This window comes from Bacillus cereus group sp. BceL220 (genome assembly GCF_051776965.1).
In the GTDB taxonomy this organism is placed as follows: Bacteria; Bacillota; Bacilli; order Bacillales; family Bacillaceae_G; genus Bacillus_A; species Bacillus_A cereus.
Genome location: NZ_JBPWBC010000003.1, coordinates 115,343 through 346,028 on the forward strand (window position 1 = coordinate 115,343; position 230,686 = coordinate 346,028).

Below are 230,686 nucleotides of genomic sequence, written 5' to 3' on the forward strand. Positions count from 1 at the left end.
TATCCCAAGTAATTTTCCCTTCTTTAATTGCTTCTAAAACAGCGTAAACAACAATTAATTTTGACATACTAGCAATAGCTAGCAGTTCGTCTGGGTTTTGTTCATGCAGTATTTTCCCTGTATCTGCATCAAATAGAAGTGCAGCAGCAGCTTCTATTTGTATTTTTTCTTCCGCATGGGATGTTGTTACTCCTAAGGAAGAAATTGACAATAGAAGTGCTAGTAAAATAGACAAGATTTTCTTCATATAAATTATCACCTTCGCATCGTTATTAGCATATAGCTCGTACCATTTTAGCATGAATTTGGATATAGAAAAGTTACAATTTTGTAAGGGATTTGTCGGTTTTTGTTCGAATTTGCGGGAAAAAGGATTTTTTTGAGGAGAAATATAGAGGGAAATAAAAAAAGGAACGAATTTCGTCCCTTTTTCAATATTATATGTATAAAAATTTCTCTACTTTTTCGTCTGGTAAGATGTTTCCAACGAAGAATGTTCCGAATTCACCATAACGAGCACTTACTTCATCAAATCGCATTTCATATATAAGTTTCTTAAATTGAAGAACATCGTCAGCGAATAATGTTACGCCCCACTCGAAATCATCGAATCCAACAGATCCTGAAATAACTTGGCGTACTTTCCCTGCGTATTGGCGACCAATCTTGCTGTGACTGTACATCATTTTTTTACGCTCTTCCATAGGAAGCATGTACCAGTTGTCATCACCTTGGCGACGCTTATCCATTGGATAGAAGCAAATATGATTTGCTTTCGGTAATTCAGGATATAAGCGAGCTAAAATTTGTGGATTTTGATATGGATCTTCATCAGCTGGAAGGTAGTTGCTTAGTTCAACAACAGATACGTAAGAATATGCAGGAACCATATATTCAGCTAATGTTGTTTTATTCAATTCTGTCTCAATTTCATTTAACTCTTCCATTGTTGGACGTAAAATCATAAGCATAATATCAGCTTTTTGACCAACAACTGTATACATTGCGTGACTACCTTTTTTCGCAGTAGCTACTTCGTTCCATTTTTCAACGACATTTAAAAATTCAGACACTGCTTGTCCGCGTTCGTCGCTAGATAATGTTTTCCATGCAGCCCAATCAATAGAACGTAAATCATGTAAACAATACCAGCCATCTAACGTTGTTGTTGCTTCACTCATTCTATTCACCTCAGTTAATGATAGTTTTACACGTTAACTATAGCATATATAGTTTTAAAATCATCTATATAAAACCTTGGCGCATAAAATTGTCACATTTAAGTGTTTAAGCGAGGTGAATTTAACGGCTGAATTTTATGAAAATATAATCATTTTTATTTTATCTATTTTTTGGGAGCTATAAGTTTAAAATATAGAAGAAAAGCAGTATTCTTAAAGATAGAGTTTTTTAACATATGTAGGAGGGTTTATTCGTGAGCAACTTATTTACAACAGTAAAAGAAAAAGTTCAAGGAAAAGGCATTTCTATCGTACTTCCTGAAGGAACTGATGAAAGAATTTTAGGCGCTGCAGAGCGTTTAGCAAAAGAAGAGTTAGTAAAACCAATCTTAGTTGGTAATAAGGAAGAAATTGGCGCAAAAGCTGCTAGCATGAATTTAACATTAGCAGGCGTTGATATTTACGACCCAGCTACATACGAAGAAATGGATGCAATGGTAGCATCTTTCGTTGAACGCCGTAAAGGTAAAGCAACTGAAGAAGACGCTCGCAAAATCCTTAAAGACGAAAACTACTTCGGTACAATGCTTGTATACATGGGCAAAGCACACGGTTTAGTAAGTGGTGCAGCTCACTCTACAGCTGATACAGTTCGTCCGGCACTTCAAATTATTAAAACAAAACCAGGCGTTACAAAAACTTCTGGCGTATTCATCATGGTACGTGAAGAAGAGAAATATGTATTCGCTGATTGCGCAATTAACATTGCACCAAACAGCCAAGATTTAGCTGAAATCGGTATCGAAAGTGCGAAAACTGCTGAGTTATTCGGCATTGATCCACGTGTTGCTATGTTAAGCTTCTCTACAAAAGGTTCTGCGAAATCTCCAGAAACAGAAAAAGTTGTAGAAGCAACTCGCATTGCAAAAGAAATGGCTCCTGAGTTAACTTTAGATGGAGAATTCCAATTCGATGCTGCATTCGTACCATCTGTAGCTGAGAAAAAAGCTCCAGGTTCTACAATTAAAGGTGATGCTAACGTATTCGTATTCCCAAGCTTAGAAGCTGGTAATATCGGCTACAAAATCGCTCAACGTTTAGGTAACTTCGAAGCAGTAGGACCAATCTTACAAGGTTTAAACATGCCTGTAAATGACCTGTCTCGTGGATGTAACGAAGAAGAAGTGTACAAGTTAGCTTTAATTACAGCAGCTCAAGCACTTTAATTCTAAAATGAATTAGTATGGAAAATGACCACCCTTAGGGTGGTCATTTTTATTTTTCTAAGCCAAGTGCTTTATTATTACGATCAATAATACGTTGTAAATTCGTCTCATATAAAGGAATCTCATCTATTGTTAATTGAGATGGTGTTAACTTTGGAGCGAATTGCTGCAATGTTTTTAAAAGACGCATCATTAAATCTTGTACTGTAATGGTTTCGCCAAGTAATTCTGAGAGTGAGGCCATCGTACTTGGTACAATTTCAGGGTACGTAAAGCGTGTTTCTTTTCCTTGAATTGCTAGGTTGTAGAAATCACGAACGAGTGCGGCACGCTCAGAGCCACTTCCGGTAGCACAGAGATAAATTTGGACAGCGACACCGCCGCGAATACGACGTTGTGAAATACCAGCGAATTTTTGATCGCGAATACTTAAGTCATAACTACCAGGACAGTAAGAGCCAACAATTTCTTTTGCCTCGATAGTAACGTTGTAATCCTTTAACATCTCCTTAATTAAATGCCACATCGTATCGTATCCAAGATCAATATCGATACCTTTTTCTGTTTCTTGGAATAAAAGTGATACGTTTAAAACACCTTCATCAAGCACGACTGCAAGCCCGCCAGAATTACGAACAATAACATTGAAGTTGTGTTGTTTTAAAAAAGAAATACCTTCTTCTAAATGCGGAAGGCGTGAATCTTGAATGCCAAGGACAATTGTATTGTGATGAACCCAAGAACGCATTGTTGCGGCTGACTTGCCATTTCCAATGCTTGTGCATAATGTGTCATCCATTGCGAATGACTGAAGTGCGTGGAATGTTGGTCCCAAACTAGACTGATCTACAATGCGCCACTCTGGCTGAGATAAAATGGAACGGGAATTGCTCATATAACTAACCCCTTATCTTTAAAATGACAATCTCTATTATAGCAAAAAATGAAGAATGGAGTTTTCTCACATATAAAGGGGGAGCTTAAAGGTGAAATAATAAAAAGGATGCATTACATGCATCCTTTTTATTCTGCAATTTTTTCTAAATTACCGTTTCGGTCCATTCGGAAAGATGTTTGAGAACGTTCTTCGTCATCCATGACTGCCAATTTACGAGCTCGGTTCATAATGTTCATAAGTGTTTCGTAATCTTCTTGTACAGTATGAGATTGCTTTTCTAACTTTTCTAGTTTCTTTTCTAGTTCCTCATTCCGAAGGATTTGTGCTTTAATTTCTTGTTTCAATCTCGTATTCTCGTTTTCAAGAGCTGTCACTTTTATATTTGAAGATCCGACTGTTTGTAAAAAATAAATAACATCTTGCATTGTCATAGAGCTTCTTGCAGCAGGAGCAGTAGATTCTTGATATGGAATAGCTTCTTTATATTGTACGATTGATTCCTCTTGTACTAATTCTTCATAATCAGTTATCGAATCTGAAGCTGGTGGTGTATAAAGTAAACGTTTTTTCGCTTGTTCACCGCTTGCAGCACGCATTTTATCTTTACGATGTTTTTTTGCTAGTTGAAGAGCTTGTTCATAGCTATAGCGAACGACAGCATTCCAGCGGAAACCACAAGCAGCAGATGTACGATTTAACTGATCTCCTACTTCCTCAAATGCATTTAATTGCGTACTTCCTTCTCGAACATGACGAAGTACCGTTTCAGCAAGTAATAAATCATCCTCATCTGTCCAAGCATCTTGTCTTACTTTCATAGATTCAACTCCCTTTCTTTTTATGAACTTCCTATTTTTATAATGGGCAAAAAAATAAACTTTTATACAAAGCTTTTAAAAATATGGTAGATTTCGATGAAAGGTAAAAATTTTCCCATGAATGGTGAGCGCTTCTGTAGGAGAGCATATAAATATGTAGCATTATGTAGAGAATAGGCTTTGTAGGGAAACTTGCAACGAGCTTCAAAGAGCGGTAAAATACCATTTAGTGTTTATTTTTAAACGAACTTGAGAAAAGTTTAAAATAGAGGAAGTGTTATATAATGGGAAACGAATTTCGCGTGTGCGATGACTGTCAGGCAACGAACGTTAAAACGTTAGTTCCGAAGTTAAAAAAAGTAGATTCATGTGCAACGATTGAAGTTGGATGTCAGTCTTACTGTGGTCCTGGTCGTAAAAAATCATTCGCATTTGTAAATAACCGTCCAGTTGCGGCTCCAACAGAAGATGAGTTAATCGTAAAAATTGAAGCAAAGTTAAATAAGTAAGAAAAAGAAGAGTGAAAAGATTACTCTTCTTTTTTTATGCCCATAAGAGGAAAGATTTATTCTGCGAAAGTACTCTTGTGTGGACGAACGTTTTCTAAAGGATGGATATAACTTTTGTATTAAAGTTCCAATTTATATAAATTTATATTTCAAAATAATGGTTGACAGTCTTTTAAAGCGATAGGTAGAATAGAAGTGTCTGATTCTGAGAATCATTATCAGGAAAATAACAATTCACCTAATTTTTTTATTACTATTTGAGAATAAATTTCATTTTAATAAATATATGTTGTTGGTTAGGATGGTTGAGGGATGGAAGCGAGCGCAAGCAGTATAGAACAGCAAGAAGAGAATGTTAAAGAGATTAAGAGCAGACCGCTCATCGCTTCTATTATTTTAGTAGCGGGTACAGTTTTGTTAGCTTTAAGCATGGCAGTTTCTATTTCTTTTGGGGCTGCAGATATTAGTTTAAAGACTGTATGGCAAGCTGTATTTCAGTTTGATGGATCTATTACACATCATAACGTAATTCAAGAGCTTCGCATGCCTAGAGCAATAGGGGGCGTAGTTGCAGGTGCCTTTTTAGCGGTATCAGGAGCAATTATGCAAGGCATGACGCGAAATCCACTTGCTTCACCATCGTTAATGGGAATTACAGATGGGGCTGTATTTGGAATTGCAATTATGTATGCATTTTTCCCTAATTCACCTTATTTAATGTTTGTTATCGCATCTTTTATTGGAGCTGCGTTTGGTGCAAGCATTGTATATGGAATTGGGTCTTCTTCACCAGGTGGATTAACACCTGTGAAATTAGCTTTAGCAGGTGCAGCTATTAGTGCTTTATTAGGGGCAATTTCATCTGGAATCGCATTGTATTTTAATCTTGCCCAAGAGGTGAGCATGTGGAATGCAGGCGGAGTTGCTGGAGTGAAATGGCAAAGTATTAATATGTTAGTGCCAATTGGCCTTGTTTGTCTTTTTATCGCAATTATGATGTCGAGATATATTACAATTTTGAGCTTCGGTGAAGAAATTGCAATTGGACTTGGTCAAAATACGACATTAATTAAATTTATCGGAACAGTACTTGTTCTTGTTTTAACGGGTTCCGCAGTTTCCATGGCAGGATCAGTAGGGTTTGTTGGTCTTGTAATCCCGCATATGACTCGTTTCCTTGTAGGCTCGGACTATAGATGGGTTATTCCATGTTCTGCGGTCTTAGGCGGGCTGTTAATTGAATGTGCAGATATGTTATCTCGCGTTATTAACCCGCCATTTGAAACGCCAATTGGAGCAATTACAGCGCTAATTGGGGTTCCATTCTTCCTCTACTTAGCACGTAATGAAGGGAGAGGAAAGATGTGAGGACGAGTGTCTTAACAAAAAAGAACATTTCTATATTAACGATTTTAGTAGGACTAATCGTTTCTATATTTCTTATTAGTTTAAATACAGGAACTTTTAAAATACCCCCAATGGACGTATTAAAGTCATTGGTTGGACTAGGGGCTGAAGATCAGTCTGTTATTTTATTTGAATTCCGTATGCCGCGTATGGTAATTGCTATACTAGTCGGATCTGCTTTAGCTATGTCAGGTGCGATTTTGCAAGGTTTATCACGAAATCCACTTGCTGATCCAGGTATTATAGGGATTAATGCTGGAGCGGGATTAACAGTTGTTATATTCGTCTACTTCTTCTTCGGGAAAGTAGGGACTGGTACATTTTTATCTGTATTCATTCTTCCATTTTTCGCACTAGTTGGAGCGATATTAGCAGCGGTAATTATTTATTTATTAGCATGGAAAGACGGCGTTTCATCGACTCGATTAATACTAGTCGGTATTGCCGTTGCAGCTGGATTTGGAGCTGTTAGTTTAATTTTCTCTATGAAGATGACATCTAACGATTTTCGTTTTGCTACGATTTGGCTGGCGGGAAGTCTGTGGGGTACAGATTGGAAATTCGTATTAAGTGTACTTCCATGGATGGTTATTTTCTTACCGCTTGCTATAAGTAAAGCACACATATTAAATGTAATGAACCTAGGCGATTCTACAGCAGTTGGCCTTGGTGTAAATGTAGAAAAAGAAAGACGTAAATTATTATTTATTGCAGTTTGTTTAGCGGGTGCATCTGTTGCTGTTGCCGGTGGAATTGGCTTTATCGGTTTAATGGCCCCGCATTTAGCAAGGCGCCTTGTTGGTGGCAAACATCAAATCATGTTGCCCACAGCTGCGCTAATAGGAACGTTTTTACTTTTATTCGCAGACGTAATTTCAAGAAGTGTACTAACAACTTCAGAAATACCAGTCGGTCTTGTTATTTCTGTAATTGGTGCACCGTATTTCATTTATTTACTTATGAGGACAAAATAAAGGGAGGCTTTTCGTATGGCAACTTTAGCGGTTGATGCGGTATCTGTTGGCTATAATGAAGGTTTAATTATTGATGGATTAACAGTTGAAATTCCGGAAGGGAAAATTACAACAATTATTGGGCCAAATGGTTGTGGGAAGTCCACATTATTAAAAACGGCGTCTCGTATTTTGAAGGCAAAACAAGGTACTGTTTATCTTGACGGAAAAGCAATTGAGAAACAGCCAACGAAAGAAATTGCAAAGAAAATGGCGATTTTACCACAAACTGCAGAAGTACCAACGGGTCTTACTGTATTTGAGCTTGTGTCATACGGAAGATTCCCTCATCAAAAAGGGTTTGGCACGTTGAAAGAAGAGGATTATCGCTACATTAACTGGGCACTTGAAGTGACAGGAATGAAAGAATTTACGAATCGTCCAGCAGAAGCGCTATCTGGTGGTCAACGTCAACGTGTTTGGATTGCAATGGCTCTTGCACAAGGAACAGAATTACTTGTATTGGATGAACCAACAACGTACTTAGATATGGCTCATCAATTAGAAGTATTAAACTTATTGAAAAAGTTAAATGAAGAAGAAGGTAGAACGATTGTTATGGTTATCCATGACTTAAACCACGCTTCTCGTTTCTCAGATCATATGATTGCATTAAAAGCAGGTAAGTTAATGAAACAAGGAACACCAGATGAAGTTATGACAAGTGAAACACTTCGTAACGTATTTGAGATTGAAGCTCAAATCGTTCCATGTCCAGTAAACTGTAAGCCAATTTGCTTAACATATGATTTAGCGATGATTAGTAATCAATTGCGTAAAAAAGCTTAAGTAGAACCCCCTCGTGAAGAGGGGGGACTTCTAATGGACGTTGAGCTTCTTATATAAGAATGGGAAGTTGAACGCCCGTTAGAATGGGGTATTAACAACAATTAATAAAAATATATTGATTAATTGTTATCTTCGTTTCTTATAGTTCATTGCAACTTATAAGATAAATACAGCTAGAAGGAGTGGGAACATGAAGAATTTTAAAATGGCACTATTAGCAATGGTATTAGTTGTGACTTCTGTACTATTTGCTGCTTGTTCTAACAAAGAAGAAGAAAAGAAAGCAGATGCAAAGACTGAAGAGCGCACTGTAAAACATGCAAAAGGGGAAATTAAAATTCCTGCAAACCCAAAGAAAATTGCTGACCTTAGTGGTTCAACAGAAGAATTATTAATTTTCGGTATGAAACCGGTTATTACTGCTAATACATCTCAAGAAAAAATTGATGCACATATTGAAAAGAAACTAAAAGACGTTAAACCAGTTGGTTCTGCTTGGGGCGATAAAATTAACATCGAAGCAGTAGCTGCTGCAAAACCAGATTTAATTCTTGTAAATAATCGTCAAGAAAAGATTTATGATCAATTATCTAAAATTGCACCAACAGTTATGTTAAACACTCCATTAGATCAATGGCGTCCAAAATTCGAAGAAGTAGGTCAAATCTTCGGTAAAGAAAAAGAAACAAAAGAATGGTTCAAAAAGTATGATGAAAAAGCAAGCAAATTACATGACAAAATCGTCGCTAAAACTGGTGAAGCAACATTCATGAAAATGGCTGCGTATCCAAATGCTTTCCGCGTATACGGTGACTACGGTTACGGTAGCGTAATCTTTAATGATTTAAAACTACCAGCAGTTAAAGGTACACCAACTGATAAACCACTAGTACAAGTACAAAAAGAAGCTTTAATCGATTACAACCCAGATTACTTATTCGTATTTACAACTGGTGACGGTTCTCAGCGCTTAAAAGAATTCCAAGAAGAATCAATTTGGAAAAACATGAACGCTGTTAAAAACAACCACGTATTCACAATTAAAAATGAAGACTTAAACAAAGGTTACTTCCCATTAGGGAAAGATATGATCTTAGACGAAGTTGCTGAATTCGTTTTAGGTAAATAATGTATAAAGGAAATCACTTTTACTTCGGTAAAGGTGATTTTTTCTTTTTATAAAGGTAATTAATACAGTCTTTCATTTCTTTCTGTTTCTCATTTCGTTTATAATATAAAGTAAGAATGTAGTAAAGAAAGGGGGATGTCGAAAAGTGGTATATTTAAACGACAAACTCAGCGAAACAAAAGTGTTTAAAGACCCAGTACATAAATATGTGCACGTGCGTGATCGTGTTATTTGGGATTTAATCGGAACGAAAGAATTTCAACGCTTGCGCCGTATTAAGCAGCTTGGAACGACATTTTTTACATTTCACGGTGCAGAGCATAGTCGCTTTACTCATTCGTTAGGTGTATACGAAATTATTCGTCGTATGATTGATGATGTGTTTGATGGCAGACCAAATTGGAATGCTGAAGATAGATTGTTATGTTTATGTGCGGCATTACTTCATGATGTCGGTCACGGCCCATTTTCTCACTCGTTTGAAAAAGTATTTTCATTAGATCATGAGAAATTTACGCAAAAGATTATTGTTGGCAATACGGAGATTAATGATGTATTAAGTCGTGTTGATAAGGAGTTTCCACAAAAGGTAGCAGATGTAATTGCAAAAACGTCTACTAATAAATTAGCAATTAGTATGATTTCGAGCCAAATTGATGCGGATCGTATGGATTATTTATTAAGAGATGCTTATTTTACAGGCGTAAAGTATGGAAACTTCGATATGGAACGTATACTGCGTGTAATGCGCCCGTATGGGGATCAAGTAGTCATTAAAAATAGTGGTATGCATGCTGTTGAGCATTACATTATGAGTCGTTATCAAATGTATTGGCAAGTATATTTCCATCCGGTAACGCGAAGTGCAGAAGTTATTTTAACGAAGATTTTACACCGTGCTAAATCATTGCACGAGAAGTATTATACATTTAAAAATCATCCTGTTCATTTCTATTCTTTATTTGAAGAAGAAGTAACAGTAGAGGATTATTTAAAGTTAGACGAGAACGTTATGTATTACTACTTCCAAGTATGGCAGGAAGAAGAAGATCCAATTTTAAGCGATCTATGCCGCCGTTTTATGAATCGAAATCTATTTAAATATGTAGAGTTTACAGATAAACACGGTTTAGATAATTGGATGGAATTAAGTAGTTTATTTAAAAAGATTGGACTTGATCCGGAGTATTATTTAGTAGTTGATTCAACATCAGACTTACCGTATGACTTTTATCGTGCAGGAGAAGAAGAAGAGCGTTTGCCAATCCTACTTCTTATGCCAAACGGAGAGCTTAGAGAGCTTTCACGTGAATCGGATATTGTTGAGGCGATTACAGGTAAGAAAAGAACGGACCAAAAGCTATTCTATCCACATGATTTAATCTATGAAGATGGAAGAAAAGGAAAATATAAAGAGAGAATTATTGAGTTGTTAGAAGGAAAGAAATAAGAAGCAGCTAGTGGCTGCTTCTTATGAAAAACTTGAAATTATTTGTCGCTTAAGCGTTTTCCGCCAACTGCATAATGATTCTTAGACATTTCTTCGATGAAAACAACGATGTTTTCTTCAGGAGCACCAGTTGTTTCGCTTACTGCTGCTGTTACTTTCTCAGCAAGAGCTTTCTTTTGTTCTTCTGTGCGTCCTTCTAGCATTTTCACTGTTACGTATGGCATGTACAATCGCTCCTTTTATGTAAGTTACACTCTTATTATAGCGGATTATGGGGAAGAACAATCGAAAAAACAAATAATTTCTTTTTTTGACATATGGAAGAGGAGATGAAGTATGGATCAGTTATTTAGATATCCATTGCACGAAATTCCGTTGGTAGCAATGGCGATTATTATTGCATTATCCGTTCATGAATTTGCACATGCATATGTTGCATATAAATTTGGGGACGATACAGCAAAGAGACAAGGTCGTTTAACGCTATCACCGATGGCTCATTTAGACCCTATCGGTTTGATTGCAGTATTAATTCTTGGATTCGGTTGGGCAAGACCGGTTCCTGTTAACCCATATAACTTTAAAAGACCGCGTCTTGCAGGCATATTAGTTTCAATTGCAGGGCCGATTAGTAACTTAATTTTAAGTGCAATTGGTTTAATTATTTTGTATAGCTTAGCAGTATTTGGAGTGTTAGATGCAGTTCCAGTTGCAGTAGCTGAAACATTAGGAAAGTTTTTTGAGCTCTTTATTATGTTAAATATTGTTTTACTTGTATTTAATTTATTACCGATCCCGCCACTTGATGGGTATCGTGTAGTGGAAGATTTAGCACCAGCAAATATTCGCGCGAAAATGACACAGTATGAAAAATATGGAGCGATTGCGTTATTAATTCTCGTTATTACACCGCTTAGTAATTACACAATTCAACCTATTTTCCAGGTAGTTATTCCGCATGTATTAATGTTTTTACAAAGTATCATTGCGCCTATTTTTGGCCTTTTATAATTTTTAAGTGAGGAGGATTTTACATATGACAGAGAAAAAGAAAAAAATCGGTTTTAATATCGTGAAAAATGATTCAACAGATGGACATGGTGGATTTGGTGTTGGGGCATTAAGCCTAGAAAACATTTCACCTGTATTTGTTGATGTACTAGAGAAAACTGCATTCGTTGATATCGGTGCGATGCATGCGCGTAGTACAGTAGAAAAAGGTATTAAGTTTTTAACAAATAAAGATGAAGTTCCAAACGGAAAACCATTTTGGCTTGTTTGGGTAACGATTGAAAGAACTGCAACTGGTGCTTATTACGCAGGTGTAACAGCTTGTGAAATGACAGTAGACCGTGAAATTCGTCGCGGATATAAATCACTTCCAGAACACGTAAACAAAATGGATAAATCAATGAAGCGTCACATTATGGTTGACCATATGGATGAATCATCTAAAAAAGTACTTGGTACGTTCTTGAAAGAACATAATGAAGCGATTTGGAACGAATCTAGTGAAGAATTGCGCCTTGCATTATTAAGTGAATAAAAAATAGCTGACGGATGCCCGTCAGCTATTTTTTTTACCAAGGAAGATATTTTTTCCACCAACTTGTTTTTTTCTTTTCTTCAGTCGTTTTTTCAAATTCTTCTTTATCATCGACGTGATCCATACAATATTCAGTCGGTTCGGTACCTTTAGCGAAATACATTTTCACAGAAATAGGACAATTTTTTGTAGCAATTTTACCGTTCTCTGGGTTGATATTAACCGCTACGACGTCACCTGGTTGTTTAAATTCTTTTTTGGGCTGTCCATCTAAGCCTTTCTCCATCGTATCAGTCCATATTTTCTTCGCATATCCTTGTTCTGCTACGTTTGAAATAGATTTAGGTTGATCATACCCGACCCATACACCTGTTACGATTTGCGGAGTAAATCCGATCATCCAACTATCCGTTTCAGTAGAACCAGATTTTCCGGCATATGTTCTTGATAATTTTGATAACATCGATTGGCCAGTTACAGCAGCATAACTGCTTAGTTTCTTATTAAACATACCGGTCATCATTTCTTCCATTACAAACGCTTTGCTCTTGTCGAGAACTTGTTTACTCTCTAAATGAGCATCGTATAATATATTTCCTTCATGATCCATAATGCGGCGAATGAAAGTAGGTTTTACTTCTTTTCCACCGTTTGCGAACATGCTATAAGCGTTAACCATTTCAATTGGTTTTACGGGTGATGTGCCGAGAGCTAGAGAAGGCACATCTTTTAATGCACTTGTAATTCCAAATTGTTTTGCTGTTTTTGCGAGTGCGTCATCTCCTAAAAATAAATTCGTTTTTACAGCATATATGTTATCAGAGACTGCGAGAGCTTGTGCCATCGTTACAAAATCATCTGCATAATAATCTTTATAGTTTTTTGGTTTATACTTTGAAACGCCGTCACCTAAAGTAAATACAGTATATTCGCTTTTTAAGCGCGTAGCAGGCGTGAATCCTCGTTCTAATGCTGCATAATATAGAAATGGCTTAAATGTAGAACCAGGCTGACGAACGGCTTGTGTAGCCCTGTTAAATTGACTCGTAGTATAATCAGTTCCGCCAACAAGAGCAGCCACTTCACCTGTCGTTGGATTCATAGAGACGAGAGCAGTTTGTATGTTTGTTGTGTCAGGTATATGATCTTTTACAGCTTGCTCTGCTACAGCTTGTAGTTTAGGGTCTAGCGTTGTATAAATTCGCAAGCCACCCCGTTGTAAAGCTTGTTCGTCTAATCCAACATCACGAAGAAGCGAAGCTTGTACAGCATCTTGGAAATATGGTGCGACCTCTGCTACTTTTTTCGTATCTAATGAGGCAAAAGTTAGTGGCTCTTTCTTCGCTAAGGCTGCTTGTTGCTTCGTAATATATCCTTGTTCGACCATTTCATCTAATATGAGAGCTTGTCGTCCTTTAGCACGATCCTCTTTCAAAAAGGGAGAATAGACACTTGGCCCTTTCGGGATACCTGCGAGCATACTAGCTTCTGCTAATGTTAAATCTTTTGCTGTTTTATCGAAATATAGACGGGACGCAGCTTCGATTCCATAAGCGCCATGTCCGTAATAAATTGTATTTAAATATCCTTCTAAAATATGATTTTTATTATAGTTTACTTCAAGGCGGACAGTGTACATTGCCTCTAATAATTTCCGTTTCCACGTTTTATCATGATCTAAATACAGATTACGCGCGTATTGTTGTGTAATTGTACTAGCTCCTTGTACCTTTGCCATCGCTTTTAAATCAGCAACAATTGCACCTGCAATCCGTTTCACATCGAAGCCGTGATGTTTATAAAATCTTTGATCTTCAATAGAAAGGGTCGCTTCTTTTACATAAGGTGAAATTTCATTAAGAGAGACATTGTAACGTTTTTGAATTTCATTACTTTGTCCAATAACAGTATCATCGTTTGCGTAAAAGACGCTTGTTTGTGGGACCGCAACAGGAGGAGGTCCCATAATTTTTGCAACTATAATAATAACAAAAAAAGAAAAAACGAAGAAAAGGACGCAAGAAAACATTGCGGTGAAGAAAAGACGTTTATATTTTTTAAGTTTTGGATTCATAGTTTGATCCATCTTTTTTCAGCCCCTCATTAATACAAGCGTTATTGTATTAGTATTGAGGGTTTTCATTTATTTTAAACAATGAAATTTCGAAAATAAAAAGCTCCTTCCATTAAGAAAGGAGCTCAAAGGCACGTGCTGGCCAATCGGTAATGATGACATCTACACCATAATCAATCATAGTTTGTAAATCTTTGTATTCGTTAATTGTATATGGACGGAAAACATATCCTTGCTCTTGTGCTAATTGCACAAATTCTTTCGTTAATAGCTGGAAGTTTGGATGTAATCCACTTGCTTTTCTCTGTTTTGCTTCGGCAATTGGATCAGCAATCGGTGTATCATATAAAATTGCTCTTGGGATTTCAGGAGCAATTTCTGCTAATAATGAAACAGAGTCATGGTTAAATGATGAAAATACAATTTGATTAGAAAGATGATATTCGCGCACAAGTGCAACAGCTTTTTCCTCAATATTTGGGTAATGAATAACATCTGTCTTTAATTCAATATTTAGTTGTAAGTTCGTTGTGGAAAGCCAAATGAAAATCTCACGCAACGTTGGGATTTTTGCTTCATGGAAAGAAGGGTCTTTATAGCTACCAGCGTCCAATGATTGTAGTTCCTCTACCGTTTTTTCCGAAACAAGTCCAACGCCATTTGTTGTACGATCGACGGTTTCATCGTGAATTACGACAAGTTCACCATCTTTTGATAAGTGGACATCGAGTTCAATTCCGTGAGCGCCAATGCGTTCTGCTTCTTGGAAGGCAATCATCGTATTTTCGGGATGTGTACCTTTTACTCCGCGGTGAGCGAAAATAAGTGGTTTACTCATGTGAAATTCTCCTTATTATCTCTTTTCTTTCATTATGAAACTGCTTTAGGGAAAATACAATTGAATATGATAAACATTTACAAAAGTCTAACAGTTGCAGAAAAGTTAACGTTAACGTAAAATGTAATAATCAAGTGAAGGGAGGAATAAACATGTATAAAATTGATGAAGTAACAAAGCAAGTCGGTTTAACAAAACGTACACTTCGTTATTATGAGGAAATTGGTTTAATTCATCCCCCAGAACGTAGTGAGGGGAATATTCGTCTGTATACGGATGAGGATATTGCCAGAATTAAAAGAATTGTAGAAGCGAAAGAAGTGCTAGGAATCACACTTCAAGAAATGCAGCATTTCTTATCACTAAAAGAAAGAATGGAGCAAAGAAGAAATAGCGAGAACCCTCGTGATCGTGAAGTGATTCAAGAAATTAAAGATATGCTTGAAAAACAAGTGCAAACGTTAGACGAAAAAATGGAGCAAATGCAACGTGTAAAGGCAGAACTTGAAGATAGTTTACATCGTGCAGTAACATTTTTAGAGAGCACAAAAGGAGAGTAATCAAAATGGAGAGCAAACAAAAACTAGGGAGATTGATTACAGTGGTGGCTACCTTCCTTGCCTTTTCGGGTATAGGAGTAGTCGACCCAATTTTGCCGATTATTGCAGAGAAAATTGGTGCAACGCATTGGCAAGTTGAAATGTTATTTACTGCTTATATTTTAACGATGGCAATCATGATGTTACCAGCTGGTATATTTGCATCAAGATTTGGTGATAAACGGATGATGACAATCGGTCTTGCGATTGTGACTGTATTTGCGTTTATATGTGGTATATCGCAAACGATTGCTCAATTATCTCTTTTCCGTGCTGGATGGGGATTAGGAAATGCGATGTTTTTTGCTACAGCAATGACGCTGTTAATAGCATTAAGTAAAGAAGTTCATGAAGCAGTAGGATTATACGAAGCAGCGATCGGTTTAGGCATGGCTGGCGGACCGTTATTAGGCGGGATATTAGGTGGTCATTCTTGGCGTTATCCGTTTTTCGCGACGAGTATTTTAATTTTCTTAGCATTTATTTTAGTATTCTTTTTTGTAAAAGAACCAGAACGAAAAGTGAAGCGTAAGGCTGCTGGCGTAGGAGAATTACTTAACCTAGTGAAGTATAAACCGTTTATGCAAGGTGCGATTTCAGGAATGTTATACTACTACGGATTTTTCGTTGTGTTAGCATATTCACCACTTATTATGCATTTATCAGCTATTCAATTAGGCTTTGTATTTTGCGGATGGGGATTAGCGTTAGCTTACGGTTCTGCAATTTTAGCACATAAGCTAGAAGGGAAATATGAAACAAAAACATTATTGAAGGGTAGTTTACTTGTATTTGCGATTTTCTTAATTGCACTATTCTTTGTGAAAATTATGTGGTTACAAATTACTCTTATCGTTTTATCAGGATTAGCATCTGGCTTAAACAATGCATTATATACAAGTTATGTAATGGATATTTCACCTTATGAAAGATCTGTTACGTCAGGTGTTTATAACTTTGTTCGTTGGTTAGGGGGCGCAATTGCTCCGATTTTATCAGGAATTATCGGTCATACTGTTTCACCACAAAGTCCGTTTTTAGTAGGTGGAATTGTGGTGTTAGTTGGTTGTATTATGATCCTAATTCCAATTCGTAAACCAGTAGAAATAGAGACAAAAGCCCTTTCTTAAGAAAGGGTTTTCTTTATACATATATGTTAGAACCCTCTGACTAAAATATATTTTCGGTATTTTTGTACTTTTAACTATACATTTTGGATGTTTTGTTTTATTTTTGTTAGGGGACATTAATGATGTCCTTATTATAAATTTGCATTGAAAGGCGTGATTGTACGATGGAACTATGGTTCACTGAAAAACAAACAAAACATTTTGGGATTACGGCACGTATTAACCGCACATTACATACGGAGCAAACAGAATTCCAAAAACTTGATATGGTTGAAACGGAAGAGTTCGGAAACATGCTTATTTTAGATGGCATGGTTATGACAACAGAAAAAGATGAGTTCGTTTATCATGAAATGGTAGCGCACGTACCTTTATTTACACATCCTAACCCTGAAAACGTATTAGTTGTTGGTGGCGGTGATGGTGGTGTTATTCGTGAAGTGTTAAAACACCCAAGTGTAAAGAAAGCAACTCTTGTTGAAATCGATGGAAAAGTAATTGAGTACTCTAAACAATACTTACCATCAATTGCAGGCGCATTAGATAATGAGCGTGTAGAAGTAAAAGTAGGAGACGGTTTCCTACATATCGCAGAAAGCGAAAATGAATACGATGTAATTATGGTAGATTCTACTGAGCCAGTAGGACCAGCAGTAAACCTATTTACAAAAGGCTTCTACGCTGGAATTTCAAAAGCGTTAAAAGAAGATGGTATTTTCGTTGCACAAACGGACAACCCTTGGTTCACACCAGAGTTAATTACGACTGTGTTTAAAGATGTAAAAGAAATTTTCCCAATTACTCGTTTATACACAGCTAATATTCCAACATACCCAAGTGGTCTTTGGACGTTCACAATTGGATCTAAAAAACATGATCCATTAGAAGTAAGTGAAGAGCGTTTCCACGAAATCGAAACGAAATACTACACAAAAGAATTACACAACGCAGCATTCGCATTACCGAAATTTGTTGGCGATTTAATTAAGTAAGAAAATCGAGCTTGAACAAATAAAGTGTGAGTAGCTCATTTAAGGTGTTTGTCCAGAAGACTTGAACATGCTAGCTACTTACACTTCTGTAGAGAAAATCGTCTTCTTGTTGTTAAAAAGAAGACCCGGTAAATCGAGAAAGAGGAGCAATTCGCTCCAAATTTGAGAAATAGTGAAAGGTTGGGATACCTTAAGTTCCACATAAGGAGGAAAAGAATATGCGTTTTGATGAAGCTTATTCAGGTAAAGTATTTATTAAAAGTCATCCAAGTTTTGAAGAGTCAAAGGTAGTTATTTATGGGATGCCTATGGATTGGACAGTAAGTTACCGTCCAGGATCTCGTTTTGGCCCTGCACGTATTCGTGAAGTATCAATCGGTCTTGAAGAATATAGTCCGTATTTAGATCGTGAATTAGAAGAGGTAAAATATTTTGATGCGGGTGATATCCCATTACCATTCGGAAACGCACAACGCAGCTTAGACATGATTGAAGAGTATGTATCAAAACTTTTAGATGCCGATAAGTTTCCACTAGGTCTCGGCGGTGAGCACCTAGTGTCTTGGCCAATTTTTAAGGCAATGGCAAAAAAATATCCGGATTTAGCAATCATCCACATGGATGCTCATACTGATTTACGTGAATCGTATGAAGGGGAGCCTTTATCCCACTCTACACCAATTCGTAAAGTGTGTGATTTAATTGGTCCGGAAAACGTATATTCTTTCGGAATTCGTTCTGGAATGAAGGAAGAATTTGAATGGGCGAAAGAAGTAGGTATGAACTTATATAAATTTGACGTATTAGAACCGTTAAAAGAAGTATTACCGAAACTTGCTGGACGCCCAGTCTATGTCACAATCGACATTGATGTATTAGACCCAGCTCACGCTCCAGGAACAGGAACGTTAGAAGCTGGCGGTATCACATCTAAAGAATTATTAGATTCCATCGTAGCAATTGCAAATTCAAATATAAATGTAGTTGGAGCAGACTTAGTAGAAGTAGCCCCAGTCTACGACCATAGTGATCAAACACCAGTCGCAGCAAGCAAATTCGTGCGGGAAATGCTGCTCGGTTGGGTAAAATAAAAGCGGAAGCGGCTCGCTTAGAATGTGAGGGGGATGGAGCTTCAGACGTAGAGGCGCTTTTTGCCTCGAAGGAAGAAGCGAAGCCACCGATCATTCTAGCCGCTGCAGCTAGATAAAATAAAAGTGAAGCCGACTGTTTAGAGAGGCGTAGCTAGATAAAGTAAGAGCCCTCTATATGATTAGAGGGCTCTTATTTTGTCGTTATGTGTCGGTAAGTCGATATATTAAAAAAATCGCCGATATAATTTCATTTACCGTTACGCAACACAAAAAAAGCTATTCTCAAACGATGGGAATAGCTCTTTTTCTTATGCAACCTTCTCTTCCGAAGTAACTCCACGAATTTCATCAGCAGAGCGGATCGGATATTTACGGAACACAATAGACCCGATGTATCCGACAATAGTGGTAACGATTCCACATAGTACAGCAGCAATCGTTACTTTTATAACGTCATTAAATCCGAATAGGACAAGAAGACCTGGAATTGGTGATGCTGTTCCTGGTGCATTATTAACAAGCTGGAATAGCGATGTAATAATACCGGCAAGTGCACCGCCAACGAAGTTTGTTGCATAAATTGGAATTGGATTTGCTGAAACAACATCTGCTTGTGTTAAAGGCTCGATTGCTACAGCGATTGTGTCTTTCTTTGAGCAAATTTTTAGTCGCTTAAAGAAAATAAAGTTCATCGGGGCTGAGGCTGCTACGGCAAGACTACCAATTGCCATTGGTAAACCTGTTAATCCAAGCATTGCAGTTAGTGCCATAGAACTCAGTGGAGAGGTAGAAATAACTGTTATTAATCCACCAAGCATAATACCCATAATGATAGGACTTTCTGTAGTTGCAACTGATATCATAGAACCGATTTTACCAAGTGTTGCGTTAACGAGCGGATCCATAAGCATTGCCATTCCACGTGAGATTGGTGCAGCGATAAATAGGATTGCTAAAAATTCCACACCAGCCGGTAATTTCTTTTCGAGAAATTTCACGACGAAGGCACAAACGTATCCGGCGAAAAATCCTGGTAAAATACCGAATCCACTAGTAGCGATACCAATTAAAACAGCGTATACGGGGGAAACACCGATTGCTAATGCGACTAAAATCGCTGCTGCGACACCGCTCATACTACCAGAAGCTTCTCCTACTGATTGTAAAAAGTCATTATGAAACATTTCTCCACCTATATAACGGTGAAATGCTTCAATAAGAAAACTTGCGATTGCTGCATTAGCTAAAGCGCCCATCGCCTTCATTCCGTAAGGCGCACGGTAACTGAAAAGTGTAAATAGACAAAGTACAACAAGTAATAGTGCTAAACCTTGCAAGATAGCCATTTGAAAACTGTCTCCTTTGATTTTTGTAATAAAAATTCGTATCATTCAATAATAATATAAAAGTGTATGAAACGGAAAAATTTTTTCTTGGGAACTTGCTTTAAGAAAAAATCCCTTACAATAATGTAAGGAAAGTGTAAGACTTTTAGATAGAGTATAGTATGCTCTTTTCCGTATAATACAAGTATAGATATAATACTAGTGAGAAAGAAGTGCAAACAGGAGGCGCATGTATGAAATTGGTAATTAAAGTTTTAGCTGTATTCGCCATCATTTTAGGGGGAACAGCATATTATTTAAACACAAAAACAGAAGGTGTACATGCTTTTGTAGACAACTTCTTTTCAAATAAAGAAATACAAGATTATTATGCGGTTGTAGATAAAGGTGAGAAAAAAGACGGTGAATATTTGTATACATTTAAAGGGTATACAGAGGACGGAAAGCAACAAATTATTAAAAGAATGGTAAATCGTGAATTGCATGCAGGTGCTTTTATAAAAATTTATGCAAAAGGTATGCAAGGAAAAGGATGGGCTGAAATAACGAAAGAGTCAATCCCGCAAAAAGCGTTGCAAAAAATAGAAAAATCATAAAAGGAGCGAATCGTTCGCTCCTTTTTTAGTGCGTTAAAATAGTGATAGATGTATTTTCTTTGTTAGAAATGATTTTGGCATGTCCACCAATTGGAAAAGTAAAAATTGGAGTTGTATGTCCAAAATTTGCATTTGCAATGATAGGAATATGTGCAAGTTCAGGTTTTGAAGAAATCATTTCTTGAATGTCCGCTATCGTACATTCTGCTTCTTTTTGCATTCTTCCTATTACAATACCTGTTATATGTTCAAAATCAGGTTGCTGCATAAGGGAATGTAGATAGCGATCAAAAGTTTTAAGCGTTGATTTTCCTGTTAAACTGTCTTCTTCAAGGAATAAAATTTTGCCCTTTAAGTTTGGCATATATGGTGTGCCTTGTAGTAAATTAAGTGTGCTCATATTGCCACCGATAATTTCTCCTGTCGCTTCCCCCTCTTGAATTGGAACATACCCTTCATTTTTTATAAATTCTCGATTTTCCTGATCCATATACCAAGAATCATCGCTCCACGTTTCCGCCGGAATGATTTCAATAGGCTCATTAGTGGTTAAGCATTGTAAAAAGTAATCGTTTGTATACTCGAGCCCTTTCTCCATTCCAAATGAAGAGAAGTGGGGACCCGAATATGTAACAAGCCCTGTTTTTGTGTAAATTGCATTATTTAAGGCAGTAATATCAGAATAACCACAGAAAAATTTCGGGTTTTTACGAATTAGATCATAATCGAGATGTTTCAATAAACCATTGGAGTTGTATCCACCAAGTGTCGTCAAAATAGCTTTTACATTAGGGTCTCCAAATGCTTCATGGAGGTCTTGAATGCGGGAAGAAATAGAAGAGGAAGCAAATTGATCTATCACATCGGCATATTTTGAGAATGTAACTTGAAAGCCCATGTCAGTTAATCTTTTTATAGCAAGTTTTCTATTTTCATTTGAAACAATACTTAAACTACAGGATGGTGAAATCACGCGTATTTCATCACCCTTTTTTAACTTTGTTGGTATCACTGAATTCACCTCTATAATTAAAAGAATATTTAGATTTAAAAAATATTTTATCACATGAAATAAAGTAGAAGTGAATTATTTTTTGAAATGGAGTTTTCCTGATTTTTCAGCAGACAGACAGCGTCTTTTTTTGATATGATAGGAAAAGTGATTTATTATAAGTAGTATTTAATATCTATAACATTTGAAAGGTGTGCAAGACGTGAAGAAACAACTTGCAGGCTTGCCGGTACACGTTCATTTCGTAACAGAAATCCGTGAAGGGGCGAGGAAGGAAACCGTTGCTTTTGAAGCAAATGGTCAATACTATGTAAAAGGTCAAGGTACATATGTAACATTCCAGGAGCCGAACGAACAAGGCGAAGTGAAAACAATTATTAAAATTCAAGATGAACAAGTTCTCATTATGCGTTCAGGTGCTATTTCTATGCGTCAGACGCATGTGAAAGGTGAATGGACAACGGGTACGTATACGAGTGAACTTGGTACGTTTGCACTGCAAACGAAAACTGATAACGTTCTTTTTAAATGGTCGGATGAAAAGAAAAAAGGACAACTCTTCTTAACGTACGCATTGCTTCTAAGTGAACAAGAAGCTGGCAGATATACAATTACAATTAATTTGAAGGAGGCAAAATAATGAATTCCTTAGAACAGGTAAAAGGATTGATTAAAGAAGAAATTCAAGCTGCTGTATTAAAGGCAGAATTAGCGACAGAAGAACAGATTCCAAACGTTGTATTAGAATCTCCAAAAGATAAAACAAATGGTGACTTCTCTACAAATATGGCAATGCAACTTGCACGCGTTGCGAAAAAAGCACCTCGTATGATTGCAGAAGAACTAGTTGCAAACTTCGATAAAGCAAAAGCTTCTATTGAAAAAATCGAAATCGCTGGTCCTGGTTTTATTAACTTCTATATGGATAATAGCTACTTAACAGATTTAATTCCAACAATCGTAAACGCTGGTGAAGCTTACGGTGAAACGAACACTGGTAAAGGTGAAAAAGTACAAGTTGAGTTCGTATCTGCGAATCCAACAGGTGACCTTCACTTAGGACATGCACGTGGTGCGGCAGTAGGTGACACTTTATGTAACGTATTAGCAAAAGCAGGATACGATGTATCTCGTGAGTACTATATTAATGATGCTGGTAACCAAATTCATAACTTAGCTCTTTCTGTTGAAGCTCGTTACATGCAAGCATTAGGTTTAGAGAAAGAAATGCCAGAAGACGGTTACCATGGTGCGGATATCATTGGAATCGGTAAACGTTTAGCTGAAGAGTTTGGTGATCGTTACGCAAAAGCTGATGAAAAAGAAAGCTATGAATTCTACCGTGAATATGGTTTGAAATATGAGTTAGCAAAACTTCAAAAAGACTTAGAGAGCTTCCGTGTTAAATTTGATGTATGGTTCTCAGAAACATCATTATACAAAAACGGAAAAATTGATGCTGCACTTGCTGTATTAAAAGAGCGTGATGAAATCTTTGAAGAAGGCGGAGCAACTTGGTTCCGTTCAATGACTTACGGTGACGACAAAAACCGTGTATTAATTAAAAATGACGGTTCTTACACATACTTAACGCCAGATATCGCTTATCACCGTGATAAATTAGAGCGTGGTTTCGATAAGTTAATCAACATTTGGGGTGCTGACCACCACGGTTACATTCCTCGTATGAAAGCTGCTATTCAAGCGTTAGGTTACGATAAAGAAACACTTGAAGTAGAAATCATCCAAATGGTACAACTGTACCAAAATGGTGAAAAAATGAAAATGAGTAAGCGTACAGGTAAAGCAGTTACACTTCGTGAGCTTATGGAAGAAGTAGGCGTGGACGCAATGAGATACTTCTTCGCGATGCGTAGCGGTGATTCTCATTTAGACTTCGATATGGACTTAGCTGTATCAAAATCTAATGAAAACCCAGTATACTATGCACAATATGCTCATGCTCGTGTATGCAGTATCCTTCGTCAAGGTGAAGAGTTAGGATTAGCTGCAGATGGAGACGTGAATTACAAACTTGTTACTTCTGAGAAAGAAGTAGAGTTACTGAAAAAACTTGGTGAATTCCCAACTGTAGTTGCGGATGCAGCACAAAAACGTCTGCCACACCGCATTACAAGCTATGCATTTGAATTAGCAGCAGCATTACACAGCTTCTACAATGCAGAAAAAGTATTGAACCAAGATAACTTAGAATTAAGTAAAGCTCGTTACGAGTTAATGAAAGCAGTACGCACTACACTTCAAAATGCATTAGCAATCGTAGGAGTATCTGCACCAGAAAAAATGTAATTAAGAAAAGCGAAAGCGGCTCGTTTAGAATAGGAGGGGGATGGAGCTCCTGACAGAGAGGCGTACTTTGCCTCGGAGGAAGGCGCGAAGCCACCGAGTATTCTAGCCGCTGGAGCTGGACAATGAAGAAAAGCGGAGCCGATTTTTCGCTTTCAGTAAAAGGCAATCACACGATGTTGTGATTGCCTTTTTGTATGGAGATAATAAAAAAATAAAATTTTATCAAACAAAAGGATAATTTGCGTCGTCTTATATAAATGACAGGAGGCTTATGATGGAAGAAAAGGTAGAAGAATTAATTGATATATATAAGCAGCAAATATATTCCTTATGCTATAAGTTAGCGAAAACGAAAGAAGATGCGGAAGATATTTTTCAAGAGACGTGGATAAAGGTTTTTTCATCAAGGCACCAACTTTCTTATGTGGATAATTATAAAAAGTGGATTACTACAATTTGTGTTCGTACGTTTTATGATTTTTATCGTAAGAAAAAAAGGTGGAAAGATCGAATATTGGATTTGTTTCATAAAGAAGATGGTGGAGAAATAGATTTCGCAGATGAAGTGAATATATCAGAAGAATTTATTCAAAAAGTGGAAGCGGAAATGATACGGGAAGTAATACAGTTATTAAATGAAAAATATAAAACGGTACTCGTACTCTATTACTATGAACAATATTCTTACAAGGAAATGAGTGAAATATTAAATATACCGATTGGTACGGTGAAGTATCGTCTCAATTATGCGAAAAAGAAAATGCGAGAACATTTGGAGGGTTTCGTGCATGAAGGAAGATAAATTTGAACAGAAAATAAAGAGCAGTTTAGCGGGAGAGATGATTCCTAGCGAAGAGCTGATAAATCATACGAAACAGAGCGTGCGAAATGCTCGGAAATTAGAAAAGAGATGGGTTGTTTTCATTCATGCTATTTGGATGATTGTATTAACAGTCACCCTAGAGCAGTTTGTTAGTCATTTGGATCATAAAATATCTGTCATTATAACGATAGTTATTATGATGCACCTATACATTCCTATATACGTTGTCATACAGTCATTTTTAAAGAAGGAGTATAAATTACATGATAGAGTTCGCTAATCCATTTGTAGTATTTGAGATAGCTGGGATTACAATGTTTTTGGCTTTTATAGCACTTTTAGTATGTGTAGCATCATGGGTGTATACAGATGCGAAAACGTGTGGAATAAGTAAGTGGTGGAGTGTTATAGCGATTGTATTGCCATTTTTTATTGGAGTTTTGTTATATATGATACGAAGAAGTAACAAGAAAATAGAAGGCGAACATACGATGAAGGTTATGAAAAAACAAAAGATAACATTAGTTGTCATATTTGCAAGCGCGATGTTTGTATTACTTAGCGGCTTTGCTTTTGTTCAAACGCTAGATGATATGTGGAGAGCTGGTGATATATATTTAGAAAATGAGAAGCGAGGGGAGACAAGTTACGAGGCAAAATTCTCATCATGGGATATTGCTGGGAAAGGTATTGAACTTGAGTATGCAAAAGATACAGAAGTAACATTTTTTTATGAAACAGATGCAAAACGTGGTAACTTATGCTTTAGCTTATATGAAAGGAAAGGAGAAGGTATAAGAGAGTTAAAAGAAATCTGTGAATCGAAAAAAGGTACTTTTAAAGCTACATTAAAAGCAAATGAAAAGTATGTATTTAATATAAGTGGTTTAATGGTGAAAGATGGTTTTGTAAAAGTGAATTGGGAAGCAAAATAAAGGGCCCTTGAGAAAGGCCCTTTATTTTATTGGATTGTATAAGTAACAGAAAAACTAACAGGACTATAGTAAACGTAAGGTGCATGAAATTGAACGTACATATTTCCATCTGTTTTTGCAGTGAAAATTCGGCCGTAACCATCAGAATAACGTCCAATAAGGTTATGATTTGAGTCATAAACACTGTAACTAGGAGTTTTGCTGTTAGGTTGAATTGTTAACTCTTGTCCCTTTTGAAGGAAAACAGGTTCTTGTTCAGAACTACCTCCAGTTTGCAAAGAATAAAATTTTGTAAAGCTTTGTTCTTGAGCGGCAGCAGCGACTTTTGTTTCAGGAATAAACGCGGTAGCGCCGGTAATTCCTGCTAAAGTTAACGCACCTGCTAAAATCATTTTTTTCATAATAGAAAAAGCCTCCTTATAAGTTGTAATCGATATTGTTACAGTTAATATTGTATACGATAATGAGTAGGATAAAATATGCTTTTATGCATATATATTTTTTCTCAATAAAAGACCACTGATAAAAATCAGTGGTCTTTTATTGATTAAGCAGCTTTCTGTTCAGTTTGAGTAACAGGTTTTTGAAGCGAGTTATAAACCCCTGTTCCGATAACGTCTAATGCCATTTTCATTCGTTCAGGTGAAATATTTTCTAATACGTTATCTTGAGGTGTATGGTATACCTTCTCAATATGATAGATTAATGGATTCCAACTATCGACACCCATCCAAATAAATAGAGCAGCAGGAATACCAGCTTCAGCAAATGGAACATGATCACTAGAACCGAATTTACCTTGTAGGACGAGGTCATTATTTAGTTGTTTACCTGCTTGCAAGGCAGCATCTGTTACAAAGTTTGTAGAGCCATCAGGTGTCATAGCGTATAAATTCTTTGCTTTATCATAATTTGTTGCAACCATGTCTGCGTTAAAGACACCTAAAATTCGATTGCGTTCTTTTTGGGATAGACTATTAACGTAATAATCGGAGCCAAGTAAGCCAGTCTCTTCAGAACCAAAGGTAATAAACCGAATTTCCTTATCAGTTTCTACATTTTGAAAAGCACGAGCTAGTTCTAATACTAATCCAGTTCCAGAAGCATTATCATTTGCGCCAGGTGCTCCGACAACACTATCATAGTGCGAACTTACAACGACTGCTTTTTCATTACCGGTACTCTTTTTTGGTTTCTTTTTGGCGATAACATTTAGAGATGTTAATTTAGATTCATGTCTCGCTTTTAGGGAAAGAATTGTTGTCCCTTTTTTAGCGATTTCTTCTTTAAATGCATTTCCTTGCGCATAAGCAAGACCAAAGACAGGGATAGATTGCTTTTTCGTTAGGCGGGGATTGAAGGTTTGTCCATAATTTCCGCGTCCGCCAATTAAACTGTATAAAAGAACACCTTTTGCACCTTTGCTAACAGCATTTTCAACTTGTTTATTATAGTCTGTAATTGTCGTTCCTCTTTCAAATAAAACAATTTTACCGTTTACTTCATTTGGAATATCTTCTAATTTTGTCCCACCTTGAACAAAGATAAGGGGAGCTGTAACAGCTTCTGTAGAAATTAGTGAATTAGGAGCAGCACCAGCTTGCCAATTACGTTTTATTGATAGTGGTGATTCAATGAATCCAACGTACTGATCGGGCACCTGAAATGGCTGATATTCTACTTCATAGCCCATCGATTTAAGCTGCATACCAATGTAACGAGAAGCCCATTCTTCGGATTTTGTTCCACCGGGTCGAGGACCAATTGTTTCAGATAAGAAACGAACATGTTCAATTGCGCGGTTTGGATCAATCTGTTTTGTAATAGATGGAGTTTGTGTAACCTCTGACGTGGAATCCGCTTTTGCTTGCCCAATTGGAGCTAAGCTAACAGCGAGTGATACAGCAAGCAAAGAGCTTACTATTTTTTGTTTCAATGATTTTCTCATTTTTTCCTCTCCTATTCTTCTATTCTCTGTGACTGACAAAAGAAGACGGATAATGACTTTATTTTACCTTCGAGTCTTTTATTTTTCAATATTCTGACATTGAGAAATAAAAACAATATATGCATATTTGCATATTTTTGAGGAAGATATGTATGCTATCATTTTAAACGAAGGTTCGCTTTCTACTCTGAAAGCTCCTACATTGCATGAATCTAGTGTACCCAAACTTTAGATTATGTAGAGAAATGGAACCACTGTAGGGTTTCATTTCTCATGTTTGAATCAGTTGATGGTAATTATGTTTCCGCATTTCATAATTATTATCAGTGATATATGTAAGGCATCCATATGAAAATAAGAGGCTGTTCAAAGGTTTTCCGTACTTTTGGGCAGCCTCACCCCGTTAAAAGGACGATACTTTATGTATCGTCCTTTTTGTATAAAAAAACATCCAATCAATTGAGAGATTGATTGGATGTAAAAACATTATTAATAATGTTTTTTGCGTTTTGTAGCTAAAATACTTAATAATCCAGCTAGTAGAAGGACGATACCTACTGTTTGTGTAGGGTCTTCTTTATGACCTGTATTTGGAAGGTGTTTATCCGTATTTCGATCATCTTGCTGTTTGTTATCTGTTTCATTTGATGTTTCTTCGGAAGTTCCGTTTTTGTGTTTCTCAGATGTTTCATTGCCTTTGTTTTCTTCTTTATTTGGAGGAGTAACTGGCTTGTCATCTCCACCTGACGAAGATTCAATCTTTTTATTTGAAACTGTAATTTGTAGTGGTGTAGCTTGGGCTTTATCAATTGTAAAGTTTATTGGTGATGCATCTAATTGATAGCCTTTAGGAGCCTGTGTTTCTACTAATTGATAATTACCAGGTTTCAAATCATTTACGATTACTTTTCCGTGTTGGTCTGTTTTTAAACCTTCTCGGATGATTTTTCCATCTTGGTCTAAAATATTGAAAATGGCACCTTCAAGTGTTCCATGGTGATCAATATCAACTTTAGTTAACTCAATTGAACCTGTTGTTAAACTATTTAAAGCTGTAACAGAGGTAACCTGAGATTGTCCTTTCGTAATTGTGAAAGGAATTGGTTTAATGTTTAAATCATAGCCAGTTGGAGCTTTCGTTTCAATAAACTGATAATCTCCCGGACGTAAATCAGAAACAGAAATCTTCCCATCTTTATCAGTAGTTAAATCAGAACGAATATCCTTGCCGTCCATATCTACAATTTTAAAGATAGCCCCTTCAAGAGTAGTACCATCGATGTCATCAACTTTAGTTAATTCAACTGCGCCTTTAGTTAAGCTGTTAGTAGCAGTAACAGAAGCTTTAGCAGTTTGACTCTTTTCAATAGTAAACTTGATAGGATTTTGATTTAAGTCATAATGCTTAGGAGCTTTCGTTTCAATGAACTGATAATCTCCCGGACGTAAATCAGAAACAGAAATCTTCCCATCTTTATCAGTAGTTAAATCAGAACGAACATCCTTGCCGTCCATATCTACAATTTTAAAGATTGCTCCTGCAAGAGTAGTACCATCGATGTCATCAACTTTAGTTAATTCAGCTGCGCCTTTAGTTAAGCTATTCGTAGCAGTAACAGAGGCGATTTTTTCTTGGCCTTTTTTAACTGTGAACTTAATAGGTGTTTTGTTTAAGTCATAGTGTTCAGGAGCTTTTGTTTCGATAAACTCATAGTCTCCTGGCGGTAATTCATCCACAACTAAACGGCCGTTTTTATCAGTAGTTAAATCGGTACGAACATCGTGTCCATCCTTATTAACAATTTTAAATACAGCACCTTCAAGTGTTGTGTTTTGCTTGGCATCATCAACTTTAATTAACTCAACACTACCTTTCGTTAAGCTATTAATAGCTGTAACGAAGACATGCTTTGTTTGACTTCTTTCGATTGTGAACTTAATTTGTTCTTCATTTAAGTCGTAATGTTTAGGAGCTTTTGTTTCAATAAATTGATAGTCTCCTGGTTGTAAGTCTTTAGCAATGATTTTTCCGTCTTTATTGGTAACTAAATTCGTACGAATGTCGTTACCGTTCAGATCAGTAATTTTAAATACCGCACCTTCTAGCATTTCTTTCTTATCTATAGAGTCAACTTTCGTTAATTCCACGCCACCTTTTGTTAGGCCATTCTTAGCAGTAACAGAAGCGTGAGTTAGTTGACTTCTTTCGATAGTGAAGCTAATAGGTGTTTTATTTAAATCGTAATGCTTAGGAGCTTTCGTTTCAATGAATTGATAGTCTCCTGGGCGTAAGTTCGTAGCAGTAATCTTACCATCTTTATCAGTAGTTAAATCAGTGCGAACAATTTTACCTTTCGCATCGATGATGTTAAACACTGCATCAGAAAGTTTTGTATCTGGATTTATATCATCCACTTTTATTAATTCTACAGCACCCTCAGTTAAGCTATTTGTAGTAGTAACTTGGAGCTTTTCTTTTTGGCTTTTCTTAATTGTAAACTTAATAGGTGTACTATCTAATTTATAGTGTTCAGGAGCTTTCGTTTCAACAAACTGATAGTACCCAGGACGTAAATCAGAAACAGAAATTTTTCCATGTACATCTGTTGTAAGCTCAGTACGAATGTCGTTACCATTCAGATCAGTAATTTTAAATACCGCATCTTTAAGAGCAGTACCATCTACATCATCCACTTTAGAAAGTTCCACAGCGCCTTTCGTTAAGCTATTTGTAGCTGTAACGGAGATAGGATCAGCTTGGCTCTTTGTAATTGTGAATGGAATCGGCTCTTTGTTTAAATCGTAGTGTTTCGGAGCCGTTGTCTCGATGAATTGATAATCACCAGGACGTAGGTCAGAAACGCTAATTTTACCTTGTTGATTCGTAACAAGATTTTTGCGAATTACAGTACCATTCATATCCACAATTTTAAATACTGCGCCTTCAAGAGTAGTGCCATCGACGTCATCCACTTTAGAAAGTTCCACGCCGCCTTTTGTTAAACTATTTTTCATAGTAACGGTAGCAATATCTTTTTGGCTTTTTTTAATTGTAAATATAATTGGTTTTTTGTCTAAATCATAGTGTTCAGGAGCCGTTATTTCAACGAATTGATACGTACCAGGACGTAAGTTTTCGATAACGATTTTACCTTCACTGTTTGTTTTTAAATCTGTTTTAAGTACTTTGCCATCTTGATCCAGTAAATTAAATACCGCATCAGCAAGTTTTGTTTGAGTGTTTAAATCATCAACTTTAAGTAATTCGATACTACCTTGTTTTAAGCTATTTGTAGCAGTTAAAGAAATAGCTTTCTTCTGTCCTTTTTCAATAGTGAATTTGATTGGTGTTTCATCTAAAACGTAATGCTTAGGAGCTTTCGTTTCGATAAATTGGTAATCACCAGGACGTAGGTCGTTAATTTCGATTATTCCTTGTTCATTTGTAACAAGGTCTTTATGAACTACATCACCGTTCATATTAACAATTTTAAATACTGCATCTTTAAGAACAGTGCCATCAACATCGTCTACTTTAGAAAGTTTAACTGCACCCTTTGTTAAAGCATTTGTAGCAGTGATATGAAGAGTTTCAGTTTGGCTCTTTTTAATTGTAAATACGATAGGTTTTTTATCTAAATCGTAATGTTCAGGAGCAATTGTTTCAACGAATTGATACGTACCAGGACGTAGGTTTTCAACAACAATTTTACCTTCATCATTTGTTTTTAAGCCTTCTTTAACTAGCTCTCCGTCTGCATCTAATAAATTAAATACGGCGTTAGCAAGTTTTGTAGTTATATCAATATCGTCAATCTTTGTTAGTTCAACGCTACCTTTTTTCAAAGCATTTTTGCCTGTAACATTGATCTCTTTCGTTTGACTTCTTTCAATTGTAAATGGAATCGTTGTTTCATCTAATACATAGTGCTCAGGAGCTTTTGTTTCAATGAACTGATAGTCTCCAGGGCGTAAATCAGAAACAGAAATTTTACCGTTTTTATCTGTAACAAGATTCGTATGAACTTCCTTACCATTCATATCCACAATCTTAAAGATTGCACCTTCGAGCATCGTACGATCGATGTCATCAATTTTTGTTAATGTTACTGCACCTTTCTTTAAACTGTTAGTAGCAGTAACAGTAATATTCTCTTTTTGACTTTTTTCGATAGTGAACGGAATAGGGTCTTTGCTTAAGGTATAGTCTTTTGGAGCTTTTACTTCAATAAATTGATAGTCTCCAGGACGTAAATCAGAAGCAGTAATTTTACCGTTTTTATCAGTTGTTAAACCTTTTCGAATTACCTTTTTAGTATCATGAGCGTCAACGATTATAAATTCTGCACCTTCAAGAGTAGTGCCATCAACATCATCAACTTTTGTTAAAGTGACGCCACCTGTAAGTAAACTATTTTTTACAGTAACAGGGATAGGAAGATCTTCCTTACTACCTTTTTTAATTGTGAACTTAATAGGTGTTTTGTCTAATTTATAATGTTCAGGGGCTTTTGTTTCGATAAATTGATAATCCCCTGGTGCTAAATCAGGAATAACTAATACTCCGTAATCATCTGTTGTTAAATCTTTCATAATTTCTTTGCCAGTTGCGTCTTGCAAGGTGAATACAGCGCCGGCAAGAGCTTTACTACTTTCCACATCATCTTCTTTAATAAGTTTAACTTTTCCTTTCGTTAAACTATTTTTAAATGTAAGTGGAAGGAGTTTTTGTTGTCCTTTTTCGATTGTAAATTCAATTGATTCTATATTTACATCGTAATAAGTTGGAGCCTTTGTTTCGATAAGTTTATAGTTACCAGGACGCAAGTCATCTACAACTAGCATTCCTTTACTATTCGTAACAAGGTCCGTACGAACATCTTTATTAGTATCTCTATTAACGATTTTAAATACTGCACCTTCAAGTGTTTCCTTTTCATCTGCAGCATTCACTTTTGTTAACTCAATACCGCCTTTTGTTAAGCTGTTTTTAGCGGTAACAGTAGCCTGAGTTGTTTGACTTTCTGTAATTGTAAATTTAATTGGTTTTGTATTTTTGTCGTAATACTTCGGTGCTGTTACTTCGATAAATTTATAATCGCCAGGGCGTAAGCCAGTAGCGATAGCTTTACCATCCGCACCAGTTTTTACATTTTCGCGAATGACTTTCTTTTCATCATTTGCATCAACAATTTTAAATACAGCACCTTCAAGAGCTGTACCATCGATATCATCAACTTTTGTTAATTCAACATCTCCTGGTTTTAAAGCATTTTCAGCTTTCACAAGTAGAGTTTCTTTCTGACTTCTATCGATTGTAAATTCAATAGGTTCTGCTCGTAAAACGTAATGTTCAGGAGCAGCTATTTCAATAAATTTATACGTACCAGGACGTAGGTTACTAACTTTAACTTTACCGTGTTTATCAGTAGTTAAGTTAGTGTGAGGGGAAACGTCATTATTATTTGTATCGACAAGTTTGAATACTGCACCTTCTAGTGGTTTTTTCTCACCAAACTCATCAACTTTTAATAATTCAACTTCGCCGGTTTTTAAGCTGTTATTTGCCGTAACAGTAGCAAGAGTTTGTTGGCTTTTATCAATTGTAAACTCGATAGGGTTTGTACTTAACGTATAATCCTTAGGAGCTTCTGTTTCGATAAATTTATAAGCACCAGGCTCTAGATCTTTAACAGTAACTTTTCCATCTGAACCTGTTTTTATATTTTCACGAATTACTTGTTTCTCGTCATTCGCATCGACAATTTTAAATACAGCACCTTCAAGGGCAGTGCCATCGACATCATCGACTTTTGTTAAAGTGACACCACCTTTAATGAGGTGATTCGTCGCAGTAACAGTAACTGCTTTCTTTTGACTTTTTATAATTGTAAACTCAATTGGTTTTTTATCTATGTCGTAATCTTTAGGTGCTTTTTCTTCGACAAATTGATAGTCTCCAGGGCGTAAATCTTTTGCTTCGATTTGTCCTTGATCATTTGTCGTTAATTTTTCATATCCACGAATTACTTTGTTATATCGATCGCGTACACTGAACTCCGCACCTGCTAAAGTTTTTCCATCTTTATCGAATTTTGTTAAAATGGCCGATCCTGGAATCAAACTGTTTGTTGCAGTTCGGTTTATTACTGTTGTTTGATCTTCTTTGATTGTGAATTGAATAGGTGTACTGTCTAATTTATAATGCTCAGGAGCAGTTGTTTCTTGTAAGTAGTAAGTTCCTGGTTTTAAATTATCTACAGTAATTTGTCCTTGATCATTTGTTGTTAATTTTTCGTGTTCTGAAATTATTTTTTTGTCTTTATCAAGTAGTGTGAAAACGGCACCTTGCAGTGTGACGTTTTTATTCAGGTCATCAGACTTTGTTAAAACTACTTTACCGACAAACTTCTTATTTGCAAGTTTATATGTTGTAGTCTCTTGTGTACCAAGTTCAACAATTTTCCCTTGTTTTAAATCCCAGCTAATTACATAGCCTTCAGGAGCCTTTGTTTCTTTTAATAAATATTTATCGCGTTTTAAATTATTAAATTTAGCGATACCGTCTTTGTCTGTTGTAATTTTACGGATAACAGTTTTACCTGTACGATCGTATAAAGTAAATTCTGCCCCAGCTAATAGTGCGTTCTTATTGTCGTTATCTACCTTTATAATTTCAAGGTTTCCACGGCCTTTAGTAGCAGATCCTCCGCCTGAACCAGAAGACATTCTCACTTCAATCGTTTCAGTAGTTTCTGTGTTTTTAACTGTCAACTTATTGCCTGTGATTTTCGCTTTATTACTTACTTTTTCTTTATCGTCTGCATTAATAAGTGAGCGATATTCTAAAATATAAGCTCGATCAATTTTTTTCAAGAAGGCAATTTCGAAATGTTGCTTTCCGGTATTATTGTCTGTTGTTATTTTGAGTTTATAGTCTGTTCCTTCTTTTAATTCGTTTACTGTATCTTTTGTTAAATTTCCATATGGATCAACAGTTGTAGGATATAAGTGGAATGAATCTTCCACAATTACCTGATTTTCGGTTGGGTCATCTGTTACAACGGCATCTGCAATGGTTGATTGGCTTTCGTTAATTGCGATACTCCAATTAATATAGTTGTCGTCTTGCACAGCTTTTTTAGTAACGAAGCTGCCACCTTTATTTACTTGAGTGTCACCTGTAAGGGTGTTTACGATTTTAGAACCATCTTTTAAATCTGCCTCGTTTTTGTAGGTGCCTTGGATAAGTTCACCATCAAGGCTTGTTTTAAAGATAATATAGTAAGGTGAATTAATTGATTGTTTGAAATGAACCTTTAGGGTGTTTTTATTTTTCTCTGTAGGTTCTTCAAGTTCATATTTCTCAGTTGGTACAGCATTACCAGGTTGTGCATTATCAGGATTTCCATTTAGAATCATATCGCGCACTTCAATGGATCCAGGCACTAATTTTTGTTTATCTTGTATTACGTCTATAACATAAGGATCTTTAATCTCAACATTATTATAGTTAAAGCCTATTATCCAAGTAATTTCCTTCGTTTGGGCGTTATAAGAACCGTATTTATAACCATTTGCCTTTGTGAAAGTATCAGGATCGAAATTAGCTTCAACTTTATTTGATTGTGGATTAGAATCCGTATCTATCCAAGAAAGGTTACCTGTATTTTTAAATGAATTTTTACCACTTTCTAGCTTTGTATAATCAAAGTCTGTCGTATATTTTACGACTAATGTCTTTGTCATATTAGACTGATACGTACCTATAAGAGTAATTTTGAAGCCTTTATCTGTTACATCTAAAACATAGTCAGTCCCAGCTTGAAGGGTATAATTTCCGTCTTTAATTTCTAGTTTCTTATCTTTTAATTGTAATCCACCATGATCAAAGGTGTCCGTAATAATCGCGTTGCTTAATGGATAGTTGTTATTATTTACTATAATTGTCCAAGTTGTTGTTTTGTCTTTATAATTTGTTTCAGCTTTATTATTAGATTTAATAATATTTTGCTGCTTGAAGCTAGCTTCATTTTCTTTACTTGAATCATTATCAGCTGTAACTTTATTTTTTACTTTTCCATCTTCTATAACTTTATTAGTTGGCTTGGTTTTATAGGTAATCACATAAGCACTATTAATATCATCATTAAACTGTAAATCGAATCCATTCTTCTTGTTACTTACAGTGTAATTATTAACAGCGTCTCCTGTTACAAGCGTTCCTTTTTCATTATATGAAGCGTTTTTTACAACAATAGAATTTGCATCTAGTTCGTGTGTATCGTCAAAAATATCTTTTAAAATCGCATCTGCTTTTTTGATCTCTCTTTGATCACCATTGTAAGTAATTGTCCACTCAATTGTTTGCGTCTTTGGATCATATTTACTTGTTTTATTTAAGTGTGTACCACGAGAAACCGTTACAGTAGAACTTGCGTTTTGTTGCTTTTGATTATCACTCGTTATCGTAACGTTATTTCGGAAACTTTTAATATTTTCATCAGTAATCTTTGTGGCATATTCGATTTGATATGCTTTATTGATAGAGTCTTTGAAAGCAATCTCCAATTTTGAGCCATCTGATGAAATAATATTGTAATCTGTTGGCTCAGCTTCTGCACCACGCGTTACATTCCCATTAACATCAACTTCTAAATAATAAACTTTAATAGAATCTTTATTTAAGCTTGTACCTTGTGGAATGTTATCTTTAAAAACAGCGTTTTTAAGGGTGTCTTTCGTTTTGTTCATCTCTACTTTCCAATTAATTTCATTTGTATTAATTGGTCTATCAGGTAAACCCTTTTTATTCGTAGCTGTTTGTACATTAGGCTTAAAATCAACTGTAATAGAAACATCCTTATCTTTAATCGGGAAAGGAATTTCTTGTGTTGTTGTACCTTTAATTTCAGCTTTATTAAATTCTGTCTTTAATTGTAGGTTACCAGCAACATCTGGATGCTCTTCAACATAATCGTTGAATGTCATCGTGACTTTTCCATCTTTTGTAACAGTGAAATTACCAATTTGATGGTTTTCACTATCATATAAAGGACTGTTAATTGTATTGTAAATCTTAAAATGTTTAGGAAGATCAAAAATATAGTAATCTCCATTTTTCACATTCATTGATTTTAAAAGTTCCCATGTAAACTCAATATTGGCAGGGGAATCTGTACTTGGACGGTTATCCTCTGTAAATGGTTTTCCGTCTTTATCCGTCAACTTTACACTGGTTAAAATGTTTGTTGTTATTTGCTTTGGACCTGAATTTGTATTCTCAGCAGGGGCGCTTGCTAGCTTTTGTTCTGGATTGTCAGTAGCAATTTTAGCTGCTGGGTTTTGTTCCGGATTATCAGTGGCAGTTTTAGCTGCTGGGTTTTGTTCCGGATTATCAGTGGCAGTTTTAGCTACTGGGTTTTGTTCCGGATTATCGGTAACAGTTTTAGTTGTTGGGTTTTGTTTCGGATTATCAGTAACAGTTTTAGTTGCTGGGTTTTGTTCCGGATTATCAGTAACAGTTTTAGTTGCTGGATCTTGCTCCGGATTGTCAGTAACAGGTTTAGCTACTGGATCTTGCGCTTGTTTATTAGTATCCTGTTTGGTGCCATCTTCTTTAGAGTTTTCTACTTGAACAGGAACTGATATAGGCTGAACCATTGTTCCTAAAGGAAAAGCGATTTGAACTGATTTTTCCCCAGTTTTTAAAGTTGAGTTAAACACGGTATCAACTTTAATTTTTCCTTTAGCGTCTTTCAAATTTTCTACTTGATTATTAAATATTAATTTTAATTTATTATCTTTAGCTGTTATAAAATATTGACCAATATTTTTTTGATCTGTTACTAAATCCCCTTGCAAATCTTTAGATACTTTTAATGCAAGTGGTATTTGAACTACTGCTGTATCATTTGCGTGTGCAGCTTGTTGATCCTTTATTGACCAAGCATATTCTACTTGAATGGTTGATCCTATCTTTATTAAATTGTTAGGATTTTTTGCTTCGTCAATAATATGATTCGTTGCATCTTTCATTTCAACAGTGTCAAATAAGGAATCTCCTGTTAAGGTTTCCGCTTTTACTTGATTGTATGGAAAACTAGCAAGTTGCGAAAATAGTACGAATACAATTAAACATACATTGAAAAGTTTTTTCATTTTTCCTCCTCTGAACATTCATTTGTCCATTGGGGACTTATTCCACATGAACAAATGGAATATAAAAAGTATTTTTTATAAGCTATTTACTTTTTGCTATCCCTCCGTTTCTATACGCGTTCTCAGACAAGTAGGATTATGTTCAAAGTAATATTATTTAACGTAAAACAAAATGTATATTTACACAGTTCTGTGGAAATATACACAATTCGACAAAAAATGTCGAAAAAAATACTGATATTAAAGAATGATATCAGACCTTTATATGTGAGATAGTTTTCATGTATATCTAGTAAAAAAGAATGGTTATAAAGGTAAGTTTTACGATACATACTAACCAATGTAGTGTATCCCTTTGTGAAGGCTTATTTTTGCCTTAAAGTTATGTGGAGATAAAAAGCTAGATAGGGTTGGTTTTGGTCAGAATGAAGACAATATGTACTTTGAAAATAGTCATTTATTTTGTCTAAAGAGAGTTGTGCGATTAGTGGACCGAAGTTGAAAGATGATAGTTTCTTACATTGTTAGAGGAATATAAGAATTACAGAATATTCGACTAACACGTTACTACGGTCATTTTTGAGACTGTTTAAACAATAAGAAAGAAGGTGTTTTACTCCTTAGTTACAATATCTTTTTAGTAAAGATAAGCTTAAGTAACCTCCGCTAAAGATTATATACTTAAATGATAAAGAGTTCAACAGTAGTTCACATATTTTCCCAAAAATAAAAACGGCTGTTTTATGTGGAATAAATCTACAAAACAGCCGTTTTTGGTATTAGATTTCTGTTAAAATTATTGGTTCGCCGCGCGTTACGACAACGGTATGTTCACATTGTGCAACAAGACTTTTATCAGGTGTAACGAATGTCCAGCCGTCGTCACCACGTTCAATAATATGATCAGCTTTCATAGAGATGAACGGTTCTACAGCGATAACAAGACCGTCTTTTAGAAGCGCATTATCCATTGGATCATAGTAACTTAAAATGTGATTTGGTGCTTCATGTAAGCTAAGACCAATGCCGTGACCAGTTAAGTTTTGAATAACATTGTATCCACTTTTATGTGCGAAGTTTGAAACAGCACGACCAATTTGATTTTGTTTTGAGCCAGCTCTAACCTTTTTCATTGCTGCCCAAAATGCATCAACTGCTGCTTGGCAAAGCTTTTCTTTTGCTTCGTCTTCTCCAAGAACAAATGAGATACCTGTATCTGCATAATAGCCATCAAGTGCAGCAGATACATCGACGTTTACTAAGTCGCCTTCTTTTAATACGCGATCTCCTGGAATACCATGAGCAACTTCCTCATTTACACTAATGCAAGTTACACCTGGGAAATCATATTCTTTTTCAGGTGCAGAAATAGCACCATGCTCATCTAATACTTTTTTACCGATCAAATCAAGCTCTTTCGTTGTCATACCTGGCTTCGCTTCTTTTTTCATTTCTTCACGTGCAAGCGCAACGATGCGGCCGATTTTTCGTAAGCCTTCTAAATCTTGTTCATTACGAATAATCATGAAAACCACTGTCCTTCCTCGAATATATATCTTATCCGATTGTATCATGTTTATTTTCGTCCTGCTACTCGCTTGCGGTATGCAGCTTGATTCCTCTCATAAAGAATACATGACAATTGTCATATCAATGTCATGACGCATCATACTGTTTCCTAAGTTTTCCAAGTAATACAATGTAAATATAAGAAACAGCGGGGGTGGAGAGATGGAAAAGATTATTGAAGTAAATGGTGTTTCTAAAACATTTAAACATAAAAACGCAGTAAATAACGTTTCATTTCATGTAAATAAAGGGGAAATAGTAGCGTTACTTGGTCCGAATGGTGCGGGGAAAACAACGACGATGTCGATGATGCTTGGATTAAAGGACCCGACAGAAGGTAAGGTCTTTATATTTGGAAAGAGTCCAAAGCATAGAGATGTTCGTAATAGCCTCGGTGCGATGCTGCAAGAAGTAAGTGTCATTGATAGTATTACGGTGGAAGAGGCAATCGAGTTATTCCGTAGTTATTATACGAATCCTATAGCGAAAGAAACGTTACTGCAGTTATCAAATTTAGAATCAGAGCGAAAGCAAAGATGTGAGAAGTTATCAGGTGGGCAAAAAAGAAGGTTGAATTTTGCGCTTGCACTTGCGGGAAATCCAGATTTGTTATTTTTAGATGAGCCGACAGTCGGAATGGATATTACGTCTCGAAGAATGTTTTGGGAAACGATTCGAAAGTTAGCAAGTGAAGGGAAAACAATTATTTTAACGACGCATTATTTAGAAGAAGCAGATGCTTTAGCAAATCGTATCTTATTATTTGCGAACGGAAAGATTATCGCAGATGGTACACCAGACGAAATGAAAGCGACGATTTCGCGAAAAACAATCACATTTTACTCGAAGGAAAGCATTCCTACAAAATTACTAAAGGAATTACCAAATGTAACAGAAGTAAAGTCAAGCGAAGGACGCTTCATTTTAACAACGGAGGATACGGATGCAACTTTAAAAGCCATTTATCAAAAGAGTTTACCTGTAACAGATGTTTCAGTTGAACGTGGAAGTCTTGATGAAGCATTTGAACAATTCGTTGCAAATCAGAAGGAGGAAATCGCATGAGAGCGTTATGGATGCAGTGCAAAATAGAAATTTTACGTACATTCCGCAATAAATTATTTATCTTTTTCTCATTATTAATGCCTGTTATGTTTTACTACATTTTTACAAATGTTGTTCAAGTACCACAAAACGGAGATGCGTGGAAAGCACACTATTTAATTTCGATGGCAACTTTCAGTATTGTAGGGACTGCACTCTTTAGTTTCGGTGTGAGACTTTCTCAGGAAAGAGGACAAGGATGGACACATCTTTTGAAAATCACACCACTTCCAGAGGGTGCGTATATAACTGCTAAAATTATTGCACAAACAGTAGTAAATGCTTTTTCAATATTAGTTATCTTTATTGCAGGGATACTAATTAATCATGTTGAGTTAACGGTAGGGCAATGGATTGGTGCGGGATTATGGTTGTTGTTAGGGGTAACACCATTTTTAGCATTAGGCACAGTAATAGGTTCCATTAAGAAGGCGGACGCAGCTGCTGGCTTAGCAAATATTTTAAATATGAGTTTAGCTATAGTTGGCGGGTTATGGATGCCGATTGAAGTATTCCCCAAAATATTAAGAACGATTGGTGAATGGACACCGACATACCATTTCGGAAGTGGTGCGTGGGATATTGTAGCTGGAAAATCAATTGGATGGGAAAATATCGCGGTATTAGGAGGTTATTTCCTTATATTTGTTGTAGTATCAATATATATAAGAAAAAGACAGGAAGCGGTATAAATGATAGAGAAGAAGAGGATTGAGATTTTTCCGAAACATATGGGATTCTTCCCGTATATGTGGTTTGTTTATCTATTATTTCCAATTTATCACTTAGCGCAGGCATCAGGATGGAAGCTTGTAATAGGAAGCGGTATGTTGATAATTTTTATCGTCACATACCGTCAGCTTTATTTTGTTCAGAGGACGTTTGTTTTTTGGGCGTGTATTCAAATGGTACTCATCTTTTTATTTGCTTTATTTTATAATCCTTTTATGATATTTTTTGGCTTTTTCACAGCAAGTGCGATGGGATTTGCGCCAAATAAGAAAGTATTTCGAGTGCTGTTATGTTCGTTAGTTATAATGCTTGGAGCATTTTTATTTGTAAATATGAATCAACTAACAACTACAAGTTTAGTAAATATCGTTCCAATGTTTATTTTAATGCTTCTTACGCCATTTGGTATGCGCAATTTTAATCAGAAAAAGATGTTAAGAAATCAATTGGATCAGGCGAACGAGCAAATTAAAGACTTAGTAAAACGTGAAGAACGGCAGCGGATTGCAAGAGATCTTCATGACACATTAGGGCATACGTTATCTCTTATTACTTTGAAAAGCCAGCTTGTAGAGAAGTTAATTGTGAAAAATCCAGAGCGTGCAAGTGCGGAAGCGAAGGAAATTACACAAACGTCTCGTACAGCCTTAAAACAGCTGAGAGAATTAATTTCTGATATGCGTATGATTACGGTAGAAGAAGAGCTAGAGCAAATAAAAGCGATCTTACAAGCAGCTAATATTGAATTAGAAGTGAGGCAAGAAGCTAGCTCGAGTTCGTTATCACCAATTGAACAAAATATTGTCGGGATGTGTTTACGTGAGGCTGTTACGAATGTTGTAAAACATAGCAAGGCAACGCGGTGCACAGTTTCTGTATTAGAATCGCAAGGTGAGCTGATTTTGAAAGTAAAAGATAACGGAATCGGTTTAACAGATCAAAATCATGATGGAAATGGTATCCGCGGCATGAAAGAACGAATTGCTCTTATTGATGGATTTGTTGAACTAGGTACAATCAATCCAGGGACGTTGTTAACAGTAAAAGTTCCAGTTGTTATTAGAACAGGAAAAGATGAGGTGAGGGCATGATTCGAATTATTATTGCAGAAGATCAACGGATGCTTCGTGGTGCATTAGGGGCCCTACTTGATCTAGAAGATGATATCGAAGTAATTGGGCAAGCGGCAAACGGGGAAGAGGCACTAAAATTAATTGAATCGTTAAAACCGGATATAAGTATTATGGATATTGAAATGCCGATTCAAAGTGGATTAGATGTTGCTGAAGCGTTAAAGAAAGAAAAATCATTATGTAAAGTAATAATTTTAACAACATTTGCACGGCCGGGATATTTTGAAAGAGCAATGAAAGCTGGTGTGCACGGCTATTTGTTAAAGGATAGCCCAAGTGAAGATTTAGCAGCAGCAATTCGTAATGTAATGAAGGGGAAACGAGAGGTCTCCCAAGATTTAATGTTCGGCCTATGGCAGGAGCAAAATCCGTTGTCAGATCGCGAAAAGGAAGTATTGTTGCTTGCGAAAGAAGGAAAGACGGCAAACGAAATTGCGAAGGCACTTTATCTTTCACCGGGTACAGTGCGTAATTATATTTCTGAAGTATTAACGAAGCTCGATGCGAAAAATAGAATTGAGGCAATTACAATTGCGGAAGAAAAGGGTTGGATATGAAAAGAAGTTTACCTATGATTGGTAAACTTCTTTTTTTATTATTGTACCGCTATTACTTTATTTATTTTTTGTAACGGTTTGTAACCGTGTGCTTCAAATGCCTTTGCAAATTCATTTGATACGGCAGTGCCATATAAATCTTTTGCAGCTTGTACAATATGAGATTGAAGTGATTCAAAGTCTTCAGCGGAAGTTGCATAATTTTGCAATGTACGCATAACAACTTTACTTACTTTTTCATTTCCTTGCTTTTGAACAGCAACACCGTTATATGTTTTACCTTCAGCTAATTGATATAATACGTGACTGATAATACCAGAATTCACGTGTGATTCTTGATTATTACCATCGTTATAGAAATCTTGTAAATTTGTATATAATTTATGACCGCCGTCACCAATTTCCCTTGGGATATCACGAATTGTTAGGCCACCTAATGTATCGCCCATAATCCAGTTTCCTTTATCTTTCTTTACGTAATATTCGATTTGTGTACCCCAGAAATCCGCTAATCCCTCGTTTAGTGCAGATGTTTCAGCGCTTGGATATCTCACGACTTTATTTTTCGTCGTGCCACTAAATACAGCATGTCCAAATTCATGAGCTGTTACATCAAGAGCGGATGTTAGTTTTCCGTCTAAACCATCACCAAATACCATTTGGTTCCAAGCGGGATGCCAAAATGCATTTACATAGTCTTCTTTTACACCATCACTAACTTCAGTAGAATCAAAACCGTGTACACTAGCGACAACTTTTGAATCTTTATTGTCGTAACTTTTTAGATTATGTTCTTTCTTAAAGTAATCGTAAATATCACTCATGTTCTTCATAGCGCCCGCGGCTTCTTTATCTGCAAAATTAGGAGTACTACTTGAAATTAGTGTCCCTGGATAACCAGCTTGACTATATCCCCCGAGGGAATCGGCGTAGTTTGCATTATAAATATAAATACCATTTCCGCGTGATAAATCCGCTAAATAAAATTTTCCATCAGTTCCTTTGGCAATATTGAAAGAGATGTTTTCTTGAAGTGCATTTTTCCCAGTTCCTTGCTCACTTGCGGGGGATAATCTAGGTGATGTTACTTGATTTATAGTCTTATTCTCTTTGTTTTTAATGAATTTTTCTTGGAAAAGTACTTCGCCAGTTTTTAAATCAACTATAGCATTGCCGTTTATAATTTGTTCATTGTTTTCATAAGTAAATGTAATAACAGTTGCGAATGTATAATAGCCATCTTTTTTCTTATAAACAACGGTTTCGCTAGAGAATTCTGTCTCAACTGCATCACTTGGAATTTGAACTATATCGCGTAATTTAGATTTTACTTCATTTTTCGACAAAAAATTTGTTATAGTAAGATTAGGTTGTTGATTTAAATTTTGAATAACTTTACCACTAACAGTTGTGATCACTCCATTTTTATCTACTTTTACAATGAGATCTTGGCCATATACTTTATAGTTTTTATATGTTTGTGCAAGGCGAACTTCGGTTTGATTTTCTTTGGTTTCTTTATTTGTAGGTTGGAAATCTACATTTTTTTCAGTAGTGACTTGTTCTTGTTGAGCTTTCGCCCCATTTACCTCACCCTTTAAATACTTTTTAGCAATATTTTCTTTCGTATCATTTTGAGGTTGTGTTAATTTCCCGATTGTTAAACCAGGCTGAGCAATTTCAACTTTGACTGCACTTTTGTCTAATTCTTGAGCATGAATAGCTTCTGTTGATAAAGGACAAAGAAGACCGAATGTAACGAAAGCACTAGCAAGTTTTCTATAATTCATCTATAACACTCCTAATCTATTATTGTATGTGAGATGAATTGTATGAAAAATTTGCCGAATTTTATATATATTATGCATTATTTCATATCAAAAATTGTCGAATTCACATTATTGTAGTGGTATGACAACTTAACAAATTAGATTGTTATAATGGGATGGTGAGTAAGTATGCACGCAGAGAAATTAGGAAGTGAAATTAAGAAAATTAGAGTATTGAGAGGATTAACACAAAAACAGTTATCCGAGAACATATGTCATCAATCGGAAGTGAGCAGAATTGAATCGGGTGCGGTATACCCAAGTATGGATATATTGCAAGGTATTGCAGCAAAGTTACAAGTTCCCATTATTCATTTTTATGAGGTACTCATTTATTCCGATATTGAGAGGAAAAAGCAGTTAAAAGATCAAATCATTATGCTTTGTAAGCAAAAGAAATATAAAGAAATTTATAATAAAGTATGGAATGAGTTGAAAAAGGAAGAATATCATCCTGAGTTTCAGCAATTTCTTCAATGGCAATATCATGTAGCAGCGTATGTATTGAAGAAAAGTGATTATGAATATTGTATTTTAGAATTAAAAAAATTGTTAAATCAACAATTAACTGGGATTGATGTGTACCAAAATCTTTATATAGAGAATGCAATTGCAAATATTTATGCTGAAAATGGTTACTTTAAGAAGGGCATGGAGTTATTTGAAGGTATATTAAAGCAATTAGAGGCATTACCTGAAAATAAAGAGTTTGATGTGAAGGTAAGACATAATTATGCGAAAACATTATACTTAGATAATCAATATGAAGAGGCTCTTTATCAAATAAATAAAGCTATTGAAATATCGTGTCGAATTAATAGTATGGCATTGATTGGGCAGCTATACTATCAAAAAGGTGAATGTTTAGAAAAGCTAGGCTATGATGAGACAGAGAGTGAAGAAGCTTATGAAAAGGCTTATTTCTTTTTTGATATATTAGAAATGCATACGTATAAAGAAAAATTTATGAAAAAAATGACGAAATAAAATAACGCAAAAACTAAATATGCATAATTGCATAATGTATGGATAAATTTTCATGATATATTAAAAGAAAAAATGTGGGTGATGGAATATGAAGAAACTACTTATCGGTAGTCTATTAACGTTAGCAATGACATGGGGTATTTCATTAGCGGATACAGCTTTAGAGAAAAGCCAAGTAATTTCTCATGATGATCAAGAGGTACAATTAGCTTCAGATATGCCTTTTGAGTTTTAAAAAAACAACCGTCTTACTTAGACGGTTGTTTTTTTATGGAGTAACATCCAAACGTCTTTACTAGAAACAGGTTTGCTAATAAAGAATCCTTGAATGTGATCACAATTTTGTCTATGTAAAAATTCCCATTCTTCTTCCGTTTCTACACCTTCTGCAATCACTTCTAAATTTAGTTCTTTTGATAGTGTAATAATGGAAGAGACAATTGCTTCTTCTAAAGGGCTAGTTGTAATTCCACAAATAAACTCTCGAGCAATTTTTAATGTGTTAATTGGATATTTTGTTAAATAAGCTAAAGAACTATAACCAGTTCCAAAGTCATCGATTGAAATTTGAATGCCGAGATTTTGAAGCTGTTCTAGTTTTGCAACTACAGATTGATTTTGATTAATTGCGATGCTTTCCGTAATTTCAATATCTAGTGCTTCTGGTTTCAGTTCTGTTTCTTCCAACACCTTTGAAATAGTTGAGATTAAATCTGCATGGTTAAATTGAACAACAGATAAATTCACACCAACTTTTAAGTGAGAAAAACCTTGATTATGCCATCTTTTTGCCTCTAAACAGGCAGTACGTAAAATCCAATTACCAAGTTCAATAATAAAACCAGTTTCCTCTGCTAGAGGGATAAATTGGGCTGGAGATACGATGCCGAGTTTTGGATGCTTCCAACGTATTAATGCTTCAAAACCGATAATTTGTTTTGTTTTTGTGCTTACTTGTGGCTGGTATTCAAGGAAAAATTCATTTTGTTGTAATGCTTTTGAAAGTTCACCTTCTAAGAATTGAATTTCATTTTGAGCGATACTCATTTCTTTTGAGAAGAAAACAAATCTGTTTTTTCCATTTGCCTTCGCACGGTACATAGCCATATCAGCATTTTTCATTAACTCATTTACATCAGTTCCGTAATCAGGATACATCGCAATTCCGATACTTGGTGTAATAGAGAGTTCTTCGCCTTGAATGAAGAATGGTTTGTTTAAAATAGTTAAAATCTGTTCAGCTATAAAAATTGCACTTTTTTCTGAGTACATTTCTGGTAATAGAATGGTAAATTCATCTCCACCTTGGCGAGCGACGACATCTTTTGAACGCAAGCAACCGCGTAATCTTTTTGCTACTTCAATTAATAATAAATCTCCGACGTCATGACCAAGTCTATCGTTAATTTTTTTAAATCGATCTAAATCAAGGAATATGACGGCGACATCATTTGCGTTAGTTTGGGCTGTATTTAAAATGGCTTTTAAATCTTTTTCGAACTTTCGGCGATTTGGTAATCCAGTAAGTGCATCGTGAAAGGCTAAATGTTCTACTTGTTTTTGTTTTTCATATAAAGTGGTAATATCACGCGCTATCCCAAACATTCCGACCACTTCTTTGTTTATAAAAGTAGGGATAAGTGTAATATGGAGATAATAATAATAGCCTTCTTGTTCTTTTGTACGAACTTCTAACGTTTGTGGCCTACCTTCCTTTGTAATTTGTAAAGCCTTCTTTAGTAGTTCGTGGTCTTTTGAATCAATGAAGTGTACCAGAGAATAGCTTGCCACTTCGCAATAATAGGCAGTAAATAAGCTTTCGCATGCCTTATTAGAGTGTTGAAAAATGCCATTCATATTTAAAGAGAAAACGGCATCGGGATGATCTTCGAATAAAGATTTATAACGTTGTTCACTTTTTGATAATGCAAATGCACCTTCTTCAACTTCATCCTCTAGTTGTGTAGTCAACTGTTCATATGTATGGATTAGTGCTTGATTATCTTTCCACATGTAAAGTTGCCGCAAGAATAACAAAATAAGTGATAATACGAGACCGATTAACATGAACTTATCATCCCAAGGTTGAATGATAATAAAAGAAAAAGTAATAATTATACTAAAATAAGGTAGTATAAAACGTACATAATCGAATCGATAATATTTTGTTTTCGTTTCATGCTGCATTGGTTTATCTAAAATATATAGTATGGAAGAAAGTCCAATTAATAAAATAGAAGCAGTGTGTATTAAATAATTAATTTCAGCAGAAGTTTTCATCCCAAAGTTCAATTGAAACAGATGAATATAACCGTATATGAGTATAATAGTGAAGCCGATAATTAATGCGATTCTACTAGAAGAATATTGTTCTCTTCTATATAGGCTAATAACGGCGTAAATTACTAATGATTGTGCAATGAAATACCCAATTAAAATCCAAGTATCCTTTGTTAACATGCGGAAACTTGAAAGATCTAAGATAAAAGTTAAGGTGAAATAAATGTTCATAATAATAATAAAGATGCTATCGAATGAAAATTGCGAAAGCCCCTTAATAGAGTAATTCTTTATAAACTTTATAGCAAATCCAACAAAGAGCAAAATATATTGTATGATAAAAAAAGGCAATGCTTTATATGAAAATATAGATTGATCATGTATGGAAAGTGAACTAAGAAATAGGGTTATCTCCATAATTAATCCACATAGGCAAGTACATAGTAATAAAATCCAAAATAGTTTATCACTGCGTTTCATTTTCTTAATAGCTTTATATAAACAGTGGCAAGAAAAAAGTGCAGCGAAACAGAATAAGAAAAGAATCCCAATTTCCTTTATATGCGACTCATTTGGAATAAAGAGTATCCAAAGAGCGAATATAGATATGTATATTATGACAAATTGTACATACTTTTTTTGACTAATCATATTATGACTCCGTTTCAATAAAGTTGAATCTCGGGGGAATGCTAATTTAAATAATAGCATATAAAATAGGATGTTTTTTACTATAAAAATTACTTTTTTGAAAAAATGGTGCAAAGTTACAATTTACCACTGTAACTTTGCACCACTTATTCTTTTAATTCCTCTTATAGCAGAAAGTTCATCTATTAATTGGAATAGTGCTAAGTCTTTTTGTTTACTTTCAATCATAATATCGAAATTATGATTGTTTTTTTTTGCAACGTGTAAGAAGGGCTTGATAAACTCTAAATCGATATATTCAGCATGAGCCCTAAATTCTTTTTCCGATCTCGGAGAGGAAATGTGAACTTTAGGAGAGATATTTGTATGTGACCAAGTTTCAAAAATTGCAGGAAGCAACTCTTCTAGTGGTTCCTCGCAAAGATTGGCCATATGATGATGATAATCAAATACAAATGGAATATTTTCTTTTTGGCAAATTGATAAAGTTTCAGCGGTTGTATAGGTTTTATCATCATTTTCAAGAGTCATTTGTTTTTTTATATGTGCAGGAAGTTTTTTTATGTTTTCATGGAAGCGCTCAATTGCCTTTTCTTTATTTCCATAGGCTCCACCTACATGAATATTAATGTAAGAGGAATCTGCAATGCCTATAGCATCTAATACTTTATAATGATAAGTCATATCCGTAATAGCGTTAGTAGTAATATGTGGCTTGTCGCTTGTAAATAGCGTAAATTGATTTGGATGAAAACTTATTCGTAAATTGTGTTCTTTAATTAAAGCTCCTATTTTACGCCAAAGTGGTGTGAATACCCCAATATAGTCAAACTCGACTTCGGGATGTGTTGCAAGTGGGACGATTGAAGACGATAGGCGATATAGTGGGATTTCATGCGCTATATTGTAATGTAGGATACGTATTGTGTGCTCTAAATTTTGCCTTATAACGTGGTACAGTTTGTCTTCTCGCTCTTGCTTGCTGAGTTTCTTAAAGCTTGTAAACGTCATTGTTTTGGCAGGAGAACAGTCCCAGAGTGCCATTGCATGTGAGACATATCCAAACCGCATAATCATATAAGATACACCTCTTTTATTCATTGTCTTTCCTATAAAAAGAAAGCAAGCATTGTTCCAATCCATTCCTTTCCTCTATCGATAAGAGAAGTTGGGTTTACATCGCTATAGGAAAGTATGGATGCATTCTTTAGGTCTTCATGGAATTTATTTTTTACTGTTTGAACGAAATGTTTACTATATAACAGGCAGTTTATTTCATGGTTAATATATAAACTTCTCATATCAAAGTTTGCTGTTCCGATATCACAAATATCATCATCCACTATAATAATTTTGGCGTGAAAAAAACCTTGTTGAAATGCATAAATATTGCAACCAGCCTGTATTAATTTTCGGCAGTATGGGAATTTTGCTTCTCGAACGAGAGGGTGATCAGCTTTTTCTGGAACAAGAATTGTGATTTGAACCCCTCTTTCTCTTGCTTTTAATAAGGCATTCATAATTTTTTTTCCAGGAATGAAATATGGTGTACCGATACAGATTTCTTTTTTTGCTCCGTTAATTAAATGTAAAAAAGTATGCTGTAAATAAGCACCATCAGTCGGAATAAATTGATGCAGTATGGTACCTGGGTTTTGTTTTGGAAAATAAAGAGAAGCATTCAATAAATCCTGTTTCGTATCATCAAACCAGTCATGCAAAAATTGCTTTTGTAAATCTTGAACCCCTTCTCCTGTAAGACGTAAATGATAGTCTCGCCATAATCCTAAATATTCATTATGCCCCAGATACTCTTCGCCGATATTAAATCCCCCGATATAGCCAGTTTTCCCATCAATCACTGTAATTTTTCTATGGTTTCTTTGATTGGCAGAAAAGAAAAGCAGAGGAAATTTTACCTTATGACAAAATGAAAAAGATACACCATGTTTTCGGAGGGAGCGAATAGCTTCGTTTGATAAAGAATGGCTGCCAAATCGATCAAGTAAAAGTCGTACTTCAATTCCTTCCTGAGCCTTATCAATCAGCAAATTTAAAAATTCACGACTGATTTTATCGTTTTTTACAATGAAGAATAAAATATGAATGTGGTGCTGTGCTTGTTTTATATCAGTAAATAAAGCGTCATACAAATCTTTCCCGTATGTATAAAGGTGAAAATCACTTTGACGTAAAGGGAAAGTGCGAGAGCTTACCCGTTTTAAATGAAGAAATCTCCCGTATGAAAGATCAATTGTAATCCAAAGAGCAACGGATATTAACAAAAGAGATAAGTAGAGCATCAGTGAATTCCCTCCTTCGCATTCTTTTCACCTTCAGTGTGTTACAAATGATACGGGTAGCACGGCTGTTATTATAAATTTCATCAGATGATAGTATGTTGCACTGATTAAAGTTTCACTTTATCCCGCTTTAACGGGCAGTAAGCCTCCACCTCAAAAACTGGTGGATAAGTAGAAGTTAGTTTGGAAATCAACTGCCCGTAAAAGCCCTACTGATTAAAGTTTCACTTTATAGTTTCACCGAAATAAACAGCTTTATGAAAAAATGTGTTGTTCTATAACAAAAAACTGTTGACTGAATGCTCACTCATTATATAATGGGGATAGGGGATATAATTCAGAAAATTATATATTTTTGAAGATTCAAAAAAGAAAGAGGGCTTACAAAGAGAGGGGTAGCATAAAAATGAATAGCTTACTGATCATTAATTGGCTGGCTGCCATTGCTGTTATTGCTTATGCAGGATATTTGTTTGTATATCTTATACGGACGAGAATGGCCTACATACAATTAGGAAAAAAAATTGAATTTGACCGTCGTTTTAAAGAGCGTTGGGATCTCCTTAAGGTCAATGTTTTCGGTCAGAAAAAGCTGCTGAAAGATAAGAAAAGCGGCATCATTCACGTTATGTTCTTTTACGGATTTATTCTTGTCCAATTTGGAGCAATTGACTTCGTTTGGAAAGGACTCGCACCAGGATCACATCTTCCACTTGGACCACTATACCCTGCATTTACATTCTTCCAGGAAATTGTCACACTTGTTATTTTAATTGCAGTATTTTGGGCTTTTCATAGACGTTATGTAGAAAAGCTTGTTCGTTTAAAACGTAACTTCAAATCAGGTCTTGTTCTTATCTTTATCGGTGGCTTAATGATTTCTGTGCTACTTGGTAACGGTATGGGACTTATATGGCATGGTGAGGAGCTTTCATGGAGTGAACCAATCGCTTCTGCAATCGCTTACGTTTTTAGCGGGATAAATGAAACCGTAGCCATTTCAGTGTTCTATTTTTCTTGGTGGGTGCATTTACTAATTTTGTTAACGTTTTTAGTCTATGTTCCACAATCAAAACATGCGCATTTAATTGCGGGACCAGCTAATGTATTCTTCGGTCGTCTTTCAAACCCAGGAAAGCTTGAAAAGATTGATTTTGAAGATGAAACACAAGAAACATTTGGTGTTGGTAAAATTGAAGACTTTAGACAAAATCAACTTATTGACTTATACGCTTGTGTAGAGTGTGGTCGTTGTACAAATATGTGTCCGGCAACAGGAACAGGAAAAATGTTATCGCCGATGGACTTAATTTTAAAACTTCGTGATCATTTAACTGATAAAGGAGCTGCGGTAACATCAAAAGCACCATGGGTTCCAGTAGTTGCCTTCAATAATACACAAGGAAATCAGTTAGCGATGATGGCAGCTGGAAAAGGACAACAAGAATCAGCGGCTACAACTCTCGCTTACGATCCGAGTTTAATCGGAGATGTTATTACAGAAGAAGAGATTTGGGCATGTACAACGTGTCGTAACTGTGAAGATCAATGTCCAGTTATGAATGAGCATGTTGACAAAATTATTGATTTACGTCGATATCTCGTTTTAACAGAAGGAAAAATGGACGCGGAAGCACAACGCGCGATGACAAATATTGAGCGTCAAGGGAATCCGTGGGGTCTGAACCGTAAAGAGCGTGAAACATGGCGCCAAGGTGATGACGAAGTAACAGTTCCAACTGTAAAAGAAAAATCAAAAGCTGGGGAGGAATTCGAGTATTTATTCTGGGTTGGTTCAATGGGATCATACGACAATCGTAGTCAGAAGATTGCGATATCGTTTGCGAAGTTAATGAACGAAGCAGGCATTTCATTCGCAATTCTCGGTAATAAAGAAAAGAATTCTGGAGATACACCACGCCGCCTTGGAAATGAATTTGTATTCCAAGAGATGGCGACAAAGAATATCGAAGAATTTGAAAAGGCAGGAGTGAAGAAAATCGTTACGATTGATCCTCATGCTTATAACACATTTAAAAATGAGTATCCGGACTTTGGCTTGCAAGCAGAAGTCTATCATCATACAGAATTGTTAGCTCAGTGGGTGAAAGAAGGGCGCTTAAAGCCTGTTCACGCTATTGAAGAAACAGTTACGTACCATGATTCCTGTTATTTAGGAAGATACAACGAAGTGTACGAAGCGCCACGTGACATTTTGAAAGCGATTCCTGGAGTGAATCTTGTAGAAATGGCACGTAACCGTGAAACTGGAATGTGCTGTGGCGCAGGTGGTGGCTTAATGTGGATGGAAGAAACAACAGGTTCTCGTATTAACGTTGCTCGTACAGAACAAGCATTAGCTGTACAGCCATCCATTATCGGTACAGGTTGTCCATATTGCTTAACGATGATCAGTGATGGAACGAAAGCGAAAGAGGTAGAAGAGAAAGTTCAAACTCTTGATGTGACAGAGATTTTAGAACGATCTGTTATCGGACAGAAAAAAGAAGCGATGTAGTTTATAAGAATGTATACAACTTTAGAAAGAGGTGCAATGATTGCACCTCTTCTCAACGTAGGGATACCGAGCGAGCGCTCAGTGTTAAAAAAAGAAATGGGGGAAAGAAACATGAGTAAAACAGTTATTTTAAGTGCTGCAAGAACACCAGTTGGAAAATTTGGAGGATCTTTAAAAGATGTAAAAGCGACGGAACTTGGAGGAATTGCAATTAAAGCAGCGCTTGAAAGAGCAAATGTTGCGGCTAGTGATGTTGAAGAAGTTATATTTGGAACGGTTATTCAGGGGGGACAGGGGCAAATTCCATCGCGTCAAGCTGCAAGGGCTGCTGGAATCCCTTGGGAAGTGCAGACGGAAACAGTGAATAAAGTTTGTGCATCAGGACTTCGTGCGGTTACGTTAGCGGATCAAATTATTCGTACTGGCGATCAATCACTGATTGTAGCTGGCGGTATGGAGTCGATGAGTAACAGTCCTTACATTTTACGCGGAGCAAGATGGGGATACAGAATGGGCAACAACGAAGTTATTGATTTAAACGTTGCTGACGGTTTAACATGCGCATTTTCAGGTACACACATGGGTGTTTATGGCGGAGAAGTTGCGAAGGAAGATGGAATTTCTCGCGAAGCACAAGATGAATGGGCATATCGTAGCCATCAGCGTGCGGTTTCAGCGCATAAAGAAGGACGTTTTGAAGAGGAGATCGTGCCAGTAACGATCCCGCAAAGAAAAGGCGATCCTATTGTCGTTGCAAAGGATGAGGCGCCACGTGAAGATACAACGATTGAAAAGTTAGCAAAGTTAAAACCTGTATTTGATAAGGAAGCGGCAGTGACAGCTGGTAATGCGCCAGGACTAAACGATGGTGGTGCCGCACTTGTGTTAATGAGCGAAGACAGAGCGAAGCAAGAAGGAAGAAAGCCATTAGCGACAATTTTGGCGCATACAGCAATTGCAGTGGAATCTAAAGATTTCCCAAGAACGCCAGGTTATGCAATTAACGCATTGCTTGAAAAAACAGGCAAGACAATTGAAGACATCGATTTATTCGAGATTAATGAAGCATTTGCAGCAGTAGCAATTGCAAGTACAGAAATCGCAGGAATCGATCCAGAAAAATTGAATGTAAATGGCGGCGCAGTGGCGATGGGACATCCAATTGGAGCAAGCGGAGCGCGCATTATCGTAACACTAATCCATGCACTTAAGCAGCGCGGCGGCGGAATTGGAATTGCTTCGATTTGTAGCGGTGGCGGTCAAGGAGACGCAGTGATGATTGAAGTTCACTAATTAAAGTTCGAGGGTATAAAATTTATTAACAATTAAGGGGGAAGAAAAAATGGGTGTACAAAACATTGTTGTAATTGGTGCAGGGCAAATGGGATCAGGAATTGCACAAGTATGTGCAATGGCAGGGTATGACGTGAAGGTACAAGATTTAAAACAAGAGCAATTAGATAGAGGATTGGCTATCATTACGAAAAATTTAGCGCGCCAAGTAGAAAAAGGACGCATGAAGGAAGAAGAGAAGGAAGCGACATTAAATCGTCTTACAGTAACGCTTGATTTAGATTGTGTGAAAGAAGCGGATCTTATTATTGAAGCAGCTGTTGAGAAAATGGATATTAAAAAGAAAATCTTTGCGAATCTAGATGAAATTGCTCCAGAACACGCAATTTTAGCGACAAATACGTCATCTCTGCCAATTACAGAAATTGCAGCGGTAACGAAGCGTCCGGAAAAAGTAATCGGCATGCACTTTATGAATCCAGTTCCAGTTATGAAGCTTGTTGAGATTATTCGTGGTTTGGCTACAGATGATGCAGTATATGAAGCAATTGAAGATATTACGAAAAAAATTGGGAAAGTACCAGTTGAAGTAAATGATTTCCCTGGTTTTGTATCAAACCGCATTTTGCTACCGATGATTAACGAAGCAATTTATACGTTATATGAAGGTGTAGCGACGAAAGAAGCAATTGATGAGGTAATGAAGCTTGGTATGAACCATCCGATGGGGCCTTTGACGCTCGCTGATTTTATCGGTTTAGATACGTGTTTATACATTATGGAAGTGTTGCATGAAGGATTAGGAGATAGTAAATATCGCCCATGTCCGTTATTACGTAAGTATGTGAATGCAGGATGGTTAGGGCGTAAAACAGGTCGTGGATTCTACGTTTACGAATAAATGCCCCTTTTGTTACAAAATAGTGGTCTTACCAAATTGTTAAAAGGATATATAGCAAATGGAGGCGGAATATATGAACTTTCGTTTTAATGAAGAGCAGCAAATGATGAGGAAAATGGTTCGGGATTTTGCACAGAAGGAAATAGCTCCCTTTGTTCCTAGTATGGAACAAGGGGTGTTCCCGAAAGAGATTTTGCAAAAGATGGGTGATCTTGGATTAATGGGTATTCCAGCACCTGCAAAATACGGCGGGGCAGAAATGGATTTTATTTCTTATATTCTAGCAATTGAGGAAATCTCAAAGGTAAGTGCAACAGTTGGTGTAATTTTAGCTGTACATACGTCAGTTGGAATGAATCCGATTTTATATTTCGGAACAGAAGAACAGAAGAAAAAATATGTTTCTAAACTTGCAACCGGGGAATATTTAGGCGCATTTGCTTTAACAGAGCCAAATGCAGGATCAGATGCAGGGAGTTTGAAATCAAGAGCTGTCAAAAAAGGCGATCATTATATTATTAATGGATCGAAAGTGTTTATTACAAATGGTGGTGAAGCAAGTACATACATTGTATTCGCTTCTACAAATCCAGAGGCAGGGAAAAGTGGTATTTCTGCATTTATAGTAGAGAAAGATACACCTGGTTTAATCATCGGAAAAGATGAACATAAGATGGGGCTCCTCGGTTCTCGTACAGTACAACTTACTTTTGAAGATATGAAAGTGCCAGCGGAGAATTTACTTGGGGAAGAAGGACAAGGATTCAAGGTGGCGATGGCGAATTTAGATGTTGGGCGAATTGGAATCGGTGCACAGGCGTTAGGAATTGCTGAAGCGGCGCTTGCATGTGCGATTGATTATGCAAAAGAACGAGAACAATTTGGGAAACCAATTGCGGCGCAGCAAGGGATTGGCTTCAAGCTTGCAGATATGGCAACAAGTGTCGAAGCAGCAAGGTTACTCGTATATAGAGCGGCGTCTCTTAGGGCACAAGGATTACCATGCGGTAAAGAAGCATCTATTGCGAAATTATTTGCTTCTAAGACAGCGGTTGAAGTCGCGATTGAGGCGGTGCAAGTATTTGGTGGTTACGGTTATACGAAAGAATATCCAGTAGAACGATTTTTCCGTGATGCGAAGATCACGCAAATATATGAAGGAACAAGTGAAATACAGAAACTTGTTATTAGCCGTGCTTTATAAAAGGGCGAGGGGGAGACGGAGATGCATTTTAAACTATCAGAAGAACATGAAATGATAAGAAAAATGGTTCGAGATTTTGCTAAAAATGAAGTAGCACCAACAGCAGCTGAGCGTGATGAGGAAGAGCGATTTGATCGAGAGTTATTTGATCAAATGGCAGAGCTTGGTTTAACCGGTATTCCATGGCCTGAAGAGTACGGTGGAATTGGAAGCGATTACTTAGCGTACGTAATTGCGATTGAAGAATTATCTCGAGTTTGTGCTTCAACAGGTGTAACACTATCTGCGCATACTTCACTTGCAGGATGGCCAATTTTTAAATTTGGGACAGAAGAACAAAAGCAAAAGTTTTTACGACCGATGGCTGAAGGGAAGAAAATTGGTGCATACGGCTTAACGGAGCCAGCATCTGGATCGGATGCTGGTGGAATGAAGACAATCGCAAAGAGAGATGGCGACCATTATATTTTAAATGGATCAAAAATTTTCATTACAAATGGCGGTATTGCTGATATTTATGTTGTTTTTGCGCTAACTGATCCTGAATCGAAGCAGCGCGGTACGAGTGCATTTATTGTAGAAAGTGATACACCGGGATTTTCAGTTGGGAAGAAGGAGAGCAAGCTAGGGATTCGCTCTTCACCAACGACAGAAATTATGTTTGAAGATTGCCGTATTCCGGTAGAGAATCTACTTGGAGAAGAGGGGCAAGGATTTAAAGTTGCGATGCAAACATTAGATGGAGGTCGTAACGGTATTGCGGCGCAAGCTGTTGGTATTGCACAAGGGGCTTTAGATGCTTCTGTAGAATATGCAAGGGAGCGCCATCAATTTGGAAAACCAATTGCGGCGCAGCAAGGGATTGGCTTTAAACTTGCGGATATGGCAACAGATGTAGAAGCGGCACGCCTTTTGACATATCAAGCGGCTTGGCTTGAATCAGAAGGGCTTCCGTATGGAAAAGAATCAGCGATGTCAAAAGTATTTGCAGGGGATACAGCGATGAAGGTGACGACTGAAGCGGTGCAAGTATTTGGTGGTTACGGTTATACGAAAGATTATCCAGTAGAGCGTTATATGCGAGATGCAAAGATTACACAAATATATGAAGGAACACAAGAGATTCAGAGGCTTGTAATTTCTCGTATGTTAACGAAGTAGGAACGAAAGCGTAGGTATTCTCCTACGCTTTTTCCTTCCAAAAAATAATAGAGAGAGGTGAAGGGAATGGTTAAACATAATGTACATGCATCGGTGAAAGATGAAAAATTAGTTGCGTTAAGACGTGAACAAATGATTAAAGGTGCGGTGCAACTGTTTAAACAAAAAGGATTTCCGCGTACAACAACGAGAGAGATTGCAAAAGCGGCTGGATTTAGTATAGGGACACTTTATGAGTACATTCGTACAAAAGATGATGTTTTGTATTTAGTTTGTGATAGTATATATGAACATGTAAAAGAACGATTAGAGGAAGTAGTATGTACAGAAAAAGGGAGTATAGAAAGTTTAAAGGTAGCGATAACGAATTACTTTAAAGTGATGGACGAATTACAAGAAGAAGTATTAATTATGTATCAAGAAGTACGTTTTTTACCGAAAGAATCTCTCCCATATGTATTAGAAAAAGAGTTTCAAATGGTAGGAATGTTTGAGGATATTTTAGAACAGTGTACGGAAAATGGAACATTTATATTAAATAAAAAAGAAATACAGCTTCTTGCACATAATATTTTTATACAAGGACAAATGTGGGGGTTTAGACGTTGGGCACTGCAAAAACTGTATACGCTCGAAGAATATACAGAAATGCAAATTAGGTATGTGTTGCAAGGTGCCCATATGCTTCCGAAATAAGGAACAGACAAATTATTAATTTTATTACCATATAAAAGTTTCCCGTTTTTTTTGTAGCATATTTGTGCGACTTTTGTTTATAATGAATAGTATGGATTTTTTTAGGCAGACCGTTATATATAAGGTTATATTTGATGAAAGGAAGTGCCGCATAAGTGAATTTTAAGCAATATTCACCAGAAGAGCTAAAAGAATGTTCAATGATTGAAGTTGTACATAGCGTTTTAGGGGATAAAAGACAAGCAACGACATTCAACGAGTTGGTTCAAGAAATCGCTCAAGTGCTGGGACTATCTCAAGAGCAAGTTAATGCGAAACTCGCACAATTTTATACAGACTTAAACATCGATGGACGTTTCATTAATTTAGGAGAAAATCGTTGGGGACTACGCAGCTGGTACCCATATGAGCAAATTGATGAAGAAATCTTACCGCAGCCAAAACCGAAGAAGAAACGTAAAGTTGAAGAAGACGGTTTTGACGACTACATTGAAGAAGATGAAGATGACTTTGACGATGCAGACGGAAATGTAGACGAAGAAGATGATGTAGAAGATTTGGACAAGGTTCTTGAAGATGAAGACGGAGATGACGACGATCTTGATGATTTAGAAGAGGATGAAGACGACGACTTCGCTGAAGAAGAACTTGAGTATGATGAAACTGAAGAAGAAGAAGAGGAAGAACTGTAGTTCTTGACTTTTCATTATCGTCCATGTAGAATCATTTTTGGGCTCTTTAAAAAAGGACGATAATACTTTTAAAGTGTAAATATAAAAGAAAATTGCTCCCTACTTGTTACTTTATGTGATGAGGGGAGCAATTTTCTTTTTTGTTTTTTGTTTAGAAAATAAAAAGAGTCTAACAATAAGATGGATACAGTGTTATCTACATACGTTGCGCTTTGCAACGGTGATTATATAACAGCAAAATAGAAGGGAGCTTTTTCATGACTAAGTATATTTTTGTAACAGGCGGTGTAGTATCGTCTTTAGGGAAAGGTATTACAGCAGCATCTCTTGGAAGACTTTTAAAAAATCGTGGTTTAAATGTAACGATTCAAAAGTTTGATCCATACATTAACGTAGACCCAGGGACTATGAGCCCATACCAACACGGTGAGGTATTCGTAACAGATGATGGCGCAGAAACTGACTTAGACCTTGGTCACTATGAGCGTTTTATCGACATTAACTTAAACAAATACAGCAACGTAACAACAGGTAAAATTTACTCTTCAGTTCTTCAAAAAGAGCGTCGCGGTGAATATCTAGGAGGAACAGTTCAAGTTATTCCTCACATTACTAACGAAATTAAAGAGCGCGTATATCGTTCTGGCCGTGAAACAAATGCGGATGTTGTTATTACAGAAATCGGTGGAACTGTTGGTGATATCGAGTCTCTACCATTCTTAGAAGCAATCCGTCAAATTAAGAGCGACATCGGTCGTGACAATGTAATGTACATTCACTGTACGTTAATCCCGTACTTAAAAGCAGCGGGTGAAATGAAAACAAAACCAACGCAACATAGCGTTAAAGAACTTCGTAGCTTAGGTATTCAACCAAACATTATCGTTGTTCGTACAGAACTTCCTGTTTCTCAAGATATGAAAGACAAGCTTGCATTATTCTGTGACATCGATACAAAAGCAGTTATCGAAGCTCGCGATGCAGATACTTTATATGCGGTTCCATTATCTCTTCAAGAACAAAACATGGACCAAATCGTTTGTGATCACTTAAAATTAGACAATCCAGCTGCAGATATGACAGAGTGGACTGCGCTAGTTGATAAAGTACGTAACCTTTCTAAGAAAACAAAAATCGCTCTTGTTGGTAAATATGTAGAACTTCAAGATGCATATATTTCTGTTGTAGAAGCACTTCGTCATGCTGGTTACTCATTCGACACAGATGTAGAAGTAAAATGGGTAAATGCTGAGCACGTAACAGCAGAAAACGTAAAAGAATTAGTTGGCGATACAGATGGTATCCTTGTACCAGGTGGCTTCGGCGATCGTGGTGTAGAAGGTAAAATCGTTGCGATTCAATATGCTCGTGAAAACAAAGTTCCATTCTTAGGAATTTGCTTAGGTATGCAACTTGCATCAATCGAATTCGCACGTAATGTATTAGGTTTAGAAGGTGCTAACTCTTCTGAAATCAATCCTGATACGCCATATGCAATCATTGACTTATTACCAGAACAAAAAGATGTAGAGGACTTAGGTGGTACACTTCGTCTTGGTCTATACCCATGTAAGCTTGCTGAAGAAACAAATGCTTACAATGCTTATAATGAGCCGGTTGTATATGAGCGTCATCGTCATCGTTATGAGTTCAACAACCAGTTCCGTCCGGATATGGAAAAAGAAGGATTCGTATTCTCTGGTACAAGCCCAGACGGCCGTCTAGTTGAAATCATTGAATTAAAAGACCACCCTTGGTTCGTGGCAGCACAGTTCCACCCAGAACTTGTTTCTCGTCCAAACCGTCCACAACCATTGTTCCATGACTTCGTAAGAGCTTCTATTACGAATAAAGAGAGCAAGTAATAAAAAGAGCGCCTGAAATAAGGCGCTTTTTTTAATATTCATTTAACATTTCATCAATTATAAATTTGATTCCGTGATAAGCAAATAAAGCTACTATTAAGCTTGGGAACCCGTAGCGATTACCTTCATCGTCTGGAATAAGACCTTTTAACAGTTTTGTATCAATATGTACGTCTGTATATTGTTCCAGTGATTCCGTACCTTCTTGAAGAGCAGAAATGCCGACAATAGAGTGTCCCTCTTCTTGTAGTTTTTTTGCAATTTCTACAACCGCTTCATCTGTTGAAAAACGGCTAATAAGAAGTACACGATCCGCAGAGGTTACTTCTGCTTCTTTACCATTTTCAAATAAGCGTTTTGCTTGCTTCATTGGTTCAGCACCGAATAGTGCTTCGGCAACAACGCCCTCCATTTCATTTGTACCATATAAATAAATGAAACCATCGCCAACTAGTGCTTGAGCAAGTAAACGAGCACTATCTTCTATATTCATTTCCTCTTTTTGAGAAAATCTGGAGAAATAACCACTTAATTGAGTTGAAAAAATTTTTAACATAATGTTACTCCCTTCGTACGTGTTTGCCGGCTTTCATTATAGTTTATTTTTTTAGAAAGGTGAAATCGTAGGGTAGCATAACAAAATAGGAAACGGTAAAATAAGAAAGAATAGGAAGGAATTTGCCAAAGAATAGCGAAAATAAATCGTTAAGATATAAGAAGCTTTAAATCTTGTACTTACACAGAAAGGTTGGGAATTATGGAAGGTAAAATTTTAATTGTTGATGATCAATATGGGATTCGTGTGTTATTACATGAAGTGTTCCAAAAAGAAGGTTATCAGACATTCCAAGCAGCGAATGGATTTCAAGCTTTAGATATCGTGAAAAAAGATAATCCAGATTTAGTAGTGTTAGATATGAAAATTCCAGGCATGGATGGTATAGAGATTTTAAAGCATGTAAAAGAAATTGATGAGAGTATTAAAGTCATTTTAATGACTGCTTATGGAGAGCTTGATATGATCCAAGAAGCAAAAGATTTAGGAGCTTTAATGCATTTTGCTAAACCATTTGATATTGATGAAATTCGTCAAGCTGTGAGAAATGAGCTCGCTGTAGAGGCGTAAAAATGAATTTTTTATAAAAAATATGGAAAAAAGCGTTTACATGGACTATTGTGCAGGTGAATACGGTTGAGTTTTTGAGTACAAGTTGTTATCCTATTGAGTGTAGAAAAAAGTCCGGTATGTAGATATACATATTTTACCTTATTCTGGTCATACTACCAGCGATAAGAACTTATCGGATACAAAAAACGTTTTTTAGGAGGATTCACCATGCCTTTAGTTTCTATGAAAGAAATGCTAAACAAAGCACTAGAAGGAAAATACGCAGTTGGTCAATTCAACATGAACAACTTAGAGTGGACTCAAGCTATCTTAGCTGCTGCGGAAGAAGAAAAATCTCCTGTAATCCTAGGTGTATCTGAGGGTGCAGCTCGTCATATGACTGGTTTCAAAACAGTTGTAGCTATGGTTAAAGCTTTAATCGAAGAAATGAACATCACTGTTCCTGTAGCGATTCACCTTGACCATGGTTCAAGCTTCGAAAAATGTAAAGAAGCAATCGATGCAGGTTTCACATCTGTAATGATCGACGCTTCTCACCACCCATTCGAAGAAAACGTTGAAACTACTAAACAAGTAGTAGAATACGCACACGCTCGTAACGTATCTGTTGAAGCTGAGCTTGGAACAGTTGGCGGACAAGAAGACGACGTAATCGCTGAAGGCGTAATTTACGCTGACCCAGCAGAGTGTAAGCACCTTGTTGAAGCAACAGGTATCGATTGCCTAGCTCCAGCTTTAGGTTCTGTACACGGTCCTTACAAAGGTGAGCCTAACTTAGGATTCGCTGAAATGGAACAAGTTCGTGACTTCACTGGCGTACCTTTAGTATTACATGGTGGTACTGGTATCCCAACTGCTGATATCGTAAAAGCTATCTCTTTAGGTACTTCAAAAATCAACGTAAACACTGAGAACCAAATCGAGTTTACAAAAGCTGTTCGTGAAGTATTAAACAAAGACCAAGAAGTTTACGATCCTCGTAAATTTATTGGACCTGGCCGCGACGCTATTAAAGCAACTGTTGCTGGTAAAATGCGTGAGTTCGGTTCTAACGGTAAAGCGTAAGAATAAAATTCCGTTTTGGAAACCGTCTAGTCTTTTAGACGGTTTCCTTTCGTTGTATAATGAAAGCGTGAACAAGTCGAAAGATTTTATCATTTTTGGTTTTTAAATAGAAAATAATGTGCATAGTCCTATTAATAAATGTGATAACGTATCTAAATTGATAAAGTGAATTCGATGAATAGTTGATCTTTATCTATTCGTGCTACAGGAGAAATGGAGATAATGGTTTCCTATTTATTGAGTTTTGGGATGGAAAGAGTAATTGAGATTCTTAAGGGGAGCTTTCTATGAAAAGATAGAAAGTAAATACATTCACAAGAAGGGAGCTCAATATGGAAAAATTGCTAATTGAAGGCGGAAGAGCTTTAAATGGAACAATTCGAGTAAGCGGTGCAAAGAACAGTGCCGTTGCATTAATTCCAGCGACAATTTTAGCAGATACTCCAGTAACTATTGGTGGTGTCCCTAATATTTCGGACGTGAAAATGTTAGGTGACTTACTAGAGGAAATTGGAGGGAAAGTAACTTATGGACAGGAGGAAGAGATGGTAGTCGATCCTTCTAACATGGTTGCAATGCCTTTGCCAAATGGAAAAGTGAAAAAATTGCGCGCTTCTTATTATTTAATGGGTGCGATGCTTGGCCGTTTTAAAAAAGCTGTTATTGGGCTTCCGGGTGGATGTCACTTAGGACCGAGGCCGATTGATCAGCATATTAAAGGGTTTGAAGCGCTAGGTGCACATGTTACAAATGAACAAGGTGCCATCTATTTAAGAGCAGATGAACTACATGGAGCACGTATTTATTTAGATGTTGTTAGTGTGGGGGCTACGATTAATATTATGCTAGCAGCTGTACGAGCAAAAGGTAGAACTGTTATTGAAAATGCAGCGAAAGAGCCCGAGATTATTGATGTAGCTACATTGTTAACAAGCATGGGAGCACGTATTAAAGGTGCTGGTACAGATGTAATCCGAATAGATGGTGTGGACTCTTTACATGGTTGTCACCATACTATCATCCCAGATCGTATTGAAGCTGGTACGTATATGATTCTAGGAGCTGCATCAGGAGGAGAAGTAACGGTTGATAACGTTATTCCTCAGCATTTAGAATCAGTTACTGCTAAGCTAAGAGAAGCTGGTGTTCAAGTTGAAACGAATGATGATCAAATTACAGTGAACGGTAATAGAAAGTTAAAAGTAGTTGATATCAAAACGCTTGTATATCCAGGTTTTCCAACAGATTTACAACAGCCGTTTACGACGCTTTTAACAAAGGCGCACGGGACGGGAGTTGTAACAGATACAATTTACGGTGCCCGTTTCAAACACATTGATGAATTACGTCGTATGAATGCTCAAATTAAAGTAGAAGGTCGTTCGGCAATTGTAACTGGTCCTGTGTTACTGCAAGGTGCAAAAGTGAAGGCGAGTGATTTACGAGCGGGAGCAGCACTTGTTATTGCAGGGTTAATGGCAGATGGAATTACAGAAGTAACAGGACTTGAGCATATTGATCGAGGTTATGAGAATATAGTGGACAAGCTTAAAGGGCTTGGAGCAAACATTTGGCGAGAACAAATGACAAAACAAGAAATTGAAGAGATGAAGAACGCATAAGTGATACTTCCGTAAGGGGGAAGCGAAGCATCACTACTTGCGGAAGTACACTTTATAGAAAAACACGGTTCACAAAATACGGCAGAAATACAAAGACTTAAAGGAGAGGGATTATTGTGGAAAGAAGTTTATCTATGGAGTTAGTACGTGTAACAGAGGCTGCAGCATTATCATCAGCGCGTTGGATGGGGCGCGGGAAAAAGGATGAGGCAGACGGTGCAGCAACATCAGCTATGCGTGATGTATTTGATACAATTCCGATGAAAGGTACAGTCGTAATTGGTGAAGGTGAGATGGATGAAGCACCAATGCTATATATCGGAGAGAAATTAGGTACAGGATATGGACCACGTGTAGACGTTGCGGTTGATCCTTTAGAAGGGACAAACATCGTAGCAGCTGGTGGCTGGAATGCTCTTGCTGTTATTGCAATTGCAGACCACGGTAATTTGTTACATGCTCCTGACATGTACATGGATAAAATCGCGGTTGGCCCAGAAGCAGTTGGGGCAGTCGACATTGATGCGCCTATTATTGATAACTTACGTGCAGTTGCGAAAGCGAAAAATAAAGACATTGAAGATGTTGTAGCAACAGTTTTAAACCGTCCACGTCACCAAGCAATTATCGAAGAAATTCGTAAGGCTGGTGCTCGTATTAAATTAATTAACGATGGAGATGTAGCTGGAGCAATTAATACAGCGTTTGACCGTACAGGTGTAGATATTCTATTTGGATCTGGTGGAGCACCTGAAGGTGTATTAGCAGCAGTTGCTTTAAAATGTTTAGGTGGAGAAATTCACGGAAAACTATTGCCACAAAACGAAGCTGAATTAGCACGTTGTAAAAAAATGGGCATAGAAGACATTAATCGTATCCTTCGTATGGAGGACTTAGTAAAAGGTGACGATGCAATCTTTGCAGCAACAGGTGTAACAGATGGTGAACTATTACGTGGTGTTCAATTTAAAGGTAGCGTAGGAACAACACAATCTCTTGTTATGCGTGCAAAATCAGGTACAGTTCGCTTTGTAGATGGTCGTCATAGCTTAAATAAAAAACCGAACTTGGTTATTAAGTAAAAGGTGGAAGCGGCTCGCTCAGAATCGCAGGACATTGGAACTCTCGACCTTGAAGCGCTCTTTGCTTCGAGTGAGAGAGTGAAATGACCGGAGATTCTAGCCGCTGGAACTGGATTAAGTAAAAAGCGTAAGCGGCTCGTTCAGAAAGGTTAAAATGGTCGATCTTTTTAACTATCGGAGCCGGAACTAAATTAAATAAGAAGCGAAGACAAATTTTCTTGTCTTCGCTTCTTGTATTTGTGTTCCAACGTATTGATTAAAACTAGATAAAAGGGTTACAATAGTGAATATTACCCTACTTGAACTTATTGCCTTTCATTATTAATTATTTGCCTTCCGTATTTTTTCCCTTTACCCATGAAAAAAGAGAATAACGTTAAAGTGTGGTGTCTGAATGAATTTGTCAATTGCAGCATTAGAAAACATGAAATTAAAAGAGTTATACGAGCTTGCGAAAGAATTTAAGATTTCGTATTATAGCAAGTTAACGAAAAAAGAGTTAATCTTTTCTATTTTGAAAGCTCGAGCAGAAAAAGAAGGTTTCTTTTTCATGGAAGGCGTATTAGAAATTATTCAATCAGAAGGATTTGGATTCCTACGTCCTATCAACTATTCTCCAAGCTCAGAAGATATTTATATCTCAGCTTCGCAAATTCGTCGTTTCGATTTACGTAATGGAGACAAAGTTTCTGGTAAAGTACGACCTCCGAAAGAAAATGAACGCTATTTTGGGTTATTACAAGTTGAAGCTGTAAACGGAGATGATCCAGATTCAGCAAAAGAGCGTGTGCATTTCCCTGCATTAACACCATTATACCCAGATCGCCAAATGAAATTGGAAACGGAACCGAAAAAGTTACCGACACGTATCATGGATTTAATCGCACCAGTTGGATTTGGACAACGTGGTTTAATTGTTGCGCCTCCAAAGGCTGGTAAAACAAGTCTATTAAAAGAAATTGCACACAGTGTTACAACAAATCATCCAGAAGCAGAATTAATTGTGCTTTTAATTGATGAGCGTCCAGAGGAAGTAACAGACATTGAACGTTCTGTTAAGGGCGACGTTGTAAGTTCTACTTTTGATGAAGTACCAGAAAATCATATTAAAGTAGCTGAACTTGTGTTAGAACGTGCAATGCGTCTTGTAGAGCACAAAAAAGATGTTATCATTTTAATGGATAGTATTACCCGTTTAGCGCGAGCTTACAACCTCGTTATTCCGCCAAGTGGTAGAACATTATCGGGTGGTATCGACCCAGCGGCTTTCCATAGACCGAAGCGTTTCTTTGGAGCGGCACGTAATATTGAAGAAGGCGGTAGCTTAACAATTTTAGCAACAGCCCTTGTTGATACAGGATCTCGTATGGACGATGTTATTTACGAGGAATTTAAAGGAACTGGAAATATGGAACTTCACTTAGATCGTTCGTTAGCTGAACGTCGTATCTTCCCAGCGATTGATATTCGTCGTTCTGGTACACGTAAAGAAGATCTATTAATTCCAAAAGAGCATTTAGACAAGTTATGGGGCATTCGTAAAACAATGCGTGATACACCAGACTTTGTTGAAAGTTTCTTACGTAAGCTTCGTCAAACGAAGACAAACGAAGAATTTTTACAAAACATTGTTGCAGACTCGAAAAGATATGTAACAACTAAGTAAAGGGAAAAGATTGGGACTCGCTTATTTTATAGTAAGCGAGTTTTTTATGCCTTTTAGGTGATATTAAAGAGAGAAATAAGTGGGAGAACCTTAGCTGGTCAGAGCTGAGCGAGCCCCCGTTACTTTTAAGTTAATATCCAGCTCCAGCGGCTAGAATGGTAGGTGGCTTCGCGTCTTCCTACGAGGTAAAAAGCACCTCTACGTCAGAAGCTCCATCCCCCTCCCATTCTGAACGAGCCGCTTCTGCTTTTAAATTGTATCTAGTTCCGACGGCTAGCTCTTCGTGTCTAAGAACCTCCCGCACTAAAGGTAAAAAGCACCTTTTGTGCGAGAGAACCTTAGCCAGTCAGAGCTAAACGAGCCGTCTACACTTTAAATTTCAAAAGACAAAAACAGGTAGTTGCAAAATGAAGTTAGCCTTGTTATAATTTCATCATATGTGTTTCATCAATATAGTTGTGTATGCAGCTGAAGATGAAAAACTCTGTTTCGAAAATGATTCAGGGCGGAAGGAGATGAAAAGAATGAAAGCAGGAATTCACCCAGATTACAAGAAAGTTGTATTCATGGACACAAACACAGGCTTCAAATTCTTAAGCGGGTCTACTAAAGGCTCTAGCGAAACTGTTGAGTGGGAAGATGGTAACACTTATCCATTACTAAAAGTTGAGATCAGTTCTGATTCTCACCCATTCTACACTGGACGTCAGAAGTTTGCTACTGCAGACGGACGCGTTGATCGCTTCAATAAGAAATACGGTATCAAGTAATAAAAACATAAAACAGGCAAGTGTATGTATTCGCTTGTCTGTTTTTTTTGTGAAAATATTATACCTTTACCCTACTTTTAACTAAAAAGTAGATGAAAGGAGAGCTTCATGTACTTAATAAATCAAAATGGCTGGATTGAAGTGATTTGCGGTAGTATGTTTTCTGGTAAATCAGAAGAGTTAATCCGCCGTGTGCGCCGTACGCAATTTGCGAAACAACATGCAATTGTATTTAAACCATGTATTGATAATCGCTATAGTGAAGAAGACGTTGTATCACATAACGGATTAAAGGTAAAAGCAGTTCCTGTTTCAGCTTCAAAAGATATATTTGAACATATCACTGAAGATATGGATGTAATTGCAATCGATGAGGTACAATTCTTTGATGGGGACATTGTGGAAGTGGTGCAAGTATTGGCAAATCGTGGCTATCGTGTCATTGTAGCTGGTTTAGACCAAGATTTCCGTGGTCTACCATTTGGACAAGTTCCTCAGCTGATGGCGATTGCTGAACATGTAACAAAGCTACAAGCAGTATGTTCTGCATGTGGATCTCCGGCAAGTCGTACACAACGATTAATTGATGGAGAACCAGCGGCATTTGATGATCCGATTATTTTAGTTGGGGCTTCAGAATCGTATGAGCCACGCTGTCGTCATTGTCATGCAGTTCCTACAAACAAAGATAAGTAAAACTCGCTGCGCAAGGCGGGTTTTTTTCAGAATAGAGAGTGTGGTTGGTGTGAGCCGCTTACGCTTTTAAATATAATTTGCGTTTTTTTGAGTAAGTACCATATACTATTTGTATTAGATACTAGGATGTAGAGGTGAATGATGTGTTAGATCGTTTGCAAGCTGTAGAAAATCGTTATGAGAAGTTAAATGAATTGTTAAGTGACCCAGAGGTTATTAGCGATACAAATAAGCTTCGTGAATATTCAAAGGAACAGTCTGATATACAGGAAACGGTAGAGGTGTATCGTGAGTATAAGGATGTTCGTGAGCAATTAAAAGATGCGAAAGCAATGTTAGAAGAGAAGTTAGACGCAGAAATGCGTGACATGGTAAAAGAAGAGGTTTCTGAGTTAGAATCACAAGAAAAAACGTTATCAGAACGTCTGAAAATTTTACTAGTTCCAAAGGACCCTAATGATGATAAGAACGTTATCGTTGAGGTTCGTGGGGCTGCTGGTGGCGACGAGGCCGCTTTATTTGCTGGTGACTTATACCGTATGTATAGCCGTTACGCTGAGGTACAGGGCTGGAAAACGGAGATTATCGAGGCTAGCTATACAGAGTTAGGTGGATATAAAGAGATTATCTTTATGATTAACGGTAAAGGTGCTTTCGCGAAACTGAAATTCGAGAATGGTGCTCACCGTGTACAACGTGTTCCTGAAACGGAATCTGGTGGACGTATTCATACATCTACAGCAACTGTAGCTGTATTACCAGAGGCAGAGGAAGTAGAAATCGACATTCACGAGAAAGATGTTCGTGTTGATACATTCGCTTCTAGTGGTCCTGGTGGACAAAGTGTTAATACAACGATGTCAGCGGTACGTTTAACGCATTTACCGACTGGTGTAGTTGTATCTTGTCAGGATGAGAAATCACAAATTAAGAATAAAGAAAAAGCGATGAAAGTATTACGCGCACGTGTTTATGATAAGTTTAGACAAGAAGCACAAGCTGAATATGATCAAAACCGTAAACAAGCTGTTGGTACGGGTGATCGTTCAGAGCGTATTCGTACGTATAACTTCCCGCAAAACCGTGTTACAGACCATCGAATCGGTTTAACGATTCAAAAGCTAGATCAAATCTTACAAGGTAAGTTAGATGATTTCATCAATGCCTTAGTGATGGAAGATCAGGCTCAAAGGATGGAGGCAGCTGAGTAATGCGTGTCTATGAAGCCCTGAAATGGGCTTCTTCTTTTTTACAGGAAAATGGACGAGATGAAAATGCGGGAGAAATTGTCCTTTGTCATGTATTAAAGATGAACAGAACAGGATTACTTATGAATATGCGTGAAGAAATAAATGAGGAACAAGAGGCAAGCTTTACGGAGTTTATCCACAAGCACGTAGAAGGTATTCCTATTCAATATATGATTGGTTATGAAATGTTTTATGGCCGGTCGTTCTTTGTGAATGAAGAAGTATTAATACCAAGACCGGAAACAGAAGAGCTTATAGTAGGAGTATTAGAAAGAATTGAGCGCCATTTTGGCGACAAGGAACTACATGTAGCAGATATAGGCACAGGTAGTGGAGCGATTTCTATTACGCTTGCTTTAGAAAATAAAAATCTCCACGTATATACAGTAGATATTGCACAAGAGTCGATTGAAGTTGCAAAAGAAAATGCAAAAGCTTTAGGTGCAGAAGTAACGTTCTATCACGGTGATTTATTGTCACCATTTGATAAAACGGGTCAAAAGCTAGATGTTGTTGTTTCAAATCCTCCATATATACCGGAAGAGGATTGGCGTGGTCTTTCTCCTGTTGTGAAAGAGCATGAGCCGAAGAGAGCACTTGTTGGTGGAGAAGACGGATTAGATTTTTATCGCCGTTTTATGAAAGAATTGCCGAATGTGTTGCAGGAGAAAGCAATTGTAGCGTTTGAAATTGGAGTAGGACAAGGTGAGGATGTAAAAAGATTGTTACAACAAGCTTTTCCACATGCCCATGTCGAGGTTGTTTTTGATATTAACGGAAAAGACCGTATGGTATTTGCAGAGATGGAGTAAGGTTCACACCTTACTCTATTTTTTTGTGGGAAAATTCATATAGATTTTGAATTTAATAGTTTAGAAATATGAAAGTCTGTCCACACTGTTTGTAGAAGGGACGGTGGAGGAAATGAAAAAACAAGTTATTGCTTATCTTCTTATATTATTAATTGGTGCACAGTTACTTGTGCAGTTTGGATATATGAAAGCTGATGCGAAAGGGCCTTCAGTCATTCCGAAAGAGGCCGTTCGATTGCGAATTTTAGCAAATAGTGATTCAGATAAAGACCAGGCATTAAAGCGTAAAGTGCGTGATGAAGTAAAAGCACAAATTGATGGATGGGTAGCGGATTTAACTTCATTTGAAGAGGCACGCAAAGTAATTCAAAGTCATATTCCAGAAATCGAGAAAACGGTGGAAAATACGTTAAAAAGAGAAGGAAGTAAAGAATCATTTCAAGTGAAATTTAGTAAGAATGTAAAGTTTCCTACAAAGGTATATGGGAATTTTATTTATCCAGCAGGAGAATATGAAGCAGTATTGATCACAATTGGAGAAGGTGAAGGGGCGAACTGGTGGTGTGTATTATTTCCACCAATGTGTTTCTTAGATTTTTCGAGTGGGACAGCTGTAAGAAAAGAAGAGCACGTTGTGAAGGCGGAATCTCCTGAAGAGGAGCAGGTGAAACAACTAGATGAGGAAGTAGTAAATACAGAAGAGAAGAAAGTGGATAAGGTAAAAGAAACGAAAGTTATAAAACAGGAAGTGGTAAAAAAAGTAACATCTTCTGAAAAGAAAGTAGTAAAAAATGAAACAAAAGTTGAAGAGCAGCCTGTAAGTAAAGAAGAAACAAAAACTGTGGAAAAAGTGGAGAAACCTGTGGAGAAAAAACAAGAAAAGCAAAATGAGTATGTAAAAGTAGAAGAGGAAGAAGAAAAACCAGAAGTTAAATTGTTTATTGTAGAAGCTTTTACATCTTTATTCTCTAAATAGTACTATTGATAAATCCCTCCTCATATATAAAAATGAGGAGGGATTTATTATGAAGAAAGTGTATTTTGCTACGAAAGCAGATGTGGAAAGATTACATTCTTTTTTCGGACAAGCTAATAAAAAAGATGATAAAATAAATGAGTTGTACGCACAATTTATGATTTTGGAAGAGGCGGAAGAAATAAGAGCTGTAATTGGTTATGAACAAAGTGGGGAAGATGTACTTATTCGTTCTTGTTTATTCACACCTCATGTGGATAAACAGACTTTCTTATATTTTTTTGAAACGTTTTTGCAGTATATGAAAGAAAAAAGTGTTCAACAATTGTACTTACTAACAAATCATCCACAATCTGTACCGATCTTTCAGTTTTTTGACTTTTTTGCTATAGAAAAGGATGAGGTTCCAGAGGGAATTCAACAGCTAGAACATTTTTGTAAAAATATAAAAGAGCAGAATGCAATAATACTAAATTGTCAGCTATTCACAAAGTTATCCACGGATTAATTAGGTTTATCCACATTTTGTGGATAAACCTTGTTTGTCTTTTGGATAAATCTCATAGTAAACTAAAAATAGACAAGTATTTAAGGGTAGAAAAGGACGTGGAAAAAAATGCATACAAATATGTGGGTTGTGGATAATGTTGTGGAAAGAAAAAAATATTATCCACAGTTACAAGAAGCAGCAAAATTATTAAGAGAAAATGAGGCGGTTGCTTTCCCTACGGAAACAGTATATGGGTTAGGTGCAAACGCGATGGATGATGAAGCAATCGCGAAAATTTTCGAAGCGAAAGGAAGACCGAGTGATAATCCACTTATTGTCCACATAGGTACAAAATCTCAGTTAGATGGGATTGTGAAAGAAATTCCACCAGTTGCAGAGAAGTTAATGGCGCATTTTTGGCCAGGGCCATTAACAATTATTTTGCCGAGAAAAGAAGGGATTTCAGAGAAGGTGACCGCAGGACTTAATACGGTTGGAGTAAGAATGCCTGATCATCCAGTTGCACTTGCTCTTATTGAAGAGGCGAATGTACCTGTTGCGGCACCAAGTGCGAATCGTTCAGGGCGTCCAAGTCCAACACTAGCTTCTCACGTATATGAAGATTTGAATGGGAAGATTGCAGGTATTGTTGATGGTGGTGCAACTGGAGTAGGCGTTGAATCAACAGTAATTGATTGTACAAGCACGGTTCCAACAATATTACGTCCAGGTGGGATTACGAAAGAACAATTAGAAGCGGTGATAGGTACCGTTTCTTTAGATCCAGCTTTAAAGGATGAGAAGGAAAAACCGAAATCACCTGGAATGAAATATACACATTATGCGCCGAAAGCACCACTTAGTATTGTTGAGGGCTCACGTGAGTTTATTCAGCATCTTGTGGATGAGAAAAAGGAAGAAGGATTTAAAGTAGGTGTATTAACGACGGAAGAGTATCAGCATGTATATAACGCAGATGTTATATTGTCTTGTGGTGTTCGAAGTGACTTAGCTAGCGTTGCGACTAAACTATATGATGTACTTAGAACATTTGATGCAAGTGAAGTGGATGTTATTTTTAGTGAGTCTTTCCCTAATGAAGGAATAGGAAATGCTATTATGAATCGTTTAACAAAAGCGGCAGGACATCATATTATTATTGAATGATAAGGTAAGGTTAGCAAACAGAATATTTCTCCTTGGATAAGCATATTGTGAAGTAGCACGTCCAAGGAGGGGCATGAATGACGTTTGAACAGCTAATACCTTTAATAATTATGGCATTCGCCTTAGGGATGGATGCGTTCTCGGTGAGTCTTGGTATGGGGATGATGCCCCTAAAGTTAAGACAAATCCTGTATATTGGTATGACGATAGGGATATTTCATATTATTATGCCGTTTATAGGAATGGTACTAGGTCGTTTTTTATCAGAGAAATATGGAGATATTGCACATTTTGCGGGTGCTATTTTATTAATCGGACTAGGTTTTTATATCGTATATTCGACCATTTTACAAAATGAAGAGACTAGAACTGCCCCTATTGGAATTAGCTTATTCGTATTTGCATTTGGCGTTAGTATAGATAGTTTCTCAGTAGGGCTTAGTCTTGGTATTTATGGGGCACAAACAATCATTACAATATTACTTTTTGGATTTGTTAGCATGTTATTAGCGTGGATTGGTTTATTAATTGGGAGACATGCGAAAGATATGCTCGGTACATATGGTGAGATAGTAGGTGGTATCATTTTGGTTGGATTTGGATTATATATCCTTTTTCCTATATAATTTTATGTAGGAGGGAATTATGAACAAGCTATTGGAATGGTATGTTAAGTTTTTAACCTTCTTTCCTTGATGGCTAAGAATACTTATAATTTGGGGTATTATTTTGCAAATTTCGATGTTAGGTTGGATTAAGTTAATTCGTGAATGGTGAGATGGTTCCTTTCTGTGAATATTTTGTTTGTACTATATTTATTGCACTAAAAATTACAGATATAGAAAGGATGAGATGAATGACGAGATTAAAGCAAGTTTTTGGTGTTATTATAAGTTTTTTTGTTTTTTGGTTTAGTATGCTCGGTGTACAAATGTTTGCTGAGTTTTTAGATATTGAGTCATTGAAATTTGTTGCGGGAAAGACTGAGGCGGCGCGTGCCTTTTACTCTCCGTACCCGTTTTTAATTGTTTTTCTTATTACACTGCTTTCCCTATACTTCTTCGTAATTAAGCTAGGGAAACCGAAAAAAGAAAAACTGCCTACTTTAGAGGAAAAGAAGGAAGAATTACAATGATAAAAATCCCCTGCTAAAAAGCAGGGGATTTTTATGTTTAAGTGATGGCAGGAATCGATTCTGAGCGAGCCGCTTCCGCTTTTAAATATTATCCAGTTCCAGCGGCTAGAATGGTCGGTGGCTTCGCGTCTTCCTGCGAGGCAAAAAGCGCCTCTACGTCAGAAGCTCCATCCCCCTCCCATTCTGAGCGAGCCGCTTTCGCTTTTAAATATTATCCAGCTTCAGCGGCTAGAATCTCCGGTCATTTCGCTCTCTCGCATGAAGCAAAAAGCGCTTCAAGGTCGAGAGCTCCAATGCCCTGCGATTCTGAGCGAGCCGCTTCCACTTTTAGATTGGCCTAACTAATTCAAATTGTTCTCCTAATTTTGCATAGTTGTGTCCTGCTAGGCGGCTTATTGGTTTGAGTCCTTCTGCGTGAATGCGCCCTTTTTCATATAGATGTTCGGCAACGTGGAAACGAACGACGCGTCCAATTAGTAGATCACAAGCTGGTGAGTCTTCTGTTCCACCAAGTGGAATTGCACGTTCTAATACGCATTCCATTCGAATATTTGCTTCTTTTACACCTGGAACGGAGATGACTTCACTTTCAATTGGTGTTAGTTTTGCTAGTTCAATTTCACTTTCATTTGGCGGGAGATTAGCTGCTGTTTCATTAATTGCTGCTACATATGATTCGTCAGAAATATGTACGACAAATTCACCTTTTTCAATTGCGTTTCGGGAAGTGTCCTTTCTTTCTCCGGCTTTTCGTTGTACAGATACTGAGATAAGTGGTGGATTAGCAGCGACAATATTAAAATAACTATATGGTGCGCCGTTTAATACACCGTCTTTTGTTAAAGAAGTAACGAATGCGACAGGGCGAGGGATGATACTTCCAGTAAGTAATTTGTAATTATCTTTTTCAGTTTGTTCATTTGGATTAATGGATAACATGCTTGTAATCCCCTTTCTAAATATGAATACTTATTGTTTGTTTACAAGATAACGATGAGAAAATCCTGCTGGAAATAATATTTTGTTTCATAAAAAGAACTTACTTCAATTGTAATGAAGTAAGTTCTTTTTCAAGAATCTCAAATCTGAGATAAAAATTAAAGTAAAACGTATGCGCCAGGTCCGATTAAAGCTACACCAACAGCAACAGCGATTAACATTAAGTTATATTCATATCCATTTTGTGTTACCCAGTAACCATTTTTTCCGTGAACAGTGAAGATAGCCATTAACATTGTTCCAACGATAAATAATGAACCAACTACAATGAAAATACCTGATGCGAATAAGAAACCACCTAGTAATTCAGTTGCGCCAGCCATAAATGCCATAAATACACCAGGGCGTAAACCGATTGACTCCATCCAGCCACCTGTTCCTTTTAAACCATAACCGCCGAACCAACCAAATAATTTTTGAGCGCCATGACCCATGAATGTAATTCCTATAATAAGACGAATAATAAGTAGACCGAAATCCATCATTTTTAAAAACCTCCTAAAAGTTATTAACTTACCTTACGTAAGTAATAATAAAATAGTTACTTACTTTAGTCAAGTGGATTTTGAAAAAAGTTTGAATTAAATTTTACAAATTAACAACAAAAAATAAAATGTGGTAAAGACCTCTAGACAAGTTGGGCAAAAAAAGAGAAAATATAAATAGAAGTTAACTTCTTATTGTTATTCAGACAATCAGAATTGACTGGAATTTTGTGAAGCGCTACAATAAGAGTCTATTAGTAATGACGTAATTTATTTCGAAAGCGTTTTTACAGTATAATATTCGAAGTATGAAGTCTTACATGTATCCCGAGCTTTACTAGGGATTGCCCTATAAACTTTTAGGTAAATTATAAGGAGGACTATCCTATGTTTAAAAAATTATTCGGTCTTGGTTCAAAATCAAATGAAGAAACAATCGTAGCTCCATTAACTGGAGCAGTGAAAAATATTGAAGAAGTACCAGATCCAGTATTCGCTGGTCGTATGATGGGTGACGGTGTTGCAATCGATCCTACTGAAGGTGTAGTTGTATCTCCAGTTGATGGTGAAATCGTACAATTATTCCACACAAAACATGCTATCGGAATTAAAGCGAAAAATGGCACAGAAATTTTAATCCACGTTGGATTAGAAACTGTAAAAATGGAAGGCGAAGGTTTCGAAGCTCACGTTTCTGAAGGCCAAGCTGTAAAAGCTGGAGATAAATTAATCTCATTCGACTTAGAATTAATCCGTGAAAAAGCGAAAAGCACAATTACTCCAATCGTTATTACAAACACAGATGCAGCTGAGTCTATTAAGACAACTGTAGGCGTAACAGCTACAAAAGGTTCAACAGCAGTAATGAAAGTTACAATGAAATAATTGCTGTATAAGAGGAATCCGTTTCGTATGAAATGGATTCCTTATTTTTGTTGCATATTCAGTAGGTATGTTAAAATACTCTGGGCACTTGGAAATAGGGTTTCACATATATGTGGATAAGGCGCATTTTTCTTAGAAAAAATATAAGAGAAATGCGCCTTTTGTATATTCACATTTCTTTTGTTCTATTCTAATGTAAGTTATGATGAGTGGTAAGAAATCGAATATAGGGGTGGGTTTGGATGAAACGAGTATTATTTGTTTGTACTGGCAATACATGTCGTAGTCCAATGGCTGAGGCGTTGCTTCGTCATCACGGAGGAGATAGGTTTGAAGTACAATCTGCCGGTGTTTTCGCCTATCCTGGGAGCGATGCATCGGTACATGCGAAGGAAGCTTTAGCTGAAAAAGGGATTTCAATTGACCATACCGCGCAGCAAGTAAATGAAACTTTGCTTGATTGGGCTGATATTGTCGTAACGATGACAGAAAATCATAAACAAATTGTACTTGGGCATTATCCGAGTGTTGAAAAGAAATTGAATACGTTATATGGATTAACTGAAGGTATAGGCAAGGACATTTCAGATCCATTTGGAGGCTCGCTTTCTATTTATAAAGAAACGTTAGATGAGATGGAAAAACTTGTACAAACTTTACTGAAAAAACATTCGGTAGGTTGATGTTTCGTGTATAATACGATATTGGAGATCACTTCGTCCTATTGAGGTAGCGAGTGTGAAATGAAGATAATTGATTGAAACTTTGGAGGGGTAAAAATGAAAGTAGTAATAGCATCTGATCACGGCGGTATGAATATCCGCAAAGAACTTGTAAATTTATTAGAAGAGTTAAATATTGAATATGTTGATTTAGGTTGTGAATGTGAAGCTGGTTCTGTTGATTACCCTGACTTTGCGTTTCCAGCAGCTGAAATGGTAGCGAATGGTGAAGTAGATCGTGGTATTTTAGTTTGTGGGACAGGCATTGGTATGTCAATCGCAGCAAACAAAGTAAATGGTATCCGTTGTGCGTTAGTTCATGATACTTTCAGCGCGAAAGCAACGAGAGAGCATAATGACACTAACATGCTAGCAATGGGCGAGCGTGTAATTGGTGCTGGTCTAGCGCGTGATATCGCGAAAATCTGGTTAACAACTGACTATGAAGGTGGTCGTCACGAAAACCGCGTAGGAAAAATTAAAACATACGAAACAAAGTAATACATTCTAACTATCAGTAGTGTGAAATATAATTTGGTGAACCAACCTGTGAAAGGAAGAGGCGTAATGACAGAAATCGTAAAGGTAAGAGAACAGCTACAAATGTCGCTTTCTGATTTCCAAGAACAAGCTTCATTACAAAGCGGTCAAATTTTTGTAGTGGGTTGTAGCACGAGCGAAGTGCTAGGCGAAAGAATTGGAACATCAGGAACGATGGAAGTAGCAGAGGCGATTTTTTCTGAGTTAAAACAATTTCAAGAGCAAACAGGTATTGAATTAGCGTTTCAATGTTGTGAGCATTTAAACCGTGCTTTAGTGGTTGAGAGAGAAGTAGCGATAAAATATCAATTTGAAATTGTAACAGTTACGCCTGTTAGATCAGCAGGTGGTGCATTGGGGACATATGCGTATCACAATTTGAAAGATCCGGTAGTAGTTGAGTTTATTAAAGCAGATGCAGGAATGGATATTGGTGATACATTTATTGGTATGCATTTAAAACATGTAGCTGTTCCGGTTCGTACAAGTGTGAAGGCAATTGGAAGTGCACATGTAACGATGGCCAAAACACGTGGAAAACTAATAGGTGGAGCACGTGCTGTTTACGCGGTGGCGGAAGAGACTACCACTTGCAGTTAAATATGAGAAATTAGGAAGTCATATAGTAGCTGTTTATCATAAGATAAAAGGTATGTTGTCTGACTTTATAGTAGAAGAAAGAAAAGACCAATTTTCGGTCTTTTTTTTCTTTTATGATATAGAAAGTCATGTTAGAATGTAGTTGAAAACATGAAGGTTCGAAAGAATTACAACCTGAATTTTCGTTTTTTCTGAATAAATAAGAAAAAACTGTTGGGAATTGATGTAATTCGTTCAGAAAAGGGGGATTTTGGTGGATCATTTAAAACGTCAAGATGAAAAGGTATTTGCTGCAATTGAGGCAGAACTAGGAAGACAGCGTTCGAAGATTGAGTTAATTGCTTCGGAAAACTTCGTAAGTGAAGCAGTAATGGAGGCGCAAGGTTCTGTTTTAACGAATAAGTATGCTGAAGGATATCCTGGAAAACGTTATTATGGTGGCTGTGAACACGTAGACGTAGTAGAAGATATCGCACGTGATCGCGTGAAAGAAATTTTCGGCGCAGAGCACGTAAATGTTCAACCACACTCTGGTGCACAAGCGAACATGGCAGTATACTTCACGATTTTAGAGCAAGGCGATACAGTACTTGGTATGAATTTATCTCATGGTGGTCACTTAACACACGGAAGCCCTGTTAACTTCAGTGGAGTACAATATAATTTCGTAGAATATGGCGTGGATGCTGACTCTCACCGTATTAATTACGATGATGTATTAGCAAAAGCGAAAGAACATAAACCAAAATTAATCGTTGCAGGTGCAAGTGCATACCCTCGTGTTATCGATTTCAAGCGATTCCGTGAGATTGCAGATGAAGTGGGCGCTTATTTAATGGTTGATATGGCACATATCGCTGGTTTAGTAGCTGCTGGTTTACATCCAAATCCAGTACCACATGCACATTTCGTTACAACGACAACACATAAAACGTTACGTGGCCCGCGTGGTGGTATGATTTTATGTGAAGAGCAATTTGCAAAACAAATTGATAAATCAATCTTCCCTGGTATTCAAGGTGGTCCACTTATGCACGTAATCGCTGCAAAAGCTGTTGCGTTTGGTGAAGCACTTCAAGATGATTTCAAAACATATGCACAAAATATCATTAACAATGCGAACCGCTTAGCTGAAGGTCTTCAAAAAGAAGGACTTACACTTGTTTCTGGCGGAACAGACAATCACTTAATCTTGATTGATGTTCGTAACTTAGAAATCACAGGTAAAGTAGCAGAGCACGTATTAGATGAAGTTGGTATTACAGTGAACAAAAATACAATTCCATTTGAAACAGCAAGCCCATTTGTAACAAGTGGTGTACGTATCGGTACAGCAGCTGTAACATCTCGTGGTTTCGGTTTAGAAGAAATGGATGAAATTGCGTCACTTATTGCTTATACATTAAAAAATCATGAAAATGAAGCTGCATTAGAAGAAGTACGTAAGCGTGTAGAAGCGTTAACTAGCAAATTCCCAATGTATCCAAATCTATAATAGATTGAAGAAGACTGCCGAGACTTAATTGTTTTGGCGGTCTTTTTTGTGGACATATATTATTTTTAAAGTATGTATACAAATGATGAATAAATTTTGGCGATATAATGAAGGATACAGCTCCCATAATTGGTAAAGATACTAGATAGATTCATCGTAAAATCATGATTTTGCCAAATTTGCCCTTGAATATTAGTAGCGTTTTCTTTACAATCGTAAATAGTGTAAAAAAGCGTGCAAACGCATGAATATCATCTAAAGGAGAGATTCACATGGGAAAACTGTATGTATTTGATCACCCGTTAATTCAACATAAGATTACATATATTCGCGATAAGAATACAGGTACGAAAGATTTTCGTGAATTAGTGGACGAAGTAGCAAGCTTAATGGCTTTCGAAATTACTCGCGACCTTCCGCTTAAGGACATCGAAATTGAAACGCCTGTAAGCAAAGCGACAACAAAAGTGATCGCTGGTAAAAAACTTGGTTTAATTCCGATTTTACGTGCAGGTTTAGGAATGGTTGATGGAATTCTGAAATTAATTCCAGCAGCAAAAGTAGGACACGTTGGTTTATACCGTGACCCTAAAACATTGCAACCGGTAGAATACTATGTGAAACTTCCAACGGATGTAGAAGAGCGCGACTTTATCGTACTAGATCCGATGCTAGCAACAGGTGGTTCTGCGGCTGAAGCAATTAACTCTCTGAAAAAGCGCGGTGCGAAACAAATTAAATTAATGTGTATCGTTGCAGCTCCAGAAGGGGTAAAAGTAGTACAAGAAGAACATCCTGATGTTGATATTTATGTAGCAGCATTAGATGAGAAATTAAATGACCACGGATATGTAGTACCAGGTCTTGGTGATGCTGGTGACCGTTTATTCGGAACGAAGTAAGACAACTGACGAGCAGGGGAGATTCCCCTACTCGTTTTTTTTTTTGCTGCAAGCAAGTAGGGGAGGGGGAGGATAAATATACATCGTATATACAACATAAGTTGCATACACATCACATATAATATAGAAGTCTTACGTCTGAGGAACACTATATTATGGAAGAAAAGCGTTATATCTCGAAAATATAATAGTGACAAACTTGTGAACATTTCCTTCTATTATAAAGAGAAAACTGTTAGAAATTGCATATATGTAACCAGTATTTAGAAGGGGAACGTTTTCATTTTTGGGAGGAAATGCCTAATACTCAAATTTTTAGATTTTTTACGATTTCTCGTTGACACTGTTAATACCCTATTGTATGCTAACAACGGGGATAGATGGTAGGGCTTTCAGTGACAAAATTACATCTATTCCGTGACGAAAATGTAAACTTTTTGTTTTGTATAGGATTTATGCAAAAAAATGAGTTATTATTAACACATCGTGAATGAGGGTTACATATTGGAGGGATGAATCCTTGCAAAAAAACGATCGCAGCCATATAAAAGCATATGCTTTAATGTCAGGAATTCTTGCTCAGTTAGTCGGTTCTATACTTGTTGGAATCTTTGGTGGGCAGTGGATTGATAATAAGGTTGGAACGTTTCCATTGTTTCTTATTATAGGGTTATTACTCGGGTTAGGAACAGGGGTATACGCAATGATTCGACTCATTCGACATTACTATTCGGGAGAGCAATGATGATAGACGTACATGGACTTGTCCAAAGACAAAAGAAATATATGTACTACTTGCTTGCGCTTCTAGTGCTAGGATGGGGATTTACCTCTTACAAGGATGTATTTCTTGGGCTGATTATCGGAACGATTTTCAGTTTTCTTAGTTTGCGCATCATTGCACGTAGAACAGACAAGCTGTTAGATCGCGTAACAAATGGAGAAAACGTGAAGTTTAAGGCGACAGCTGTAAGTACATATTCAAGATTCGCCACGATTGGGTTATTAATTTTATTTGCAGCCAAATATCAAGAGTTAATTGCGATGTGGGGCTTAGGTGTAGGATTGCTGACAGGATACCTTGTCATGATCATAGATTTTCTTTATTTAGAGTATAAGAGCAGGGAAGAGAGGTGAATTACTAGTGGAACACGGTAAATTAGTTGAATTTCTAGGTTTAACGTTCGATTTGTCATCAGTTATGATGGTTACTGTAGCAGCAGTTATTGTTTTCTTAATCGCTGTTATCGGAACTCGCAGCTTAGCCCTTCGCCCAACCGGGATGCAAAACTTCATGGAATGGGTGTTTGACTTCGTGAAAGGGATTATCAATAGTACGATGGACTGGAAAACAGGTGGACGTTTCTTAACGCTTGGCGTTACGCTTATCATGTTTATCATCGTATCGAACTTCCTTGGTTTACCATTCATGTATTCAGCAACTGAAGCTGGCGAACATATTGCATGGTGGAGGTCACCAACGTCTGATCCAGCAGTTACATTAACATTAGCCGTGATGGTAGTTACCCTCACCCATTATTATGGAATTAAGATGAAGGGTACGAAAGAGTATGTTAAAGGTTATTTCCAACCTATGAAATTCTTATTCCCATTAAAGGTTATTGAGGAGTTTGCTAACACATTAACGTTAGGTCTTCGTTTATTCGGTAACATTTATGCAGGTGAGATCTTATTAGGATTACTTGCTAAGTTAGGCGGGGCATCATTCCTTGGAGCATTAGGTGCGCTTGTACCAATGTTAGCATGGATGGGATTCAGTGTATTCGTTGGATCAATCCAAGCATTTATTTTCGTTATGTTAACGATGGTTTATATGGCTCATAAAGTAAGTCATGACCATTAATATAATTTAAGTAAGAAAAAATTTATTTTTTTATAATACAAAGGAGGACAAATTAAATGAGTTTAGGTGTAATCGCAGCTGCAATTGCAATTGGTTTATCAGCATTAGGTGCAGGTATTGGTAACGGTCTTATCGTATCACGTACAATCGAAGGTGTTGCTCGTCAACCAGAATTAAAAGGCGCACTTCAAACAATTATGTTCATCGGGGTTGCTTTAGTTGAGGCACTTCCAATCATCGGTGTAGTTATTGCATTCATCGTAATGAACAAATAAGGGAGACTCCCCTTACATAGATGGCGAAGAGTGTTTTTCCGAACTTTCTTCGCCATTGCTTTATGAACGAAACGTATGTCTTTTTTTTTCATATGATCAATTTAGATATTTTGAAGGGAGTGAATCCTTGTGCCAACTTTATTATTAGGAGCTGCCATTCCATTTGGAACGATTGCTTATACATTGTTCATTTTCTTAATTCTATTAGTAATGCTACGCAAATTTGCGTGGGGTCCTTTAATGGGAATTATGAAAGAACGTGAAGAGCATGTTACTAATGAAATCGACGCTGCAGAAAGAAGTAACGCTGAAGCGAAGAAGTTAGTAGAAGAACAACGTGAAATGTTAAAACAATCACGTGTTGAAGCACAAGAGTTAATCGAAAGAGCGAAAAAACAAGCTGTAGATCAAAAGGATGTTATTGTTGCTGCTGCGAAAGAAGAAGCAGAATCAATTAAAGCATCTGCTGTACAAGAAATTCAACGCGAAAAAGAGCAAGCGATTGCTGCTTTACAAGAACAAGTCGCTTCTTTATCTGTTCAAATTGCTTCTAAAGTAATTGAAAAAGAATTAAAAGAAGAAGATCAAGTTAAGTTAATTCGCGATTATATTAAAGAAGTAGGAGAAGCGCGATGAGCAATGGGATTGTAGCAAAACGTTATGCTGTCGCTCTTTTTAAAATTGCAAAAGAAAAACACGTATTAGAAATGTTTGAAGAAGAATTACGCCTTGTACAAAACGTTTATGTAAAGAACGGAGAACTACATAGCTTTTTAACGCAACCGAACATTTCAAAAGAGCAGAAGAAAACGTTTCTTGCAAACGTATTCGGATCTGTTTCTGAATCAATTTTAAATACGTTATATATTTTAATTGATAACAAGCGTATTGATATCTTACCTGAAATTGCAGATGAATATGTTGTTCTTGCTAATGAAGAACGTAACGTAGCGGATGCAACTGTATATTCTATTCGTCTTCTATCTGAAGAAGAGAAGCTTAACATTGCAGAAGCATTTGCAAAGAGAACGGGAAAAGATGCAATTCGCGTGAAAAATGTTGTAGATGAAGATTTACTAGGCGGAATTAAAGTACGCATTGGAAATCGCATTTATGACGGAAGTTTACAAGGAAAATTAGCACGTATTCAGCGTGAATTAATGAAGAATAGATAGGGGTGAAGCACATGAGCATCAGAGCTGAAGAAATTAGCGCACTGATAAAGCAACAAATCGAGAACTATCAGTCTGAAATCGAAGTTAGTGATGTTGGTACAGTTATCCAAGTTGGTGACGGTATTGCGCGTGCTCATGGTCTTGATAACGTTATGGCTGGTGAGCTTGTAGAGTTCTCTAACGGCGTTATGGGACTAGCACAAAACTTAGAGGAAAACAACGTAGGTATTATCATTTTAGGACCTTACACAGAAATCCGTGAAGGTGACGAAGTTCGTCGTACTGGTCGCATCATGCAAGTACCAGTAGGAAAAGAACTAATTGGTCGTGTTGTAAACCCATTAGGTCAACCAGTTGATGGTTTAGGCCCAATCAATACAACAAACACTCGTCCAATCGAAAGTCCAGCACCAGGTGTAATGGATCGTAAATCTGTTCATGAGCCACTTCAAACAGGTATTAAAGCGATCGACGCTCTTGTACCAATTGGCCGTGGTCAACGTGAGTTAATCATCGGTGACCGTCAAACTGGTAAAACAGCAGTTGCACTTGATACAATCATTAACCAAAAAGATGAAGATATGATTTGTATCTATGTAGCTATCGGACAAAAAGAATCAACTGTACGTAACGTAGTAGAAACACTACGTAAGCACGGTGCATTAGAGTACACAATCGTTGTAACTGCATCTGCTTCTCAACCAGCTCCATTATTATACTTAGCTCCTTATGCTGGTGTAACAATGGGTGAAGAGTTCATGTACAATGGTAAACACGTATTAGTAGTATATGATGACTTATCAAAACAAGCAGCGGCTTACCGTGAGCTGTCATTACTATTACGTCGTCCTCCAGGTCGTGAAGCTTATCCAGGGGATGTATTCTACTTACATTCTCGCTTATTAGAGCGTGCAGCAAAATTAAGTGATGCAAGAGGCGGCGGTTCTTTAACTGCACTACCTTTCATCGAAACACAAGCAGGGGACGTATCAGCATACATCCCAACAAACGTAATTTCTATTACGGATGGACAAATCTTCTTACAATCTGACCTATTCTTCTCTGGCGTACGTCCAGCGATCGATGCGGGTACTTCTGTATCTCGTGTAGGTGGATCTGCTCAGATTAAAGCAATGAGTAAAGTATCAGGTACACTTCGTCTTGACCTTGCATCTTACCGTGAGTTAGAAGCGTTCGCTCAGTTCGGTTCTGACCTTGATAAAGCAACTCAAGCGAAATTAAACCGTGGTGCTCGTACTGTTGAGGTATTAAAACAAGGATTACACAAACCGTTACGTGTAGAGAAACAAGTTATCATTCTTTACGCTTTAACACGTGGATTCCTAGATGATATCCCAGTAGTAGATATCACTCGTTTCGAAGAAGAATTCCATGCTTGGTTAGATTCTAATGCGACTGACTTATTAGAAGAAATCCGCACAACTAAGAAACTTGCGGATGACGACAAATTTGCAGCAGCAATTAACGGATTTAAAAAAGTATTCGTAGCTTCTGAATAATAATAAAAGTGAAGCCGACTGTTCAGCCCCATCGGCTAAGAGGCGGAACTAGATTAATAAAAGCGGAAGCGGCTCGTACAAGCCGCCGACGCTAGATAATATATAAGGCATCTCAGACTCTGAGATTGCTGACGGTTATGTAAAGGAAAAGAGTAGGTGCACCTATTCTTTTCCTTCAATCATGAGCAAGAATATCTTGCAACGTAGATTAGGAAGAGGATTCTTACTAATCGTGCCAACTTCCGGAAAAAAGGTGGTGAAAACCTGTGGCATCTTTACGCGATATAAAAGCGAAGATTACCTCGACAAAGAAAACGAGTCAAATTACGAAGGCGATGGAGATGGTATCTGCATCTAAGTTAAACCGTGCAGAGCAAAATGCTAAATCTTTCGTTCCGTATATGGAAAAGATTCAAGAAGTAGTAGCGAGCATTGCGCAAGGAAGTAAAGGAATTAATCATCCAATGCTAAATGCGCGTCCTGTAAAGCGTACAGGATACATCGTTATTACATCTGATCGCGGACTAGCAGGTGGTTATAACAGTAACGTATTACGTACAGTAAGTAACGTAATTCGTGAACGTCATAATATGGATTCAAATCAATATTCAATTATTGTACTTGGACGACTAGGACGTGATTATTTAAAACGTCGCGGCTTTAACATCATTGATGAAGTAGTTGGATTATCTGACCACCCATCATTTACTGATATTAAAGATCTTGCTTCTCGAGCAATTGCGATGTTCGCAGATGGTGCTTATGATGAGCTGTATATTTACTACAACCATTACGTAAGTAAAATTTCACAAGAAGTAACGGAAAATAAAATTTTACCGCTTACTGATGTGGCGTCTGACAAACCGACGACAGCTTATGAATTTGAACCTTCTGAAGAAGAAATTTTAAAAGTATTATTGCCACAATACGCAGAAAGCTTAGTGTACGGTGCATTACTAGATGGTAAAGCAAGTGAGCACGCAGCGCGTATGACAGCAATGAAGAGTGCTACAGACAACGCAATGGAAGTTATCGATTCACTTACACTTTCATTCAACCGTGCGCGTCAGGCAGCGATTACGCAAGAAATTACGGAAATCGTTGGTGGAGCAGCAGCGTTAGAATAGTAATAAAAAGTGGAAGCGGCTCGTCCAGAACAGGAGGGCATTGGAGCTCCTGACGAAGAGGCGTAGTTTGCCTCACAGGAAGGCGCGAAATGACCGACTGTTCTAGCCGCTGGAACTAGATTCAATAAAAAGTGGAAGCGGCTCTTTCAAAAGAGTCGCGTAAGCTAAACTAATAAAAAATTAAAAGCCGACTTCGCTTAGAGAGCTGGCTAATTAAAAGAAAGCTAGGAGGGAACCCGATGAATAAAGGGCGCGTTACGCAAATCATGGGTCCGGTTGTAGACGTTAAGTTTGATGGCGGAAAGCTACCAGAAATCTACAACGCCCTTACGGTAAAACAAAGCAACGAAAACGGAAGCATGAACTTAACATTTGAAGTTGCACTTCATTTAGGTGATGATACAGTTCGTACAGTTGCGATGTCTTCCACAGATGGACTTGTTCGTGGCACAGAAGTAGAAGATACTGGTAAAGCAATCTCTGTACCAGTTGGTGATGCAACACTTGGTCGTGTATTCAACGTATTAGGTGATGCAATTGACTTAGATGGTGAACTTCCTGCGGATGTACACCGTGATCCAATTCACCGTCAAGCACCTGCATTCGAAGAATTATCTACTAAAGTAGAAATTCTTGAAACTGGTATTAAAGTAGTAGACTTACTTGCTCCTTACATTAAGGGTGGTAAAATCGGTCTATTCGGTGGTGCCGGCGTAGGTAAAACAGTATTAATTCAGGAATTAATTAACAACATCGCACAAGAGCACGGTGGTATCTCTGTATTCGCTGGTGTAGGTGAGCGTACTCGTGAGGGTAATGACTTATACCACGAAATGAGCGATTCTGGCGTAATCAAGAAAACTGCGATGGTATTCGGACAAATGAATGAGCCACCTGGAGCACGTCAACGTGTTGCATTAACAGGTTTAACAATGGCTGAGCATTTCCGTGATGAGCAAGGACAAGACGTACTTCTGTTCATCGATAACATCTTCCGTTTCACGCAAGCGGGTTCTGAAGTATCTGCCCTTCTTGGTCGTATGCCATCTGCGGTAGGTTACCAGCCAACACTTGCAACAGAAATGGGTCAATTACAAGAGCGTATTACATCTACAAATAAAGGGTCTATCACGTCTATCCAAGCGGTATATGTACCAGCCGATGACTATACTGACCCAGCACCAGCTACAACATTCGCTCACTTAGATGCAACAACAAACTTAGAGCGTCGTTTAACACAAATGGGTATTTACCCAGCCGTAGATCCATTAGCATCTACATCTCGTGCACTTTCTCCAGAAATCGTAGGAGAAGAGCATTATGAAGTAGCACGTCAAGTGCAGCAAACTTTACAACGTTACAAAGAACTTCAAGATATCATCGCTATCTTAGGTATGGATGAGTTATCTGAAGAAGATAAGTTAGTTGTACATCGTGCTCGTCGTATTCAATTCTTCTTATCTCAAAACTTCCACGTAGCTGAGCAGTTTACAGGTCAAAAAGGTTCTTACGTACCTGTAAAAAATACAGTTAGTGGCTTCAAAGAAATTCTAGAAGGAAAATATGATGACCTTCCAGAAGATGCATTCCGCCTTGTTGGTAGCATTGAAGAAGTTATTGAGAACGCGAAGAAAATGATGGCGTAAGGCCTTAGGAGGGACGAAGTATGAAGACATTTCCAGTCAGTATTGTAACTCCTGATGGACCGGTTTACGAAAAAGAAGTAGAAATGGTAAGTGTAAAAGCAGAGAGTGGGGAAATGGGGATCTTACCAGGTCACATTCCAACTGTTGCACCATTAAAAATTAGTGCAGTTCGTCTGAAAAATGGTGGACACACTGATTATGTAGCAGTAAGTGGTGGCTTTATCGAAGTTCGTCCAGATAAAGTAACTGTATTATCATCATCTGCTGAAGAAGCAAACCATATCGATATCCATCGTGCAAATGAAGCGAAGCGTCGCGCTGAGCAACGTATGCAAGACAAACAAGCACATGTTGACTTTAGACGTGCAGAAATGGCATTACAACGTGCTGTGAACCGTTTAAATGTTTCTGATATGAAGTAAAAAAATCCGTAAGGGCCTTGCCTTTACGGATTTTTTTGTGTATTTTATGGATAATTTTACAAAACTGGTATAATTATATTGATGCTTGTATAAGTAGAAGTGTACAACAATTTATATTTTATGAAGGGGATGAATCAATGATCGGTGAAATGAAACGAGAAGCATTGTACTCTTTAAAGGGGAAATGGGGGCTAGGTGTTGGATCAACGATTTTATATTTTATTTTAAGTTATGTCGTTTCGATGGCTGCAATGCTTATACTTTTAATTCCAGGAATTATTATATTTTTCTTAGTTGTTAGCTTAGCTGGGTCAGTTGAGGCGGAAACGATGTCAATTGGAGCAGCTATTACATTTGGGATTTTCTATTGCATAATGATTATTTTAAGTAATGCATCTTATGGTATTACCTCATACGGTTACACGAATGTGTTTCTACAAATTAGTAAACGAGAAGATGCTAAAGTAGATTACTTGTTTGAAGGATTCCGTGGTTTTAAAAGAATGATGAAAACAATGTGGGCAATGCTTGCGATTTTGTTATATACAGGTACATGGATTCCGATGTTGTTAACAGGTTTATTCATATTCTTAGGTGAAGAAGGAAATCTGTCGTTTACAATAGCTTTCTTCGTACTATTAGCAATTTCAATTGTTGGTATGATTGTGATGTATTTTTCTTATGCACTGACGTACTATGTGATGATTGAAAATCCAGAATATAGTGTTTCGCAGGCGATGAAGGAAAGTAAGAATCTTATGAGGGGTCATAAGTTAGATTTGTTTCTTTTATGGCTGAGCTTCATAGGCTGGGTTGTTTTAGCGCTTCTTACTTTTGGAATAGGATTTCTTTGGCTTAGTCCGTATATGAGTACAACGACAGCACACTTTTATCGCTACATTTCAAAAGGTGAATTTCAATAGGAACATGCTATACTAATAGAATTATTGTGTATAGGAGGCGAGGCTACGCATGATTAGTGATCTAAAAGGAGAAGCACTAGATTCATTAGAAGGGAAATGGGGATTAGCTGTTGGAGCTACACTGCTCATTTCAATTCTTATCACGGCTTTTAGTTTTAGTGTTGATTGGGGATTTTCTTTAATTTTCGGTTGGCAAAAAACAAATGGTTCACTTTCAACGAATATTCTTACATTTTTTGTTACTGGACCGTTAACTTTAGGTGGATATTACCTTGGTTTAAATATCCTTCGTGAAAATCAAGCTAGTATCGGTAATGTATTCATTTGGTTTTCAGAGGGAAAGAGATTTCTAAAATCATTTTTATTATATTTATTAGTAAATCTTTATCTTTTCTTATGGACGTTATTGTTCATTATTCCAGGTATTATTAAATCATTTTCTTATGCGATGACATACTTTATTATAAATGATCATCCTGAGTATTCACTGAACCAAGCTATTACAGAAAGTCGTCGTATGATGGATGGACATAAGATGGAGTATTTTATTTTATGTTTAAGTTTTATCGGTTGGTTTATATTAAGTTGTATTACGTTAGGGATTGGATTCTTATGGTTAATTCCATATTTCTACACAACATCTGCGGCTTTTTATGAAGAGATCGCAGAAGAATATTATGAGAAAAATATTTAGCACTATAAAACCCCCAGTATGAATTATTTGTTCATACTGGGGGTTTTTTGTAGAAACTTTATAAATTGATTGCTAGTAAGTGGTTTACTGAAATAGTAACCTTGCATATATTTACATTTATGTTTTTGCAGAAACTTAAGCTGTTTTTCGGTTTCAATTCCTTCGGCAACGACTGAAAGATTTAAAGTATTTGCGAGGGAAAGGATTGTAGAAACGATGGCTCGTTCTTCAGGACGATGATCAGCTAATTGTGTAAATTCTCTCGGTACTTTTAATGTGTCGATTGGAAAAATTGATAAATAAGCAAGAGAAGAATACCCAGTACCGAAGTCATCAATGGAAGTTTGGATACCGTATTCTTTTAATTGCTTCAGTCTTAATAACGTTTCTTTCTCGTCAATCATTGCAATTCTTTCTGTTAACTCAAGGGTTACATATTTTGGATCGACTTGCACGTCGTTTAATATTTGTGAAATGTTTTCGATTAATTGATCTTGCCGGAACTCTTTTGCAGATAAATTAACACTTATTTTTAAATTTTGGTAGCCAAAGGTATGCCATATTTTTAATTGGAGACAAGCTTCTTGTAATACCCAATGTCCAAGTGGGACTACTTGTGGCGTCTCTTCTACAATTGGAATAAACTCACATGGTGAAATGTCACCTAATAGCGGGTGTTTCCACCGTATTAAAGCTTCAGCACCGATAATTTTATTTGTTGTCGTATCAATTTGTGGTTGATAAACGAGATAAAATTCTTTGTTTACTAAAGCGATTGGCAAATCTTTTTCAATTCGAGCTTTTCGCTCCATTTTTTTATATAGTTCTTTCGTGTAAAGAGAGCTACCGTTTTTTCCTTTATTCTTTGCTTCGTACATGGCCATATCAGCATGCTGCAAAATGGATAGTGGATCTTCACCTGCTTCAGGATATATTGCAATTCCGATACTCGGTGAGATTTGTAAATGTTGATTTTCGATTTCAAATGGCTCATTCATGGCCGCTACAATCATATCAGCTATTTTTTGGACATCTGGCTTTTTTTTGTAATTCTCGATAAGGATTGTGAACTCATCTCCAGCTAGCCGCGCGAGTTTCATATTTGATGTTGATATTCTTTCGAGCCTTTTTGCTACTGCGATAAGCAATAGGTCTCCTACTCGATGACCGAGGGTATCATTAATAACTTTAAAACGGTCTAGGTCGAGAAACATAACAGCAAAAGACTTTTTCGATACTTTTGCTCGTGCAATTGCCTGTTCTAAATGTTTATGAAATGCACGACGATTTGCAAGCTCTGTTAAAGTATCATGGTATGCTAGGAAATTAATTTGTTCTTGTTGTTGTTTGCTTTCCGTAATATCTTTAATCATTAAATAAACTCCAGAAATTTTTTCCTTTAAAAAGATCGGTACGGCGGTAACGTGCAAGTAGTAAATATCTCTGTTTTTATGGTACGCCCGTATTTCTAAAGAGATAGAATATCCCTTTTTTACACGATGAAAGGCGTTAATCATTTCTTCTAAATCTTCTTCGTATATGAGTGAATAGTAAGGCTGGTTTAATAATTCATTCGTTTGATAACCGAGTAAAGTAGTACCAGCGTTATTTACTTTGAGAAAATTACCGTACAAATCTAATGTGAAGATTGGATCTGGATGATGCTCATATAAAGATTTAAACATTTGTTGATTATGATAAAGTTCATTTTTCTGTTCTACTAAATCTTCTGTACGTAGTTCAATTTGTTTCTCGAGTTCTGAGTTGAATTGCATTTGAGCTAGCAATAATATTTTATTTTGTTTTCGAACTAAACTATGACGTATGAGAACGAAAGAGAAAGTTATTATCAGTCCGATTACTATAATAGGCGCAAAAACGTATTCGACTAATATAAAAACAATAAGCATTACTACCGAAATATACGGTAATGATAATCGGATTGCTTCACCAATTTTAAGTGTTAGTAGTACTTGTTCTTGTTTTTCAGGTTCTTTTGTATGGAGAATACAGGCAATTGCTACTAGTACTAAGGTTACTTGATAGAAAGGAGTAACTGTAAACATAGAATACTCTGGTATGAAGTATTTTATATAAGCATAAATCGCATCGGTAGTAGCATATAAAATTAAAGCACTGCCAAGAAGCGCACCAACCTTTTTAGGTAATAAGGATAGTGGTTTGAATAAAAGATTGATTCCTATTAAGAGAAAGAGTAAATCAGCCATTGGATAGGTAAGTTGAACAAATATGTCGATATAGGATGTTGTAAAGATGTGAATGGTTCGTTCAATAAGTAAGTAGTAACTTAAAGTAAATTGGGCTGTAACGATAATACAAATATCACATAGCATAAAAAGTTTTTCTAATAAATCTCGGTTGTAAATGATTTCGTATAGAAAGGCAAAGGCAAAACTAACTAAAAAAAGTAAGTAAAAAAAATCAGACGGATCAACGAACGTATAGAAGTCCTTTACAATTAAACGCTGATAGGCAACGACTATATCACCGATAAAATAAGAGAGAGCTCCAACAGATAATATGATCCAAAATAAACGAGGTAGCCCTTCTTTCATGTTTGAAAAGTAAAGAATATAACTACAAGCGATAATATCAATTAATAGGGTACTCGTTCCGATTAATAGCTGAAAAGGAAATGAGTATTCATATAGAAAAGGCATCGCTACGTAGTGAAGCGTTATGGACAGCAATACAATGCTTATAAGAATACTTACATGTGTTTGTTTTTTCATTTATATCACCTACGGTTCCTTGAAAAGCATATATAAGTTTTATATTTATTTTGCACAATTATAGCAAGTTGTAAAGATAGATTTTAATAATTCTTGTTTCTGTCTCCCAACATATCGACATAGGAATTTGAAGTTTGCTATAATGATTAGAATAGTTGCATTATTTAGAAAAATTTAAAAATAATAATTACTGCAACTAGGACATATTGTTTACTATGTGAACTTGTTCTTAATTTAGGGGGGAGGGTTTCACAATGGCAAGTGTATATGAAAATAGTTATATGATCGTTTTGATTTTCTTGCTATTAGGTATATTGCTGCCGGTAGTGGCTCTTACATTAGGAAGGATGCTGCGCCCAAATAAACCAAGTGCAGCAAAGGCGACGACGTATGAGAGTGGAATTGAGCCTTTTCACGATGCAAATATTCGGTTTCATGCTCGTTATTATATTTTCGCTTTATTGTTTGTGATCTTTGATGTAGAAACTTTATTTTTATATCCTTGGGCTGTTGCGTATGACAAGCTAGGTTTATTTGCATTAATTGAGATGCTCATCTTTGTTGTAATGTTGCTAGTTGGATTAGCGTATGCTTGGAAAAAGAAGGTGTTACAATGGTTATAAATTTTGAGGAATTACATCCAAATGAGCGAGCAGAATTAGAACGAAATATCTTTTTTTCTACATTGGAACAGTTGAAAGGATGGGCGAGGAGCAATTCTTTATGGCCGATGACATTCGGACTGGCGTGCTGTGCAATTGAAATGATGGGAGTAGGCTCATCACATTATGATTTAGATCGATTTGGGTCATTTTTTCGAACTTCACCAAGGCAATCGGACGTCATGATTGTATCGGGAACAGTAACGAAGAAGATGGCTCCTATTGTTCGGCGTTTATATGATCAAATGCCTGAACCGAAATGGGTTATTGCTATGGGATCTTGTGCGACAGCAGGTGGTCCGTATGTAAATTCATATGCTGTTGTGAAAGGTGTAGACCAAATCGTACCAGTTGATGTGTATATTCCTGGTTGTCCCCCAAATCCGGCTGCTTTAATTTATGGAATTAATAAATTAAAAGAAAAAATTCGTTACGAAGCAAAGACCGGGAAGCAGGTGACGAATAAATGAGTAATCCAAACAAAGATTTAGAGGATCTGAAAAAAGAAGCAGCTAGGCGTGCAAAAGAAGAAGCGAGAAAACGCCTTGTAGCGAAACACGGGGCGGAAATAAGTGAGCTTGAGGCAGAAGATCGAGAAAAAGAGAAAGCGCTACCAAAAAATGATGATATTACTATAGAAGAAGCAAAACGACGTGCAGCAGCGGCAGCAAAAGCGAAAGCGGCGGCGTTAGCGAAACAGAAAAGAGAAGGGACAGAAGAAGTAACGGAAGAAGAAAAAGCGAAAGCCAAGGCAAAAGCGGCAGCGTTAGCGAAGCAGAAAAGAGAAGGAACAGAAGAAGTAACGGAAGAAGAAAAAGCGAAAGTGAAGGCGAAGGCAGCAGCGGCAGCAAAAGCAAAAGCGGCAGCGTTAGCGAAGCAGAAAAGAGAAGGAACAGAAGAAGTAACGGAAGAAGAAAAAGCGAAAGTGAAGGCAAAGGCAGCAGCGGCAGCAAAAGCGAAAGCGGCGGCGTTAGCGAAACAGAAAAGAGAAGGGACAGAAGAAGTAACGGAAGAAGAAAAAGAGAAAGCCAAGGCGAAGGCGGCAGCAGCTGCAAAAGCAAAAGCGGCGGCGTTAGCGAAACAGAAAAGAGAAGGGACAGAAGAAGTAACGGAAGAAGAAAAAGAGAAAGCCAAGGCGAAGGCGGCAGCAGCTGCAAAAGCAAAAGCGGCAGCGTTAGCGAAACAGAAAAGAGAAGGGACAGAAGAAGTAACGGAAGAAGAAAAAGAGAAAGCCAAGGCGAAGGCGGTGGCCAAGGCAAAAGCGGCAGCATTGGCGAAGCAGAAAGCCTCGCAAGGTAATGGGGATTCGGGAGATGAAAAGGCCAAGGCAATTGCAGCGGCAAAAGCGAAAGCAGCAGCGGCTGCAAGAGCGAAGACAAAGGGAGCTGAAGGTAAGAAAGAGGATGAGCCAAAGCAGGAAGAACCGTCCGTAAATCAACCGCATTTAAATCAGTATGTTGAGGCTATTAGGGAGAAGTTAGGAGAGGGTGCATTAGTAGATTCCTATATTAATAAATTGTCAAAGGATGTGCCAACTCTTGTGGTGGATCCCGCAAAATATTATGAAGTGATGGAGTCACTGCGATTCCATGAGGGACTTGCTTTTGATTATATGTCAGAGCTACATGCGACGGATTTTGTGACACATATGGAAGTGTATGTTCATTTGTTTTCATATGGCAAGAAACAATCGGTAGCGGTGAAGGTAAAACTAGACCGGGAAGCGCCGCAAGTCGAGTCTGTGACAGCGCTTTGGAAAGGGGCTGACTGGCCGGAGAGAGAAGCGTACGATTTGCTAGGCATTGTATTTAAAGGGCATCCGAATTTAACGCGTATTTTAATGCCAGAGGATTGGGTAGGATATCCGCTTAGAAAAGACTATGAACCGTATGATGTGGAGGTGTAGCTATGATCCGCACGGAAGAGATGCTTTTGAATGTAGGACCTCAGCATCCGAGTACACATGGTGTGTTCAGGCTCGTAATTAAGATTGACGGGGAAATTATTAAAGAAGCTACACCGGTTATTGGGTATTTGCATCGCGGGACGGAAAAGATTGCTGAGAGCTTACAGTATACGCAAATTATTCCTTATACAGATCGAATGGACTATTTATCAGCCATGACGAATAATTACGTCATTTGCCATGCTGTAGAGACGATGATGGGACTTGAAATTCCAGAGCGTGCCGAATACTTGCGAGTACTTGCGATGGAGCTAGGAAGAATTGCGAGCCATCTCGTTTGGTGGGGGACGAATCTTCTTGATATAGGAGCGGTCAGCCCGTTTCTGTATGCGTTTCGTGAACGAGAGATGATTATAAATTTATTAAATGAATTATGTGGGGCACGGCTTACTTTTAACTATATGAGAGTTGGCGGTGTGAAGTGGGATGCGCCAGATGGTTGGATTGAAAAGGTGGAAGAGTTTGTTCCGTATATGAGGGAGCAATTAGCAGGTTATCATGATCTTGTTAGCGGTAATGAGATTTTCTTAAATCGTGTAAAAGGCGTTGGTATATATAGCGCGGAAGAAGCGATCTCGTATTCTTTAAGCGGAGCAAATTTGCGGTGCACCGGGGTAAACTGGGATCTTCGCAAAGATGAGCCGTATTCAATTTATGATCGTTTTGATTTTGATATTCCTGTTGGAAGCGTGGGAGATGCTTGGGATCGCTACGTTTGCCGAATGCAAGAAATCGAGGAGTCTTTAAAGATTGTTGAGCAAGCGGTTCAACAGTTCCCGAAAGATGGAGCTGTGCTGGCAAAAGTACCGAAAATTATTAAGGCACCTAAGGGAGAAGCGTTCGTACGTATAGAATCGCCGCGCGGAGAGATTGGTTGTTATATCGCAAGTGATGGAAAGAAAGAGCCGTACCGTTTGAAGTTTCGTAGACCATCTTTTTATAACTTGCAAATTTTACCGAAGTTATTAAAAGGTGAAAACATCGCTAATTTAATTACGATTTTAGGTGGAGTTGATATTGTACTTGGGGAGGTTGATGGCTAATGATTGAGACGCTCTTACAATCACCTTCAAGCTGGACGAATTTCTTCATTTTTTTCGGATTAGCGGTGCTTCTACTATTTGCAGTCCTTGGCTTCGTTACATATGGAATTTTGGCAGAACGGAAAGTGATGGGGTTTATGCAAGGGCGGATTGGACCAAACCAGGTTGGAGGCCGATTCGGTTTACTGCAAACGGTAGCTGATGTTTTAAAACTATTATTGAAAGAAGATAGTATTCCGAAAGCAGCAGATAAACCGCTGTTTATATTAGCACCTGTCATTGCATTTGCGCCAGCATTTATGGTGCTTGCAGTTATCCCGTTCACTGATAAATTTCAATTTGCAGATATTGGAGTCGGGCTACTTTATTATATTGCTGTTTCCGGTATTACGACGATAGGTGTTGTAACTGGGGGATGGGCATCAAATAATAAATATTCCCTTTTAGGAGGGATGCGTGCGGCAGCGCAAATGATTTCTTATGAGATTCCGCTCGTAATGAGTGTAATTGGTATCGTTTTGCTAGCTGGTAGCCTGAATTTAAATGAGATTGTAGCAGCGCAGGAGAAGGTTTGGTACATTTTCGTACAGCCAATTGGCTTCGTTGTTTTCTTAATCGCAGCAGTGGCAGAGTTAAATAGGACACCATTCGATTTGCCAGAAGCGGAGTCAGAACTTGTTTCTGGATATCATACGGAATACTCAGGTTTTCGCTGGGCGTTTTTCATGCTTTCAGAGTACGTATATTTCTTCGGGATGGCATCGTTAATTACAGTGCTCTTTTTAGGCGGATGGAATCCAGTCATGTTTCTTGGATTTATCCCAGGTGCCGTATGGTTTGCTTTGAAATTTAGCAGTGTAGTCTTTCTATTAATTTGGTTCCGCGTCACGTTCCCACGTATAAGAGGTGACCAGTTAATGGAGTTTGGATGGAAAGTATTATTGCCGATTGCACTTGCAAATATTTTCTTAACGGCATTGATTAAGGAGTTATTCTTCTAATCTATGAGGGGGGTGCCAGTAAGAGATGAAAGGACTATTTAAAGGATTAAAATATACATTAAGTAATTTGAGCAAGAAGAAGGTAACGTATGATTATCCAAATCAGCCGTTGCCGTTGCCAGACCGTTTTCGGGGGATTCAAAAATTTTATCCGGAGAAATGTATTGTTTGTAATCAATGCTCTAACATTTGTCCGACAGACTGTATTCAGCTAACAGGAAAGAAACATCCAGATCCTACGAAAAAAGGAAAAATTATCGACACGTATGATATTAATTTTGAAATTTGTATTCTTTGTGATTTATGTACAGAAGTTTGCCCGACAGAGGCAATTGTCATGACAAATAACTTTGAACTCGCGGAATATTCACGTGATGACTTATTTAAAAATTTGCAGTGGCTTGACGAAAACGACGAAAACGTCAGGAAGGAGAATAAGGCATGAATGGCGAGTTTGTAGCATTCTTTATACTATCCTTGTCTGCAATTATCGGCGGTGTTCTTATGTTGAACTTAACGAAAGTTATGCACATGATGCTAGCTCTCGTTCTGACATTTCTCAGCATTGCAGGTTTGTATTTTCTTTTATCAGCTGAATTTATAGGCGTTGCACAAATTTTACTTTACTCTGGTGCAATCACAATTATTATGATTTTCGGCATTATGTTAACGAAACATAACGCGGAAAATGAATCGCGTCTTACTCTTCGAAAATGGATTATCTTCTTTGCAGTTGTAGCATTTGGAGCGGTTATGTATTTCGCTGTTAATAATGTTGATTTTGCAAATGAAAGCACACAAGGAAGTTTACCTCTCCATGAAAACAACACACTTCAAATCGGTACGCTTCTCTATTCAAAATATATTATTCCATTTGAACTAACTTCAGTTATTTTACTTGTAGCACTCGTTGGCGCGATTATACTTGCGAAAAAGGACGAGAAAGAGGAGGATTCCAATGAGTAGCGTTCCGGCTTCTGCATATTTAACACTTGCGATTATTTTGTTTTGCATCGGTCTATTTGGAGCTTTAACAAAGCGGAATACAGTAATCGTATTAGTTTGTATCGAATTAATGCTAAATGCTGCCAATTTAAACTTAGTGGCGTTTAGTAAATTAGGCTTATTTCCGAATTTAACAGGTCAAATTTTCTCACTGTTTACGATGGCTGTAGCGGCAGCAGAAGCGGCAGTAGGACTCGCTATTTTAATTGCTTTATATCGTAATCGTACGACAGTTCAGGTGGATGAAATGGATACGCTCAAAGGATAGCATTGTGACCGAAAAAGGGGGAAGGAAACAATGATCGATTATGCATGGCTCATACCGCTTTTCCCACTCGTTTCGTTTTTGTTACTTATTATATTCGGGAAGAAAATTAGAGAAGGAAGCAGCGTACTTAGTATTTTTTTCGTCTTTCTCTCCTTTATACTTGCGGTACTTGTGTTAATAGAAAGGTTTTCAGAAGCAAGCGTGAAGCATAAGTGGGTGTGGCTTAGAGCTGGAGATGTGGATATATCATTCGGCTTTGAGGTGACTGCATTAGGAGCTTTAATGTTATTTATCGTTACGCTTGTGAGTCTGCTTGTACATGTGTATTCGAAAGGTTATATGAAAGGTGATGAACGATTACCAACCTTTTACGCATATTTAGGACTCTTTACATTTGCGATGTTAGGGCTTGTTATATCAACAAATTTATTACAGCTTTATATATTTTGGGAATTAGTTGGCCTTGGCTCATTTTTACTTATCGGTTTTTATTTCTTTAAAGAAGAAGCGAAGGCTGCTGCAAAAAAGGCTTTTATTATGACCCGTATTGGAGATGTTGGTTTATTTATCGGGATGATTTTAATTTTTTGGTACGCAGGTAGTTTTGAATATGACGCAATATTTAGGGCGATTTATACAGGGGATCTACCTCCTTATATGATTACAATAACGGCGATATTAATTTTTATCGGGGCGATGGGGAAATCAGGTCAGTTCCCGCTTCATACGTGGTTGCCAGATGCAATGGAGGGGCCAACGCCCGTTTCAGCACTTATTCACGCGGCGACGATGGTCGCAGCTGGTGTATATTTAGTAGCGACGATGTTCCCTCTATTTTCAGCAAGTACAGTGGCGATGCAGACCGTGGCTATCGTTGGAGCTTTCACTGCAATCTTTGCGGCCTCTATCGGTCTCGTGCAAACAGATATAAAGAGAGTACTTGCTTATTCTACAGTTAGCCAGCTTGGATATATGATGCTTGCGTTAGGTTCTGCAGGTTATGTAGCCGGTGTCTTCCATTTAACGACACATGCTTTTTTTAAAGCACTACTATTTTTGGCAGCAGGAAGTGTAATTCATGCAGTGCATACGCAAAACATTAATAAAATGGGCGGTTTACAGAAGAAGATGAAAGTAACTGGTACGCTATTTCTAATAGGTACCCTTGCCATTAGCGGTGTTCCGCTCCTTTCCGGTTTTTTCAGCAAAGATGAAATTTTAGCGGCGACTTGGATGAATGGCAATTACGTTTTATTTACTTTAGCAGTAATTGCGGCGTTTTTGACAGCGTTTTATATGTTCCGCCTATACTTTCTTGTCTTTACCGGAGAAACGAAGACGAAGGAAGATGTGCATGAGTCGCCCCGCGTTATGACGTATCCAATGATTGTTCTCGGCGTTCTCGCAGTAGTGGCAGGATATATAAATACACCATGGTTTGGTACGTTTCTCGGAGATTGGTTGACGAAAGATGTAGGGTTTAAGGTTGAAGAAGCGCATGGGCCAGTTTGGATTATGATTGTTGCGACGCTCGTTTCATTTGCGGGAATCGCTCTTGCATATTTCATATATGGCAAGAAATCAATTTCTAGAGATTGGGCTGGGGGTACGGAAACCTCGCTTTATAATCTTTTGAAAAAAAAATATTATGTGGATGAACTATACAACATGACGGTGATCCCTATTACGAAAGGAATCGCTCATGTGCTTCGCTTATTTGAAGTGTATGTAGTCGAGGGAATTGCAGTTTTAATTGGAAGCGTAGTTAAAGGCACAAGTAATCTTGGATCGAAACTTCAAAACGGGAATGTACAAGTGTACGGTACCGTAACGGCGGTTTCGCTCGCTGTACTCGTTATTATTTTGCTCTATACAGGAGGGGATTTACGATGAATGATTTGTTGTTAACGTTCTTCATTTTTTCCCCGCTTTTAGGAATTTTATTGCTTGTACTAACACCGAAAAAGGAATTGCGTACAGTGCGGGCGCTTGGCTTATTTGGGACGGCACTTCCATTTGGAATCGCTATCGTCCTCGCTTGTACATATGCTTCTGGAAAGAGTTTGTCACTATTTGATGAAAAGGTGAAATGGATTAAGTTCGGGGATTTTACAGCGGTGGATAAAAGGTGGTTTTCTATTTATTACGAGCTCGGTATTGATGGTTTGTCGCTTGTTATGATGGTGCTGACAGCTCTTCTAGCGATGCTCGCAGCAATTGCAGCCTTTTCTATTAAAAGAAATTTAAAAGCATTTTATATGCTGTTACTCATGCTAGAAATAGGGATGCTCGGCGTCTTTGCTGCTCAAAACTTAATGTTGTTTTTTATCTTCTTTGAAATTACGTTGCCACCAATGTTCTTATTGATTGGGAAGTGGGGAAAATTGTCGAGCGAAAAGGCTGCGTATAGTTATTTAATATATAACGGTATTGGCTCAGCTATTTTGCTCATTGTTTTTTCAATTTTGTTCGCGAAAACAGGTACAACAAATATTGTGGAGCTAAAAGAGATATTAAGAAGCGTAAGTGCAGAAGGAGAACTCGTCATCCCAAGTAGCTTGCAGCTTGGCGTATTTATCGCCATAATGATTGCCTTTGCAATTAAACTACCTGTTTTTCCGTTGCACCGCTGGATGGTCAATGTGCACATAGAAGCGCATCCAGCTGTAGTTATGCTTCATGCTGGTGTTTTGTTAAAGATTGGAGCGTACGGTATTATTCGCTTCGGGAAAGGGCTATTCCCGGAATATTTTCACGATGTTGCAACGCTAATTGCGATATTAGGTGTAATTAATTTATTATATGGTGCCTTTTTAGCGCTCATCCAAACGGACTTTAGGAAAGTACTGGCTTACTCTAGTATTTCGCATATGGGAATTGTTTTAATGGGGCTCGCGGCACTTAATGCACCGGGTACACAAGGGGCGTTATTCCAGGTTGTATCGCACGGTTTAATTGCAGCCTTGCTGTTTTTCTTACTCGGTGTTATAGAACAACGTTTCGGAACATCAGACATTACAGCGCTTGGTGGACTCGCAAAAAGTGTCCCAGTACTTAGCGGCTTCTTCTTAGCAGGAGGAATGGCATCGCTTGGATTACCAGGGATGTCTGGGTTTGTTAGCGAATTTCTTGCCTTTCTCGGTTTATTTCAAGGAGAGCCCGTCATTGCTGCAGTCGGTGTGATTGGCATCATTTTAACCGCTGTATATGTATTAAGGGCGACACTTCAAGTGACATTTGGAAAGAAAGAGTGGGAAGCAAAATCTGATATACATGGATGGGAGTATGTCCCTGTCTTACTGCTTATCTTTTGTATTATTGCAATTGGAGTTATGCCAGAGATACTAGGGGATCCGCTTCAAAATACATTGAAAACATTGGGGGTGAAGTAGGATGGATATGAATACGTTACTTAGTTTATCGTGGCATCTAATGGTGCCAGAATTTATTATTCTCGGGGCTGCCATCCTTCTTTCCATATGTGATTTGTTTTTTAAGCTGAACCATAGATATGTAGCTCTTGGTGCGATTGCTGCCATCGTATTAGCGATTGTGTCATTAATTACGCTATATAGCGAACCAGCTGGAGATATTTTAAATGGATCGTTTGTGTTAGATGGATTTTCAAAAGGGTTTAAAACGTTGTTATTAGGCGCCTCAGCTCTCATTTTATGCATCGCAATGAGCGATGATAAGAAGAATCCGATTGAAGATAAGGGCGAATATTATTACTTATTTTTAATGGCACTTCTTGGTGCGATGTTCATGGCTTCTAGTGTTGACTTTATCACCCTTTTCGTTGGTTTAGAGTTACTTTCACTTTCTTCCTATATTTTAGTAGGAATACGAAAAAAGAGCCGTGCATCAAATGAAGCGGCAATGAAATATGTCATTAGCGGAGGAATTGGAACGGCGATCACGCTCTTCGGAATGAGTTATTTATACGGTATTACAGGTTCAACTAACATTGTAGATATGCAAAAGGTACTCACTGGGGAGCTCGCTAGTGGTATTCAGTTATTGCTAGCACTCGCATTTCTTTTATTGCTAGTCGGTCTCTCATTTAAAATTGCCACAGTGCCGTTTCATATGTGGGCACCTGATGTGTATGAAGGAGCGACTACACCTGTTACCGCTTTTCTTGGAACGATTTCTAAAATTGCTGGGTTCTTACTCATTATTCGTTTGTTCCTTATGGTTTTTGCAAGTGTATTAATACAAGGAGATATGCAATCTTTATATGGGCATATGAGTATATATATTGCGGTGCTAGCAAGTATTACGATGATTGTTGGGAATGTAGTCGCGTTAAAACAATACAACATAAAACGTTTATTTGCTTATTCAGGCATTGCGCATGCTGGGTATTTGCTCGTTCCACTTGTGGCATTATCACCATTTACGCTGGATAGCATGTGGTTTTATATGCTGGCATACATGCTTATGAATATAGGCGCATTTGCCATTATCCACGGCTTAATCTTACAAAACGATAAGGAAAACATAACGATTTTCACCGGATTATATAAGAGGTCACCATTTGCAGCGATCATGATGACAATCTTTATTTTATCGCTGGCCGGGATACCAGGGACGGCTGGCTTCATTGGAAAGATTAACATCTTTTTAGGCGCGCTTCATGTAGAGCCAGCACATTACGTACTAGCTTCGATTATGATGGGTACGACAGTTGTTTCATTCGTATATTATTTCCGTATTTTACAACAAATGTTTTTCCGCACCGGAGAGACAGAAGAGAGGATACGGTTACCATTAAATATAAAGGTGGTTATGAGTCTTTGTGCAATTTCGATTGTAATACTAGGGATTATGCCGATGATTGGGTACAATTTCTTTTATGAATATTTTCCATTAATGAAAGATTTCTTCTTCTTAGGGAACGTGGTACAATAGTGAAAATAAAAGGTGTGGAGTCAGTACTCTGCGCTTTTTATTTTGTGTTAACTTGTAATGTAGATATACGTTTTTTGAAAGAAAATCACGATGTAAAATGTAAGATGTCTATGTGCATTTGAAAAAGTGTGGTTCCTACTTATTATGGTATCGTTTTTATATTCTTTCATAAGTAGTAGCTGAGTAAAAAGGGGTCGATTTTTTGGCACAACTTTTAGGGCAACAAGCACTGATTGCCATTGTTTCGCATTTATTGTTTATTACCATTACGTGGTGGGCTTTGCAAGGCATTCACATTGAGCGTTTAATGAAGTCCGGAAAAGTGCTGCAGACGCGAGTATTACTCATCTTAATTACAATTGCAATTGGGACATCTGTAAGTAACTTTTTCCTTGATTATTTAGGCTATTCGAAGAGTTTAACGTATTTAGTAAAGTAAGTGTATAGAACCTCAAATCTCCGTTAACAATGGGGATAGGAGGGGATGAAATTGAAGCTTAAAGCCATTCTTATTGTTGCACTTAGTGTTGTTTTATTTTTGGTTGGATATAGAGAGATGAAACCGATAAGCGATGAACAGAAAATGGAGAGCATGATTAAGGCTTTAGAGAAAAATGATGCTAAAGTAGAAAAATGGTCATGGTTAGCTAGAGAAACAAAAACAATTTCTAATATACATACGTTTCAAAAGTTGTTAAACGATGTGAAGGACAAGGCAAATATTCAAAAGTGGGAAGTAGAGCAATCTCCAGATGGATATAAAGCTACATCCTATAAAAAGTTTGCTTCTCATGAAGAACGAGTAGTAGTAACTTGGAGTAAAGAAAATACTAAAGAAAACACTTTCATTATCTTTGAAGTAAGTGGGGCGAAATGGGACCCGAAGTATGTTCAAAAAGTAAATAAAATTTTTAGTGAAAAACCTATAATTTACACTTGTGTTCAAGGTGTACTGAATGATAAGATTGAAGGTGTTTTGCAAAATAAAACCAATCAGGTTTTGAAAGATCTTTCAGCAAGAGCGATCGAACAAGTAGAAGAAAGAGCATTTGTGTCAGTCTCCGCATACAATAAAAAGTGGGATGACGCTCTTTCAACAAATAGAGAGAAAATAAATGTGCAAATAGCAATACGTTCTACAGACAACAAAGATACAATTGTGGTTGGCACACCGATCATAACTTCTGAGTATTGAGTGAATAGATACTGAAAAAAGGACACGGAGGGGAATAATTTGGAAAAGATCATCGTCCGTGGCGGAAAGCGGTTAAACGGCACAGTGCGTGTTGAGGGCGCAAAAAATGCTGTATTACCTATAATCGCTGCAGCCCTATTAGCGAGTGATGGAAAGAATGTACTATCTGAAGTACCAGTTTTGTCTGATGTATACACAATTAATGAGGTATTACGTCATTTAAATGCTGAAGTCGTATTTGAAAATAATCAAGTAACAATCGATTCTTCTAAAGAACTAAACATTGAAGCACCATTTGAATATGTACGTAAAATGCGTGCATCTGTTCAAGTAATGGGACCATTATTAGCACGTAATGGTCGTGCTCGTATTGCACTTCCTGGTGGATGTGCAATCGGTTCACGTCCAATTGACCAACATTTAAAAGGCTTCGAAGCAATGGGAGCAAAAGTACAGGTTGGTAACGGTTTTGTTGAGGCATATGTTGAGGGAGAACTAAAAGGAGCTAAAATCTACTTAGACTTCCCAAGCGTAGGCGCGACAGAAAACATTATGTCTGCAGCTACATTAGCAAAAGGGACAACAATTCTTGAAAACGCAGCGAAAGAACCAGAAATCGTTGACTTAGCTAACTTCTTAAATGCGATGGGAGCGAAAGTACGCGGAGCTGGAACTGGAACGATTCGTATCGAAGGCGTTGATAAATTATATGGTGCAAACCACTCTATTATTCCTGACCGTATTGAAGCGGGAACATTCATGGTTGCAGCAGCAATTACTGGTGGAGACATCTTAATTGAAAATGCTGTACCTGAACATTTACGCTCAATTACAGCGAAAATGGAAGAAATGGGTGTTAAAATTATTGAGGAAAACGAAGGTGTACGTGTTATCGGCCCAGATAAGTTAAAAGCGGTTGATATTAAAACTATGCCTCACCCAGGTTTCCCAACAGACATGCAATCACAAATGATGGCATTATTACTACAAGCTGATGGAACAAGCATGATTACAGAAACGGTATTCGAAAACCGCTTTATGCACGTTGAAGAATTCCGTCGTATGAATGCTGATATTAAAATTGAAGGTCGTTCTGTTATTATGAACGGTCCAAACAGCTTACAAGGTGCTGAAGTAGGCGCAACTGATTTACGTGCTGCAGCTGCATTAATCTTAGCTGGTTTAGTATCAGAAGGTTATACTCGTGTAACTGAGTTAAAACATCTTGACCGTGGTTATGTAGATTTCCATAAGAAATTAGCTGCATTAGGTGCAACTATTGAACGTGTAAACGAAAAAGTAGAAGAAGTGAAAGAACAAGAAGTTTCTGATCTTCACGCTTAATTGAAATAGTCTCTATGTCTTTTGACATAGGGGCTATTTTTTTGGGTTATTACTGTTATAGTCAATAAATTCTATACTTATGCACGTACCAGTAAAAATATTTAGAAAATTTCCGTTTTATGCTCTTCCCCCTTAAGTATGTTCTAAAAGAAAGAGTTGTTCCATAAGAATGAATGGAGTAAAGCTTTTATATTGGGGGAAAATAGGATGAAATTTTCAAAGCCACTTTTTATTACAGTAGCGCTCTTAATAGCGCTCGTTATCATTGTACCTGCAGCCCTTGTTATCCCATTTGCGAAAGCGAAAGTAGGGGAAGAAACGGCCTCTAAAACTCCTCCAGCGATAGAAAGTATACCAGCTCCAGGAAAAGTAGATACAGCGGTTCAAGTTGCTGTATATCGTGAGAAACAAAAGAAGGTAGAATCATTACCTATGGAGGAGTATGTGACCGGTGTAGTAGCTTCTGAGATGAATGCCAGTTTTGAAATAGAGGCACTAAAGGCACAGGCATTAGCAGCAAGAACATTTGTAGTACAACGTATGCTAAGCGGAGGAAAGAAAAATAATGCAGACGTGACAGATACGGTGAAAGATCAAGTGTACAAAAGCAAAGATGAATTGAAGAAGCAATGGGGCAATAACTACGAAAATAATTTGAAGAAAATCGAAGAAGCTGTTTCGAAAACAGCAGGACAAGTTTTAACGTATGATGGAAAACCAATTTCAGCATCCTTCTTTTCAACGAGTAATGGCCGAACAGAAAATGCGGCTGATTACTGGGGAAATGATTATCCGTACTTAAAGAGTGTAGATAGTCCGTGGGATCAAGCTTCTCCGAAATTTACGAGCGAGCAAACATTTACAGTAGCTGATTTTCAAAAACGTCTCGGTGTGAAGGTGCTAGCAGACGGGAAGGTTGGAAACATTAAAGACCTTACGGAAGGAAAGCGCGTAAAGGATGTAGCTTTTCAAGGAAAAACATTAACAGGAAAAGAAGTTCGTGAAAAGTTAGATTTACGTTCTTCTGATTTCACGTGGAAACAACAAGGAGATAAAATCATCGTTACGACGAAAGGCTTCGGTCACGGCGTTGGTATGAGTCAATACGGGGCGAACGGCATGGCAGCGGAAGGAAAGAAATATACAGATATCGTCGCTCATTACTATAAAGGCGTTGAAATAAAGACGATGAATGATTATGAAGGAAAATTGATGGTGAAGAAATAGGTGTCAGAACTCTGGCACCTATTTTTTCTGTTTAAAATATCATAATTTTCCATTAATTGTTTGATATAATAGGATAAAAAGGCATTTGGGGGAAATGAAATGGCGTTACTAGAGTTGAAACAATTAGGGAAGGCGAACCAGTTACCGGCAATTGAGCTAGAGGTGGAGAAGGGACAATGTATTGTTTTGCAATGCAATAATCATACAGCTAAAGTGTTACACCGCATCATTATTGGTGAAGAAGAGGCGTCGACTGGCAATGTACTGTTTGAAGGGGAAGCAATTGGAAAGAAAAATTATTCCCGCATCGGTTTTTGTTTTTTGAAAGATGAGGCATATGATCGTTTGAAGGTGAAAGAATACTTTAAATTTTTATTAGGGCTTTATGAATCAAAGATAAGTATAGAAGAAGTTGTGCAGTCTGTTGGTCTCCTAGATAAACTAAACGTTAAAATAGAAAAATTATCATTTTCAGAGAAACGCCGTCTTCATATCGGGCGAGTGATGATTCATAATCCGGATTTAGTTATTTTGGAAGAGCCAGAGCAAAATGTAGATATAGAGAGTACGGTTATTATTCGAAAAGCAATCATGAAAATGAAAGAACAAGGAAAGGCGATTTTTATTACGTCATCTTTCCTATCGGATGCCCTTTCGTTAACGGAAGATGTATATATACTAAACAATGATGGTGTGAAAAAAGTAGAAATTGAACAAGAGGAAGCAGAAAAAGTCGATGAAGAGAAGGTCGTTCAAATAATTCCGCAAATGAAGTTAGAAAGAATACCTGCGAAAGTGAACGATAAAATCATTTTACTTGATCCGATGGAAATCCATTTCATTGAAACGCAAAACGGAGTGACACATATTCACGTTCGTGAAGGGGATTTTGTATGTGCATTAACATTAAGCGAACTAGAAGCAAGATTAACAGGTTTTGGTTTCTTTAGATGTCATCGTTCGTATCTTGTGAATTTACAAAGAGTGCGAGAAGTGATTACTTGGACTCGTAACAGTTTTAGCTTAATTTTAGACGACGAAAGAAAAAGTTCAATCCCGCTTTCAAAAGGACGAATGGATGAATTAAAAGGTGTTATTGGACTATAAAAGTGCTCCAATAAGCTCAACATGCGATTCATTCACCGGTAAAAATACTCCTTTTACCGGTATTTTAATGCGCCTACCCTTTGTTTTTCATATGATTGAGTCAAGAAAAGCGAAACAAACGAACGAAAAGCGCTAAAGCGACTTTCATCTATAAAGAAGAAAAACAAAGGGGATGAAGAAATGACATTGGCAATTGAAATGAAAGATGTAATGAAAAGTTTCAACGGAAAAACGGCACTTCGAAATGTAAATATTGAGGTGAAGCAAGGAGAGATATTCGGATTCCTCGGACCGAGTGGATCTGGTAAGACGACAACAGTAAAAATTTTAACTTCTCAATTGCTTCATAGTGTTGGAACGGTAAGAGTATTAGGGAAAGATATTACAGGACCAAGTAGCATCGAGTACAAACGAATTGGTATTTTAACAGATAACAGCGGCTTATATGAAAGACTTAGCATTTATGATAACTTATTATTATTTTGTGACTTATACGATTGTAAAAAAGAAAGAATCGATGAAGTACTAACACAAGTAAATTTATTAGATGATAAAAAAACACCAGTAAAGAAACTATCAAAGGGAATGAAGCAACGCGTCACACTGGCAAGAGCAATCCTTCATAAACCAGATATCCTCTTCTTAGACGAACCAACATCTGCACTCGATCCAGTAAACGTACAAAACATTCATAAAATCTTAAAAGACTTAAATGAAGAAGGAACGACAATTTTCTTAACGACTCACAACATGGATGAAGCAGAAACGCTTTGTAACCGTATTGCCTTCCTTTGTGGCGGAGAAATTGTAGCGCTGGATACGCCAGAGAACCTACGCTTACAATACGCTAAGGATCAAATAGAGGTCGTATTAAAAGATAAACAAAAAGAAGTAGTGCAAAAAGATGAATTAGGTGCAAAACGTATTTCAGAATGGATGAACAAAGGAGAATTACTATCCATTCATTCACACGAACCAACGCTAGGTGATATCTTTATTGAAGTTACTGGGAGGGGATTATAATGACTTTTTCAATGAGACGTGTATCAGCTATTTTTAGAAAAGAAGTACAAGATTTTAAGACAAATTCACAAGTGTTGTTAATGGCATTTTTACCAATTATACTTTCATTTTTGTTTAGCAGATTTGGAGTGGGAAAGGAAATGTTAGGCATTACTACTATAACAGCCTTCCTATTTGTCGCAGGCTTTGTTCAATCTATGGTAATTGCAGAAGAAAAAGAAAAACATACATTGCGTGTATTAATGCTATCACCAGCATCTTCGGTTGAAGTTCTACTTGGAAAAAGTATATTAACAGCATGTTTGACATTGGGCATTTGTATTGTGAACTTATTTATTTTGAATCAATTCAGTGGAAATCTATTATTGCTAGGATTTATTTTCTTATGTGGAACAATTCTATTTATTGTGATTGGAACAATGATTGGATTGTTAGCTGCATCTGTACCACAAACATCAATAATTGGAATGCCGATATTAATGACGATGTATTTGGCTGTACAGTTTGAGCCAATGGTTGAAAATAAAGTAATTAAGACGATGATTGGATATCTTCCAACATCTCATATTGTGAAAGCACTTAACAGCTTAGTAGGTGGGGCGGGATTTAGTAGTATTAGTGGGCATGTATTAAATGTTGCAGTTTGGCTTATTATTGCGCTTATTGCATGTTTAATCGTATATAAGAAGAAACAAATGGACTAAAAACTGAGCCGAAACGCTCAGTTTTTTCTTTTTTCTATCATTTCCTCGGAAATTTTACATTTCTTATACATATTTTTACAAATTTTGTCGAAAAGTAATTAGTTATACGTTGTATAGGATACGTAAATATTGTTCAAAATGATTGCTGAGGTGATGATGGAATGCGAGGAAGAAATAATAAAAAGTCGCAAAAGGTAGTACATTTATTTCAAAAAAGATGGGTGTTTCCGGCACTATACATTGCTTGTGCAGCGGTAATCTTAATGGTTGCGCTATGGTTCCAAGGAGCTAATCCGAAGAAGACTCCAAACCACGATCAAGCAACACCGTATACACAATCGGAAGATCCAGCAGTACCAGTAACGAAATCTTCAGAAGTAGTGAAAATGCCAGCTGCCGCGAATGCGGAAGTAGTCGTACAAAAGAAATTCTATGAAGATGCAGCAACTGAGGCGGAACAAGAAAAAGCACTTGTCTTTTATAACAACACATATTCCCCAAACAAAGGAATTGACATTGCTGCGAAGAATGGAAAAGAATTCAATGTTGCCGCTGCTTTAAGTGGTACAGTAACGAAAGCTGAAAAAGATTCACTTCTTGGTTATGTTGTAACAGTTGATAGCGGAAATGGTGTAGCGGTATCTTATCAAAGCTTAGGCAGTGTGAAAGTAGAAAAAGGTGCAAGAGTTGCACAAGGTGAAGTATTAGGAACATCCGGTCTAAGTGCAATGAATAAAGAGGCAGGCTCTCACGTTCACTTTGAAGTACGTAAAGACAATGTGGCTGTGAACCCTGAACGTTACTTAAATAAATCAGTAACAGAAATCAAAGCTGATGCAGGTGCTGCAAAGGCTACGAATGCTTCTGGTAAAAAAGCTGATGATAAATCTCAAAAAGAAGAGAAGTCAACGAGCACGAAACCAGAAAATAAAACAGAAGACAAGTCTCAAAAAGAAGAGAAATCAACAAGCGGTTCAACTAGTGACAAAAAAGAAGAACCGAAGAAAGAAGAAAAATCAACAAACGGTTCTACAGAATCATCTAACGATTCTTCTTCACAAGAATAAGAAAGTGAAAAAATCAGTTCTCATCAAGAGAATTGATTTTTTTATTTTTATATAAAAATAATCAATTTCGAGAAAAAAGTTGTAAAAACAAGGAAAAATGACGAGATTCTCGAATATATATTACAAAAGGGAGGGGATACTGTGTCATTTTTGTTTGTTCTGTCGACTGCTATTATTTTATTGTTTGTTTTATTCACTTTATATTATTATATTGCCGGTAAGAAAGAGGTTCCCCACCATCAGTTGTTAGAAGAAGAATTGGAACGAGAAGAATGACGCCTTTTATACAAGGTGTCATTTTTTTTGGCCATAATAGTCAGTTTTAACGTATTTCTCACAAAAAAACGTAATTTTTCTTAACTTAGTCCGCAAAAATAGTGAACATGTAGCATATATCAGTAGTGCGGGCAATACAATGGTATAAACCAAAGCAAAGAGAGTGTTTGAGGTGAGAAATCGTGAATCATTTCATTATAAATCCAAGAATGTTTAACGCTTACAAACAGCACTCACACTTACTTCTTAGTCGTATGCAGCGAGGCTCATTTCACCCTTCTCACATCCAAATTAGGGAGGCGAGTGGTGTGCACGATTACATCAAAGAGAGAACTATCAAGATTGGTAAGTATATCGTGGAGACAAGAAAGACAGTGCGTGTCATTGCAAAGGAATTTGGGGTATCAAAGAGTACAGTCCATAAAGATTTAACAGAACGTCTACCAGAGATTAATCCAGAGCTCGCAAATGAAGTAAAAGAAATTCTTGATTATCATAAGTCTATTCGTCATTTAAGAGGTGGAGAAGCAACAAAACAAAAGTATAGAAAAGAAGATGTAGAGAAGCCTGTACGTCAATAATGTTACAGTAGCAAACATTCCGTTCACATTCGGTAATATTTTTCAGAAGAATTCTTTTTGCGAATATTACGTTTCTGTTAAATTTATGATAAAATCAGAAATTAGGTGAAAAGAATTCGGGTGTAACCTGATTTTGAATATCGAGGAGGAAAAAACGGGAATGTTTGCGCGAGATATCGGAATTGACCTAGGTACGGCTAACGTATTAATTCATGTTAAAGGTAAGGGTATTGTATTAAATGAGCCATCTGTTGTGGCCATTGATCGTAATAGTGGTAAAGTATTAGCAGTCGGTGAAGAAGCGAGAAGTATGGTGGGACGTACGCCTGGTAATATTGTAGCAATTCGTCCACTTAAAGATGGTGTAATCGCAGATTTCGAAATTACAGAAGCAATGTTAAAGTATTTCATTAACAAATTGGACGTAAAGAGCTTCTTTTCAAAACCTCGTATTTTAATTTGTTGTCCAACAAATATTACATCAGTAGAACAAAAAGCAATTCGTGAAGCTGCTGAACGTTCAGGTGGTAAAACAGTATTTTTAGAAGAAGAACCAAAAGTAGCCGCAGTTGGTGCTGGTATGGAAATCTTCCAACCAAGCGGTAACATGGTTGTTGCTATTGGTGGAGGTACAACAGATATCGCTGTACTATCTATGGGTGATATTGTTACCTCTTCCTCTATCAAAATGGCTGGCGATAAGTTTGATATGGAGATCTTAAACTATATTAAACGTAAGTATAAGCTATTAATCGGAGAACGTACTTCAGAAGATATTAAAATTAAAGTTGGTACAGTATTCCCAGGTGCACGTAGCGAAGAACTTGAAATTCGCGGACGTGACATGGTAACAGGCTTACCACGTACAATTACAGTATGCTCTGAAGAAATTACAGAAGCATTAAAAGAAAATGCAGCTGTTATTGTACAAGCTGCAAAAGGTGTATTAGAGCGCACACCACCAGAATTATCTGCAGATATCATTGACCGCGGTGTTATTCTAACAGGCGGTGGAGCTTTACTACATGGTATCGACATGCTTCTAGCAGAAGAACTAAAAGTACCAGTATTAATTGCTGAAAACCCAATGCACTGCGTTGCGGTTGGTACAGGTATTATGTTAGAGAATATCGACAGATTACCAAAGCGTGCTTTGAGATAATTTGAAAGAACTAAGGCTAATGCCTTAGTTCTTTTTTTTGTTTTTATATTTTTTTATTTTGTTTTTTTGCGAAAATGGAAGGAAAATAGAGAAATATGAAGGAAACAGGTAAAATATTCATATATATGGTTAAATTTAATATTTCCTTAATTGAAAACGTTTATAATATAATGAGTCGAATACGACATTAAGGCAAATAATGTTTCAATACATATTGCCTTTCCCTAATTTGGGCATACACTCCTTTCCACCTCCGTGTCAGTTGCAAAAATGTGCAACTATCTTAATGGAATAGAGTGTGTGCATTTTTTTTTAGGAAGTTGTGCTAAATATAAAATGTTACTTTGTAATGACAAACAATAAACAAAATGGGATAATAGCAATATGTCCAATTGGTAAGACCAATATTACAAAAGGGGCGATTGTTACATGCTAAATATAGAACAAATTAAAGAAATCATTCCTCACCGCTATCCATTTTTACTTGTTGATAAAATATTAGAAGTAGATGAAGGAAAAAGAGCGGTTGGGATTAAAAATGTATCCGCAAACGAAGAATTCTTTAACGGACACTTCCCTGACTATGCAGTTATGCCTGGTGTACTTATTGTAGAAGCATTAGCACAAGTCGGAGCAGTTGCAGTATTAAAGAAAGAAGAAAACCGCGGAAGACTTGCTTTCTTTGCAGGTATCGACAATTGCCGTTTCAAAAAACAAGTACGCCCAGGTGATCAGCTTCGTCTAGAAGTAGAAATGACACGCGTACGCGGCCCAATTGGAAAAGGAAAAGCAATCGCAACAGTAGATGGTGAAGTTGCATGTGAGGCAGAAATTACATTTGCGATTGGTGATAAAAAAGAATAGATAGTACTAAAAAATCTCCTTGTGAAAAGACAAGGAGATTTTTTAATTTCTGCTATATAACGATGAAACGATAATATACAAACTAATCAGAAAATTACTTGTAAATAGATGGGAATTACCATATACTTACTTTATTGTTTATCTAGAAAACAGGATAAGTGATAAAGGTAATAAAGAAATAAGGGCATTGTCATATTGTTAAGGTACTTAAATAAGACAAAGTAGAATGTTATTGATTATGATAAAATGTGGGGAAATCAGCAAGAATATTAATTAGACGTATGAAATCGAGCATAAGAGAGAGAAAAGGGAAATGTCGCATTTCACAAAAGGAGATTATGAATATGTTCGGGAGAAAGAAAAGAAAACCATTACGACAATTAATTACACATAAAGAGCCTAAATCGCGTATTACAGAACAATACCGTAACATTCGTACAAACATTGAGTTTACATCTGTAGATAATCATGTTCGTTCTATTATTGTTACTTCAGCAGATCCAGGTGATGGGAAAACAACAACAATTGCAAACTTAGCAGTTGTTTTCGGACAGCAAGGAAAGAAAGTTTTATTAATTGGAGCTGACTTGCGTAAGCCGACGATACAAAACTTATTTGCCATTCATAGTTCAAATGGGTTAACAAACTTATTATCAGGACAAGCGAAACTTATGCAATGCATTCAAAAAACAGATATAGAGAACGTATACTTAATGGCAGCAGGTCCAATCCCGCCAAATCCAGCAGAACTATTAGGGAGCCGGGCGATGGACGAGGCGTTGCTAGAAGCATATAACATGTTTGATATTATATTAATTGACACACCACCTGTCCTTGCGGTTACAGATGCACAAATACTTGCGAATAAATGTGATGGAATCGTACTCGTTGTACGAAGTGAAAAGACGGAAAAAGATAAAATCGTAAAAGCGAAACAAATATTAGATAAAGCATCAGGAAAACTACTTGGAGTCGTTTTAAACGATAAAAGAGAAGAAAAAGAGCAATATGGTTATTACTAAAATATAAAAAGCCAACAAAATTTTTGTTGGCTTTTTATTGTTTTCTGAAAATTCTTTATCAAGTTACACGGTATGAAAAACATGTTAAAATAAAAATTTTGGAAAATGATTGGAATGTGTTGTCATATTTAAGATAATTTTGTAAGATTAAACTTGTTTCTTGTGAACAAATATAAAACTGAATTATTAAAAATAAAAAATGTAAGATTTATATGTTATAATTTTTCCTATGTGTAAATTTTAGAAAGTTGGAGGAACCTATGGAAGAAACAATTAGTCTAAAAGAGTTATTTCATATCTTAAAAAAACGTTTAGCGATGATCCTCGTAATCGCCTTTGGTGCAGCTATTGTAAGTGCTATCATTAGCTTTTTCTTCATGACACCAATCTATCAATCTTCGACGCAAATTCTTGTTAATCAGAAGAAACAAGAAGGTGCAATGTTCCAAGCTGGTGAAATTCAAACGAATATTCAATTAACGAATACATATAAGGTTATTATTAAAAGTCCAGTAATCTTAGAACAAGTGAATGAAAAATTAAATTTAAATATGACATCTCAAGCGCTAACAGGAAAGATTAATGTTGCGAATGAAAAGGATTCACAAGTAATCTCTGTAACAGCTGAGGATAAAGATCCAAAACTAGCTCGCGATATTGCGAATGCAACTGCAGATGTATTTAAAGGTGAAGTTGCAAAAATTATGAACGTTGATAACGTGACAGTAATATCTAAAGCAGAAGTTGCAGAAAATCAATCTCCGATTAAACCAGCGCCTATGCTTAATGTAGCAATTGCTTTCATTGTTGGTTTAGTGGCTTCAGTTGGTCTTGCATTCTTACTAGAATACTTAGATAACACAGTGAAAAAAGAAGAGGATGTAGAAAACTTACTTGGTTTACCAGTGTTAGGTATCGTTGCTCGTATGGATGAAGAAACAATGAACGTGAAATCGCACGCTCCATCATCAAGAAAAGTGAGGGGACAAACAATTGGCTCTTAATTTATTTAAAAAGAAAAAAAATCATCGTCAACGTCGTCAATTAATTGCTCATCAACAACCGAAATCACCAATTTCAGAACAATATCGTAATATTCGAACGAATATTGAATTTGCAGCTATTGATACGAATTTACATTCATTAATGGTTACGTCTGCAAACCCAAGTGAAGGGAAAACGACAACGACAGCGAATATGGCAGTTGTTTTTGCTCAACAAGGAAAAAAAGTATTATTAATTGATGCAGATATGCGTAAACCAGCAATGCATCAAATGTTCCAAGTAGATAATATTTTTGGACTCACGAACGTATTAACACATAGTGAACATTTAGAAAAATGTGTACAAACGACATCTGTAGACAATCTACACTTTTTAGCTTGTGGCCCAATCCCACCAAACCCGGCCGAATTGTTAGGTTCAAAATCAATGAAAGAACTTCTTGGACAAGCATACAGTATGTACGATCTAGTTATTTTTGATATGCCACCAATTTTAGCTGTAACCGATGCGCAAATTATGGCAAATGTATGCGATGCATCTATTCTTGTTGTTCGTAGTGAATCAACAGAGAAAGAAACAGCGGTAAAAGCAAAAGGATTATTGGAGTCTGCAAAAGGTAAATTGTTAGGTGTTGTTCTAAACGATCGTGAACGTGAAGAAGGCTTATATTATTATTACGGTGCAAACTAGTCAAAAGAGTGAGATATGGTTGAAACATATCTCCTTTTTTCCCTTGAATATGAGCGATATCTCATATTCAAGGGAAAAAAGATCTTTATAGGAGAGAGGGAGGATGAAACAAATGATAGATTTACATTGTCACATTTTACCTGGTATCGATGATGGTGCGCAGACAGTAACAGATAGTTTAGCAATGGCGCAACAAGCCGTGTCAGAAGGAATACATACAATTGTCGCAACGCCACATCATCAAAATGGAAAATATGTAAATGAACGTACCTCAATTATTCATCACGTAAAACAACTAAATGATGAACTACAACAACATAATATTCCACTTACCATTTTACCTGGGCAAGAGGTCAGGTTATATGGCGATTTATTAGAAGACTATGAAGCTGATAAAATTGTTACTTTAAATGAAACAAATAAATATATATTCATTGAATTTCCATCGAATCACGTACCTCGTTATGCCGAACAATTATTATACGAATTACGTGTAAAAGGAATGATTCCAATTATTGTTCATCCAGAACGTAATGCCGAGTTAATCGAGCGGCCAGATAAGTTATATAACCTTGTAAATAAAGGGGCATTAACGCAAGTGACAGCAGGTAGTTTATTAGGGAAATTCGGTAAAAAAATTAAAAAGTTTTCACTTCAACTTGTAGAACATAATTTAACGCATATGGTCGCTTCAGATGCACATAACACGACGTCGAGAGGATTTCATTTAGCAGAAAGCTATGAACTAATTGAGAAAGAATTTGGAATGAGTATTATGAGCGATTTGAAAGAGAATCCATATTTATTAATTAGCGGGAAGGCAATTTACAAAGAAGATCCAGAACAAATTCGCCGTAAAAAATTGTTTGGTATTTTTTAAATAAAAATTGGTGATGTCTCCTAACCGTTATCAATGGGGGCACTCGGTCGTGCTGTGGGTAGAAATTTTTATTTCGAACCTACCTTAGACGCTTGTCGTCGGGAGTATGACGTGAGGATGGGTTAGATGCCCATAATTTATTTACGGTAGAAACTCTACCTATGGAGTTATAACTATGACTCCATAGATAGGGTTTTTGTTATTGTTACATATAGATATAATAATATGTTTGGGGGTACTAGATTTGAAAAAAGTAAGAAAAGCAATTATTCCAGCTGCGGGACTGGGGACAAGGTTTTTACCAGCAACAAAAGCAATGCCGAAAGAAATGCTACCTATCGTTGATAAGCCGACAATTCAATACATAGTAGAAGAAGCGATAGAATCAGGAATTGAAGATATTATTATTGTTACTGGAAAAGGAAAACGTGCTATTGAAGATCATTTTGATCATTCTTTCGAATTAGAACAAAACCTTTTAGAAAAAGGGAAGTATGAAATGCTTGAAAAAGTACAAGCTTCTTCAAAAATTAATATTCATTACATAAGACAAAAGGAACCAAAAGGGTTAGGACACGCAGTATGGTGTGCGCGTAAATTTATTGGAAATGAACCATTTGCGGTATTACTTGGTGATGATATTGTTCAAGCAGAAACGCCATGTTTACGTCAATTAATGGATCAATATGAAGGAACACATTCATCTGTTATCGGTGTACAAACAGTACCAGAAAATGAAACACATCGTTACGGTATTATCGATCCAGTTGAACAAAATGATCGCCGTTATCAAGTGCGTCAATTTGTAGAAAAGCCAACAGAAGGAACAGCACCATCAAATTTAGCAATTATGGGACGTTACGTATTAACGCCAGAAATTTTTGCGTTTCTTGAAAATCAACAAACAGGTGCTGGGGGGGAAATTCAATTAACAGATGCGATTCAACGTTTAAATGAAATTCAGCGTGTATTTGCTTATGACTTTGAGGGTACACGTTACGATGTTGGGGAGAAGTTTGGATTTATTAAGACGACAATTGAAATGGCACTTCAAAATGAAGAGTTAAATGAAGAGTTGATGAATTATATGAAAGAACTTGTAAAAAAGGAAGAGGTACATTCATAAGAGAATGTCCTTTTTTATTATGAATAAGATAAGAATTATATAAAGAAGGGAACAGATATATTGAGTTATCGAAAACGGCTCTCATTATTGATTTTATTAGATTCATTTATCGTATTAACTGCCGTGTATTTAAGTTATTGGTTTATACATCCAAATGTATTAAACAAAATTCCTATGACAGTAGTTATTAGTTCTATTACATTATTGTGTAGTCATCATGTTTTTGCAGCTATTTATAAGTTGTATAACAAGGCGTGGGAATATGCAAGTATTGGTGAATTAAAACAAATATTTAAAGCAATTACATTATCGATTTTAGTAACAGCAATTGTTCAGCAAATTATAAATCATGATGTTTATGTTCGAATTTTAGCAATTGCATGGATGTTACATTTATTATTAATCGGCGGTTCTCGTTTCGTATGGCGCATGTTCCGTGATACGTATATTACCAAAGCTACCAACGATAAAAAACGAACATTGATTATTGGTGCAGGTTCAGCAGGAACGATGGTAGTACGTCAATTGCAACATAATAAAGAAGCAGATTTATATCCAATTGCGTTTGTCGATGATGATAGAAACAAACAAAAATTAGAAATTTATAATGTGCCGGTTGTTGGTACAACAAATCACATTCAAGAAATTGTAGAAGATAATGATATAGAACATATTATTATTGCAATCCCTTCATTAAATAGAGGTCAAATAAACGAGATTTTTGAGAAGTGTAGAAAAACGAAGGCAAAAACACAAATTGTACCGATGCTTGAAGATCTTTTAGATGGAAAACTCTCTGTTAATGAATTCCGAGATGTACAAGTAGAAGATTTATTGGGTAGAGAACCAATAAAGCTAGATGATGCAGGAATTGGAGAGAAGATTACCGGTAAAACAATTTTAGTAACAGGTGCTGGTGGATCAATTGGATCAGAAATCTGTCGTCAAGTGATGAAATACAAACCAGCTAAAATTGTTCTTTTAGGACATGGTGAAAACAGCATTTATAATATCGAAATGGAAATGAGAGTTACATATAAAGATACGGTTGAAATTATAACAGAAATCGCTGATATTCAAGATCGTCATAAAATCTTTGAAATAATGAAAAAGCATCAACCGTATATTGTGTATCATGCAGCTGCACATAAGCATGTTCCTTTAATGGAACGTAATCCAGAAGAAGCTGTGAAAAATAATATTTTTGGTACGAAAAATGTAGCTGAAGCGGCAGATACGTTTAAAGTGAATACGTTTGTAATGGTTTCTACAGATAAAGCTGTAAATCCGACAAATGTAATGGGGGCTACAAAACGATTTGCAGAAATGATTGTGCAGCATATGGCATCGGTTAGTACTGGTACACGTTTTGTTGCGGTTAGATTTGGTAATGTTCTTGGAAGTAGGGGAAGTGTAATTCCTCTATTTAAGAAACAAATTCAAAAGGGTGGACCTGTAACAGTTACTCACCCTGATATGATTCGTTACTTTATGACAATACCAGAAGCTTCAAGATTAGTTATTCAGGCAGGCACACTGGCTAGGGGTGGAGAATTGTTCGTGCTAGATATGGGGGCCCCAGTAAAGATTGTAGATTTAGCTAAAAATTTAATTACTCTTTCAGGTTTTTCTATTAAGGAAATTGGAATTGAATTTACTGGATTAAGACCAGGTGAAAAAATGTATGAAGAGTTATTAAATGAAGGTGAAATTCATCCCGAACAAATTTTCCCTAAAATTCATATAGGAAAAGCTGTTTTAATTGATCAAGGGATTTTAAGGCAGTTTATGAATGACTTTGAAGGAATTAGTAAAGAAGAAATAAGAGAACGACTATTAGATATTGCAAATAATAAAGTAAATATTAAAAATTAATTCAAGGGAAGGAAGTTTTAAAAATGGGAGACAGAATATTTCTTTCATCGCCACATATGAGTGACGAAGGTTATGAAATGCATTATGTGAAGGAAGCTTTCGATACAAATTGGATTGCACCACTTGGGGAAAATGTAAATGGATTTGAAAGAGAATTAGCTATGAAAGTAGGATCTAATGCAGCAGCAGCACTATCTTCTGGAACAGCTGCAATTCATATGGCTTTAAAAGCAGCAGGAGTAGGGGAAGGTGATGTTGTTTTTTGTCAAACACTTACATTTTCAGCTACAGCAAATCCAATTATTTATCAAAATGCTACTCCTGTTTTCATAGATAGTGATTATGAAACTTGGAATATGTGTCCTAAAGCATTAGAAGAGGCTTTTAAAAAGTATCCAAATGTAAAGGCAGTTATAGTAGTTCATCTTTATGGTCTTTCGGCAGATATGGATAAGATTATTGAACTTTGTAAAAAATACGATGTTACTTTAATTGAAGATGCTGCTGAATCTTTGGGAACTTATTATAAAGGTAAACATACGGGTAGTTTTGGAGATTATGGTATCTTTTCTTTTAATGGTAATAAGATTATTACTACTTCTGGTGGTGGTATGCTTGTTTCTAATGATGAAGAAAGAGTTTCAAAGGTAAGGTTTTGGGCTACTCAAAGTAGAGACCAGGCAAGACATTATCAACACAGTGAATTAGGATTTAACTATCGTATGAGTAATGTAGTTGCTGGAATTGGAAGAGGGCAACTTAAAGTATTAAATCAAAGGGTTCAGAAGAAAAGAGACATATTCGATTTTTATAAGAGAGAATTAGAAAATCTTGAAGGAATTGAATTTATGCCTAGTAATGAGTGGAATGAACCAAACTATTGGCTAAGCTCTATGACACTAAACGGTAAGATCCGTCCAATAGATGTGATGGAAGCCCTTGAAAAAGAAAATATTGAATCTAGACCGGTTTGGAAGCCAATGCATATGCAGCCGTTCTTTGAGAAATATGATTTTGTTGGTACAGATGTATCAGAAAAACTTTTTGAGAATGGCATATGTTTACCAAGCGATACGAAGATGACAGAAGCAGATTTAGAAAAAGTGGTGAAAATTATTAAAGGGTTGTGGATAGCATAATGAGGAGTTCTAAAATTGGCATCTATGGTAGGTTTATAAAAAGGCCGATGGATTTTATACTGTCTTTAATTGCTATTATAATGCTTAGTCCGGTATTCCTTATAGTGGCTTTTCTTGTGAAAACAAGATTGGGTAGTCCGGTATTATTTAAACAAGAGAGACCTGGATTAAATGGAACTATTTTTAAAATGTATAAATTTAGAACAATGACAGATGAAAAAAATGAAAATGGTGAGCTATTACCTGATAGTGTGAGGCTTACTAAGTTCGGTAAGTTTTTACGTTCGACATCACTTGATGAATTACCTGGGCTGTTTAATATTTTTAAAGGTGATATGTCAATTATAGGACCAAGGCCTTTATTAGTTCAGTATTTACCACTATACAATGAACATCAAAAGCGTCGTCATGAAGTTAGGCCCGGATTGTCAGGGTTAGCGCAAGTCAATGGTCGGAATGCTATTAGTTGGGAAGAGAAATTTAATTACGATGTAGAGTATGTAGATAATGTAAGTTTTACTACGGATTGGAAGATTATCCTTTTAACAATTAAGAAGGTTTTTATTAGAGAAGGAATTAATTCAGAAACTGCAGCTACAATGGAATATTTTGAAGGTAGTAAAGTGAGGGAAAATAATGAGAGAAATTAATATTTTAATTTTAAGTGCGGGAAGACGCGTAGAGCTAGTGCAACATTTTCAAAAAGCAATGAGAGATTTAAATGTTAAAGGTAATATTGTAGCAGGTGACTGTTCTAATACGGCACCAGCGCTATATTTTGCAGATAGAACTTGTAAGTTACCACGAATTAGTGAACCAAATTATATTGAAGAGATTATAAACATCTGTAATCAAGAAAATATTTCGTTAATTGTCCCAACGATTGATACAGATTTATTGCTACTTGCGGAGAACAAGGAGTTTATTGAAGAAAAAACGCATGCTAAGGTATTGATATCCGATTCAAAGGTTATTAAAATTTGCAGGGATAAAATCAATACACAAAGATTTTTAGAAGAAGAAGGTTTTGGAGTTCCAAAAATGTATACAGATGAGGAATTAATTTGTGGGGAGAACATACAGTTTCCTTTATTTATCAAACCTAAATCTGGAAGTTCAAGTGTTAATACATTTAAAGTAAATAATTTAGCGGAATTAAAGACATATAAAAGTTTTATCAATGAGCCCCTGATCCAAGATTTTATGGAAGGGGAAGAATTTACGGTTGATGTATTTTTAGATTTTCAAGGGAATGTAATTACAGTAGTTCCACGATTAAGAATAGCTACACGTAGTGGTGAAATTTCAAAAGGGAAGATTGTAAAGGATCGAGAGATTATTAATGATGTAATTAAATTAATGAAGACACTCCAGCCAACTGGACATATAACTGTTCAACTTATGAAGACAAAGAAGGGGATTGAGTACATTGAAATCAATCCAAGATTCGGTGGAGGAGCTCCAATGAGTATTCAAAGTGGTGCAGATTCATGTGGTAATTTGTTGCGTTTATTAATGGGACAAACATTAAACTATAATGAAAACTATCGAGAAAACCTTACATTTATTAGGTTTGATAGTAGTATATGTTTAGATGAGAACATGGAGTTAGTAAAATGATAAAATCAGTTATATTTGATTTAGATGATACACTTATCTCTGAGAAAAGGTATATCGAAAGTGGCTATAAACATATCTCAAAATTACTAAGTAAAAAACTTCAAAAAGATGAACAAGAACTGTATCAAATATTAATAACCTTATTTAATGAGGATACTAAAAATGTATTTAATAGAATGTTTGATATGATTGGAGTTATCTATAATCAAAATGATGTATTAGAACTAGTAGAAGCTTATCGTAACCATGTGCCAACGATAGATTTTTTTGAGGATGTATTACCATGTCTGAAAAGCCTAAAGGAAAAAGGGTTAAATTTAGGTATTATAACAGATGGTTATGCAAATGCTCAGCAACAAAAAATAGATGCAATAAAGGCCAGTAATTATTTTGATGAAATTATTATCACTGATAAATTGGGAAGAGAGTTCTGGAAGCCACACCCTAGGGCATTTGAGACTATGAAAGAAAAATTAAACACTGAATTTAATGAAATGATTTATATTGGAGATAATCCAGAAAAAGATTTTCATATAAGTTCTATTTATCCAATACAGACTGTAAGAATTTATCGGGATGGAGTTTATAGTGAAAAGAGTTATTTGAATGAAGTTAAGGAAGATTATTCAGTTTATTCTTTGAAGGAATTGAATCAGATAATTAATAAGAAGCTTTGTAAATAGTAAGTTTATTGCGGATGTAACAAAAACTTGTTTCTAAGATAAGAGTATAATTGGTCATGGTTAATAAGGAGAAGGTGTTAGAAGTAATTCTAGATAGGAGATTAGAGAGTTAAAAATGAAAATATTATATGTTACGACCATATCCAATACTGTAAATACTTTTTTAATACCACATATACAACTTTTAGTGGAACAAGGGCATCAGGTTGATATGGCCTTTAATATTGTGCAAGAGGTTAATCCTGAACTAATTAAAATGGGATGCAAAATACACAATATAGAATTTCAACGCTCTCCCTTGGATAGAAAAAATTATTTAGCATATAAAAATTTGAAAAAGCTTATAAAAAACGAGGGATATGATTTAATTCATACACACACACCTGTTGCTTCAGCATGTGTGAGGCTTGCATGTAAGAAAATGCAGGGTGTAAAGGTAATATACACTGCACATGGATTTCATTTTTTCAAAGGTGCTCCACTTATAAATTGGTTGGTATATTATCCTATCGAAAAATGTTTAGCAAGGTATACTGATATACTTATTACTATAAATAAAGAAGACTATAATAGAGCCAAAAGTTCTTTTAAAGCGGATAGAGTGGTGTATATTCCTGGAGTAGGGCTTGATACCCAAAGGTTTGATACGATACTTGTAGATAAATCATTGAAACGTAAGGAGCTGGGATTGCCAGAAGATGCTGTCATTATTCTATCGGTTGGTGAACTTAATAAAAATAAAAATCATGAAACTGTTATTAGAGCGCTAGCAAAGTTAAATAATCCAGCTATTTATTATGTAATATGTGGACGGGGACCTTTAGAAGATAATTTAAGAAGCTTGTCTAAAGAATTAGGATTAGAGAATCGTGTGAAGCTATTAGGGTATCGTAAAGATATAATTGAAATCTGTAAGGCAGCAGAGATCTTTGTATTTCCTTCATTTAGGGAAGGATTATCTGTGGCTTTGATGGAAGCGATGGCATGTGGTTTACCGGTTATTTGTTCAGATATCAGAGGGAATAGAGATTTAATGGAAAATAGTGAAAGTGGCCAGTTAGTAAAACCAAATGATTTTGAAGAGTTTGCTAAGAGTATTAATAAGGTTCTAATGTGTAATGGGAATAGGATTGACGTGAATAATAAAGAGGCTATTAAAGCTTTTGATATTAGGAACATTGTACAAAGAATGCAGGAAATATATTCACAAGTTCAGTTAGATAAAACATCAAATGAAATTTTAACTAAAGACAAAGATTATAGAGAGGGGGAAGTTTAATGCCAAAGATATCGGTAATAATGGGTGTTTACAATGGAGCTAATAAAATAAAAACTGCAATTAAATCAATACTTGAGCAAACATTTACTGATTTTGAATTAATTATATGTGACGACGGCTCAACTGATAATAGCATTGAAATAATTGAAAAATGGGTTGCTAAAGATAATAGAATTAAATTTATACGCAATCCAAAGAATTCAGGGCTTGCCCCAACGCTTAATAACTGTTTAAAGATAGCTAAAGGAGAATATATAGCTAGAATGGATGATGATGATATTTCACATCTAAACAGATTTGAAAAACAAGTGGATTTTTTAGATTCCCATTTAGAGTATGCAATAGTAGGCACGAGCCGAAATATGTATGATGATAATGGTGTTTGGGGGAAAAGTATAGAAGAGGGTGAAAGAACACCTCTTGATATTTATCTTGGAAAAACTTTCGCCCATCCATCAGTAATGATGCGGAAACAAGCCGTGGTTGATGTTGGGGGATATACAACAGGTCCCGAAACTGAAAGGACGGAAGATTTTGATTTATGGTGTAAATTATATGAAAAAGGCTATAAAGGATTTAACCTTGGGGATATATTATTTGATTATTATGAATCAAGAGGTTCATATGGTAAACGAAAATATAAATATCGATTTTGTGAATATAGGCTTAAAAAGAAGTGGCGTAGAAAGCTGAATATTCCTGTGAAATATTCTATATATGCGTATAGACCCCTTCTTGTAGGATTAATACCTACAAAAATGCTCATGAAGCATCATGAAAAAATTTTTCAGAAATAAATTAATCGAATAAAAAGCTAAGATTACATCGTTCCTATTCTTGATGAGGTCATAAATAATGGTTGTGATTAGCTGGAAATAACAGGAGTGTAGGTGGAAATTGGAAATGAAAAAAGTGATGTTTGTAATTGGGGTTCTTAGTAATGGTGGGGCAGAAAGAGTAATATCCATTTTAGCAAAAGAGATGATTAGAAAAGGGTATGAAGTTAGTATTGTTACAGTTTTTGGTGATAATAACAATTATGTAACTGACAAAAGGATTACGCTATATCCAATAAATCAGAAATACAAAAATAAAATGCTAAGGGTCATGGGGATATTGCGTAGGACTCGTCAATTAATTAAACAGCAGAATCCAGATTTAATTATTTCTTTTGATACAACAATTAATATATATACTATTGTATCACGTACTTTTTTACCAAATAAATTGATAGTATCGGAGAGAAATGATCCCTACCAATATCCTGGAAGTAAAGGGATAAGAAAAGTAAGAGATTTTTTATATAGGTTTTGTGATGGATTTGTTTTTCAAACAGAGGATGCAAAGAAATATTTTTCATCTCGGATACAAGAAAAAGGAGTTGTAATTCCAAATCCTATCATATCTGATTTACCCTATTGGAATGAGAATAGTTCAGAAAAGACAATCATCACAGCTAGTAGGTTAAATAGACAAAAAAATCTCCCAATGCTAATAAATGCTTATTCAAGGATAAAGGATAGTTTTCCAGAATATAAACTTAAAATATTTGGTGTAGGAGAATTACGAGAGGAATTATTAAATCAAATAGAGCATTTGGGATTAAGTGATAAGGTTACAATACCGGGATTTTCTAATGATATTCATACTGAGATGGCGAATTCAGATTTATTTGTTATTCCCTCCGATTATGAAGGGATTTCAAATTCTATGCTTGAAGCATTGGCTATAGGGGTACCAGTAATTTCAACTGATTCACCTATAGGTGGAGCAAAGATGTTTATTAAGAATGAAGAGAATGGGATACTTATAAAAGTCAGAGATACTGATGGATTAGTTCAAGCAATGAATCAGATTTTATCTGATAAAAAATTCGCAAAAAATCTATCATATGAAGCACGCAAAATAAGAAAAGATTTACAATCAGAGAAAATCGCAAAAATTTGGGTAGAGTTTGCCCAAAAAATTTATAGAGGTAATCATGAGTGGTAATCGATATATTCAAAAGGTGGAAATAAAAAGGCGAAATATGGAAATCGGGAGCATTACTATTTTATTAGCGGTGTTCGGATACCTATTATACCTAATGACGTTGTCATTAGGTAACACTGTTGCAAGTTATAATGAAATAATTTTCGCGCTTAGCTGGTTGGGAATTTTCTTGGCGGTATATGTTATTACAACGTGGTATAAATTATCAGGAACTATATTCTCTCCGTATACGATATTCATGTTATTTTTCTTTCTATTTAACTTTGGGCAGTGTTTTATGTGGGCATTTGGTATCCATAACCCATCTGAAATTGGAAAAGTACCTATGTTTAATGGGTTTGGAACACCAAGTGGTGAGGATATTGTTCATGCTCAAGGATTAACGCTGGCATGTATTTTAATGTTTCATAGCGGTGCAGTTTTATGTTATAAGAACAGAGCTAAGAAAAGTGTCAAAGCGATGGAAGATAACCCTACTATTTTTAAGGATTACAATAAAAGAACTTTGAATTCAATATTTTACGTTTGCTTAATAGTGAGCTTAGTAGTTATTCCTCTTGAATTATACAATAGCTATTCAGAACTTCGGTTAGCAAGTATTTATGGATATAATTCTTTATATTATTCAGATTTAGCTAGCACTGATGCGACGTTTATAGGTTTGTTGCAAAGAATGTTCTTCCCATGTTTAGTGGGGCTATTAATAGGTAGTAAGTACAATAGAAAGGTTCAAGTAGTTGTTTATATAATTTTTTCTATCTATATGTTTTTAAACTTGCTTGCTGGAGATAGGGGATCGTGGGTGTATAAAATCATAATTTTAGCTTGGCTTAGTCATGCATGCTATAAACCGATAAAGTTTAAGAAGTTCGTGAAATATATGGTTGTTGGTATTGTTTTTTTATATTTCATTACAGCCATAGTATCTGTAAGAGATACGGGTTTATCTAGTGCTACTATTGCGCAGGCATTTGAATCCATCTCTTTTGAGGAATCACCTATTATAGGGGCTATTTTTGAAATGGGTGGTTCAATGAAACCTGCTATTGTATTACAAAAGTATGGGTGGGATGTATGGCCCTATGGTAATACTTATTTGCTTGCCATACTTGGGATGGTCACAAATAAGGTTATATATCTTTTAGATATTCCGTTTGCTTTACCAAGTGCATGGTTTTCCCAGGGGTATTTAGGGTTATCTTGGGGAGCTGGTTTCTCTATTGTTGCTGAAGCTTTACTAAATGCAGGACCATTTTTTGCGCCTCTAATATTAATTATTGTGGGTTATTTAGTTACATCGATGATATATATAGATAAAACAATGATTTATATGGAAAGGCCACTTAAATTCTTTTTTGTTGCATCAACTTTGCATTTTTTTATTCCAATGACAAGAAATGAATTACATGTCCAATTAAAAGATTGGTTTTATGGTTTGCTTGTTCTATGTATTCTTATATTAATAGTGAGAAACCTGCCATTTAGATCGAGTAATAATAGTGTTAATATTAGGAAATAAATGTGTTGCAGATTATCAACGTTTAATCTGAATTGAACTGCACTCCAATTGTTAGACATAGTGCAACAATTGGAGTGCAGCTTTTTGGGTTAAAGATCAATATAAGGATGTACTCGTAAAAAATAAAAGTTAAGAATCAAAAGATAGGTTGAGATTGAAGTGTTACAAGCTAAATCAGTGAGACCTCGTATAGAAACGTGTACTTAGAAAAGGTGAATACTGTAGTACGAAAAAAGGGAACATTACCAAGCAGGAAAAAGCCCATGTAATCTATGAACTAAGGTTCAAAATCCCCAATATAAAACCATTGTTACTTACTTTATATTCCTAAAAGTAGAATTTATGTATAAGTGAATTTTTAATTATTTTGGAATTTAAGTTGTTGTTCGACAAAAGTATATTTAGTCTTAAGTTATGTTTAGTATTAGAAACACATTGAATCATCTGATTTTTAGCACTCATTTAGGATGATATGAATGATTGTTTATTTTAGAATAGAAAGGGAAATTATTATCTTATGCTAGGAAGCAGTTTTAATAAAAAGGTTGGCATTTATTTTATTGGTATGTTGTCCTCAAAAGTATTATCGGTATTGTTAATCCCAATATATGCATTTTACGTTTCGGCAGATATTTTAGGGTATTACGATTATACACTTACAATCATGAGTATTCTAATCCCGTGTATATATATTGCAATTTGGGAGGCAGTCTTAAGGTTTATATTATCGGAAAAAGATGAAATTGAAAAAAAGACAGCAATTGCAACATCAGCGATTTTTAGTTTGTTTATGACATGCATCCTTATAATAGGGATAGTTATATATGGGAATCTATTTATGGATGAAACAAGGGTTATGTTATCAATAGCTATAATGTTTGCAAGCTATGGATTAGCAAATATATGGCAATATTTCGCAAGAGCTTTCGAGGAAAATAGAGTTTATGTATACGCAGGTATAATTGGTACAATAATTAATTTTATTTTAGTAGTGCTATTGGTTTGCATTTTTAAGTTAGGAATTCAAGGGCTTTTCATTTCTTATATTTTTGGACAAGCTTCAATTTTGATTTTCATTGAAAGTAAAATAAATGTTTGGCAGTATATTAAAATGAAATACTTTAAGATTGATATGCTTAAAAGGATGTTGATGTTTTCAGCCCCTTTAGTACTCAATTTAACTTCAATATGGTTAATGTCTGCATTTGGAAGATTTATTATTACAAAAAAGATAAGTATGGATGCAAATGGGCTCTTCTCATTTGCAAGTAAATTTTCTTTAATTGTAACCATGATAGGGTCAGTTGTGACTATGGCGATTATTGAAGAGGCTATTACTTCAGCAAAAACAAAGGGATTTAATTCTAATTTCACTAGAACGATAGAAAGTATTTTTAAGATATTTCAATCAATAATTTTAATTGCGGTTCCCTTAATAGTAATTTTTTATAATATTATTCATAAGACGGATTACTATACTTCAATGCAGTATGCACCTTGGTTATTGCTATATGCAGTTGCTACAACTATGTCATCCAATTTGGGTTCGGTTTTCCAGGCCATAAATAAGACAAAGTATCAATTTACAACGACTGTAATGGGTGCTTTGGTTACTGTAGCTTTATCTTACGGGTTAATTTCCATAATTGGGATTTACGCAGTTATTATTGGTCAAATCATGGGTGGTATAGTCATGATGTTGATGCGTTATAGATTGATTAATAAATATATAGATTTTAAAATGGAATGGATGCCAATTGTAGGAATGACGGCTTTGTTTTTGGGAATTACTGTGGTATGTTTGAACTCGAATTTAGTTATTAATATAATTATTTTGTTATTGATAATGGTATTTTTAGGTTATCAAAACTGGAATTATGTGAAGCAAGGATATCGACTCATCAGGAATCGATTTTGATTATAGAAATAAAAAGAAGGGGAAGGTGTAACCATGTATAAAATAGCAGTGGCTGGAACAGGTTATGTTGGTCTAGTAGCAGGTGTATGTTTTGCAGAAGTTGGGCATCAAGTAACTTGCGTGGATATCGATGAAAAAAAAGTAGATTTAATGAAATCCGGCGTTTCACCAATTTATGAAGCTGATTTAGAGAATTTAATGCAGAAAAATTATGCTGGAGGAAGAATTAATTATACAACGGATTACAAGTTAGCATACAAAGATGCAGATGCTATTTTTATTGGAGTTGGGACTCCAGAACAAGCTGATGGTTCTGCAAACCTTTCATATATTGCAACCGTGGCAAAACAAATCGCTGAAAGTGTAGAAAGAGATTGTCTTGTTGTTGTAAAATCAACTGTTCCAATTGGAACAAATGATAAAGTGGAGCAGTTTATTCAAGACTTTTTAGTTAATAATGTGAAAGTTGAAGTGGCATCAAACCCAGAATTTTTAGCTCAAGGTTCCGCTGTTCATGATACGTTATATGCAGAAAGAATTGTTATCGGTACAGAAAGTAAATGGGCAGAAGAAGTATTAACGAATCTTTATAAGCCATTTCATTTACCTATCGTTTCAGTAAACAGACGTTCAGCTGAAATGATTAAATATGCATCTAATGATTTCCTAGCTCTTAAAATTTCTTACATGAATGATATTGCAAATCTTTGTGAATTGGTCGGAGCAGATATTCAAGATGTTGCAAAAGGTATGAGTTTTGATGAGCGTATTGGAAGTAAGTTTTTAAATGCAGGTATTGGATTTGGAGGTTCATGCTTCCCTAAAGATACGAAAGCATTAGAATATTTAGCAAGACAAAATGGTTACGAGTTAAGAACAGTAAAGGCTGCAATTGATGTGAATAAAGATCAAAAGACTTTATTATACAAAAAGGCGAGTCAGCGGTTAATTACTTTTAACGGTCTTAAAGTAGCGGTGTTGGGTTTAACATTTAAACTTGGTACAGATGATTTAAGAGAAGCTGCATCCCTTGAAAATATTCCTCTATTATTAGAGCAAGGTGCAGACATTTATGCTTTTGATCCGGTCGGTGCAAATAATTTTGCAAAAGTATATCCTGAGGGAAGAAATAAGAATGGAAATATCACATATGTTACAGACATTGAACAGGCGTTAGAAGGGGCAAATGTTTGCTTTATCTTCACCGAGTGGGGAGAAGTGAAAGCATTAACTCCAGAGATTTATAAAAAGTTAATGAGAACACCACTAATTTATGATGGAAGAAATATTTATGATGTTCGAGCAATGCAGGGAGTGGGCGTAGAATACCATTCTGTAGGCAGAAAATCAACAAATAGAGACCATATTAAGGAGTTGAATGACGTTGAAATACAAACCTCTAGATAATAGTAAAACATATCTTATTACTGGAGCAGCTGGTTTTATAGGATACTTTCTATCTGAAAAATTACTAGAGCAAGGTTGCAAAGTAATAGGTATTGATAACGTAAATGATTATTATGATGTGAATCTTAAATATGCTCGTCTAGAGCAACTTAAGCCATATGAGAATTTCACCTTTATTAAAGGTGATATTTCTGAGAAGGATATGATTACGAGGCTTTTTGAAGAGTACAAGCCCAATATTGTAGTGAATTTAGCTGCACAAGCGGGTGTAAGATATTCGATTGAAAATCCAGATGTATACATTCAAAGTAATATCATTGGTTTTTATAATATTCTTGAAGCATGTAGACATTTCCCTGTTGATCATCTTGTATACGCATCATCAAGTTCTGTTTATGGAGCTAATAAAAAGGTACCATTTGAGGAAACAGATTTTGTAGACAACCCAGTCTCGCTTTATGCTTCTACTAAGAAATCAAATGAGTTAATGGCTCATACATATAGTCACTTGTACCAAATCCCTGCAACTGGACTTCGTTTCTTTACAGTGTATGGTCCTATGGGGCGCCCGGATATGGCTTATTTTGGCTTTACTAATAAATATTTTGCTGGTGATTCGATTAAAATATTTAATAATGGTGATTTTGAAAACGATCTGTATCGTGATTTTACTTATATAGATGATATCGTTGAAGGAATTCAACGACTTTTAAGTAATCCACCTCAAGATGATGTTAAGCATAAAGTATTCAATATTGGAAATAATAACCCTGAAAAACTAATGGTGTTTATCGAAACGTTAGAGAAGACACTAGGTAAAGCGCTAGGGAGAGAAGTTGCATTTGAAAAGGTATTTGAGCCTATCAAACCAGGAGATGTACCAGCTACTTATGCATCTACAGATTTATTACAGAAGGCTGTAGATTTTAAACCTGAAACATCTATAGAAAAAGGTTTACAAGAGTTCGCTAATTGGTATGTAGAGTATTATAAAATGAAATAATCTGGTTATAGTCTAGCATCCTTAGTATAATAGACTAAAGTGTTATTTTTATTATCTGGATATTTATTCAGAGTGATGGAAAGAAGAGGTCTATAATAATGAAAAAGAAAATCCTACTTTGGATATTAGGAATCATAGGAGTATTAGTTATAGGTGGAGGAGTTTACGCTTATAATGTATATTCTAAAGTCTCAAATACATTAAATGAAGTTCATAAACCTTTAGAGCGTGATAAAAATAATAAACAAGAAGCAAAAATTAATAAATCTGAACCAGTTTCAATTCTATTACTAGGTGCCGATGAGCGCGGTGAAGACAAAGGACGTTCAGATTCCTTAATGGTCATTACATTAAATCCTAAAAATAATTCAATGAAAACAGTAAGTATCCCACGTGATACTTATACTGAAATTGTTGGAAAAGGTAAAAGTGATAAAATCAACCATGCTTATGCATTTGGCGGTGTAGATATGTCTGTAGCGACAGTGGAAAAATTCTTAAATATTCCTATTAATTATTATATTGAAGTGAATATGGAAGGATTTAAAGATATTGTTGATGCAGTAGGCGGTGTAGATGTTAACAATGATTTGGAATTTTCACTTGATGGACATCATTTCCAGAAGGGGAGTGTTCATCTCACAGGTGACCAGGCCCTAGCATTCACACGTATGCGTAAAGAAGACCCACGCGGTGACTTCGGACGTCAAATGCGTCAGCGCCAAGTGATGCAAGCTGTTATTAAGAAAGGCGCAACTTTCTCTTCTTTAACAAGTTATGGTGATGTATTAACAGCAATCCAAAAGAACGTGAAAACAAACTTAACGCAAGATCAAATGTTTGATATGCAAAAGAATTATAAAGATTGTCTGCAGAATAGTGAAGATATCCAAATCTCAGGTGACGGTCACATAGCAGCTGATGGTATTTGGTACTACTACGTTCCAGATGCTGCAAAACAAGATTTAACGAATAAGTTAAGAGCGCATCTTGAAGTGACTAAGTAATATGTAATAACCCAACTCCTTTGGAAGGAGTTGGGTTTATTTTTGCATGGATTTATATTAGTATTATATATTGTGAGATTAATAGATGAGGTGAATCGATGAATAAGAAAGCAGTACTTGTCCTTGTTATTTTTGTATTGTTTGTTGCTTCGGTTGTGAGTGGTAAACTGTACTGGAATAAGAAGATTGCGAATGCAACAGGACAAACACAAACGAGTGAAGTAACGAAAACAAAGGCTGAAGTGAAAGATAGCGGAGCAAAGAAAGAAGAGAAGAAAGAAGAGAAGAAAGAAGAGAAAAAACAAGATGCGAAGTCATCTTTTAATGAGGCATACGCGAAGAACTTGCCAGATGCAGTGAAAGAGAAGTTAAAGAAAGCTGCTGAGGATAAAAAGGCAGTAAATCTTGTTATTGTTGGTGATGAAGCTTCTTCATCTGAAAAGGGTGCTTGGGCAGCTAAGTTAACGTCTAATTTAGAAACTGCTTACGGTAAAGGTTTATGGAATGTGACTGTAAAGGAATATAAGGGTGAAAGCACAGAAGAGTTAATCGCGAATAAGCGTGATAAAGAGATTGCGAAAGAGAATCCAGATGTGATTTTATTTGAGCCACCATTTATTACTGATAACGGTAAAACTGGTAATGGGAACTCTGTCGCAAATACACAGAAGTTCGTTCAAGCACTTTCTACTAGTGCAAAGGGTGCTACGATTATGATTCAACCATCAAATCCAGTGTATGGTGCGAAAAATTATCCGAAATCCATTGAAGCATTAAAACAATTTGCAACACAAAATAATTATACATATATTGATCATTGGGGAGCATGGCCAGATGCAACAACAAAGGCAATTTTACCATACTTACAAGAAGAGTTTGGTTTCCCGAGTGCGAAAGGATATGACGTTTGGGCGAAATATGTAACTGATTATTTCGTTGCTAAGTAAAAAGGAAGTTTCAAGGGGTAATCATTTCTGTTGTGATTGCCTCTTTTTTGTTAATAAGCTATAACAATGGAGGTATACTCATGACCATACTTGTAACAGGTGGAGCAGGATATATTGGTAGTCATACATGTGTAGAATTACTAAATAGCGGTTACGAAATTATAGTAGTGGATAATCTTTCGAATAGCTCAGTAGAATCTATAAATCGAGTGAAAGAAATAACAGGAAAACAATTTAAGTTTTATAAAGAAGATGTTTTAAATCGCGAAGCGCTTGACGCAATTTTTGAAGAAAATGCAATTGAAGCAGTTATTCACTTTGCAGGATTTAAAGCTGTAGGGGAGTCAGTAGCGATTCCATTAACATATTATCACAACAACATTACAAGCACGTTAGTGCTATGTGAAGTAATGCAGAAACATAATGTAAAGAAGATAATCTTTAGTTCATCTGCAACTGTATATGGTATCCCGGAAACGTCACCGATTATGGAGGAGTTTCCATTAAGTGCAACAAATCCATATGGTCAAACGAAATTAATGATTGAGCAAATTATGCGTGATGTAGCATTTGCAGATGCAGAATGGAGTATCGCGTTACTTCGCTATTTCAATCCATTTGGTGCACACGAAAGTGGGCGTATCGGAGAAGATCCAAATGGAATCCCAAATAACTTAATGCCATATGTAACGCAAGTAGCAGTAGGTAAGTTAAAAGAATTAAGTGTATTCGGAAATGACTATTCAACAAAAGATGGAACAGGAGCCCGTGATTACATCCATGTTGTGGACTTAGCAAATGGTCACGTAAAGGCGCTTGAAAAAGTACTGAGTACAACAGGAATAGATGCTTATAACCTTGGCACAGGCGTGGGCTATAGTGTACTAGAGATGGTTGAAGCGTTTGAAAAAGTTTCGGGCAAGAAAGTTCCTTATAAAATTACAGAGCGTCGTCCAGGTGATGTGGCAGTATGTTTTGCTGATGCATCGAAAGCAAAGCGTGAATTAGGCTGGGAGGCAACACGCGGATTAGAAGAGATGTGTGCAGATTCTTGGAAATGGCAATCAAATAATAAAAATGGATACATGGATAGTGAATTGTAAAAAACGTTGAGCTAAATCAAATGCTTATGATTTAATCTATTAGAGTTAATGACTCTTAATTTACAAGGTTAGATGTATAGAAAGTAGGAAGAAAATGAACTCAATCTTAATCTGTGGCGGAGCTGGCTACATCGGTTCTCACGCTGTGAAAAAATTAGTAGACGAAGGTTTATCGGTAGTAGTGGTAGATAACTTACAAACTGGTCATGAAGATGCAATTACGGAAGGCGTGAAGTTTTATAATGGCGATCTTCGTGATAAATCATTTTTAAGGGATGTTTTTAAACAAGAAAATATTGAGGCGGTTATGCACTTTGCAGCTGATTCTTTAGTTGGAGTTAGTATGGAAAAGCCCCTTCAATATTATAATAACAATGTGTATGGTGCACTTTGTTTATTAGAGGTAATGGATGAGTTTAAGGTAGATAAGTTCATTTTCTCTTCTACTGCGGCAACGTATGGTGAGGTAGATGTGGATCTTATTACTGAGGAAACGATGACAAATCCTACGAATACGTATGGAGAGACGAAGTTAGCAATTGAGAAGATGCTTCATTGGTATAGTCAGGCTTCAAATTTACGTTATAAGATCTTTAGATACTTTAACGTGGCTGGTGCAACTCCAGGTGGTATTATTGGAGAAGATCATCGCCCAGAGACACATTTAATTCCTCTTGTGTTGCAAGTGGCTTTAGGTCAACGTGAGAAGATTATGATGTTTGGTGATGATTATAATACACCAGATGGTACTTGTATCCGTGATTATATTCATGTTGAAGATTTAGTAGCGGCTCATTTCTTAGGGCTTAAAGACTTACAGAACGGCGGAGAGAGTGATTTCTATAACTTAGGAAATGGTAATGGTTTTAGTGTAAAGGAAATCGTTGATGCAGTTCGTGAGGTTACAAATCATGAAATTCCTGCTGAGGTAGCACCGCGCCGTGCGGGCGATCCAGCACGTTTAGTTGCTTCTTCTCAGAAAGCGAAAGAGAAGTTAGGATGGGATCCTAATTATGTAAATGTGAAAACAATTATTGAGCATGCTTGGAATTGGCATCAAAAGCAACCGAATGGATATGCTAAATAAATATAATAAGTGAAAGAGAGGGTATCGTCGACAAAATATGTTCGACAATACCCTCTCTTTTTTTATAGGATTTTTGCTATACTAAACTGTACTATAATACATGATGGAAGGAGGAAAATGATGAAAATACTTGTGGTTGATGATGAATCGAGTATTCGTAATTTGATTCGGATGCAGTTGGAGATGGAAGGTTATGAAGTATTGGCAGCGGCTGATGGGAGAGAAGCTTTAGAGCGATGGAATGAAGGGCCAGATGTATTGATTTTGGATGTTATGCTTCCGGATACGGATGGGTATGAGTTGCTTCGTTTGTTCCGTGAGAGGGATAGGGATATTCCGGTGCTTATGTTAACGGCAAAGAGTCAGATGAATGATAAGTTGCTTGGCTTGCAGCTTGGTGCTGATGATTATGTGACGAAGCCGTTTAATTATGCGGAGCTTATTCTTCGAGTTAAGAATATGGCGCGGCGTGTAAAGAAGACGGAGACTGCTGTAAGTCATGAAGTAATTGGGGCTGGAGAGATCGTGATTTGTCCTAAGGAAAGAAAGGTACATGTGAGTGGACAAGAGATTCAGTTAACGTACCGAGAGTTTAATTTATGTCAGTTATTTGTTTCAAATCCGCAGCGTGTGTTTATGAGGGATGAGTTGCTTGAGAAAGTATGGGGATTTGAGTATATCGGAAATACGAGAGCAGTTGATATTATGGTGCAGAGACTTCGCAAGAAGCTTGGGACGAGCGGAGAATATATTAAGACAATTTATGGCGTTGGCTATAAACTGGATTGTTAAGTGGTGATGGTATGTCTTTAAAGCGAAATATGGTGTTCGGAATAGTTGGGCTGTTAATTCCGATTTTTGTTCTTTTATATGCAGTTGTTTATATTACGTTAGAAAAGAATATGTATCATAACGCAGCAGATTCTTTAGAAAAGTTAAGTGTAGAAGCACAAATTTATACGATGAATTATTTAGAGAAGGAAGCAGAAGTGGATACGCTTGGTCCGAATTCACTTTTAATCGCGTCGTATTTAGCGAAGCGTATGGATGTCCGTGTGCAGATGATCGGGAAGAATGGCGATGTTGTTGCAGATACACAAAAAGGAGCATTGCTTCACCGTAACATCGACATTGAGAGTTCCTTGAAGGGAAAGAAGTCTTATGTTTTTGAGGAGGCGGATCCCGCTCCCATTCTTTTGTTTTCAAGCCCGGTTTATTATGGAAACGATGTCATTGGAAGTATTCGTTTTATAAATGAGTTAACGGGTGAGAAGGAAGTTTTAACAAATGTGAGCTGGACTTTCTTAATGACGTCTCTTTGCCTAGTAGCTACCGGTATTTTCTTTGCGATTCGTTTGGCGAAGTCTCTTCATAAACCAATTGATCAGTTGAGACAAATGGCACAGCGGCTCGCGAATGGTGATTATAAGAGTAAGATTGAGTTAAATGAGTACGTGGAAATCGCTCAGCTTTCAGCATCTTTTAACGCGATGGCCGATGGAATTGAACTGCATATTAAGCAATTGCAGGAGGAGAAAGAGAAGCAGAAAGATTTCCTAGACCGCATTACGCATGAGCTAAAAACACCGCTAACGGCAATTATCGGTTATGTTGATTTAATTCCGAAGTTACAATCGAAAGAAGATGTACAGGAAAGTCTTCGTTATGTGGCGGTGGAAAGTGAGCGTTTATTATCACTTGTAGAGGAACTGCTTAAGTCTTCGAAATATGGGACGAGTACGTTTGAAGTGTCACCTACAGTTGTGAATATAAAGGAATTGGCAGAAGAAGCAGTTTCAATTGTGAAACCTCGTCTAAATCAGTTTGAAATTGAAGTGATAAATGAGTTAACGGATGTACATGTTGTTGCAGATTTTGATAAGACGAAGCAAATTTTCTTAAATGTGCTTGATAATGCAATTAAGTATAGTGATGCTTCGCACATTCGTATGAATGTAATTGTAAATGAGCAGGAGGCGAAGGTTTTTGTTCATGATGATGGGATCGGTATAGATGAAGTGGTGCTTGCAGAGTGGAATGAGTCTCCGAAAGGAAAGGCACTTCCGTCTAGTTACGGGAATGGTTATGGTTTGTATATTTGTCAGGAGATTATGAATAAGCAGGGCGGAAGCATGCGGATTGAGAGTAGTGAAGAAATAGGTACTACAATATTCATTACATTTTTGCTTCCGAGAAGGATGGAAGACATAAAAAACTTGAAAGCGGTTAAATGATACATTTATGAAACAATTATGCGGTATTTTCGAAACAACGTTTTTTTATCTTGGAGGTAGGCAGAAATGAAAAGGCTATCATTTCAAATTCTTATGTTTGTCATTTGTATGATTGTTTCTCTTGTTTTGTTTTATGTTATGGAGAAGCAAATCTATAATCGAATTAACATTGTAAATGATAAACAAGCCGTTTTACAAAGGGTGAATGAATCTCTTCCAATTGAAGTGAAAGTAAGACATGAAAAGTGGGGAGAAATTGTTGTAACGGATGAAGTTCGTTTGCATACGATTGTTTCATTCTTTGACCGAATTCGAATAGAGCCTGAGGGCGTTAAGAGCCAAGAACAAGTATTTACTGGAGAAGTAACGTACTTGAATGGACATAAGCGTACTTTTGCAGTAGGTGACTTGTTCCAGTATGGGGAAAATGTATACGGAAAGAACGGCATGGATCCGATGATTTCAGCACTTCAAACGTATTTATTAAGCCTGTATTACACGCCAGAGCGTATTAGTGATTTCTTTGCTTCAGCAAAGGACGTCGTAGTACGTCAAGGCGATGTGGTACGTACTATCAATCTTACGCACATACTTGATTCTATTCGATACGCAAAGCAAATTACAGATTACGGAGAAATTCAGAAGTTATTACAATCGCAGAATGAACCGATTGCTTATATTACAGCTTATAAAACAGGTAAGCGTGTAAAGAATGATCGTGAAGATATTCTTACGATTTCTGTGTATCCATCGTACTTTGTTGTGCAATATCTCGGTGATAATAACGGAAATGTCATGTATATGAAAGGCTCTCTAGCAGAGTTATTCGTAAAGGAGAATGCGTCATGAGAAAGATAGCCTTTTTCTTCTTTTTGCTAGTAATTGGAGGAGCGATGTCTAGTTGCTCTCGAGATACAACCTCTATTAAATATAGTAAAAATGGTCTCCCTATTTTGGATGATCGTCATATTGTTGCGTATGTAGCGGCTCGTGAGGAAGTTGGTGAAGCGTTACTTTCATCATTTTGTAAGCCGCGCGGATGTACGTATGAATTTATTCGTCTTTCAACAGAAGAACTTCTTCGTAGAGTGGAAGAAGAAGCTGGAAATCCGAAGGCGGATATTATTATTGGCGGTACAGTAGATGCGCATCAAATGATGAAGCAAAAAAATCTTTCTATTCCTGTGATAAGCCAACATGCAAATCGTATTTCAAAAACTGTTAAAGATAAAGATGGTTATTGGTACGGTTATGAAGTGGAGAAGCTGGCAATTGCGATTAATAAAGAGCGGTGGAACGAGGAAATAGCGCCGCTCGGTCTCTCGTATCCGTTAAGATGGAAAGATTTATTGAATCCAGTATATAAAGGAAAGATTGTCATGCCCGATCCAAATGTTTCAGGTACAGCATATACGTTTTTTCAATCACTTATTGATACATTAGGTGAAGAGGAAGCGAAGGAATATGTGAAGAATCTGGCAGAACAAGTTGGAGAAGTAACAGTGAATGGTTACATCCCAGCAGAACTTGTTGCGAGTGGTGAATATATGATAGGCATCAACTTTATGGGAGATCAGAGAATGCTTCAAAAACAAGGCTTTCCGATTTTAAGTAACGAACCTGAGCAAACAGGGTTATCTGTTAATGCGATTTCTAAACTAAAACGTGCACCGAGTGGTATTATTGCGGATTTATTTATTGATTATTGTTTATCAGAAGAAGCGGGTCACATTTTAGAAAAAGTGTCGTTTGGCGTACCAACGATGTTTGCGAAGAATGAGAAAGAAATAGAAGGACAGCCGGTTAGAAGGACGAACCAAAATATATCAAATAGCGGAATAATCGAGATATGGAATAGACAGCGTCTCTCTCTGAAGTGAGAAAAGGAGACGAAAATATATGTTTAAATGGCTTAAGCCAGCACCTGCAATTGAAAGATTGCCAGCGGATATGATCGACCGTGTATATCGATTACTACGTATTCGTGTGTTAATCGGGATTTCAGTTGGATATGCTGCTTATTATTTAGTTCGTAGTAACTTTACGTTATCAAGTACGTATTTAGTACAAGAATATGGTTTTAGTACAGCTGAAATTGGTTTACTAGGTTCAGTAATGGCAATTGTTTATGGATTTAGTAAGTTCTTTATGGGTAATTTATCAGATAAAGCTTTCGCCCAGCGCTTTATCGCAGTCGGTTTATTCTTATCAGGGCTTGTAAATATTTGTTTCGGCTTTGCATCATCATTTGGGATGATTGTTACATTACTTGTTGTTAACGGTATTGTACAAGGTATGGGAGCACCACCTTGTAGTATTGTTATGACGAAATGGTTCTCGAAGAAAGAACGCGGTACGAAAACAGGTCTTTGGAATATTTCACATAACGTTGGTGGAATGCTTGTGCCACCACTTGTCGGAATTGGTGTAGGTATTTTCGGTGAAAACCATTGGCAAGGCGGCGTGTTTATTTTCCCTGCAATTATCGCAATGGTAATTTCAGTTCTTGTTTGGATTAATGCGAAGGATACACCAGAATCTGAAGGTCTTCCTCCAATTGATGAGTATCGTAATGACTATGAAAATCTTGAAAAAGCAGATAATGCTAACAAGATGTCACCAAAAGAAATTTTAATGAAGTATGTAGTGAAAAATAAATTTGTATGGTTCTTATGTATTGCAAATGCATTTGTTTACTTAATTCGTTTCGGTGTTATTAACTGGGTTCCACTTTATTTAACGACAGTTAAAGGATTTTCAAAAGCAGAAGCGCATGCGGCATATGCAATCTTTGAAGGTATGGCAATTCCAAGTTCATTAATCGTTGGTTTTTTAAGTGATAAATTATTTAAAGGAAAACGTATGCCATTATGTATTATTAGTATGGTTGGAGTTGTTATTGGTACGTTTATATATTGGCAAGCAACTAGCGTACTTGTTGTAAGTATTGCAGTTTCTATTATCGGTTGTTTAATTTATGTACCACAGTTCTTAATCGGTTTAAGTGCGATGGAATTAGTACCGAAATTTGCAGTAGGTACGACAGTTGGTATGTGTGGTCTATTCGGTTATGTAGGCGGAAGTCTTGTAGCTAACGCAGCAATTGGTGTTATTGTTGATCGTTCTGGCTGGGATGGTTGTTTCATCTTACTACTAACAGGTGCGGTTTTATCAACAATCTTCTTATTTATTGTTCAACGTGGACATGAGAGAAAAGATCCTAAAGTAGCGTAATATTTTGTTTGAAAAAGCTATCCAATTATTATTTTGGATGGCTTTTTCTATATAATATAATCTTTCCTTAAATCTATCTTAAAAGATATAATGTCATATTTCTAATCATTGGAATTTTTGTTACAATATAAATGGATGTGTAAAACTTTGTAAAAAGATTGTAATAATATACAATTTGTTTTCAGAAAGTTTTATACAATTATGGTATTTATTAAACTATTAATTTATAAAGGGAGCGAGAATATGTTACCAAATACGGTTCGTACTCCAAACAAGAAGAAGAAATGGATTATTATTGGGGTTATTGCACTAATTGTTATTGTAGCGGCAATTAATATTTTTGTTATGCAAGGTAAGAAGAAGGGTGCATCAACAAATGCTGATGCTGTAAGTTTTGAGAAAGTGACAGAGCGTAAGCTGAATAATACAAAGTTAATTTCTGGTCAGGTGAAGCCTGGTAATATTGAAAGCTTCTATGCAGATCCGGCCAAAGGAAAAGTGAAAGATATTGAGGTAAAAGAAGGGCAAGAGGTAGAAAAAGGTACGAAGTTATTCTCTTATGACAATGAAGAGATTAACCTTCAAATGAAGCAAGCTGAGCTTGATCAGAAGATGGCGGATATGCGTTATGATCAAGGAAAGAAGAAGATTGATTCGCTCAAGAAAGAAATTAAGAAGGCAAAAGATAGCGGAGCTGGGAAAGAAGTAACAGATCCGATGGACGAGCAAGTAAACGAATTAGAGATAGCTCAAAAGACAACTGACCTTGAGAAAGAAAAAGGAAAGTTGCAGAAAGAAGAGTTAAGTAAGAAGCAGAAAGAGCTTACGATCTATAGTAATTTCGCTGGTGTTGTTCAAAAGTTAGATAAAGATGCGGCACAAAGTTCATCTCAAGCGTTAGGTGGTCAAGGAAAATCGTTTTTACAAGTAGCTTCTAAAGATCCATTCCAAGTTCAAGGTACGTTAACTGAGCTTCAGAAGTCACAAATTCAAAAGGATCAAACATTCACTGTAACGGCGAAAGCAAATAATAAGAAGAAGTGGACAGGTAAGATTACAGAGGTAAGCGAATTCCCAACGAGCGCAGAGATGGCGCAAGCTGGCGGCGTGGGTGAAGCAACTCAAAATATGTCTCAGTATACATATAAAGCTAGCCTTGATAGTCAAGATGGTTTATCTCCAGGTTATCACGTTTCTCTGCAAGTAAACTTAGAGAATAAGACGATGATTGCTGTTCCAAGTAAAAGCATTGTAGAAAAAGGCGAAGATGCATTTGTTTATGTTGAGGATAAAGGGAAGCTTCGTAAACAAAATGTGAAAAAAGGTTCTACTGATGGAGACTGGACAGAGGTTGTAGAAGGCGTAACAGTGGGGCAAAAGGTGGTTAAAAATCCTTCCGACGATGTGTATGACGGAATGGAAGTGAAAGAGAAATGATTACGTTAAATAATATTGCTAAAACGTATTATCAAGGAAAATTGGCGGTGCCGATTTTGCACGGTATTAGTTTAACAATTCAAAGCGGTGAGTTCGTTTCAATTATGGGACCGTCTGGTTCTGGTAAGTCGACACTTATGAATATTATCGGTTGTTTAGATCGTCCAACAGAAGGCGAATATATGCTGAATGACGTGAATATCTTAACAGCAGACGAGTCAAAGCTTGCTTTAATTCGTAATGAATATATTGGCTTTGTATTCCAGCATTTTAATTTACTGCCTCGTCTTTCAGCAGTGGAGAATGTTGAGCTTCCGCTCGTATATGGTGGCGTGAAGAAAGCGGAGCGTCGCAAGCGTGCTTTGGAGGCGTTAGGTAAAGTTGGATTAGCAGACCGCGTGCATCATTTACCAAATGAGTTATCAGGTGGACAGAAGCAGCGTGTAGCGATTGCAAGAGCGATTGCAAATAATCCAACGTTCATTATGGCTGATGAACCGACTGGTGCACTTGATACGAAGTCTGGTGAGCAAGTTATGGATATTTTCACGAAGCTTAATGCAGAAGGTACGACGATTGTTATGGTTACGCATGAAGAGGAAGTAGCAGCGTATTCTTCCCGCCGCATTGTACTACGAGACGGGAAAGTTACAGAAGATAGAAGGTGTGCGGTATGAGTTTACTAGATAGTATAAAAATTGCCCTATCTTCTATTTTAGCTCATAAACTACGTTCAGCTCTTACGATGCTCGGTATTATTATCGGGGTAGGTTCAATTATTACTGTCGTTGCAATTGGGCAAGGCGGGGAAGCGATGCTGAAGTCGAAATTCGCAGGTTCTGGTGGTAATAACCTTATGCCAATTCAATTTAAACCAGATATTAATGATGAGTTTGCTATAGGTGGATTTGAAATGCCGAAGTTAACGGAAGAGGATATTTTGGAAGTAAAACAAGTGAAAGATGTTTCACATGTTATTACGACAAACCAGAATTCAGAGGTGCTTGATGTAAATGATAAAAAAGCAAATTTGAATGTTATTGGTCTTGATAATGAATATTTTGCGGTTAATAAAGTAAAGGTCGTAAAGGGACGTACTTTAAATGAATCAGATATTTCTCATGCAAATAACGTTGTGATGATTAGTACAAAAACAGAAGAGACGTTATTTAAGGGCGTAAATCCAGTAGGACAAATTATTGAGATGAAAGGACAACCGATGCAAATTGTCGGTGTGTATACATCTGATAATGAATTTATGGGATTTGAAATGGAAGAAGCGTTAATCCCTCTTACGTTATGGCCTGTTTTATACGGAACAGATGAAATTCAAAGTATCGCAATTCAAGCTAAAAATGTAGACGATTTAGAAGCAGCAGGGAAACAAGCTGTTGATGTATTAAATAGTCGTAAGCCAAGTGAAATTCCGGGTAAATATGAACTGGTTAATTTAAAAGAATTCCAAGAAAATGTTTCTAAAGTTACTAACATTATGACGATGATCATCGGTGGTATCGCTGGTATTTCATTAGTCGTTGGTGGTATCGGTGTTATGAACATCATGCTTGTATCTGTAACGGAGCGTACGCGTGAAATTGGTGTACGTAAAGCACTTGGAGCAACGCGTAGTAAAATTTTATTACAGTTTTTAATTGAAGCAGTTATGTTAACACTTCTAGGTGGTTTGATCGGAATTGGTCTTGGGTATGGCGGAGCATATATCGTTTCTACATTCGCAAAATGGCCACCACTCGTTTCATGGGAAGTTGTCGTTGGAGGCGTACTGTTCTCGATGACACTCGGTATTATTTTCGGATTAATTCCAGCAAATAAAGCTGCGAAATTAGATCCAATTGAAGCATTGCGTTATGAGTAATTAATAGTGTAGTAGAACTACACATTACCGTTCTAGTGGGCGGTTCGTAGCCTCTTGCGAGGAAGTGAACCGCCCGTTAGAACGGGTTATATAAATAGAAGGAGGCGTTATAATGGAAGCAAATATTAATACGCAAGATGTAGGTGCGAAGAAGCCATCATTATTAGGAATGATTACTTCTCCAGGTGAGCAATTTGAGAGAATGAAGACGAAAAGTCCGGTATGGGGGGCATTTTTCCTTTTCATTATATTAACAGCTGTAATTGCAGGGATTGGCATGTATCAAGTAGTAAATCATCCTGATGTAATGGGTGAGGTGCCTGATGCCGAAGCGGCTAAAGTTGTTGGTTACTTCGGAATAGGAGCAGGTATTGTTGGTGGGCTATTTGGTACTGCGATTTGGTTCTTCATTGCGGCAGCTATTTATAAAGTGATTATGATGTTTATGAGTAATGATACTTCATACATGAAATTATTATCTATTTATGTCTACACATATACGATTTCAATTTTAGGTGCAATTGTGAACTTTATTATTAGAATGATTATTGGTGGAGATATTGAAACTTCTTATACAAGTTTAGCAACTTTATTTGAGTCAGGTACAGTTGCTCATGGTGCGGCTTCATCATTCGAAGTTTTCAATATTTGGGCATTAGTTGTAATGGGATTAGGATTACATATTACGGCTGGATTAAGTAAAAAACAAGCAACGATTTTAATTGTTATTTTCTTTATTCTTTCAGTTGGATTTAGTAGTTTAAGTGGTCTAGCTCCAAAATTTGGTGCATAATTTATTCTTTTAGAAAAAGGTGACTCTTCAAGAGAGTCACCTTTTTTATTTTTATCCTTACTTCAAATACCACCAACAAAATTTCAAATACTATCTAGTGTAATTTCAAATTCCATCGGTAGTATTTGAAATTACTCACAGTGAAATCTTTCCCTTATTTTTATATTGTGAAGGTACCGCGGAATACTAGAAAGGTATACCTTTTAGAAACGGGTACTGTGTGAAGCCAGCGACTTTTAAAGAGGCAGTTGTTTTGTATGAAGGGATGATTGTAAATCAAATAAAGAAATTAGGTATTCGTAAAGATTATGAAGAGTATTATCAATGTGGTTTAATTGGTCTTTGGCATGCGTATGAAAGATTTGATGCAAAGAAGGGGTATTTCCCTGCATATGCACTTGTAACGGTGCGTGGTTATATATTAGAAAGATTGAAGAAAGAATCTACTTTGCAAGAAAGATGTGTATGTGTAGGTGAGTATGAAGAAATCTTTCATTTTGAAGATGTCGAAATAAGAGTGAAGGATTTTATGAGTGTGTTAGACGAGAAGGAGAAGTATATTATTTTTGAACGTTTTTTTGTAGGGAAGACGATGGGAGAAATCGCTTTAGAGACGGAAATGACATATTATCAAGTAAGATGGATGTATCGGCAAGCACTCGAGAAAATGCGAGATAGTGTAAGAGGATAAAAATAACAAATAGAATGGAAGGTAAGGAAATACTACCTTCCATTCTATTTGTTATTAAGGTGATGAATCTTGCATGTTCATTTGGGATAATACATATCCAGCTTTCCATAATTGCTGACTTAGCTTATGGGAACTAATTTGTATCGTTACGGTAGCTCCGTTTGAAAAATGAATTTTAGCTCGTTTAGCTTTTTGGAAAAACTCTATTGTATGAACATGTTTAAAGAAAAGCCAAATACAATTTGGAGAAGCAGGAGATTCTGTTGGGAAAGCACAAATATATTCTCTATGATTGATCGGAATTGGAACGTTTTGTTTAAATTTAAATTTTGTTTTTACGGCATTACGTCTCCCTTGATAAGTAGAATGAATATTTGTTAGACAAGATTTCTGTATAAGTTGGAGAGCAGTTTGACAGGAGTAAAGATGGTTCCCGCTACTGTCGATAATTTTTGTACGGTAATAAGGGTGTTTACATGGTTCAAGCATCATTGTAGAACTAGAAATAAAAATGTTGTTTTCATTATCCATAATTCTATATCCTCCCTTATAATTTTCATTCTGAATATAATTATATATAAATTAAGTAAATTGATTGTTAATATTCTATTTCATATTGTAAATTTTGGCTATTCGTTTACAATCAATAGGTGATAGTCTTTCTAATTTGCATCGCTTGTACATATATATGAAAATAGAAAAGAGTAGGCGGTGATATAGTATGAAGAAAAAGTATATTATTATGGCTTTAGTTGTCATTCTCCTAGTATATTTAGCAAACAGCAATCCGAGTAAAGGAGAATATACAGAATGGGCAGCGAAGCAGTTTATGAAGCGTAATGATGTGAGTAAGAAGCTAGATGAAGTTCAAAAAGAGAATGAAGAGGGTCTCCTTGGCGACTTGGCATCGGCAGGTAAAAAGTTAGCGAAAAAGTATGTTGAGCCACAAGTTGGATTTTTAATTGATCATTATACGAAGCGAAATGATTATATATTCTTCTCAACATATACGACTGAGTTTGATATAGGTGAAGAACATTATAAGTACGTATGCGTCGGTTTTTCAAAGATTTTTATTCCGATTGAAATGCCGAAGAAAAAAGACGAATCTGCAAAATGATGCAGATTCGTCTTTTTCATTTTATAGAGTAATTGGAACTTCAGATACATTTTTTTCTACAAGGCGAGCTCCCTTTTTTCTTGTATTTTCATCAATGGATGAAAATACAGATGAGGCAAGGATTGTATCCATTACTTGATTTACGACTTGTGCATCGATTGGTGTGATGGGCGTATCGATCGAAAAAACGACTGTTTTTCCATCTTCTTTCGCGAAAATCAACTCTAGTACTTGCATATGTTATTCCCTCCTTTGTATTTATCCCGCTATTTACGGGATTCGGGTCTACCGGTTAAATTGCGGTCTAATAATCAGAGGGGATGAATAAGATCCCCTCTGATCCGAGTTTTCCTTTATAGTTTAGAAAGATCTGATGTGCTTACAAGTTGGACAGCGTGAAGTGATGATGCTTGTAAGGAAGCGAGAGCATGAGCTACGTTGTGTACTTGATCTAAGCTCGCATTTGTTTTAACACGTTTAAATTGTTTGCTCTTGAAAACTGTTTTGCCGTTCTTATCTAATCCGTTGTTTAAGACAAGACGTAAAGTTAAATCCATTACGATTGTTTCAATTGCCATGTGTATCACCTCCTTTCACTTTATAAATAGGGTACAAATGTCATGTTTTGGCGTGAAATTTTTTCTTTTTTTTGGTACCCTTAAAAGATTAAGAGAGGAGAATTCTGGATAATGAATCGTAAATGGTTATTTTGGATTCCTGTATTACTATGGATGGGGCTGATTTTCTATTCTTCGGCACAACCATATAAAAAGCAGGATATGCGTTCAGATATTGAACAATATGTAAATGTTGAATTTGTGAAAGAACATTTTTCATGGGTATCTATCGATTATGGTGGAGGAACCCCTGTTAGTATTGCGAATAAAGGTGTAGGCGGATTTATTGAGTTTTTCCTTCGTAAAGGTGCTCATTTTATGGTGTTCTTTATGCTAGGTTCATTGATTTATTACGCTTTTCATCGATCAGGTCATTCGAGGAAAAGATGTTTTATATATGCCCTTCTTTTCGTTGCAGGTTATGCAACATTTGATGAAATCCACCAATGGTATACGGGGGACCGTACACCAATGTGGCAAGATTCATTGCTTGATACATGCGGCGGGTTAACGGGGATTATAATAAGTAATTGGTTTTGGAATAGAAAAAAGCGCTAATCTCAAATAAGATTAGCGCTTTTTTTGCGGGGAGTAAAACCTCCACTGATTAAAGTTTCACTTTATACACCAAGTAATTCTTTTAGTTCGTCTGTTGATAGTTCAGTCATCCAGCTATCGCTTGTGATGACCGCATTGTTTAGAGATTGTTTTCTTTCTAGCATTTCATCAATTTTTTCTTCTAATGTTCCTGTTGTAATGAGTTTGTGAACATGAACAAATCGTTTTTGACCAATGCGATATGCGCGGTCTGTTGCTTGATTTTCCACAGCTGGATTCCACCAACGATCGTAGTGAATGACATGGTTGGCAGCGGTTAAGTTTAGTCCTGTTCCGCCAGCTTTTAAAGATAAGATGAAAATGTCATACGTTCCATTTTGGAATTCCTCAATCATCTTGTCACGATCTTTTTTCGGTACACTACCGTTTAAGAAGAGGACACGCTGGCCGAATTTTTCTTCTAGCACACGTTTTAGCATGTTCCCCATGCCGATGTATTGAGTGAAGATGAGGCAACTTTCATCTTGATCCTTTATATTTTCGATGAGCTCCATTAACGTTTTTGTTTTCATGGAGCGTTCAACAACATTTTGTGGCTCTTCTTCTTTTAAATAAAGAGCAGGATGATTACAAATTTGTTTTAGCTTGTTCAGCATAAGCAATATAAAGCCGCGTCTTTCAATTCCGCTTAATCCTTCGACATTTTGCAGTGTATCTTGAACAAGTTGTTCATATAAGGAAGCTTGTTCACCAGTAAGAGGACAGTAAGCTTTTTGTTCTTGTTTATCTGGTAAATTTAATGCGACTGTTTGATCTTTCTTCGTTCGGCGCAGTAAAAATGGTGAGATAAACCGTTGAACTTGCTGGATTTTTCCTTCATCACGATCTTTTTCAATCGGTGTGACGAAGCGGCGCTGGAATTGCCCTAAGCTTCCGAGATATCCATGATTAATAAAGTCGAAAATGGACCAAAGTTCAGCGAGGCGATTTTCCATCGGCGTACCAGTTAAAGCGATTTTGTGATTTGCTTGCAAGTTTCGTACTGCTTTCGACTGTTTCGTATGTGGGTTCTTAATATTTTGTGCTTCATCCAAAATAACAGCATCCCAGCATAATGAAGTCAGTTCTTCCTCATCGAGCTGAGCCAATGCATAAGATGTTAATACAACATCTGCCGATTGAAGGAAATCTTCAAATAAATTGCCCTTATCTCTATTACTTCCGTAATGTAATTGAACACGTAAATTCGGTGCGAAACGCTCAAATTCTTTTTGCCAATTTCCAAGAACAGATGTCGGTGCTACGATTAATGCAGGGCCTTTTTTGAGATTGTTTTCTTTTATATATAGTAAGTAAGAGATTGTTTGAATACTTTTCCCGAGTCCCATATCGTCAGCTAGCAATGCTCCAAATCCAAGCTTTCGTAAATATAATAACCATTCAATACCGTGTTGTTGATACGGACGAAGTGTTGCGTTTAGTGAAGTAGGGACATCTACTTTTGGAATATCTCCAATATGAAGCAGCTTCTGGAAGAGTTCTTCATAATATCCATCTAGTTCGATTTCAATATCAGTAAACGGACTATTATCTTCTACAATTTCCGTTTCAGCCGTATTTGATAAATGTTGCTGCAGGACATCTTTCATCTCTAGTCCGTATTTATCGGCACGATTCATGAGTTTCCTTACCTCTTCGATAAAGGCTGGATCTAGTCGCATCCATTGACCGTTTATATTAAATAGACGTTTGTTTTGTTCAACGAGTTCGAAAAATTCGCTTTCCGATAAATCAATGCCGTTCGTCGAAATGCGCCAGTCAAAATTAACGAGCGTATTCATACCGAAGAACGATTGTGTTTGTGCTGTATTTTGCTTCAACTGGACACGTAATTTCGGTTTTGTTGCTTTTAAATTTTGCCACCATGATGGTAGTAAAATTGTAATGCCGGCTGCAAGTAATTCATTGCTTGCTTCTGTTAAGAAGTTCCACGCTTCTGTTTCAAAGAGCTCGTTTCGGAACGTATCTTCTTCTTTTAACCACGGTATGAGCTTACTAAAACCTTCTTGTGTTTCTGTAATCCGTTCTTCGTAATCGTGCCATCTTTTCGGTAAGGAATCGATGTTTTCATATACATATATGCGATGCGCCCCACGCTTTGGTGTCACAATTGTTTCAAGCTTCCACATTTCAAATTCTTCTTGTGGTTCTTGCAGTCTTAGTCCGATTGTAAACGGAAGATCATCTTCAATATAACCAATTTTTCGAAGCCAATCTTCTTCATGTAGTGCTGTTTCCAATTGTCTTTTCGTAAAGTCGTAATGTTCATATAGTCTTTTGGCATCTTCCCAGCCGTCATTTGAGCGATTATCTTGTAATATGCTTTCATTAACTGCTGCTGAGAAAAGAGATGCTAATGTGTCATCTTCAATTGCTGTATTTTGGACTTTCCAAGATGGTTGTTTGGACCAATGATTCATATCTGGTACGAAGTTACCACTCGTAAAGGCATCCCATAATTCATTTGCATCTTTCGTAAGGGCTGTAATAGGTCCGTTTATTTGCATATGTGCAAATGAATTCATCGGTTTGTTTGCAATGTATTCAAATGCTTGTGCGTTTGTTAGCATAACACCTTGTTTTCCTTCGAAGGTTGCTTCTTTTAGAAACGTACCGTAGAAAGAAGTGGAGTGCCATGTGAATGCATTTCGTTTCCAACTTGTTACGGATAATGGAGTACCGCTGTCATCTTCTCCCCAAAGGAACCAACCTTGACTAACATGCTGGAGCCTAATTGTTACTTCAGTTTGATTGATCATCGATTAATTTTCCTTTCCGTAATTCCTCTTGTAGTGCACGCAGACGTGAATGGAGATTGGCGATGTGAATAATGAAAGCATCCCATTCATCGGTGCGTTTTAATCGTTTATATAATGTGCGTAATTTCTTTAAGTAACGAACTGCGCGTTTATATGATTTGCGATTTCGTTCTTCAATCGCCTCTACAGCAGCAAGATGGTAAAGAGGAAGTGCCGCTTCTGGCGCTTCTTTTTCAATATCTTTCAGTGGCTCTTTTAACAGTTCAATTGCTTCAAATCCATATAGGAGATGAAGCTCTGCCCATGTGCGATACTGTTTTTTCGCGAGTACGTACTGTTCATAGTTTGTGAAACTATACGGTAATAGTTCTTGTAAGATCATTTCGAAACCCGCTTGTTCATTTGTATGTGTTGCATATGTTTCATACATGATTACAAATAGGCGAACGACATCTTTTATAAAAATCGTATTTTCGTGATCTTGGATTGTTTTCTTTACTTGTTTATACGTAAAGGAAAGCCAATTTTTCGCACGATCCCACTGCATGGCACTTAATAGTTCTTCTAACCAATAGAAGTATAGACTCACAACAGAAGCAGGCTGTTTTTTTAGTAAGTCCATCGCTAGTAGATCTTCGTCATTCAAAAAGAGAAGATGGGAAGACGCTAACGCTTTGGATAGTGGATTGATTTTCGTATCGATTCGTTTTTCTTCTTCTTGTATTTTCTCTTTATTGTTTAAAAGTTCACTCCATATGTGACGATAAATGAAAAATCGCTCTTGCGTATAAGTGTCGGTAGAGAAGAATACTTCATGAACGAGACGAGCTGTTTCTTGTAAAATTATTTCAGACTCTGAAGGAATCGCTTCTGATTGTAAGTCCCGAACGATGGATTCCACTTTGTCTACAAATAGGCGAATGACATTAACAGGTTGGTGATAAGAATACGTTTTGTTTGCGTCGAATGCCTGAATTTCTTCTAATAACTTTTGAAAGCAGTAAAGTGCTGCGTGTAACCTGAATAATTCATGTATCGCAATGACACGCGGAGCTTTCCGCTCAAGTTTCGTATAGAAATCTGTAAAGATACTCATAAGAAAATACATTTGTTTATAAGTAAGCCGAGCTTGTTCTTTTTTAAATGATTCATATTCTTTTTCAAAATACGATTGCCAACTTTTATAATCGGTTTCTTCAAAAGCTGATGATTGCAATACTTGTCTTGCAGTTCGAATAGGAGGAAGGGAAGGTTTCGTATTATTTTTAAATAAAGTTAATACATCTCCTACTTGCCCGAAACTAGACGCTGCAGATAGTAATACAGCAAGCATATGCTCACATTGTGTTGGTGCGAAGCAATCACAATAACTTTCAGCGACGTTACGAATCGGAATATGAACGCTATATACGTTGCCTTCCGCATCTACAGTTCCTGATAGTGTATAACCATCAAAGTCAACATTGTAGACAACACCACTACGATATAGGTGCCGAGCTGTAGCGACATGTTCCTGATCAGCTGTTTGCTGTGGATCTAGTCCTTGAACGAACTCATTCGCAATCATCATAATTTCATCTTTCGTAATTGAGTGTTGCAGCATAATATTCCTCCGTACACATATTTCTTTCCTTTACCATTATAAACAAAAAATGCTCAAAACAGAAAAAATGAAATTTGGATTACATAACTTGAAAATCATGGTAATATATAAAATGTTAATTTCGTATATGAATATATACGTATAGGAGGAGAAATAATTTGTCAGATTTACAGACGAAGTTAGGTAGTGGAATGAATAAGTTACAAGAAGGAATAGAACAAGGGAAAATGAAGTTGCAAGTTGCACAAGAAATTGCTCAATTGAAAAAGGGAATGCAAGTGCAAATGCAGAAAAAAGCAGAGGTTCTATTAGAGGTTGGACAGCAAGTGTACGTTCAATTAAGAGGAAATGGAGTAAATGAAGCGAGCTTAAAAGAAATGATTGCTCCAGTTCAAGAATTTGATGTAGCTATTTATCAAGCAAGAAAACGCATTGTTGAATTGCAAAAACAACAAGGTGAAAAAGCTACATGTGAATGTGGTGGACCTTTATCAATAAATGATAAGTTTTGTGGTTCGTGTGGAAAGCCTAACCCAATGTTAGCAGTAGAAAATGAAGGTGAAACGGTAAATTGTATTTCATGTAATGAGCATATCGATAAAAACTCTACTTACTGTCCAGTTTGTGGAATTAAGCAAAGTGGGGAGTGAATTAAATGTATTGTCGCACATGTGGAAAACAACATGGTGAAGAAGTAAATTATTGTCCAAATGAAGGTAGTATGGAGATTGCAGGAGCTATAGATGCAATAACATTAGAAAAAGATACTGCAAAATACTGCAAAGGTTGTGGCAATGAAAATGCTCAAAAAAATTTATATTGTCAAAAGTGTGGGTATTCTTTATTTGTTGCGAAGAAAAAAGAACAATCTGTAAAATTGCCTACAATGGATGGTGCTCCTAAAGTTGAATTTAAAGCAGATAAAGCCGTTTTACAAAAAGGTTTTATTGGTGGGGCTGTTGCAAGTATTCTCATGTTAATTGCTGGTTGGATTGGTAGTTTATTATTTGCTTCTATGTTAAGTGAGATGTTTAGCAAATTTGCGAAAGAATTAGAAATGTTGCCGAATTTTTATTCGAGTGCAACTTCTACGATGTTAAGTTATCATTTACTTGGTTTTACAGCTAACGACGATAGTGGATTGATATTTTCTTTATCTTGGCATACTCCATTTACATTACTATTAATCATTCCATTTATTATTTTCGCTGGTACAGGAATTTGGTTAGGGAAGCAGCATGTTGCGAAAACGATTAAAGATCAAATTTTTATGGCATCAACAGTTGGTATTATTTATGGCGTCTTTTTATTCATTATAAGTTTTATAGCATCACAATCTTTTGCAATTCCATTCTCAGAAGCAGGTAAGATTACGGTTGGCTATTCAGCGATGAAGAGTTTATTGAGTGGTTTTGTATGTGGGACATTATTTACCTTATTAGGATTTATTGCTCATACAAGCAAAAACAATATGGCAGCAGCATTTCAAGAGTTAATGCCATATGGAGCGTCTGTTTATTACGGTGTTTCAGCTATGATAAAAGGACTTTTAGTAACAGCAGTAGCGGTTTGTATTATGGCGTTAGTAAGTAAGGAAGATGGTATTGAACCATTAAAAGAAATAACAACTTTAAAATCTGAAAGTACATTATTAGCATTAGAGTTAACACCTCAATTATGGAGTATGGCTCATTTTGCGCCGTTAGAAGTATCAAGTCCAGCACTTAGTAAGGAATTTACTGGAATTGGAAAGAAATCAAAAGCATATGAGAGCACACTATCGTTTTCATTTATATCAGGCGTCTCTGTAAATGGCGTAGAGCTCAGAGAGATATTGATTTCAAAAGGAGCAAATGAGGAAAGCCTTGCAGAATTTGATAAAGTGAATAACGTATTCCATTATGGTTTATTACTGCTTATTATTCCATTGTTCTTTATGTTTAGAGCGGGAAGAAAGTTAGCTAAATTACCGACTGCCAATATATATATTACATTAGCGGTATGCAGTGGTTCTTACACAATTATGATGATTGTAATGAATATGATTTCTAAGTTCCAAATTAATGTTTCAGGAACTGTAACAAGTTTATTTGGAACAAGCGGAACAGTACTATCTATGCAAAATTCATTTACATATTTAATTTTGTTTAGTTTTATTGTGACATATGTAGCAGCATTTGCTGGAATGAAATTAGCTAAAAAATAGGAGGAGAGCACGTTGAAGTTTTGTGGAACATGTAAAAAGAACGTTGCAGACCATTTGAACTTTTGTCCTGAGTGTGGGAGTAAAGTAGAAGTAATCGTTGATAACACTGCTGCTTCATATACAGAATTACAAAGCGAGACAAAACCAGTGAAAAGTAAGAAAAATGTATTTTTAATCATTGGTTTAGCTATTATTGTTATTTTATTATTTGGGGCATATAAATTTGGAGCATATAAGTTTTCAAAAGAAAAGCAAGTAAATGTAATGATTGAAGCATTCCAAAAGAAAGATATTAACGCAATTGATGAGTTTGTGAAAGCAAATGATTCAAGCTTAAAGATTAAGACAGAGGATATTAAAGCGTACATGCGTTATTTAAAAGAGAATCCTTCTTACAACAAACAATTGTTGTCTTATTTACAGAAAGAGACAGTAGATCAAAAGTTAACAAAAGATAAACCTGCATTTAAAGACGGGGAAATAGTAGAAGAGGGAAAAGAGTGGTTCTTATATCCAAAGTATAAGTTCAGCATGAAATCTTATTATATGAATGTAAGTACAACTGCAAAGAATGCAGAAATATATGTGAATGACAAAAAAGAAACAGAGCTTTCTAGTGATAAAAATTCGAAAGAGTTGGGGCCATACTTCCCAGGTACATATGTTGTAAAGGCAACGGCGAAGACAGAACTTACTGAATTAGAAACAGAGAAAGAAGTAGATTTAGCGGATGAGCAGAGCGAGAAAGTGAAAATTGATTTATCGCTTGAAGGCAAGTATGTAAGCATTTCTTCTGATGAAAGTGATGCAACTGTATTTGTGAATGGGAAAAAACGTGGAAAATTAAATTATGGAAGTTATAAGCTTGGCCCTGTATCCACAGATGAAACAGTAGAAGTACATTTAGAGAAAACTACTGATTTTGGTGTGATGAAATCTGAAAGTGTTAAAATTGGAGACCAAAGCACGTATTACTTAAAATTCCCGAAAGAAACATCAACTTCAGCAGTGGGCGACTTTGTAAAAAATCATATTTATGATAACGTACGTGCAATTTCATTAAATGATTTTAGTTTAATTGAAAATAATTATGATAAGAGCGGGAAATCGTATAAGGAAGACCGTGATTATATACAGTATTTACACAAAAAAGGAATTACAGAAGACTTGTTAACGATGGAAGTTCGTAATGTAGAGCGTCAAAGTGATACGAAATATAAAGTAACGACATATGAAGAGTATCATATTCGTTATGGTGATGGATCTGTGAAGTTCAAAAGTTTTAATAACGAACATATTGTAACTGTGAATGGAAATGGAAAGATGTTGTATCATTCTCTTGGTGCAAATAATACGTTGAAATCAGAAGATGTATCTGGTCCAACTCGTTAATATGAAAGAGGCTGTTCAATATTTGAACAGCCTCTTTTTGTAGCTAAATCGATATTTCGTGTCAAACCGTTGATATATCGTAAGTTATGATAGATATAATTGAAAAATCGTTGATATATTGCGATTTATGATAGATATATTCGGAAAATCGTTGATATATTTTTCTTAAATTGTGTTCACGAAGGGAAAATAAAAAGGATATCACTTAGCCGAAAAATCCGGCGAGGTGATATCTTTTTTTTCAATTATGAGTGCGTTTCTTTTAATATCGCTTGTACATACGGATCATGTAATATTTGCTCTATAATTGGCAACATATTTTGTTCAAATGGAATGTCGATAGGAAATGGTTTTTGAGAGCCTGGTTTTATTCCATATTGCACAATTTTGTAATGTGTATTGTTTTCAGACTTGAGTACAATTAACTTATAGCGATTATCATCGCCAGCGAGTGAGAAATCAATAGAAGTAGCGTTATATGTTACTTCATCTTTATATATGTACGGCTTTGGCGTACCAATCCAGTCTACTTTTGCTTGTACATTCATGGGCATAGCCTCCTTATATGTATTATAAATAAATAAAAGCCAGCTCTCAATAAAGAGAACCGGCTTGTAATTTAGCAGTCATTGGTTATTTTAAAATTTTCACTTTAACAGTTTTGCGTCCCCATTTTTGAGCAGCGCTATCTGATCCAAGTAAGATGTCGATACGGTTACCTTTAATTGCGCCACCAGTATCTCCAGCGATAGCTTCTCCGTAACCTTCTACCCATACTTTAGATCCTAATGGGATTACTTTCGGGTCAACAGCGATCATTTTCATGTTTGGATTCGCAGTTAAATCATGACCCATTGCAGTTAATACACGGCCTCCATATGTGCCACCGTTTTCGCTCGGGTGAGCTGTATATGCTGTAGCTACAACTGTTAACTCACGACCACCAGATGGTGTGCTAGTTTCAGCAGCTTTCACAGCAGGCTTAGCAGCTGGTTTTGCTTGTGCTGCAGGTGCTTGAGCCTTAGCTGGTGCTTCAGCTTTAGCAGGAACAGTCGTTTCTTGTTTCTCAATTACAGGTGCTGTACCTGTTAAGAAAGGAACATGAACATAAGCTGTTTTCCCGTTATATTCAAATTGTAACCACTCATTTTGTACTTGGTTCGTTGTTTCGATTACATCGTCTTTCTTCAACTTTCCAAGAATTTCTGAGTTTGTGTTCGCTTCAGCACGTACGTTTAATACGTTAGCTGTTACGTAGTAGATGCTTTTTGTGAACTCTGCACTTACGAATGCGTCTTTACCGTCTAAAGTAACTTTTGACCATCCGTTCTCTGTATTTTGAACATCTATCTTATTACCGTTTAGTAATTTACCGACAACTTTTGATTCCGTAGTAGGGTTTTCGCGTACGTTTAGTACGTCTGTTGTTACAACAGTTTCTGCATTAGCAGATGATGTGAAAATCCCAAGACCAAAAACTGCTGCTGTTGCTATACCAATTAATTTTTTCATGATAGCCTCCATTGCGTTTGTTTTCGTGTCCTCATTATAGCAACAGATTTTTTCGGATTTGGGGAAAACACACAATTACAAACCATTCGTAATAAGTCGTTAACATCCTGTAATATAACACAAAATATAGGAAAGCGTTTTTCATTCTATATGACTCATAGGTTTCTAGTTATATTCAAAATATTTAATACAACATGTTTTTTTCGACGTAAATAAGAATGTTACAGGAATGTTACATGATGTTTACTAAACGATTACATTCCTTGAGTATTTTACCGTTTTATGGGTAATATAGTTATATAAACATAAACATTTTGTTTGTGAAGCTATAAACACGTGCTATATACTAGCAAAAAAACCGCATAATTGTTACAAAACGAAAGGGTTGCAAGGAAGAACTTTGCCCTTTTTTACATATGTAACACATCCTTTTTTAGGAAAATACATTCCTATCCGCGTTTTTCTCACACAATTTGACAGCAGTATTTCTAACTTGTAGCTCTTGCAGAGTGAAAAGGTTATACGAAAGGTAAGGCTGTCCATAAGAATTCGAATTGGTGAAGGTGAAAGTAAGAAAATCACCGCAAAATTATAGTTTTCTATCCGATTTTACATATCGGAATTTATGTTATTTACAAAAACGAAACCTACGAAGGGGGATTTGATGAGGAAACTGACAAAAACATTCATCGTTTCATTAACATTATGTATTGCATTTACAATTTGGGGGATTATTCCCGAATCTATTATTGGAAAAGGTAGCTTAGGAAATGTAACAACCGCAATTCAAACTGCATTAGTTAGTAAGTTTGGATGGTTTTATATTATTTCCGTTTCTATTATTTTAGGTGTATCTATCTTTTTAATTGTTTCGAAATACGGTTCTATTCGTTTAGGTAAAGATGATGACGAACCTGATTATAGTTATATGACATGGTTTGCTATGTTATTTAGTGCTGGTATGGGTATTGGCTTAGTTTTCTGGGGCGTTGCCGAACCATTAAACCATTTATACGCACCTCCGTTTGGGGATAGTGCAACTGAGGAAAGTGCGCGCCTTGCACTGCGTTTTTCATTTTTCCATTGGGGATTACATCCTTGGGGACTATATGCGTTTGTAGCGTTATGTATTGCTTACTTTACCTTTAGAAAAGGAAAAGCAAGTACGATTAGTGCGACAGTAGGCCCGTTATTTAAGGGCGGGGAACACGGGCGTATTGCTCATTCATTTGATGTGTTAGCTGTTTTCGCAACTGTGTTTGGTGTTGCAACATCATTAGGTCTCGGTGCAAAACAAATTGCAGGTGGTGTTAGTTATTTAACATCTATCCCGAACTCATTAACGACTCAGTTAGTTATTATTGCAATTGTAACAGTATTATTTATGTTATCTGCGCAAACAGGTCTTGATAAAGGAATTAAATATTTAAGTAATACGAATATTATTTTTGCGTTTGCACTTATGATTATTGTATTATTTGCGGGTCCAACAAACTTTATTATGAATTACTTCACTTCAACAATCGGTTCTTATATTCAGGAATTACCAAGCATGAGCTTCCGTTTAAGTCCATTAGACGAAGGTGGAAACCAATGGATTCAATCGTGGACAATTTTCTATTGGGCATGGTGGATTGCATGGTCACCATTCGTAGGTACGTTTATTGCTCGTGTTTCACGAGGTCGTACGATTCGTGAGTTTGTTATCGGTGTGTTACTTGTGCCGACCGTAATTGGTGCACTTTGGTTCTCTGTGTTCGGCGGTACTGGTATTCATATGGAGCTGTTTGGTGATGCACATATCTTCGACAAAGTGAAAGAAATGGGAACAGAAGTAGGATTATTCGCTATGTTCGATCAGATGGGCAGCTTTGGATCAGCTTTATCGGTTTTAGGTATTTTACTTATTGCAACATTCTTTATTACATCTGCAGACTCTGCAACATTCGTTTTAGGGATGTTAACGACACATGGTAGTTTAAACCCACCAAATCGTATTAAAATGATTTGGGGTATCGTTCTAGCCGCGATAGCTTCTACGCTATTATATATTGGCGGATTAGAAGCCTTACAAACGGCAGCTATCATTGCAGCATTCCCGTTCGTCTTTGTTATTTTCTTTATGATGGCAGCATTATTTAAAGAGTTACAAAAAGAAGGACGTATGAAGCGTCATTAATAATAGAAGGAAAAGAGCTGATTTCATATCAGCTCTTTTTTTATCCCTCTATTTGCTGAGCAGTAAGAACCCCACCTCAAAATTCAGCAAAAGCAAATAAATCGAGCTGCTTGTAAAAGCCCGATTGGTGATGGCTAATGAAAGTTTCACTTTATATAGAAGAAATTTGAAATGCGGGTAGGGGAAATAAAATACTTTACCATATAAGTAGTATGCCTTTTATACGAAGAAAAAATGATAGGTTTCGACAATATTCGATACCTTACGAATTCTATTCGTATTTTTGTCAAAAATATGTCGGAAATGTGTTGTCACGTTTATATATATGTGCTATATTATTTCCTGTAAGCGATTTCAAATAGTTTTAAAGCGCATTCAAGGGGGACATCTAGAATAATGAAACGTTACGAAAGAAAGTGGAAGCATATTTGTTTGAAACGTGTGGCACATCGTAGTGTCCAAGAAAGCACGGAACCTAAGACTGAAACGCGCAAAGAACAGCAAGAGAAGCAATTGGTTCTACAAAAATAGCAATCACTTTTTCGTATATAAATGAAGGTCGATCGTTCGTTGGGGGATGGACGTGAAATTACTTTCAGCTAAGGGGTATTGTCTGATATATAATTTATACGGCAATAAATAAGCACAGAGCATACGGCGCTCTGTGCTTATTTTTATTTATCTTTTTTGAATCGAACTGTCTTATCCCAGCCAATGACTTGTTTCTTGCTCTTCGCACGTAAGTATAAGATTAAGCTGCGAATAAATAAGTACGTAAAGAGCTGTGCGTACGTAAAGTACATAATAACGCTAATAAAAATATTAGTCGGTGTAAAGGTTCGTTCGACACTCTGGGCACTAAATAATTGAGAAACATATGTAATATATGCGACATACCACATAAATAGTAGTGGAATGCTATATTGAATTTGGAATATCCCGAGTAGCCCAATTACAAACCAAACGTTCGAAATGATTAGGAATAGCCAAAATACAACATACACTAGAACTTGTTGTAAGGAATGGACGAGAAGTTTTCCTTTAAAGAAACTTAATGATGAGAACATTTTTTCTAAAATGTATAAATTCCCTTGGAGCCAACGTGTACGTTGTTTAATAAGGATTTTTAAATGCTCTGGTTCTTGTTCCCAAGTAACTGATTCTGGGACGATTGGTAAGAGATAACCTTTTTGTGTAATTCGTAATGTTAATTCGGCATCTTCTGCAATTGCATAAGGGTCATAGCCACCAAGCTCTTCTAGTGCGGAGCGACGAAGAAGCATGTTTGTTCCTGTCAGTGAGCCTGTTTGGAATAGTAACCAGCGGCCAGATTGCATAAGGAGCTGGAAGATTTGAAATTCTAGCGAAATCATTCGCGTCAGCCAGTTTCTTTTTTCGTTTACTGTACGAACATGTCCAACTGCTCCAACAGCATCTTCAGTTGTTTCAGCGTGCTCTACAAGCATTCGCAGTGCGTGTGGTTCAGGTTGGTTATCTGCATCGTACACACAGAAGTATTCACCATCTGAAATACTAAGGCCGTAATTTAATACGCGTGATTTACCCTTCGGTTCACCGGACGGAACACGAATGTGACGAATGTGGGCATAAGCTTTGTCGAAATCATCGCCGATTTCAGGTGTTTCATCTTGAGAGTTATCATTTAATAAATAAATGGTTAGCTTTCCTGGATATTCAATCTTCGCCATCGCTTCTAAAGTATCTTTAATAACGACCCCTTCATTATGAGCAGGTATGAAAATATCAACGCTCGGATAATGTTCTAGCGTACGATCTTTTCGTTTACTATTTCGGTGAATTAAGCCCGCGATTGTTAAGAAAGAGTAGTAAACGAGTAAGCCAGAGAATAGAAAGGCTGTAAAAATAAGTACATATTTAATTGAAAATGTGATACTGATCCAAAAAACGAGTACGCAAAACAGAAGAAATAAAAGAAGTATAACGAGAGTCATCATAACAATGTCTGTCCTTTGTTTCCAATTTGCTCACGTGAAATTTTTATATCTCGGATTGCTTCAGCTGCAAGCCATTGCTCCATTTTTGGCTTTAGGCGGTTCATTACAATATCAGCACCAGCTTCATTTGTGTTTTGTAATAAAATAACTAGCGTATTATTATCATATTCAGCAGCAAGGTCAAAATCATTCCTTACCGTTTCAACTAATAAGGAAGCTACACGGTCCATAACACTTTCCTTCGTATATTTACTAAAGGAAGTGAAATCAAAGTAAACAATAATGCCTGTTTCGTTACGACGATTCATTGCAGTCGTTAATAACGCTTGGCGTCTCTCGAATTCTTGTCTCGTTAGTAATTTTGATTCTCCAATATATTGTTCCAACGTTCTCACACGCTCAGTTAAAGTTTTATTTTCATGAATCACTTTTTTCAATAGGTGAGTTGTTATGTATACAATGAAGAAGTTAGCTGCCATCAGGAAGTGGGTAATCATATATTGCCATTGAACTGATGTACTCCATAAATGAAGCCATGCTTCATAAAATAAATAAAATACGGAAATGATGGTTCCTAGTATGAAGAAAATAAATGCTGTTTTGTCAGCTAAAAATAAGAATAGTACATTTACGATTACGTATATTATTGTAAAAATGAGCGCATGCTCATAATTCGTCACATGTACAGTAGTAAAATAAAATACAATTTGTAGAATCCGCATAGAGAGGATTTTATAGAACTTATCTTTCACAAAACTTTCCTCCTTAAAGCTATTTCATCCATAGATACTTGTAGTATGCGCAATTATTAAGAAATTGACTATGTCGTTAAATTCTTTTGAAGGGCAACAACAAGTAGTATTTCTATTTTCATCAGAAAAATAAAAAGATCTAAACATTATTGTATCATAATGTTCTTATATTTGGGATAAGGTGCTTGATAGATATATATAATACGCTTGGATTGCATGAAAAAAGTCTTCTCTTGGAGAAAGAGAAGACTCTATATAAGTTTATAGGAACATCATACCTGCAACTGCTGCGTTTAAGAAGTTCGCTAATGTACCAGCGATAACTGCTTTAATCCCTAATTGTGCAATTTGTTTACGGCGAGTAGGAGCTAAAGTTCCTGTTACACCTAATTGAATTGCGATAGAAGAGAAGTTTGCGAATCCACAGATTGCAAATGTTAAAATTAGATTTGTTTTGTCAGAGAACTCTGCCATGTGTGGCCCTAAGTTTGCGTATGCAACGAATTCGTTGATTGCAAGTTTTTGACCGATAAAGCTTGCTGCTTGTACAGCTTCACCTGGAGAAACACCGATTAAGATTGCAAATGGTGATAATAAGTAACCGAAGATTAAATCAAGGCTAAGTTTAATATCGAACCAAGAACCAACCCATCCTAATAATCCATTTAATAAAGCGATTAATGCGATGAAAGCCATTAACATTGCTGCTACGTTAATAACAAGTTGCATACCTTCAGATGCACCGCGTGCAGCTGCATCGATAACGTTTGCATCTTCACGTTCTGTAGAAAGTTCAACGTTATTATCTACTTTTTCTGTCTCTGGCATGATTAGTTTTGCAATTAATAAGCTTGATGGAGCTGCCATAATTGCAGCTGCTAATAAGTGCTCTAACGGAATACCCATTGCTGCATAGCCGACAAGAACGGATCCAGCAACAGCTGTCATACCGCTTACCATAATAGTGAAGAATTCACTATTTGTTAAGCGTGCTAAGTAAGGTTTAATTAAAATTGGAGCTTCAGTTTGTCCTAAAAATACAGTCGTTACTGAGTTTAAGCTTTCTGCTTTAGAAGTGCCAAGAAGTTTACTTAATGCACCACCAACGACGCTAACAAATTTCTGCATAATACCGAAATGATATAAGATTGCTACTAATGAACTAATAAATACGATTGGAAGTAGTGCTTGAATAAAGAATACAAATCCCCAAGGTCCTTTTGCGTTGACTAAATCCCCAGCAACGAACTTAATTCCCTCGTAAGAAAAATTAATTAATCCTTGAACACCGTCAGCAGCGTGTTTTAAACCTGCTTTACCAGCATCCCATCGTAATACGATAAATGAAAATGACATTTGTAATGCTAGCGCAATTAAAATTGTGCGCCAATTAATAGCTTTGCGGTTGGAAGATAGTAAGAAAGCAATTGCTAATACTCCAATCACGCCGCCAATTCCCCATAAAAGATTCATGCAGTGTATGCTCCTTCCTCATAGTAAAAAAAGTGTATAAACCAGTTGTCTATACTTTTGCGAATATACATCTTAAGTAACTTATCATAATGGACATCGGAGGTCAAACGTCTAACGAAAAGTTTAAATAAAAAGAAAATTCTTCAAAAAAACACATATGAAATGAATGGACATGAAATAGGTTATGTTTTTTATGAGAATATATACATTATGATAACGTTATGGATTATTTTTGCAGAATAAAGTGTATGAAATGGAAGAATGGATACATTATTTTTATAGAGAGAAGGTAGGAGAAAGGGAGTAATATGTTGAACTCATAGCAAAAAGCCTTCTAGTAAACTAGAAGGCTTGGAAACTATTAATTAAGGTGCTTTCGTGTATCCTAAGAAGTGGCTCTTCCAATAAGAGTTACTTAATGAAGCGATTGCTACACCTTTATCTCCAGCTTGGATAAATGATCCGCCCCCAAGGTAAATACCCATGTGAGAAGGACCTGATTTATAAGTGTTTTGGAAATAAATTAAGTCACCTGGTTGTGGATTTGAAGTTTGTGGTAGGCTACTCCAATATCCCGCAACACTTTGACGGCTAATGTTATGACCAAATTTCTTAAATACGTGGTAGATGTAGCCACTGCAGTCTACGCCGTTAGCAGAAGTTCCGCCCCAAACGTATGGTACACCTTGCATTGATTTTGCATATGCAAGTACGGAAGAACTGTCGCCACTATTATTGCCTGTATTATTATTGTTGTTATTGTTTTGATTGTTATTTTGGTTATTGTTAGGCTTATTATCTACTGCGCCTCCAACTGGTGTTTTAGATAGGTAACGTGTTCCGATATAACCATTTTGACCGTTGTAGTTAATTTTGCTCCATCCAGAGTTTTCAGAGATTACTTGAACCTTCTGACCTTGTGGAAGTGCGCCTATGATTCTATAATTTGTACCTTCGCCGCTACGTACATTTAGTGCAGAAGCATTAATGTAATAGTCGCCAATTGCACCTTGGTTAGGTTTTTCAGGTTGTTTTGGTTGCTCAGGAGTAGTAGTGCCACCTTTAACGAATTTTACAAATTCGCTACTAACAAAGCCTGTTTTTCCTTGGTAATTTACTTTAAACCAACCGTTTTCAGATCCAACTACGTTTAATGTTGTACCGTTTAAAACGCCACCAATTACACTATGGTAAGCGGCAGGGCCTGTACGAACACGTAAAGATGTAGCGTTAACTACGTAAGAACCACCAGTTTGAATAGTTCCATTATTATTGTTTTGCTCTTGTTTGTTGCCTTCTGTAACGTTTTCGTTAGAACCGCCTTTTGTTACGTAGTCTTTGCTTATATAAGCAGTTTGTCCTGCGTAATTGATTTTGAACCAATCTTGAACTTCGCCGACAACTTGTACTACTTGTCCTTTTTTGACAGAACCTACAGTTGTGTGAGAAGTACTAGGACCTGTACGAACGCGAAGGGAAGATACATTTACTGTATAGTTTCCGCTTGCTGGTTTTACTTCTTGGTTGTTATTATTCGTATTGTTGTTTGAAGAACCCCCATTAGAAGAAACGCCAGATACGAATTCGCCACTTACATAACCTACTTGTCCATTATGGTTAATTTTCACCCAACCATTTTCTTGTCCAATTACGTTTAATGTTTGTCCTTCATATACACGTCCAGAAACAGAACTAGATGTGTTAGGAGCTGTACGTACACGTAATACATCAGCAGTAACTTTATTGTTTCCACCTGTGCTTACATTGTTGTTTGCTGCTCCACTTTTTGATACAAATTCGCCACTAACAAAGCCTGTTTGTCCGTTAATGTTAATTTTGAACCAACCATTTTCTTCGCCAATCACGTTTAATGATTGACCGTTATAAACGCGTGAGATGATGTCGTGAGAAGTGCTTGATCCCGCACGAACATGTAAGACGCTCGCGTTTACCTTATAAGATGAGCTGTTTGACGCAGAAGCTTGGACAGTTGTAGCAGCTTTTTGTGTATTTTGTTCAGGTGCAGCTTGAACACTATCAAGTGTAGGTGCTGCTCCTCCTGCTACAGACACTGCCGCAAGACCGGCAAGATACTTTTTCATAATTTGTCGATTCCTTTCTGTCTGTAATGTAGTGAAGAAATATTTACCAACTGTTAAAAATTCTAAAGAGCATGTCGATTACTGTCAAGGCTTATGTGGGAATCTGAATATGACAAAAAGATTACAAGAAAAAATCAAGGCATAAATTTACACCTTGAGTTCCATTTAAATGCATATATTGAATATGAAAGGACAGAAATTATTCGTGTTTAAGAAGATGACATATTGGATTGTAACAAGATTTTATTAAAAGATTTTTGCAGTTTTTTGGTGATAGGTCCAACTTGCCCATCTTGAATCGCGGTTCCATCAAGGTGGGTCATTGGTAAAATTTCAATCGTTGTGCCTGTGAAAAAGCATTCATCTGCTTGATAAACGTCACGAACGCTGAAAAGTTCTTCCTGTACAGGTATGTGAAGGGTATTCGCTAAAGAAAGGACATATTGACGAATAATGCCATTTAAAATAAGGTGATTGGCTGGATGTGTGTAAAGGGTTCCGTTTTTAATTAAAAAGAAGTTGGAATGACTTCCTTCCGTTACAATACCATTCCTTACGAGAAGTGCCTCTTTACAGCCTTTCCGTTCAGCTTTCGTAGCAGCTAGTACGTTTGGTAATAAATTTAATGATTTAATGTCACAGCGTAACCATCGAGTATCCGGTTCTGATATAGCGCGTATACCATATTCGATCCATAACGCTGGTCTTTCTTTTTTTGTAATATAGGCATAAATTGTCGGAGGGTTATCATATGAAAATATATGTGTGCGAGCTTGTACACCGCGAGATACTTGCAAATAAATTGTGCCATCTTCGTGGAAATGGTTTCTTTCAATTAATTTGTAAAGTAAAGTGATAAGTTCAGCTTTTGAGAAAGGGAGCGATAATTCTATTTCTTCCATGGATCGATATAATCTCGTTATGTGCGGATCTAATAAGTGAAAGTTCCCTTTATATAGGCGAATAACCTCGTAGACACCATCTCCGAACTGCAAACCTCTTTCTTCAAGTTCTATGTACGTTTGTTGTTTTGTTGTATCAATAACTTCATCATTCCAAAGTACAAATTTTTCGTATGCCAATTTCCGTCCCATCCTTTCGTAAGTACGTAAGTAACGTGAAACTTTCATTCATGCGAGATAAGAATCACTATAGTAATTTTTATGTAAGTAATTCTCTACATATGCCCGTAAATGCCCGATTGGTGAGGGCTGATTAAAGTTTCACTTTACAGCATTTTGTATATACAAATTCGAAAATAAGAATGAGAATCCTGCTTTTAAATAAAAAAAAGCAACATTCTTATGGAATGCTGCACAAGGAGGGTAGCTATCTTTCATAGGGACATTGTCTCGTTGAATGCTTTGTGTATGGAAACAAAACATGTTGAAAGACAATCATAAGAAAGTAGAAACAAAAGATTTACACATTTCTTTAAGGGATCTTACGAAAGATGAGAGATAAGAAATATGTAGAACCTTGTTTACATATTTTATTATAGAGATTTTTCATTAATACTATGTGAATATTTGGTAAAGGTTATGTAATTTTAAAGTTAATGAATATAAGTAGTTGTATGGAAGAAAATAAAAAAAGAGGCTGAGATTACTCAGCGCTCTTCTTTTCTTCTTTAATAGCTGTTTTTACTTCACCAGTTTTGATCTTATTACTTTCAGAGAAGCGAAGTAAGTCACCTTCAATGATTTTATCAGACATGTTCAATTCATTTTGGGCACGATCAATTAGTGGTTGAGATTCTTCTTTCGGTAATTGTACAACTTCGCCAGTAGCACGGTCGTAGAATGTACTGTTTGTGTACATGTATTTATCTGTAACGAAGCTACCGTCACGAAGAACAACAAATCCTTTATTATCAGGTGAGAATACGTCATGACCGAATCGAACGTCATTTGTAGAATCTACACCAAGTAAGTTTAGAATAGTTGGTTTAATATCAATTTCACCAGTTGGTTTCGAAATTGTTTTACCTTCTTTTTGACCTGGAACGTGAATAAACATCGGTGTTTTTTGTAAGTTCATATGGTCAAATGCAGTGATTTCTTCTTTTCCTAAGAACTGTGCCATTGCACGGTTATGGTTTTCAGAAATACCGTAGTGGTCACCGTAGAATACGATTACTGAGTTGTCGTAAATACCTTCTGCTTTTAGACGCTCAATAAAGTGTTTCATTGCTTCGTCTAAGTAACGAGCAGTTACCATGTAACGGTCAAATACTCCATCACCAGAATTATATTCGTCGATTAATTTTGTACTGTCATCGTAAGTGAATGGGTAATGATTTGTTAAAGTAAGGAAGCGAGTATAGAATGGTTGCTTCACTTCTTTCAACATATCAATAGATTGATCGAAGTATTCGATATCTTTTAATCCCCAGTTTAATTTTGTTTCCGGCGTAATCTTGTAATCAAGCTCGTTGTAGTAACGATCATAACCAAGTGCTGGATACATAATGTTACGGTTCCAGAATGTTGCGTTGTTTGCGTGGAATACCGACGTGTGATACCCTTGCTGACGTAAAATTTCTGGAGTTGCTGTATATTCATTGTTACCGTGTGTGAAGAATACAGCACCGCGGTCTAGTGGATATAAAGAAGTATCTACTAGGAATTCAGCATCAGATGTTTTACCTTGCCCAGTTTGATGGAAGAAGTTATCAAAGTAATAACTTTCTTTCGTAAATTGGTTTAAGAATGGTGTAACTTCTTGTCCGTTAACTGTTGCGCCAATTAAGAATGTTTGTAATGACTCAAGAGAGACAACAATTACGTTTTTCCCTTTTGCAGTACCGAACATATTTGGATCTGGTTTACTTTGTGTTGTTTTCACGTAGTTTTCTGTTTCTTGTAATTTACTACCGTCAGCGAATGCTTTTTGTGAACTTGATTTCGCTTGTAAGCCAAGATCGTATACTTGGTGTACATATAATCCTAAGTTTTTAACAAGCATAACGCGGTCGAATGAACGTGTTAATAGTTCTGGACGTTCAGCTTCTGCAAGCCCTAAGTTTGCGAAGAAAATAGCAACTGTTGATACGAAGTATAGAGAACGCATCGGGCGTGCTACACGCTCTGTAGGTGCAAAGTTTTTCATTTTCTTCAACAGAACGAAGAATATGATAATGTCTGCAAATGCAAGAATAATTTTGTAGTTAAATAATTCTTGCACACTAGAACCTAAACTTCCGAAGTTAGATGTTTGTCCGAGTACTGGTAAAGTAACGAAGTCATTGTAGAATCCGTAGAACATTACGTTACCAACAAGAACGATTGTTAAGATAAAATTAATTCCTAGTGCTATATAGTTACGTTTTTTCCCTTTTGCAAATAATGCAAGACCAACAAGCAGTAATGATGCTGCTAATGGGCTAAGGAATAAAATGAATTCTTGCATGAAAGATTCAAGTTTTAAATCAAAGCTTGTGCGTGTAATAATGTAAGTTTTCAGCCATAAGGCTAATGCTACGAATACAGTGAAACGCACATTTTGAAATTGTGATTTCAAGGTTTCTTTCATTCATTTCCACCCTTTCTCTATCAGGCTTGGTCGATTTTGGAGCGAAAAATGCTAAAATAAAAAATACATAGTTTTCTTGGCCATAATTAAAGGTTCTATATTCACCCATATACGACTATAACTATGCATACCCTTTTGGTTTCTTTTGTTGCTCATAAGCATAACGTCATTTCTGTATTATACAACAAAATTCATTTCTGAGAAACACTATAACATTTTACATTTTTTGTATAAGATTTGTCACTACCAGAGAAAACTTTAACATTCGTTTATATGTCCGTCAACTAGAAAATATAACAAAGATAGAGCAGAATGTTAAGTGGAAGTGAAAATTTTCTTTGTTGAGAAATAAGAAACGAAGATGGGTAAGGGTTATCTAGAAATCTATTATATGAAGGAAATTGTGTAAAAATTAACGAACACTTGTTCTTTTTTAGTTTGTTTGTTACAATGAAAGTTCATTGATAGGTTTTGTGTAATTTCTATGAACTTTTACTGATAACATATTGTAGCTTATTTCTTTTTAAAAATAGGGAGGCTTTTACATGAAACAAAAATTTTCAGTTGAAGCGTTTTGGAAGAAAGTAAAACATGTTGCAAAGCAAGCAGGGCAGTCGGTCATTTATACAAGTTTATTACTGTTTTACGTTTTGCAAAGACCCGATGTTCCAAAACGAGTGAAAATTATTGTAATTGGAGCACTTGCTTATTTTATTGCACCGATTGATGCGATTCCAGATTTCATTGCTGGAATTGGTTATACGGATGATTTAGGGGCGTTAACGGCCGCACTAATACAGGTGTCGTTATACGTCAATGAAGATGTGAAAGATAAGGCACGAGTGAAGTTGGCAGAATGGTTTGGTTCGGATATAGACACAACATTTATCGATCAGAAATTAGGTCAATAGGTGAAACCTGTCATAAGGTGACAGGACGAACGTAAGCGAGGAAGTGCATTATGCCATCAGGAAGAACGCATACGAAAATAAACTTAATATCCCTTCCGGCTGTTTTGTTTTTGCTTTTTTCGTATGGATTAACAAATTTTGATTTTTTATTAACTTTTGCAATTGGTTTTTTAGTAGGTACTTCATTTTTAACACCAGATTTAGATACGTACAGTAATGCTTATAACAAATGGGGTTTCTTACGTATATTTTGGTATCCTTATAAGAAAGTAATGCCGCATCGATCTTTCTTTACGCATACGATTATACTTGGTGATGTGATTCGTATTGCGTACATGTTAATCGTCTTTTCTCCATTTTTATTCCTATTAAATGTAATCGCACTGGATGGTAATTTAATAGAAATTGCGAAGAAGCATGAGGTTGAAATTGTAACGTTCTTAATGGGAATTGTTGTGGCAAGTACGCTCCACATTATAGCGGATAAAGTGAATACGCGCCGAAAGAAAATGATGAGAAAAAAGAAGAAACGCAGAAGATAAAGTGAACGAATCGGGAAAAGGACCCTTGCAATTTGCAAGGGTCCTTTTTTAAACAAACGTTTGTTTAAAATTAAGCTTTCAGTACTTTAATTCCTTTTACAATGTTCCAGATGAAGTAGTATAAGCTGATGATTCCGCAAATAGCTAAGACAATCATTGATCCAATTCCAAGTGTTACATCTGCTTGGTCAGATCCCATACCCATAATTCCTAAAATGGCTACGCCGATAAATGTAGCGATACTTGGGATGATGTGTGTCCATAGAGCACGTTTTGCATGTGGCTTTGTTTCAGCGTCCCCCACAATCCAAACGATAATTGGGAATAAGATAGGGGCAAATAGTACACTAAAGTACGATAAAGCAGCTAATATTTTGTTTCCATTCATATATATCACCTCATAAATAATGTCCGTTGTTATACTATTATTATGCAATAATTTTTGCAAGCTTTCTATCGATGAACATTACAGGAACATGACGATTTTGTAAGATTTTTTTATTAAATGATAAAATTTTCAAAAAAATCTTTTTTAATGGAAATTGTTATGGTACAGTATAAATGGAAGTTGTTGAAAACGTTTTCTTAAACGTTTTTTTATTTTAGGCTTAAAGGTATGATGACCTGATAGTCTATTGATGAGGTTATTCTATTTAAAAGGGGATTCTTTAGGGGGAGAGAACAATGAACACATGGACACAAGTTTATGATCCATTCGGAAACATTTGGATTTCGGCAGCGGTCGCACTTATTCCGATTATCTTTTTTTTCTTAGCTTTAGCAGTTTTCCGCATGAAAGGGTATGTGGCAGGATTTATTACAGTTGTACTTACAGTTTTAGTAGCGTTATTCGCTTATAAAATGCCGTTCACGATGGCAATGGCAGCGACCGGATATGGTTTTTTATACGGATTATGGCCGATTGCTTGGATTATCATTATGTCGGTATTTTTATATAAAATTTCTGTAAAAACAGGTCAATTCGATGTGATTCGTGCATCGGTATTATCGATTACGAACGATCATCGTCTACTCGTTATTTTAATTGGATTTTCATTTGGAGCATTTTTAGAAGGAGCGGCAGGATTTGGAGCACCAGTAGCGATTACAGCAGCGCTTCTTGCGGGTCTTGGGTTAAATCCTTTATACGCAGCAGGTCTTTGTTTAATTGCAAATACTGCACCAGTGGCGTTCGGAGCGATGGGAATTCCGATTACAGTTGCTGGACAAGTAACTGGTATTGATCCACATAAAATTGGCCAAATGGCTGGACATCAATTACCGTTCTTATCATTATTTGTTCCATTCTTTATTGTATTTTTAATGGATGGATTTAAAGGGGTAAGACAAACATGGCCGGCTCTATTTGTAGCGGGTAGTTCATTTGCAATTACGCAGTTCATTACAGCGACATTCTTAGGACCAGAACTTCCGGATATTACGTCAGCACTAGTAAGTTTAGTGAGTTTATCGCTATTCTTAAAAGTTTGGCAGCCGAAAGAAATTTATCAATCCGGGCAAGCAAATAGTGAAGTAGCAGCAACAACGACAGCGGCATCGATGCCGAAATTAACGTTTGGAAAAGTAGTGAAGGCATGGTCTCCATTTATCGTATTAACGGTTATGGTAGTCATTTGGAGCCAAAGTTTCTTTAAGGCATTATTCGCTCCAGGAGGGGCTTTAGAAAGTCTTGTATTTAAGTTTGAAATTCCAGGTCTGCATAATTTAGTAATGAAAGCAGAGCCAATTGTAAATAAACCAACGCCTTACGAGGCAATTCTGAAGTTTGATGTATTATCGGCAACCGGAACAGCGATTTTAATTGCTTGTATCATTTCCATGTTTATTTTGAAAATGAATGTAAAAGATGCAGTAGTGACATTTAAAGAAACGTTAAGTGAATTAAAAATGCCAATTCTATCTATTGGATTCGTACTAGGGTTTGCATTTATCGCAAACTATTCTGGTCTATCTTCCACGTTAGCGTTAGCATTAGCCGGAACTGGTGGACTATTCCCGTTCTTCTCACCATTCTTAGGCTGGATTGGCGTATTCCTAACAGGGTCTGATACGTCAGCGAATGCATTATTCTCAAATTTACAAGCCATTACAGCGCAGCAAGTCGGCGTATCTGAAGTGCTTCTCGTTGCAGCAAATACAACAGGCGGTGTAACAGGTAAAATGATTTCTCCGCAGTCGATTGCGATTGCTTGTGCGGCGGTTGGTCTTGCTGGAAAAGAATCGGATTTGTTCCGTTTTACAGTGAAGCATAGCTTATTCTTCGTAATTATTGTTGGTATTATGACGTATGTGCAGGCGTATTATTTAACGCGGATGATTCCATAAAAAACAAAAGAAATAAACTTTTAATTTTTCAGATTATAGTGTATGATGGGAAAGTATTGAAAATTAAATCAGTGATAAACTAGGGGTGCCTAACGTATGCGTAGGCTGAGAGAGAAGCGCGTGAACTTCTTAACCCTTTGGACCTGATCTGGCTCGTACCAGCGTAGGGAAGTTAACGGCTTTACATAATGATGTCTTTATGAGCCAGGTCCTTATTTTTTTATGGACCTGGCTCTTTTTATTTTGGCATGCGCTGGCCATATCTCGTCCTTGTCACGAACAGGGGGGCAACAAAAATTATGAAACAATCTGTTTCAGCTGAGCAAATTGAATTGAAATCGAGTTTACCAGGGAGTAAGAAAGTATATGTGGATGGACCACGAGAAGGCATGAAAGTACCGATGCGTGAGATTGAACAAAGCGAAACGAATGGCGTCCCAAATCCACCAATCCGTGTGTATGATACGAGCGGTCCTTATACAGATCCTGCGTATAAGGTCGAGCTGGAAAAAGGCATTCCAACGCCGCGCCACTCTTGGATTATGGGGCGTGGTGATGTAGAAGCATACGAAGGGCGTGAAGTGAAACCAGAGGATGACGGTGTGAAAGTAGCTTCGAAGCATACACCTGTTTTCCCGCAAATGGATCGTAAGCCGCTTAGAGCAAAGCAAGGTGCAAATGTTACGCAAATGCACTATGCACGTAATGGCATTATTACGTCTGAGATGGAATACGTTGCGATTCGTGAAGGGGTAGAGCCGGAGTTTGTTCGTAAGGAAATCGCAGAAGGCCGCGCTATTTTACCAGCGAATATTAATCATCCAGAAGCTGAACCGATGATTATCGGGCGTAACTTCCATGTGAAGGTCAATGCAAATATCGGAAACTCTGCTGTATCTTCTTCTATTGCAGAAGAAGTAGAGAAGATGACGTGGGCTACTCGCTGGGGTGCAGATACGATTATGGATTTATCTACAGGTAAAAATATTCATACGACGCGTGAGTGGATTATTCGTAACGCGCCTGTACCAGTTGGAACTGTACCGATCTATCAAGCGCTGGAAAAAGTAAACGGAATTGCAGAAGATTTAACGTGGGAAGTATATCGTGATACGTTAATTGAGCAGGCGGAGCAAGGCGTTGATTACTTTACGATTCACGCTGGTGTATTGCTTCGTTACATTCCAATCACGGCAAAGCGTACGACAGGTATCGTTTCACGCGGTGGTTCGATTATGGCGCAGTGGTGTTTATTCCATCATAAAGAAAACTTCCTATATACTCATTTTGAAGAGATTTGTGAAATTATGAAACAGTACGATGTTTCGTTCTCTCTTGGAGATGGATTACGTCCAGGGTCTATTGCAGATGCAAATGATGAAGCACAGTTTTCTGAGCTTGAAACACTTGGTGAATTAACCAAAATTGCTTGGAAACATGATGTGCAAGTTATGATCGAAGGACCTGGACACGTACCGATGCACTTAATTAAAGAGAATATGGAGAAAGAGCTTGATATTTGTCAGGGCGCGCCGTTTTACACACTTGGGCCACTAACAACAGATATTGCACCAGGTTATGACCATATTACATCGGCGATTGGAGCTGCGATGATCGGTTGGTTTGGAACGGCGATGCTTTGTTATGTAACGCCGAAAGAACATTTAGGTTTACCGAATAAAGATGATGTACGCACGGGTGTTATTACGTACAAAATTGCAGCGCATGCGGCTGATCTTGCGAAAGGACATAAAACGGCTCATCAGCGTGATGATGCACTTTCAAAAGCACGCTTCGAATTCCGTTGGCGCGATCAATTTAATCTATCTTTAGATCCTGAACGTGCGATGGAATATCACGATGAAACGTTGCCTGCAGAAGGGGCAAAGACAGCTCACTTCTGTTCAATGTGTGGACCGAAGTTTTGTAGTATGAGAATTTCACATGATATTCGTGAATATGCAAAAGAAAATGATTTAGAAACGACAGAAGCAATTGAAAAAGGAATGAAAGAGAAAGCAGAAGAATTTAAAGAAGCTGGTAGTCATTTATATCAATAACACGTTACACCTCTTTACTTGATTGATCACACTGTAGTACCTAACTTTATTATAGAAGAATCCCCATTTGCTAAGACGGTAGCAAATGGGGATTCTGTTGTTTATAGGGCAAAGAAGAGGTGTACCCAGTAGAATAAGAGGAATAGTGTGACGACTGTTGTGAGCGGGATAACGATAAGGGATACACTTAAATAGTCTTTCCATTTTACTTTAATTTTGTTTTGTTTCAGAATATACATCCAAATGAGTGAAGCTAGCGTACCAATTGGTAGTAATAGTGAACCGATGTCACTACCAATGATGTTTGCGAGATAGATTGTTTTTAATGTGACTGGATCTAGTCCCATTTCTGTTAATGTGATCGTACCAATCATAAGGGCAGGATGGTTATTGAAGACGTTAGAGAGGATGGATACAAGTCCGCCCATCGCAAAGCTAGCATAGAGTAGATGCTGATTCACAACTGGCTCGAGCCATTGTACAAGTGCAGCTGTTAATCCTGCGTTGTGGAGTCCGTAAATAATGACGTACATAGAGAAGGCGAAAATTAAAATGTGCCACGGTGTCTTTTTCAAAATGTCGACAGGATTTGTTCGTAAGTAGTACCATCTCCAAATGAGAAGAACGAGTGAACCGAGTACCGCAACGATTTCAATTGGTATGGATAAGAAGGATGCAACGAATAGAAGACAGCGCATAAGGAAGACAAAACCTAATACTTTTAACATGAATCTTGTCCGTTTTTGTTTCGTATCAACAGAATTATTTCCTTTTAGTGGATGGAAGTTTTTCGTGAAAAAAATTTCTTCAATATCATATGAAGAAACAGGTAATTTTTTCGGAAGTTTTTTCTTCAAAACTGTATACATGAGCCATGACATAAATAATAAGCCTAATGTTGCAGGTACAAACATCATAGCAGTATGCATATAAAGAGTCATATTAACGATATTTAATGCAATTAAGTTTACGATATTACTTACACCAATTGGTGCACTAGACGCAGTAGCGATTAAAGCGCCACTTAATAAATAAGGAATTTGTTGATGTGGTTTTAATTGAAGGTTTTTTAGAAGAAGAATTAAAATTGGAGTTGTAATTAAAATACTGCCGTCGTTATTAAATAAAAGAGTCATAAGAAAACATAGTAATTGAATATACCAATATAAACGGTGACCGGACCCTTTTGCTAAATTTGCTAGTTTCGCTGCGGACCAATGGAAGAAGCCGAAGCTTTCTAATATAACTGCCATAACAATAGTCGCTAATATTGTTATGGAGGCTCCTCCTATTTTACTAACAATATCTATGACGTCTGGTTTTGACACAAGTCCAGTAATTAGGATAATGCCAGCACCGATTGCTGCTGGCCACGCCTCATTTAAACCTCGAGGCCGCCAAAAGATAACAATCATTGTTAAGAAGAATACAATAATAGTAATCCATATTTCAATGCTCATATTTTGCCTACCTTTCTATTTTCCCTTAAACAGATGTAGCTTGTCTCAAGTTTATATTGGTAGTATATTCAGCAAAAAATAAGAAGAACTAGACGTATAACGAGATGAAGCGAATATGTGTTTTTCATGCTAAAGGACAAGTGTCACTAGTAGTGAAATAACTATTGTGATAGGAGTCTATAAATCGATTGGGTAGTAAGGTAGGAAATGAGATTTATATCGGAAATTTTTAAAATATATCGACTTAACGACAAAATATAATAAGAGGAGTCTATCCCAAAATACCTTTTGGAACAGACTCCAAGGCTATATTATTTTTCCTTCAAAAAAGTACGATCCTTCAAGAATAAATTCCAGAAGAAAATAAATCCTGGTAATAAAATTGCAATCCCAATTGCGTATAGAATGAGCAGTGCATAGAACGTTTCTTTCGTTGTAAAGCTTGTAAATACAGTTACGTCAGGATAAATAATATACGGTAAATGCGCGACCCCGTAAGCATAGCTTGCAAATGCATATTGAGCGACGACAGCTAAAACAGCAATGCGAGGGAATCCTAGTGTGTTATACTTCTTGTTTGTCCACCAAAGGGACGAGTATCCGATAACGAATAGAACAATAGAAACTGTAAACCATGGGAATTGCTTTATTAATCCTTGCATAAGCCAATGTGTTTCTGGATCCATTACAACGAGAGCGATAATCGCCGTAACAAGTGTTGCAGGGCCAAGTATGATGGCATTCCTTCTATAAAGTTTGTATGCATCTTCTGAACCTTGCTCTCTCGCAAAATCAGCAAGAAAGAGAGAGGAGAGAAATAGTTCAGACGTTAGTCCGAAGAGCATATAACAATAGATAACCGGGCTAGAAAGAAGTTTTCCATACAGGAGTACTTCTCTTCCTTCAGACATTGTAATATACGCTCCCTCTGTAACGGGTAAAACGGTAATTAATAGTGCTGGAATTAAGAGACCAGTAATACCTGAAATAACCCGAAGAAGGTACTGATATTTTGGCAAGGAGTAAGCAAATACCATAAATGTACTACGTACTGCAACGAGTACTAAAATTAACATAACTGGTACGAACATAACGGTTGCAAGAGTAAAGGCCGCTTTCGGAAAGAAGCCGAGAAATGCGACAACGACGAAAACGAGAAACGTATTTGTTACTTCCCAAGTTGGTGATAAGTACCGATTGGCAAGTTTGGCAGCGAGCGTTGGATGTTTTGCGTATACCATGCCCCAAAAACCAGCTCCAAAATCGATGGACCCTAATATACTGTATACGAAAATAAGGGCCCATAAGATGATGATTGCAATACTTTCCTCATGCACGAGAATCGCCTCCTTGGTGTTGTAAATCATTCTTTAATGGATGTCTTCTAAAGAATGTCCGTAGAACAAAGACTGTTAAAATAGCGAGTCCAATATATAAAATGATGAATAAAACAAATAAAGGACCGACGAAATCAGCGCGAGTAGAAGCATCGACTGTACGTTGCATACCATAAATTGTCCATGGCTGACGACCGCTACAACTGAAAATCCATCCGAATTCAATACCGAGCATCATAATTGGTCCGCATGCGGCAGCCCCCCAAAGTAGCCACTTCGGTAGTTCTGTCCCCTTTTTTCGGTAAACGAAGTACCAATATAAGAGAGCAATTGCTGCAACTGCAAAGGTAAACGCAGCAGTGCCGACCATTAAGTTGAACAGTGTATGTGTATAAAATGGTGGCCATGTTTCTTGTGGGAATTCATTTAGACCTTTTACGACAGTGCTAGGGTCTAGTCCCACTAATAAGCTAAGCATGTTTGGAATTTCAAGTGCATAGTTTAGTTCAAGTGTATTAGGATCCACAACTCCGCCAATGGATAGCGGTGCGTGTGATGTCGTTTCAAATAAAGCTTCAGCAGATGCAAGTTTTTCAGGTGAGTGTTTATGTAGGGCGATTGCCGATTCGTGCCCTGAAAGCCACATCGTAGCGCCTGTAATAAATGTCACGACAAGCCCTAATAGTAGCCCCTTTTTATGATAAGCAATTTCACGTGTACTTAAATTTTTCTTCAATAATTTAAATCCAGCGATAGAAGCAATGACAGCCGCACCAGTTGCATAAGCCGTAATAACGACATGGAATGCACTTGTGCCAAAACTCGGATTAAAGAAAGCTTTCCAAGGATCAACGTTAAAAACAGATCCATCTGGATTCATTGAAAATCCTGCTGGTGTATTCATCCATGTATTTGCTGATGTAATAAGAACGGCGGATGCCGTGGCACCAAGCATGACGAAAAATAGCGAGATTAATCTCATAAATGGAGGAAGTTTATCGGCTGCATATACGTAAATCGACATGAATAAAGCCTCCAAAAAGAAGGCAAAAATCTCAATTTGGAAGGGAACAGAAATAACTTGCCCAACAATTTTGGCAAAACCAGGCCAAAGAAGTGAGATTTGCACACCGACAATTGTTCCAGTTGGAATTGCTACACCGAGAAGAATAGCAAACGCCTTTGTCCATCTTTTCGCCATAATGGCATAGTCGGAGTCTTTCTTCCAGTGATAGAGTATTTCGCTTATAAAAATCATCAATGAAAGTCCAACGCCAAGTGTTGCAAAGATAATGTGGAATGCTAATGAAGAACCAAAAAATGCTCTTGCTAATGTTACCGTATCCATATGTAAACTCCTCTTCTTTTTTGCCATTATTTTCTGATTGAATTGGAAGATTTATTCAAAAAAACTACCAAAAATATATATGTATTTAAAAAGTGAATATGATAATATAATGTTGTAATATTTTGAATAGAAAGAAATAAGTAGTTGCTTATATTTTGTTTGTTTTTTGCGCAGGAATCTTTTATAATCTTTTATGCGAACATAAGTTCTGTTTTTCGAAAAAGAAGTTTATGTGAAATGGAGAGGGTGTTTTATGTATCCTGAAGTCATTAAAAAGATGGCATTTTCAAAAGAGCATAGAGATTTATTATTGAAGCTATATAATAAAGAAATTACACGTCGTGAATATGATCGACTTGTACAATCGCTATATAAACCTTCTAAAGAGGTTTGTGGGGGATAGAAATGGGGGAGACAATCTAATAGATTGTCTTTTTTAAATTTATGTATGTTCTGATAAAATTAAGGTTAGCCTTACTAGGGAGGTGAAAAGATTGCGGAAACGTTTATATATAGGGATTGGAGTTATCTTCTTAATCGCTTTAGGTGGAATTGTATTTTGGTCAGCTTTACAAGGAAACCGTACAGAAAATTTTATTTTAAGACATATGGTGAATGAAAATGGAACGCTTGCCACGTATCGTTTAGTAGATACTAAGGCAGGTACGGGTGAAGCAAAGGGACGTGAAGCTTTATCAGAATCGGCGGGATTATGGTTACAATATACACTTGATAAAGATGACCAGGCGTTATTTGATGAGCAAGTAAAGGTTATTCAAGATAATTTCGTATATAAGAATCATATCGTTTTATGGAAACTCTCTGAAAAGGGAGAGAGGCAGTCAGCTACAAATGCACTTATAGATGATCTTCGTATTATAGAACAATTATATCGTGCTTATGAAATGTATAAGGAAGAGCGTTATAAAAACCTTGCCGATCAATTAAGTGATGCTGTACTTCGTTATAATAAAAAAGATAATTATTATGTTGATTATTATGACGCAGATGCAGGGAAACAAAATAATTTTGTAACAACATCATACATAAATCCGCGTGCATTCTCTTATATGAAGAAGTACGGTAAAGTTTCTGCTCAGCAATATCAGGAAATCGTTCAATTTTTAGCGGATTATCCAAGGCATGGCTGGGCATTCCCAAAAGAATATAAAGAAGATGGTACATTTACGTACGATAAAGAAGTGAATCTTATTGACCAATCATACGTTGCATATCATCGAAGTTTAGGTGGTCTTTCATCAGCTGCTTATTTGGAATTTATAAAGAAGAGATTCCAGGAGGATGGAAAGCTATACGGTCGTTACAATTTAGAAACGGGAAAACAAACTGTGAATTATGAATCGCCAGCCGCGTATGGACTAACGATTTTGTACGTACTACAAACAGGTGATACAAAGTTTGCGAAGGAATTGTATGATCATATGTCCACATTCCGAAATGACAACGTATTTAGTAGATATTATGGTGGATATGTAACAGGTGAAAATAATAATACGCATATTTTTGATAATGTACTACCACTTTTAGCTGAAATGGAATTAAAAAAGAGTGACCAATAAAAGGTGCCACCATATGAGGGTGGCACCTTTTATTGGTTGATATAATTTTGCGTCCTAATATTAGAGAAGTAGTCAATCACGAATTCACGGAATTGCTGAGCTGTTTTTGATAAGTATCGTTTTTTTGACCAACTTAATCCGATGGTTCGCTTACAAGCGGGTTCAATAATACGCAACTTGTTTGCTGCTAAAGTAGAGTTTTTTAATAAAGTTAAATTTGGAACAAAAGCGATGCCGAGACCTTGCTTAATGAGGTCGCTAATCACTGTCGGTTCATCGACTTCAAAAGCAATATGCGGAGTGAAACCAGCTTCTTTACAAAATTCATCCGTTAAGTGCCGAAATCCATAGCCAGTATTCATACTAATAAACGGTTCGTCTTTTACTTCATGCAGGTGGATACTTTCGCGGTTTGATAACCGATGGCCTGAAGGAACGACTAAGAAAATTTCTTCTGTAATAAGTGGTTCCCAAACAATTTCTTCTCCTTCAACTGGTACAGAGGAAAGACAAAAGTCAATTTCCATATTTTCCAGTTGTCGTTTCATAGAAGGAGTAGACGCAAGAAATTGCTGGAATCGAACATTAGGATGTTCTCGTAAAAAAGAACCTAGTAGTTCTGGTAATATTCTTGGAATAGAAACGGCCATTGTAATAGAGCCTTGTTGTAATTCGGCTAAATCTTTAATTTCTCGTTCCCCTTCACTTAATTCATGAAAAATACGTTCTACCCGTTTTAAAAATACTTTTCCGAAAGAATTTAAAGTAATCTGTCGGCCTTGGCGATCAAATAAAGGAACGCCTAAATCCTTTTCGAGTCTAGCGATTGTTTTGCTGAGTGAAGGTTGCGCGATATGCAATTCTTCAGCTGCCTTTGTCATATGTTCTAGTCGTGCAACTGTCTGAAAGTATTTTAACTGGAGCAGTTCCATTTCGAATCTCCTTTCTATAGACCAAAAGGAATGAATTGATAATTAAAGATGTATTATACAGTATGGAAAGTGACGTGTATAGTAAATCTGTTAAACCATTGTAATGGTTTGAAATTAGGAGAAGGAGTATGTTTCATGAAAGGAATTCAACTTATATTTAAAGATTGGAAAGCGATGTGGCACCATAAACATGGACGTATCGCTTTAATTTTTTTATTAATCGTTCCGTTAATTTATTCAGGATTCTTCTTGGCTGGATATTGGGATCCGTACGGAAAATTAGATAAATTACCTGTTGCAGTTGTGAATTTAGATAAGGGTGCTGTGATGGATGAAAAAACAATTCATGCAGGAGACGATTTTGTTAAAAATTTAAAAGAGAATAAGGAATTGGCTTTTCATTTCGTATCAGAAAAAAATGCTGATGAAGGGTTAAAAGAAGATAAATATTATATGGTTGTTACGATTCCAGAGAATTTCTCTAAAAAGGTAAGTACACTTATGGATGAGAAACCAGAGCCAGCAAAGTTACAGTACAAAGTAAATCCAGGTAAAAACTTTGTAGCAGCTCAAATTGGAACGACAGCTGTTGAAAATATGAAAACAAAAATCTCAAATAGTATTACGAAATCTTATACAGAAGGTGTCTTTTCAAAGTTTCAAGATTTGGCACAAGGATTGAGTGATGCAAGTAATGGTGCTGAGAAGTTACATGAAGGAACGACCGATGCAAAAAATGGAGCGAATCAGCTTGCGGATGGTATTGATCGTTTAAGTAATGGGACATCGAAATTGAAAGAAGGAAGTGAAAAGCTTGCATCCAGTCAATCTGCTTTAACCGGGGGAGCAAATGAGCTGAGTCAAGGAGCGACATCACTTCATAGTGGTATGGAATTACTAGCACAAGGTGAAAAAACGTTACAATCAGGAATTAGTGAATTAAGTGCTGGTACAAATGAATGGGTGAATGGAAATGAAAAACTTGCTGAAGGGCAAGCGAAAGCGGACAATGCGGCAAATAGTGTAAAACAACAATTAGAAGAGTACGTGAAAAATCATCCAGAAGTGCAGCAAGATCCCGCTTTTCAAAAAATTGTTGCTACGTCTAATGGACTAGCTAAAGCAACAAGTACTTTAAATAATAGCCAACAACAATTGACACAAGGTGCGAAGAAGCTTACTGACGGTCAACATAAGATTGAAGAAGGCATAAATACATTCGGAGTTAAGTTAAATGAAGCTACTGCTGGAACGCAAAAGATAGCAGATGGTGCTTCGAATTTGGCTGATGGATTTACGAAGTGGGGAAATGGATTTACATCCCTGCAAGAAGGTGTAAACCAGCTTGCGAGTGGTGGAACGGAGCTGAATAACGGTGCTGGTAAATTAACAAATGGACTTGTTAAACTGGATGATGGTGCGAAAGAACTTTCTACGAAATTGGGAGAGGGCGCAGAGAAGATAGCGGATGTTCGTAATGATGATGCACGTAATACGATGTTCTCAGAGCCAGTTCAGTTAGTGAAGTCAACAGTTTCTGACGTTCCTAACTACGGTTCAGGCATTGCGCCATATTTCTTATCACTTGCATTTTATGTTGGCGGAATTATGGCATCGAATATTTTACCTCTTGGCCGCAGACAAAATATGAAGGTAAGCGGAACGGTACATTTTATTAATAAACTAGGATTGGTATATTTAATTGGATTTATTCAAGCGCTACTCGTAGATGTAGTTGTGCTAGGTGTTATGAAATTAGCAGTTGCCAGTGTGCCACTCTTTGTTTTATCAAGTATTGTTATTTCCTTTACGTTCATGACATTTATTCTTATGTTAGTAACAGTATTTGGTCTTGTTGGAAAGTTCTTAGCGGTAACCCTTCTTGTCCTGCAATTAGCGACGAGCGGAGGTACTTTCCCAGGAGAATTAAACATAGCTGTTCTTAGCAAAATTGGACAGTTTCTCCCAATGTCTCATTCTCTTAGAGGATTACAAGATGTTATCTCTTTAGGAGATTGGTCGCAATTACAAATGCAAATTTTAATATTGTTATGTTATCTCGTTGTTGCCGGTGGAATTGCTTGGATTACGAGCCATATACAGCATAGAGAAACGAATGTAGAACAAGTTTCTTAAAATGAAAGAAGCTATCCGATTTTTTCGGATAGCTTCTTTTTTATTTACGTTCCATTACTGCAAAGTAATTATTTTCATTATCAGCAAAGTTGAATGCTCTACCAGTAGGTAAATCTACAACCTGTCCAACTGTGACATTTTTCTCAGAAAGATCTTTATATAGACGGTCTAAGTCATTTGAGAAGAACATAAGGGAAGGCGTATTAAGGTTTAGTTCAGGTTGCATCTTCGCGATTAACGCTTTATCGTGAAGGACGATGCTTGTTCCTGCTTCTTTCGCCGGTGCAATTTCAATCCAGCGGAATCCGTTTCCGTTATTTTCTTCCACAATGATTTGGAACCCTACTTTTTCTGTCCAAAATTGTACTGTTTCGTCTTGGTTATTTACATATAGCATAATTTGTCCAACTTGATTAATCATAGGTGTCTCTCGCTTTCTTTTTATATGCGTATCATTATATCAAATATATGGCTTGAATAGTTTTTTATGATTTTTTCGGAATACAACCTTCGTCCATTTCATCTTTGTTGTAGGAGAAGGCCCTGTAATCCAAGTATGAAATGGTATTGTGCTACAAATGACCATTGTTGAAATAGAGATAATAGCCGTTAACACAAATAGTAATAGGCTATATAATATAGTATTTTCTTGCAGTGTGAATAAAGAAAGAAACTTTGTGCATAGTTGCAAGAAGAATAAGTGAGCTAAATAAGCACCATACGTGTAATTTCCAATGAAACGTAACGTTTTATATAAGAAACCACGACGCTGTACTATCATAATAGATAACACATACAGTATGATAATTTCGCATACGATATATAAAAACATAGATGGTTTTAAATAGGTAGAAACAGTTAAATGAATAGAGTTTGCTCCGTGAAAACTAAACAACTCATAATTGATGAATAAAAATAAGATGAAAAATAATATTGTTATAAGCGGGATATGTTTCATGACGAATAGACGCCAAGTTTTTAGTGCTACAGCGGCAATGCCACCCATAACGAAATAGAATGAGTAGAATAGAAATGATCGATCTGTATAATGTAAAATTGTTGAACTTGTTAATTTTTCTCCATTAAAAATATAGTGAGAAGAGAACCACATTAATAGAAAATATAGGCACGCGAAAAAGGTCATATATTTATATATGTCTTTTTTATTTTCTGTTCGTTTTTGAAACCAATAAAAAAGTGTGCATAGTAAAGGGAACAATAAGTGAATTTGGAACATCATAATAACGTACCAAAGATGGGGCGCGGCTGTTCCGAGTAATAAACTTTTTATTCCACTTTGTAATGTAATAAGATCGTTTGTTGTTAATAGGTAAAGAATAGACCAAAAGAAATAAGGAATGAGTAAGTGTGTCGCTTTTTCAGAAATATATTCTTTATATACTAATTGCTTCGTATAGTGACGAATTAAGTGAAATCCAACGATAAATATGAATGCTGGTGCTGAGAATTTTGCAAGGTTGAATAGCATGCCCATAATGAGAGATTGCTCAAGTAAGACATTTCCTTGATTCATTGTATATAATAAGGAACTTTGCAAAACAACAGCGAGAAATGCAATGCTTTGCAAAACTTTAAATTCTGGTGCGCTTTGAGTCATTATTTCCATCTCCTTTTCCATACATGATTATAGTACGGAGAATGGATAATGGATGTGGAATATTTGTGAAGATTGTAACAAATTTGTGGCGAGAGGAGATATCAACTTATCAACAAATAACGACAAAAAGAGGATGCTCTAAACGAGCATCCTCTTTCTATCTATTAAGCAAATTTGTTTTTGATCCAATTCTTACCTTCTACAAGGCGAGCTGTCATTACCGCACAAGCGTTATCTGCTGTTACGTTTAACATCGTTGCAGGTGGATCAATGATTGTACTAATTGCTGCAATAATTGGCAATGCTTCTGGCGGGAAACCGTATAGAGATACGATTAACATTTCACCAATCATACCACCGCCTGGAATAGCACCCATTACTGTTCCTACTAATAAAGAAACAACAAGTGCGATTGCTAATGTTTTCGGTCCTTCGAATTCCATGTTGAAAATACCGAATAAGAAAGCAATTTTTAATACGCCGCCTAAAACAGATCCATCTTTATGAAGTGTAGATCCAAGAAGGACAACTGTTTCACGAACGTCTGAAGAAATACCCATTTTCTTCGTTGCTTCTAAGTTCGCTGGAATACTTGCGGCACTACTACAAGTTGCAAGTGATGTAACTGTAGGAGAGACCATGTTCTTCCAAAATACTTGTACACCTTGTTTGCGACCTGCAAGGTATGCATAGAACGTGAAGAATACAAAGAAGTAGATAAGAGAAGCTGGATAGTATACCATTGCTGCTCGGAAGTAAGTTCCAAGAAGTTGTGGTCCGAATTCACCAACTAATGCTGCGAAGTAAGCAGCAAGTCCGATTGGAGCGTAGTACATAATGAAAGATACAACTTTCATTGAAATTTCTGCACCAGCTTGTAGGAATGTAGCGAATGGCTTTCCTTTTTCGCCAACTGCTGAAGTTGCAATCCCCATTAAGATAGAGAAGAAAATAAGAGCTAACATATTTTCACGAGATAGTAACTTCGAGAAGTCAGATACTGTTAAAATACCGACGATTTGATCTGCAACACTAACAGCTTTGCCGGCTTTGTCAGGTTGTGTTAGTTCTAGTACAACACCTTGTGCTGGCGGGAATACTTTCACGACAATAATCATAAAAATAGCAGCTAAAATACTTGTAAATAAGAAAGTCCCAGCCATACTAGACATAATTTTACCGAAACGTTTTAATCCATCCATATTAGCAATAGACGATGCGATGCTAAAGAACACTAGAGGTACAACAATCGTAAACATTAAGTTTAAGAAAATATCACCAAGCGGCTTTAAAGCAACTGCATCGGCACCCATGAAATAACCAATGAAACCACCAATTAGGATAGAAGATAATAAAATAAGTGGAAAGCGATATGCCTTCATAAATATATCCTCCTATCAATTAAAAAATCATACTGAATCATTATAGCGAGTTAGAGTCCTCTTTACTAGGAGAATACGGATAAATGGAATAGCGTGAAAACCAAGAAATTTTTGTTTTTAAGCTCGGCATACAGCAGGAAATCTAGACATATATATTTGTAACCTAGTGGTGGCAGGGGATGCACCATAACTTAGGTTTAGAAAAAGGGGGAGGGAAGCGGAATGAATATTTTGCTTTGCTGTGCAGCGGGAATGTCTTCCAGTTTGATTGTTACAAAGATGGAGAAAGCAGCAGAGGCAAGAGGGATAGAAGTGAAAATCTGGGCAGTATCAGGTTCTGAAGTGAATAGTCATATTGATAAAGCTGATGTCCTTTTACTTGGACCGCAAGTACGTTATTTATTACCGAAAATGAAAGAATTATGTAAGGAGAAAGGGGTACCTGTTGATGTTATTCAATCCGTCCATTACGGACTTTGTAATGGAGAAGCTATCTTGCAAGCAGCTTTGTCAATGAAACCATGAGGAGAGTGGGATAGATGATACGGTTTTTAGAGAAGTATGTGATGCCGGTGGCAGGGAAGGTTGCAGAGCAGAGGCATTTACAAGCAATTCGAGATGGAATTATTTTAACGATGCCTTTCTTAATTATTGGATCGTTTTTCCTCATTATTAGTGCACTGCCGATACCGGGATATAACGAGTTTATGGCAGGTTTGTTTGGTGAGAATTGGCAGAGAGCTTTAGGGTATCCAGTTAGTGCAACTTTTAATATAATGGCTTTAATAGCTGTTTTTGGAATCGCTTACAGGCTTGGAGAGTATTATAAAGTGGATGCTTTAGCATCCGGGGCATTGTCGCTTGTGACGTTTTTACTTGCGACTCCATTTCAAGTTGCATATATTATACCAAGTACAAAAGAGAGTGTACTTGTAGAAGGCGTTATCCCAGCTGCATTAATGGGAAGCCAAGGGTTATTTGTAGCAATGATTATTGCACTTATATCTACTGAACTTTATCGGTTTATTGTACAAAAAAAGATAATTATAAAGATGCCAGAGACAGTTCCACCAGCTGTCACGCGTTCATTTGCGGCACTTGTTCCAGGTTTTATTGTTGTAACAGTTATTTGGATTTTACGCTTAATTATAGAAAATACTTCTTTTGGCAGTATCCATAATATTGTAGGACAAATTTTACAGGAACCACTTAGTGTACTTGGTGCTAGTCTTTGGGGCGCAATAATAGCAGTTATTCTCGTTCATGTTCTTTGGTCTTGTGGAATTCATGGTGCTACTATTGTTGGTGGTGTAATGAGCCCTGTTTGGTTGTCGTTAATGGATCAAAATCGAGTTGCTTTTCAAGCTGGGCAAGATGTACCAAATACCATTACGGCACAGTTTTTTGACTTATGGATTTATATGGGCGGTTCTGGTGCAACGCTGGCTCTAGTTGTCGGAATGTTACTATTTGCACGAAGTCAACAATTAAAAAGTTTAGGGAGATTGTCAATCGCGCCTGGTATATTTAATATTAATGAGATGGTAACTTTTGGTATGCCAATTGTAATGAACCCAATTTTATTAATTCCATTTATATTGGTTCCAGTTGTGTTAACAATTGTTTCTTACTTTGCAATGGAATGGGGATGGGTCGCACGTCCGAGTGGGGCGGCTGTACCTTGGACGACACCTATTCTTTTCAGTGGATATTTAGGATCGGGTGGGAAAATTTCAGGTGTTGTTTTACAACTCGTCAACTTTGCGCTTGCATTCTTCATTTATTTACCGTTCTTAAAAATATGGGATAAACAAAAAGTAGCAGAAGAAAAGGGGGAGTAAAGAAGTAAAATGGATACGATAGAGACGAAAGCTTTTCATTTAATTTTGCATGGAGGAAACGCGAGAAGTTGTTCAATGGAAGCAATTGATTGTGCGAAGCGTGGGGAGTTTACAGAAGCAGAAGCTAAATTACAAGAAGCGCTAGAGGAATTAAAAGAGGCGCACCGTGTACAAACGGAGCTTATCCAGAAAGAGGCTGGTGGCGAAAAGACCGAAGTTACTCTTTTAATGGTACACGCGCAAGATCATTTAATGAATGCAATTACAGTGAAAGAATTAGCGAGTGAGTTTGTAGAGTTATATAGGAAGATGTCGGTGGATGAATGAACCTTGCTTATGCAAGGTTTTTTTATCCCGCATTAACGGGCAGTAAAACTCCCACCTCAAAATGTGGCTGGAGCAAGGAAGTTAGGAGGGAGCTTAACTGTCCGTAAAGGCCCGATTGGTTCAACTAATAATTAGTGGGAGATGAACAAAACCCCCACTAATTAAAGTTTCACTTTATGTATATGCCTGTACCATCAGTGGAATGTTTATCCCACTGATGGTATTTACAAACCTCCTTTTTCCGGATGAGTAAGAGTTATAATTAATCGGCAGTAACAATTTCTCCTATACCACGAATTAATCTTTTTATATGCATCCGCTCCGGTTTTAATATATTTACGATATAATCAATCGCAATTTGTGGTTCAACGGTTGTACCGCAAGTATAACAGTCAATAGCTGCAAAATTTTGTTCCGGGTAAGTGTGAATGGAAAGATGGCTTTCTGATAATAACACTAATACAGTAACACCATATGGCTGGAATTCTTTTTTACTTACGTTTAAAACATGGGCACCAGAGCAATCTGCAGCTGTAACTAAATGATATTCTAAAAAGTGCGTATCATCTAGTAGAGAAAAATCTACTCCCCATAAATCTACTATTATATGCTTGCCAAAAGTAGAATATTCCATAGGCAACACTCCTTACTATAATATCGTCAAAACTTCATTTCCTGTTTGTAGCATTGATGTAGGATAAGGTTCGATTCTGAATTTAAAAGAGCGAGGTTGCGTTGTTCTAGATGTTCTTCTTTAAATTGAAATAAAGGAAAAAGAAGAGCAGGCAAGGTTCGAGGAGTTGGTACTACATATAATTGTTCAATTTGATCTAGTACATAGGCAGAATTAGCAGCGATATGAAATCCCCAGTCAGTTCCAAAAGAAGGAACGATTGTATGATAACTTTTCACAGTTAGTCCAGCATGTTCAATTGTATTACCGATGCTCCAGTATACTAGAGGTGCATCAGCAGGTGAATTAGATTGGCAGACGAATGCGCCATCTTCTGTTAAGAATGTAGCTATACGAGCAAAAAGTTCGCTTGTATATAAAGTACTTAACAACTCTGTCGCTGGGTCTGGGAAATCAATAATGATTACATCGTATAAAGAGGAAGGAGAGCTTAAAAACTCTTTTGCATCGCATACGTGTGTATTTACACGATTATCAAAAAATGCACTTTTGTTTAAAGAAACTAATTCTGGAACATTACGAGCCATATCAATCATCGATCCATCTAAGTCAACAAGGTCTACATGTAGTACAGTTTCATATTTTAAAACTTCTCGCAGAGCAAGACCATCGCCACCGCCTAATATGAGAACACGTTTTGGATCAATTACTTTTGACATAATTGGATGTACAAGTGCTTCATGATAAATTTGCTCATCGACGGAGCTGAATTGTAGTTGCTTGTCCAAGTATAAGCGAATATCGTTTACTTGGACTAAATTAATATTTTGATAATTACTCTTTTCTTTAAATAAATTTGTATGTTCACCAGCTTGTATTTCCTTTAGAGAAATTTCATCCCACACATCTAAGTTGTGTGAATCTGTGGGTACTATAATTACATTTTCTGATTGTACTTGTTTATCCTGTTCATCTTGTTTGTCTTGTGTATCGTGCTTGTCCTGCTGTTCTAGTTCAAATTTGTCAGAGTCTACTTCAGAACGCTTGTCTTTTTTATAGCTTTTTATTCTATAAATCTTTATTTTGCTTTGTTTTCTATGTTTTGGCATAGGAATCTCCTTTCGAATTGTGTTATTTTACTCTATTCTATGTAATCTAGTAGAATTTGCTTGGACAATAGATAGAAGAGTGTGTTCAAGAGCATGTTGTTTTTTTACTAGATTCTACGATGAAAGATTTTTTTAGTGTTTTTTTATGTTAAGCATAACTAGACAACTAAACACTAATCTATTTTCATACAGTTATGTGTTAAAAGCGTGTTGTTTTATAACACACTGTGTGTTTTTTGAGTAACACACTAATTGAAAGCGTTAACACACAAAGAAAATGCTCGAAAAAGCACTGATTTTAGTGGTTTTAAAAAGTTGGCACGCTAATTGCATTAATAAATAGCGTAAAGAAAAATAAATAAACATAAATTTTTTATACTACACAAGGGGGATTTTCAAATGAATATTTTATTATGTTGCTCAGCAGGGATGTCTACAAGTTTACTAGTTACAAAAATGGAAGCGGCTGCAAAAGCTCGCGGTCTAGAAGGCAAGATTTGGGCTGTATCTGGGGATGCAGTAAAAACGAATATCGATCAAGCAGATGTATTATTACTAGGACCACAAGTTCGTTACATGCTCTCTTCAATGAAAACGCTTGCTGACGAGAGAAACGTTGGAATCGACGTTATCAATCCAATGCACTACGGCATGATGAATGGAGAAGCAGTTTTAGATCACGCATTAACACTTAAAAAATAATTAGGGGGGAAGCGAAATGCAAAAGTTTATTGCATTTATGGAGAAATATATTGTTCCTGTCGCTGGTAAAATCGGATCGCAACGTCACTTAGCTGCGATCCGTGACGGATTTATTGCAGTTATGCCACTTATTTTAGTTGGTGCACTGGCATCACTGATTAACGGTTTTCCGTCTGAAGCTTTCCAAGATTTCATGAAAGGTTTGTTTGGTGAAACGTGGAAACAAGTTGGCGGTGGAATGTGGACTGGTTCTTTCGCGATTCTAGCACTAATCATAGCATTTACAACAAGTTATAACTTAGCAAAATCTTACGGCGTTGATGGTTTGTCAGCAGGTATTATTTCATTTGGTGCGTTAATTATTCTTACGCCAACAACACCGAAAGAAGGCGGATTGAACTTAGCTTGGACAGGTGCACAAGGGTTATTCGTAGCAATTATTGTGGCACTCCTTGTTACTGAAGTATTCCGTTTCTTTGTACAAAGAAACATTACTTTTAAAATGCCTGATGGAGTACCACCAGCAGTTTTAAGATCTTTCGCAGCTATAGTTCCAGCATTTGTTATCTTAACAGTAGTTGCAGGTATTCAATTAGCAGTGAAATTATCTGGTACAAGTGTTCATGAATTTATTTTTAATACGATTCAATCACCACTGCAAAGTTTAGCAGGGACATTACCAAGTGCAATTATCATTGTAATCCTTGTTCATCTTCTTTGGTTCTTCGGTTTACATGGGCCAAATATCGTTGGTGGTATTATTGAGCCATTATACTTACCGGCATTAGAGAAAAATATGAATTTATTCAAAGGTGGTACATCTGCATTTGATGTTCCAAATATTATTACAAAACCATTTTTTGATACTTTCGTATACCTTGGTGGTTCTGGTGCGACATTAGCATTCTTAGTAGTGGTATTACTCGTAGCAAAAAGTGCACAATTACGTGGTGTATCTCGCTTATCAATTGGACCTGGTGCATTTAACATTAACGAACCAGTAATCTTTGGTACACCAATTATTTTAAATCCAATTTTATTCTTACCGTTTATCGTAACACCAATTGTATTAGTAATTACTTCCTATACAGCTATATCTATTGGATGGGTACCAAAAACAGTTGTGATGATTCCATGGGCAACACCACCAATTATTAGTGGTTATCTTGTAACAGGTGGACATATTTCTGGTGCAATTCTACAGTTATTCAACTTTGTAATTGCAATGGTAATTTATTATCCATTCGTTGTGTTATGTGACCGTTCAGTTGTTCGTACTGAAAAAGCAGCAGCACAAGGTAATAGTAATTCTTTACCTATGTAACATAGTAATTGTTCTCATAGACAACGATACCTGTGAGAACAATTACCTTTATATCATGTTCAAAAAGATGAAAAACATCTATATGAATACTAAACTATCATTAATAAATTCATACTTTAATAGACATGTTCAAACTGAAGGGGTATTTAAATCGGTTGAACCTTATAGAGAGGGCGGTAATTATGATGACTACAGCAGAACAAATTCCATTCCAATTGATTTTAAATAGTGGTAACGCACGAAGCTTTGCGATGGAGGCACTTCAATTTGCCAAACAGGGGAAAATGGTAGAAGCAGATGAAGCGATGGTAAAGGCGAAAGAAGCGATTAATGAAGCGCATCATTTCCAAACAGAGCTCATACAATCAGAAGCAAGAGGAGAAAAAACAGAGGTTAGTGTTCTTTTAATTCACGCACAAGATCATTTAATGAATGCGATTACAGTGAAAGAATTAGCAGCAGAGTTTATCGATCTTTATAAAAAGCTTGAAGCGAAAGGGGAATAAAGCATGACTGGAATTAAAATTGCTACAATCGGCGGTGGATCTAGTTATACACCAGAGTTAATTGAAGGATTTATTAAGCGTTATGATGAGCTTCCTGTTCGTGAAATTTGGTTAGTAGATATTGAGGCAGGAAAAGAAAAGTTAGAAATTGTTGGTAACTTAGCGAAACGTATGGTGAAAAAATCAGGTTTACCAATTGAGGTACATTTAACACTTGATCGCCGCGAGGCATTGAAGGATGCTGACTTCGTAACAACACAGCTTCGCGTTGGTTTATTAGAAGCACGTGCAAAAGATGAAGCAATCCCGTTAAAATATGATGTAATCGGTCAGGAAACGAATGGTCCTGGTGGTTTATTCAAAGCGCTGAGAACGATTCCTGTTATTTTAGATATTTGTAAGGATATGGAGGAGCTTTGTCCGAATGCATGGTTAATTAACTTTGCGAACCCAGCAGGTATGGTAACAGAAGCTGTTCTTCGCTATACAAATATTCAAAGAGTAGTTGGTCTATGTAACGTTCCAATCGGAATTCGCATGGGTCTTGCAAGATTACTGGAAGTAGATGCAAGTCGTGTCCACGTTGATTTTGCAGGTTTGAATCACATGGTATACGGACTAGACGTATATTTAGATGGCGTAAGTGTAATGGATCGTGTGTTAGAGCTTGTAACAGATCCGGAAAAGCAAATTACGATGGAAAATATTGCAGCGCTTAACTGGGAGCCAGACTTTATTCGCGGACTTCGTGCAATTCCATGTCCATACCATCGTTATTACTACAAAACACGTGAAATGTTAGAAGAAGAAAAAGAAGCTTCTGTTGAAAAAGGTACACGTGCAGAAGTAGTAAAACAATTAGAAAATGATTTATTCGAGTTATATAAAGACCCGAACTTAGATATTAAACCACCACAATTAGAAAAACGTGGCGGAGCTTATTATAGTGATGCAGCATGTAGCTTAATTACGTCTATTTACAATAATAAAGGTGATATCCAGCCTGTTAATACACGAAACAACGGAACAATTGCAAGCTTACCACATGATTCTGCTGTTGAAGTGAACTGTATTATTACGAAAGAAGGTCCAAAACCAATTGCGGTTGGCGATCTTCCAGTACCAGTTCGCGGTTTAGTACAACAAATTAAATCATTCGAGCGCACAACAATTGAAGCTGCTGTTACAGGGGATTATCATAAGGCGCTGCTTGCTATGACAATCAATCCACTTGTACCATCAGATAAAGTTGCAAAACAAATTTTAGATGAAATGTTGGAAGCACATAAAGAATATCTTCCGCAGTTCTTCAAAAAGGTAGAGAAGTAAAAGCGGCGCTATTTAGCCCGCTTTTTTTATTCTATTAGGAGGTATTACGATGATTAAGTTAATTGTAAACGCAGATGATTTCGGTCTTACAGAAGGTACAAATTACGGCATTATTGATGGGCATATAAACGGACTTGTAAATTCAACGACGATGATGATGAATATGCCAGGAACAGAGCATGCGGTACGCTTAGCCAAAGAGTATGAAACGCTAGGAGTAGGAGTACATCTTGTATTAACGGCAGGAGAACCACTTCTTGGAGACGTACCATCACTTGTAAGTAGCGATGGATTGTTTCATAAACAAGGTGTCGTAAGGGAAGGAAATATAAATCCAGAAGAAGTTGAGAGAGAGTGGACTGCTCAAATTGAGAAATTCCTATCTTACGGATTAACACCAACTCATTTAGATAGTCATCATCATGTGCATGGTTTACCGATTTTACATGATGTTCTTGAGAGATTAGCGGCTAAATATAATGTTCCGATTCGTCGTTGTGAGGAAGATAGAGCGGTGCGCCCATTTTCTGATGTGTTTTACAGTGACTTTTATGCGGATGGTGTGACGGAAGATTACTTTGTGAAGTTAAAAGAAAGAGTACAAGGTGAACAAACGGTAGAAATTATGGTTCATCCAGCTTATATTGATCCAGAGCTTGTGAAGCGTTCTTCTTACGTAATGGATCGTGTGAAGGAATTGCGTATTTTAACAGAGAGCGAATTACCAGAAGGAATAGAGCTTGTGAAGTTTTAATAGAAAAACGACGGCTACATCATGCCGTCGTTTTTTATTTATAAAATGGATAGAGCATATCCGCCAAATGCCCCGAGTATAACGATAACCCAAGGTGGTGTTTTCCAAAAAGCTAGTAAGCAAAAAAGAAGCGAAGCGAAAACGAAATCTGAAGCATTTATAACTGTACTCGTCCAAATGGGATCGTAAAAAGCGGCAATTAAAATACCGACAACAGCGGCATTGACTCCAAGTAGTGCGCCTTGTATGAATGATATTTTTCTCACGCTGTTCCAAAATGGTAAAACACCAATAACGAGTAAGAAAGCAGGGAAGAAAATTGCAATTGTTGCGAGTAATGCCCCAAGCGTCCCGTTTAACACTGCTCCTATATAAGAGGCGAATGTAAACAGTGGTCCTGGTACTGCTTGTGTTAATCCGTATCCAGCTAGGAACTGTTCTTTCGTCATCATTCCGTTTTGTACGAACTCACCTTCAAGAAGAGGCAGCACGACATGTCCTCCTCCAAATACAAGTGCGCCAGAGCGATAGAAACTATCAAATAAAGCGATGTAATAAGAGAACGGTCTTAATATTGATAGCAGTAGTAATAGTCCAAAGAATAAGACGAGACAAGAAACTGCTATCTTTTTTGAAATAGGTACTTTTATATTTTGAGATTGGCTAATTGGTTGGTTGCGATATAAAAACCAGCCGATAAAGCCACATATTATGATGAGGGTGACTTGTGTCCAACTACTTGGCCATAATAAGGCGATTGCGGCAGTTACAATCGCAATCGTTGCACGATTTCGATCTGGAGTTAACTTCCGCGCCATTCCCCATATGGCATGAGCGACAATAGCGACTGCTACAAGTTTTAGTCCATGAATCCAGCCAGCACTTCCAAGATCGAACTGATTAAGGAATGAGGCGAAGAAAACCAAAACAAGCACAGACGGTAAAGTGAATCCAATCCATGAAATAATAGCTCCTAATAGCCCGCCCCGTAATAATCCAACCCCCATACCGACTTGACTGCTGGCAGGACCGGGAAGGAATTGACATAGTGCTACTAAATCTCCATAGCTTCGTTCATCCATCCATTTTCTTTTTTGCACGTATTCGTGGTGGAAATAGCCGAGATGAGCGACAGGACCGCCGAATGAAGTAAGTCCTAATTTAAATGAGACGAGAAAAATCTCTAATAATGTATGAAAAGTGTATTTGTTAGTTTTCAATGGAACCTCCTATAATGTTTTTCTATGTGCATTATACAAGAGACTTTCAATCTACAGGAACAATTACAATGTAAAGATTTTGTGAATCTTTTCTTTGTAATTAAAATTGAAAAAGTCATAAATGATTATGTCTAAACCATAAAGTAGTAGAAGTAGTGCTGGGAAATTTATATAAGGAGAATGCCTTATGACAACACATTTCTTTGCCAGGTTAACAGGTAAGAGGGAAGTGCCTCCTGTAAATACAGAAGCTTTTGGGGTAGCAGAGTTTATTTTTAGTGATGATTTAACGAAATTGCATTACAGAGTAATACTAAAAAATATAGAAAAGGTTACATCGTGTCAAATTCATTTAGGGAAGTCTACTCAAATTGGTCCTGTTGTTTTATATTTGTATGGTCCACTAGAGCAAGGGATTAGCTTGAACGAGGGAAGCATTACTGGTGTAGTGAATGTGGAGGATTTTGAGGGACCTTTACAAGGGAAATCATTTGTACATTTACTTCAAGAAATTATTCAAGCAAATGTATATGTTAATGTTCATACGAAATCACAAAAAAGAGGAGAAATAAGAGGGCGAGTTAGAAAAGTAAAGAAATAGAGGAAAAGGCTGTCCATATGTTGGAACAGCCTTTTCTTCTTAATATAAGGTGCTAGTTTTAGCGATTATTGTCGGTAAAGCGATATATTTTGAAAATCGCTGATATAACTCGCGTTACGGTCGATATTTTTAAAAACTGCCTCGATTAATTTTTCGCAGGCTGATTTTTAATAAAGAAGTCCATAACGTAAAATACTTCGTCATCAGGTATTTGTATTTCAAATGTATTTTCAATTGGTTGCAATGCTTTTTTTACTTTCATATACATCCAGTATTCATCTTGTCTTCTTTTCTCTTTATCAGGGTGAGGAAGAAGGCTTTCTCCTTTTTGAAGACGGTCAACCATACAGCTCATATGCAGAATAACACCCATTAAGCTATCAGGAGTTAGCTGTAAGGAAATTAATTCTTGAATTGTATTTAATGCGTAACGAATTGTTTTGATAAGTAATGCCCCATCGTTACGCTGCATTTGTTGTTCAAGAATATCCGCCATTTTTGCATATGTTTCTTCATACGTAATTAATTCTTGAATGGGCTGAATCGCTGTGTAGTTTACGATGTCTTGGAAATGATATGTTAAGCACGGCACTTGCACATCGAAATTCGTGACGATACAAATGATGTTACGCTCTTTTTTTATGTTCTCGATCATTTTCGTTAAATCTTTTTCATGGACGATACTAATCGGAATAATTTCAATTAAGTCTTTATCAAATCGTAAATAGTTCTCTAACATTTTTTGAATAGCTAAAGCACTTCCTTCACCAGTTAAACAAGCTGTTAAAATAACAGATTTCATTGGAGAGAGAGGTTTTTTCTTTTCTTCTTGTACGTTTAAGTAAAATGGTGTTAAATTTTTTACTGTTTCATACAGCGCATCTAATGAATAACCGAGCTGAGCTTTTCGAGCTGCTTCTAGTGCATGTGGTGTGCTCGTCATCGAGAGAACACGTACAGGGATTTTGAACTCCGTTTCTAATATGTCACCGATATAAGCAAGTGACCCCATATCGACAAGTAAGAGAAGCCCATTTACATTTTGTAGTGTTTTCATATACACTTTCACACGTTCCAAGAAATCTTTCGGTGATTCGTGTAACGGCATATCAATACCGGTTACTTCCTCAATGCCGAGAAGTTCGTTTGCAACGTTTGCCATTTCAGTTGCGATGCCATTACCGTGTGCTAATATTAATACTTTTACTTCTGTTTGTGAGGCAGGAATTGGATCAACAACGAAGAACATTGTTAAAAAGCCAGCTTCATCAATAGGCATTGTTATTTGTAATTCTTCCTCCAGTAGTTGAATGCATTGCATAGCTACGGAAAAAGCTTCTTTATATTTCGTACGAATTTGATTTAATTGTGGGTGATGTATTTGTTTTCCGCTTTGTAAACGTTGTAGAGTTGTCTGTACATGTAAACTTAAAGCGAGAAATACTTTTTCATCAAACGTCTTAGATAAATGCTTTTCAGCAAGTTCCGCTATTTTTTCACATACGGAAACGATATTACGATCCACAATTTTAAAAACATTTTCATGGCTTGTTTTTTTGGATATTTGGTTAAAATATTGTACGAAAAAGCTTTGAACATCATTTTCTATTAGTAATTCTAATTCTTCCTCTTCAATACCACGGGCTTGAAGTTCTTCGTATTTATAGTCAATATAATCGTAAATAGAAGAGCGTTTTTCATCTTCTGTTTTATGATTACTCCAACCTTCCTCACCTGTAAATACAAATGTTTCATTTGGTATTTGGTATAAGTGACGGCTCTTCCTTTCAATGAACAACCCTTCTTTCATATACCAAGGTAAATCTGTACTTGAAACATAGACAGAATCACGTTTCTTTGTGACCAAATCAGAATAGGCTTTCGCACAGGCAATTTGAACATCTGTTTTTAATTGACCAATGTTATTGGGACAATTATAAAAGACGAAAGCACGCATTGCATTTGGGCTAACGTGAATGTCTTTTCGCAGACGAATTGCTTCATTTGTGAAAAATAGCTGTAGTAAAGCAAAGCGCTCTTTATGTGTACGCTCACGAAGTGGTGGCAGCGTAACAGTCATCGGTATACGTCTTGTAAATGTTTTTAATAAAAATGAATTTGGTTCTTCTGTTGTTGCAGTAATGATTAATACTTGTGCTTTACGTTCGTTCTCTGTTTCTCCAAGGCGGCGGTACACTCCGCGGTCAATAAAGGTGAAAAGCATTTCTTGTCCCTCTGGAGGTAGGCGATGTACTTCATCTAAGAAAAGAATTCCTTCATGTGCTTTTTCAATTAATCCTTTTTGATCACTTGCTCCTGTGTAAGCTCCTTTTTTAATCCCAAATAATTGCCCGAGTAGTAGCTGTGGATTATTTGCGTAATCAGCACAGTTAAAGACGATAAATGGTGCATTTTTAGGAAGCTGTTCAACTTCAATTGCATATTCGTGCATTAAAGAAGCAAACATAGACTTTCCGACCCCTGTTTCTCCCAGTAGTAAAGTATGCATACCGTTTGGAGGATAGAGCATAGAAGCTTTCGCTTTTTCAATTGCGATTTTAAGGCTCGTATTTTCAATTGCAAATGTATCTAATGAAGTTACTTCTTTTGAATGCGTTTCCAACGAAGTGTTCGTTTCTATGTAAAAACGAACAGGTCGCGTATTTGTTTTTAATAAACGTTTATCTTTTACAAGTTTGTTTAAGTCGCTACTTACATTGGCGCGATCTAGTTGCAACAGGGTAGCTAGTTCTGATGCGGTTACACCTTCTGTATAATTGCCTTCTTGTATTGCGTTAAAAATGAGATCTATTCGTTTCATTTCTATTCACCTCGAAACTTCATCACTATTTAAAATTTTACACAAAAATGGGAAGGGTGGGAAGAGAAAAATAAAACAGCTTTAGCACATAGGCACTAAAGCTGTTACAATCTTGTGTCTTTCCAAAAATTTACCTTGAGATGAGAAGAAGGATTATAGGGAAGAAGTTTGTATCCTTGTGACTGTAAATAATCAATTACTTTTGGCAGTATTTGTACGGTTACACTCGAATCATGCATTAAAATGACTTCTACTTGTTCATCACTTTGATTACGTACTCTTTCGAGTATGGCAGAAGGATTGTCATAGCTTTTCCAGTCGTAGGTATCGATTGTCCAATCCCACATTTTATACTGGGCCGATACAAGTGCGTCACGGTAATTCTTTTTTAAGTAAGGCATACTACCATATGGAACGCGAACGAGATGTGTATTTAATTTCGTAACTTGCTGGACAATGCTTTGTGTTTGCTCCATTTCTGCAATTAAAGTGGAAGGGTCACCAGTGTAAAGGCGTTTTACATCATGTGACATGCTGTGGAGACCGATATAATGTCCTTCTTTAATTAATCTTTGCATCGTTTTTGTGTAATGTGGCACTTTTCCGCCAATAACAAAGAAAGTTGCTTTTCCGTTCTTTTCTTTTAAGATGTTTAAAATTTGTGTAGTATATTTGTTTGGCCCGTCATCAAATGTTAAGTACGCAATTTTTTGTGTAGGAGAGGTCGTTTCAGTATTTGGATGATATTCAGCAGGAATAACAGTTGTTGCTTCAGTATTAGATGATGCGTACATAGTAATGGTTAAAAATAAAATAATACATTGCAATACTCGCTTGATCATAACATTCACCCTCAGTTTGACAATCAAGATGTAAAAAGAAAACTTGATACGTTTCTTATTATGTATATCTTTCTCCAATAGAGGAACTCTCAAACAATCTATATTTTGGAAATGTAAAATAATGAATAAAAAAATAGCATCCTCTTATAAGAAAGAGGGTGCTATTTGAATATTTCATAATGGTAAAGGCTATACTACAATTAGTCTTCGCGTTTTTTCACTTTTTTATAAAAGGAAATAAGTGGTTTGTAACGTTCATGTACAAGCCCGATTATTTCAGCAATGATTTCTGTGAAGAAAATCAAAGCGAAAAGAAGAATAATGGATAACCATAACGTTGCACTAGTGAAAATAATGGCATTTACACTAAAGAAAATACCGAATGCGTATATTATTAGTACCGTTTTGCGATGAGAGAATCCCATTGCAAGTAAGCGGTGATGTAAATGCGATTTATCTGGTGCTGAAATAGGTTTTTTATTTACGATACGACGGATGATTGCAAATATCGTATCAAATATAGGTACACCTAAAATGATAATTGGAACAATAAAACTGAATAACGTTACACTTTTGTATAATCCAAGTAACGATATAACAGAAATACAGTATCCTAAAAATAGTGCTCCTGTATCTCCCATGAAAATTTTTGCTGGATGGAAGTTGTAGAATAAAAATCCAATTGTACTTGCTAATATAATTAATGCGAGTGGCAAGATAATCGCTGTTCCAGTACCCCATGGGCTAGTGAAGGCCATATATGCTAGCGTTGCAAGTACGATAGATGAAATCCCAGCAGATAATCCATCTAAGCCGTCAATTAAGTTGATTGCATTCGTAATACCTACAAGCCAAAATACTGTAATTGGATAAGCAAGCCATCCAAGTTCAGTATCCCCAAGGAATGGGATATATAATACTTGCACTAATAATCCACTTTTTACAATCATAATGGCAACTAACAGTTGTCCACCGAATTTTACTCTCGCAGATAACTCGTACATATCATCTAAAATTCCGATGATTACAATGATAATCGCACCTAGCGTTATCGATAACATTCTTTGCTCATATAAGCCGCCGACAACAAATCCTACAGCTACACCGATAAAGATTGCTAACCCGCCAAGACGTGGCATAATCTTTTGGTGCACTTTACGTGCGTTTGGCTTATCTGTCGCTCCTATTTTAAAAGCTAATTTAATAACTAAAGGAGTAACGACGAGTACAGTGATGAAAGATGCCAAAATGGCATAAATCACTTGTGAGTCCATTAATACCCCACCCTTTATAGTCTAACGTAATTTTTTTTTTGAAAATATATTTATCTGAAAATTATGATGTTTATTTACAGGCTCATAACATATGGTATCACAAAAAGATTAGAATTCAATCTTTTTTTCTTTTTACGGTTAATGGAAGCGGATAGAATATATGACAATTGTATATAGAATATTGAATCATATAAGAAGGTTAATCGTACTGGACTTTGGAATATGACATTTCCTCTTTTTCTTCGATAGTGAATACTTTTAGTTCAGTATTATAAGTGTTACACGTAGAAATGAGTAAGTCTCGTGTTAAAATGTGGGAATTTATCTGAAGTGAGCTGGTAACTGGATTCCCAATGATTAAGTTTCACTTTATATTATAGTGCATTTAATTTTACAAAAACTTTAAAAAGAATGAGGGAAGTAATTCATATAATGAAAAAGGAAAAGAGTTTTCTCATTTTTAATGTGAGAGGGGGAAGCACAGGGAGAATTCTATATTTCATATCTTTTCTATTGTATATTCCTGTGCGAAAAGGAAATGAAAATTACGATAGTAGGTACTGGATATGTTGGATTGATTACAGGAGTAGGATTGGCAAAGTTGGGGCATTCAGTTACATGTTTTGATATAGATGATGAGAAAATTGAACGGATAAAACAAGGGGATTTACCTATTTATGAGGTTAGATTACATGAATTAATAAATCATGCATATGAGAATAATGCTTTAACTTTCACATCAAATAAAGAAGAGGCGTTTGAGGATGTAGAGTTTATATTTATTGCAGTTGGAACACCACCTTTATTAGATGGGACGGCGGATTTAACGTATATTCAGAGTGCTTGTAATGATATTGGAGTATATGCGACGAACGATATTATTGTTGTTACGAAAAGTACAGTTCCAGTAGGTACAAATGATGTAATGAAAGGATGGATTGAGGAGGAGTTAAAGGGGAGATATACATTACATATCGTATCGAATCCAGAGTTTTTGCGTGAAGGTTCAGGTATATATGATTTCTTTCATGGAGATCGTATTGTAATTGGAGCAGATAGTGAGGAAGTAGCAAGAAGAGTAAAGAGTTTGTATAGCGAATTACGCTTAGAAACGTATGTTACAGATATTAAAAGTGCAGAGATGATTAAATACGCGTCGAATGCCTTTTTAGCTACAAAGATTAGTTTCATTAATGAAATTTCAAATATATGTGAGAAGGTAGGCGCAAATGTATTGGATGTTGCTAAAGGGATGGGAATGGATAAGAGGATCGGTGTATCTTTTTTAAATGCGGGTATTGGATACGGGGGATCATGTTTTCCAAAAGATACGAAAGCGCTGGTGCAAATTGCGGGAAATGTTGCTCATGATTTTCGTTTGTTAAAAGCGGTTATTGAAGTAAATAATAAGCAACAACTGCTATTGATTGAAAAAGCGAAAAAAGTCATGAACATGAATAAAAAGCGGATTGCAGTTCTTGGCGCATCCTTTAAACCGAATACGGATGATATTAGAGAGGCATCATCTCTTATTATAATAGAAGCATTAATTAATATAGGTGCAGATATTGTTCTTTACGACCCAAAAGCAATTCAATATGTGAAAAATATATTTGGAGATGCTATACAATATAGTAGATGTATAGATGAATCGATTAGAGATGCGAGTGCGGTTTTTATCGTAACAGAATGGGAAGATATTCAAACTTATCCGTTAGAAAAGTACGTACAACTTATGAGGGAGCCTATTTTATTTGATGGGAGAAATTGTTATACTGATGAAGATGTTAAGAAACAAAAGATAGATTATTACTCGGTGGGAAGAAAAAGTATTTGTAATAGAAAAGTTTCTGTTATGCGTTAAAAAGGGATGTACTCATACATATTTTTATATGTCATAATAGAAGCTGTAATTAGTGAAAGAAAAGAGGCAATCACATGACTGAACGTTTAAAAGTAATGACAATTTTCGGGACACGTCCAGAAGCAATTAAAATGGCACCTCTTGTATTAGAGTTGCAAAAACACCCAGAAAAAATTGAATCGATTGTGACTGTAACAGCACAACATCGCCAAATGTTAGACCAAGTATTAAGTATCTTTGGAATTACGCCAGATTTCGATTTAAATATCATGAAAGACCGCCAAACTTTAATTGATGTTACAACGCGTGGCTTAGAAGGTTTGGATAAAGTAATGAAAGAAGCGAAGCCGGATATTGTACTTGTACATGGTGATACAACAACAACATTTATTGCAAGCTTAGCTGCTTTTTATAATCAAATTCCAGTAGGTCATGTTGAGGCGGGCCTTCGTACGTGGGATAAGTATTCTCCATACCCAGAAGAGATGAATCGTCAATTAACAGGTGTAATGGCGGATCTTCATTTCTCACCAACAGCAAAATCAGCAACGAACTTACAGAAGGAAAATAAAGATGAGTCACGTATTTTCATCACAGGAAATACAGCGATTGACGCGCTACAAACGACTGTAAAAGAAACATATAGTCATCCTGTACTAGAGAAACTTGGAAATGATCGTCTTGTACTTATGACAGCTCACCGTCGTGAAAACTTAGGTGAACCGATGCGTAATATGTTCCGTGCAATTAAGCGTCTTGTTGATAAGCATGAAGATGTACAAGTTGTGTACCCTGTTCATATGAACCCTGTTGTTCGTGAAATAGCAAATGAAATTTTAGGTGAACATAACCGTATTCATTTAATTGAGCCGCTAGATGTAATTGATTTCCACAATGTTGCAGCTCGTTCATACTTAATGTTAACTGATTCTGGTGGTGTACAAGAAGAAGCTCCATCACTTGGGGTACCAGTTCTTGTTCTTCGTGATACAACAGAGCGCCCTGAAGGTATTGAAGCGGGTACGCTGAAATTAGCAGGAACAGACGAAGAGACAATCTTTGGTCTTGCTGATGAGTTGTTATCAGATAAAGAAGCTCATGATAAGATGGCGAAAGCATCTAATCCTTACGGTGATGGTCGTGCATCAGAGCGTATTGTAGAAGCAATTTTACAACACTTTAATAAGTAAATAAAAAAGGCCCAATCGGATAGATTGGGCCTTTTTGTTATGGCTGATTGCGCATAATCCACTCTGCATGAGCATTTGTAGAAGGTGGCGGATCAGTTGGTGTTTTATTTTGGTTTGTTTCTTTTTTTGTTTGTTCGTTAGAACTTGAATTTGAATCAGGATTTGAGTTGTTTTTTGTAGTTGGATTTTTTGCTTTTTCTCCTAATTCTTTTTCAATTTCGTTACGCACCGTTTCTACACTGATTGGATCTGGAAGGAAGTAATAAATACCGCCTATCTTTTTGTCTTCGCCTTCAAGCTTTAACGTTTGCATTGTAGAAGGATCAAATCCAGAAATTTTATTGTAAAGAGCAAGTCCGTCTGAAATAGGAATGTCGGTTTTTATATATTTTCCAACGACAGCCGTTAAATCTTTAATTTTAAATACAGTAGATGTGGAGTTTAGTTTATGAGCAACAGCGGCCAGTAATTGTCTTTGTCTAGCAGCTCGACCATAATCGCCATTTGGATCTTGCTTTCGCATACGGACGTAAGCAAGTGCTTCTTCACCGTTTAAGTTTTGCTGTCCTTGCTTAAATTGAATTTTTTTGTAGTAATCCACGTCAGAGCGCTCCCAGAAATCGAAGGGTACGTCAACAGTAACACCGCCAACAGCATCAACGATACCTTTAAAGCCTTGGAAATCAATTTTAAGATAATGGTCTACAGGAACTTTTAGAAAGCCTTCGACAGTTTTGATTGCCATTTCTTCTCCGCCGTAAGCATGGGCAGCGTTAATTTTGTCTTCTTTATTTTTACCAACAATTGTAACTCGAGAATCACGAGGAATACTCATAAGTGAAATCTTTTGCGTTTTCGGGTTGACTGTTGCAAACATTAATGAGTCTGTACGACCATTTTGACCGTCTGTCGCATAATCTTCTATACCCATAATGAGAATTGTAAAAGGTTCCTTTGTAATTTCTACATCTTTGTTTCTTAAATCCGATTTTTCACGAGTAAAACCACTATACATCCCCATAAGAGAAGAGTAAGAATTTAACACATAAACTCCTATACTGCCAAATAAAAATGCGAAAATAAGGAAGAAGAAAAGTTTCCTTCTTCGTTTCTTTTTTATTCTGCTATTTTGGAGATGATAATAACGTTCTTCCATATATAATCTCCTTAGTTCGTTAGTTCATTTGTAGGGAAGTAATTCACTACATTAATCTTTAAAGGTGATAAAAGAGTTATGCTTAGATAACATCTTGTTCTAAGTACAACATATCTCCTTCTGTAATTGTACATTTCCCGTTTGTTAATTCAATCATCCAATCTGTAAAGGCTTGTTTGCCGTCTTCTTCAACATACGTATCAAATGTGACATTTTCTAGATAATGTATATCTTTAATGGCATATTTTGAATTGCGTAATTCATTTTCCACTTTGCCAAGTAATGTGTAATCAATCTCGGTTTGCATCACACGCATTAGTTTTCGCTGGACAACACCGACATGATTAATGCCTTCGCTTGTACACTTTCCATATGCACGAATTAATCCACCTGCGCCAAGTTTAATGCCACCAAAATAGCGTGTTACGACAACAACGGTATCTTTTAGTCCACGTTTTTTAAGTACTTCTAGCATTGGTACGCCAGCTGTACCGCTAGGCTCGCCGTCATCATTTGCTTTTTGAATATGATCTTGTTCGCCAATTAAATAAGCGGAACAATTATGTGTTGCATTCCAATGTTGTTTTTTTATTTTTTGTATAAATTCTTGAGCCTCTTCCTCAGTCGTTGCTCGACTAATATAACAAATAAATCTTGATTTTTGAATGACGATTTCGTGTTCGCCGTAGTCTTTGATTGTTAAATATTGTAATAGCACTTGTATACGCCCCTATCTATCAAAATGACTAGTACTTTCCATTTTAAAAGCGAGCCTTTTTATATTCAAACATTTTTTCTAAATACGTTGAAGTTTTTGGTGATTATTTTATCTTTTTGTTGTAATTTGTCGAGATGGTGAGTATAATTTCAACCGGCATTTCCCTGTATGGATGCACCATTTGTAGTTTTCGTGTAAAATTAGGAAATAAAACTTTTTATAAGGCAGGTACGAAAATGAAAATAGCTATTGTTACTGATAGTACAGCATATATACCGAAGCAAATTCGTGATGAACTCAATATATATATGATTCCATTAAACGTTGTGTTTGGAACAGAATCTTATCAAGAAGAAGCTGAAATTTCAGCAGATGATTTTTATGTGAAAGTACGTGAACAAGAGGAACTTCCAAAAACTTCTCAACCAGCAATCGGAAAGTTTGTTGAGCTATATGAAGAACTAGCTAAAGATTATGATGCAGTTATTAGTATTCACCTATCAAGTGGAATTAGTGGTACATATCAAACATCAACAACAGCTGGACAGATGGTAGAGGGTATTGATGTATATACGTATGACTCTGAAATTAGTTGTGAAGTACAAGGATTTTATGTGCGTGAAGGTGCAAAGTTAGCAAGTGAAGGAAAGAATCCAAAAGAGATTATCGCTCGTTTTGATGAAATGAAGAAAACGATGGACGCCTATTTTGTAGTTGATGATTTACATCATTTGCAACGTGGTGGTCGATTAAATAGCGCGCAAGCTTTCATCGGCAGTCTGTTACAAGTGAAGCCAGTTTTATATTTTAGAGATAAAATCATTATTCCGTTTGAAAAGATTCGTACACGTAAAAAAGCATTAAAACGTATCATTGAAATTTTTGATGAGCAAGCAAGTAAAGGTGTACCTATGGAAGCAGTTATCATTCATGCGCAACGTGAAGAGGAAGCGAATGAATGGAAGAAAGAATTAGAAGCAAAATATCCTCACGTCACAATTCGTACAGGTTATTTTGGAGCTGTAATTGGTACGCACTTAGGTGAAGGTGCATTAGGTCTTGGATGGTATACGAAGTAATAAAGATATAAAAAGCTCTCTTTTTAAGAGGGTTTTTTTACGGGTATGTTACGTTTAGTTGACAAGTTAATATTTGGAAATGGTAAAATGTACGTAAAATAAAATAATGAGGAAAGTTTTATAACTTACTTTTTACAAGAAACTATATTATAATAGAAGAGAGGTGAAACATATGGAGCATAATTCTTGTTTATGTCCAAAGTTTGAGTCAGCTTTTACTTTGCTTAGTAAGAAATGGACTGGCTTAATTATTAAATCTTTGCTTGAAGAGTCGAAACGTTTTAGAGAAATCGCAGATATCATCCCAAATATGAGCGATCGTATGTTGTCAGAGCGTTTGAAGGAATTGGAAAGCGAGGGCATTGTAGTTCGTAATGTTTATCCAGAAGTACCAGTTCGAATCGAGTATGGCTTAACTGACAAGGGAAAAGCGTTAGAAAGTGTTATGGATGAGGTCCAAAATTGGGCTGAGAAATGGATGAAGTAGCATTTCATTTGTATTCGTATATTTAATAAAACGTAAGGGATTCCTTACGTTTTTTCTTTGTTCACAGAAGTGAGAAAAGTATATAAATTTCTACACATACATACAAAAATATACGAATTTTGCGCTAGAGCTACAAATAATATTACATTTGTTTTACAAAAACGTAACATTAGCAAAAAAAATCCCGAATTATGGTATAAATTTTATAGGTTATATACGGAAAAAGAAAAAAGAAAGCGGTGTAAAAAATAAAATGAAAAAGCTAAAAATGGCATCTTGCGCATTAGTTGCAGGGTTAATGTTTTCAGGACTAACACCAAATGTATTTGCAGAAGATAAAATTTCTGACGTGAAATCACAAATTAATACACAAAATGACACTTTACATAAACAACAACAAGAACGTGATGAATTACAAAAACAAATGAATGACTTAAACAAAACAATTCAAGGTTTAGATAAGTCTGTTCAAGAGAATGCTGCAAAACTTGATGAAACAACGAAAAAAGTTTCTGATACTGAGCAATTAATTGAAAAGAAAAATAAAGATATTGCAGAATTACAAACAAAGATTGCAAAACGTGAAGAGTTATTAAGAAAGCGTTTAGTTGCACTTCAAGAACAACCAAATACGAACGTTGTAACAGAAGTTCTTGTAAACTCTAAAAACGTTGCAGATTTAGTTGATCGTTTAACTTCTGTTTCTAAAATTCTTGAGTCTGATGAAGATATCATGAAAACACAGCAAGAAGATCAAGCTAGTGTGAAAAAAGATGTTGCAACGGTAAAAGAGAAACAAAAAGAATTAAAAGAAGCACAAGCTCAAATTGAAACTGCTAAGAAAGAACTTGACGCTGAAAAAGAGAAAAAAGCAACAGCGGTAAACGATTTAAGCGGTAAAATGGATACAGTTGTAACTACAATGACAAGTACGGAAAGCCAATTAAAAGAGCTTGAGAAACAAGCGTTACAATTACAACGTATTGCAGAAGAAGAAGCACAAGCAAAAGCTGCACAAGAAGCTGCTGCTCAAAAACAAGCAGAGCAAGCTGCTAAAGCTGCGCAAGCTCAGCCAGCACAAGCACCTGCAGAGCAAGCTGCACCAGCAAACAATGGTGGACAAGCTCAAAAAGAAGAGCCTAAAAAAGAAGAACCTAAAAAGGAAGAGCCTAAAAAAGAGGCACCTAAAGCAGAAAAGAAAACACCAGAGCAAAACCCAGCACCAACTCCACCGGATACTGGCGTAATTGGTAAAGCTAAGCAATATTTGGGTAAGCCATATGTTTGGGGAAGTGCATCTCCATCAAACGGTGGTTTTGATTGTAGTGGATTCATTTCTTACATTTTTGGTGTAGGTCGTCAAGATGTTAGGGGTTACTGGAACTCAGTTTCTAAAATAAGTAGTCCACAGCCGGGAGACTTAGTGTTCTTCCAAAACACTTATAAAGATGGTCCATCTCACATCGGTATTTACGTTGGTAATGGCCAAATGATCCATGCTAGTGATAAAGGAATTGCGTACGGTGATATTAACAGCTCATATAACCAAAAACATTTCTTAGGTTACGGAAGATTATAGAATTATAATTCAATAAAAAACGTGTATAAAGTCGATAGCTTACTATTTTATAAGTAGGTTATCGGCTTTTTTGAGTTTTTACGGGATTTGAAGAAGGGTTTATAGTAGTGCTGGAGGTGATTGTTGATGCTGGCGGGGAAACAGTTGCTATTAGACGAACTTTCTTCAGATTTACAGAGGGAATTAAATGATTTGAAAAGGAAGGGAGAGGTCATATGTGTACAAGGTGTAAAAAAGAAGAATTCTAAATATATGTGCCAACGCTGCGGAAATGTAGATCAGCGGCTATTTGCGTCGTTTTTATGTAGAAGGTGCAGTAAAGTGTGCACATATTGCCGGAAGTGTATAACGATGGGGAGGGTAAGTGAATGTGCTGTACTTGTTCGCGGGATTGCTGAAAGAAAGAGAGAAAAGAAATTAAACTTGTTACAGTGGAACGGGAAGTTGTCTACTGGTCAGAATTTGGCGGCACAAGGTGTTGTAGAGGCTATTAAGCAAAAAGAATCATTTTTTATTTGGGCTGTATGCGGGGCTGGGAAAACAGAGATGTTGTTTTACGGTATTAACGAAGCGCTTCAAAAAGGAGAAAGAGTTTGTATCGCAACGCCGAGAACGGATGTTGTTCTGGAATTAGCACCGAGATTGCAAGAAGTGTTTCCGTATATAAAGGTAGCGGCTTTATATGGAGGGAGTGTGGATAAAGAAAAAGATGCAGTATTAGTCGTTGCGACCACTCATCAATTATTGCGTTATTATAGGGCGTTTCATGTCATGGTTGTAGATGAGATAGATGCTTTTCCATATTGTGCAGATCAAATGTTACAGTACGCGGTAAAACAAGCGATGAAAGAAAGAGCGGCGCGTATTTATTTAACTGCGACTCCAGATGAAACGTGGAAGCAAAAATTTAGAAAAGGTGAACAAAAAGGTGTTATTGTTTCTGGACGATATCACCGTCATCCTTTGCCAGTTCCTTTATTTTGTTGGTGCGGGAATTGGAAAAAAAGCCTCATTTATAAAAGAATTCCTCGAGTTTTACTACAGTGGTTACAAACATACTTAAATAAAAAACATCCTATTTTTTTATTTGTCCCCCATGTGCGATATATAGAAGAGATAAGCCTGTTGTTAAAATTATTAAACAAGCGAATTGAAGGTGTACATGCAGAAGATCCGGGTAGAAAAGAAAAAGTAGCGGCTTTCAGAAAAGGAGAAATCCCATTATTAGTTACAACGACAATTTTAGAACGAGGCGTAACTGTGAAAAATTTGCAAGTAGCGGTTTTAGGGGCGGAAGAAGAAATATTCTCAGAAAGTGCACTCGTACAAATTGCGGGCCGAGCAGGGCGGAGCTTTGAAGCGCCGTATGGAGAGGTCATTTATTTTCACTATGGTAAGACAGAGGCGATGGTGAGCGCGAAAAAACATATTCAAGGTATGAATAAAAATGCGAAAGAACAAGGATTGATCGATTAATGCATTGTTTACTTTGTGATGAGTGTTTTGTAGAAAAGGTTAGTTGGTACAATTTTTTTGTAAAGTGTCATAGAAAATATATATGTGATAGATGTGAGCAGAAACTTTCCTATATTATAGGAGAAATTTGCATGGAGTGTGGGCGGCCTTTAGAATATGTTCCTGCCTCATTTCAAGAAGACGGTATTTGTATAGATTGTCTAAGGTGGATGAAAGAGGCGAATTATCGTTCTTTTAAAAACCGTTCGTTATATATGTATGATGATGAGATGAAAGAAATAGTAGCGCAGTTTAAGTTTCGGGGGGATACAGAGTTAGTGCGCATTTTTTATCGTCCTTTTCGAAGTTTATTTCAAAAGTATTTTGCTAATGTTTCAACCGTTATCGCTGTTCCGCTTAGTAAGGAAAGGGAAGTTGAACGTGGCTTTAATCAAGCAGAGTTATTAGCAACTTGTTTGCCTGTCCGTATTTCTGATTTTTCCTTAAGACGGCGAGAAACAGAAAAGCAAAGTAAGAAGACGCGTAAAGAAAGGATGTCAGGAAGCAATCCTTTTTATTTTCAGGGAGAAGAGATGTTTTGTGGGCAACATATTTTAATCGTTGATGACGTGTATACGACAGGAATTACAGTTAGGCAAATCGGAAGTTTGTTATATGAAAGAGGGGCAAGGGAAGTATCTAGTTTGACACTTTGTAGAAGTTAATATGGCAGTGTCGAAAGGGATAATAAAAAGGCGATAAGTCTTCTTTGACTTCATATGTTGTCATTCGTTATAGTCAAAATATGGGGCGAATGCCCTGATTTTTAGAGTGAAGGGAATGGAATGAACATGCAAGGACGAGTGAAATGGTTCAATGCAGAAAAGGGATTTGGATTTATTGAGCGCGAAGATGGTGACGATGTATTTGTCCATTTTTCTGCTATTCAACAAGATGGGTATAAGTCATTAGAAGAAGGGCAACAAGTAGAGTTTGACATTGTAGATGGAGCACGTGGACCACAAGCAGCTAATGTTGTAAAACTGTAGGAATATTGTTTTTGGGAAGAGAAAGCTGCATTTGTGGCAACGTTATATATATGGTAGAACCTCTTGTTTTTCGCAAGGGGTTTTTTGTTATAGGGTAAGTTGTCAAAAAGTTGTTTCTTTTCTGTAACGAATTGGCCACAGTTATATTCGTTATTCACGATGTTAATAGGATAAAATAAAGATAGAAACGATGCATCTTTTCATTTCAACAAAAAACGATAAAAAAATCGCAATTCCACTAATTTTTTTGAAAAAGTTAGAAGGAGTTTTTAAGCCAGTGTCGAAATTATAGTACATAGGCTTGAAAGGAGGAATTCATCTATGAAATTCAACATTCGTGGTGAAAATATTGAAGTAACTCCAGCATTAAAGGAATATGTAGAGAAAAAACTAAGTAAGTTAGAACGTTATTTTGATACATTCCCAGAGATTAAAGTTAATTTAAAAGTATACTCTGACAAGCAACGTGTCGAGGTAACAATACCATTTACTGATTTATTACTTCGTGCAGAAGAAACTAATAGCGATATGTACGCTGCTATCGATTTAGTAGTTGATAAAATTGAGCGACAAATTCGTAAACATAAAACAAAAGTAAATCGTAAGTTACGTGAGAAAGGTTCTATGAAAACAAACTTTATCCTTCCAGAAGCAGTAGCTGTTATGGATGAGGTAGAAGAGGATGAATTAGAACTTGTACGTACAAAACGATTCGATTTAAAACCGATGGACGTTGAAGAAGCGATTCTACAAATGGATATGCTAGGACATAATTTCTTCGTCTTCACAAATGCTGATACAAATGAAACTAATGTTGTATACGGCCGTAAAGATGGGAAATATGGTTTAATCGAAACTAAATAATAATTCGAAAGCGCAGCCGAATGAGGCTGCGCTTTTTGTATATTTTTGTTTTTGTATTGAGATTTTGTATATTTTTGTTTTTGTATTGAGATTTTGAAGATTTATGTTGCAATGCAAGTGTTAAAACTTTATAAGTAGCTCATTTTGTTAAGAAGCTATTTTTAGACATTGTTTTGTCAAAACAATGTGAGGGAATTGAAAACTTGCAAGGAAGAGTGGCTCTTTATTATTTGAAACAGGCATAGGAAGGAAATATGTAATATTGCATATCTTAAATATTATCTTGTTAATATCACTTTATCTTTATATAATATTTAAGTATTTTAAATTTGTTAATTTATTCCTTGTGTGGGAAAAAATAAAACCAATTGAAATATTTTAAATTTTTGGAGGTGCTTGTATTGAGTATTAAGAAAAAAAGTCGTTTTATGTTTGGATCTGTTTTATCTTTAGGTATTTTAGCTAGTAGTTTCGCTTTAACTGAACCAGCTAAAGCTGATACTAGTGATAGTCATGTGAGTTTTACTTTTAGACTTTGGAATGCATATGATTATACTACTGCACGTGCTAAAGAAAATTCTTCTTCTATGTATATGCGTGTTAAGAGTAGTGATAATGGCGGTGGTTCTTTCAACGTTTGGGCAGAAGCGGATAAAAATAGAAAAGCAAATAATAGAAAATGGGTAAATGTATCAGGTGATCATGAAGGAACAGTTAAACCTGGTAAAACTTATCTTTTCCAAAATTCTGCATATGAAGACTATGGGAAAAATGTTCCTGTTAGATTTGGTGGTTATTCTAGGGAAAATAATGCTTATCCTACTGCTTGGAGTCCTGATAGCAGAAGACCTGGTGGATCTTATACTGAATATTGATTTGAAATTATTTACTTTTATAATACTAGAAAAAGTCGTATAATCCAGATCAGGAATTATACGACTTTTTCTAATATTTAAATCAAAAATCGGAGGAGCTATAGTGAAGTTTATTTCAAGATATATTTTATTTAGTTTTTTTTTATTGGGTATTTGTTTTTTAGTTTCTTGTCAAAAAGAAGTGAATGAACCAATTGTAAATATTGAAGATACTTTAACGGAAAAAGAAAATTTAAAAAGCATTGAGTTAAAAGAAGTTAAGAAAAATACTATTTTTGAACAAGTATTTTTGGGGAATAAAACTGGTGATGATTTCTACGAGGGGCAGATAGATACAAATGATATTACAATAGAAGATAAACTTTCAAATAAAAATTTAAAACTAGGGGTTATACCGGAAAATCATTATGTTTTTTTAACAGGTATTACTAATGAAAAAAAACCTTCTTATCTTTTGGGACGTATTGAACAAACAGATGGGAAAATAATTCAGTGGAAACAAGAAGTTAAGAATGTAAAAAGAAAAGGTACAAATGATGTTTATCAGTATGAAGTTATGTTTCCTAAGTTTGAGGGTGAAAAAGTAAATGTATCTTTTCGTTATATTTGGTTAAATAAAGAGAATGAATGTTATGGTGTTGCGAATCAATTATTCATATTAAAAAAGATTTAAATTTTAATTAATGGTTTATGGAGGAACTGTAGATGAGTTATTTTTTTGGAAGGATTTTAAAGGGTAGGATGTTTTGGTTATCTTTATTTATTATGTTTGTAATTGTTAGTACTCAATATATTTCTATGTATGTAACAACTAAAGGATTTAATGATGCCGGAATTATAAAGGTATCTCCATATTTATCTAATATTTTACATTTTAATAGATTACCGTTTTATAGTGAATTTTATCTTATTATATTTCCTATGCTTTCTGCAATGGCTGTATCAGGAATTTATAGAATTGATAAAAATTATGGGTTTATTTATTCAGTTATTTCTAAAATGGGAACGCGTCATTATTTTAGGTTACTTTATTGTATCAACTTCATTGTATCTTTCTTTATTATAAGTTTACCTTTACTATTCAATTTTTATTTATATGCAATGACTTTTCCATCAGTTGCTCCACATCCAGTATTAAATTATATGGCTGCTACTGTTTCACCAACAGCTCAATTTAATACAGTTTATTATGAATATCCTACTTTATATTTTCTAATGTATGTATTTTTAAATGGTTTATATGGTGCGATTTTTTCAAGTTTAGCTTTATCAGTGTCATTTTTTATAAAAAGAGTTTATTTTATTTATTTAGTGCCATTTGTTTTACATATTTTTTGGCTTGGGATTGGAAAATTGATACTTAATCCTAAAGATTATTTAATTAAGGATCTAGGGTTTTTTGAACTACAAATTTTTCTTGGTATTTTGTTGTTTATTTGGTGTTGTTCTGTAGCTCTTTATTTATGGGGGAGTCGGAAAAATGTTCTTTTATAATTTAATTAAAGAAACTATAAGGATGAAATATGTTTGGTTAAGTATTCTTTTTTTACTTAATTCTAGCATTATTGTTTGCTTATTCAATTATTTTGAATCTGGAATTTTAAAAGAGAAAATGAATGAATTAGAAACTTTGTATAAGATTATGTCGTTTTATAATTTGTCAATTATATTCATTCCTTTAACAATGGTTTTTTCTGTATATTCTATGTCGAGCTTTTTTAGTATTTATGTTGTTTATAGAGTGAATAATGCATTCAAATTGGTTTCTATATATTATTTGAAGTTATTAGTTTTTGTTTTCTTTTTTGCTGGTAGTATGATTTTACAGTTATTTTTTATGTCAAATATAATGGCTGTAAATAGTATTGATTTAAATTATGCATTATTATTTTGTGTTCAATTATTTGCAAATATTTTTATATGTATGATAAGTGCTTTTTTACAACTGTTTTTACCTAGTTTAATCGTAATAATATTAATGATAAGTGCTATTTTAGTAGATACATTTATATTAAATGGATTTTTATTTACAAGTGTTTTTTATCTAAATGTTTTTGAAGATGCTAATGCTTTATTTATACGTCTATTTGGATGTTTTTGTATCTTTTTTATAAGTGTATGGATCTTATCTAAAAAAAGTTATATTTCTATAAATGATGAAACAGAGGTGAGCTAATTTTAATTATGAGTTTATATTATTTACTAAAAAGGGATTTATATTTAAGGTTTAGGGATGCAATTAAGATAACGATTTTTTTATTCTTAATTTATACTGTTGTTGTATTTGTTTTTATATATAATCAGTCTCTTATTAATGGTAAGGAACCTTTATTATTAGATGTTAATTTTTATCGATTTTTTCATGGAGTAGATTTTGTTGATTTGTCTAATTTTCATAAAGAGGGACGATTTTCCATTCCTTTTTATTGGATATTTTTTCAGATTGTTCCTTTGTTGTTGGTGGGTAATTTTTCTTTTTCTGATATTCAACAGAATGGTATTTATTTATTTCCTCGTGTTAAGAAGAGGCATGTCCTTTGGTTAACTAAAGTAATATCTTTGTTCTTTTATATAATTATTATTTGGAGTGTTATGTATTTTATTTGGTTTACTGTTTATTTTCTATGTTTGTTTGATGAGTATTCTTTTTATGATTTATATAGTCAGTTTTCTTATAAGATGCTAGGTACTATGTTAATTCAAATAATTATAAGTTTTTTATTAACTTTAGTCTTTGAATTTTTAACGTTTTATATATCAATAACTATCGCCTTTTTATTGATATTTATGTATCTGTTTTTGTCTATTTTCTTCCATAGTACTTATCTTTTAGGTTCTTTTGTTATGCCAAATCGTTGGTATTTTGTTGATCATAGTTCAATTCAATTGACTTTAGGTTATTATCAATCTATTCAATGTAATGATTTAGTTTTAATAGGAGTAGTAATTGTTGTTGTAATGATTTTATTAGGTAGTTTTTGTTTTAAAAAACTAGATGTGATAGGTGAATAATTTATGGATAATTATATTAAATGTGAATGTATGATGAAAAGATTAAAGGGAAATATTGTTTTAGATAATATTAGTTTGTCAGTAAAAAAAGGAGAGTTTTTAGTTTTGAAGGGTCATAATGGCTCTGGTAAAACGATGATTTTACGAGCTATATCAGGGTTAATGCGGTTGAATTCGGGAGTTGTTTATGTAGATAATGAAATAATTGGAAAACAAAAGCAATTTCCTGATTCTATGGGAATATTGATTGAATATCCAAGCTTTATTCCAGGATATACTGGTTTTCAGAATCTGAAATTTTTATCATCAATTAACAATAAAATTTCTGATGAGGAAATTTATAATATTATTCAAAGAGTTGGACTTGATAAAACAGATAAGAGAAAGTATAAAAGATACTCTTTAGGTATGAAACAACGTTTAGGGATAGCACAAGCCTTAATGGAACAACCAAAACTATTGTTATTAGACGAACCAACTAATGCTTTAGATAGTGATGGGATAAAGGATGTTTTGGATATTTTGAAAGTAGAAAAATCCAAGGGAACGACTATTATTGTAGCCAGTCATGATGTGCATGTTCTAGATAATGAAATAGTAGATCGTATTGTACATGTTAGTAATGGGAAGTTGGTAGATTAAGGGTGAAAAGAAAACGTGTATTAATAATAATTGGATTGTGTGTGTTGGTGCTATGTATATTGGCTAGTTTTTTTAGATTTAAAACATTAAATCAAAATAATGAATCGTATAAAGTACTGAAGGATAAGTTTTTATCTAATAGAACTTTTGAAGATGGACAAGGAGTTAAGTTTAATGCACTTATGCCTCTTGAACCTATAAAAACGTATGATGCGTATGAAAATCGTGAAGTAGAGACTTATATTTTACCTTTAGATATTACAAATACAACAAATCATGATATTGATTTGCTTAGTAATAAGTCTATTTCTAATACAATGTTTTATTCTAAAATAGGGGGATTTTATAATTTAATTCCTTATTCAATAGAGTTACCTGAAGAATATAAGTTTGATTCTGTAATACCTGCTGGTAAAACAGTACGAGGATATATAGGGACAAATTATTTTATAGGGGATGACCCTTATAAAAATTATAAAAACTTTTCAAATGAATCAACTAAGGTGAAATTCATTTCTTTTATGAAGGATCAGAAAGGGAAATATCATGAATTAGAAATACCAATAAATTAATAAAATTCATGATTGATACAGATATATTTTAAGGGTGTTTTTTGCTGTGGGTGAGTAGATCTTGCAACATAATAATATCTTATAAAGTCGGAGTTGTTTCGCAGGTGTAAGTATCTATGGATGCTGCACCTGCGGAATTTCCGACTTTTTGTAATTGTTCATTTAAAACTAATAGATTTCCTTCGATTATCCTCTTTTAAAGGGGGATATTTAATACGAGATTTGCAATAGAGGGATAGAGAAAAGACATATTAGTTTGTTGGAACAAATGAAATGAAAACTTTTTTTGAATATAAGGCCTGACATTCGGCCGATTGTTGTCATAGTTATAAGACAAGTGTTACAATTATCATTAGGTATATACATTTTAGTTTTTTAATTAGGAGAAAAATTGGCATAACATACATTTGATTTTTACAACGACTGATTGTAATAGAGAAAAAGAAAAACAATCGGAAGTTTTATTTTAATAAAAGAGGAGCGTATTTCCTATGATCGGTATTTTAAAAAAGGTGTTTGATGTAAACCAACGCCAAATTAAACGTATGCAAAAGACAGTTGAGCAAATTGATGCATTAGAGTCATCTATTAAGCCACTAACTGATGAACAATTAAAAGGAAAGACGCTTGAATTTAAAGAACGTCTAACAAAAGGTGAAACAGTAGATGATCTACTACCTGAAGCTTTTGCAGTTGTTCGCGAAGCGGCAACTCGTGTTCTTGGAATGCGTCCATATGGCGTACAGTTAATGGGTGGTATTGCCTTACATGAAGGGAATATTTCTGAGATGAAAACGGGTGAAGGTAAAACGTTAACATCTACATTACCTGTATATTTAAATGCTTTAACAGGAAAAGGTGTTCACGTTGTTACAGTCAATGAATACTTAGCACAACGTGATGCGAACGAAATGGGACAACTTCATGAGTTCCTTGGCTTAACGGTAGGAATTAACTTAAATAGTATGTCACGCGAAGAGAAACAAGAGGCTTATGCTGCTGATATTACGTATAGCACAAATAATGAGCTTGGATTCGATTACTTACGTGACAACATGGTTTTATATAAAGAGCAGTGCGTTCAACGTCCACTTCACTTTGCTATTATCGATGAAGTCGATTCTATTTTAGTCGATGAAGCGCGTACGCCGCTTATTATTTCAGGACAAGCTCAAAAATCAACAGAGCTATACATGTTTGCAAATGCATTCGTTCGTACGTTAGAAAATGAAAAAGAGTATTCATTTGATGTGAAAACGAAAAATGTAATGTTAACAGAAGATGGTATTACGAAAGCAGAGAAAGCTTTCCATATTGAAAACTTATTCGATTTAAAACATGTAGCACTTCTTCACCATATTAATCAGGGGCTTCGTGCACACGTTGTTATGCACCGTGATACAGATTATGTTGTACAAGAAGGCGAAATCGTAATTGTAGACCAATTTACTGGTCGTCTTATGAAAGGTCGTCGTTATAGCGAAGGATTACACCAAGCGATTGAAGCAAAAGAAGGTGTAGAAATTCAAAATGAGAGTATGACGCTTGCGACAATTACATTCCAGAACTACTTCCGTATGTATGAAAAATTATCTGGTATGACTGGTACAGCGAAAACAGAGGAAGAGGAATTCCGTAACATTTACAATATGAACGTTATTGTAATTCCAACAAACAAACCGATTATTCGTGATGATCGTGCTGATTTAATCTTTAAATCAATGGAAGGTAAGTTCAATGCTGTTGTTGAGGATATTGTAAATCGTCATAAACAAGGGCAACCTGTTCTTGTAGGTACAGTTGCAATTGAAACTTCAGAGCTTATTTCAAAAATGTTAACACGTAAAGGTGTACGTCATAACATTTTAAATGCGAAAAACCATGCGCGTGAAGCAGATATCATTGCAGAAGCTGGTATGAAAGGTGCTGTAACGATTGCAACGAATATGGCTGGTCGTGGTACAGATATTAAGCTTGGAGACGATGTGAAAATCTTCGGTCTAGCAGTTATCGGTACAGAACGTCATGAAAGCCGTCGTATTGATAATCAGTTACGTGGTCGTGCTGGTCGTCAAGGGGACCCTGGTGTGACGCAGTTCTACTTATCAATGGAAGATGAATTAATGCGCCGATTTGGTTCAGATAATATGAAAGCAATGATGGATCGTCTTGGTATGGATGATTCTCAGCCAATTGAAAGTAAAATGGTTTCTCGTGCGGTAGAGTCTGCACAAAAACGTGTTGAAGGAAATAACTATGATGCACGTAAGCAGTTATTACAATACGATGATGTACTTCGTCAGCAACGTGAAGTTATTTATAAGCAACGTCAAGAAGTAATGGAATCGGAAAACTTACGTGGCATTATTGAAGGTATGATGAAATCTACAGTAGAACGTGCTGTTGCGCTTCATACACAAGAGGAAATTGAAGAGGATTGGAACATTAAAGGTCTTGTTGACTACTTAAATACAAACCTTCTTCAAGAAGGAGACATAAAAGAAGAAGAATTACGTCGCCTTGCTCCTGAGGAAATGAGCGAACCGATTATCGCGAAATTAATAGAGCGTTATAATGACAAAGAAAAGCTTATGCCAGAAGAGCAAATGCGTGAGTTTGAGAAGGTTGTTGTATTCCGCGTTGTAGATACGAAATGGACGGAGCATATTGATGCGATGGATCACCTTCGTGAAGGTATTCATTTACGTGCTTACGGTCAAATTGATCCACTTCGTGAGTACCAAATGGAAGGATTCGCGATGTTCGAGTCAATGGTTGCTTCTATTGAAGAGGAAATTTCTCGTTACATTATGAAAGCTGAAATTGAACAAAACTTAGAACGTCAAGAAGTTGTTCAAGGTGAAGCTGTTCATCCATCTAGCGATGGCGAAGAAGCGAAGAAAAAGCCAGTTGTAAAAGGTGACCAAGTGGGCCGCAACGATTTATGTAAATGTGGTAGCGGTAAAAAATATAAAAACTGCTGTGGTATTGTTCAGTAATATAGGGCGGTAGCTTTGGCTGCTTTGCAAACTTTTATATCAAAAATGTATAATTAAGAAGAATTAAACTCTCTCCGTAATAAGTGGAGAGAGTTTCCCTTGTTTTCATACGAAAGTAACAGCAATTACATAGAGGTGAAGGAAATGGAATTAGTAGAAATTAGACAGGAATTAGAGAAAATGGCTAAGCGATTAGCGGCTTTTAGGGGGTCTCTTTGACCTCCCTACTAAGGAGAAACATATTGCAGAATTAGAAGAAAAAATGATGGGCGCAGGATTTTGGGATGATCAACAAGGCGCGCAAGTTGTAATTAATGAAGCGAATGCGTTAAAAGATATGGTTGGAAGCTTCCGTCAGTTAGATGAAACGTTCGAAAATTTAGAAGTAACGCATGAGCTTTTAAAAGAAGAATATGATGAAGATTTACATGAGGAATTAGAAGCAGAAGTAAAAGGCTTAATTCAAGAAATGAATGAGTATGAGCTTCAGTTACTATTAAGCGATCCTTATGATAAAAATAATGCGATTTTAGAATTACATCCAGGTGCAGGTGGAACTGAGTCACAAGACTGGGGTTCTATGTTATTACGTATGTATACACGTTGGGCTGAAAAACGTGGATTTAAAGTAGAAACAGTTGACTATTTACCAGGTGATGAAGCTGGTATTAAGAGTGTAACTTTATTAATTAAAGGTCATAACGCTTACGGTTACTTAAAAGCAGAGAAAGGTGTACATCGTCTTGTACGTATTTCACCATTCGATTCTTCAGGACGTCGTCATACATCGTTTGTATCTTGTGAAGTTGTACCAGAGTTCAATGATGAAGTTGAAATCGAAGTACGTACAGAAGATTTAAAAATTGATACGTACCGCGCAAGTGGAGCGGGTGGGCAGCACGTAAATACGACAGATTCAGCAGTTCGTATTACACATACACCGACAAATACAGTTGTAACGTGTCAGTCAGAGCGTTCACAAATTAAAAACCGTGAGCATGCGATGAAGATGTTAAAAGCGAAATTATATCAAAAGAAACTAGAAGAGCAACAGGCGCAATTAGATGAAATCCGCGGGGAACAAAAAGAAATCGGATGGGGTAGCCAAATCCGTTCTTACGTATTCCACCCGTATTCTCTTGTAAAAGACCACCGTACAAATACGGAGGTTGGTAACGTACAAGCAGTTATGGATGGAGAGATTGATCCATTTATTGATGCTTACTTACGTTCTCGCATCTAATAAGCGAAAAAAAGCCAACAAAATTGTTGGCACATGCTGAGGATATAGAGGATAGAAAGAATTTGATTTTATTTTTATAGATGAAGTAAAGAGGAAGAGAAGTTGGAAACGACAACTTCTCTTTTTGATGGGATTATATGTAGATTACAATGCTGTATATTGTTTTGTAAAAAGTAGAGAATAGTAAAATAGAGCGGTAATAGGGGAAAGATTTATATAGAACTTTTCTAATTTTCCTTTTAAAAAGGATTCTTTATAGAAGTTCTTTAAGTTGTTCACAGAATTGAAACAACTTATGAAAGCTTTATTTTATCAAGGTTCTCACTGTATTTTTGAGGAATATGAAATACACCTTGGTTTTTCTATATAAAGATAATGCTTATAATGAAAATGAGTGTGTTAAGAATAAAAAGAATATCAACAATGGGGAGCGATAGAATTGAAAAAGAAATTGTTGGCTATTGCGCTAGGGACATCGGTTGTTTTTGCTTTAGGAGCATGCGGAAATAAAGAAGAGAGTAAGTCTTCGAAACAGTCTGCAAGCACAGACAGCGCAGAACAAATTTTCCAAAGAAGTTGTGCGGGATGTCACGCAACAGATTTATCAGGGGCAACTGGACCTGATTTAAGAAAAGTAGGCGGTAAGTACGACGCTGCAGATATCGAAGAGATTATTAAAAAAGGCCGCGGTTCAATGTCACCAGGACTTATTCAAGGTGAAGATGCGAAAAAAGTGTCTGAATGGTTAGCTGAACATAAATAAAAAAGGTGAAATGGACGAGTTGATAATATAGTCAACTCGTTTTCCTTTTTTCTGGTATGTAACATAACTGTAACAAAAATGTATCCAAATTGGAAACCGTTTGATGTTACAATGGGGTTTGTAGAATTTTGCTGAAATATATTACATAGAGTGGTATTGCTTATGAGAAAGCATAAGTAAACTATCTTCAACAAGGATGAATAAGTGAAAATGAAGGATGTCTTTTATTTTCAGATGTACAGAAAAGTATTTCGAAAAAAATCATTAAGTATTGGGTGATAAATAATGATAAAAATGACGAATGTTTATAAGGAGTACCCGAATGGTATGAAAGCCATTGCTGGTCTTACAGTTAACATTAAACAAGGTGAATTCGTATACGTAGTTGGACCGAGTGGAGCCGGAAAATCTACATTTATTAAAATGATGTATCGTGAAGAGAAACCATCTACAGGATCTATTAATGTAAATGGACTTACTATCGAAACATTGGCAGAAAGAGACGTTCCGTATTTTCGTCGTCAATTAGGCGTAATTTTCCAAGATTTTAAATTGCTACCTAAATTAACGGTATATGAGAATGTTGCGTTTGCTTTAGAAGTAATTGAAGAAGAACCGGATGCAATTCGTGAGCGTGTAACAGAAGTTCTAGGTCTTGTAGGCCTTGAAGATCGTGCAGACGCACTTCCAAGTGAGCTTTCGGGCGGGGAGCAACAACGTGTGGCTATTGCAAGAGCAATTGTAAATAGACCAAAGGTTGTAATTGCCGATGAGCCAACAGGTAACTTAGATATTGAAACAGCTCTTGATATTATGAATATTTTTACTCGCATTAATGAGCGCGGCACAACGATCGTTATGGCGACGCATAATGCAGATATCGTAAATACAATCCGTCATCGTGTAATCGCGATTGAAGGCGGAAAAATTGTTCGAGATGAGATTGAGGGAGGATACGGATATGAAGGCTAAGACCCTTAGTCGACATTTGCGAGAAGGTGTAAAGAATCTATCACGTAACGGATGGATGACATTTGCTTCTGTTAGTGCAGTAACAGTTACATTATTACTTGTAGGTGTCTTTTTAACAGCGATTATGAATATGAACCATTTTGCGACGAAAGTAGAGCAAGATGTAGAGATTCGTGTACACATTGATCCAGCTGCAAAAGAAGCGGATCAAAAGAAATTAGAAGAAGATATGAGTAAGATTGCAAAAGTAGATTCTATTAAATATTCTTCTAAAGAAGAAGAGTTAAAACGTTTAATTAAAAGCTTAGGTGATAGTGGAAAAACGTTTGAGTTATTTGAACAAGATAACCCACTTAAAAACGTATTCGTTGTAAAAGCAAAAGAACCAACAGATACAGCAACAATCGCGAAGAAAGTTGAAAAAATGCAGTTTGTCAGTAATGTTCAGTACGGAAAAGGGCAAGTTGAACGATTATTTGATACTGTAAAAACTGGTCGTAACATTGGGATTGCGTTAATTGCTGGTCTTTTATTCACAGCGATGTTCTTAATCTCTAATACAATTAAAATTACAATTTATGCTCGTAGTACAGAAATTGAAATTATGAAACTTGTTGGTGCAACAAACTGGTTTATTCGTTGGCCATTCTTGCTAGAGGGATTATTCTTAGGAGTATTAGGATCAATTATTCCAATTGGCCTAATTCTAGTTACGTATAATTCGTTGCAAGGTGTGTTTAACGAAAAACTTGGCGGAACAATTTTCGAGCTTCTACCATACAGTCCTTTCGTATTCCAATTAGCTGGTTTACTAGTTTTAATCGGTGCTTTAATCGGTATGTGGGGAAGTGTAATGTCAATTCGTCGCTTCTTAAAAGTATAAAAAGTTGCAAACATAATTCGTACAAGCTTATCATATAGTAGAAATAGGTAAAGGCATCACACACTGTGTGATGCCTTTTGCTACACCACCTGTGTGTTTTGGAAAGGGGAATTCCGCATTGAAACGTAGAGTTGCAATTATTGGAATGGTTGTTGCATTTTTAATTGGTGCTGGCGGAATGTTTGCAGGCATGTCTGTATTTGGGGTTACCCCAGCAGAAGTAACGCAAACAATTTCGAGTGGGAATGCTAGCACTGCGCAAGGGAATTTGGCAAAAATTAATGAGGCGTATGCACTAATTGATTCACGTTATGTGGAAGACGTGAAAGATGAAAAGTTAGTTGAAGGTGCAATACAAGGTATGTTGTCTACGCTGAAGGACCCTTATTCCACGTATATGGATAAAGAAACAGCCAAACAGTTTAGTGAATCGCTTGATCCTGAATTAGAGGGGATTGGGGCTGAGGTGAACAAGACGGACGATAAGCTTATTATCGTATCGCCAATTAAAGGTTCACCAGCAGAAAAGATAGGAATTAAACCGAATGACCAAATTTTATCTGTAGATGGAAACAGTGTGAAAGACTTATCACGTGAAGAAGCGGTATTAAAAATTCGTGGTAAAAAGGGAACGACTGTCGCAATTGAAATTAAACGTGCGGGAGTAACTGATCCGATTGTATTTAAAATTAAGCGTGAAAAGATTCCAATCTTTACAGTGTTTAGTTCTGTGAAGCAAGAGAGTGGAAAAGATATCGGTTATATGCAAATCACTTCTTTTGCTGAGAATACAGCGAAGGAATTTAAGGATCAGTTAAAAGAGTTAGAGAAGAAAAATATAAAAGGCTTAGTTATTGACGTGCGTGGTAATCCTGGTGGCTATTTAAATAGTGTAGAAGATATACTAGGGGAAATTATGACGAATAAAAAGCCAATGCTACAAGTAGAGCAGCGAAATGGTGAGAAGAAGAAATTCTCTACGGAACTGAAAGAGAGAAAACCATATCCAATTTCAGTATTAATTGATAATGGAAGTGCTTCTGCTTCAGAGATTTTAGCGGGTGCGCTGAAAGAAGGAGAAGGATACGATTTAATTGGTGAAAAAACATTTGGTAAAGGTACTGTCCAGCAAGCTGTTCCATTTAAAGACGGCAGCAATATTAAATTAACGATGTTTAAATGGTTAACACCGGATGGGAACTGGATTCATAAAAAAGGAATCGCACCAACAGTAGAAGTGAAGCAACCAAATTATTATCATGCGACACCAATTCAAATTGAAAAAACACTTTCATACAATTCAAATGATGTACAAGTAAAACATGCTCAAGAAATGCTTAAGAGCT

Annotated in this window: 215 protein-coding genes and 1 riboswitch (2 of these 216 cut by a window edge); of the genes, 165 read left to right on the forward strand and 50 right to left on the reverse strand. The window is 36.3% G+C overall.

Translation table 11 applies throughout. The features are described from left to right. On the reverse strand, positions 1 to 247 hold the start of the coding sequence (locus ACS2FK_RS09670) for a serine hydrolase (protein ID WP_063549193.1). It extends 1,025 nt beyond the left edge of the window; the window shows 247 of its 1,272 coding nt (coding positions 1-247); the start codon lies at positions 245 to 247; its stop codon lies off the left edge, out of view. 190 nt (positions 248 to 437) lie between these two features. Beyond that, positions 438 to 1,181, reverse strand: a complete 744-nt coding sequence (gene hemQ, locus ACS2FK_RS09675; RefSeq protein ID WP_063549191.1) for a hydrogen peroxide-dependent heme synthase — start codon at positions 1,179 to 1,181, stop codon at positions 438 to 440. 254 nt (positions 1,182 to 1,435) lie between these two features. Here hemQ and pta point away from each other — a divergent pair, with 254 nt between their 5' ends. Then, the gene (gene pta / locus ACS2FK_RS09680) at positions 1,436 to 2,407 is read left to right on the forward strand and encodes a phosphate acetyltransferase (protein WP_063549189.1); all 972 of its coding nucleotides are present in this window, start codon (positions 1,436 to 1,438) and stop codon (positions 2,405 to 2,407) included. 49 nt (positions 2,408 to 2,456) lie between these two features. Here pta and ACS2FK_RS09685 read toward each other — a convergent pair whose 3' ends face one another. Next, on the reverse strand, positions 2,457 to 3,302 hold the full coding sequence (locus ACS2FK_RS09685) for a lipoate--protein ligase family protein (protein WP_000071945.1): 846 nt from the start codon (positions 3,300 to 3,302) through the stop codon (positions 2,457 to 2,459). A gap of 128 nt (positions 3,303 to 3,430) precedes the next feature. Then, on the reverse strand, positions 3,431 to 4,123 hold the full coding sequence (locus tag ACS2FK_RS09690; protein ID WP_000868358.1) for an RsfA family transcriptional regulator: 693 nt from the start codon (positions 4,121 to 4,123) through the stop codon (positions 3,431 to 3,433). Positions 4,124 to 4,407: 284 nt separating this feature from the next. On the opposite strand from ACS2FK_RS09690, the gene ACS2FK_RS09695 reads away from it, so the two are divergent. The 6 genes from ACS2FK_RS09695 to ACS2FK_RS09720 all read left to right on the forward strand — a co-directional run bounded on the left by ACS2FK_RS09695 (position 4,408) and on the right by ACS2FK_RS09720 (position 10,420). After that, entirely contained in the window at positions 4,408 to 4,632 is a 225-nt protein-coding gene (locus ACS2FK_RS09695; RefSeq protein WP_000526079.1) for a DUF1450 domain-containing protein, read from the forward strand. Positions 4,633 to 4,944: 312 nt separating this feature from the next. Then, positions 4,945 to 6,000 (forward strand): FecCD family ABC transporter permease, encoded by a 1,056-nt coding sequence (locus ACS2FK_RS09700; protein WP_000388296.1) that lies wholly within the window; start codon positions 4,945 to 4,947, stop codon positions 5,998 to 6,000. Next, entirely contained in the window at positions 5,997 to 7,013 is a 1,017-nt protein-coding gene (locus ACS2FK_RS09705; protein WP_001260757.1) for a FecCD family ABC transporter permease, read from the forward strand. The genes ACS2FK_RS09700 and ACS2FK_RS09705 overlap by 4 nt, the downstream gene beginning before the upstream one ends. Before the next feature lie 15 nt (positions 7,014 to 7,028). Beyond that, positions 7,029 to 7,841: an ABC transporter ATP-binding protein gene (locus ACS2FK_RS09710; protein WP_063549187.1), complete on the forward strand. Its 813-nt coding sequence runs from the start codon at positions 7,029 to 7,031 to the stop codon at positions 7,839 to 7,841. 190 nt (positions 7,842 to 8,031) lie between these two features. Then, entirely contained in the window at positions 8,032 to 8,970 is a 939-nt protein-coding gene (locus ACS2FK_RS09715; RefSeq protein WP_000787724.1) for an ABC transporter substrate-binding protein, read from the forward strand. A 145-nt stretch (positions 8,971 to 9,115) separates the two neighbouring features. Next, positions 9,116 to 10,420 carry an HD domain-containing protein gene (locus ACS2FK_RS09720; RefSeq protein WP_000262741.1) on the forward strand — a complete coding sequence of 435 codons (1,305 nt, stop codon included), beginning with the start codon at positions 9,116 to 9,118 and terminating at the stop codon, positions 10,418 to 10,420. Positions 10,421 to 10,458: 38 nt separating this feature from the next. Here ACS2FK_RS09720 and ACS2FK_RS09725 read toward each other — a convergent pair whose 3' ends face one another. Next, positions 10,459 to 10,644, reverse strand: a complete 186-nt coding sequence (locus ACS2FK_RS09725; protein WP_001147171.1) for a 2-hydroxymuconate tautomerase — start codon at positions 10,642 to 10,644, stop codon at positions 10,459 to 10,461. 112 nt (positions 10,645 to 10,756) lie between these two features. Between ACS2FK_RS09725 and ACS2FK_RS09730 the strand changes: the two genes are divergently transcribed. Then, the gene (locus tag ACS2FK_RS09730; RefSeq protein WP_000372443.1) at positions 10,757 to 11,431 is read left to right on the forward strand and encodes a site-2 protease family protein; all 675 of its coding nucleotides are present in this window, start codon (positions 10,757 to 10,759) and stop codon (positions 11,429 to 11,431) included. Between the two features lie 25 nt (positions 11,432 to 11,456). After that, complete coding sequence (locus ACS2FK_RS09735; protein ID WP_000136682.1) at positions 11,457 to 11,966, forward strand: YwhD family protein; 510 nt, start codon at positions 11,457 to 11,459, stop codon at positions 11,964 to 11,966. Positions 11,967 to 12,000: 34 nt separating this feature from the next. Here the strand turns inward: ACS2FK_RS09735 and ACS2FK_RS09740 are convergent, their stop codons facing one another. Together ACS2FK_RS09740 and ACS2FK_RS09745 are read right to left on the reverse strand one after the other, a co-directional pair. Then, positions 12,001 to 14,052, reverse strand: coding sequence for a transglycosylase domain-containing protein (locus ACS2FK_RS09740; RefSeq protein ID WP_000372960.1), 2,052 nt, complete (start codon positions 14,050 to 14,052; stop codon positions 12,001 to 12,003). A gap of 100 nt (positions 14,053 to 14,152) precedes the next feature. Further along, a complete protein-coding gene (locus tag ACS2FK_RS09745) occupies positions 14,153 to 14,878 on the reverse strand; it encodes a glycerophosphodiester phosphodiesterase (RefSeq protein WP_000042783.1) in 726 nt (241 codons plus the stop codon). Between the two features lie 152 nt (positions 14,879 to 15,030). Between ACS2FK_RS09745 and ACS2FK_RS09750 the strand changes: the two genes are divergently transcribed. From ACS2FK_RS09750 to speB, 4 genes are all read left to right on the forward strand, one after another. Continuing rightward, positions 15,031 to 15,438, forward strand: coding sequence for a MerR family transcriptional regulator (locus ACS2FK_RS09750; protein WP_000276560.1), 408 nt, complete (start codon positions 15,031 to 15,033; stop codon positions 15,436 to 15,438). A gap of 5 nt (positions 15,439 to 15,443) precedes the next feature. Further along, positions 15,444 to 16,607: an MFS transporter gene (locus ACS2FK_RS09755; RefSeq protein WP_063549185.1), complete on the forward strand. Its 1,164-nt coding sequence runs from the start codon at positions 15,444 to 15,446 to the stop codon at positions 16,605 to 16,607. A 164-nt stretch (positions 16,608 to 16,771) separates the two neighbouring features. Further along, positions 16,772 to 17,599 carry a polyamine aminopropyltransferase gene (gene speE, locus ACS2FK_RS09760; protein WP_000424696.1) on the forward strand — a complete coding sequence of 276 codons (828 nt, stop codon included), beginning with the start codon at positions 16,772 to 16,774 and terminating at the stop codon, positions 17,597 to 17,599. 218 nt (positions 17,600 to 17,817) lie between these two features. Continuing rightward, positions 17,818 to 18,690, forward strand: a complete 873-nt coding sequence (gene speB, locus ACS2FK_RS09765) for an agmatinase (RefSeq protein ID WP_001209831.1) — start codon at positions 17,818 to 17,820, stop codon at positions 18,688 to 18,690. Between the two features lie 308 nt (positions 18,691 to 18,998). On the opposite strand, the gene ACS2FK_RS09770 is transcribed toward speB, so the two are convergent. Continuing rightward, positions 18,999 to 20,036 (reverse strand): PTS sugar transporter subunit IIC, encoded by a 1,038-nt coding sequence (locus ACS2FK_RS09770; RefSeq protein ID WP_000996313.1) that lies wholly within the window; start codon positions 20,034 to 20,036, stop codon positions 18,999 to 19,001. Between the two features lie 233 nt (positions 20,037 to 20,269). Between ACS2FK_RS09770 and ACS2FK_RS09775 the strand changes: the two genes are divergently transcribed. Beyond that, positions 20,270 to 20,632, forward strand: coding sequence for a YxeA family protein (locus ACS2FK_RS09775; protein ID WP_000779932.1), 363 nt, complete (start codon positions 20,270 to 20,272; stop codon positions 20,630 to 20,632). A gap of 25 nt (positions 20,633 to 20,657) precedes the next feature. On the opposite strand, the gene ACS2FK_RS09780 is transcribed toward ACS2FK_RS09775, so the two are convergent. Beyond that, entirely contained in the window at positions 20,658 to 21,644 is a 987-nt protein-coding gene (locus tag ACS2FK_RS09780; RefSeq protein ID WP_063549183.1) for a S66 family peptidase, read from the reverse strand. Between the two features lie 202 nt (positions 21,645 to 21,846). On the opposite strand from ACS2FK_RS09780, the gene ACS2FK_RS09785 reads away from it, so the two are divergent. From ACS2FK_RS09785 to ACS2FK_RS09805, 5 genes are all read left to right on the forward strand, one after another. Beyond that, positions 21,847 to 22,284 (forward strand): DUF1934 domain-containing protein, encoded by a 438-nt coding sequence (locus tag ACS2FK_RS09785; RefSeq protein WP_000744343.1) that lies wholly within the window; start codon positions 21,847 to 21,849, stop codon positions 22,282 to 22,284. Next, positions 22,284 to 23,954 (forward strand): arginine--tRNA ligase, encoded by a 1,671-nt coding sequence (gene argS, locus ACS2FK_RS09790; protein WP_063549181.1) that lies wholly within the window; start codon positions 22,284 to 22,286, stop codon positions 23,952 to 23,954. Before ACS2FK_RS09785 ends, argS begins: the two co-directional genes overlap by 1 nt. Before the next feature lie 274 nt (positions 23,955 to 24,228). Further along, a complete protein-coding gene (locus ACS2FK_RS09795) occupies positions 24,229 to 24,756 on the forward strand; it encodes an RNA polymerase sigma factor (protein ID WP_000391649.1) in 528 nt (175 codons plus the stop codon). Next, a complete protein-coding gene (locus ACS2FK_RS09800) occupies positions 24,743 to 25,057 on the forward strand; it encodes a hypothetical protein (protein WP_000656690.1) in 315 nt (104 codons plus the stop codon). The genes ACS2FK_RS09795 and ACS2FK_RS09800 overlap by 14 nt, the downstream gene beginning before the upstream one ends. Continuing rightward, positions 25,041 to 25,712, forward strand: coding sequence for a hypothetical protein (locus ACS2FK_RS09805; protein ID WP_063549179.1), 672 nt, complete (start codon positions 25,041 to 25,043; stop codon positions 25,710 to 25,712). Before ACS2FK_RS09800 ends, ACS2FK_RS09805 begins: the two co-directional genes overlap by 17 nt. 26 nt (positions 25,713 to 25,738) lie before the next feature. Here the strand turns inward: ACS2FK_RS09805 and ACS2FK_RS09810 are convergent, their stop codons facing one another. From ACS2FK_RS09810 to map, 4 genes are all read right to left on the reverse strand, one after another. Beyond that, complete coding sequence (locus ACS2FK_RS09810; RefSeq protein ID WP_000738223.1) at positions 25,739 to 26,113, reverse strand: hypothetical protein; 375 nt, start codon at positions 26,111 to 26,113, stop codon at positions 25,739 to 25,741. 146 nt (positions 26,114 to 26,259) lie between these two features. Beyond that, entirely contained in the window at positions 26,260 to 27,660 is a 1,401-nt protein-coding gene (locus ACS2FK_RS09815; protein ID WP_053563296.1) for a M28 family metallopeptidase, read from the reverse strand. 489 nt (positions 27,661 to 28,149) lie between these two features. After that, positions 28,150 to 37,821 carry a SpaA isopeptide-forming pilin-related protein gene (locus ACS2FK_RS09820; protein WP_063549177.1) on the reverse strand — a complete coding sequence of 3,224 codons (9,672 nt, stop codon included), beginning with the start codon at positions 37,819 to 37,821 and terminating at the stop codon, positions 28,150 to 28,152. Between the two features lie 779 nt (positions 37,822 to 38,600). After that, the gene (gene map / locus ACS2FK_RS09825) at positions 38,601 to 39,395 is read right to left on the reverse strand and encodes a type I methionyl aminopeptidase (protein WP_047792083.1); all 795 of its coding nucleotides are present in this window, start codon (positions 39,393 to 39,395) and stop codon (positions 38,601 to 38,603) included. 157 nt (positions 39,396 to 39,552) lie between these two features. Between map and ACS2FK_RS09830 the strand changes: the two genes are divergently transcribed. From ACS2FK_RS09830 to ACS2FK_RS09845, 4 genes are read left to right on the forward strand one after another with little or no spacing between them, the layout of a single operon-like run. Then, positions 39,553 to 40,455: an ABC transporter ATP-binding protein gene (locus ACS2FK_RS09830; RefSeq protein WP_000411127.1), complete on the forward strand. Its 903-nt coding sequence runs from the start codon at positions 39,553 to 39,555 to the stop codon at positions 40,453 to 40,455. Beyond that, on the forward strand, positions 40,452 to 41,186 hold the full coding sequence (locus tag ACS2FK_RS09835) for an ABC transporter permease (protein WP_001202428.1): 735 nt from the start codon (positions 40,452 to 40,454) through the stop codon (positions 41,184 to 41,186). The genes ACS2FK_RS09830 and ACS2FK_RS09835 overlap by 4 nt, the downstream gene beginning before the upstream one ends. Continuing rightward, positions 41,187 to 42,317 carry a sensor histidine kinase gene (locus ACS2FK_RS09840; RefSeq protein ID WP_063549175.1) on the forward strand — a complete coding sequence of 377 codons (1,131 nt, stop codon included), beginning with the start codon at positions 41,187 to 41,189 and terminating at the stop codon, positions 42,315 to 42,317. After that, positions 42,314 to 42,916: a response regulator transcription factor gene (locus ACS2FK_RS09845; RefSeq protein WP_063549173.1), complete on the forward strand. Its 603-nt coding sequence runs from the start codon at positions 42,314 to 42,316 to the stop codon at positions 42,914 to 42,916. Before ACS2FK_RS09840 ends, ACS2FK_RS09845 begins: the two co-directional genes overlap by 4 nt. Positions 42,917 to 42,954: 38 nt before the next feature. Here the strand turns inward: ACS2FK_RS09845 and ACS2FK_RS09850 are convergent, their stop codons facing one another. Beyond that, positions 42,955 to 44,706 carry a M4 family metallopeptidase gene (locus ACS2FK_RS09850; RefSeq protein WP_063549171.1) on the reverse strand — a complete coding sequence of 584 codons (1,752 nt, stop codon included), beginning with the start codon at positions 44,704 to 44,706 and terminating at the stop codon, positions 42,955 to 42,957. 168 nt (positions 44,707 to 44,874) lie between these two features. Here ACS2FK_RS09850 and ACS2FK_RS09855 point away from each other — a divergent pair, with 168 nt between their 5' ends. Together ACS2FK_RS09855 and ACS2FK_RS09860 are read left to right on the forward strand one after the other, a co-directional pair. Beyond that, positions 44,875 to 45,732, forward strand: a complete 858-nt coding sequence (locus ACS2FK_RS09855) for a helix-turn-helix domain-containing protein (RefSeq protein WP_023523572.1) — start codon at positions 44,875 to 44,877, stop codon at positions 45,730 to 45,732. An 88-nt stretch (positions 45,733 to 45,820) separates the two neighbouring features. Next, positions 45,821 to 45,967 (forward strand): quorum-sensing peptide PapR, encoded by a 147-nt coding sequence (locus ACS2FK_RS09860; protein WP_000734744.1) that lies wholly within the window; start codon positions 45,821 to 45,823, stop codon positions 45,965 to 45,967. 17 nt (positions 45,968 to 45,984) lie between these two features. On the opposite strand, the gene ACS2FK_RS09865 is transcribed toward ACS2FK_RS09860, so the two are convergent. From ACS2FK_RS09865 to cls, 3 genes are all read right to left on the reverse strand, one after another. Beyond that, positions 45,985 to 48,663 carry a DUF4084 domain-containing protein gene (locus ACS2FK_RS09865; protein WP_015055216.1) on the reverse strand — a complete coding sequence of 893 codons (2,679 nt, stop codon included), beginning with the start codon at positions 48,661 to 48,663 and terminating at the stop codon, positions 45,985 to 45,987. Positions 48,664 to 48,786: 123 nt separating this feature from the next. Beyond that, a complete protein-coding gene (uvsE, locus tag ACS2FK_RS09870) occupies positions 48,787 to 49,740 on the reverse strand; it encodes a UV DNA damage repair endonuclease UvsE (RefSeq protein ID WP_063549392.1) in 954 nt (317 codons plus the stop codon). Between the two features lie 32 nt (positions 49,741 to 49,772). Then, positions 49,773 to 50,966, reverse strand: a complete 1,194-nt coding sequence (gene cls, locus ACS2FK_RS09875) for a cardiolipin synthase (protein WP_000966410.1) — start codon at positions 50,964 to 50,966, stop codon at positions 49,773 to 49,775. 406 nt (positions 50,967 to 51,372) lie between these two features. On the opposite strand from cls, the gene ACS2FK_RS09880 reads away from it, so the two are divergent. The 8 genes from ACS2FK_RS09880 to pyrG all read left to right on the forward strand — a co-directional run bounded on the left by ACS2FK_RS09880 (position 51,373) and on the right by pyrG (position 61,296). Continuing rightward, positions 51,373 to 53,484, forward strand: coding sequence for a heterodisulfide reductase-related iron-sulfur binding cluster (locus ACS2FK_RS09880; RefSeq protein ID WP_001086772.1), 2,112 nt, complete (start codon positions 51,373 to 51,375; stop codon positions 53,482 to 53,484). A 9-nt stretch (positions 53,485 to 53,493) separates the two neighbouring features. Beyond that, complete coding sequence (locus ACS2FK_RS09885) at positions 53,494 to 54,777, forward strand: acetyl-CoA C-acetyltransferase (RefSeq protein ID WP_120459809.1); 1,284 nt, start codon at positions 53,494 to 53,496, stop codon at positions 54,775 to 54,777. Between the two features lie 49 nt (positions 54,778 to 54,826). Further along, entirely contained in the window at positions 54,827 to 55,678 is an 852-nt protein-coding gene (locus ACS2FK_RS09890; RefSeq protein ID WP_000538874.1) for a 3-hydroxybutyryl-CoA dehydrogenase, read from the forward strand. A 73-nt stretch (positions 55,679 to 55,751) separates the two neighbouring features. Beyond that, entirely contained in the window at positions 55,752 to 56,882 is a 1,131-nt protein-coding gene (locus ACS2FK_RS09895; protein ID WP_001011166.1) for an acyl-CoA dehydrogenase, read from the forward strand. 21 nt (positions 56,883 to 56,903) lie between these two features. After that, complete coding sequence (gene acdA / locus ACS2FK_RS09900) at positions 56,904 to 58,043, forward strand: acyl-CoA dehydrogenase AcdA (protein ID WP_000545539.1); 1,140 nt, start codon at positions 56,904 to 56,906, stop codon at positions 58,041 to 58,043. Positions 58,044 to 58,109: 66 nt separating this feature from the next. Continuing rightward, positions 58,110 to 58,739: a TetR/AcrR family transcriptional regulator gene (locus ACS2FK_RS09905; RefSeq protein WP_000238601.1), complete on the forward strand. Its 630-nt coding sequence runs from the start codon at positions 58,110 to 58,112 to the stop codon at positions 58,737 to 58,739. 155 nt (positions 58,740 to 58,894) lie between these two features. Beyond that, positions 58,895 to 59,431 carry a DNA-directed RNA polymerase subunit delta gene (gene rpoE, locus ACS2FK_RS09910; protein ID WP_023523567.1) on the forward strand — a complete coding sequence of 179 codons (537 nt, stop codon included), beginning with the start codon at positions 58,895 to 58,897 and terminating at the stop codon, positions 59,429 to 59,431. Between the two features lie 257 nt (positions 59,432 to 59,688). Beyond that, positions 59,689 to 61,296, forward strand: a complete 1,608-nt coding sequence (gene pyrG, locus ACS2FK_RS09915) for a CTP synthase (protein ID WP_063549169.1) — start codon at positions 59,689 to 59,691, stop codon at positions 61,294 to 61,296. Between the two features lie 31 nt (positions 61,297 to 61,327). On the opposite strand, the gene ACS2FK_RS09920 is transcribed toward pyrG, so the two are convergent. Beyond that, on the reverse strand, positions 61,328 to 61,852 hold the full coding sequence (locus ACS2FK_RS09920) for a DUF2529 domain-containing protein (RefSeq protein ID WP_063549167.1): 525 nt from the start codon (positions 61,850 to 61,852) through the stop codon (positions 61,328 to 61,330). Between the two features lie 201 nt (positions 61,853 to 62,053). Here ACS2FK_RS09920 and spo0F point away from each other — a divergent pair, with 201 nt between their 5' ends. The 14 genes from spo0F to ACS2FK_RS09990 all read left to right on the forward strand — a co-directional run bounded on the left by spo0F (position 62,054) and on the right by ACS2FK_RS09990 (position 75,156). Beyond that, entirely contained in the window at positions 62,054 to 62,422 is a 369-nt protein-coding gene (gene spo0F, locus ACS2FK_RS09925; RefSeq protein WP_000398594.1) for a sporulation initiation phosphotransferase Spo0F, read from the forward strand. A gap of 210 nt (positions 62,423 to 62,632) precedes the next feature. Further along, positions 62,633 to 63,490, forward strand: coding sequence for a class II fructose-bisphosphate aldolase (locus ACS2FK_RS09930; RefSeq protein ID WP_001131856.1), 858 nt, complete (start codon positions 62,633 to 62,635; stop codon positions 63,488 to 63,490). A 332-nt stretch (positions 63,491 to 63,822) separates the two neighbouring features. After that, positions 63,823 to 65,112 carry a UDP-N-acetylglucosamine 1-carboxyvinyltransferase gene (gene murA / locus ACS2FK_RS09935; RefSeq protein WP_000413248.1) on the forward strand — a complete coding sequence of 430 codons (1,290 nt, stop codon included), beginning with the start codon at positions 63,823 to 63,825 and terminating at the stop codon, positions 65,110 to 65,112. Positions 65,113 to 65,228: 116 nt separating this feature from the next. Then, on the forward strand, positions 65,229 to 66,194 hold the full coding sequence (gene glpX / locus ACS2FK_RS09940; protein WP_000442336.1) for a class II fructose-bisphosphatase: 966 nt from the start codon (positions 65,229 to 65,231) through the stop codon (positions 66,192 to 66,194). Between the two features lie 394 nt (positions 66,195 to 66,588). Continuing rightward, on the forward strand, positions 66,589 to 67,860 hold the full coding sequence (gene rho, locus ACS2FK_RS09945; RefSeq protein WP_001053903.1) for a transcription termination factor Rho: 1,272 nt from the start codon (positions 66,589 to 66,591) through the stop codon (positions 67,858 to 67,860). A gap of 524 nt (positions 67,861 to 68,384) precedes the next feature. Beyond that, positions 68,385 to 68,630 carry a type B 50S ribosomal protein L31 gene (locus ACS2FK_RS09950; RefSeq protein WP_000643435.1) on the forward strand — a complete coding sequence of 82 codons (246 nt, stop codon included), beginning with the start codon at positions 68,385 to 68,387 and terminating at the stop codon, positions 68,628 to 68,630. Positions 68,631 to 68,738: 108 nt separating this feature from the next. Next, positions 68,739 to 69,326 (forward strand): thymidine kinase, encoded by a 588-nt coding sequence (locus ACS2FK_RS09955; protein ID WP_000280851.1) that lies wholly within the window; start codon positions 68,739 to 68,741, stop codon positions 69,324 to 69,326. Positions 69,327 to 69,469: 143 nt separating this feature from the next. Beyond that, on the forward strand, positions 69,470 to 70,537 hold the full coding sequence (gene prfA / locus ACS2FK_RS09960) for a peptide chain release factor 1 (RefSeq protein ID WP_000887066.1): 1,068 nt from the start codon (positions 69,470 to 69,472) through the stop codon (positions 70,535 to 70,537). Beyond that, entirely contained in the window at positions 70,537 to 71,388 is an 852-nt protein-coding gene (gene prmC, locus ACS2FK_RS09965) for a peptide chain release factor N(5)-glutamine methyltransferase (protein ID WP_023523566.1), read from the forward strand. Before prfA ends, prmC begins: the two co-directional genes overlap by 1 nt. Before the next feature lie 112 nt (positions 71,389 to 71,500). Continuing rightward, entirely contained in the window at positions 71,501 to 72,364 is an 864-nt protein-coding gene (gene spoIIR, locus ACS2FK_RS09970) for a stage II sporulation protein R (RefSeq protein ID WP_043924870.1), read from the forward strand. A gap of 49 nt (positions 72,365 to 72,413) precedes the next feature. Next, entirely contained in the window at positions 72,414 to 72,872 is a 459-nt protein-coding gene (locus ACS2FK_RS09975; protein WP_000758441.1) for a hypothetical protein, read from the forward strand. 108 nt (positions 72,873 to 72,980) lie between these two features. After that, positions 72,981 to 74,021: an L-threonylcarbamoyladenylate synthase gene (locus ACS2FK_RS09980; RefSeq protein ID WP_063549165.1), complete on the forward strand. Its 1,041-nt coding sequence runs from the start codon at positions 72,981 to 72,983 to the stop codon at positions 74,019 to 74,021. A gap of 77 nt (positions 74,022 to 74,098) precedes the next feature. Then, positions 74,099 to 74,647, forward strand: coding sequence for a manganese efflux pump MntP (locus ACS2FK_RS09985; RefSeq protein WP_000142475.1), 549 nt, complete (start codon positions 74,099 to 74,101; stop codon positions 74,645 to 74,647). A 230-nt stretch (positions 74,648 to 74,877) separates the two neighbouring features. Next, positions 74,878 to 75,156 (forward strand): DUF3935 domain-containing protein, encoded by a 279-nt coding sequence (locus ACS2FK_RS09990; protein ID WP_023523563.1) that lies wholly within the window; start codon positions 74,878 to 74,880, stop codon positions 75,154 to 75,156. 327 nt (positions 75,157 to 75,483) lie between these two features. Here the strand turns inward: ACS2FK_RS09990 and ACS2FK_RS09995 are convergent, their stop codons facing one another. Beyond that, entirely contained in the window at positions 75,484 to 76,095 is a 612-nt protein-coding gene (locus tag ACS2FK_RS09995; protein WP_000949045.1) for a flavin reductase family protein, read from the reverse strand. A gap of 158 nt (positions 76,096 to 76,253) precedes the next feature. Continuing rightward, positions 76,254 to 76,640 (reverse strand): DoxX family protein, encoded by a 387-nt coding sequence (locus tag ACS2FK_RS10000; protein WP_000968616.1) that lies wholly within the window; start codon positions 76,638 to 76,640, stop codon positions 76,254 to 76,256. Positions 76,641 to 77,027: 387 nt separating this feature from the next. On the opposite strand from ACS2FK_RS10000, the gene ACS2FK_RS10005 reads away from it, so the two are divergent. The 19 genes from ACS2FK_RS10005 (at position 77,028) to ACS2FK_RS10095 (ending at position 91,430) form a co-directional block, all read left to right on the forward strand. After that, positions 77,028 to 77,525, forward strand: coding sequence for a PTS sugar transporter subunit IIA (locus tag ACS2FK_RS10005; protein WP_063549163.1), 498 nt, complete (start codon positions 77,028 to 77,030; stop codon positions 77,523 to 77,525). A 242-nt stretch (positions 77,526 to 77,767) separates the two neighbouring features. Next, entirely contained in the window at positions 77,768 to 78,208 is a 441-nt protein-coding gene (locus ACS2FK_RS10010) for a low molecular weight protein arginine phosphatase (RefSeq protein WP_000832375.1), read from the forward strand. A 96-nt stretch (positions 78,209 to 78,304) separates the two neighbouring features. Then, positions 78,305 to 78,748, forward strand: a complete 444-nt coding sequence (rpiB, locus tag ACS2FK_RS10015) for a ribose 5-phosphate isomerase B (protein ID WP_000869539.1) — start codon at positions 78,305 to 78,307, stop codon at positions 78,746 to 78,748. A 66-nt stretch (positions 78,749 to 78,814) separates the two neighbouring features. Further along, on the forward strand, positions 78,815 to 79,387 hold the full coding sequence (locus ACS2FK_RS10020) for a TIGR01440 family protein (RefSeq protein WP_000136377.1): 573 nt from the start codon (positions 78,815 to 78,817) through the stop codon (positions 79,385 to 79,387). Between the two features lie 253 nt (positions 79,388 to 79,640). Continuing rightward, positions 79,641 to 80,882, forward strand: a complete 1,242-nt coding sequence (gene glyA, locus ACS2FK_RS10025; RefSeq protein WP_000349806.1) for a serine hydroxymethyltransferase — start codon at positions 79,641 to 79,643, stop codon at positions 80,880 to 80,882. A gap of 272 nt (positions 80,883 to 81,154) precedes the next feature. Then, the gene (upp, locus tag ACS2FK_RS10030) at positions 81,155 to 81,784 is read left to right on the forward strand and encodes a uracil phosphoribosyltransferase (RefSeq protein ID WP_000517539.1); all 630 of its coding nucleotides are present in this window, start codon (positions 81,155 to 81,157) and stop codon (positions 81,782 to 81,784) included. Between the two features lie 380 nt (positions 81,785 to 82,164). Next, complete coding sequence (locus tag ACS2FK_RS10035; RefSeq protein ID WP_000232962.1) at positions 82,165 to 82,278, forward strand: DUF4024 domain-containing protein; 114 nt, start codon at positions 82,165 to 82,167, stop codon at positions 82,276 to 82,278. 26 nt (positions 82,279 to 82,304) lie between these two features. Further along, the gene (locus tag ACS2FK_RS10040) at positions 82,305 to 82,529 is read left to right on the forward strand and encodes an AtpZ/AtpI family protein (RefSeq protein WP_001171223.1); all 225 of its coding nucleotides are present in this window, start codon (positions 82,305 to 82,307) and stop codon (positions 82,527 to 82,529) included. Then, entirely contained in the window at positions 82,529 to 82,921 is a 393-nt protein-coding gene (locus ACS2FK_RS10045) for an ATP synthase subunit I (RefSeq protein ID WP_000567600.1), read from the forward strand. The genes ACS2FK_RS10040 and ACS2FK_RS10045 overlap by 1 nt, the downstream gene beginning before the upstream one ends. A gap of 7 nt (positions 82,922 to 82,928) precedes the next feature. Next, positions 82,929 to 83,648, forward strand: coding sequence for a F0F1 ATP synthase subunit A (gene atpB / locus ACS2FK_RS10050; protein ID WP_000399870.1), 720 nt, complete (start codon positions 82,929 to 82,931; stop codon positions 83,646 to 83,648). 56 nt (positions 83,649 to 83,704) lie between these two features. Then, positions 83,705 to 83,923 (forward strand): F0F1 ATP synthase subunit C, encoded by a 219-nt coding sequence (gene atpE / locus ACS2FK_RS10055; protein WP_000052064.1) that lies wholly within the window; start codon positions 83,705 to 83,707, stop codon positions 83,921 to 83,923. A 129-nt stretch (positions 83,924 to 84,052) separates the two neighbouring features. After that, positions 84,053 to 84,559, forward strand: a complete 507-nt coding sequence (gene atpF, locus ACS2FK_RS10060; protein WP_001142615.1) for a F0F1 ATP synthase subunit B — start codon at positions 84,053 to 84,055, stop codon at positions 84,557 to 84,559. Further along, positions 84,556 to 85,098, forward strand: coding sequence for a F0F1 ATP synthase subunit delta (atpH, locus tag ACS2FK_RS10065; protein ID WP_000064682.1), 543 nt, complete (start codon positions 84,556 to 84,558; stop codon positions 85,096 to 85,098). The genes atpF and atpH overlap by 4 nt, the downstream gene beginning before the upstream one ends. Before the next feature lie 11 nt (positions 85,099 to 85,109). After that, positions 85,110 to 86,618, forward strand: a complete 1,509-nt coding sequence (gene atpA / locus ACS2FK_RS10070; RefSeq protein ID WP_000027521.1) for a F0F1 ATP synthase subunit alpha — start codon at positions 85,110 to 85,112, stop codon at positions 86,616 to 86,618. A 266-nt stretch (positions 86,619 to 86,884) separates the two neighbouring features. Then, entirely contained in the window at positions 86,885 to 87,745 is an 861-nt protein-coding gene (gene atpG / locus ACS2FK_RS10075) for a F0F1 ATP synthase subunit gamma (protein WP_000157703.1), read from the forward strand. Between the two features lie 239 nt (positions 87,746 to 87,984). After that, positions 87,985 to 89,391, forward strand: coding sequence for a F0F1 ATP synthase subunit beta (gene atpD, locus ACS2FK_RS10080; RefSeq protein WP_001032596.1), 1,407 nt, complete (start codon positions 87,985 to 87,987; stop codon positions 89,389 to 89,391). A 20-nt stretch (positions 89,392 to 89,411) separates the two neighbouring features. Then, positions 89,412 to 89,813, forward strand: a complete 402-nt coding sequence (gene atpC / locus ACS2FK_RS10085; protein ID WP_000847215.1) for a F0F1 ATP synthase subunit epsilon — start codon at positions 89,412 to 89,414, stop codon at positions 89,811 to 89,813. A 137-nt stretch (positions 89,814 to 89,950) separates the two neighbouring features. After that, complete coding sequence (locus ACS2FK_RS10090; RefSeq protein ID WP_063549161.1) at positions 89,951 to 90,736, forward strand: DUF975 family protein; 786 nt, start codon at positions 89,951 to 89,953, stop codon at positions 90,734 to 90,736. A 49-nt stretch (positions 90,737 to 90,785) separates the two neighbouring features. Beyond that, complete coding sequence (locus tag ACS2FK_RS10095; protein WP_023523558.1) at positions 90,786 to 91,430, forward strand: DUF975 family protein; 645 nt, start codon at positions 90,786 to 90,788, stop codon at positions 91,428 to 91,430. A 23-nt stretch (positions 91,431 to 91,453) separates the two neighbouring features. Here the strand turns inward: ACS2FK_RS10095 and ACS2FK_RS10100 are convergent, their stop codons facing one another. Next, positions 91,454 to 94,183 carry a putative bifunctional diguanylate cyclase/phosphodiesterase gene (locus ACS2FK_RS10100; RefSeq protein ID WP_063549159.1) on the reverse strand — a complete coding sequence of 910 codons (2,730 nt, stop codon included), beginning with the start codon at positions 94,181 to 94,183 and terminating at the stop codon, positions 91,454 to 91,456. 254 nt (positions 94,184 to 94,437) lie between these two features. Between ACS2FK_RS10100 and nuoA the strand changes: the two genes are divergently transcribed. From nuoA to ACS2FK_RS10370, 54 genes are all read left to right on the forward strand, one after another. Continuing rightward, on the forward strand, positions 94,438 to 94,806 hold the full coding sequence (nuoA, locus tag ACS2FK_RS10105; protein ID WP_000179273.1) for an NADH-quinone oxidoreductase subunit NuoA: 369 nt from the start codon (positions 94,438 to 94,440) through the stop codon (positions 94,804 to 94,806). Beyond that, positions 94,797 to 95,315: an NADH-quinone oxidoreductase subunit NuoB gene (nuoB, locus tag ACS2FK_RS10110; protein ID WP_000236331.1), complete on the forward strand. Its 519-nt coding sequence runs from the start codon at positions 94,797 to 94,799 to the stop codon at positions 95,313 to 95,315. The genes nuoA and nuoB overlap by 10 nt, the downstream gene beginning before the upstream one ends. Continuing rightward, on the forward strand, positions 95,312 to 96,751 hold the full coding sequence (locus ACS2FK_RS10115) for an NADH-quinone oxidoreductase subunit C (RefSeq protein WP_202836858.1): 1,440 nt from the start codon (positions 95,312 to 95,314) through the stop codon (positions 96,749 to 96,751). Before nuoB ends, ACS2FK_RS10115 begins: the two co-directional genes overlap by 4 nt. A 2-nt stretch (positions 96,752 to 96,753) precedes the next feature. Further along, the gene (gene nuoD, locus ACS2FK_RS10120) at positions 96,754 to 97,854 is read left to right on the forward strand and encodes an NADH-quinone oxidoreductase subunit NuoD (RefSeq protein WP_000621434.1); all 1,101 of its coding nucleotides are present in this window, start codon (positions 96,754 to 96,756) and stop codon (positions 97,852 to 97,854) included. Continuing rightward, positions 97,854 to 98,855 (forward strand): NADH-quinone oxidoreductase subunit NuoH, encoded by a 1,002-nt coding sequence (gene nuoH / locus ACS2FK_RS10125; RefSeq protein ID WP_000573426.1) that lies wholly within the window; start codon positions 97,854 to 97,856, stop codon positions 98,853 to 98,855. Before nuoD ends, nuoH begins: the two co-directional genes overlap by 1 nt. A gap of 25 nt (positions 98,856 to 98,880) precedes the next feature. Then, a complete protein-coding gene (nuoI, locus tag ACS2FK_RS10130; RefSeq protein WP_000677191.1) occupies positions 98,881 to 99,300 on the forward strand; it encodes an NADH-quinone oxidoreductase subunit NuoI in 420 nt (139 codons plus the stop codon). Further along, a complete protein-coding gene (locus ACS2FK_RS10135) occupies positions 99,297 to 99,821 on the forward strand; it encodes an NADH-quinone oxidoreductase subunit J (RefSeq protein WP_001012812.1) in 525 nt (174 codons plus the stop codon). The genes nuoI and ACS2FK_RS10135 overlap by 4 nt, the downstream gene beginning before the upstream one ends. Beyond that, positions 99,814 to 100,128: an NADH-quinone oxidoreductase subunit NuoK gene (nuoK, locus tag ACS2FK_RS10140; protein ID WP_000100079.1), complete on the forward strand. Its 315-nt coding sequence runs from the start codon at positions 99,814 to 99,816 to the stop codon at positions 100,126 to 100,128. The genes ACS2FK_RS10135 and nuoK overlap by 8 nt, the downstream gene beginning before the upstream one ends. 30 nt (positions 100,129 to 100,158) lie before the next feature. Beyond that, positions 100,159 to 102,021: an NADH-quinone oxidoreductase subunit L gene (nuoL, locus tag ACS2FK_RS10145; RefSeq protein WP_063549155.1), complete on the forward strand. Its 1,863-nt coding sequence runs from the start codon at positions 100,159 to 100,161 to the stop codon at positions 102,019 to 102,021. Further along, entirely contained in the window at positions 102,018 to 103,520 is a 1,503-nt protein-coding gene (locus tag ACS2FK_RS10150) for an NADH-quinone oxidoreductase subunit M (protein WP_063549153.1), read from the forward strand. The genes nuoL and ACS2FK_RS10150 overlap by 4 nt, the downstream gene beginning before the upstream one ends. A gap of 7 nt (positions 103,521 to 103,527) precedes the next feature. After that, entirely contained in the window at positions 103,528 to 105,042 is a 1,515-nt protein-coding gene (gene nuoN, locus ACS2FK_RS10155) for an NADH-quinone oxidoreductase subunit NuoN (protein ID WP_063549388.1), read from the forward strand. 202 nt (positions 105,043 to 105,244) lie between these two features. Beyond that, positions 105,245 to 105,481, forward strand: coding sequence for a DUF1146 family protein (locus tag ACS2FK_RS10160; RefSeq protein WP_000057889.1), 237 nt, complete (start codon positions 105,245 to 105,247; stop codon positions 105,479 to 105,481). A 51-nt stretch (positions 105,482 to 105,532) separates the two neighbouring features. Further along, a complete protein-coding gene (locus ACS2FK_RS10165) occupies positions 105,533 to 106,237 on the forward strand; it encodes a YwmB family TATA-box binding protein (protein WP_000767913.1) in 705 nt (234 codons plus the stop codon). Positions 106,238 to 106,276: 39 nt separating this feature from the next. Continuing rightward, the gene (gene murA, locus ACS2FK_RS10170; protein WP_000411275.1) at positions 106,277 to 107,581 is read left to right on the forward strand and encodes a UDP-N-acetylglucosamine 1-carboxyvinyltransferase; all 1,305 of its coding nucleotides are present in this window, start codon (positions 106,277 to 106,279) and stop codon (positions 107,579 to 107,581) included. Positions 107,582 to 107,788: 207 nt separating this feature from the next. After that, a complete protein-coding gene (gene spoIID / locus ACS2FK_RS10175) occupies positions 107,789 to 108,808 on the forward strand; it encodes a stage II sporulation protein D (protein WP_000672651.1) in 1,020 nt (339 codons plus the stop codon). A 99-nt stretch (positions 108,809 to 108,907) separates the two neighbouring features. After that, on the forward strand, positions 108,908 to 109,915 hold the full coding sequence (locus tag ACS2FK_RS10180; RefSeq protein ID WP_053563319.1) for a LytTR family transcriptional regulator DNA-binding domain-containing protein: 1,008 nt from the start codon (positions 108,908 to 108,910) through the stop codon (positions 109,913 to 109,915). A 180-nt stretch (positions 109,916 to 110,095) separates the two neighbouring features. Continuing rightward, positions 110,096 to 110,938, forward strand: a complete 843-nt coding sequence (locus tag ACS2FK_RS10185; protein ID WP_063549151.1) for an ABC transporter ATP-binding protein — start codon at positions 110,096 to 110,098, stop codon at positions 110,936 to 110,938. Beyond that, a complete protein-coding gene (locus ACS2FK_RS10190; RefSeq protein WP_063549149.1) occupies positions 110,938 to 111,642 on the forward strand; it encodes an ABC transporter permease in 705 nt (234 codons plus the stop codon). The genes ACS2FK_RS10185 and ACS2FK_RS10190 overlap by 1 nt, the downstream gene beginning before the upstream one ends. Positions 111,643 to 111,803: 161 nt before the next feature. Beyond that, positions 111,804 to 112,709 (forward strand): M23 family metallopeptidase, encoded by a 906-nt coding sequence (locus tag ACS2FK_RS10195; RefSeq protein ID WP_001214922.1) that lies wholly within the window; start codon positions 111,804 to 111,806, stop codon positions 112,707 to 112,709. Between the two features lie 141 nt (positions 112,710 to 112,850). Beyond that, positions 112,851 to 112,985 carry a hypothetical protein gene (locus ACS2FK_RS10200; RefSeq protein ID WP_000008903.1) on the forward strand — a complete coding sequence of 45 codons (135 nt, stop codon included), beginning with the start codon at positions 112,851 to 112,853 and terminating at the stop codon, positions 112,983 to 112,985. 308 nt (positions 112,986 to 113,293) lie between these two features. Further along, the gene (gene spoIIID / locus ACS2FK_RS10205; RefSeq protein WP_000544012.1) at positions 113,294 to 113,566 is read left to right on the forward strand and encodes a sporulation transcriptional regulator SpoIIID; all 273 of its coding nucleotides are present in this window, start codon (positions 113,294 to 113,296) and stop codon (positions 113,564 to 113,566) included. Positions 113,567 to 113,726: 160 nt separating this feature from the next. Beyond that, a complete protein-coding gene (locus ACS2FK_RS10210; RefSeq protein ID WP_063549147.1) occupies positions 113,727 to 114,728 on the forward strand; it encodes a rod shape-determining protein in 1,002 nt (333 codons plus the stop codon). A 429-nt stretch (positions 114,729 to 115,157) separates the two neighbouring features. Continuing rightward, positions 115,158 to 115,592 (forward strand): 3-hydroxyacyl-ACP dehydratase FabZ, encoded by a 435-nt coding sequence (gene fabZ / locus ACS2FK_RS10215; RefSeq protein ID WP_000931959.1) that lies wholly within the window; start codon positions 115,158 to 115,160, stop codon positions 115,590 to 115,592. Positions 115,593 to 115,936: 344 nt separating this feature from the next. After that, positions 115,937 to 116,614 carry a CpsD/CapB family tyrosine-protein kinase gene (locus tag ACS2FK_RS10220; RefSeq protein ID WP_000467945.1) on the forward strand — a complete coding sequence of 226 codons (678 nt, stop codon included), beginning with the start codon at positions 115,937 to 115,939 and terminating at the stop codon, positions 116,612 to 116,614. Positions 116,615 to 116,874: 260 nt separating this feature from the next. Further along, positions 116,875 to 117,618, forward strand: a complete 744-nt coding sequence (locus ACS2FK_RS10225) for a YveK family protein (RefSeq protein ID WP_063549145.1) — start codon at positions 116,875 to 116,877, stop codon at positions 117,616 to 117,618. Beyond that, positions 117,608 to 118,309: a CpsD/CapB family tyrosine-protein kinase gene (locus ACS2FK_RS10230; protein ID WP_001207145.1), complete on the forward strand. Its 702-nt coding sequence runs from the start codon at positions 117,608 to 117,610 to the stop codon at positions 118,307 to 118,309. Before ACS2FK_RS10225 ends, ACS2FK_RS10230 begins: the two co-directional genes overlap by 11 nt. 112 nt (positions 118,310 to 118,421) lie before the next feature. After that, entirely contained in the window at positions 118,422 to 119,189 is a 768-nt protein-coding gene (locus tag ACS2FK_RS10235; protein ID WP_063549386.1) for a tyrosine-protein phosphatase, read from the forward strand. A 244-nt stretch (positions 119,190 to 119,433) separates the two neighbouring features. Further along, positions 119,434 to 120,315: a UTP--glucose-1-phosphate uridylyltransferase BpsC gene (bpsC, locus tag ACS2FK_RS10240; RefSeq protein ID WP_063549143.1), complete on the forward strand. Its 882-nt coding sequence runs from the start codon at positions 119,434 to 119,436 to the stop codon at positions 120,313 to 120,315. Between the two features lie 60 nt (positions 120,316 to 120,375). Next, a complete protein-coding gene (locus ACS2FK_RS10245) occupies positions 120,376 to 122,190 on the forward strand; it encodes a polysaccharide biosynthesis protein (protein WP_063549141.1) in 1,815 nt (604 codons plus the stop codon). 23 nt (positions 122,191 to 122,213) lie between these two features. Continuing rightward, positions 122,214 to 123,329: a DegT/DnrJ/EryC1/StrS family aminotransferase gene (locus ACS2FK_RS10250; protein WP_063549139.1), complete on the forward strand. Its 1,116-nt coding sequence runs from the start codon at positions 122,214 to 122,216 to the stop codon at positions 123,327 to 123,329. After that, the gene (locus ACS2FK_RS10255) at positions 123,329 to 123,979 is read left to right on the forward strand and encodes a sugar transferase (RefSeq protein WP_063549137.1); all 651 of its coding nucleotides are present in this window, start codon (positions 123,329 to 123,331) and stop codon (positions 123,977 to 123,979) included. Before ACS2FK_RS10250 ends, ACS2FK_RS10255 begins: the two co-directional genes overlap by 1 nt. Beyond that, positions 123,966 to 124,949, forward strand: a complete 984-nt coding sequence (locus tag ACS2FK_RS10260) for an ATP-grasp domain-containing protein (protein ID WP_063549135.1) — start codon at positions 123,966 to 123,968, stop codon at positions 124,947 to 124,949. Before ACS2FK_RS10255 ends, ACS2FK_RS10260 begins: the two co-directional genes overlap by 14 nt. Next, positions 124,946 to 125,632: an HAD family hydrolase gene (locus tag ACS2FK_RS10265; RefSeq protein ID WP_063549133.1), complete on the forward strand. Its 687-nt coding sequence runs from the start codon at positions 124,946 to 124,948 to the stop codon at positions 125,630 to 125,632. The genes ACS2FK_RS10260 and ACS2FK_RS10265 overlap by 4 nt, the downstream gene beginning before the upstream one ends. A gap of 115 nt (positions 125,633 to 125,747) precedes the next feature. After that, entirely contained in the window at positions 125,748 to 126,911 is a 1,164-nt protein-coding gene (locus ACS2FK_RS10270; RefSeq protein ID WP_063549131.1) for a glycosyltransferase family 4 protein, read from the forward strand. Further along, the gene (locus ACS2FK_RS10275; RefSeq protein ID WP_063549129.1) at positions 126,911 to 127,708 is read left to right on the forward strand and encodes a glycosyltransferase family 2 protein; all 798 of its coding nucleotides are present in this window, start codon (positions 126,911 to 126,913) and stop codon (positions 127,706 to 127,708) included. Before ACS2FK_RS10270 ends, ACS2FK_RS10275 begins: the two co-directional genes overlap by 1 nt. A 106-nt stretch (positions 127,709 to 127,814) precedes the next feature. Then, the gene (locus ACS2FK_RS10280) at positions 127,815 to 128,903 is read left to right on the forward strand and encodes a glycosyltransferase (protein ID WP_000757395.1); all 1,089 of its coding nucleotides are present in this window, start codon (positions 127,815 to 127,817) and stop codon (positions 128,901 to 128,903) included. Further along, positions 128,893 to 130,422, forward strand: a complete 1,530-nt coding sequence (gene wzy / locus ACS2FK_RS10285; protein WP_063549127.1) for an O-antigen polysaccharide polymerase Wzy — start codon at positions 128,893 to 128,895, stop codon at positions 130,420 to 130,422. The genes ACS2FK_RS10280 and wzy overlap by 11 nt, the downstream gene beginning before the upstream one ends. 517 nt (positions 130,423 to 130,939) lie before the next feature. Continuing rightward, positions 130,940 to 132,340 carry a lipopolysaccharide biosynthesis protein gene (locus ACS2FK_RS10290; RefSeq protein WP_063549123.1) on the forward strand — a complete coding sequence of 467 codons (1,401 nt, stop codon included), beginning with the start codon at positions 130,940 to 130,942 and terminating at the stop codon, positions 132,338 to 132,340. Between the two features lie 33 nt (positions 132,341 to 132,373). Beyond that, positions 132,374 to 133,747, forward strand: coding sequence for a UDP-glucose dehydrogenase family protein (locus ACS2FK_RS10295; protein WP_063553419.1), 1,374 nt, complete (start codon positions 132,374 to 132,376; stop codon positions 133,745 to 133,747). Next, positions 133,725 to 134,750 carry a GDP-mannose 4,6-dehydratase gene (locus ACS2FK_RS10300; RefSeq protein WP_063549112.1) on the forward strand — a complete coding sequence of 342 codons (1,026 nt, stop codon included), beginning with the start codon at positions 133,725 to 133,727 and terminating at the stop codon, positions 134,748 to 134,750. The genes ACS2FK_RS10295 and ACS2FK_RS10300 overlap by 23 nt, the downstream gene beginning before the upstream one ends. A gap of 98 nt (positions 134,751 to 134,848) precedes the next feature. Beyond that, entirely contained in the window at positions 134,849 to 135,757 is a 909-nt protein-coding gene (tagU, locus tag ACS2FK_RS10305) for a polyisoprenyl-teichoic acid--peptidoglycan teichoic acid transferase TagU (RefSeq protein ID WP_063549110.1), read from the forward strand. Positions 135,758 to 135,855: 98 nt separating this feature from the next. Beyond that, positions 135,856 to 136,704, forward strand: coding sequence for an SGNH/GDSL hydrolase family protein (locus ACS2FK_RS10310; protein WP_063549108.1), 849 nt, complete (start codon positions 135,856 to 135,858; stop codon positions 136,702 to 136,704). Between the two features lie 80 nt (positions 136,705 to 136,784). Then, positions 136,785 to 137,807, forward strand: a complete 1,023-nt coding sequence (gene galE / locus ACS2FK_RS10315) for a UDP-glucose 4-epimerase GalE (protein WP_063549106.1) — start codon at positions 136,785 to 136,787, stop codon at positions 137,805 to 137,807. 94 nt (positions 137,808 to 137,901) lie between these two features. Further along, positions 137,902 to 138,894 carry a UDP-glucose 4-epimerase GalE gene (gene galE, locus ACS2FK_RS10320; protein ID WP_063549103.1) on the forward strand — a complete coding sequence of 331 codons (993 nt, stop codon included), beginning with the start codon at positions 137,902 to 137,904 and terminating at the stop codon, positions 138,892 to 138,894. A 120-nt stretch (positions 138,895 to 139,014) separates the two neighbouring features. Next, the gene (locus ACS2FK_RS10325) at positions 139,015 to 139,686 is read left to right on the forward strand and encodes a response regulator transcription factor (protein ID WP_063549101.1); all 672 of its coding nucleotides are present in this window, start codon (positions 139,015 to 139,017) and stop codon (positions 139,684 to 139,686) included. A gap of 11 nt (positions 139,687 to 139,697) precedes the next feature. Beyond that, entirely contained in the window at positions 139,698 to 141,128 is a 1,431-nt protein-coding gene (locus ACS2FK_RS10330; protein ID WP_063549099.1) for a HAMP domain-containing sensor histidine kinase, read from the forward strand. A 66-nt stretch (positions 141,129 to 141,194) separates the two neighbouring features. Then, a complete protein-coding gene (locus tag ACS2FK_RS10335) occupies positions 141,195 to 141,977 on the forward strand; it encodes a DUF3919 family protein (RefSeq protein ID WP_000826618.1) in 783 nt (260 codons plus the stop codon). Beyond that, positions 141,974 to 143,008 carry an ABC transporter substrate-binding protein gene (locus tag ACS2FK_RS10340; RefSeq protein WP_001225641.1) on the forward strand — a complete coding sequence of 345 codons (1,035 nt, stop codon included), beginning with the start codon at positions 141,974 to 141,976 and terminating at the stop codon, positions 143,006 to 143,008. Before ACS2FK_RS10335 ends, ACS2FK_RS10340 begins: the two co-directional genes overlap by 4 nt. Positions 143,009 to 143,027: 19 nt before the next feature. After that, positions 143,028 to 144,362 (forward strand): MFS transporter, encoded by a 1,335-nt coding sequence (locus tag ACS2FK_RS10345; RefSeq protein WP_000477603.1) that lies wholly within the window; start codon positions 143,028 to 143,030, stop codon positions 144,360 to 144,362. 243 nt (positions 144,363 to 144,605) lie between these two features. Further along, positions 144,606 to 145,799, forward strand: coding sequence for an efflux RND transporter periplasmic adaptor subunit (locus ACS2FK_RS10350; protein ID WP_063549097.1), 1,194 nt, complete (start codon positions 144,606 to 144,608; stop codon positions 145,797 to 145,799). Further along, positions 145,796 to 146,476 carry an ABC transporter ATP-binding protein gene (locus ACS2FK_RS10355; protein ID WP_000631624.1) on the forward strand — a complete coding sequence of 227 codons (681 nt, stop codon included), beginning with the start codon at positions 145,796 to 145,798 and terminating at the stop codon, positions 146,474 to 146,476. The genes ACS2FK_RS10350 and ACS2FK_RS10355 overlap by 4 nt, the downstream gene beginning before the upstream one ends. Next, on the forward strand, positions 146,473 to 147,675 hold the full coding sequence (locus ACS2FK_RS10360; protein WP_000054363.1) for an ABC transporter permease: 1,203 nt from the start codon (positions 146,473 to 146,475) through the stop codon (positions 147,673 to 147,675). Before ACS2FK_RS10355 ends, ACS2FK_RS10360 begins: the two co-directional genes overlap by 4 nt. 112 nt (positions 147,676 to 147,787) lie before the next feature. Then, positions 147,788 to 148,468, forward strand: coding sequence for a Yip1 family protein (locus ACS2FK_RS10365; RefSeq protein ID WP_063549095.1), 681 nt, complete (start codon positions 147,788 to 147,790; stop codon positions 148,466 to 148,468). A gap of 220 nt (positions 148,469 to 148,688) precedes the next feature. Then, entirely contained in the window at positions 148,689 to 149,159 is a 471-nt protein-coding gene (locus ACS2FK_RS10370) for a sigma-70 family RNA polymerase sigma factor (RefSeq protein ID WP_061139612.1), read from the forward strand. A 54-nt stretch (positions 149,160 to 149,213) separates the two neighbouring features. Here ACS2FK_RS10370 and ACS2FK_RS10375 read toward each other — a convergent pair whose 3' ends face one another. Next, entirely contained in the window at positions 149,214 to 149,690 is a 477-nt protein-coding gene (locus tag ACS2FK_RS10375; RefSeq protein ID WP_000368314.1) for a competence protein ComK, read from the reverse strand. A 190-nt stretch (positions 149,691 to 149,880) separates the two neighbouring features. On the opposite strand from ACS2FK_RS10375, the gene ACS2FK_RS10380 reads away from it, so the two are divergent. Continuing rightward, positions 149,881 to 150,279 carry a DUF4359 domain-containing protein gene (locus ACS2FK_RS10380; RefSeq protein ID WP_063549093.1) on the forward strand — a complete coding sequence of 133 codons (399 nt, stop codon included), beginning with the start codon at positions 149,881 to 149,883 and terminating at the stop codon, positions 150,277 to 150,279. 21 nt (positions 150,280 to 150,300) lie between these two features. Here ACS2FK_RS10380 and ACS2FK_RS10385 read toward each other — a convergent pair whose 3' ends face one another. Next, positions 150,301 to 150,516, reverse strand: a complete 216-nt coding sequence (locus ACS2FK_RS10385; RefSeq protein ID WP_001197593.1) for a DUF2922 domain-containing protein — start codon at positions 150,514 to 150,516, stop codon at positions 150,301 to 150,303. 116 nt (positions 150,517 to 150,632) lie between these two features. Further along, positions 150,633 to 150,857: a DUF1659 domain-containing protein gene (locus ACS2FK_RS10390; protein ID WP_063549091.1), complete on the reverse strand. Its 225-nt coding sequence runs from the start codon at positions 150,855 to 150,857 to the stop codon at positions 150,633 to 150,635. A gap of 111 nt (positions 150,858 to 150,968) precedes the next feature. Between ACS2FK_RS10390 and ACS2FK_RS10395 the strand changes: the two genes are divergently transcribed. Continuing rightward, positions 150,969 to 151,454 (forward strand): VanZ family protein, encoded by a 486-nt coding sequence (locus tag ACS2FK_RS10395; RefSeq protein ID WP_001080707.1) that lies wholly within the window; start codon positions 150,969 to 150,971, stop codon positions 151,452 to 151,454. A gap of 62 nt (positions 151,455 to 151,516) precedes the next feature. Here ACS2FK_RS10395 and ACS2FK_RS10400 read toward each other — a convergent pair whose 3' ends face one another. Together ACS2FK_RS10400 and ACS2FK_RS10405 are read right to left on the reverse strand one after the other, a co-directional pair. Further along, positions 151,517 to 154,273 (reverse strand): DEAD/DEAH box helicase, encoded by a 2,757-nt coding sequence (locus ACS2FK_RS10400; RefSeq protein WP_063549089.1) that lies wholly within the window; start codon positions 154,271 to 154,273, stop codon positions 151,517 to 151,519. After that, positions 154,257 to 155,876 carry an SWIM zinc finger family protein gene (locus ACS2FK_RS10405; RefSeq protein ID WP_000939149.1) on the reverse strand — a complete coding sequence of 540 codons (1,620 nt, stop codon included), beginning with the start codon at positions 155,874 to 155,876 and terminating at the stop codon, positions 154,257 to 154,259. Before ACS2FK_RS10405 ends, ACS2FK_RS10400 begins: the two co-directional genes overlap by 17 nt. Positions 155,877 to 156,034: 158 nt before the next feature. Here ACS2FK_RS10405 and ACS2FK_RS10410 point away from each other — a divergent pair, with 158 nt between their 5' ends. The 3 genes from ACS2FK_RS10410 to ACS2FK_RS10420 are packed head-to-tail and all read left to right on the forward strand — an operon-like array spanning position 156,035 to position 159,474. Beyond that, complete coding sequence (locus tag ACS2FK_RS10410; RefSeq protein ID WP_001281749.1) at positions 156,035 to 156,526, forward strand: zinc ribbon domain-containing protein; 492 nt, start codon at positions 156,035 to 156,037, stop codon at positions 156,524 to 156,526. Positions 156,527 to 156,531: 5 nt separating this feature from the next. After that, a complete protein-coding gene (locus tag ACS2FK_RS10415; RefSeq protein ID WP_063549087.1) occupies positions 156,532 to 158,082 on the forward strand; it encodes a zinc ribbon domain-containing protein in 1,551 nt (516 codons plus the stop codon). Positions 158,083 to 158,094: 12 nt separating this feature from the next. Continuing rightward, the gene (locus tag ACS2FK_RS10420) at positions 158,095 to 159,474 is read left to right on the forward strand and encodes a zinc ribbon domain-containing protein (RefSeq protein WP_063549085.1); all 1,380 of its coding nucleotides are present in this window, start codon (positions 158,095 to 158,097) and stop codon (positions 159,472 to 159,474) included. Between the two features lie 245 nt (positions 159,475 to 159,719). Here ACS2FK_RS10420 and ACS2FK_RS10425 read toward each other — a convergent pair whose 3' ends face one another. Next, positions 159,720 to 160,022: a DUF3910 family protein gene (locus ACS2FK_RS10425; protein WP_001102539.1), complete on the reverse strand. Its 303-nt coding sequence runs from the start codon at positions 160,020 to 160,022 to the stop codon at positions 159,720 to 159,722. Positions 160,023 to 160,107: 85 nt separating this feature from the next. After that, positions 160,108 to 160,986 carry a cell wall-binding protein EntA gene (locus tag ACS2FK_RS10430; RefSeq protein ID WP_000733343.1) on the reverse strand — a complete coding sequence of 293 codons (879 nt, stop codon included), beginning with the start codon at positions 160,984 to 160,986 and terminating at the stop codon, positions 160,108 to 160,110. Positions 160,987 to 161,650: 664 nt separating this feature from the next. Between ACS2FK_RS10430 and opuD the strand changes: the two genes are divergently transcribed. Together opuD and ACS2FK_RS10440 are read left to right on the forward strand one after the other, a co-directional pair. Further along, positions 161,651 to 163,165: a glycine betaine transporter OpuD gene (opuD, locus tag ACS2FK_RS10435; protein WP_001229103.1), complete on the forward strand. Its 1,515-nt coding sequence runs from the start codon at positions 161,651 to 161,653 to the stop codon at positions 163,163 to 163,165. Positions 163,166 to 163,561: 396 nt separating this feature from the next. Next, positions 163,562 to 163,696, forward strand: a complete 135-nt coding sequence (locus tag ACS2FK_RS10440) for a hypothetical protein (protein WP_000833067.1) — start codon at positions 163,562 to 163,564, stop codon at positions 163,694 to 163,696. Positions 163,697 to 163,839: 143 nt separating this feature from the next. Here ACS2FK_RS10440 and ACS2FK_RS10445 read toward each other — a convergent pair whose 3' ends face one another. The 6 genes from ACS2FK_RS10445 to ACS2FK_RS10470 form a co-directional block, all read right to left on the reverse strand. Then, positions 163,840 to 165,141, reverse strand: coding sequence for a glycosyltransferase family 2 protein (locus tag ACS2FK_RS10445; RefSeq protein ID WP_000988755.1), 1,302 nt, complete (start codon positions 165,139 to 165,141; stop codon positions 163,840 to 163,842). Then, on the reverse strand, positions 165,138 to 165,893 hold the full coding sequence (locus ACS2FK_RS10450; RefSeq protein ID WP_063549083.1) for a diguanylate cyclase: 756 nt from the start codon (positions 165,891 to 165,893) through the stop codon (positions 165,138 to 165,140). Before ACS2FK_RS10450 ends, ACS2FK_RS10445 begins: the two co-directional genes overlap by 4 nt. 261 nt (positions 165,894 to 166,154) lie before the next feature. Further along, positions 166,155 to 167,366, reverse strand: coding sequence for a NupC/NupG family nucleoside CNT transporter (locus ACS2FK_RS10455; RefSeq protein WP_001051020.1), 1,212 nt, complete (start codon positions 167,364 to 167,366; stop codon positions 166,155 to 166,157). Between the two features lie 365 nt (positions 167,367 to 167,731). Then, the gene (locus ACS2FK_RS10460) at positions 167,732 to 169,468 is read right to left on the reverse strand and encodes a C40 family peptidase (protein WP_063549081.1); all 1,737 of its coding nucleotides are present in this window, start codon (positions 169,466 to 169,468) and stop codon (positions 167,732 to 167,734) included. A gap of 209 nt (positions 169,469 to 169,677) precedes the next feature. Next, positions 169,678 to 170,562 (reverse strand): D-amino-acid transaminase, encoded by an 885-nt coding sequence (locus ACS2FK_RS10465; RefSeq protein ID WP_075717958.1) that lies wholly within the window; start codon positions 170,560 to 170,562, stop codon positions 169,678 to 169,680. A 511-nt stretch (positions 170,563 to 171,073) separates the two neighbouring features. Then, a complete protein-coding gene (locus ACS2FK_RS10470) occupies positions 171,074 to 173,002 on the reverse strand; it encodes an LTA synthase family protein (RefSeq protein WP_063549079.1) in 1,929 nt (642 codons plus the stop codon). A 545-nt stretch (positions 173,003 to 173,547) separates the two neighbouring features. Here ACS2FK_RS10470 and ACS2FK_RS10475 point away from each other — a divergent pair. Both ACS2FK_RS10475 and ACS2FK_RS10480 read left to right on the forward strand, forming a co-directional pair. After that, positions 173,548 to 173,913 carry a YkvA family protein gene (locus tag ACS2FK_RS10475; RefSeq protein WP_000810378.1) on the forward strand — a complete coding sequence of 122 codons (366 nt, stop codon included), beginning with the start codon at positions 173,548 to 173,550 and terminating at the stop codon, positions 173,911 to 173,913. A gap of 50 nt (positions 173,914 to 173,963) precedes the next feature. Further along, positions 173,964 to 174,455 (forward strand): metal-binding protein, encoded by a 492-nt coding sequence (locus tag ACS2FK_RS10480; protein WP_063549077.1) that lies wholly within the window; start codon positions 173,964 to 173,966, stop codon positions 174,453 to 174,455. A gap of 70 nt (positions 174,456 to 174,525) precedes the next feature. Here the strand turns inward: ACS2FK_RS10480 and ACS2FK_RS10485 are convergent, their stop codons facing one another. Next, entirely contained in the window at positions 174,526 to 174,843 is a 318-nt protein-coding gene (locus ACS2FK_RS10485; RefSeq protein WP_001014096.1) for a DUF4870 domain-containing protein, read from the reverse strand. 296 nt (positions 174,844 to 175,139) lie between these two features. Here ACS2FK_RS10485 and lldP point away from each other — a divergent pair, with 296 nt between their 5' ends. Beyond that, on the forward strand, positions 175,140 to 176,801 hold the full coding sequence (gene lldP / locus ACS2FK_RS10490; protein ID WP_063549075.1) for an L-lactate permease: 1,662 nt from the start codon (positions 175,140 to 175,142) through the stop codon (positions 176,799 to 176,801). 71 nt (positions 176,802 to 176,872) lie between these two features. After that, positions 176,873 to 176,988: riboswitch (TPP riboswitch) on the forward strand. 112 nt (positions 176,989 to 177,100) lie between these two features. Then, positions 177,101 to 178,861 carry a phosphomethylpyrimidine synthase ThiC gene (thiC, locus tag ACS2FK_RS10495; RefSeq protein WP_000814477.1) on the forward strand — a complete coding sequence of 587 codons (1,761 nt, stop codon included), beginning with the start codon at positions 177,101 to 177,103 and terminating at the stop codon, positions 178,859 to 178,861. Between the two features lie 101 nt (positions 178,862 to 178,962). Here the strand turns inward: thiC and ACS2FK_RS10500 are convergent, their stop codons facing one another. The 3 genes from ACS2FK_RS10500 to cydA form a co-directional block, all read right to left on the reverse strand. Continuing rightward, entirely contained in the window at positions 178,963 to 180,321 is a 1,359-nt protein-coding gene (locus ACS2FK_RS10500; RefSeq protein WP_000021125.1) for an arsenic transporter, read from the reverse strand. A gap of 311 nt (positions 180,322 to 180,632) precedes the next feature. Then, on the reverse strand, positions 180,633 to 181,658 hold the full coding sequence (locus ACS2FK_RS10505; RefSeq protein ID WP_000544189.1) for a cytochrome d ubiquinol oxidase subunit II: 1,026 nt from the start codon (positions 181,656 to 181,658) through the stop codon (positions 180,633 to 180,635). Further along, a complete protein-coding gene (gene cydA / locus ACS2FK_RS10510) occupies positions 181,651 to 183,006 on the reverse strand; it encodes a cytochrome ubiquinol oxidase subunit I (protein WP_000381984.1) in 1,356 nt (451 codons plus the stop codon). Before cydA ends, ACS2FK_RS10505 begins: the two co-directional genes overlap by 8 nt. A gap of 253 nt (positions 183,007 to 183,259) precedes the next feature. Here cydA and ACS2FK_RS10515 point away from each other — a divergent pair, with 253 nt between their 5' ends. Further along, positions 183,260 to 183,409: a hypothetical protein gene (locus ACS2FK_RS10515; protein WP_000283180.1), complete on the forward strand. Its 150-nt coding sequence runs from the start codon at positions 183,260 to 183,262 to the stop codon at positions 183,407 to 183,409. Positions 183,410 to 183,500: 91 nt separating this feature from the next. Further along, positions 183,501 to 184,586: a hypothetical protein gene (locus ACS2FK_RS10520; protein WP_001231675.1), complete on the forward strand. Its 1,086-nt coding sequence runs from the start codon at positions 183,501 to 183,503 to the stop codon at positions 184,584 to 184,586. Between the two features lie 29 nt (positions 184,587 to 184,615). On the opposite strand, the gene ACS2FK_RS10525 is transcribed toward ACS2FK_RS10520, so the two are convergent. After that, entirely contained in the window at positions 184,616 to 185,518 is a 903-nt protein-coding gene (locus tag ACS2FK_RS10525; RefSeq protein WP_000421919.1) for a LysR family transcriptional regulator, read from the reverse strand. Between the two features lie 135 nt (positions 185,519 to 185,653). Between ACS2FK_RS10525 and ACS2FK_RS10530 the strand changes: the two genes are divergently transcribed. Beyond that, a complete protein-coding gene (locus tag ACS2FK_RS10530; protein WP_063549073.1) occupies positions 185,654 to 187,654 on the forward strand; it encodes a YhgE/Pip domain-containing protein in 2,001 nt (666 codons plus the stop codon). 40 nt (positions 187,655 to 187,694) lie between these two features. On the opposite strand, the gene ACS2FK_RS10535 is transcribed toward ACS2FK_RS10530, so the two are convergent. The 3 genes from ACS2FK_RS10535 to ACS2FK_RS10545 form a co-directional block, all read right to left on the reverse strand. Further along, on the reverse strand, positions 187,695 to 188,075 hold the full coding sequence (locus tag ACS2FK_RS10535) for a VOC family protein (RefSeq protein WP_063549071.1): 381 nt from the start codon (positions 188,073 to 188,075) through the stop codon (positions 187,695 to 187,697). Positions 188,076 to 188,114: 39 nt separating this feature from the next. Further along, the gene (locus ACS2FK_RS10540; protein WP_000194339.1) at positions 188,115 to 189,272 is read right to left on the reverse strand and encodes an acyltransferase; all 1,158 of its coding nucleotides are present in this window, start codon (positions 189,270 to 189,272) and stop codon (positions 188,115 to 188,117) included. A gap of 164 nt (positions 189,273 to 189,436) precedes the next feature. Continuing rightward, positions 189,437 to 190,654 (reverse strand): dicarboxylate/amino acid:cation symporter, encoded by a 1,218-nt coding sequence (locus tag ACS2FK_RS10545; protein WP_000649376.1) that lies wholly within the window; start codon positions 190,652 to 190,654, stop codon positions 189,437 to 189,439. A gap of 222 nt (positions 190,655 to 190,876) precedes the next feature. Here ACS2FK_RS10545 and ACS2FK_RS10550 point away from each other — a divergent pair, with 222 nt between their 5' ends. Genes ACS2FK_RS10550 through ACS2FK_RS10560 form a run of 3 tightly spaced genes read left to right on the forward strand, consistent with a single transcriptional unit; the run spans position 190,877 to position 192,822 of the window. Further along, positions 190,877 to 191,179, forward strand: coding sequence for a PTS sugar transporter subunit IIB (locus ACS2FK_RS10550; RefSeq protein WP_001023546.1), 303 nt, complete (start codon positions 190,877 to 190,879; stop codon positions 191,177 to 191,179). A gap of 14 nt (positions 191,180 to 191,193) precedes the next feature. After that, complete coding sequence (gene celB / locus ACS2FK_RS10555) at positions 191,194 to 192,495, forward strand: PTS cellobiose transporter subunit IIC (protein WP_063549069.1); 1,302 nt, start codon at positions 191,194 to 191,196, stop codon at positions 192,493 to 192,495. Positions 192,496 to 192,504: 9 nt separating this feature from the next. Next, complete coding sequence (locus ACS2FK_RS10560; RefSeq protein ID WP_000379645.1) at positions 192,505 to 192,822, forward strand: PTS lactose/cellobiose transporter subunit IIA; 318 nt, start codon at positions 192,505 to 192,507, stop codon at positions 192,820 to 192,822. 262 nt (positions 192,823 to 193,084) lie between these two features. Here ACS2FK_RS10560 and speD read toward each other — a convergent pair whose 3' ends face one another. Beyond that, positions 193,085 to 193,456 carry an adenosylmethionine decarboxylase gene (gene speD / locus ACS2FK_RS10565; protein WP_000456838.1) on the reverse strand — a complete coding sequence of 124 codons (372 nt, stop codon included), beginning with the start codon at positions 193,454 to 193,456 and terminating at the stop codon, positions 193,085 to 193,087. A 26-nt stretch (positions 193,457 to 193,482) separates the two neighbouring features. Next, complete coding sequence (locus ACS2FK_RS10570; protein WP_001123950.1) at positions 193,483 to 194,565, reverse strand: polyamine aminopropyltransferase; 1,083 nt, start codon at positions 194,563 to 194,565, stop codon at positions 193,483 to 193,485. A 399-nt stretch (positions 194,566 to 194,964) separates the two neighbouring features. Between ACS2FK_RS10570 and ACS2FK_RS10575 the strand changes: the two genes are divergently transcribed. The 5 genes from ACS2FK_RS10575 to chbG all read left to right on the forward strand — a co-directional run bounded on the left by ACS2FK_RS10575 (position 194,965) and on the right by chbG (position 199,180). After that, a complete protein-coding gene (locus ACS2FK_RS10575) occupies positions 194,965 to 195,267 on the forward strand; it encodes a PTS sugar transporter subunit IIB (RefSeq protein WP_001023569.1) in 303 nt (100 codons plus the stop codon). 16 nt (positions 195,268 to 195,283) lie between these two features. Further along, on the forward strand, positions 195,284 to 196,591 hold the full coding sequence (gene celB, locus ACS2FK_RS10580; RefSeq protein WP_001168827.1) for a PTS cellobiose transporter subunit IIC: 1,308 nt from the start codon (positions 195,284 to 195,286) through the stop codon (positions 196,589 to 196,591). A gap of 182 nt (positions 196,592 to 196,773) precedes the next feature. After that, positions 196,774 to 197,097 carry a PTS lactose/cellobiose transporter subunit IIA gene (locus ACS2FK_RS10585; RefSeq protein ID WP_000989059.1) on the forward strand — a complete coding sequence of 108 codons (324 nt, stop codon included), beginning with the start codon at positions 196,774 to 196,776 and terminating at the stop codon, positions 197,095 to 197,097. Positions 197,098 to 197,100: 3 nt separating this feature from the next. Beyond that, complete coding sequence (gene celF / locus ACS2FK_RS10590; protein WP_000145762.1) at positions 197,101 to 198,426, forward strand: 6-phospho-beta-glucosidase; 1,326 nt, start codon at positions 197,101 to 197,103, stop codon at positions 198,424 to 198,426. Between the two features lie 49 nt (positions 198,427 to 198,475). Further along, complete coding sequence (gene chbG, locus ACS2FK_RS10595) at positions 198,476 to 199,180, forward strand: chitin disaccharide deacetylase (protein WP_063549067.1); 705 nt, start codon at positions 198,476 to 198,478, stop codon at positions 199,178 to 199,180. 38 nt (positions 199,181 to 199,218) lie between these two features. Here chbG and ACS2FK_RS10600 read toward each other — a convergent pair whose 3' ends face one another. After that, positions 199,219 to 200,400, reverse strand: a complete 1,182-nt coding sequence (locus ACS2FK_RS10600; RefSeq protein WP_063549065.1) for a chromate transporter — start codon at positions 200,398 to 200,400, stop codon at positions 199,219 to 199,221. Positions 200,401 to 200,587: 187 nt separating this feature from the next. Here ACS2FK_RS10600 and exsM point away from each other — a divergent pair, with 187 nt between their 5' ends. Continuing rightward, positions 200,588 to 201,001, forward strand: coding sequence for an exosporium regulatory protein ExsM (gene exsM / locus ACS2FK_RS10605; RefSeq protein ID WP_000207046.1), 414 nt, complete (start codon positions 200,588 to 200,590; stop codon positions 200,999 to 201,001). 145 nt (positions 201,002 to 201,146) lie between these two features. Here exsM and ACS2FK_RS10610 read toward each other — a convergent pair whose 3' ends face one another. From ACS2FK_RS10610 to ACS2FK_RS10620, 3 genes are all read right to left on the reverse strand, one after another. Beyond that, entirely contained in the window at positions 201,147 to 203,822 is a 2,676-nt protein-coding gene (locus ACS2FK_RS10610) for a PRD domain-containing protein (RefSeq protein WP_000820954.1), read from the reverse strand. A gap of 104 nt (positions 203,823 to 203,926) precedes the next feature. Beyond that, positions 203,927 to 204,664 carry a polysaccharide deacetylase family protein gene (locus ACS2FK_RS10615; RefSeq protein ID WP_000597185.1) on the reverse strand — a complete coding sequence of 246 codons (738 nt, stop codon included), beginning with the start codon at positions 204,662 to 204,664 and terminating at the stop codon, positions 203,927 to 203,929. Between the two features lie 200 nt (positions 204,665 to 204,864). After that, the gene (locus tag ACS2FK_RS10620) at positions 204,865 to 205,938 is read right to left on the reverse strand and encodes a glycosyltransferase family 4 protein (RefSeq protein ID WP_000378320.1); all 1,074 of its coding nucleotides are present in this window, start codon (positions 205,936 to 205,938) and stop codon (positions 204,865 to 204,867) included. 538 nt (positions 205,939 to 206,476) lie between these two features. Between ACS2FK_RS10620 and ACS2FK_RS10625 the strand changes: the two genes are divergently transcribed. Further along, positions 206,477 to 207,802: a UDP-glucose dehydrogenase family protein gene (locus tag ACS2FK_RS10625; protein ID WP_063549063.1), complete on the forward strand. Its 1,326-nt coding sequence runs from the start codon at positions 206,477 to 206,479 to the stop codon at positions 207,800 to 207,802. Between the two features lie 74 nt (positions 207,803 to 207,876). Then, positions 207,877 to 208,992: a non-hydrolyzing UDP-N-acetylglucosamine 2-epimerase gene (gene wecB, locus ACS2FK_RS10630; RefSeq protein ID WP_000140145.1), complete on the forward strand. Its 1,116-nt coding sequence runs from the start codon at positions 207,877 to 207,879 to the stop codon at positions 208,990 to 208,992. A gap of 37 nt (positions 208,993 to 209,029) precedes the next feature. Here wecB and ACS2FK_RS10635 read toward each other — a convergent pair whose 3' ends face one another. Then, positions 209,030 to 210,148 (reverse strand): LCP family protein, encoded by a 1,119-nt coding sequence (locus tag ACS2FK_RS10635; RefSeq protein ID WP_000392802.1) that lies wholly within the window; start codon positions 210,146 to 210,148, stop codon positions 209,030 to 209,032. A gap of 82 nt (positions 210,149 to 210,230) precedes the next feature. Next, positions 210,231 to 210,866, reverse strand: a complete 636-nt coding sequence (locus tag ACS2FK_RS10640; protein ID WP_000926669.1) for a YigZ family protein — start codon at positions 210,864 to 210,866, stop codon at positions 210,231 to 210,233. Positions 210,867 to 211,102: 236 nt separating this feature from the next. Between ACS2FK_RS10640 and ACS2FK_RS10645 the strand changes: the two genes are divergently transcribed. The 20 genes from ACS2FK_RS10645 to ACS2FK_RS10740 form a co-directional block, all read left to right on the forward strand. After that, entirely contained in the window at positions 211,103 to 211,945 is an 843-nt protein-coding gene (locus tag ACS2FK_RS10645; RefSeq protein WP_000684725.1) for a DegV family protein, read from the forward strand. Between the two features lie 172 nt (positions 211,946 to 212,117). Further along, the gene (locus ACS2FK_RS10650) at positions 212,118 to 212,432 is read left to right on the forward strand and encodes a winged helix-turn-helix transcriptional regulator (RefSeq protein ID WP_000400857.1); all 315 of its coding nucleotides are present in this window, start codon (positions 212,118 to 212,120) and stop codon (positions 212,430 to 212,432) included. A 148-nt stretch (positions 212,433 to 212,580) separates the two neighbouring features. Then, on the forward strand, positions 212,581 to 214,011 hold the full coding sequence (locus tag ACS2FK_RS10655; protein WP_063549061.1) for a C40 family peptidase: 1,431 nt from the start codon (positions 212,581 to 212,583) through the stop codon (positions 214,009 to 214,011). 126 nt (positions 214,012 to 214,137) lie between these two features. Next, complete coding sequence (gene comFA, locus ACS2FK_RS10660) at positions 214,138 to 215,487, forward strand: ATP-dependent helicase ComFA (protein WP_063549059.1); 1,350 nt, start codon at positions 214,138 to 214,140, stop codon at positions 215,485 to 215,487. After that, the gene (locus tag ACS2FK_RS10665; protein ID WP_080469895.1) at positions 215,487 to 216,191 is read left to right on the forward strand and encodes a ComF family protein; all 705 of its coding nucleotides are present in this window, start codon (positions 215,487 to 215,489) and stop codon (positions 216,189 to 216,191) included. The genes comFA and ACS2FK_RS10665 overlap by 1 nt, the downstream gene beginning before the upstream one ends. 126 nt (positions 216,192 to 216,317) lie before the next feature. After that, entirely contained in the window at positions 216,318 to 216,515 is a 198-nt protein-coding gene (gene cspC / locus ACS2FK_RS10670) for a cold shock protein CspC (RefSeq protein ID WP_001990088.1), read from the forward strand. A gap of 321 nt (positions 216,516 to 216,836) precedes the next feature. Then, positions 216,837 to 217,379, forward strand: coding sequence for a ribosome hibernation-promoting factor, HPF/YfiA family (hpf, locus tag ACS2FK_RS10675; RefSeq protein ID WP_000671187.1), 543 nt, complete (start codon positions 216,837 to 216,839; stop codon positions 217,377 to 217,379). Between the two features lie 401 nt (positions 217,380 to 217,780). Beyond that, the gene (locus ACS2FK_RS10680; protein ID WP_063549055.1) at positions 217,781 to 218,254 is read left to right on the forward strand and encodes a hypothetical protein; all 474 of its coding nucleotides are present in this window, start codon (positions 217,781 to 217,783) and stop codon (positions 218,252 to 218,254) included. A 103-nt stretch (positions 218,255 to 218,357) separates the two neighbouring features. Next, on the forward strand, positions 218,358 to 218,927 hold the full coding sequence (locus ACS2FK_RS10685; protein ID WP_063549053.1) for a hypothetical protein: 570 nt from the start codon (positions 218,358 to 218,360) through the stop codon (positions 218,925 to 218,927). Between the two features lie 32 nt (positions 218,928 to 218,959). Further along, positions 218,960 to 219,748: a hypothetical protein gene (locus ACS2FK_RS10690; RefSeq protein WP_063549051.1), complete on the forward strand. Its 789-nt coding sequence runs from the start codon at positions 218,960 to 218,962 to the stop codon at positions 219,746 to 219,748. Further along, a complete protein-coding gene (locus tag ACS2FK_RS10695; protein WP_063549049.1) occupies positions 219,735 to 220,430 on the forward strand; it encodes a hypothetical protein in 696 nt (231 codons plus the stop codon). Before ACS2FK_RS10690 ends, ACS2FK_RS10695 begins: the two co-directional genes overlap by 14 nt. Positions 220,431 to 220,438: 8 nt before the next feature. Continuing rightward, positions 220,439 to 221,266, forward strand: a complete 828-nt coding sequence (locus tag ACS2FK_RS10700) for a hypothetical protein (RefSeq protein ID WP_063549047.1) — start codon at positions 220,439 to 220,441, stop codon at positions 221,264 to 221,266. A 3-nt stretch (positions 221,267 to 221,269) separates the two neighbouring features. Beyond that, a complete protein-coding gene (locus tag ACS2FK_RS10705) occupies positions 221,270 to 221,908 on the forward strand; it encodes an ATP-binding cassette domain-containing protein (protein WP_048558324.1) in 639 nt (212 codons plus the stop codon). Between the two features lie 44 nt (positions 221,909 to 221,952). Next, positions 221,953 to 222,480 (forward strand): hypothetical protein, encoded by a 528-nt coding sequence (locus ACS2FK_RS10710; RefSeq protein WP_063549384.1) that lies wholly within the window; start codon positions 221,953 to 221,955, stop codon positions 222,478 to 222,480. 491 nt (positions 222,481 to 222,971) lie between these two features. Next, complete coding sequence (secA, locus tag ACS2FK_RS10715; RefSeq protein ID WP_000579373.1) at positions 222,972 to 225,479, forward strand: preprotein translocase subunit SecA; 2,508 nt, start codon at positions 222,972 to 222,974, stop codon at positions 225,477 to 225,479. Between the two features lie 144 nt (positions 225,480 to 225,623). After that, positions 225,624 to 226,722 (forward strand): peptide chain release factor 2 gene (gene prfB / locus ACS2FK_RS10720; RefSeq protein WP_098033360.1). Its coding sequence is split into 2 segments (ribosomal slippage): positions 225,624 to 225,695 and positions 225,697 to 226,722, totalling 1,098 coding nucleotides; the frame shifts between segments, so codons are not numbered across the junction. Positions 226,723 to 227,161: 439 nt separating this feature from the next. Then, complete coding sequence (cccB, locus tag ACS2FK_RS10725; protein ID WP_000727971.1) at positions 227,162 to 227,485, forward strand: cytochrome c551; 324 nt, start codon at positions 227,162 to 227,164, stop codon at positions 227,483 to 227,485. A gap of 285 nt (positions 227,486 to 227,770) precedes the next feature. Beyond that, a complete protein-coding gene (gene ftsE, locus ACS2FK_RS10730) occupies positions 227,771 to 228,457 on the forward strand; it encodes a cell division ATP-binding protein FtsE (RefSeq protein ID WP_000594319.1) in 687 nt (228 codons plus the stop codon). After that, complete coding sequence (gene ftsX, locus ACS2FK_RS10735) at positions 228,447 to 229,340, forward strand: permease-like cell division protein FtsX (RefSeq protein WP_000645028.1); 894 nt, start codon at positions 228,447 to 228,449, stop codon at positions 229,338 to 229,340. The genes ftsE and ftsX overlap by 11 nt, the downstream gene beginning before the upstream one ends. Positions 229,341 to 229,458: 118 nt before the next feature. Continuing rightward, on the forward strand, positions 229,459 to 230,686 hold the 5' portion of the coding sequence (locus ACS2FK_RS10740) for a S41 family peptidase (protein WP_000830318.1). 209 nt of this gene lie beyond the right edge of the window; 1,228 of the gene's 1,437 nt are visible here — the first part of the coding sequence; the start codon lies at positions 229,459 to 229,461; its stop codon lies off the right edge, out of view.

Excerpts from the sequence above, each read along its gene's own strand:
- hemQ (WP_063549191.1), bottom strand. The coding sequence starts at position 1,181 with ATGAGTGAAGCAACAACAACGTTAGATGGCTGGTATTGTTTACATGAT.
- ACS2FK_RS09685 (WP_000071945.1), bottom strand. The coding sequence starts at position 3,302 with ATGAGCAATTCCCGTTCCATTTTATCTCAGCCAGAGTGGCGCATTGTA.
- ACS2FK_RS09690 (WP_000868358.1), bottom strand. The coding sequence starts at position 4,123 with ATGAAAGTAAGACAAGATGCTTGGACAGATGAGGATGATTTATTACTT.
- ACS2FK_RS09695 (WP_000526079.1), top strand. The coding sequence starts at position 4,408 with ATGGGAAACGAATTTCGCGTGTGCGATGACTGTCAGGCAACGAACGTT.
- ACS2FK_RS09700 (WP_000388296.1), top strand. The coding sequence starts at position 4,945 with ATGGAAGCGAGCGCAAGCAGTATAGAACAGCAAGAAGAGAATGTTAAA.
- ACS2FK_RS09710 (WP_063549187.1), top strand. The coding sequence starts at position 7,029 with ATGGCAACTTTAGCGGTTGATGCGGTATCTGTTGGCTATAATGAAGGT.
- ACS2FK_RS09715 (WP_000787724.1), top strand. The coding sequence starts at position 8,032 with ATGAAGAATTTTAAAATGGCACTATTAGCAATGGTATTAGTTGTGACT.
- ACS2FK_RS09725 (WP_001147171.1), bottom strand. The coding sequence starts at position 10,644 with ATGCCATACGTAACAGTGAAAATGCTAGAAGGACGCACAGAAGAACAA.
- ACS2FK_RS09730 (WP_000372443.1), top strand. The coding sequence starts at position 10,757 with ATGGATCAGTTATTTAGATATCCATTGCACGAAATTCCGTTGGTAGCA.
- ACS2FK_RS09735 (WP_000136682.1), top strand. The coding sequence starts at position 11,457 with ATGACAGAGAAAAAGAAAAAAATCGGTTTTAATATCGTGAAAAATGAT.
- ACS2FK_RS09740 (WP_000372960.1), bottom strand. The coding sequence starts at position 14,052 with ATGGATCAAACTATGAATCCAAAACTTAAAAAATATAAACGTCTTTTC.
- ACS2FK_RS09745 (WP_000042783.1), bottom strand. The coding sequence starts at position 14,878 with ATGAGTAAACCACTTATTTTCGCTCACCGCGGAGTAAAAGGTACACAT.
- ACS2FK_RS09750 (WP_000276560.1), top strand. The coding sequence starts at position 15,031 with ATGTATAAAATTGATGAAGTAACAAAGCAAGTCGGTTTAACAAAACGT.
- ACS2FK_RS09755 (WP_063549185.1), top strand. The coding sequence starts at position 15,444 with ATGGAGAGCAAACAAAAACTAGGGAGATTGATTACAGTGGTGGCTACC.
- speE (WP_000424696.1), top strand. The coding sequence starts at position 16,772 with ATGGAACTATGGTTCACTGAAAAACAAACAAAACATTTTGGGATTACG.
- speB (WP_001209831.1), top strand. The coding sequence starts at position 17,818 with ATGCGTTTTGATGAAGCTTATTCAGGTAAAGTATTTATTAAAAGTCAT.
- ACS2FK_RS09770 (WP_000996313.1), bottom strand. The coding sequence starts at position 20,036 with ATGGCTATCTTGCAAGGTTTAGCACTATTACTTGTTGTACTTTGTCTA.
- ACS2FK_RS09775 (WP_000779932.1), top strand. The coding sequence starts at position 20,270 with ATGAAATTGGTAATTAAAGTTTTAGCTGTATTCGCCATCATTTTAGGG.
- argS (WP_063549181.1), top strand. The coding sequence starts at position 22,284 with ATGAATTCCTTAGAACAGGTAAAAGGATTGATTAAAGAAGAAATTCAA.
- ACS2FK_RS09795 (WP_000391649.1), top strand. The coding sequence starts at position 24,229 with ATGGAAGAAAAGGTAGAAGAATTAATTGATATATATAAGCAGCAAATA.
- ACS2FK_RS09800 (WP_000656690.1), top strand. The coding sequence starts at position 24,743 with ATGAAGGAAGATAAATTTGAACAGAAAATAAAGAGCAGTTTAGCGGGA.
- ACS2FK_RS09805 (WP_063549179.1), top strand. The coding sequence starts at position 25,041 with ATGATAGAGTTCGCTAATCCATTTGTAGTATTTGAGATAGCTGGGATT.
- ACS2FK_RS09810 (WP_000738223.1), bottom strand. The coding sequence starts at position 26,113 with ATGAAAAAAATGATTTTAGCAGGTGCGTTAACTTTAGCAGGAATTACC.
- ACS2FK_RS09815 (WP_053563296.1), bottom strand. The coding sequence starts at position 27,660 with ATGAGAAAATCATTGAAACAAAAAATAGTAAGCTCTTTGCTTGCTGTA.
- ACS2FK_RS09820 (WP_063549177.1), bottom strand. The coding sequence starts at position 37,821 with ATGAAAAAACTTTTCAATGTATGTTTAATTGTATTCGTACTATTTTCG.
- map (WP_047792083.1), bottom strand. The coding sequence starts at position 39,395 with ATGATACAATCGGATAAGATATATATTCGAGGAAGGACAGTGGTTTTC.
- ACS2FK_RS09830 (WP_000411127.1), top strand. The coding sequence starts at position 39,553 with ATGGAAAAGATTATTGAAGTAAATGGTGTTTCTAAAACATTTAAACAT.
- ACS2FK_RS09835 (WP_001202428.1), top strand. The coding sequence starts at position 40,452 with ATGAGAGCGTTATGGATGCAGTGCAAAATAGAAATTTTACGTACATTC.
- ACS2FK_RS09840 (WP_063549175.1), top strand. The coding sequence starts at position 41,187 with ATGATAGAGAAGAAGAGGATTGAGATTTTTCCGAAACATATGGGATTC.
- ACS2FK_RS09845 (WP_063549173.1), top strand. The coding sequence starts at position 42,314 with ATGATTCGAATTATTATTGCAGAAGATCAACGGATGCTTCGTGGTGCA.
- ACS2FK_RS09850 (WP_063549171.1), bottom strand. The coding sequence starts at position 44,706 with ATGAATTATAGAAAACTTGCTAGTGCTTTCGTTACATTCGGTCTTCTT.
- ACS2FK_RS09855 (WP_023523572.1), top strand. The coding sequence starts at position 44,875 with ATGCACGCAGAGAAATTAGGAAGTGAAATTAAGAAAATTAGAGTATTG.
- ACS2FK_RS09860 (WP_000734744.1), top strand. The coding sequence starts at position 45,821 with ATGAAGAAACTACTTATCGGTAGTCTATTAACGTTAGCAATGACATGG.
- ACS2FK_RS09865 (WP_015055216.1), bottom strand. The coding sequence starts at position 48,663 with ATGATTAGTCAAAAAAAGTATGTACAATTTGTCATAATATACATATCT.
- uvsE (WP_063549392.1), bottom strand. The coding sequence starts at position 49,740 with ATGATTATGCGGTTTGGATATGTCTCACATGCAATGGCACTCTGGGAC.
- cls (WP_000966410.1), bottom strand. The coding sequence starts at position 50,966 with ATGCTCTACTTATCTCTTTTGTTAATATCCGTTGCTCTTTGGATTACA.
- ACS2FK_RS09880 (WP_001086772.1), top strand. The coding sequence starts at position 51,373 with ATGAATAGCTTACTGATCATTAATTGGCTGGCTGCCATTGCTGTTATT.
- ACS2FK_RS09885 (WP_120459809.1), top strand. The coding sequence starts at position 53,494 with ATGTATACAACTTTAGAAAGAGGTGCAATGATTGCACCTCTTCTCAAC.
- ACS2FK_RS09890 (WP_000538874.1), top strand. The coding sequence starts at position 54,827 with ATGGGTGTACAAAACATTGTTGTAATTGGTGCAGGGCAAATGGGATCA.
- ACS2FK_RS09895 (WP_001011166.1), top strand. The coding sequence starts at position 55,752 with ATGAACTTTCGTTTTAATGAAGAGCAGCAAATGATGAGGAAAATGGTT.
- acdA (WP_000545539.1), top strand. The coding sequence starts at position 56,904 with ATGCATTTTAAACTATCAGAAGAACATGAAATGATAAGAAAAATGGTT.
- ACS2FK_RS09905 (WP_000238601.1), top strand. The coding sequence starts at position 58,110 with ATGGTTAAACATAATGTACATGCATCGGTGAAAGATGAAAAATTAGTT.
- pyrG (WP_063549169.1), top strand. The coding sequence starts at position 59,689 with ATGACTAAGTATATTTTTGTAACAGGCGGTGTAGTATCGTCTTTAGGG.
- ACS2FK_RS09920 (WP_063549167.1), bottom strand. The coding sequence starts at position 61,852 with ATGTTAAAAATTTTTTCAACTCAATTAAGTGGTTATTTCTCCAGATTT.
- spo0F (WP_000398594.1), top strand. The coding sequence starts at position 62,054 with ATGGAAGGTAAAATTTTAATTGTTGATGATCAATATGGGATTCGTGTG.
- ACS2FK_RS09930 (WP_001131856.1), top strand. The coding sequence starts at position 62,633 with ATGCCTTTAGTTTCTATGAAAGAAATGCTAAACAAAGCACTAGAAGGA.
- murA (WP_000413248.1), top strand. The coding sequence starts at position 63,823 with ATGGAAAAATTGCTAATTGAAGGCGGAAGAGCTTTAAATGGAACAATT.
- rho (WP_001053903.1), top strand. The coding sequence starts at position 66,589 with ATGAATTTGTCAATTGCAGCATTAGAAAACATGAAATTAAAAGAGTTA.
- ACS2FK_RS09950 (WP_000643435.1), top strand. The coding sequence starts at position 68,385 with ATGAAAGCAGGAATTCACCCAGATTACAAGAAAGTTGTATTCATGGAC.
- ACS2FK_RS09955 (WP_000280851.1), top strand. The coding sequence starts at position 68,739 with ATGTACTTAATAAATCAAAATGGCTGGATTGAAGTGATTTGCGGTAGT.
- prmC (WP_023523566.1), top strand. The coding sequence starts at position 70,537 with ATGCGTGTCTATGAAGCCCTGAAATGGGCTTCTTCTTTTTTACAGGAA.
- spoIIR (WP_043924870.1), top strand. The coding sequence starts at position 71,501 with ATGAAAAAACAAGTTATTGCTTATCTTCTTATATTATTAATTGGTGCA.
- ACS2FK_RS09975 (WP_000758441.1), top strand. The coding sequence starts at position 72,414 with ATGAAGAAAGTGTATTTTGCTACGAAAGCAGATGTGGAAAGATTACAT.
- ACS2FK_RS09980 (WP_063549165.1), top strand. The coding sequence starts at position 72,981 with ATGCATACAAATATGTGGGTTGTGGATAATGTTGTGGAAAGAAAAAAA.
- ACS2FK_RS09985 (WP_000142475.1), top strand. The coding sequence starts at position 74,099 with ATGACGTTTGAACAGCTAATACCTTTAATAATTATGGCATTCGCCTTA.
- ACS2FK_RS09990 (WP_023523563.1), top strand. The coding sequence starts at position 74,878 with ATGACGAGATTAAAGCAAGTTTTTGGTGTTATTATAAGTTTTTTTGTT.
- ACS2FK_RS09995 (WP_000949045.1), bottom strand. The coding sequence starts at position 76,095 with ATGTTATCCATTAATCCAAATGAACAAACTGAAAAAGATAATTACAAA.
- ACS2FK_RS10000 (WP_000968616.1), bottom strand. The coding sequence starts at position 76,640 with ATGATGGATTTCGGTCTACTTATTATTCGTCTTATTATAGGAATTACA.
- ACS2FK_RS10005 (WP_063549163.1), top strand. The coding sequence starts at position 77,028 with ATGTTTAAAAAATTATTCGGTCTTGGTTCAAAATCAAATGAAGAAACA.
- ACS2FK_RS10010 (WP_000832375.1), top strand. The coding sequence starts at position 77,768 with ATGAAACGAGTATTATTTGTTTGTACTGGCAATACATGTCGTAGTCCA.
- rpiB (WP_000869539.1), top strand. The coding sequence starts at position 78,305 with ATGAAAGTAGTAATAGCATCTGATCACGGCGGTATGAATATCCGCAAA.
- ACS2FK_RS10020 (WP_000136377.1), top strand. The coding sequence starts at position 78,815 with ATGACAGAAATCGTAAAGGTAAGAGAACAGCTACAAATGTCGCTTTCT.
- upp (WP_000517539.1), top strand. The coding sequence starts at position 81,155 with ATGGGAAAACTGTATGTATTTGATCACCCGTTAATTCAACATAAGATT.
- ACS2FK_RS10035 (WP_000232962.1), top strand. The coding sequence starts at position 82,165 with ATGGTAGGGCTTTCAGTGACAAAATTACATCTATTCCGTGACGAAAAT.
- ACS2FK_RS10045 (WP_000567600.1), top strand. The coding sequence starts at position 82,529 with ATGATAGACGTACATGGACTTGTCCAAAGACAAAAGAAATATATGTAC.
- atpE (WP_000052064.1), top strand. The coding sequence starts at position 83,705 with ATGAGTTTAGGTGTAATCGCAGCTGCAATTGCAATTGGTTTATCAGCA.
- atpH (WP_000064682.1), top strand. The coding sequence starts at position 84,556 with ATGAGCAATGGGATTGTAGCAAAACGTTATGCTGTCGCTCTTTTTAAA.
- atpA (WP_000027521.1), top strand. The coding sequence starts at position 85,110 with ATGAGCATCAGAGCTGAAGAAATTAGCGCACTGATAAAGCAACAAATC.
- atpD (WP_001032596.1), top strand. The coding sequence starts at position 87,985 with ATGAATAAAGGGCGCGTTACGCAAATCATGGGTCCGGTTGTAGACGTT.
- atpC (WP_000847215.1), top strand. The coding sequence starts at position 89,412 with ATGAAGACATTTCCAGTCAGTATTGTAACTCCTGATGGACCGGTTTAC.
- ACS2FK_RS10090 (WP_063549161.1), top strand. The coding sequence starts at position 89,951 with ATGATCGGTGAAATGAAACGAGAAGCATTGTACTCTTTAAAGGGGAAA.
- ACS2FK_RS10095 (WP_023523558.1), top strand. The coding sequence starts at position 90,786 with ATGATTAGTGATCTAAAAGGAGAAGCACTAGATTCATTAGAAGGGAAA.
- ACS2FK_RS10100 (WP_063549159.1), bottom strand. The coding sequence starts at position 94,183 with ATGAAAAAACAAACACATGTAAGTATTCTTATAAGCATTGTATTGCTG.
- nuoA (WP_000179273.1), top strand. The coding sequence starts at position 94,438 with ATGGCAAGTGTATATGAAAATAGTTATATGATCGTTTTGATTTTCTTG.
- nuoB (WP_000236331.1), top strand. The coding sequence starts at position 94,797 with ATGGTTATAAATTTTGAGGAATTACATCCAAATGAGCGAGCAGAATTA.
- ACS2FK_RS10115 (WP_202836858.1), top strand. The coding sequence starts at position 95,312 with ATGAGTAATCCAAACAAAGATTTAGAGGATCTGAAAAAAGAAGCAGCT.
- nuoD (WP_000621434.1), top strand. The coding sequence starts at position 96,754 with ATGATCCGCACGGAAGAGATGCTTTTGAATGTAGGACCTCAGCATCCG.
- nuoH (WP_000573426.1), top strand. The coding sequence starts at position 97,854 with ATGATTGAGACGCTCTTACAATCACCTTCAAGCTGGACGAATTTCTTC.
- nuoI (WP_000677191.1), top strand. The coding sequence starts at position 98,881 with ATGAAAGGACTATTTAAAGGATTAAAATATACATTAAGTAATTTGAGC.
- ACS2FK_RS10135 (WP_001012812.1), top strand. The coding sequence starts at position 99,297 with ATGAATGGCGAGTTTGTAGCATTCTTTATACTATCCTTGTCTGCAATT.
- nuoK (WP_000100079.1), top strand. The coding sequence starts at position 99,814 with ATGAGTAGCGTTCCGGCTTCTGCATATTTAACACTTGCGATTATTTTG.
- nuoL (WP_063549155.1), top strand. The coding sequence starts at position 100,159 with ATGATCGATTATGCATGGCTCATACCGCTTTTCCCACTCGTTTCGTTT.
- ACS2FK_RS10150 (WP_063549153.1), top strand. The coding sequence starts at position 102,018 with ATGAATGATTTGTTGTTAACGTTCTTCATTTTTTCCCCGCTTTTAGGA.
- nuoN (WP_063549388.1), top strand. The coding sequence starts at position 103,528 with ATGAATACGTTACTTAGTTTATCGTGGCATCTAATGGTGCCAGAATTT.
- spoIID (WP_000672651.1), top strand. The coding sequence starts at position 107,789 with ATGAAATTTTCAAAGCCACTTTTTATTACAGTAGCGCTCTTAATAGCG.
- ACS2FK_RS10180 (WP_053563319.1), top strand. The coding sequence starts at position 108,908 with ATGGCGTTACTAGAGTTGAAACAATTAGGGAAGGCGAACCAGTTACCG.
- ACS2FK_RS10185 (WP_063549151.1), top strand. The coding sequence starts at position 110,096 with ATGACATTGGCAATTGAAATGAAAGATGTAATGAAAAGTTTCAACGGA.
- ACS2FK_RS10190 (WP_063549149.1), top strand. The coding sequence starts at position 110,938 with ATGACTTTTTCAATGAGACGTGTATCAGCTATTTTTAGAAAAGAAGTA.
- ACS2FK_RS10195 (WP_001214922.1), top strand. The coding sequence starts at position 111,804 with ATGCGAGGAAGAAATAATAAAAAGTCGCAAAAGGTAGTACATTTATTT.
- ACS2FK_RS10210 (WP_063549147.1), top strand. The coding sequence starts at position 113,727 with ATGTTTGCGCGAGATATCGGAATTGACCTAGGTACGGCTAACGTATTA.
- fabZ (WP_000931959.1), top strand. The coding sequence starts at position 115,158 with ATGCTAAATATAGAACAAATTAAAGAAATCATTCCTCACCGCTATCCA.
- ACS2FK_RS10220 (WP_000467945.1), top strand. The coding sequence starts at position 115,937 with ATGTTCGGGAGAAAGAAAAGAAAACCATTACGACAATTAATTACACAT.
- ACS2FK_RS10225 (WP_063549145.1), top strand. The coding sequence starts at position 116,875 with ATGGAAGAAACAATTAGTCTAAAAGAGTTATTTCATATCTTAAAAAAA.
- ACS2FK_RS10235 (WP_063549386.1), top strand. The coding sequence starts at position 118,422 with ATGATAGATTTACATTGTCACATTTTACCTGGTATCGATGATGGTGCG.
- ACS2FK_RS10250 (WP_063549139.1), top strand. The coding sequence starts at position 122,214 with ATGGGAGACAGAATATTTCTTTCATCGCCACATATGAGTGACGAAGGT.
- ACS2FK_RS10255 (WP_063549137.1), top strand. The coding sequence starts at position 123,329 with ATGAGGAGTTCTAAAATTGGCATCTATGGTAGGTTTATAAAAAGGCCG.
- ACS2FK_RS10260 (WP_063549135.1), top strand. The coding sequence starts at position 123,966 with ATGAGAGAAATTAATATTTTAATTTTAAGTGCGGGAAGACGCGTAGAG.
- ACS2FK_RS10265 (WP_063549133.1), top strand. The coding sequence starts at position 124,946 with ATGATAAAATCAGTTATATTTGATTTAGATGATACACTTATCTCTGAG.
- ACS2FK_RS10270 (WP_063549131.1), top strand. The coding sequence starts at position 125,748 with ATGAAAATATTATATGTTACGACCATATCCAATACTGTAAATACTTTT.
- ACS2FK_RS10275 (WP_063549129.1), top strand. The coding sequence starts at position 126,911 with ATGCCAAAGATATCGGTAATAATGGGTGTTTACAATGGAGCTAATAAA.
- ACS2FK_RS10280 (WP_000757395.1), top strand. The coding sequence starts at position 127,815 with ATGAAAAAAGTGATGTTTGTAATTGGGGTTCTTAGTAATGGTGGGGCA.
- wzy (WP_063549127.1), top strand. The coding sequence starts at position 128,893 with ATGAGTGGTAATCGATATATTCAAAAGGTGGAAATAAAAAGGCGAAAT.
- ACS2FK_RS10290 (WP_063549123.1), top strand. The coding sequence starts at position 130,940 with ATGCTAGGAAGCAGTTTTAATAAAAAGGTTGGCATTTATTTTATTGGT.
- ACS2FK_RS10295 (WP_063553419.1), top strand. The coding sequence starts at position 132,374 with ATGTATAAAATAGCAGTGGCTGGAACAGGTTATGTTGGTCTAGTAGCA.
- tagU (WP_063549110.1), top strand. The coding sequence starts at position 134,849 with ATGAAAAAGAAAATCCTACTTTGGATATTAGGAATCATAGGAGTATTA.
- ACS2FK_RS10310 (WP_063549108.1), top strand. The coding sequence starts at position 135,856 with ATGAATAAGAAAGCAGTACTTGTCCTTGTTATTTTTGTATTGTTTGTT.
- galE (WP_063549106.1), top strand. The coding sequence starts at position 136,785 with ATGACCATACTTGTAACAGGTGGAGCAGGATATATTGGTAGTCATACA.
- galE (WP_063549103.1), top strand. The coding sequence starts at position 137,902 with ATGAACTCAATCTTAATCTGTGGCGGAGCTGGCTACATCGGTTCTCAC.
- ACS2FK_RS10325 (WP_063549101.1), top strand. The coding sequence starts at position 139,015 with ATGAAAATACTTGTGGTTGATGATGAATCGAGTATTCGTAATTTGATT.
- ACS2FK_RS10330 (WP_063549099.1), top strand. The coding sequence starts at position 139,698 with ATGTCTTTAAAGCGAAATATGGTGTTCGGAATAGTTGGGCTGTTAATT.
- ACS2FK_RS10335 (WP_000826618.1), top strand. The coding sequence starts at position 141,195 with ATGAAAAGGCTATCATTTCAAATTCTTATGTTTGTCATTTGTATGATT.
- ACS2FK_RS10340 (WP_001225641.1), top strand. The coding sequence starts at position 141,974 with ATGAGAAAGATAGCCTTTTTCTTCTTTTTGCTAGTAATTGGAGGAGCG.
- ACS2FK_RS10345 (WP_000477603.1), top strand. The coding sequence starts at position 143,028 with ATGTTTAAATGGCTTAAGCCAGCACCTGCAATTGAAAGATTGCCAGCG.
- ACS2FK_RS10350 (WP_063549097.1), top strand. The coding sequence starts at position 144,606 with ATGTTACCAAATACGGTTCGTACTCCAAACAAGAAGAAGAAATGGATT.
- ACS2FK_RS10355 (WP_000631624.1), top strand. The coding sequence starts at position 145,796 with ATGATTACGTTAAATAATATTGCTAAAACGTATTATCAAGGAAAATTG.
- ACS2FK_RS10360 (WP_000054363.1), top strand. The coding sequence starts at position 146,473 with ATGAGTTTACTAGATAGTATAAAAATTGCCCTATCTTCTATTTTAGCT.
- ACS2FK_RS10365 (WP_063549095.1), top strand. The coding sequence starts at position 147,788 with ATGGAAGCAAATATTAATACGCAAGATGTAGGTGCGAAGAAGCCATCA.
- ACS2FK_RS10375 (WP_000368314.1), bottom strand. The coding sequence starts at position 149,690 with ATGGATAATGAAAACAACATTTTTATTTCTAGTTCTACAATGATGCTT.
- ACS2FK_RS10380 (WP_063549093.1), top strand. The coding sequence starts at position 149,881 with ATGAAGAAAAAGTATATTATTATGGCTTTAGTTGTCATTCTCCTAGTA.
- ACS2FK_RS10385 (WP_001197593.1), bottom strand. The coding sequence starts at position 150,516 with ATGCAAGTACTAGAGTTGATTTTCGCGAAAGAAGATGGAAAAACAGTC.
- ACS2FK_RS10390 (WP_063549091.1), bottom strand. The coding sequence starts at position 150,857 with ATGGCAATTGAAACAATCGTAATGGATTTAACTTTACGTCTTGTCTTA.
- ACS2FK_RS10395 (WP_001080707.1), top strand. The coding sequence starts at position 150,969 with ATGAATCGTAAATGGTTATTTTGGATTCCTGTATTACTATGGATGGGG.
- ACS2FK_RS10400 (WP_063549089.1), bottom strand. The coding sequence starts at position 154,273 with ATGATCAATCAAACTGAAGTAACAATTAGGCTCCAGCATGTTAGTCAA.
- ACS2FK_RS10405 (WP_000939149.1), bottom strand. The coding sequence starts at position 155,876 with ATGCTGCAACACTCAATTACGAAAGATGAAATTATGATGATTGCGAAT.
- ACS2FK_RS10415 (WP_063549087.1), top strand. The coding sequence starts at position 156,532 with ATGTATTGTCGCACATGTGGAAAACAACATGGTGAAGAAGTAAATTAT.
- ACS2FK_RS10425 (WP_001102539.1), bottom strand. The coding sequence starts at position 160,022 with ATGAATGTACAAGCAAAAGTAGACTGGATTGGTACGCCAAAGCCGTAC.
- ACS2FK_RS10430 (WP_000733343.1), bottom strand. The coding sequence starts at position 160,986 with ATGAAAAAATTAATTGGTATAGCAACAGCAGCAGTTTTTGGTCTTGGG.
- opuD (WP_001229103.1), top strand. The coding sequence starts at position 161,651 with ATGAGGAAACTGACAAAAACATTCATCGTTTCATTAACATTATGTATT.
- ACS2FK_RS10440 (WP_000833067.1), top strand. The coding sequence starts at position 163,562 with ATGAAACGTTACGAAAGAAAGTGGAAGCATATTTGTTTGAAACGTGTG.
- ACS2FK_RS10445 (WP_000988755.1), bottom strand. The coding sequence starts at position 165,141 with ATGATGACTCTCGTTATACTTCTTTTATTTCTTCTGTTTTGCGTACTC.
- ACS2FK_RS10455 (WP_001051020.1), bottom strand. The coding sequence starts at position 167,366 with ATGAATCTTTTATGGGGAATTGGCGGCGTGATTGGAGTATTAGCAATT.
- ACS2FK_RS10460 (WP_063549081.1), bottom strand. The coding sequence starts at position 169,468 with ATGAAAAAGTATCTTGCCGGTCTTGCGGCAGTGTCTGTAGCAGGAGGA.
- ACS2FK_RS10465 (WP_075717958.1), bottom strand. The coding sequence starts at position 170,562 with ATGGGACGGAAATTGGCATACGAAAAATTTGTACTTTGGAATGATGAA.
- ACS2FK_RS10470 (WP_063549079.1), bottom strand. The coding sequence starts at position 173,002 with ATGAAAGAAACCTTGAAATCACAATTTCAAAATGTGCGTTTCACTGTA.
- ACS2FK_RS10475 (WP_000810378.1), top strand. The coding sequence starts at position 173,548 with ATGAAACAAAAATTTTCAGTTGAAGCGTTTTGGAAGAAAGTAAAACAT.
- ACS2FK_RS10480 (WP_063549077.1), top strand. The coding sequence starts at position 173,964 with ATGCCATCAGGAAGAACGCATACGAAAATAAACTTAATATCCCTTCCG.
- ACS2FK_RS10485 (WP_001014096.1), bottom strand. The coding sequence starts at position 174,843 with ATGAATGGAAACAAAATATTAGCTGCTTTATCGTACTTTAGTGTACTA.
- lldP (WP_063549075.1), top strand. The coding sequence starts at position 175,140 with ATGAACACATGGACACAAGTTTATGATCCATTCGGAAACATTTGGATT.
- thiC (WP_000814477.1), top strand. The coding sequence starts at position 177,101 with ATGAAACAATCTGTTTCAGCTGAGCAAATTGAATTGAAATCGAGTTTA.
- ACS2FK_RS10500 (WP_000021125.1), bottom strand. The coding sequence starts at position 180,321 with ATGAGCATTGAAATATGGATTACTATTATTGTATTCTTCTTAACAATG.
- cydA (WP_000381984.1), bottom strand. The coding sequence starts at position 183,006 with ATGGATACGGTAACATTAGCAAGAGCATTTTTTGGTTCTTCATTAGCA.
- ACS2FK_RS10515 (WP_000283180.1), top strand. The coding sequence starts at position 183,260 with ATGTATCCTGAAGTCATTAAAAAGATGGCATTTTCAAAAGAGCATAGA.
- ACS2FK_RS10525 (WP_000421919.1), bottom strand. The coding sequence starts at position 185,518 with ATGGAACTGCTCCAGTTAAAATACTTTCAGACAGTTGCACGACTAGAA.
- ACS2FK_RS10530 (WP_063549073.1), top strand. The coding sequence starts at position 185,654 with ATGAAAGGAATTCAACTTATATTTAAAGATTGGAAAGCGATGTGGCAC.
- ACS2FK_RS10535 (WP_063549071.1), bottom strand. The coding sequence starts at position 188,075 with ATGATTAATCAAGTTGGACAAATTATGCTATATGTAAATAACCAAGAC.
- ACS2FK_RS10540 (WP_000194339.1), bottom strand. The coding sequence starts at position 189,272 with ATGACTCAAAGCGCACCAGAATTTAAAGTTTTGCAAAGCATTGCATTT.
- ACS2FK_RS10545 (WP_000649376.1), bottom strand. The coding sequence starts at position 190,654 with ATGAAGGCATATCGCTTTCCACTTATTTTATTATCTTCTATCCTAATT.
- ACS2FK_RS10550 (WP_001023546.1), top strand. The coding sequence starts at position 190,877 with ATGAATATTTTGCTTTGCTGTGCAGCGGGAATGTCTTCCAGTTTGATT.
- celB (WP_063549069.1), top strand. The coding sequence starts at position 191,194 with ATGATACGGTTTTTAGAGAAGTATGTGATGCCGGTGGCAGGGAAGGTT.
- ACS2FK_RS10560 (WP_000379645.1), top strand. The coding sequence starts at position 192,505 with ATGGATACGATAGAGACGAAAGCTTTTCATTTAATTTTGCATGGAGGA.
- speD (WP_000456838.1), bottom strand. The coding sequence starts at position 193,456 with ATGGAATATTCTACTTTTGGCAAGCATATAATAGTAGATTTATGGGGA.
- ACS2FK_RS10570 (WP_001123950.1), bottom strand. The coding sequence starts at position 194,565 with ATGCCAAAACATAGAAAACAAAGCAAAATAAAGATTTATAGAATAAAA.
- ACS2FK_RS10575 (WP_001023569.1), top strand. The coding sequence starts at position 194,965 with ATGAATATTTTATTATGTTGCTCAGCAGGGATGTCTACAAGTTTACTA.
- celB (WP_001168827.1), top strand. The coding sequence starts at position 195,284 with ATGCAAAAGTTTATTGCATTTATGGAGAAATATATTGTTCCTGTCGCT.
- ACS2FK_RS10585 (WP_000989059.1), top strand. The coding sequence starts at position 196,774 with ATGATGACTACAGCAGAACAAATTCCATTCCAATTGATTTTAAATAGT.
- celF (WP_000145762.1), top strand. The coding sequence starts at position 197,101 with ATGACTGGAATTAAAATTGCTACAATCGGCGGTGGATCTAGTTATACA.
- chbG (WP_063549067.1), top strand. The coding sequence starts at position 198,476 with ATGATTAAGTTAATTGTAAACGCAGATGATTTCGGTCTTACAGAAGGT.
- exsM (WP_000207046.1), top strand. The coding sequence starts at position 200,588 with ATGACAACACATTTCTTTGCCAGGTTAACAGGTAAGAGGGAAGTGCCT.
- ACS2FK_RS10610 (WP_000820954.1), bottom strand. The coding sequence starts at position 203,822 with ATGAAACGAATAGATCTCATTTTTAACGCAATACAAGAAGGCAATTAT.
- ACS2FK_RS10615 (WP_000597185.1), bottom strand. The coding sequence starts at position 204,664 with ATGATCAAGCGAGTATTGCAATGTATTATTTTATTTTTAACCATTACT.
- ACS2FK_RS10620 (WP_000378320.1), bottom strand. The coding sequence starts at position 205,938 with ATGGACTCACAAGTGATTTATGCCATTTTGGCATCTTTCATCACTGTA.
- ACS2FK_RS10625 (WP_063549063.1), top strand. The coding sequence starts at position 206,477 with ATGAAAATTACGATAGTAGGTACTGGATATGTTGGATTGATTACAGGA.
- wecB (WP_000140145.1), top strand. The coding sequence starts at position 207,877 with ATGACTGAACGTTTAAAAGTAATGACAATTTTCGGGACACGTCCAGAA.
- ACS2FK_RS10635 (WP_000392802.1), bottom strand. The coding sequence starts at position 210,148 with ATGGAAGAACGTTATTATCATCTCCAAAATAGCAGAATAAAAAAGAAA.
- ACS2FK_RS10645 (WP_000684725.1), top strand. The coding sequence starts at position 211,103 with ATGAAAATAGCTATTGTTACTGATAGTACAGCATATATACCGAAGCAA.
- ACS2FK_RS10650 (WP_000400857.1), top strand. The coding sequence starts at position 212,118 with ATGGAGCATAATTCTTGTTTATGTCCAAAGTTTGAGTCAGCTTTTACT.
- comFA (WP_063549059.1), top strand. The coding sequence starts at position 214,138 with ATGCTGGCGGGGAAACAGTTGCTATTAGACGAACTTTCTTCAGATTTA.
- ACS2FK_RS10665 (WP_080469895.1), top strand. The coding sequence starts at position 215,487 with ATGCATTGTTTACTTTGTGATGAGTGTTTTGTAGAAAAGGTTAGTTGG.
- cspC (WP_001990088.1), top strand. The coding sequence starts at position 216,318 with ATGCAAGGACGAGTGAAATGGTTCAATGCAGAAAAGGGATTTGGATTT.
- hpf (WP_000671187.1), top strand. The coding sequence starts at position 216,837 with ATGAAATTCAACATTCGTGGTGAAAATATTGAAGTAACTCCAGCATTA.
- ACS2FK_RS10690 (WP_063549051.1), top strand. The coding sequence starts at position 218,960 with ATGAGTTATTTTTTTGGAAGGATTTTAAAGGGTAGGATGTTTTGGTTA.
- ACS2FK_RS10695 (WP_063549049.1), top strand. The coding sequence starts at position 219,735 with ATGTTCTTTTATAATTTAATTAAAGAAACTATAAGGATGAAATATGTT.
- ACS2FK_RS10700 (WP_063549047.1), top strand. The coding sequence starts at position 220,439 with ATGAGTTTATATTATTTACTAAAAAGGGATTTATATTTAAGGTTTAGG.
- ACS2FK_RS10705 (WP_048558324.1), top strand. The coding sequence starts at position 221,270 with ATGGATAATTATATTAAATGTGAATGTATGATGAAAAGATTAAAGGGA.
- secA (WP_000579373.1), top strand. The coding sequence starts at position 222,972 with ATGATCGGTATTTTAAAAAAGGTGTTTGATGTAAACCAACGCCAAATT.
- ftsE (WP_000594319.1), top strand. The coding sequence starts at position 227,771 with ATGATAAAAATGACGAATGTTTATAAGGAGTACCCGAATGGTATGAAA.
- ftsX (WP_000645028.1), top strand. The coding sequence starts at position 228,447 with ATGAAGGCTAAGACCCTTAGTCGACATTTGCGAGAAGGTGTAAAGAAT.